The sequence below is a fragment of the Micrococcus endophyticus genome, from assembly GCF_014205115.1.
In the GTDB taxonomy this organism is placed as follows: domain Bacteria; phylum Actinomycetota; class Actinomycetes; order Actinomycetales; family Micrococcaceae; genus Micrococcus; species Micrococcus endophyticus.
Genome location: NZ_JACHMW010000001.1, coordinates 112273 through 335666 on the forward strand (window position 1 = coordinate 112273; position 223394 = coordinate 335666).

The following is a 223394-nucleotide window of genomic DNA, read 5'->3' on the forward strand; positions in this document are numbered from 1 at the left end:
GGCCGCGGACTCGATCTCCGGCGTCTTCCGCACCACCATCCTGCAGTCCGCCACCCCGGACCACCTGCGCGGGCGCCTGCAGGGCGTGTTCGTGGTGGTCGTGGCCGGCGGGCCCCGCGTGGGCGAGCTGCTCACCGGCGGCGCGTCCGTGGCCGTGGGGGAGGGGCTGACCCTGCTGCTGGGCGGGCTGGCGTGCGTGCTCGGCGTGAGCCTGCTGATGCGCCGTCAGCCGGAGTTCCTGAAGTACGACGCGCGCAGCCCCACGCCCTGAGACGCACCGAGCCCCGCGCCCTGAGGGGCGCGGGGCTCGGGGTGCGCGGGGCCCGGTGTGCGCGGTGTGCCGGCGGGGTGCTGCGGCGCGGCAACCCGCGGTCAGTCCTTGCGGTCGGCCTCGATCGTGGCTGGCACGTCCCCGCCGAGGCGACGCCAGTGGCGGATGAGGTCCTCGTCCGGGGTCTTCTGCAGGGTCTCGCGGGCCGTCTCCTCGGCCTTCTTGATGCGCCGGTCGAGGTCCTGGTGGGCGGCCTCGTACGCGGCGTCGTGCCGGTGCCCGCGCAGGGAGCCGGCGTCCTCGGTGCGCCGCTCCACGGGCAGGAGCTGCTCGGCCATCGCATCCTGGTTGGCGCGCTGTGCCTTCAGGTTCGCCGGGGCCAGCGCCTGGGCCACGAAGCCGTGGTCCAGCAGGATCCCGCGGGGGGCTTCCACGCCGTGGCGCAGGGCGAGGTCCACGTAGTCGTCCAGGGTGAGGAGCATGGCGGCGCGGGTGAACTTGAGGTCGTCGATCGGCCGGCCGTCCACGCGGGCCCGCGCCCGGGCCTGGCCGATGGTGGCGTCGGCGGACCACACGGCCCCGCGGGGATCGATCAGGTAGAGCATGCGGACTCCTCGTCGGCTCGGGAAGGGTGCGGGTGGATCAGCGGAAGTTGACGAACTGCAGGTCGGCGTCCTCGAAGTCCTTGAGCATCGTGATGACCTGCTGCAGGTCGTCGCGGGACTTCGAGGAGACGCGCAGCTCGTCGCCCTGGATCTGCGCCTTGACGGACTTGGGGCCCTCGTCGCGGATCAGCTTGGTGATCTTCTTGGCGGTCGGCTGGTCGATGCCCTCCTTCATGGAGGCCTCGATCCGGTACTCCTTGCCGGAAGCGAACGGGGCGCCGGCGTCGAGCGACTTCAGGGAGATGCCGCGCTTGACGAGCTTGGACTCGAAGACGTCCTTGACCGCCTTCACGCGCTCCTCGGAGGAGGCCTTCATGAGGATCTTCTCGCCGGAGAAGTCGATCTCGGCGCCGACGCCCTTGAAGTCGTAGCGCTGGGCGATCTCCTTCTGCGCCTGGTTCAGGGCGTTGGACACCTCCTGGCTGTCCACCTTGCTGACGACGTCGAACGTGGAATCGCTGGCCACGGCTGGTCTCCTTCACGGTCTCGGGATGCGGGACGGGCCCGGTCGGTGCCGCCCGGGGTGGGGCGGCGGCACGGGCTCTCTCGGGGTTCACCCTACCGGGGCGGGCGCTCGCGGTCGCGGGGCGATTGGCGGCGTGCCGCGGGGATGCTGTACAGTCGACTCTCGCCCGAGCGGTGCGCCACGTGATTCACGTGGACAGCCGCGAAAGCGCCCGGCAGATTACCCGAGCGGCCAAAGGGGGCTGACTGTAAATCAGCTGGCATTGCCTACGGGGGTTCGAATCCCTCATCTGCCACGGGAGTCGGAAGACCCCGGGACCGGAGACGGTCCCGGGGTCTTTCGCTGTCTCCGGGGTCTTGTGGCGTCTCCGGCCCTCCGCACTCCGGGGCGTCCGCGTCTCCGGCCCGCGTCGCCCGCCGCGGTGGTGGGACCGGACCGGGCCGCAACCTCCAGATCGACGGAATCGGCTCGGATCGACGGCCGTTCCGTCGGTCCGAGCCGATTCCGTCGATCCGGCGGGGGTGGGGCCGCGACGCCGGGCCGATCGGGGGCGGGGCGGCGGCGCGTCACGGCCGGCCGCTGGCGGCGACGCGGGGTGACGCCGACCGGGGCGAGGACGTAGCCTGCACGTGGTCCACGTCACCTCCGGGGGGTCCGAGGCGGCCCGCGGCGGGAGGCGGACCTGACCGGCGGCGTCGTGCGACGCCGCGCCGCCCGCGCGAGGAGTGCCCAGGATGACCCCGTCCCCCTCCGTCCAGGAGTCCTCCACCCGAGGACCCTCCGACGTCCCGATGCTCGAGCAGACGCTCGCCCAGAACCTCGACGACGCCGCCCGCCGCTCCGGCGCGCGGCCCGCCGTCGTCGAGTGCGGCCCGGACGGGGACCCGGCCACCGGCCGCTCCTGGACCTACGAGCAGCTGCGCGAGGAATCCGTGACGGTGGCCAAGGCCCTCATGGCGGCCGGCTACGAGCCGGGGGACCGGATCGGGCTGTGGAGCCCCAACGTGGCCGAGTGGACCTCGCTGCTCTACGGCGCCGCCCGCGCCGGCGTGATCCTCGTGAACCTCAACCCGGCGTACCGGGCGCACGAGCTCACCTACGTGGTGGAGCAGTGCGGCATGCGCGGGCTGGTGGTGGCCCCGGCCGACGCCCACCAGGACCGTCCCGACATCGCCCGGGACGTCGCCTGCGGCGGGTGCCCCGAGCTGCGCCAGCTGATCATCCTGCCGACCGCCGGCCCGGTCACGGCCGAGTCCTACGCCCACGCGGTGGACGGCGTGCTGGACTGCCGGCCGGAGCCCACCCCCGTCTCCGAGGGCACCTGGAGCGCCTTCCTCGCCGGCGCCGAGCGGGTCTCGGACGAGGAGCTGGCCGCCCGCGAGTCCGCCGTCTCGCCGGAGGACCCGGTGAACCTGCAGTACACCTCCGGCACCACCGGGTTCCCCAAGGGCGTGACCCTGACCCACCGCAACGTGCTGAACAACGGCTTCCACATCGGCGAGCTGCTGGGGTACACGCAGGGGGACACCGTGGTGATCCCGGTGCCCTTCTTCCACTGCTTCGGCATGGTGATCGGTGTGATCGCGGCCGTCTCGCACGGCTCGCTCTGCGTGATCCCGGCCCGCGGCTTCGAGCCGGTGGCCACGCTGCGGGCCGCGGCCGCCACCCGGGCCACCAGCCTCTACGGCGTGCCCGCCATGTTCATCGCCATGCTCGCCCGCCCCGAGGCGGACGAGCTGGACCTGTCCACCCTGCGCACCGGCGTCATGGCCGGCTCCACCTGCCCCGTGGAGGTGATGCGCCGGGTGATCGACCGCTTCCACATGGCCGAGGTGGCCATCTGCTACGGCATGACCGAGACCGCGCCGGTGTCCACGATGACCCGCCGGGACGACTCCCTCGAAGTGCGCACGCAGACCGTGGGCCGCACCATGCCGCACGTGGAGACGAAGATCGTGGACCCGGTCTCCGGGGAGGTCGTGCCCCGCGGCTCCACCGGCGAGCTGTGCACGCGCGGTTACTCGGTGATGCGCGGCTACTGGAACGACGAGGAGAAGACCGCCGAGGTGCTCGACGCCGAGGGCTGGATGCACTCCGGCGACCTGGCCTCCATGGACGAGGACGGCTCCGTGCGCATCGAGGGCCGCATCAAGGACCTCGTGATCCGTGGCGGGGAGAACATCTCCCCCCGCGAGGTGGAGGAGTTCCTCTATACGCACCCGGACATCCAGGACGTGCAGGTGGTGGGCGTGCCGGACGAGCGCTACGGCGAGCAGCTCATGGCCTGCCTGATCATGAAGGACGGGACGCGGCCCCTCACCCCCGAGGACGTGCGCGCCTTCTGCGAGGGGAAGATCGCCCACTTCAAGATCCCCGCCCACGTGCGGGTGCTCGACGCGTTCCCCATGACCGTCTCCGGCAAGGTGCGCAAGGTGGAGCTGCGCGCCGAGGGCGCGAAGCTCGTGGCGGGCGGCGACCGGGACTGACCGGACGGGGAGGCCGGGCCCTCGGACGCGCCCGTGCCTGCTGGACGGCCGCCCGCCCTGCCGCGCCCCCGGCCGGCCCCGCCCTCACGCCCCCGGCCGGCCCCGCCCTCACGCCGCCGGCAGCGGCAGCACGTCCCACACGGTGCACACCGCGTGCGGGGCCGCGCCCAGGATCGCGGCGCGATAGGCCGTGGACCACGCCCGCGCGTCGGGCTCCCGCAGGCGCCACACGCCGCCCGTGAGGATCGCGTCCACGAACTCCGAGGTGTCCGTGGGGGTGCCGTCCTCGGCCACGCCGGGGCTGCGGCGCAGGGAGGCGCCCAGCTCCCCGGCGAGACCCACCGCGTAGAGCTCGGTGCCGTCCGCGTCCAGGACGAGCCCGCAGTCGTCCTCGAAGGCCGTGATCCAGGCCATCGCGTGCCGCATGGCCGCGTCCGGGTCGGGGTGCTCGGACACGATGAGCACGGAGCCGCGCACGCCCGGGCGCAGCGGGCCGGGGGTCCCGGGGCCGTGCGGCTCCGGCTCGCGCGGGGCGAGGCCGGTGTGCGGGCGGGGCTCGAAGGCGGTGGTCATGGCGGTCTCCTCCACGGTCGGGGACCGGGTGCGGCCCCGCGGTCGCCGCACCGGCCGGCGCGGCACCGCCCACCCTAGGAACGGGCCCCGTCGCGGCCGGGGCGGGGCCGGTTCGCTGGGGACGACGCGCGGGGGAGCGGTCGGCTGTGCAGGAGCGGCGGGCACGGCGCCCACGCGGCCCGGCGTCCACCCGGCGCTGCGCAAACCGGGCCCGGCCGTCAGTAGCCCCGGTGGTCGGCGGGCGCGAGCTTCGGGCCGAAGGCCTGCTTGCGCTCGCCGGAGAGGCCGATCATCCGCACCACGCGCTGGCGGTGCCCGGCCCACGGCTCGAGCAGGCGCAGCATCCCGGCGTCGTCGGTGCGACGGCCGGTGAGCACCTGCCCCACGAACTGGGCAAGGTGGTAGTCGCCCACGGCCACGAGGTCCGCGGCCCCGTGGCTGCGCTGCAGGGCCTCGGCGGTGGTCCAGGGGCCGATCCCGGGCAGCGACTCCAGCCGCCGGGCCAGCGCCGCGATCCCCGCCGTGTCCCCGGGCGCCACCGCCGCCCCGAGCCGGTCGATGCTCGCCGCCCGCCGGGCCACCTCGAGCACCGTGCGGGACTGGGCGGGCTGCACCCAGGCCCGCGCATGCCAGTCCCACGAGGGGATGCGCAGCACCGCGGCCGGGCTCGGCGGGGGCAGCATGCCGGCGGGCACCGGGCCGGGGGCGGGGCCGTCGTCGTCGATCCGTGCCGCCAGCCGCACGAGGGTGCGCCAGCCGTGCCGCGCCTGGTCGTGGGTGACCTTCTGCTCGAGCACCACGGTGATCAGCTGCCCGGACAGCGCCCCCGCCGCGGGCAGGCGCAGCCCGGCTCGCGTGCGCCGCGCCTCGCGCACGTGCCGCGGCAGCGCCGGGGCCGACGAGTCCGGGTGCAGCAGCGCGTCGAAGGCGTCCCAGCCGGCGTCGTCCACGCCCAGCAGCCGCTCCACGGACGCCACCGCGGCCCGCGCCCCCGGGCCCCACGCGCGCGCCGTCACCACGGTCCCGGGCCCCGCCGCCTCCCGCGCGCCGGAGACGAGCAGCGACGTCGGCCGGCCCGGCGAGCCCGCGGGCGCGCCCTGATCGGGCACGCGCAGGGTGAGCCAGACGCCCTCCGGGACGGCGCGGACCGTGGGGTCGGCCGCGCCGCGCTGCAGGGGGCGCAGGGTGAGCGGGACGTCCACGGGCACGGGCACGCGCACGCGGCGCACGGCGTCCGGGGCTCTCATGCCCCGCACCGTACACCCGGGCCCGGACGCCCTCCCGTTGCCCCGCGTGTCCGCGCCGCCGTTGACGGGTCCGGGGGCTCGCGTAGCGTGGGGCGGGTGACTGAACAGACCTCCGCGCCCACCCCCGCGCAGCCCATGCAGTACGCCGAGAACGTCCTCGGGCTGATCGGGCGCACCCCGCTCGTGAAGCTGAACTCCGTGACGGAGGGCATCGAGGCCACCGTCCTGGTCAAGGTCGAGTACCTGAACCCGGGCGGCTCGGTGAAGGACCGCATCGCCCTGAAGATGATCGAGGACGCCGAGAAGGCCGGCAAGCTCGCCCCCGGCGGCACCGTGGTGGAGCCCACCTCGGGCAACACCGGCGTCGGCCTGGCGCTCGTGTCCCAGCTGAAGGGCTACCGCACCGTGTTCGTGACCCCGGACAAGGTGGGCCAGGAGAAGCGGGACGTGCTCACCGCCTATGGGGCGGAGATCGTGGTGACCCCCACCTCCGTGGCCCCCGAGTCCGAGGAGTCCTACTACGGCGTGGCGAACCGCCTCGAGCGGGACATCCCCGGCGCCTACCAGCCCAACCAGTTCTTCAACCCGGCCGCCCCGGCCTCCCACTACGAGACCACCGGCCCGGAGATCTGGGAGGACACGGCGCACCGCGTCACCCACGTGGTGATCGGCGCGGGCACCGGCGGCACCATCACCGGCACCGGCCGCTACCTCAAGGAGGTCTCGGTGGACCGGGAGTCCGGCCCCGTGCGCGTGATCGGCGCGGACCCGAGCGGCTCCGTCTACTCCGGCGGCACCGGCCGGCCCTACTTCGTGGAGGGCGTCGGCGAGGACATGTGGGTGGACAACTACGACCCCGCCGTCCCGGACCAGGTCATCGCCGTGGAGGACGCCGAGGCGCTGGCCATGACCCGCCGCCTCGCCGCGGAGGAGGGCCTGCTCGTGGGCGGCTCCTCCGGCCTGGCCGTCGTCGCCGGCCTGCGCGCCGCCCGGGACCTGGGCCCGGAGGACGTCATGGTGATCGTGCTGCCGGACTCCGGCCGCGGCTACCTGGCCAAGATCTTCAACGACCCGTGGATGGACGAGCGCGGCTTCGACTACGACGTCCAGGACACGGTCCTGCCGGAGTGGGCCCGCGGCCGCACGCGCTCGGCGGCGCCCGAGGCGGACGACGACGGCGCGCAGGGGGCCGCCGGCGGCGCCGGCACGCCGGTGGAGGCGCTCGAGCAGGCCGACGCCGCGGCCGGCGCCGACGCCGGGCAGGCGGCGGACGCGCCCGCCGAGGCGGACCGCTGGGCCGCCACGGCCGGCGAGCTGCTCGCCGAGAAGGCGGACCTGTTCCCGGGCTCCGTGCCCACCCTCGTGACCGCCTCGCCCACCACCTCGGTGGCGGACGCCGTGGCCACCATGAACCGCTACGGCGTGGACGCTCTGCCCGTGGTCGTCGAGCCGCGTCACGACCTGCGCATCGGCGAGGTCCGCGGCACCGTGTCCGCCGCCGCGCTGGGCGAGGCGCTCGCGGCCGGACGGGTGCACCCGGGCACCCCCGTGGCCGAGGCCATGGGCCCGGTGCTGCCGTGCATCGGCGCCCGCACCCCGCTGCGCGCCGTCGCCCGCCGCCTCGCCCAGGACCCCACCCTGCTGGTGCTCTCGGCCGGCCGTGTGGCCGGCGTCGTCACCCTGCATGACGTGCTCGCCCACGTGACCGCCTGAGACCCGCCCCGCCGAAGAAGTCGTCAGACGCGCCGCCCGCCGGCGCGCGGAAGGAGAACCGCATGACCACGCACGAGCAGCGCCCCGCCGGATTCGGCACCCGCGCCGTCCACGCCGGCCAGGACCTGGACGAGGTGTACGGGGCCGTCGTCCCGCCCGTCCACCTCTCCAGCACCTACGCGCCCGTGCGCGTGGGCGAGCTGCGCCGCGGCTACGACTACGGCCGCGGCACCAACCCGACCCGCGACGCCCTGCAGACGCAGCTGGCCGCCCTCGAGGCCGGCGTGGGGGAGGACGGGACGCCGCACGCCCTGGCCCTCACCTTCGCCTCCGGACTCGCCGCGGAGACCGCCCTGATCATGGGCGCCGCCGAGCCCGGCACCACGATCGTGATGGGCAACGACGTCTACGGCGGCTCTTACCGCCTGATCTCCAAGGTCCTGGCCAAGTGGGGGATCCGCCACGCGGTGGTGGACATGGGGGACACCGCGAAGGTGGCCGCCGCCGTCGAGTCCGCGGCCGCGCAGGGCCCGGTGATGGTCTGGCTCGAGACCCCGTCCAACCCGCTCATGAAGGTCTCGGACATCGCCGCGATCGCCGAGGTGGCGCACGGCCACGACGCGCTGCTCGTGGTGGACAACACCTTCGCCACCCCGTACCTGCAGACCCCGCTGGCCCTCGGCGCGGACGTGGTGGTGCACTCCACCACCAAGTACATCGGCGGCCACTCGGACGTCATCGGCGGCGCCCTGGTGATCAAGGACCCCGAGCTTGGGGCGCAGGTGCAGTTCCAGCAGTTCGCGGCCGGCGCCGTCAACGGCCCGTGGGACGCCTACCTGACCACCCGCGGCCTCAAGACCCTCGGCGTGCGCATGGACCGCCACCAGGCCAACGCGCAGGCCGTCGCCGAGTGGCTCGCCGGCCGGCCCGAGGTCACGCAGGTGCTGTACCCGGGCCTGCCGGACCATCCGGACCACGAGCTGGCCGCGCGCCAGATGCGCGGCTTCGGCGGCATGGTCTCCTTCCGCCTGGCCGGCGGCGCCGCGGCGGCCCGCACGGTCGCCGAGTCGACCCGCCTGTTCCAGCTGGCCGAGTCCCTGGGCGGCATCGAGTCGCTCATGAACTACCCGGCGGAGATGACCCACGCCTCCGTGGCCGGCACCGAGCTGGCCGTCCCGGACGACCTGCTGCGCCTGTCCGTGGGCATCGAGGACGCCGAGGACCTCGTGGCCGACCTCGAGCACGCCCTGGAGGCCCTCGCCGGCTGACCCGTCCCCACGCCCGACGACGACGGCGCCGCGCCTGCCCCGGCAGTGCGCGGCGCCGTCGTAGCCTGGGGTGATGACCGTCATCGCCTTCGTCAACGCCCACGTCGTCCCCGTCGAGTCCGCGCCCTTCGACGGCGCCCTGATCGTCGAGGACGGCAGGATCACCGCCCTCGGCCCGGACGTCGCCGCCCCGGAGGGGGCCGACGTCGTGGACTGCGAGGGCAAGTGGCTGCTGCCCGGCTTCGTGGACGCCCACGTCCACCTGGGCATGCACGCCGAGGGCGAGGTCGGCACCACCTCGGACGTCAACGAGATGACGGACCCCGTCATGGCCGGCGTGCGGGCCATCGACGCCGTGGACCCCAACGAGCCCGGCTGGCGCGACGCCCTGGCCGGCGGCGTCACCACCGTGAACGTCAACCCCGGCTCCGGCAACCCCATCGGCGGGCAGGCCGTGGCCCTGCACACCCACGGGCGCACCGTGGACGAGATGGTGCTGCGCAGCCCCTCCGGCGTGAAGTCGGCCCTCGGCGAGAACCCCAAGAACGTGTACAAGGAGAAGGGCCGCACCCCCTCCACCCGCCTGGGCACCGCGCTGGTGATCCGCGAGGCGTTCCTGAAGGCCCAGGGGTACCTGGCCCGGCAGGAGGAGGCCGAGCGGGAGGGCAAGCCGTTCACGAAGGACCCGCACATGGAGGCGCTCGGCAAGGTGCTGCGGCGGGAGATCCCGTGGCGGCAGCACTGCCACCGCACGGACGACATCGCCACGGCGCTGCGGATCGCGGACGAGTTCGGCTACGAGCTCGTGCTGGACCACGGCACCGAGGCCCACCCCGTGGCGGACCTGCTCGCCGACCGCGGCGTGCCCGTGCTCATCGGCCCCCTGTTCACCACGAAGTCCAAGCCGGAGCTGCGCGGCCGCTCGATGCGCAACCCGGGCCGCCTGGCCCGCGCGGGCGTGGAGATCAGCATCATCACGGACCACCCGGTCATCCCCATCGACTTCCTCGTCTACCAGGCGGCCCTGTCCGTGAAGGAGGGCCTGGACCCGGAGACCGCGCTGCGCGCCATCACCCTGAACCCGGCCAAGGTGCTGGGCCTCGAGGACCGCATCGGCTCGCTGGCCATGGGCAAGGACGCGGACCTCGTGCTGTGGTCCGGGGACCCGCTGGACGTGATGCAGCGGGCGCTGCGGGTCTGGATCGGCGGGCGCTGCGTGATGGAGTACGACCTCGCCACGGCCCGCCCCGTGGTGGCCTCCGCCCGCCCCGTGGAGGACTGAGGCCGGGCGCCCCGGCGGTGCGGGCGGCGCCGCCGGGGTCAGCGCCGTCGGGGGTCAGCGGCGCCGGGCGTCAGCGCCGTCGGGGGTCACCGGCGCAGGCGCGAGCGCACGGGCGGCAGCCACAGCAGCGCCGCGCCCACGAGCATGATCACCGCGAGGACGATCAGCAGGCCGTTGGCCCGCAGGAACGCGGGCGCGGCCAGCAGCAGCGCGATGAACGTGAGGGTGCCGATCGCGGACCGGCGCCGGCGCAGCAGGCCGATCCAGCCCCACAGGGCGGCCGCGGCGAACAGCGCGACGGTGACGCCCATGGTGAACTGGCCGGTCGCCCCGCCCAGGACGCCCACCGACTCGATGCCGGTCAGCGGGTCCACCACGGGCTCGCCGCTCTCGCGGGCGCGCATCCCGTTCCACACGAACGCCCCGGCGACGGCGGCCAGCACCACGGTCAGCGCCAGCCAGTACATCCGGGCGATCCGCAGCAGCGGGTGCACGAGCCCGGCGTCGGACTCGACGGCGTCCCGCTCGGCCAGGCCGCGCTCGCGGTCCTCGCGGCGGCGGCTCAGGCGCTCCTCGTCCTCGGCGGCGAGACGGGCGCGCTCGGCGCGCAGCCGCGCGTCGTCCGCCCTCTGGCTCTCCTGGAAGGACCGGGCGGCGCGGCCGGCGGCCCGGCCGAGGCCGCGGGCGAGGGGACGGTCTTCGCTGTTCGGGGGCACGCGCCGAGCCTAGCGCGCCGGCTGCGGCAGGGCAGGGGTGTGCGAACGCACACCCGGCGCCCGGGGCCGGGCGGCGCCGGTGCCGTAGACTGGTCCGACCGGATCCGGTCTCTCCCCCTGTGATGAGTGAGCGTGGACGCGTGTGCCACGCCGGAACTGCAGATGTCTGTGCAGATGTGTGTGCGGGCCACGAACGTCGTGGTCCTCGGGGGCTTGCCGGGTGGACGGAATCATCTGACCCAGCTGGCCCCTGCGCCCCACGACGTCGACCCGCGACCGACGTCCTTCGGCGTGCGCCCGCGCATCCCCACAGGAGGACTCCCATGTCTGACGCCCTCGCTCCCCAGACCACGCCCGAGGCCCAGGTCGACGCCGCCGAGCTCGCCGAGGCCCGCCAGGAGGCCGCCGAGGCCGCCGCCCCCGAGGCCGAGACCCCCGAGACCGCCGCCGCGGCCACCGAGACCGACTCCGCCCCCGAGGCCGAGACCGCCGAGGAGCCCGAGGCCCCGGCCGAGCCGGTCGGCCCCACCTTCCTGGACCTCGGCCTGGACGCCCGCGTGCTGGCCGCCGTCGAGGACCTGGGCTACACCCGCCCCTCGCCGATCCAGGAGGCGACCATCCCGCTGCTGCTGGACGGCCGCGACGTCGTGGGCCTGGCGCAGACCGGCACCGGCAAGACCGGCGCCTTCGCCCTGCCGGCGCTGGCCCGCCTGGCCGAGACCGCGGACGTCAACGGCCGCGCGGACACCCCGCAGGTGCTCGTGCTCGCCCCGACCCGCGAGCTGGCCCTCCAGGTGGCCGACGCCTTCGACAGCTACGCCAAGCACCTCGAGGACGTCTCCGTGCTCGCCGTCTACGGCGGCTCCCCGTACGGCCCGCAGCTGGCCGGCCTGCGCCGCGGCGCCCAGGTCGTGGTGGGCACGCCGGGCCGCGTGATCGACCACCTCGAGCGCGGCTCCCTGGACCTGTCCGACCTGCAGACCCTCGTGCTGGACGAGGCGGACGAGATGCTGCGCATGGGCTTCGCCGAGGAGGTGGACCGCATCCTCGCCTCCACCCCGGACACGAAGCAGACCGCGCTGTTCTCCGCCACCATGCCGCCGGCCATCCGCCGCATCTCCGCGCAGTACCTGAACGCACCGGAGGAGGTGGCCGTCGCCCGCCAGTCGACCACGTCCGCCACCATCCGCCAGCGCTACCTGCAGGTGGGCCACCAGTGGAAGCTGGAGGCGTTCACCCGCATCCTCGAGACCGAGGACCACGACGGCGTGATCGCGTTCGTGCGCACGCGCGCCGGCACCGAGGAGCTCGCTCAGAAGCTCAACCGCGCCGGGTTCAAGGCCGTGGCCATCTCCGGCGACATCGCCCAGAAGCAGCGCGAGAAGACCGTGGAGGACCTCAAGGCGGGCCGCGTGGACATCCTCGTGGCCACGGACGTGGCCGCCCGCGGCCTGGACGTGGAGCGCATCTCCCTGGTGGTCAACTACGACATCCCGCAGGACGCCGAGTCCTACGTGCACCGCATCGGCCGCACCGGCCGCGCCGGGCGCCAGGGCGACGCCGTGCTGTTCATGACCCCGCGCGAGCGCTTCCTGCTCAAGCAGATCGAGCGCACCACCCGCCAGCAGGTCGAGGAGATGGCGGTGCCGGCCGTGAAGGACGTCAACGCGGCCCGCAAGCGCCGCTTCGCCGACGGCATCACCCGCACCCTCGAGCGCTCCTCCGAGGAGGAGCTGGCCGTGTTCGGCGAGATCGTGGCCGCGTACGTCGAGGAGCACGACGCCGAGCCGTCCCGCGTGGCCGCGGCCCTGGGCATGATGGCCCAGGGCGGCCGCCCGCTGCTGGCCAAGGAGCAGGAGATCCCCACCGGCCCGCGGGGCCGCAAGGAGCGAGACGGCGGCCGTGACGGCGGCCGGGAGCGCGGCACCGCGGACGGCCGCGGCTCGCGTGGCCCGGCCCGCGAGCCCGCCGCCGGCAACGCCACGTACTGGATCGCCGTCGGGCACCAGGACCGCGTGCGCCCGGGCAACATCGTGGGCGCGCTCGCCAACGAGGTGGGCCTGCCCGCCTCGGCCATCGGCGCGATCGACCTGCGCGGCAACCACTCGCTCGTCGAGCTGCCCGCGGACCTCACCCCGGCCCAGCTCGAGGCCGCGGCGAACATCGAGATCAGCGGCCGCCGGCTGGGCCTGCGCAAGGACACCGGCCGCCCGACCCGCGCCGAGCGCGACGGGGACGAGCGCCGCGGCGGCTTCCGCAAGGACCGCGGCGAGCGCGGCGGCCACGGCGGCCACCGGGGCGGGTTCCGCAAGGACCGCGACGAGCGCGGCTTCCGCGGCGACCGCGAGGAGCGCGGCGGGTTCCGCGGCGACCGTGATGACCGCGGCGATCGCGGTGGCTTCCGCAAGGACCGCGAGGACCGTGGTGGCTTCCGCAAGGACCGTGAGGACCGCGGCGATCGCGGGGGCTTCCGCAAGGACCGTGAGGACCGCGGCGGGTTCCGCAAGGACCGCGACGAGCGGGGCGGCTTCCGCGGCGGCAAGGCCGGTGGCCGCAAGCCCCGCTGGGGCGCCCAGGAGCGCAGCGACCGCGGCCCGCGTCGCTGACCTCTGAAGGGGTGCGGACGACGCCGGAGGCCCGTCCCGACGCCGATTTTGCATCGGCCGGGAAGCCCTGGTAGAGTCTCACCTCGTTGCCCCGATAGCTCAGTGGTAGAGCGCCATCTTGGTAAGATGGAGGTCCCGGGATCGATTCCCGGTCGGGGCTCTGACATGAGAGCCCGCCCTCGCGGCGTGAAAACCGTGAGAGCGGGCGTTCTCATGTCGTGGCGGCGTAGCTCAGCTGGTTAGAGCGCACGACTCATAATCGTGAGGTCGGGGGATCGAGTCCCCCCGCCGCTACCGCAGACGGAAGGACCCGGTCACCTCTTCGGAGGGGCCGGGTCCTTCCGCGTTCCCGGGCCTCCGGCCCCGCCCCCGCCCGGTAGCCTGGCGGGCATGTCCTCGCACCGCCCCTCCTCGCAGCGCCGCCGCGACCGCGGCCCCTCCACGGGGCCGCAGCGCGCCGGCTTCGTCTCCCCGTGGGAGAACGGCTCCTCCCTCTACCGGGCGCTCGTCCTGACCGGCTCGGCGCTGTTCCTGGTGGGCATCGTGCTGGCGGTGGTGGGCGCCACGACGTCGCAGCTCACCGTCTCCTGGTTCGCGCTGGGCGTCCTGGGGCTCGGCGTCGTCGTGCACCTGAGCGCGCAGATGGTGCGCTTCCGCCAGGCCGCGCGACGTCAGGGGCAGCGGCCCCCCGGCCGCTAGGCTGGACGGCAGTCGAGAACCGTCCCGCAGGAGGCCCGAGTTGAGCGTGAACCCCGACGTCGCCGGGCGGAGCTATCCGCCCGCGCCCCCGTTCCAGGTCGGCCGTGAGGCGGTCCGCGCCTTCGCCTCCGCCGTGCAGGCGCAGCACGCCGCCCACCATGACGTGGAGGCGGCCCGCGCCCTCGGCCACGCCGACCTCCTCGCCCCGCCGACCTTCGCCGTCGTGATCGCCCAGCGCGCCGAGGCGGCCGCGGTCGACGACCCCGAGGTCGGCATCGACTTCTCCCGCGTGGTCCACGCGGACGAGCGCTTCGTGCACCACCGCCCGCTCGTGGCGGGGGACGAGGTCGTGGCCACGGTGCGGATCGCCTCCGTGAAGTCGCTCGGCGGCAATGACATGGTCACCACCGTCACCGAGATCGCCGACGCGGACGGCGCGCCCGTCTCCACCGTCACGTCCACCCTGCTGGTCCGGGGAGAGGGGTCCTGATGAGCACCGCCCCCCGCCTGTCCGAGCTGACCAAGGGCGAGACGATCGGCAGCCGCACCGTGCCGCTGACGCGCGCGGACCTCGTGGCCTACGCCGGCGCGTCCGGGGACCACAACCCCATCCACTGGTCGCCGTCCTTCGCCGAGCGCGTGGGCCTGCCCGGCGTCATCGCCCACGGCATGCTCACCATGGGCGCGGCCCTGCAGCTCGTCTCCGACTGGGCCGGGGACCCGGGCGCCGTCGTCGACTACCAGACCCGCTTCACGGGAATGGTGCCGGTCGCGGACACCACGGGGCAGACCGGCGACGACGGCGCGCCCGTCCCCGGCGCGACGCTGCAGGTGGTCGGCAAGGTCGGCGCCGTGGACGAGGCCGCCGGCACCGTGCGCATCGACCTGGACGTCACCAACCCGGACGCGGAGAAGCCGCGCGTGCTGACCAAGGCGCAGGCCGTGGTCCGCCTCGCCACGCCCGCCCCGGCCGCGGGGGAGTCCGCGTGAGCGAGCGGCTGGCCGAGCACACGACCACGCGCGTCGGCGGCCCCGCCCGCGCCTGGGTGACCGCCCGCACCGAGTCCGAGGCGATCGAGGCCGTCCGCGCCGCCGACGCGGCCGGTGAGCCGCTGTTCGTGCTCGGCGGCGGCTCGAACACCCTGATGGCCGACGCCGGCTTCCCCGGCACCGTGGTCCGCCTCGCCTTCGAGGGCATCGAGGTCCGCGAGGGCGCCGAGGCTCGCGAGGGCGACGCGGACGACCAGGACTCTGCCGCCGGCGGGGACCGGGCCGGCGAGGCCGTCGTCGTGCGCGTGGCCGCCGGCCACCCGTGGGACGACGCCGTGGCGTGGACCGTGGAGCACGGCCTCGTCGGGATCGAGGCGCTCTCGGGGATCCCCGGATCCGCCGGCGCCACCCCCGTGCAGAACGTGGGCGCCTATGGGGCGGACGTGTCCCAGGTGCTCGTGTCCCTGCGCGCGTGGGACCGCGAGGCCGGGCAGGTCGTGGAGCTGGGCGCCGAGGAGCTGGAGTTCGGCTACCGGGACTCGATCATCAAGCGCTCCATGCTCGAGACCGGGGCCCCCAGCCCGCGCTGGATCGTTCTCTCCATCGACGTGCGGCTGCGCCGCGCCTCCGGGGCCGCCGAGCCCACCGCCCCCGTGCGCTACGGGCAGCTGGCCTCCGCGCTGGACGTGGCGGAGGGCACGCACGCCCCGCTGGCCGTGGTGCGTCGCGAGGTGCTGGCCCTGCGCGCCGCCAAGGGGATGGTCTCGGACCCGCAGGACCCGGACACCTGGTCCACGGGCAGCTACTTCACCAACCCGATCGTGCCGGCCGCCGTGCGGGCCTCCCTGCCCGAGGGCGCCCCGGCGTTTGCGGCGGGCCGGGCGGCGGACGGCACCGAGCTCGTCAAGCTCTCGGCGGCCTGGCTGATCGACCACGCGGGCTTCGCCAAGGGCTTCGGCCTGCCGGACGTGGCGCCGCGCGAGGGCGGCCCGGACGGCCGCGGCGCGGACGGGGCCGGACTGGCCGGGGGCCGCGCGTCGGTCTCCACGAAGCACACGCTGGCCATGACCAACCGCGGGGACGCGTCCACGGAGGACGTCCTGATGATCGCGCGCACCGTGCGCGACGGCGTGAAGGCGCGCTTCGGCGTCGACCTGCACCCCGAGCCGATGATCATCGGCACGAGCCTCTGACCCCACCGCCCCGCCCCGCCGCTTTCGTGCGGGAAACGGGAGCCTTCAAGGGCACTTTCGTGCGGGAGACGGGAGCCTTCACGCTCGCTTTCGTGCGGGAAACGGGAGCCTTCGGGCGCGCCGGGGAACGCGAGACGGGAGGGACCGACCTCGGTCCCTCCCGTCTCCCGCACGAAGGCGCTGCGGTCAGAGGTTCCCGGTCGCGATCATCAGCATGCGACGCACGGGCTCCGCGGCGCCCCACAGGAGCTGGTCGCCCACGGTGAAGGCCGAGAGGTACTCGGGGCCCATGTTGAGCTTGCGCAGGCGCCCCACGGGGACCTGCAGGGTGCCGGTGGCCGCGATGGGCGTCAGCTCGGCGACCGAGGCCTCCTTCGTGTTCGCCACGAGGCGGACCCACTCGTTGTCCTCGGCGATGATCTGCTCGACCTCGTCCAGGGGCACGTCCCGGGTCAGCTTGAGCGTGAGGGCCTGCGAGTGGGAGCGCATGGCGCCGATGCGCACGCACAGCGAGTCGAAGGCGATCCGGTCCTCGCCGCGCAGGCCGAGCACCTTGTTGGTCTCGTCGAACGCCTTCTGCTCCTCGCGGGAGACGCCGTTGCCCAGGTCCGAGTCGATCCACGGGATGAGGGAGCCGCCGAGCGGGACGCCGAACTGGGTGGCGTCCAGGCCGCCGCGCTGCAGCTCGAGCACCTTGCGGTCGATCTCGAGGATCGCCGACGCCGGGTCGGCCAGCTCGTCGCGCACGACGCCGCCGAGGTCCGCGTACTGGGTGAGCAGCTCGCGCATGTGGCGCGCGCCGCCGCCGGAGGCCGCCTGGTACGTCATGGCGGTGCCCCACTCCACGAGGCCGGACTTGAACAGGCCGCCGAGGCCCATGAGCATGCAGGAGACGGTGCAGTTGCCGCCGATGAAATCCTTCACGCCGGAGGCCAGCGCCGCGTCGATCACGGAGCGGTTCACGGGGTCCAGCGCGATCACGGAGGTGTCCTCCATGCGCAGCGTGGAGGCGGCGTCGATCCAGATCCCGTCCCAGCCGGCGGCGCGCAGCCGCGGGTAGACGTCCTTCGTGTAGTCGCCGCCCTGCGCGGTGACGATCACGGGGAGCGAAGCGAGCACGTCCAGGTCGTACGCGTCCTGGAGCGGGCCGGCGTCGCCGGGCACGCCCTCGAACGTCGGGGCGGGGCCGCCGGCGTTGGACGTGGAGAAGAAGACGGGCCGGATGCGGGCGAAGTCGTCCTCCTCGGCCATGCGCTGCATGAGGACCGAGCCCACCATGCCGCGCCAGCCGATCAGGCCCACGGTGGGCACGGCGGCGGCGTCGGGGGCGGTGACGGGGGAGGGGGCGGCGGAGGTCATGCCCTCCAGGCTACCGGCCCTGCTGCGCCCGCTTCCGCTTGTTCCACGCGATGAGACCGCCCACCGCGAACACCTGCGTCAGCACGATCAGGAACACGAGCCCGGCGATCGTCTTGCCCTGCAGCACGAGGATCAGGCCCATCACCGCGCAGACGAACGCGAGCACGGGGCACGCGACGAGCGCGAGGAACGTCACCGCCTGCGGGGTGAAGAGGCGGTCCTGGGGGTCGGTCGGGGCCATGTCAGTCGCGTTCCCATCGTTCGAAGCGGTGGCGCGGGCCGGAGGCGGAGTCCAGCCACGCGTCGGGGGCGGGGTCGACGGCGGTGCGCCGCCAGCGGGGGTCCAGGACCGGGGCGTGCGTGTCGCCGTCGACGTCGGCGTCGATCACGGTCACCTCGGCCCGCGAGGCCACGTCGAGGGCCTGCTCGTAGAGGGTGGCCCCGCCGATCACCCACACGGTGTCGCAGCCGTCGGCCTCGGCGGCGGCGGCCAGGGCCGCCCCGAAGTCCGGGACGACGACGGCGCCCGCGGCCCGCAGCTCCGCGCCGGCCTCCTCGGTGGCGGTCAGGGTGCGGGAGACCACGATGTTGGTGCGCCCGGGCAGCGGGCGGAACCGGGCGGGGAAGGACTCCCAGGTGCGCCGTCCCATGATCACGGGGTGGCCGTGCGTGTGGGCCCGGAAGTGCGCGAGGTCCTCGGGGACGTGCCACGGCATGGTGCCGTCGAGGCCGATGACGCGCTCGGGGGTCTGGGCCCAGATCATGGCGATCACGGGCTCGGTGGGACGGGTGGCCCGGCTCATGGGGTCGCTGCGCATCCTCGGCTCAGACGGCGATCGGCGCCGTGATGGTGGGGTGGTGACGGTAGTCGAGGACCTCGAAGTCCTCGTAGTCGTAGTCGAAGATCGACGCGGGGGTGCGCCGCAGCCGCAGCCGCGGGTACGGGTAGGGCTCGCGGGAGAGCTGCTCGCGCACCTGGTCCTCGTGGTTGGCGTAGATGTGGCAGTCCCCGCCGGTCCACACGAACTCACCGGGGGTGAGGCCGGTCTGCTGGGCGACCATCACGGTGAGCAGCGCGTAGGAGGCGATGTTGAACGGGACGCCCAGGAACAGGTCCGCGGAGCGCTGGTAGAGCTGGCAGGAGAGCGTGCCGGGGGCGCCGTCGACGCCGGGGGTCACGTGGAACTGGAACAGCGCGTGGCACGGGGGCAGGGCCATCGCGTCCACCTCGGCGGGGTTCCAGGCGGTGACGAGGTGGCGGCGCGAGTCGGGGTTCGTGCGGATCGACTCCACGACCTTGGCGATCTGGTCGATCTGCCCGCCGTCCGGCGTGGGCCAGGAACGCCACTGGACGCCGTAGACGGGGCCGAGCTCGCCGTCCTCGTCCGCCCACTCGTCCCAGATGGTCACGCCGCGCTCCTGGAGCCAGCGCACGTTGGAGTCGCCGCGCAGGAACCAGAGCAGCTCGAGGGCCACGGACTTGAAGTGCACCCGCTTGGTGGTGATCAGCGGGAAGGAGCGGGACAGGTCGAAGCGCATCTGCCGGCCGAAGACGCTGCGGGTGCCGGTGCCGGTGCGGTCCGACTTCACGGCGCCGTTCGCCATCACGTCGGCGAGGAGGTCCTCATAGGGGGTGGGGATGCTCACCCGCTCCACTCTACCGAGCGCGGCGGACGTCGAGGACGTCGTCCACGGCGCCCCGCCGCCGTCGACCCGTCAGCCGTTGAACACCATGTCCTGGTACTCGGGGTAGCGGCGCAGGTAGTCCTCCACGTAGGAGCACTCGGGCACGATGGAGTCGCCCTCGGCACGCAGGCGGTCCAGCACCATGGTGACGAGCGCGCGCGCATAGCCCTTCCGGCCGTGGGCCTCGTCGATGATCGTGTGCTGCAGCCGCACGACCGTCCGGTCCTCGCCGTCCGGGCCGGGGACGGTCTCCTGGGCGTAGCCGAGGAAGCCGATGAACGTCCCGTCCTGGCGCAGCTCGAAGCGCTCGCGGTCCGGGTCGCGGGTCACCTTCAGGCGCTCGTGGACGATCTTCTCGGGCTGGCTCTTCGCGGCGGTGTTCTCCATGCACCGAGCCTAGGCCCGGAGGCGGACGGGCTCAATCGTCCCAGGGGTCGTACGCCTCCACGGCGACCACGTCGCCGTCGAGGGAGCGGTGCACCACGAGCACGGCGCCGGGGCGCAGCCACGGGTCCTCGCGCGGCAGCGCGCGCAGGACGCGCTCCTGGCGGCGCGCGGCGGCGTCCTCGACCACCTCGAACAGCACCGGCAGCACCGGCCGGTGGGTGCACACCACCTGGGCGCGCTGGCGGCCCAGCAGCTCGTGCATCGCCTTGCGCGTCTTCTTGGGATTCTCCTTGGCGGCGGTCTCCGTGAACGCGCCCTTGGTCTTCAGTGGCAGGCGGCTGGACTTCACGAGCGGGGCGAGGGTCTCCACGCAGCGCCGCCACGGGGAGGAGACGAGGCGGTCGGGCGCCCAGGCCGCCACGAGCCCCTCGACGGCGAGCGCCTGGCGCCGCCCGGTGGCCGCCAGCGGCCGCTCCTGCTCGGCACGGGACCAGGAGGAGCGGGGCTTCGCCTTGGCGTGGCGCAGCACGAGCAGCGGCAGGGTCCTCAGCCGGCCGCGGGAGTCGGCGCGCACGAGCAGCTCGAGGGGCTCGCGGTCCGTCTCGTTGGTCAGCAGGGCCTCGGCCTCCTCGGGGCGCACCCAGCGGACCTCGTCCACCTCGTCCCCGTCCGGCACGGCGCGCTGCGCGCCGGCGTCGGCCGCCCAGTACCAGACCTCCTTGGTGAGCCGGGCGCCGCGCTTGCCGTTGATCTCGTACTCGGTCACGCACAGCGGGATGCCAGGGCGCAGGGCGAGCCCGACCTCCTCGCGCAGCTCCCGGACGGCGCACTGGGGCAGGGTCTCACCGGGATCGAGCTTGCCCTTGGGCCAGGACCAGTCGTCGTACCGGGGGCGGTGGATCACCAGCACCTCGAGGCCGCCGCCGGAGGTGCGGCGCCAGGGCACCACGCCCGCGGCCAGCACCTCGGCGCGGGGGCCGTCCGCGGCCCGGTCCTCCGTGGACCAGCGGGCGACGCGCTCGGTGGGGGTCGAGGGCATGGGGCTCGTTCCTCTCGGGATGCGGCGGCTCCACGGCCGGAGCGGGGGCGCCGCGCGGACCGTGCCGGCCCGGCGCCGGCCCCACCAGGATACGAGCACCGCGGGGCGCGCCCGCCGCGGGGTCGGAGGCGCCGGTCAGGGGTCGGGGGCGGGCCGAGGCGGCGCGGTCAGGGGCGGCGGTGCTGGGCGTCGGCGGCGAACAGCCCGAAGCCCAGCGACTCGTACAGGCGCACCGCGGCGGCGTTGTCCGCGTCCACGTACAGGTCCACGACGTCGACGCCCTGCCCCGCCATCCGGTGCAGCCCCGCCAGGGTCAGGGCCCGGCCCAGGCCGAGGCCCTGGGCCGCCGGGGTGACGCCCACGGCGTAGACCTCCCCGACGCGCGGGCCCGGGCCCGCCTGCGGCTCCACCTTGGTCCAGTGGAAGCCGAGCAGGGCGTCGTCCTCCTCGCGTACGGCCAGCAGCAGGCCCTCGGCCTCGAACCAGTCTTCGGCCATGCGGTCCTCGAGGTCGGCGCGGGTCAGCCCGCCCTGCTCCGGGTGGTCGGCGAAGGCCGCGGCGTTCGCGTCGAGCCAGGCCTGCTCGTCCCGGCCGGGGACGAAGCCCCGCAGGGCCACGCCGTCGGCCAGCTGAGGCTGCGGCAGGTCCGCGAGGGCCTCGTGCGGCAGGCGCATGCGGCGCAGCTCGCGCACCGGCTCCAGCCCGTGCCGACGGGCCAGGGCGTCCGAGCCCGGCAGCATGCCGTGCGCCCACACGCTGGTGGTCGACTCCAGCCCGCGCTCGCGGACGGCGGCGGCGTCGGCCAGGGCGGCGCCGCGGCCCGCGCGCCGGGCCTCGGGGTCCACGACGAGCTCGAGCACGGAGCCGGAGTCCTCGCCGCCCTCGGGCGCCAGGACGGCCGCGCCGCTGACGCTCCCGTCCGCCTCCCGGACCACGCCCCACCACCGCTGGCGGCCCCGGGCGAGCACCACGCGCGTCTGGTCCGAGAGCGGGGGATGGCCGTCTGCGGCCTGCGCCCGGTCGGCCAGCGCGAGGACCGCGTCCACCTCGTCGGGTCGGGGCTCGGACACGCGCGGGGCGGCGGGATCGGTCGGGGTCGCGGGGACGGGGTTCTCGGCCATGCGCCTCACCCTACGAAAGGCCCGCGGCGGCCCGCGAGTCGCGCGCCGCCGGCGCCGGTCCGGGCCCCGCGCCGCCGCACCTGGCAGGATAGGCGGCGTGATGCGCTTGTCCATGGCCCTGAGTGCGGCCGTCGCCGCCCTGGTGCTCGGCGGCGCCACCCTCCTCGGCCCCGTCCCCGCCGCCGTGGCCGCCATGGCCGTGATCCTCGTGATCGCGTGGGGCTGGCCCCGGCAGATGGGCGCCCCCGCCCGCCTCTCGCTCAGCGTCACGCTGGCGGCGGTCGGCCTCGTGGCCGTCCTGCTCATGCTGCTGTGGCCCCCGATCGAGGACGGGCGCAGCGGCGCGTGGACGCTGTTCGAGCCCCTCGCCGTCGCCCTGGCCTGGAGCACCATGGCCTCGTTCGTGGTGCAGCTCGTGCGCGGCACCGGCCGCCCGCTGCGCCTGGAGTCCACCGTGGCCACCATGGGCGGCGGCCTCATCGCCGTCATGACGGCGTGCTGGGTGGCGGTCTCCCGCTGGACCGACGCGCCGGCCGTGGCGGGCCTCGTCCTGACCCTGGCGATCGCGGTCGCGGCGTTCTCCCTCATCGGCCTCATTCCGGGCGTGCAGGGCCGCCCCGGCGTGCTCGCCCTCGTAGTCGTCCCGCTCGGCGCGCTGCTCGCGTGGCCCGTCTCGGCGCTGCTGGGCGTCGGCCCGCAGGACCGCGCCGCCGTCGTGGCCGCGGTCGTGGCCGTCGCCACGCTGGTCTCGCTCACCGCGGCCACCGCCCCGTCCGCCCGGCCCCGGCCGGAGGACCGCCCGGTGGGCACCACCCTGCGCCCGCGGCGCGCCGGCTACGCCCTGGCGCTGGCCCCCGTGGGCGCGGCCGGCGTGGTGGCGCACGTCATGGTGGGCTTCCTGGCCTGACCTGGGCGCCCCACTCGGTAGGATGGCGCGCATGGATACCCTTCTTGCGCTCGAGATCTTCTTCCTGGCCCTCGTCGTGCTGGCCGGCCTCGGCATGGCCGCGGTGGCGGCCGTCGTCGTCGGCGGGCTGTTCAAGGGCCAGCGCTGACCACGCGCGGCCCGCACGCGGGCCGCGCCGTGATCCCTCATGGCGACTGAACTCCCGTACGACCTCACCCCGGAGCTCGCGCCCCTGTCCTGGCTCATCGGCAGCTGGGAGGGGCAGGGCCGTCTCGGCGACGGCTCCGACGGCACCGAGATCTTCTACCAGCGCGTGGACTTCACGGAGCACGGCCTGCCGTTCGTGGAGTACCGCGCGGAGTCGTGGCTCTGCGAGGCGGACGGCACACTGCTGCGCCCGCTGACGGTCGAGTCCGGCTTCTGGCAGGTGGACCGGGAGCGCCGCGACGGCGACGTCGGCCCCGGCATGCGCCCGGCGGACATCGTCCCCGCGTTCCGCTCCGCCGAGGACGTGGAGAGCCTGCGCGCGGGAGACGAGGGCTTCGGCATCACCGCCACCATCACGCACCCGGGCTCCCTGGCCGAGCTGTACTACGGCCGCATCAAGGGCCCGCAGCTGCAGCTGGTCACGGACGCGGTGCTGCGCGGCTCGGCCGCCGGCGACTACCACCGGGCCACCCGCATGGCCGGGCTCGTCAACGGCCAGCTCTTCTGGCGCTGGGACTCCTCCGGCTCCGAGGGCGCCGAGCTGGAAGCCCACGCCTCCGCCATCCTGGACCGCATGCCGAGCGAGTCCGAGGGCCGGCTTGCCCCGGGCGCTCCGCGGCCCCGCGGCGCCGGCGGGGCCGAGCCGGGGGAGCGTCCGTGACCGGCGCCGAGTCGGCCCCGCGCAGCCTCCTGCTGGACCTCGCGTCCGCCGAGCCCCACGGCCCGGCGGGCGGCGCCGTCGAGGGCGTCGGCCCGGACGCCGGCGTGGCCGCCCACTACGGCCGCCCGCTGCCGGAGCAACGCGCGCTGGCCCGCGGCCGGGCGCTCGTGGACCTCTCGCACCGCGCCGTGCTGTCCGTCTCCGGCCCGGACCGCCTGACCTGGCTGCACACCCTGGGCACCCAGCACGTGGCGGACCTGCCGGCGGGCACCAGCACGGAGATCCTCTTCCTCGACGCCCAGGGGCGCATCGAGCACGCCGCCCACCTGCTCGAGGACGGCGCCGCCGCCTGGCTCCTCACCGACCGCGAGGACGGCCCCGGCCTCGCCGCATGGCTCGCGTCCATGCGCTTCTCCCACCAGGTGACGCTGCGCGACCACACCGGCGCCGTCGCCGTCGTGGGCTCCACCGTCCCCGTGCCCGGCTGGGAGGACCGCACCGTCTGGGTCGACCCGTGGCCGCACGTGGGCGTCGGCGGCTGGGCCTACACCGCGGACCCGCGCCCCGAGGCCCACCCGGGCGCGGACTGGAGCTGGCGCGAGCACCTCGTCACCCGGGCCGATCTCGAGGCCACCGTCCGCACGCTCGGCACGGGCGCGCTGGAGGGCTGGTCCCTGGCCGGCACGACGGCGGCCGAGGCCCTGCGCATCGAGGCCGGCCGGCCCCGCATGGCCACGGACGTGGACGAGCGAGCCCTGCCGCACGAGCTGGACCTGCTGCGCACCGCCGTCCACCTGGAGAAGGGCTGCTACCGCGGCCAGGAGACCGTGGCGCGCGTGCACAACCTCGGCCGCCCGCCCCGCCGCCTCACCCGCCTGATGCTGGACGGCTCCGTGCACGCCCTGCCCCCGCACGGCGCCCCGGTGATCCTCCGCCCCGCCGAGGACACGCCGCAGGCCCGCGCGGCCGCGCGCCCCGTGGGCGCCGTGACCTCCTCGGCCCAGCACCACGAGGCCGGTGCCGTGGCCCTGGCCCTGCTCAAGCGCTCCGTCCCCCTGGACGCCGAGCTGCTCGTGTGCGAGGACCTGACCGGGGACGCCGAGGCCGGGGACGCGGCGGACGCCGCCGAGACCGGCTGGATCGCCGCCGCACAGGAGCCGCTGGTCTCCCCGGAGGCCGGCCAGGTCGTGGGGCGTCCCCGCGGCGTCGGCCGGCTGCGCTGAGCCGCGCCGTCGGCGCTGAGCCGGGCGGCCGCGCCGTCCGCGCCGGCTCAGCCGAGCGCGAGCACCGTCCGCGATCCCACCGGCTCCAGCCCCACCGCGATCGCCACGTGGTGCGCGGCCGGGTGGCCGGCGCGCAGGTGGGCCACGGGCAGCAGGCCCTCCAGGGCGGCGCGGTCCATCGCCACGGCCGCCGCGTAGCGGCCGAGCCCGTGGCCGCGCAGCCGGGGCACTGTGAGCACGCCCAGCTCGGCGAGGATGCCGCCCGAGACACGGTGGCCCGCCGCGGCGACCGGCGCCTCGAGGCCGTGTCCCGCGCCGTCGTCGGGGACGAGTGACGCGGAGGAGGTCCAGGCCTGGGCGGCCGCCTCGGCCAGGTCGTCCGCGGGCGCCTGCGCCGCGACGGCGAGCGCGTGGGCGGGGTCCTCGGAGACGGCCACGGACCGGGAGGGCTCCAGCACCGGGGGCTCCTCGGCGGCGTACAGGGTGAACTCGCCGCGGGAACGCACGGCCGCCCCGCCGCCGGACCCGGCGCCGGGTGCCGCGCCTGCGGCCGTGCGCAGCAGCGCGGACTCCACGCCGAGCACCTCGGCGGGCACGTCCCGGCAGGCGGCCGCGAACCAGGCGGGACCGGCCACCACGGTCGCCCAGGGCAGGGCGAGCACCTCCGCCTCGGCGGCGTCCTCGCGGACCGCCTCGAGGCGGCGCGGCTCGGCGGCGCCGTCGTCGTCGGGCAGCAGGGCGGTGTCGGGCAGGCCGAGCCGGCGCGCCAGCCCGAGGGCGAGCACGCCGGCGAAGGACGGGGCGCCGTTCACCGGCCGAAGAGGACCTTCGCCTCGTCGTAGCGCGCCACCGGGACCTCCTTGAGGCCCTTGAGCGCCGCGCTCATGGGGATCGAGATGATGTCCGTGCCGTTGGCCGCCACCATCTGCCCCCAGCGCTTCTGGGCGGCCAGGTCCACGGCGCCCATGCCGAACCGCGTGGAGAGCACGCGGTCCGTGGCGGTGGGCGCCCCGCCGCGCTGGATGTGGCCCAGCACGGTGTTGCGGGTCTCGACGCCGGTCATCGCCTCGATCTCCCGGGTCACCCACTCGCCGATGCCGCCGAGGCGGGGCCGGCCCGAGTTCTCGACGCCGGCCTCGGAGAGCGGGTCGTCGTGGCCCTCGGGGATGAACCCCTCGGCGACCACCACGAGGGGGGATCGGCCGCGGTCGTGCACCTGCTTGACCCACTCGGCCACCTGCTCCATGGGGGTGCGGACCTCGGGGATCAGGATGGCGTGGGCGCCGGCGGCCATGCCGGAGTGCAGGGCGATCCAGCCGACGTGGCGGCCCATGACCTCGGCGACCATGCAGCGGTGGTGGGACTCGCCGGTGGTGCGCAGGCGGTCCATGGCGTCGGTGGCGATCTGCACGGCCGTGTCAAAGCCGAACGTGTAGTCGGTGCCGCGCAGGTCGTTGTCGATGGTCTTGGGCACGCCCACGATCGGCAGGCCGTCCGCGGCGAGGCGGTTGGCGCCGGCGAGGGTGCCCTCGCCGCCGATGGCGATCACGGCGTCCAGGCCGAGCTCGCGCATGTTCCGGCGCATGTTCTCCGGGCCGCCGCCCTCGGTGTCGTAGGGGTGGGTGCGGGAGGTGCCCAGGATGGTGCCGCCGTTGCGGGCCAGGCCGCGCACTCGGGTGCGGGGCAGCTCCTCGACGTCCTTCTTGATCAGGCCGGACCATCCGTTGCGGATGCCCACCATCTCCATGTCGTACGTCTTGATGCCGTGCAGGACGGCGGAGCGGATGACGGCGTTGAGGCCGGGGCAGTCGCCCCCGGAGGTGAGCATTCCGACGCGCATGGGTGTCCTCTCGAACGGTCTTGACGGGGTTCGGCTCCAGCCTAGGCGCGGGCGGCGGGCCGCGTCAGGATACGGCGGACCGCACCCGCCGTGTCGCTGGATGCGATGCGGCGGGTGCGGTCCGGCGGCGGGCGGGCGGCGGCTGCGGGGTCAGCGTCCGCCGAGGGCGCGCTCGGCCGGGACGGTGCCGTCCTCCCACGGGGTCAGGGCCCAGACCGCCAGGTAGGCGCCCACGCCGAGCACCGGCAGCAGGCCGGCCAGCACGAGGGCGAGGCGGACGAGCCAGACGTTCACGCCGGTGCCGGAGGCGATCCCGGCGGCGACGCCGCCCACGAGGCGGGGCCGGGTGCGGCGGAAGCCGGTGGTGCGGACGGAGTCGAAGAACGGGGTGAGGGGGCCGCGTCGGGCGGTCATGGGGTGCCCTTTCGGTGGGGGTCGGATCTCGGCGGATCGGTGGCGGAGGGGGCGGGCCGGCTCAGAGGACGGCGACGGCGACGGCGACCTGGAGGGCCGCGGCGCCCACGAGGATGCCGCTGGCCGGGGCCAGGGAGCCGGGGCGCCGGCCGGTGAGGAGGGCCGCGAGCATCACGGGGGCGAGCACGGCCAGGGCGGCGACGATCGCCGGGACGGCCAGGAGGGTGAGGGAGCCCACGCCCAGGAGCAGCGAGGCGCCGACGGCGGCCGCGGCGGCGAGGGCGGCGACGGCGTACGTCACGGCCTGCACGGCGGGGGACAGGCGCCGCGGGGCGGCGACGACGGCGGATCCGCGGCCGGACGGGCCGGCCGCGGCGGCCTGCTCCTCCTCGGCCAGGCGGGCGGCGGCCCGGAGCTCACGGGAGTGCACGGGGGATCGCCAGGTGCCGGTCTCCGGGTCGAGCCAGTCCGCGCGGAAGCCGTGCGCGTCCTGCCTCGAGGCCGCGGCCCGTGCGTCGTCGCGGCGCAGGTACCAGGCCGGTCGGGCGGCGGCGCGCCCGGAGGCCTCCGGCTCGGACGCGGGCGCCGGGCCGACGCGGCTCTGCGTGCTGCCGTCCCAGCGGGTGACGAGCCACCAGACGAGGACGGCGACGGCGGCCAGGCCCAGCAGCGAGCCAGGGCCGCCCACCACGGGGGCCAGCAGGGTGAACCCCGCGCCGAGCACGACGTTGAGGACGCCGATCCCGCCGATCACCGCGATGGCCACGGTGGCGTCCTGCCACTCGCCCCGGCGCAGCCGGCCGTAGTGCACGGTGCCGTCGCCGTCCGGCAGCAGGGCCCACGCCACGGCGTAGGCGAGCAGGCCGAACCCGGCGGACACCACGCAGAGGGCCACGAACACGCCGCGGGCGAGCAGCGGGTCGACCCGATAGCGCTCGGCCACGCCCGCGAGGACACCGCCCACCCACGAGGAGTCCGAGCGGCGCACGCCCCAGGCCTGGACCGCGCGGCGCAGCCACGAGGGCAGGGCGTGCAACCCGTCGGGCCCGCCGGCCCCCGCGGTGGAGGAGCCGGCCAGGGGCGTGGCGGCGTCGGAGGGGCGGGGGACGGCGAGGGGGTCCGGATCGATGGGCATGCCCCCATCCTGCTCTCCGGCGGCGTCCGGCACATCCGGGATGTCCCGGAGCGCTCCCCGGATGTGCCCCGCGCCCGGACGCGGCAGGATGGGGGCATGCCCGCCTCCGCCGTGCCCCCGTCCGCGCCCTCCGGCCGCGCTGGGCCGCGCGCGGCCGCGGCCGACGACGCGCGCACGCGCCCGATCGGCGCCGGCCCCCGGACGTCCGAAGCCCGCGCGTCCGGAACCCGCGCCCCGCTGATGCGCCACCGTGCGGACCGGCCGGTCTCCGGCGTCGCCGCCGGCGTGGCTCGCCACCTGGGCCTGTCGCCGCGCACGGCGCGGGCCGGGTTCGCCGTGCTCGCGCTCGCGGGCGGCGCCGGGCTCGCCCTCTACGTCTGGCTGTGGCTGCTCATGCCCGAGGAGGGCGCGGACGGCGCGCCGACCGGCGAGGCGCCGAGCCTGCGCGGGCGCGCCCCCGAGGTGCTCGAGCGGGTGCGCGAGGGCGGCTGGCCGGTGCTGCTGGCGGCCGTGGTGCTCGGCGTCGGCGTGATCACGGTCGCGGACGGCCTGGGGCTCGCCGTGGACTGGGCCCTCGTGGGGCCGGTGGCGGTGCTCGTGATCGGGCTCGGGCTGGCCTGGATGCAGCTCGACCTGGCCGGGGGCCCGCCCGCCGGGCGCGTGGGCCGGGTCGTCCGCCTGGCGCTCGGCACCGCGCTCGTGCTGCTCGCCGTGCTCGCGATCGTCCTCGGCGGCGTGACCTCGGGGGACCTGTGGCTGGGGCTGCTGGTCGCCGTCGCCCTGATCGCCGGCGTCGCGATGGTGGCCATGCCCTACGCGCTGTCCTGGCTGCGCCGGCGCGACGCCGAGCGCACGGCGTTCGCGGTGCAGGCCCAGCGGGCCGAGATCGCGGCCCACCTGCACGACTCGGTGCTGCAGTCCCTGGCGCTGATCCAGCGTCGCGCGCACGACCCCGAGGCCGTCGCCCGGGCCGCCCGTGCACAGGAGCGCGAGCTGCGCCGGTTCCTCGCCCTGGACGACCGCGGCGGCCACGACTCGCTGGCCGCCACCCTGCGGGAGCACGCCGCCGCCGTCGAGGACGCCCACGGGCGCCGCGTCGAGGTGGTGGCCGTGGGCGAGGCCTCGGGGGCGTGGCTGGAGCCGCTGACCGCCGCGGCCCGGGAGGCGATGCTCAACGCGGCCCGGCACGCCGGCGACGCCCAGGTGTTCGCCGAGGTCGCCGAGGACGACGACGGCCGGACCGTGGCCGAGGTGTTCGTGCGGGACCGTGGTCCCGGCTTCGACCCGGGGGCCGTCCCGGCGGACCGCCTCGGCGTCCGCGAGTCCGTGGTCGGGCGCATGGAGCGCGCCGGCGGCGCCGCGCGGATCCGCTCCGGCCCCGGCGGCACCGAGGTGCACCTGACCCTGACCCGACCCGACCGCGTGCCCCCGCACGCCGCCCGGGAGCGTCCGTGAGCGTCCCCGCCCCCCGCACCGCCGTGATCGTCGACGACCACGCCATCTTCCGCTCCGGCCTCCGGGCGGACCTGGACCCCGCCCGCCTGGCGATCGTGGGCGAGGCCGGGGACGTGGACGAGGCCGTCCGCGCGGTCCTCGAGCTCGCCCCGGACGTCGTGCTCCTGGACGTGCACCTGCCCGGCGGCGCCGGCGGCGGGGGCGCCGAGGTGGCCGAGCGGGTGCTGGCCCGCCGGCCCGCGCAGCGGTTCCTGGCGCTGTCCGTCTCGGACGCCGCCGAGGACGTCGTCGCGGTGATCCGGGCGGGGGCGCGCGGCTACATCACCAAGACGGCGTCCGGGGCCGAGGTCGTGGACGCCGCGGTGCGCGTGGCCGGTGGCGACGCGGTGTTCTCGCCCCGGCTGGCCGGGTTCGTGCTGGACGCCTTCCGCGGCGCCGCGGCCCCGGAGGCAGCGCCCGCCGCGCCGGCCTCGCCCGCCGTCCCCGACGAGGACGTGGACCGGCTCTCCGCGCGCGAGCGCGAGGTGATGCGCCTGATCGCCCGCGGCTACACCTACCGCGAGGCCGGCGCCGAGCTGTTCATCTCGGACCGGACCGTGGAGACCCACGTCTCCTCCGTGCTGCGCAAGCTCCAGCTGTCCAACCGTCACGAGCTCACCCGCTGGGCCGCCCGCCGCGGCTACGCCTGAGCGGGTCTGTGCTCCGGACACCCCGCCCCGGACGTCACGTCCCCGGAGGTCACGCCCCCGGATGCGCGCGGGCCCCCGCGGCCGGCGTGCGGCGGCGGGGGCCCGGGCGTCGGGATCGGGTCACTCGGAGAGCAGCGCCCGGATCCGCTCCACGCCCTCGGCGAGGTCGTCGTCGCCCAGCGCGTAGGACAGGCGCAGGTAGCCGGAGGGGCCGAACGCCTCGCCCGGGACCACGGCCACCTCGGCCTCGTCGAGGATGAAGGCGGCCAGCTCGGCCGACGTCGTCGGGGTGACGCCGCCGCGGTAGGTCCGGCCGAGGGCCTCGCGGACGTCCACGTACGCGTAGAAGGCGCCCTGCGGCGTGGGGCAGTGGAAGCCGGGGACGGCGTTCATGGCCTCGACCATGGCGCGCCGGCGGCGGTCGAAGGCGACCTTCATCTCGTCCACGGCGTCCAGCGGTCCGGCGACGGCGGCCAGGGCGGCCCGCTGGGACACGTTGGACACGTTCGAGGTGGCGTGGGACTGCAGGTTCGTGGCGGCCTTGATCACGTCCAGCGGGCCGGCCATCCATCCCACGCGCCAGCCGGTCATGGCGTAGGTCTTGGCGACCCCGTTGAGGATCACGGCCTGCTCGGCCAGCTCCGGGACGGCCTTCAGGATCGAGGTGAACGGCATGCCGTCGTAGGTGAGGTGCTCGTAGATCTCGTCGGTGATCACCCACAGCCCGCGGTCCAGGGCCCAGCGGCCCACGGCCTCGGTCTCCTCGGGGGAGTAGACGGCGCCGGTGGGGTTGGACGGGGAGACGAACAGCAGGGCCTTGGTGCGCTCGGTGACGGCGGCCTCGAGCTGCTCCACGCTCACCTTGTAGCCGGCCTCGGGGCCGGCGAACACGTCCACGGGGACGCCGCCGGCCAGGCGGATGGCCTCCGGATAGGTGGTCCAGTAGGGGGAGGGGACGAGGACCTCGTCCTGCGGGTCCAGCAGCGCGGCGAACGTGTTGTAGACGGCCTGCTTGCCGCCGTTGGTCACCAGCACCTGGGCGGCGTCGATCGCCACGCCGGAGTCGCGCAGCGTCTTGGCGGCGATGGCCTCGCGCAGCTCGGGCAGGCCCGCGGCGGGGGAGTAGCGGTGGTTCTTCGGGTCCTTCGCGGCCGCGACGGCGGCCTCCACGATGTAGTCCGGGGTGGGGAAGTCCGGCTCCCCGGCGCCGAAGCCGATCACGGGGCGCCCGGCGGCTTTGAGCTCCTTGGCGCGGGCGTCGACGACGAGGGTGGCGGAGGGGGCGATCGCGGCCAGACGGGCCGAGACGCGGCGGGCGGGGGCGCTCATGGAGACCTTCTTCGAGATCGACGACGGCGGCGGGACGGAGCGTGCTCCGTCAGGCCCAGAGTACTGACTGTCCACGGGCCCGTTCGACGCGCGCCGCTCGATGGCGTATCCTTGATCACCGGTGCCGCGATCACGGTCGATCCCGCGAGGGTTCGGCCGGACGGATCCGGAGCCGAAGGGTAGTGGCGCAATTGGTAGCGCAGCGGTCTCCAAAACCGCAGGTTGCAGGTTCGAGTCCTGTCTGCCCTGCTCGATGCCGGGCCTCGTGCTCGGCATCGGACGTGTAGAAAGCGATTCGGCGATCCGACGAGTGAGGCCACGTGACTGACATTGCGGCGAACGGCGGGGGCTCGACCCCCGCGCCGGACAGGCAGCGTCGCGGGCTGTTCGCGCGGATCGCGCTGTTCCTGCGCCAGGTGGTGGACGAGCTCCGCAAGGTGGTCACCCCCACGAGTGAGGAGCTGCTGCGCACGACCGGAGTGGTGCTCGCCTTCGTGGCGTTCATGATCCTGCTGGTCATGGGGCTGGACTGGGTGTTCGGCACCGTGGCGGGCCTCCTGTTCGGCGGCGGCGGCGGCCTCTGAGCCCGGCGCGGACGGTCCCGACGTCGCTGGACGCGTCCGCCGCACCCCCGTGAGGGCCCTCCCGGACGGCAGGGCCCGACGCCCGTCAGCAGAAAGCAGGAACCGTGTCCGAGCAGGAACTGGATCGTCAGGCCGCCGAGGAGTCCGTCTCCGTGCAGGAGGACGGCGCCGTGGAGGAGACCGTCGAGACCGCGCAGGACGCCCCGGCCCCCGCTGAGGACGCCGCCGGCGAGCCCGACGTCGACGGCGAAGAGGCCGCCGATGCCACCGCGCAGGAGGCCGACCCGGCCGCCGTCGAGCAGGTCGAGGAGGAGCCCGCCGTTGACCCCGGCGAGGAGCTGCGCACCCGCCTGCGGCGCCAGCCGGGCGACTGGTACGTGGTCCACACCTACGCCGGCTACGAGAAGCGCGTGAAGACGAACCTCGAGGCCCGCATCCTGACCCAGGACATGGAGGACGCGATCTATGAGATCGAGGTCCCCATGGAGGAGGTCGTGGAGATCAAGAACACCACGCGCAAGATCGTCTCGCGCGTGCGCATCCCGGGCTACGTGCTCGTCCGCATGGACCTCGACGACGCCTCGTGGGGCGTCGTGCGCCACACCCCGGGCGTGACCGGCTTCGTGGGCAACGACGCCCACCACCCGCAGCCGCTCACCCTCGACGAGGTCTACGACATGCTGGCCCCGTCCGTGATCCAGGAGGCCGCCCGCGCCGCCGAGAAGGCCGGCGTGGCCGTCCCCGCGTCCGCGGAGTCCGGCGCGGCCGCCGCCCCGGCGATCCACGTGGACTTCGAGGTGGGCGAGTCGGTCACCGTCAACGACGGCCCGTTCGAGACCCTCCCGGCCACGATCTCCGAGATCAAGCCGGAGGCCCAGCAGCTCGTGGTGCTCGTCTCGATCTTCGAGCGCGAGACCCCCGTGACCCTGTCCTTCAACCAGGTGACCAAGGTCATCTGAGGACACCCGACGCTTCCGCACCGGGCCGGCCGCCTGCCGGCCCGGACGCGGCACCGGCCGCCGCGCCACGGCGGCCACCGCCCCCGGTGCGCTCCTGCGCCGAGGGTCCCCCAGTGAGAGAAGGATCCACTCATGGCTCCCAAGAAGAAGGTCTCCGGTCTGATCAAGCTTCAGATCCAGGCCGGCGCGGCCAACCCGGCCCCGCCCATCGGCCCCGCCCTGGGCCAGCACGGCGTGAACATCATGGAGTTCTGCAAGGCCTACAACGCCGCCACCGAGTCGCAGCGCGGCAACGTGGTGCCGGTCGAGATCACCGTGTACGAGGACCGCTCGTTCACGTTCATCACCAAGACCCCGCCGGCCGCCGAGCTCATCAAGAAGGCCGCCGGCGTCGCCAAGGGCTCCGCCACCCCGCACACGGCCAAGGTCGGCACGCTGACGCAGGCCCAGTGCGAGGAGATCGCCCAGACCAAGATGGAGGACCTGAACGCCAACGACGTGCAGGCCGCCGCCAAGATCATCGCGGGCACCGCCCGCTCCATGGGCATCACCGTCGAGGGCTGACGCCCTCCCCCCACCCCCTTCCAGTGGCAGGGCCGAGCGCGGCCCGCAGACCACGACTGCACAAGGAGAAGAACGCAGATGGCACAGCGCAGCAAGGCATACAAGGCGGCCAAGGCCGCGATCGGCGAGGACGTCTACTCGCCGGTGGAGGCGATCCGCCTCGCCAAGGAGACCAACCCCTCCAAGACCGACGCCACCGTGGAGGTCGCCCTCCGCCTCTCGGTCGACCCCCGCAAGGCCGACCAGATGGTGCGCGGCTCCGTGAGCCTGCCCCACGGCACCGGCAAGACCGCCCGCGTCGTCGTGTTCGCCACCGGTGAGCGCGCCGAGGCCGCCCGCGCCGCCGGCGCGGACGTGGTGGGCGACGACGACCTGATCGCCAAGATCTCCGACGGCTGGGTGGACTTCGACGCCGCCGTGGCCTCCCCGGAGCTCATGGGCAAGGTCGGCCGCCTGGGCAAGGTGCTCGGCCCCCGCAATCTGATGCCGAACCCCAAGACCGGCACCGTGACCCCGGACGTGGCCAAGGCCGTGACCGACATCAAGGGCGGCAAGATCGACTTCCGCGTCGACAAGCACTCCAACCTGCACTTCATCATCGGCAAGACCTCCTTCGAGGCCAAGGCCCTGGTGGAGAACTACGCCGCCGCACTTGAGGAGGTGCTTCGCCTGAAGCCCTCGTCCTCCAAGGGCCGCTACATCTCCAAGGCCACCGTGGCCACCACCTTCGGCCCGGGCGTGTCCATGGACCCGAACGTGACCTCGGTGGACTCCTCGGAGCTCTGATCCCGCCCGGGTCCCGGTGAGTCCGGGCCCGTCGAGACGGCCGGTCGCCCCCTGCGGGGCGGCCGGCCGTCGTCGTCCCCGGCCACCGTCGTCCCCGGGTGACGGCGGCGCTGCCGCGGCCGTGGCCGGAGGCCATTCGGCTGGACGGGTGCCGATTTTGCGGGGGCCGGGGCAGGGGGTACGCTGGTGCCTACCGAAGACCGCCGGTCGTGGTGCCCTGCCCTCGGGCAGTGCCCACCGAAGGATCTCCCTGACGGGGAGGCGACCTGCGCAGGTGAACGTGAGCCCCGCTCGCATCCGCGGACCGACCCTGGTCGGATCGCGTCGATGCTCCTGCTGCGCCCCGTGCATCTGCACGGGGCGTTTTCTCGTCTTGCGGGGGAGGCGGTCCCCACGAATCATCGAGAGGAGTGCCATGGCGACGTCCGCGAAGGAGTCGGCGGTGGCTGAGCTCACGGACCTGTTCCGTGAGTCCAACGCCGCTGTTCTGACGGAATACCGTGGCCTGACGGTGACGGAGCTCAAGCAGCTGCGTGACTCCATCCGTCAGGACGCGACCTACGCCGTGGCGAAGAACACGCTTGCCGAGATCGCGGCCAAGGAAGCCGGCGTGGAGGGCCTCGAGGCCCACCTGTCCGGTCCCACCGCGATCGCCTTCGTGACCGGTGACCCGGTCAACGTCGCGAAGGCCCTGCGTGACTTTGCCAAGGATCACGAGAAGCTCGTGCTCAAGGGCGGCTACATGGATGGCCAGCCCCTGGACGAGGCCGGCATCAAGAAGATCGCGGACCTCGAGTCCCGCGAGGTTCTGCTGGCCACGTTCGCCGGCGCGATGAAGGGCAGCATGTCCAAGGCTGCCGCCCTGTTCCAGGCGCCGCTGTCCAAGACCGTCCGCACGGTCGAGGCGCTGCGCGCCCAGCAGGGCGAGGCTGCCTGAGCAGTCCGCCCCGGGCTGCACGGCCCACCACTTCACACGTAGACAAGACGTACACGTAAAGGAGCCATCATGGCCAAGCTGACCACCGAAGAGCTGCTCGCCGCGTTCGAGGAGCTGACCCTCATCGAGCTGTCCGAGTTCATCAAGGCGTTCGAGGAGAAGTTCGACGTCACCGCCGCCGCCCCCGTGGCCGTGGCCGCCGCTGCCGGTGCCGCCGGTGGCGACGCCGCCGCCGCCGAGGAGAAGGACGAGTTCGACGTCGTCCTCGAGTCCGCCGGCGACAAGAAGATCGGCGTCATCAAGGAGGTGCGCGCCCTCACCTCCCTCGGCCTGAAGGAGGCCAAGGACCTGGTGGACGGCGCCCCCAAGCCGATCCTCGAGGGCGTCAACAAGGAGACCGCCGAGAAGGCCAAGGAGCAGCTCGAGGGCGCCGGCGCCACCGTCACCCTCAAGTGATGATCGCGGCCTGAGCCGCATCACGCTTCGCCACGAGGCCCCCGGATCCGCACAGCGGACCGGGGGCCTCGCGGCGTCCGGGGGAGTGCTCGGGGGAGCGGCCCGAGCGGCCGAGCGGCTGCTGGACACGCGGGCCGGACAGGGCTAGGATGGATCTTTGCACCTCCCCTGTTCCGTGCCGCCCACAGGACGCCATGTCCGAGAGAACGGCCGCACGGTCCCGTGCGGCCTTCATATAGCGGTGGGCCCGGGCGCTCGCGCGAGCGGACGAAGGGGAGTGGAACGGAACCCCAGAAGGCCTGTGGAAGGATCCTACGTGGTCGCCTCGAGCACCTCCAACGAAACCGCTACCGTCTCCCCGCGATCCGGCGCCTCCGCCGGACGCATCTCCTTCGCCAAGATCTCCGAGCCGCTGGACGTGCCGGACCTGCTGGCGCTGCAGACCGAGTCGTTCGACCGCCTGATCGGCAACGAGCGCTGGGTCGCCCGCGTGGAGGAGGCCCAGGCGGCCGACGACCACTCGGTGCCCGTCACCTCCGGCCTCACGGACATCTTCGAGGAGATCTCCCCGATCGAGGACTTCCAGGGCACCATGTCCCTGTCCTTCTCCGAGCCGGAGTTCGCCGACGCGAAGATGACGGAGGAGGAGTGCAAGGACCGCGACGCGACCTTCGCCGCCCCGCTGTACGTCAAGGCCGAGTTCATGAACAACACGACCGGCGAGATCAAGCAGCAGACCGTCTTCATGGGCGACTTCCCGCTGATGACCCGCAACGGCACGTTCATCATCAACGGCACCGAGCGCGTCGTCGTCTCCCAGCTGGTCCGCTCCCCGGGCGCCTACTTCGAGCGCACCCCGGACAAGACCTCCGACAAGGAGATCTTCTCCGCCAAGATCATCCCCTCGCGCGGCGCCTGGTTCGAGCTCGAGGTGGACAAGCGCGACCAGGTCGGCGTCCGCCTCGACCGCAAGCGCAAGCAGCCCGTGACCGTGCTGCTCAAGGCCATGGGCTGGACCGAGTCCCGCATCCTCGAGGAGTTCGGCCACTACGACTCCATCCGCGCCACCCTCGAGAAGGACGGCACCGCGGACCAGGATGAGGCCCTCCTCGACATCTACCGCAAGCTGCGCCCGGGCGAGCCGGCCGCCGTCGACGCGGCCCAGACGCTGCTGAACAACCTGTACTTCACCCCGAAGCGCTACGACCTGGCGAAGGTGGGCCGTTACAAGCTCAACCGCAAGCTCGGCGTGGACGTGCACCTGGGCGACCCCAACGCCTCCGTGCTCACCGAGGACGACATCGTCCAGATGGTGCACTTCATCGCCGCGCTGCACGCCGGCGAGAAGACCGTCAAGGGTGTCCGTGACGGCGAGGCCGTGGACGTGCGCGTCGAGATCGACGACATCGACCACTTCGGCAACCGCCGCATCCGCGCGGTGGGCGAGCTGATCGAGAACCAGATCCGCACCGGCCTGTCCCGCATGGAGCGCGTCGTGCGCGAGCGCATGACCACCCAGGACGTCGAGGCGATCACCCCGCAGACCCTGATCAACATCCGCCCCGTGGTGGCGGCGATCAAGGAGTTCTTCGGCACCTCGCAGCTGTCCCAGTTCATGGACCAGAACAACCCGCTGGCCGGCCTGACGCACAAGCGTCGCCTGTCCGCGCTGGGCCCCGGCGGCCTCTCCCGCGACCGCGCGGGCATGGAGGTCCGCGACGTGCACCCCTCGCACTACGGCCGCATGTGCCCCATCGAGACCCCTGAAGGCCCGAACATCGGCCTCATCGGCTCGCTCGCGACCTTCGGCCGCATCAACTCCTTCGGCTTCATCGAGACCCCGTACCGCCGCGTGGTGGACGGCCGTGTCACCGACACCGTCGACTACCTGACGGCGGACGACGAGCTGGCCTACCAGATCGCCCAGGCGAACGCCCCGGTGGACGAGGACGGCACCTTCGAGGAGGAGCTCGTGCTCTGCCGCCAGCGCGGCGGCGACGGCGAGCCCGTGCTCTCCACCGTCGACGAGATCGACTACATGGACGTGTCCCCGCGCCAGATGGTGTCGGCGGCCACCGCCCTGATCCCGTTCCTCGAGCACGACGACGCCAACCGCGCCCTCATGGGCGCGAACATGCAGCGTCAGGCCGTGCCGCTGCTCCGCTCCGAGGCCCCCTACGTGGGCACCGGCATGGAGAAGTACGTGGCCGTGGACGCGGGCGACTCCGTGACCGCCACCGCGGCCGGCGTCGTGACCGAGGTGGCCGCGGACCTGGTGACCGTGATGAACGACGACGGCACCACCACGCACTACCCGATCATGAAGTTCGCCCGCTCGAACCAGGGCAACGCGTACAACCAGCGCGTGCGCGTCTCCGAGGGCGACCGCGTGGAGCCGCTGAGCGTCATCGCCGACGGCCCGGCCACGGACAACGGCGAGCTCGCGCTCGGCAAGAACCTCCTCGTCGCGTTCATGCCCTGGGAGGGCCTGAACTACGAGGACGCGATCATCCTGTCCCAGCGCATGGTCTCCGAGGACGTCCTCACCTCGATCCACATCGAGGAGCACGAGGTCGACGCCCGCGACACCAAGCTGGGCGCCGAGGAGATCACCCGCGACATCCCCAACGTGTCCGAGGAGGTGCTGTCCCAGCTCGACGAGCGCGGCATCATCCACATCGGCGCCGAGGTGGAGGCCGGCGACATCCTGGTCGGCCGCGTGACCCCGAAGGGCGAGACGGAGCTGACCCCGGAGGAGCGCCTGCTGCGCGCGATCTTCGGCGAGAAGTCCCGCGAGGTGCGCGACACCTCCCTGAAGGTGCCCCACGGCGAGTCCGGCACCGTCATCGGCGTGCGCATCTTCGACCGCGACGAGGACGACGACCTGCCCCCGGGCGTGAATCAGCTGGTGCGCGTCTACGTGGCCCAGAAGCGCAAGATCACCGACGGCGACAAGATGGCCGGCCGCCACGGCAACAAGGGCGTCATCTCGAAGATCCTGCCGCTCGAGGACATGCCGTTCCTGGCGGACGGCACCCCGGTGGACATCGTGCTGAACCCGCTCGGCGTGCCCGGCCGCATGAACCTCGGCCAGGTCATGGAGCTGCACCTGGGCTGGGCCGCCTCGCGCGGCTGGGACATCCAGGGCGAACCCGAGTGGATCAAGGACCTGCCGAACTTCCCGCGGCAGTCCGACCCGGTCAACGTCGCCACCCCGGTGTTCGACGGCGCGGAGGCGTACGAGATTACGGGCCTGCTCGGCCACGTGAACGCCACCCGTGACGGCGACCGCCTCATGGGCGAGAACGGCAAGGCGCAGCTGTTCGACGGCCGCACCGGCGAGCCGTTCCCGGACCCGGTGTCCGTGGGCTACATGTACATGCTCAAGCTGCACCACCTGGTGGACGACAAGATCCACGCGCGCTCCACGGGCCCGTACTCGATGATCACGCAGCAGCCGCTGGGCGGAAAGGCCCAGTTCGGCGGCCAGCGCTTCGGCGAGATGGAGGTGTGGGCGCTCGAGGCGTACGGCGCCGCGTTCACCCTCCAGGAGCTGCTGACCATCAAGTCGGACGACATCCACGGCCGCGTGAAGGTGTACGAGGCCATCGTCAAGGGCGAGAACATCCCCGAGCCGGGCGTGCCGGAGTCCTTCAAGGTGCTCATCAAGGAGATGCAGTCCCTCTGCCTCAACGTGGAGGTGCTCTCCGCGGACGGCCAGACCATCGAGATGCGCGACGCGGAGGACGAGGTCTACCGCGCCGCCGAGGAGCTGGGCATCGACCTCTCCCACGCCGAGCCGAGCTCGGTCGAGGAAGTCTGAGCCGGGCCCGATCCCGCATCCACAAGACGTCACCTGAGAACCACTGAACCAAGGGAGTTCACCGGAGCATGAGCGTGAACAGCATGTCCACTGACAACTCTTTCGGCCTGATGCGCATCGGCCTGGCCACGGCGGAGGACATCCGCCGCTGGTCCTACGGCGAGGTCAAGAAGCCGGAGACCATCAACTACCGCACCCTGAAGCCGGAGAAGGACGGGCTCTTCTGCGAGAAGATCTTCGGCCCCACCCGTGACTGGGAGTGCGCCTGCGGCAAGTACAAGCGCGTGCGCTTCAAGGGCATCATCTGCGAGCGCTGCGGCGTCGAGGTGACCCGCTCGAAGGTGCGCCGCGACCGCATGGGCCACATCGAGCTGGCCGCGCCGGTCACCCACATCTGGTACTTCAAGGGCGTCCCCTCGCGCCTGGGGTACCTGCTGGACCTGGCGCCGAAGGACCTCGAGAAGGTCATCTACTTCGCGGCGTACATGATCACCTCGGTGGACGAGGAGGGCCGGCACCGCGATCTGGCCAACCTCCAGGCCGAGTACGACCAGGAGACCCGCGTGCTGGCCGACCAGCGCGACGCCGACATCGCCGCGGTGGCCGCCGACCTCGAGAAGGACCTGGCCAAGCTGGAGTCCGAGGGCGCCAAGGCCGCTGAGAAGAAGAAGGCCCGCGACGCCGCGGACAAGACCATGTCGCAGATCCGCAAGCGCGCGGACGCGGAGCTGGACCGCAAGGAGCAGGTCTGGGACCGCTTCAAGAACCTCAAGGTCGCCGACCTCGAGGGCGACGAGGGCCTGTACCGCACCATGCGGGACAAGTACGGCCAGTACTTCGAGGGCTCGATGGGCGCGGAGGCGATCCAGCGTCGCCTGCAGACCTTCGACCTCGCGGCCGAGTCCGAGATGCTGCGCGAGACCATCAAGACCGGCAAGGGCCAGCGCAAGACCCGCGCCCTCAAGCGCCTGAAGGTCGTCAACGCGTTCCTCACCACGGACAACTCGCCCGAGGGCATGGTCCTGGACGCGGTCCCGGTGATCCCGCCGGAGCTGCGCCCGATGGTGCAGCTGGACGGCGGCCGCTTCGCGACCTCCGACCTGAACGACCTGTACCGCCGCGTGATCAACCGCAACAACCGCCTGAAGCGCCTGCTCGACCTCGGTGCCCCCGAGATCATCGTGAACAACGAGAAGCGCATGCTCCAGGAGGCCGTGGACTCGCTGTTCGACAACGGCCGTCGTGGCCGTCCGGTCACCGGCCCGGGCAACCGTCCGCTGAAGTCGCTCTCCGACATGCTCAAGGGCAAGCAGGGCCGCTTCCGTCAGAACCTGCTCGGCAAGCGCGTGGACTACTCGGGCCGCTCGGTCATCGTGGTGGGCCCGCAGCTGAAGCTGCACCAGTGCGGCCTGCCCAAGCAGATGGCCCTCGAGCTCTTCAAGCCGTTCGTGATGAAGCGCCTCGTGGACCTCAACCACGCGCAGAACATCAAGTCCGCCAAGCGGATGGTGGAGCGCTTCCGTCCGCAGGTGTGGGACGTGCTCGAGGAGGTCATCACCGAGCACCCGGTGCTGCTGAACCGCGCCCCCACCCTGCACCGTCTGGGCATCCAGGCCTTCGAGCCGCAGCTGGTGGAGGGCAAGGCCCTGCAGCTGCACCCGCTGGTCTGCTCCGCGTTCAACGCGGACTTCGACGGCGACCAGATGGCGGTCCACCTGCCGCTGTCGCCCGAGGCCCAGGCCGAGGCGCGCCTGCTGATGCTCTCGAGCCACAACATCCTGAAGCCCTCGGACGGCCGCGCGGTCGCCGTGCCGGCCCAGGACATGATCATCGGCCTGAACCACCTGACCACGGTGCGTCCGGACGCGGTCGGCGCGGGCAACGCCTACGCCACCGTCGGCGAGGCCGTCATGGCCTTCGACGGCGGCGACCTGCACCTGAACGCCCCGGTGAAGATCGGCGTGGACGGCTTCGTGCCGTCGACCGCGGTGCCGGCCCCCGAGGGCTGGTCCGAGGGCGAGCTCGCCGTCATCGAGACGACCCTGGGCAAGGTGCTCTTCAACGACCTGCTCCCGGCCGACTACCCGTGGCTGGACACCCAGGCCACCAAGGGCAGCCTCGGCCAGCTGGTCAACGACCTGGCCGAGCGCTACCCGATGGTCGTCACCGCCCAGACGCTGGACAACCTCAAGGACGCCGGCTTCCACTGGGGCACCTGGTCGGGCGTCACCGTGGCGATCTCGGACATCACGTCCGACTTCGACAAGGCCGCCATCATGGAGGGCTACGAGGAGCAGGCCCTGCGCGTGCAGCAGCAGTACGAGAAGGGCCTCATCGCGGACGACGAGCGTCGCTCCGAGCTGATCGACATCTGGAACAAGGCCACCGACGAGGTCGCCGCGGCCATGAAGGACGGCCTGCCGGAGCTGAACACCATCAACCGCATGGTGTCCTCCGGAGCGCGAGGCAACTGGCTCCAGGTGCGCCAGATCGCGGGCATCCGCGGCCTGGTGGCCAACCCGAAGGGCGAGATCATCCCGCGTCCGATCAAGTCCTCGTACCGCGAGGGCCTGTCCGTGCTCGAGTACTTCTCCGCCACCCACGGCGCCCGCAAGGGCCTCGCGGACACCGCGCTGAAGACCGCGAACTCGGGCTACCTGACCCGTCGCCTCGTGGACGTCTCGCAGGACGTCATCGTGCGCGAGGAGGACTGCGGCACCGAGCGCGGCCTGTCCGTGACGATCGCCGTGCCGAACGCGGACGGCGAGCTCGTGGCCCACGAGCAGGTCGAGAACTCGGCCTTCGCCCGCACCCTGGCCCAGGACGTCACCGGCGAGGACGGCTCCGTGCTGGCCTCGGGCGGCGCCGACGTGGGCGACGTGCTGATCGACCAGCTGGTCGGCGCCGGCGTCTCGGAGATCAAGGTCCGCTCGGTCCTGACCTGCGAGTCCGCCGTGGGCACGTGCGCCAAGTGCTACGGCCGCTCCATGGCCACCGGCCAGCTGGTGGACATCGGCGAGGCCGTGGGCATCATCGCCGCCCAGTCCATCGGCGAGCCGGGCACCCAGCTCACGATGCGCACGTTCCACACCGGCGGTGTGGCCTCGGCGGACGACATCACCCAGGGTCTGCCCCGCATCCAGGAGCTCTTCGAGGCCCGCACCCCGAAGGGCGTGGCCCCGATCTCCGAGGTCGCCGGCCGCGTGACCATCGAGGACACCGACGCGTCGGTGCGCCTGCTGCTCACCCCGGACGACGGCTCCGAGGAGATCGCCTACCCGGTGCTGCGCCGCGCGCGCATCCTGGTGGCGGACGGCGAGCACGTGGCCGTCGGCACCCAGCTCGTCGCCGGCGCCGTGGACCCCAAGCAGGTCCTGCGCGTGCTCGGCCCCCGGGCCGCCCAGCGGTTCCTCGTGGACGAGGTGCAGAACGTGTACCAGTCCCAGGGCGTGGGCATCCACGACAAGCACGTGGAGGTCATCGTCCGCCAGATGCTGCGTCGCATCACCGTCATCGAGTCCGGTGAGACCGACCTGCTGCCGGGCGAGCTGACCGACCGTGCGCGCTTCGTGGCCGCCAACCGCTCCGCCGTCGCCGAGGGCCGCCAGCCGGCCTCCGGCCGCGACGAGCTCATGGGCATCACGAAGGCCTCGCTGGCGACGGACTCGTGGCTCTCGGCCGCGTCCTTCCAGGAGACGACCCGCGTCCTGACGCAGGCGGCCATGGAGGGCAAGTCCGACCCGCTGCTGGGCCTGAAGGAGAACGTGATCATCGGCAAGCTGATCCCGGCCGGCACCGGCCTGGACCGGTACACGAAGACCGTGGTGGAGCCGACGGAGGAGGCCAAGGCGAACCTGTTCGCCTCGCCGGCCGGCTTCGCGGACTTCGACTACCCGGGCCTGGACCAGCAGCTCGGCGAGAGCGACTTCCACGCCGTCTCGCTGGACGACTACGGCCGCGGGGGCGACTTCCGCTCCTGAGCCGTGTGCCCGACCGAGGGGCCCGTCCCTCCCGCCTGAGCGGGGGAGGGGCGGGCCCCTCGCCGTCGGGTGGGACGGCGACCCGGCACGTGGTATGCTTGCAAGGATTGTTTTTCGTGTGGCAAATCGGACGCTGTCCACGTCGCGGGGTACTTGCGCGGCAGATGCCACACTTTTGCACGCCTGCGGACGTCTGCTCGATGCGAGCCCCCACAGGGAGAGGCAGAGCAGAGGAACGAGCAGCCGGCGCCGGCGGCGCCGGTCGATCACGTCAGCGATCACCCACACAGGAAGGCTGGAGAGTGCCTACGATTCAGCAGCTGGTCCGCAAGGGCCGCTCACCCAAGGTCGTCAAGACCAAGGCCCCTGCGCTGCAGGGGAACCCCATGCGCCGTGGCGTGTGCACCCGCGTGTACACCACCACCCCGAAGAAGCCGAACTCGGCTCTGCGCAAGGTCGCTCGTGTGCGCCTCAACGGCGGCATCGAGGTCACCGCGTACATCCCCGGCGAGGGCCACAACCTGCAGGAGCACTCGATCGTGCTCGTGCGCGGCGGTCGTGTGAAGGACCTGCCCGGCGTGCGCTACAAGATCGTGCGCGGCGCCCTCGACACCCAGGGCGTGAAGAACCGCGGCCAGGCCCGCTCCCGCTACGGCGCCAAGAAGGAGAAGAAGTAATGCCTCGTAAGGGTCCTGCGCCGAAGCGCCCCCTCGTCGTCGATCCCGTCTACGGCTCCCCGCTGGTCACGCAGCTGATCAACAAGGTGCTCATCGACGGCAAGAAGTCCACCGCCGAGCGCATCGTGTACGGCGCGCTCGAGGGTGCCCGCGCCAAGAACGGCGCCGATCCCGTGGCCACGCTCAAGAAGGCCATGGACAACATCAAGCCGGCCCTCGAGGTCCGCTCCCGCCGTGTCGGCGGCGCCACCTACCAGGTGCCCGTCGAGGTCAAGCCCGGCCGCTCCACGGCTCTGGCCCTGCGCTGGCTGGTCGGCTTCTCCAAGGCCCGCCGTGAGAAGACCATGACCGAGCGTCTGATGAACGAGATCCTGGACGCCTCGAACGGCCTGGGCGGCGCCGTGAAGCGTCGCGAGGACACCCACAAGATGGCCGAGGCCAACAAGGCCTTCGCCCACTACCGCTGGTGATCCGTGCGGCCCGGGGCGCGCGTTCCGCGCCCCGGGCCGTCCGCCGTGGACCGGTCGTCGGACCTGCGGCCCCCTGACGAATCCATCTCACGAGCCCTCAACACCATCCGAGCAAGGGAGACACCGTGGCACAGGACGTGCTGACCGACCTGAACAAGGTCCGCAACATCGGCATCATGGCCCACATCGATGCCGGCAAGACCACCACCACCGAGCGCATCCTGTTCTACACGGGTGTCAACCACAAGCTGGGCGAGACCCACGACGGCGCCTCGACGACCGACTGGATGGAGCAGGAGAAGGAGCGCGGCATCACCATCACCTCCGCCGCGGTGACCTGCTTCTGGAACGACAACCAGATCAACATCATCGACACCCCCGGCCACGTGGACTTCACGGTCGAGGTGGAGCGCTCGCTGCGCGTGCTCGACGGCGCCGTGGCCGTGTTCGACGGCAAGGAGGGCGTGGAGCCCCAGTCGGAGACCGTGTGGCGTCAGGCGGACAAGTACAACGTCCCCCGCATCTGCTTCGTCAACAAGATGGACAAGCTCGGCGCGGACTTCTACTTCACCGTCGACACCATCGTGAACCGCCTCGGCGCGCGTCCGCTCGTGATGCAGCTGCCGATCGGCGCCGAGAACGACTTCGTGGGCGTCGTCGACCTGCTCTCCATGAAGGCCTTCGTGTGGCCGGGCGACGCCAAGGGCGACGTGACCATGGGCGCCGAGTACGAGACCCGTGAGATCCCGGCCGAGCTCCAGGAGAAGGCCGAGGAGTACCGCGCCGAGCTGGTGGAGGCCGTGGCCGACACCTCCGAGGAGCTCATGGAGAAGTACCTCGAGGGCGAGGAGCTCACCACCGAGGAGATCCAGGCCGGCGTGCGCCACCTGACCGTGAACGCCGAGGCCTACCCGGTGTTCTGCGGCTCCGCGTTCAAGAACCGCGGCGTGCAGCCGATGCTCGATGCCGTCGTCGCCTACCTGCCGAACCCGCTGGACGCCGGCGCCGTGAAGGGCCACGACGTCAAGGACGAGGAGGTCGAGCTGGAGCGCGAGGCCTCGAAGGACGCGCCGTTCTCGGCCCTGGCCTTCAAGATCGCCTCGCACCCGTTCTTCGGCACCCTGACCTTCATCCGCGTGTACTCCGGCCGTCTGGAGTCCGGTGCGCAGATCCTCAACGCCACCAAGGGCAAGAAGGAGCGCATCGGCAAGCTCTTCCAGATGCACGCCAACAAGGAGAACCCGGTGGACGAGGTCGTGGCCGGCCACATCTACGCGGTCATCGGCCTGAAGGACACCACCACCGGCGACACCCTGTGCGACGCCGCGCACCCGATCATCCTCGAGTCGATGACCTTCCCGGAGCCCGTGATCTCCGTGGCCATCGAGCCGAAGACCAAGGGCGACCAGGAGAAGCTCTCCACCGCCATCCAGAAGCTCGTCGCCGAGGACCCCACGTTCCGCGTGAACCTCAACGAGGAGACCGGCCAGACCGAGATCGGCGGCATGGGCGAGCTCCACCTGGACGTCTTCGTGGACCGCATGAAGCGCGAGTTCAAGGTCGAGGCCAACGTGGGCAAGCCCCAGGTCGCGTACCGCGAGACCATCAAGCGCAAGGTCGACAAGGTCGACTACACGCACAAGAAGCAGACCGGCGGCTCCGGCCAGTTCGCCAAGGTGCAGCTGTCCTTCGAGCCCCTGGACACCGCCGACGGCGAGATCTACGAGTTCGAGAACGCCGTCACCGGCGGTCGCGTGCCCCGCGAGTACATCCCGTCCGTGGACGCGGGCATCCAGGACGCCATGCAGTTCGGCGTGCTGGCCGGCTACCCGATGGTGGGCGTCAAGGCCACCCTGCTCGACGGCGCGTACCACGACGTCGACTCCTCGGAGATGGCGTTCAAGATCGCCGGCTCCCAGGCGTTCAAGGAGGGTGTCCGCAAGGCCAACCCGATCATCCTCGAGCCCCTGATGGCCGTCGAGGTGCGCACCCCGGAGGAGTTCATGGGCGACGTCATCGGCGACCTGAACTCCCGCCGTGGCCAGATCCAGTCCATGGAGGACGCCACCGGCGTCAAGGTCGTCAAGGCCCTCGTGCCGCTGTCCGAGATGTTCGGCTACATCGGCGACCTGCGCTCCAAGACCCAGGGTCGCGCCGTGTACTCGATGACCTTCCACTCCTACGCCGAGGTCCCCAAGGCCGTGGCGGACGAGATCATCCAGAAGTCCCAGGGCGAGTGACCTCAGGTCCCCTGCTCTGAACGACCTGCCCCGGGTCGGCCGCCGCAGCCGCGGCCGGCCCGGGGCGACCGGACCGGCGCCCCCGGCGCGTCGGTCCGCGAACAGGACGGGTCAGGCCCGGTCCGCTTCCGGCGGTCCAGGAGCCCTGGAACCGGACTGGCCCCGTGAGGCCGGGATTTCCCCAACCCATCACCATCCGAGTAGACTCCATCGAGTTGTCAGCACGTCGCAGGCGGCTGAGCAGTCTACTTGACGATGAACCAGTTCTTAGGAGGAACTAGTGGCAAAGGCAAAGTTCGAGCGGACGAAGCCGCACGTCAACATCGGCACCATCGGCCACGTTGACCACGGCAAGACCACGCTGACCGCCGCCATCTCGAAGGTCCTGTACGACAAGTACCCGGACCTGAACGAGGCCCGTGACTTCGCGACGATCGACTCGGCCCCCGAGGAGCGTCAGCGCGGCATCACCATCAACATCTCCCACGTGGAGTACCAGACCGAGAAGCGTCACTACGCCCACGTGGACGCCCCCGGTCACGCCGACTACATCAAGAACATGATCACCGGCGCCGCTCAGATGGACGGCGCGATCCTCGTGGTCGCCGCCACCGACGGCCCGATGGCCCAGACCCGCGAGCACGTGCTCCTGGCCCGTCAGGTCGGCGTGCCGGCGCTGCTGGTGGCCCTGAACAAGTCGGACATGGTCGAGGACGAGGAGCTCCTGGAGCTCGTCGAGATGGAGGTCCGCGAGCTGCTGTCCTCCCAGGAGTTCGACGGCGACGACGCCCCGGTCATCCGCACCTCCGGCCTGAAGGCCCTCGAGGGCGACGCCGAGTGGGTCAAGTCCGTCGAGGACCTCATGGACGCCGTGGACGAGTACATCCCGGATCCGGTCCGCGACAAGGACAAGCCGTTCCTGATGCCGATCGAGGACGTCTTCACCATCACCGGCCGCGGCACCGTGGTGACCGGTCGCGCCGAGCGCGGCACCCTCGCCATCAACTCCGAGGTCGAGATCGTGGGCATCCGCGACGTGCAGAAGACCACCGTTACCGGCATCGAGATGTTCCACAAGCAGCTCGACGAGGCCTGGGCCGGCGAGAACTGCGGCCTGCTGCTTCGCGGTCTGAAGCGTGACGACGTCGAGCGCGGCCAGGTCGTCGTGGCCCCGGGCTCGATCACCCCGCACACCAACTTCGAGGCGAACGTCTACATCCTGTCCAAGGACGAGGGTGGCCGTCACAACCCGTTCTACTCGAACTACCGCCCGCAGTTCTACTTCCGCACCACCGACGTCACCGGCGTCATCACGCTGCCCGAGGGCACCGAGATGGTCATGCCCGGCGACACCACCGAGATGTCGGTCGAGCTCATCCAGCCGATCGCCATGGAGGAGGGCCTCGGCTTCGCCATCCGCGAGGGCGGCCGCACCGTGGGCTCCGGCCGCGTCACCAAGATCACCAAGTGATCTGACGCATCCCGTCGCCCGGCTCGTCTGAGCCGCTGACGCACAGCGCCCCCGTCTCCGGGTCTCCGGAGGCGGGGGCGCTGTCGTGCGCCGGGCCGCGGCCGCGCGGGGGCCGTTAGGCTGGTGGGATGCCAGAACTGCTGATCACCCTCCTGGTCCTCGCGGCGGCCGTCGTCGCCGTCGTGTGGGCCCTGCGCACCTTCCGACCCGAGATCGACCGCGCGCGCCGGATCCGCCGGGCGAACCGGAACGGGGAGCTGCGTCGATGAGCCTGCCGTCCCCGCGCAGCCTGTTCCGGGTGACCGCCGCCGCCGAGATGGTGACGTGGGCGGGTCTGCTGACCGCCATGGCCATGAAGTACACGGGGGTCACCGACGCGGTGATGCCGATCGCCGGCGGCATCCACGGCTTCGTCTTCCTCTGCTACTTCGTCGTCACCGTGGCGGTGTGGATCGACGGCCGCTGGCCGGCCGCGCGCGGCCTGCTCGGCCTCGGCTCCGCCGTCGTCCCGTTCATGACCGTCCCCTTCGAGCGGGCCCGGCTGCGCCGCGGGGAGCCGGCGCGGCACTGGCGCGTGCTCGAGGGCGAGCCGGGGGAGCGGACCGGGGCCCAGCGGGTGCTGGCCGCCGTGCTGCGCCGCCCGCTGGTCAGCGCGCTGGTGGCGCTGATCGCCGTCGTCGTCGTGTTCAGCCTGCTGCTCAACGCCGGCCCGCCCACCGAGTGGGGCCGCTAAGCCGAGCCTCGAGGATGGGCCCGGATCGCCGAGTGGCGGTCCGGGCCCGTCTCTGTCTATACTGGTTCGGTTGCTCAAGCGCCATTGCGCTGTCGTCGTGTGTCTCGCGGCGGCAGCTCGGCCCAGATGTGACGTCACCACTCCGATCCGCCCACGGCGCGCGCGTCCTCAGGAATGCGACACGCCCGACCGCGTGGACCGGAGTCCGACGGAGGCGAGGAACCCGGTCCAGGCCGGATTCGCCCCGTGCGGGTGGAGGACAAGGAGGCGGACCCCGGTCCGCCGCACAGGGACAGGAACAGCACACCCGACGAGAGAGGCGTGACGCCATGGCGGGACAGAAGATCCGCATCCGGCTGAAGTCGTACGACCACGAGGTCATCGACGTCTCGGCCCGCAAGATCGTTGACACGGTCACGCGCGCAGGCGCGACGGTGGTCGGCCCCGTGCCGCTGCCGACGGAGAAGAACGTGTACTGCGTTATCCGTTCTCCCCACAAGTACAAGGACAGCCGCGAGCATTTCGAGATGCGCACCCACAAGCGGCTCATCGACATCATCGACCCGACCCCCAAGGCCGTCGACTCGCTCATGCGACTGGACCTGCCCGCGGACGTCAACATCGAGATCAAGCTCTGAGAGGGAGGTGCTGAGAGACTATGACCAACACCCAGAACATCAAGGGCCTGCTGGGCACGAAGCTCGGCATGACCCAGGTCTGGGATGAGGACAACAAGCTCATCCCCGTGACCGTGGTCAAGGCAGACCCGAACGTCGTCACCCAGCTGCGCTCCGAGGAGACCGACGGCTACACCGCCGTGCAGATCGCCTACGGCCAGATCGACCCCCGCCGCGTGACCAAGCCCCTGGCCGGTCACTTCGAGAAGGCCGGCGTGACCCCGCGCCGTCACCTCGTCGAGCTGCGCACCGCCGACGCCGCCGAGTACTCGCTCGGCCAGGACCTGACCGTGGAGGTCTTCGAGGCCGGCCAGAAGGTCGACGTCGTGGGCACCACCAAGGGCAAGGGCTTCGCCGGCGCCATGAAGCGCCACGGCTTCGCCGGCGTGAGCGCCTCCCACGGCGCCCACAAGAACCACCGCAAGCCCGGCTCCGTGGGCGGCGCGTCCACCCCGGGCCGCGTGTTCAAGGGCCAGCGCATGCCCGGTCGCATGGGCGCCGTGCGCCAGACCACCATGAACCTGACCCTCCACGGCGTCGACGTGGAGAACAACCTCCTGCTGATCAAGGGCGCGGTGCCCGGCTCCAAGGGCCAGGTCGTGCTCGTCCGCAGCGCCGTGAAGGGAGCCTGAGACCATGGCTGAGAACTCCGTGAAGACCGTCCAGGTCGATCTGCCCGCCGAGATCTTCGACGTGCAGTCCAACGTGCCGCTCATGCACCAGGTCGTCGTGGCCCAGCTCGCCGCCGCCCGTCAGGGCACGCACAAGGTGAAGCGCCGCGGCGAGGTGTCCGGCGCCGGCCGCAAGCCGTTCAAGCAGAAGGGCACCGGCCGCGCCCGTCAGGGCTCGATCCGCGCGCCGCACATGACCGGCGGCGGCATCGTCCACGGCCCGACCCCGCGCGACTACTCGCAGCGCACCCCCAAGAAGATGAAGGCCGCCGCCCTCCGCGGCGCCCTGTCGGACCGCGCCCGCAACGGCCGCGTCCACGTCATCGAGGCCCTCGTGTCCGGGACCACCCCGTCCACCAAGGCCGCCAAGGCGGGTCTCGCGTCCCTGAACACCGGCCGCAAGAACGTGCTGCTGGTGATCGACCGGGCCGACGACGTCGCCGCCCTGTCCGCCCGCAACCTGCCGGCGGTCCACACCCTGTACGCCGACCAGCTGAACACCTACGACGTGCTCGTCTCCGACGACGTCGTGTTCACCCAGGCGGCCTACGAGGCGTACGTGGCCCAGGCCTCCGGTGCCAAGAAGGAGGATGCCCAGTGAGCGGCTCCATCAACAAGGATCCCCGCGACGTGATCATCGCTCCCGTCGTGTCGGAGAAGAGCTACGGCCTGATCGACGAGGGCAAGTACACCTTCCTGGTCGACCCGCGCTCCAACAAGTCCGAGATCAAGCAGGCGGTGGAGCGCATCTTCAACGTCGACGTGGCCTCGGTCAACACCCTGAACCGTTCCGGCAAGCGCCGTCGCACCCGCTTCGGGTGGGGCCAGCGCAAGTCCACCAAGCGTGCCATCGTCACGCTCAAGGACGGGACGATCGACATCTTCGGAGGTCCGCTCGCCTGACCGGCGTGCGGAGACCACTTAATCGAGGAACTGACACATGGCTATCCGTAAGTACAAGCCGACCACCCCGGGCCTGCGCGGCTCGTCCGTGGCCGACTTCGCAGAGATCACCCGGTCCACGCCGGAGAAGTCCCTTCTCCGTCCGCTGCACAAGACCGGCGGCCGCAACAACACCGGCCGCATCACCACCCGTCACAAGGGCGGCGGCCACAAGCGCCAGTACCGCCTGGTCGACTTCCGTCGCCACGACAAGGACGGCGTGCCCGCCACCGTCGCGCACATCGAGTACGACCCGAACCGCACCGCCCGCATCGCGCTGCTGCACTACGCGGACGGCGCCAAGCGCTACATCCTGGCCCCGGCCAAGCTGAAGCAGGGCGACGTGGTCGAGGCCGGCCCGAACGCCGACATCAAGCCCGGCAACAACCTGCCGATGCGCAACATCCCCGTGGGCACCACCATCCACGCGGTGGAGCTGCGTCCGGGCGGCGGCGCCAAGATGGCCCGCTCCGCCGGCGCCTCCGTGCAGCTCGTCGCTCGTGAGGGCAAGTACGCGCAGCTGCGCCTGCCCTCGGGCGAGATCCGCAACGTCGACGTGCGCTGCCGCGCCACGATCGGCGAGGTCGGCAACGCCGAGCAGTCGAACATCAACTGGGGCAAGGCCGGCCGCATGCGCTGGAAGGGCGTGCGCCCGACCGTCCGCGGCGTCGTGATGAACCCCGTCGACCACCCGCACGGCGGTGGCGAGGGCAAGACCTCCGGCGGTCGTCACCCCGTCAACCGGAACGGCAAGCCCGAGGGCCGCACGCGCCGCCCGAACAAGGAAAGCGACAAGCTCATCGTGCGTCGCCGTCGTACCGGCAAGAACAAGCGATAAGGGAGCAGGGAAGACATGCCTCGCAGCCTGAAGAAGGGCCCCTTCGTCGATCAGCACCTCTACCTGAAGGTTCTGGCCGAGAACGAGAAGGGCAGCAAGAACGTCATCAAGACCTGGTCCCGCCGGTCGATGATCATCCCGGACATGCTGGGTCACACCATCGCGGTCCACGACGGACGCAAGCACGTCCCGGTGTTCGTCACCGAGTCCATGGTGGGTCACAAGCTGGGCGAGTTCGCCCCGACCCGCACCTACCGCGGCCACGTGAAGGACGACAAGAAGGGCAAGCGTCGCTGAGCCTGACGGCACAGCACGCTTGACCTTCTCGAGAATCGAAAGAGAGAAGCAATGGAAGCCAAGGCAATTGCGCGCCACCTGCGCGTGACGCCGATGAAGGCCCGGCGCGTCGTCGACCTGGTCCGTGGCAAGCAGGCCACCGAGGCACTGGCCATCCTGAAGTTCGCCCAGCAGGGCGCTTCGGAGCCGGTGTACAAGCTGGTGGCCTCCGCGGTGGCGAACGCCCGCGTGAAGGCAGACCGCGAGGGCCAGGCCTTCGACGAGGACGCCCTCTACATCACCGAGGCCTTCGTGGACGAGGGCCCGACCATGAAGCGGTTCCAGCCCCGTGCCCAGGGCCGCGCGTACCGCATCAACAAGCGCACGAGCCACGTCACCGTGGTCGTCGCGTCCAAGGACGAGAAGGGTGGGAACTGACAATGGGACAGAAGATCAACCCCAACGGGTTCCGCCTCGGCATCACCACCGATCACGTCTCGCACTGGTTCGCGGACTCCCACAAGGAGGGCCAGCGCTACGCTGACTTCCTCAAGGAGGACGTCAAGATCCGCGAGCTGATGACCACCGGCATGGAGCGCGCCGGCATCTCCAAGGTGGAGATCGAGCGCACCCGTGACCGCGTGCGCGTGGACATCCACACCGCGCGTCCCGGCATCGTGATCGGTCGCCGCGGCGCCGAGGCCGACCGCATCCGCGGCGAGCTCGAGAAGCTCACCGGCAAGCAGATCCAGCTGAACATCCTCGAGGTCAAGAACCCCGAGACCGATGCCCAGCTGGTGGCGCAGGGTGTGGCCGAGCAGCTCGCCTCGCGCGTGGCGTTCCGCCGCGCGATGAAGAAGGCGATCCAGTCCGCCATGCGCGCCGGCGCGCAGGGCATCCGCATCCAGTGCGCCGGCCGCCTCGGCGGTGCCGAGATGAGCCGTTCGGAGTTCTACCGCGAGGGCCGCGTGCCGCTGCACACCCTCCGCGCGAACATCGACTTCGGCAAGTTCGAGGCCAAGACCACCTTCGGCCGCATCGGCGTGAAGGTCTGGATCTACAAGGGCGACCTGACCGCCAAGGAGCTCGCGGCCAAGGAGGCCGCGCAGCCCTCCGGCCGTGGCCGTGGCGGCGACCGCCGCGGCGGCGGCGGTGGCGAGCGTCGTCGTCGCAACGACCGTGCCGAGCGTGCTCCCCGCCAGGAGAACGCCGGCGCCGGCGCCGAGACCCCGGCCGCCGCTCCCGCTGAAGGAGGCAACGCCTGATGCTGATCCCCCGTCGCGTCAAGCACCGCAAGCAGCACCACCCCAAGCGTTCCGGCGCCGCCAAGGGCGGCACCACCGTGACCTTCGGCGAGTGGGGCATCCAGGCGCTCACGCCGGCCTATGTGACGAACCGTCAGATCGAGGCCGCCCGTATCGCCATGACCCGCTACATCAAGCGTGGCGGCAAGGTCTGGATCAACATCTACCCGGACCGTCCGCTCACGAAGAAGCCCGCCGAGACCCGCATGGGCTCCGGCAAGGGCTCGCCCGAGTGGTGGGTCGCCAACGTCAAGCCCGGACGCGTGCTCTTCGAGCTCTCGGGTGTCTCGGAGGAGGTCGCCCGTGAGGCGCTCCGCCTTGCCATCCACAAGCTGCCGCTGAAGGCCCGTGTCATCCGTCGAGAGGGTGGTGAGTGATCCCATGGCGATCGGCACCAAGGATCTGAACGTCGAGTCCCTGGACGGGATGGACAACGCCCGCCTGCTGGAGGCCCTGAAGTCCTCCAAGGAGGAGCTGTTCAACCTGCGCTTCCAGGCCGCCACCGGCCAGCTGGACAACTCCAGCCGGCTGAAGGCCGTCAAGCGTGACATCGCGCGCATCTACACGATCCTGCGCGAGCGCGAGCTGGGCATCCGCGGCGATGTCGCCGCCGAGGCGCAGGCCGACAACAACGAGGAGGCTGCCAAGTGACCGAGCAGACCCCCGCCGTCTCCGAGGAGCGCGGCTACCGCAAGGCCCTGCGCGGCGTCGTCGTGTCCGACAAGATGGACAAGACGATCGTCGTCGAGGTCGAGGACCGCAAGAAGCACTCGCTGTACGGCAAGGTGATGAAGACCTCGAAGCGCGTCAAGGCGCACGACGAGGACAACACCGCCGGCATCGGAGACCGCGTCCGCATCGCCGAGACCCGCCCGCTGTCCGCCTCCAAGCGGTGGCGCCTGGTGGAGATCGTCGAGCGCGCCAAGTGATCGACCCGGCCCCCTGAGGGCCGGCGACATGGAAGGCCGCCCCGTGCACTGGCACGGGGCGGCCTTCTGCGTTAGACTCTGATATTCGTGCGCCCTTTCGTTGGCAGGACCATCCATCCTGCGTGCCGAGGGCAGCGCACGCCGATCCCGGATCCGCCTCGGCCCTGCCCTGCGCGCCCCTCCGCTCTCGGCCTCCCCGACGCTGTCTGAACACGCGCCGGCCGGAGACGACGACGGGAGGCCCGCCTCGGGGGAGGGGTAAGCGTCCCGGGATGACCGTTCAACCGTTCCGCAAGGCTCGCCCATCGTGGGGGAGAACCGGCGCGACGCTAGGAGAGACAAGTGATCCAGCAGGAGTCGCGGCTCAAGGTCGCCGACAACACCGGTGCGAAGGAGATCCTGACCATCCGTGTTCTCGGTGGCTCAGGACGCCGCTACGCAGGAATCGGCGACACCATCGTCGCCACCGTCAAGGACGCCATCCCCGGCGGCAACGTCAAGAAGGGCGACGTCGTCAAGGCCGTGGTGGTCCGCACCCGCAAGCAGTCCCGTCGTCCCGACGGCTCGTACATCAAGTTCGACGAGAACGCGGCCGTCATCCTGAAGACGGACGGCGAGCCCCGTGGCACGCGCATCTTCGGCCCCGTGGGCCGCGAGCTGCGTGACAAGAAGTTCATGAAGATCGTGTCGCTCGCCCCGGAGGTGATCTGACCTCATGGCCAAGATCAAGAAGGACGACCTCGTCCAGGTCATCAGTGGCAAGGACAAGGGCAAGCAGGGCAAGGTCCTGCGCGTGTTCCCGGCTGACGAGCGCGTGCTCGTCGAGGGCGTGAACCGCGTGACCAAGCACCTGCGCGCCGGCCAGGACAACAACGGCTCCACCGAGGGCGGCCGTCAGGTCGCCGAGGCCCCGATCCACATCTCGAACGTGGCCGTGGTGGACCCGGAGACCAAGAAGCCGACCCGTGTGGGCTACCGCTTCGAGACCGTCGAGAAGAACGGCGAGAGCAAGACCGTGAAGGTCCGCTTCGCCAAGGCCTCGGGGAAGGAGCTGTGATGACCGAGGTGCAGCAGACCGAGAAGGTCGCCCCGCGTCTGAAGACCAAGTACCGCGAGGAGATCCGCGCGACCCTGCAGGAGCAGTTCCAGTACGGGAACGTCATGCAGGTGCCCGGACTCGTCAAGGTCGTCGTGAACATGGGCGTCGGCGAGGCCGCCAAGGACTCCAAGATCATCGACGGCGCGGTCACCGACCTCACCGCCATCACCGGCCAGAAGCCGATGATCACCAAGGCCCGCAAGTCCATCGCGCAGTTCAAGCTGCGCGAGGGCATGCCGATCGGCACGCACGCGACCCTGCGCGGCGACCGCATGTGGGAGTTCCTGGACCGCCTGGTCACGCTCGCGCTGCCGCGCATCCGTGACTTCCGCGGCCTGTCCGACCGCCAGTTCGACGGCAACGGCAACTACACCTTCGGCCTGTCCGAGCAGACCGTGTTCCACGAGATCGATCAGGACAAGATCGACCGCGTGCGCGGCATGGACATCACCGTGGTGACCAGCGCCAAGAACGACGACGAGGGCCGCGCGCTGCTGAAGGCGCTGGGCTTCCCGTTCAAGACCGACCAGTAAGACCTCCACGTCACAGGTCCTCCACCGGTGAACCGGTGGCGGAAACCACGGCGAGAAAGGGCGTGAAGCCCACATGACCATGACCGATCCTGTCGCAGACATGCTGACCCGTCTGCGCAACGCAAACTCGGCCTACCACGACACCGTGTCCATGCCGTCCTCGAAGCTGAAGACTCGCGTCGCCGAGATCCTCAAGTCCGAGGGCTACATCCAGGACTGGCGCGAGGAGGAGGCCGAGGTCGGCAAGAAGCTGACCATCGACCTGAAGTTCGGCCCGCAGCGTGAGCGTGCGATCGCCGGCCTGCGCCGCATCTCCAAGCCGGGCCTGCGCGTGTACGCCAAGTCCACGAACCTGCCCCACGTGCTGGGCGGCCTCGGCATCGCCATCCTGTCCACCTCCTCTGGTCTCCTCACGAACCAGCAGGCCGCCAAGAAGGGCGTGGGCGGAGAAGTCCTCGCCTACGTCTGGTGACGGGCACGACGGAAGAAAGGCTGAACTGACATGTCTCGAATCGGACGTCTCCCGATCACCATCCCCAGCGGCGTCGACGTGACCATCGACGGCGACCGCGTCTCCGTGAAGGGCCCCAAGGGCCAGCTCGAGCACTCGCTGCCCACGCCCATCACGGCCACCCTCGAGGAGGGGCAGGTCACCGTGGCCCGCCCCGACGACGAGCGTGAGTCCCGCTCCCTGCACGGCCTGACCCGCACCCTGATCAGCAACATGGTCGAGGGCGTGACCAACGGCTTCTCCAAGCAGCTCGAGGTCGTCGGCACCGGCTACCGCGTGCAGGCCAAGGGCCAGGACCTGGAGTTCGCCCTGGGCTACTCCCACCCCGTCCCGGTCAAGGCGCCCCAGGGCATCACCTTCACCGTCGAGGGCAACAAGGTCACCGTCGCCGGTATCGACAAGCAGCAGGTCGGCGAGACCGCCGCCAACATCCGCAAGCTGCGCCGTCCCGACCCGTACAAGGGCAAGGGCGTGCGCTACGCGGGCGAGCAGATCCGCCGCAAGGCCGGAAAGGCAGGTAAGTGATGTCTACTCTGAAGGTGAAGGGCAAGGGCAAGTTCAACGCCCGCACCCGCCGCCACCTCCGGGTGCGCAAGCGGATCTCCGGCACCACCGTCCGTCCCCGCCTGGTCGTCAACCGCTCTGCACGGCACATGTTCGTGCAGGTCGTGGACGACACGCAGAGCCGCACGCTCGCCTGGGCCTCCACCATGGAGGCCGACGTGCGCGCGTTCGAGGGTGACAAGACGGCCAAGGCCAAGCGCGTGGGCGAGCTCGTCGCCGAGCGTGCCAAGGCCGCCGGCATCGAGGCCGTGGTCTTCGACCGCGGCGGCAACAAGTACCACGGGCGCGTCGCGGCCGTGGCCGACGGTGCGCGAGAGGGTGGACTGAAGCTGTGACCGAGAACAACAACCAGAAGGACACCCAGGTGACCGAGAGCACCGAGACCACCGTCTCCGAGACCGCGTCGGGCTCGGCCAGCCAGACCACCGAGCGTTCCGCCGGCGGCCGTGGCGGTCGCGACGGCGGCCGCGGTGGCCGTGAAGGCGATCGCCGTGGCGGTCGTCGCGACGACCGCAACCGTCGTGGCGCCCAGGACGACGAGAAGGACCAGTTCCTCGAGCGCGTCGTGGCCATCAACCGCGTCTCCAAGGTCGTCAAGGGCGGCCGTCGCTTCTCCTTCACCGCCCTCGTGGTGGTGGGTGACGGCGACGGCACCGTCGGCGTGGGCTACGGCAAGGCGAAGGAGGTCCCCGCCGCGATCCAGAAGGCCGTGGAGGAGGCCAAGAAGTCCTTCTTCCGCGTCCCGCGCGTCGGCTCCACCATCCCGCACCTGGTGCAGGGTGAGGACGCCGCCGGCGTCGTGCTCCTCCGTCCGGCCTCGCCGGGCACCGGCGTGATCGCCGGCGGTCCCGTGCGCGCCGTGCTCGAGTGCGCCGGCATCCACGACGTGCTGTCGAAGTCCATGGGCTCCGTGAACGCGATCAACATCGTGCGCGGCACCGTGGACGCCCTCAAGAAGCTCGAAGAGCCCCAGGCCGTCGCCGCCCGCCGCGGCAAGGCCCTGGACGAGATCGCCCCCCATGCGATGCTGCGCACCATGGAGAACGATCGCGCCCAGAAGAGCGCGAAGGCAGGTGCGTGAGCCGTGACTGAGCCCACCCGCAAGAACATCCAGCCCTCGGACGCCACCCTGGTCATCACCCAGACCCGCGGCGTCACGGGCACCAAGCAGAACCATCGGGACACCCTGCGCTCGCTGGGCCTGAAGCGGATCGGCCACCAGGTCACCCGCAAGGCCGACGCGGTGACGGTCGGCATGGTCAACACCGTGCCGCACCTGGTGTCCGTGGAGGAGGTCAACAATGGCTGACAACGACGCCATCAAGGTCCACGACCTGCGTCCGGCCCCCGGCGCCAAGACCGCGAAGACCCGTGTGGGTCGCGGTGAGGCCTCGAAGGGCAAGACCGCCGGCCGCGGCACCAAGGGCACCAAGGCCCGCTACCAGGTGCGCGCGGGCTTCGAGGGCGGCCAGCTGCCCCTGCAGATGCGTCTGCCGAAGCTCCGCGGGTTCAAGAACCCGTTCCGCACGGAGTACCAGGTCGTGAACCTGGACAAGCTCTCCGCGCACTTCCCCGAGGGCGGCGAGGTGACCGTGGACGCGCTCGTGTCCAAGGGCCTCGTCCGCCGCGGCCAGCCCGTGAAGGTGCTGGGCACGGGGGAGATCACCTCGGCCGTGCAGGTGAAGGTCGACGCCTTCTCCGCCTCCGCCGTGGAGAAGATCCAGGCCGCCGGCGGGTCCACCGAGACCCTCTGACGCGCCGCGTGTCATCCCGAGGGCCCCGGCCCGGAGCATCCGCTCTGGACCGGGGCCCTCGGCCTGTCCGTGTAGACTCGCACAGCGCCCGCCCGGATGTGGCGGCCGTCTCGCGCGCCCCCTGCCCTGCACGGGGCCGGCGCACGCCATCTCAGGACCACCGCAGGAGGACTCGTGTTCAAGGCCATCGCCCGGATCGTCCGGACGCCTGACCTGTTGCGGAAGATCGCCTTCACGCTCGGGATCGTCGCCGTCTACCGGATGGGCGCGTTCGTTCCCTCCCCGGGCGTCGACTATCCCGCGGTGCAGCAGTGCCTGGCCGCCGGCAACGCCCAGGGCGGCCTGTACTCGTTCGTCAACATGTTCTCCGGCGGAGCGCTGCTGCAGGTCTCGATCTTCGCGCTCGGCATCATGCCGTACATCACCGCCTCGATCATCGTGCAGCTGCTGCGCGTGGTGATCCCGCGCTTCGAGCAGCTGCACCAGGAGGGCCCGCAGGGCCAGTCCACGCTGACGCAGTACACCCGCTACCTCACCCTGGCGCTGGCGCTGCTGCAGGCGACGACGATGGCCTCCCTCGCCCGCACGGGCGCCCTGCTCGGCTGCCAGTTGCCCCTGCTGCGCAACGACTCGATCCTCACCGTGCTGCTCGTCGTCGTCGTCCTCACGGCGGGCTGCATCATCGTGATGTGGCTCGGCGAGCGCGTCACGGAGAACGGCGTGGGCAATGGCATGTCCCTGCTGATCTTCGCCTCGATCGCCGCCGGCTTCCCCGCGGGCCTTGGCCAGGTCGTGCAGACCCAGGGCTGGCGCGTCTTCGCCATCGTCATGCTGGTCGGCCTGCTGACCATGCTCGCCATCGTCTTCGTCGAGGAGTCCCAGCGCCGGATTCCGGTGCAGTACGCCAAGCGCCAGATCGGCTCGCGGACCGTCGGCGGCTCCAGCACGTTCATCCCGATCAAGGTGAACATGGCCAACGTCATCCCGGTCATCTTCGCGTCGTCCGTGCTGATGCTCCCGGGCATCCTGATCCAGTTCAACACCCCGCAGGACGGCACCGCGCCGGCCCCGTGGATCGCCTGGCTCAGCCGGTACTTCGGCAACGGCGACCACCCGGTCTACATGGCCGTGTACTTCCTGATGATCATCGGGTTCACCTACTTCTACGTGTCGATCACGTTCAACCCGCAGGAGATCTCGGACAACATGAAGCGCTATGGCGGCTTCATCCCCGGCGTGCGCGCCGGCCGGCCGACCGAGCGCTACCTGCAGTACGTCATCAGCCGCATCACGCTCGCGGGCGCCCTCTACCTCGGTATCGTGGCCATGATCCCGCTGATCGCCTTCGTGGTGATCGGCGCCAGCCAGAACTTCCCGTTCGGCGGCACGTCCATTCTCATCATGGTGGGCGTGGGCCTCCAGACGGTGAAGCAGGTCAACGCCCAGATGGAGCAGCGCCACTACGAGGGCCTGCTGCGCTGAGACCCGCCCGCCACACGCAACGCCGTCCGCTCCGACAGTGAGGAACACACGATGACCCGCATGCTGCTCATGGGCCCTCCCGGTTCCGGCAAGGGAACCCAGGCCACCCGGATCGCCGACAAGCTGGGGATCGTGGCGATCTCCACGGGCGACATCTTCCGCCACAACGTGAAGTCGATGACCCCGCTGGGCGTCGAGGCGAAGAAGTACATCGACAACGGCGACTTCGTCCCCGACGACGTCACCAACCGTATGGTCGCCGACCGCATCGCCCAGGCGGACGCCGAGCACGGCTTCCTCCTCGACGGCTACCCGCGCACCAAGGGCCAGGTCGAGGCCCTCGACGCGATGCTCACGGAGGCCGGGCTGGCGCTGTCCGCCGTCGTCGAGCTGGAGGTCCCGGACGCCGAGCTCGTGGAGCGACTGCTCAAGCGCGCCGAGATCGAGGGCCGCGCGGACGACACCCAGGAGGTCATCGAGCACCGCCTGGACCTGTACCACCGCGAGACCGAGGCGGTCATCCAGGAGTACGTCGAGCGCGGCATCGTGGCCCGCGTGGACGGCACCGGCCAGATCGATGACGTGACCGAGCGCCTGCTCCAGTCCGTCTACTCGGTCCGCGCGGCCACCGGCTCCCTGCCGGTCATCGCCCCGGACACGGAGTCCTGACCTCCGTGGTCGGCCGCCGCTCGCTCGAGCTCAAGACCACCCCCCAGCTGCAGACGATGCGGCGTGCGGGGGTGGTCCTGTCCGAGGCGCTGGACGCCACGCTCGCCGCCGCCGCCCCCGGGGTCACCACCGCGGAGCTCGACGCCGTCTTCGCCGGCGTCCTGGCCGAGCACGGGGCGACGTCCAACTTCCTGGGCTACTACGACTTCCCGGCGACCATCTGCGCCTCCGTGAACGAGGAGGTCGTGCACGGCATCCCCGGGGACCGCGTCCTGCGGGCCGGAGACGTCCTCAAGGTCGACGGCGGCGCGATCGTCGACGGCTGGCACGCCGACTCGGCGCGCACCCTGGTGCTGGGCTCCTCGGAGGCCGGCACCGCGGACGAGGGCGACGAGCGCCTCTCCGCGATCACGCGCGAGGCCCTCTGGGTCGGGATCGCCGCCTTCGCCACCGCCAAGCACGTCGGGGACATCGGCGACGCGATCGACGACTTCGTCTCCGCGCAGCCGGGGGAGCCCCTCGGGATCCTCGAGGAGTACGTGGGCCACGGCATCGGCTCGTCGATGCACATGCCCCCGGACGTCTTCAACTACCGCACGGGCCACCGCGGGCCGAAGGTGCGTCCGGGCCTGGCCCTGGCCATCGAGCCCATGCTCGTCCGCGGCGGCATCGAGACCCGCGTCCTCGAGGACGACTGGACCGTGGTGACCGTCGACGGCGCCCGCGCGAGCCAGTGGGAGCACTCGGTCTGCCGCCACGCCGACGGCCTCTGGGTGCTCACCGCCCCGGACGGCGGGGCCTCGGAGCTGGAGCGCTTCGGCGTCGTCCCCGTCCCGCCGGGGGAGTAGTCCCGCGAGTCCGCGCCCGCCGTCCCGTGTGGAACCCGGGCGCGAAATGCGGTACCATCGAACGTTGATCGTGTGCGTGCACTGTCGTGCGGCCTCGATCAGACCCGTTCCCGTCCCGCCGGTGCGGCCCTTCGCGGCCGGCCTCGGGGCATGACGATTGTGGAGGACATGGCTAAGAAGGAAGGTGTCATCGAGGTCGAGGGCACGGTGTCGGAGGCATTGCCGAACGCGATGTTCCGAGTCCGTCTGCAGAACGAGCACGTCGTGCTCGCCACGATCTCCGGAAAGATGCGTCAGCACTACATCCGCATCCTCCCCGAGGATCGCGTCGTGGTGGAGCTTAGCCCGTACGACCTCAACCGGGGTCGCATCGTGTACCGCTACAAGTAAGAACCCCCGTCCAAGCGAGCGCAGGAGGAAGAGCCGTGAAGGTTCAGCCGAGCGTGAAGCGGATTTGTGACAAGTGCCAGGTCGTGCGCCGTAAGGGCCGCGTGCTGGTGATCTGCTCGAACCCGCGCCACAAGCAGCGCCAGGGCTGATCGCGTCCCCGGGAGACCGGGGAGCGACGCCACCGCGTTGACCACACCACCCATCCGGCCCATCCGGGCCGAACAGCAGGGACAGCGGTCCACCCCGAGCAGGGGAGGGCCTCCACCTCCGGCCGCAGGGGCCGGAGACCGACGACGGCGGACTTCCGTCGCGGAGCACGCCGGAGCTTCCCCGGCGCCGCGACGCGGGGATCCGCGGGGCCGCAGGCCGCGTCGTGCGGGACGTCCCTGGTGCAGACCCCTGCTGCAGAAGAACAGGAGGACGGCCACATGGCTCGTCTTGCAGGCGTTGACATTCCGCGCGAGAAGCGCGTGATCATCGCACTCACGTACATCTACGGTGTGGGCAAGACCCGCGCTGAGGAGACCCTCGCCGCCACGGGCATCGACCCGAACATCCGCGTGAAGGACCTCTCCGACGAGCAGCTGGTGCAGCTGCGCGACCACATCGAGGGCAGCTACAAGGTCGAGGGCGACCTCCGCCGCGAGGTGGCCGCCGACATCCGCCGCAAGGTGGAGATCGGCTCCTACGAGGGCCTGCGCCACCGTCGCGGCCTGCCGGTGCGCGGCCAGCGCACCAAGACCAATGCCCGCACCCGCAAGGGCCCCAAGAAGACGGTCGCCGGCAAGAAGAAGTGATCCTGCCCCGGCGGTGACCGCGTCCGGACCCGGACGCCCCGCCCGCAGCATCGGCACCAGCAGCTTTCCCGGAGGAGAAACACATGCCCCCCAAGACCCGCGCATCGGCCGCTCGCAAGCCGCGTCGCAAGGACAAGAAGAACATCACCGTGGGCCAGGCCCACATCAAGAGCACGTTCAACAACACCATCGTGTCCATCACGGACACCACGGGTGCCGTCATCTCCTGGGCCTCGTCCGGCGAGGTGGGCTTCAAGGGCTCGCGCAAGTCGACCCCGTACGCCGCGCAGATGGCCGCCGAGCAGGCCGCCAAGCGTGCGCAGGAGCACGGCATGAAGAAGGTGGACGTCTTCGTGAAGGGCCCGGGCTCGGGCCGCGAGACCGCCATCCGCTCCCTGCAGGCCGCCGGCCTCGAGGTGGGGTCCATCCAGGACGTCACCCCCATGGCCCACAACGGCGCTCGCCCCGCGAAGCGCCGCCGCGTCTGACCTGAGCGCTGTGTCCGCGTCCGCCCCCGCCGGGGGCGGACGCGGACAGGTCTGCGGACCTGCCCCCACCCCGTCCTCGTTTCCACCCACCGCGTGCGTCATATGGCGGACGCTCGCCGAAAGGAAATGTCCGTGCTTATTGCACAGCGCCCCACGCTGACCGAAGAAGTCGTCTCCGACCGTCGCTCCCGGTTCGTCATCGAGCCGCTGGAGCCCGGCTTCGGCTACACCCTCGGCAACTCCCTGCGCCGCACTCTGCTCTCGTCGATCCCCGGTGCTGCCGTGACCAGCATCCGCGTGGACGGCGTGCTGCACGAGTTCAGCACCGTCAACGGAGTCAAGGAGGATGTCACCGAGATCATCCTCAACATCAAGAAGCTCTCCGTCTCCTCGGAGAACGACGAGCCCGTGGTCGCCTACCTGCGCAAGCAGGGGGCCGGCGTCGTCACCGCCGCGGACATCACCGCGCCGGCCGGCGTCGAGGTCCACAACCCGGACCTGCACATCGCGACGCTGAACGCGAAGGGCAAGTTCGACATGGAGCTCACCGTCGAGCGCGGTCGCGGCTACGTGACCGCCGCCCAGAACAAGTCCGCGGACGCGGAGATCGGCCGGATCCCGGTCGACTCCATCTACTCGCCGGTCCTCAAGGTGACCTTCAAGGTCGAGGCCACGCGTGTGGAGCAGCGCACCGACTTCGACCGCCTCATCCTGGACGTGGAGACCAAGGAGAACATGCTGCCGCGCGACGCGGTGGCCTCCGCCGGCTCCACCCTCGTCGAGCTGTTCGGCCTGGCCCGTTCGCTCAACGTCGAGGCCGAGGGCATCGACCTGGGCGACGAGCCGGAGACCGCCGAGGGCTCGGCCGACCTGGCCCAGCCGATCGAGGAGCTCGAGCTCACCGTGCGCTCGTACAACTGCCTCAAGCGCGAGGGCATCCACACCGTGGGCGAGCTCGTGGGCCGTTCTGAGGCCGACCTGATGGACATCCGCAACTTCGGCGCGAAGTCCATCGACGAGGTCAAGGAGAAGCTCTACGAGCTGGGCCTGTCCCTCAAGGACTCCCCGGCCGGCTACGACCCGCAGGAGCACGCGCGTCAGATGGACGACGACCCGTTCTCGGACTTCTGAGCCGACCCCGCACCACCTGAAATCTTCGACCCGACGCCGCAGCCGGCTGAAGGGTCCCACCCGAGGAGAAACACCATGCCTACCCCCACCAAGGGTCCGCGCCTGGGCGGCAGCCCGGCCCACGAGCGCATCATGCTGGCGAACATGTCCGCTCAGCTGTTCGAGCACAAGTCGATCACCACGACGCTCACCCGCGCCAAGCGCCTGCGCCCGTACGCCGAGCGCCTGATCACCTTCGCGAAGAAGGGCGACCTGCCCGCGCGTCGCAAGGTCCAGGGCCTCATCGCCGCGAAGAACCGCACGAACAAGTCGATCGTGCACGAGCTGTTCACCGTGATCGGCCCCGCCATGGCCGAGCGCAACGGCGGCTACACCCGCATCACCAAGATCGGCAACCGCCAGGGCGACAACGCGCCCATGGCCGTGATCGAGCTGATCATGGAGCCGATCTCCGGCAAGCAGGCCGTGGTGCGCGAGGCCGAGCAGGCCGCCGCGTCCGCGCCGGCCGCCGAGACCGCGCCCGTGCAGGAGACCGCCCCGGTCGAGGCCGTGGACCCGGCCGCCGCCGAGGACGTCACCGTGGCCGAGTCCCAGGAGGCCGCCGCCGAGATCGACGGCGCCGTGGCCACCACCGAGGACGGCTCCGCCCCCGAGGGCGCGTCCATCAAGGGCAACGCCAGCTCGAAGAAGTACCACGTGCCCGGCTCCCGCTGGTACGACCAGACCACCGCCGAGGTCTGGTTCTCCACCGTCGAGGAGGCCAAGGCCGCGGGCTTCGAGCCCGCCGGCGGCGAGGCCGCCCAGAAGATGGCCGACTGAATCCTGTCGACCACGGCGCGCCGTCCCTCGTGACGGCGCCGCGGCGAGGGCCGTCCACCACCGGTGGGCGGCCCTCCGCCGTCTCCGGCCCCCGCGGGCCCGCCCCCGCCTCCCGCGTGCCAGCCCCGCCCTGCCGCCCCCGACCAGCCGACCCCGAGGAGCACGATGACCGAGCAGCCCGCCCCGTCCGCCCCCGCCCCCTCCGCGGCGGGCGAGGAGCCCGTGCGCGTCCGCCTCGACCTGGCCTACGACGGCGGCGCCTTCCGCGGCTGGGCCCGTCAGCCCGGCCTGGACTCGGTCCAGGGCGCCCTGGAGGACGGGCTCGAGCGGATCCTGCGCCGCCCGGTGCGCACCGTCGTGGCGGGCCGCACCGACGCCGGCGTCCACGCGCGCGGGCAGGTGGTCCACCTCGACCTCGCCGAGGGGGAGTGGGCCGGCCTGACCCGCGGCCGGCCGGACCTCGAGCCGGGAGCCTCCCTGACGCGGCGCCTGGGCGGGGTGCTCTCGGGCTGGGACGGCGCCGTCGTCGTGCACGGCGCCCGCCGCGCCCCTGCCGGCTTCGACGCGCGGTTCAGCGCGCTGTGGCGCGAGTACGAGTACCGGATCGACGACGCGCCCGACCGCCGGGACCCGCGCACGCGGGCTTTCACCCACTGGCACGGGGCCGCCCTGGACGAGCGGCTCATGGCCCTGGAGGCGGACGCGGTGCTGGGGCTGCACGACTTCCTCTCCTTCTGCCGGCCCCGCGAGGGGGCCACCACCATCCGCGAGGTCCAGGACCTGCGGGTGGCCCGGGACGAGGACGGCTCGGTCCGCGTGCGGATCCGCGCCGACGCGTTCTGCCACAACATGGTCCGGGCCGTCGTGGGCGCGCTGCTCCAGGTGGGGGAGGGCTCCCGCGAGCCGGGCTGGCTCGGCCTGCGGGTGGCGACGCCGGCGCGCGACTCCCAGGTCCGCCTCGCCCCGCCACGGGGCTTGACGCTGCTCGCCGTCGGCTACCCCGAGGACGGAGAGGGGTTGCGACGCCGGGCCGAGGGGACGCGCGCCCGGCGGACGCTCTGAGGCCGGACCGGCCCGATGCCGCGACTTTTGGCGACGGGGCCCAGCTTCGGTAGGATGGGGGGACGTTGCGCATGCCCGCACCCGGATGCGTCGTGCCGCGAGTGGCTCAGTTGCATGGCCGTCAGCTCGCGCCGCACCCCCGGGGCATCGGGCCCGGACGCCTTCCAGCCCTCACCTGGGGGACCGGCGCGCACGGAGAACTGACAGCGCTCGCGCACCGGAATCACGACCCGGCGGGCAGGCGCTGTGACAAACACCGACCCTGAAGGCAGACAACGTGCGTACGTACTCTCCCAAGCCTGGTGACGCCGACCGCCAGTGGCACATCATCGATGCCACCGACGTCGTCCTCGGCCGCCTGGCCTCCCACACCGCCACCCTCCTGCGTGGCAAGCACAAGCCGACGTTCGCCCCCCACATGGACATGGGCGACTACGTCATCATCGTGAACGCCGAGAAGGTGGCCCTCACCGGCGCCAAGCTCGAGAAGAAGCGCGCCTACCGCCACTCCGGCTACCCGGGCGGCCTGAAGTCGCAGTCCTACGCCGAGCTGCTCGAGACCAACCCGGTGCGCGCCGTGGAGAAGGCCGTCAAGGGCATGCTCCCGAAGAACTCGCTGGCCGCCCAGCAGCTGACCAAGCTGAAGGTGTACCGCGGTGCCGAGCACCCGCACGCCGCCCAGCAGCCCCAGACCTTCGAGATCGGCCAGGTCGCCCAGTGACCCTGGCGGTCGACTGACGCGAACCTTCCCTGAGGAGAACCATGAGCATCAATGAGCACGACGACGTGGAGCTGACGAGCTACACCTCCGAGTCCACCGCCGCCGGCACCGAGGCCCCCGCCGCCTCCGAGCGCCCGGCCCTGACCGTGCCCGGCTCCGCCGTCGGCCGCCGCAAGGAGGCCGTGGCCCGCGTGCGCCTCGTCCCCGGCTCCGGCCAGTGGACCATCAACGGCCGCACCCTGGAGAACTACTTCCCCAACAAGCTGCACCAGCAGGAGGTCAACGACCCCTTCACGCTGCTGGAGCTCGCCGGCGCCTACGACGTGATCGCCCGCATCCACGGCGGCGGCCCCTCCGGCCAGGCCGGTGCGCTGCGCCTGGGCATCTCCCGCGCCCTCAACGAGATCGACCGCGAGCACAACCGCCCGGCGCTCAAGAAGGCCGGGTTCCTGACCCGCGACGCCCGCGTCATCGAGCGCAAGAAGGCCGGCCTCAAGAAGGCCCGCAAGGCCTCGCAGTTCTCGAAGCGCTGATCTGCGCCGCGCGGCCCCGACCGCCGCGCACCCCGCGCCGACGCCCCGTCCCGCTCCTCGCGAGCGGGGCGGGGCGTCCGCCGTACCGGGGAGCAGACTGGGAGCGCATGGTGAGGAAGCCATGACGGGCCGCTCGCCCGTCCGGTGCGCGATCCGGTCGAACACGACCTCAGGAGCCGCCGTGGCCGAGAACACGAGCACCACCACCGAGACCACACCCGCCGGCGGGCACGCCATGGAGGACACCGCCGACGCGCCCTTCGCCGTCACCCGCGACGACGCCGCCGAGGTGGACGCGATCCGAGAGTCCGGCCGCAAGCTGGACGGCACCAAGAAGACCACGACGCCGCCGGCAAGGGCGGCGCCATCAAGCGCTTCAACGAGCACCTCAACCCCCGCGGCGCCCGCACCGTGGCCCTCGAGCGCCCACCGAGGCCCAGGGCTCCCAGTGGTACTTCCAGCGCTACATCCCGCACCTGCCCTCGGCCGGCGAGATCGTGATGTTCGACCGCTCCTGGTACAACCGGGCCGGCGTGGAGCGCGTGATGGGCTGCTGCAGCCCCCAGCAGTACCTCGAGTTCATGCGCGAGACCCCGAACCTGGAGCGCATGCTCGTGAACTCGGGCATCCACATCATCAAGTTCCGGTTCTCCGTGTCCCAGCGCGAGCAGCTCAACCGCTACGCCTCCCGCGAGACGGACCCCGTGCGCCGCTGGAAGCTCTCGCCCACCGACCTGGCATCCCCGGACAAGGACGAGCGGATCGTGCACCGTCCGGATCCGCACATCTGCGCACTGGCCACGGAGCTGTTCGAGACCGGAGAGGACTCCGGCGGCTCGTTCCCGCGCGTGTGCTGAACCGGCCCCGGCCTGTCCGGCCCCGGACGCGACGGCGCCCCTCACCGGTTCCGGTGAGGGGCGCCGTCGTCGTCGAGCGGGGACGCGGGGGAGGGGCTCAGTGGCCCTGCTCCTGCAGGTAGTCCGGGGTGACGTGGGCGTCGTCGAAGAGGTTGTCCGCGCCGAAGCCCTCGGAGACGTGATACTCGCCCGTGGCCAGGGACAGGCGGACGTCCTCGCGCAGCACGGGCAGCTTGCCGTAGAACGCGTCGCCGCAGCAGCTGGTGGCGGTGACGTCGCGGTGACCGATGATGCGCGAGGGCGGCAGCTCGTACTGCTGGCAGATGTAGGCGGCCAGGGGCACGAGGCCCGCGTAGAGGCTCTGCGGCGGCGGGTTCAGCGTGTACAGGCCCTCGCACTCGATGCCGAGCGCGTACGCGTTGAAGCCGAGGGCATGCACGCCCAGCATGAAGGACTGGCCCTGCTCCAGCGTGTAGCGGGAGCCGTGGCGGCCCTCCAGGGCGAAGCCGCCGCGGGAGACGGTGAAGTGCTGGCCGGTGTCGCCCCAGTCGTTATACGTGCCCATGTGGGCGTTCTGGACCATCTTGGCGATGCTCTCGGCCGCCTCGCGGGAGCCGTCCGTGACGTTCGGCGTGGTGGTGTGGTGGATGACCAGGTAGGAGGGGCGCTCGTCGAGCGTCTGCAGGTGGTAGTTGGGCTGCAGGGCGCCCCACTGCGCGGTGGTCAGGATGTCCGGGGCGGGCAGCCGCTTCGCCGCCGCCTCGGTCTCCTCGGCCTCCTCGCCCGCCTCGGGCCGGGAGCACCCGGCGACGCCGGCCGCGATCGCCAGGCCCGTGCCGCCCAGCACGGTGCGGCGCGTCCAGGGGCGGGAGGACGGAGTCGGAGACTGCTCGGGCATGGGGCGGGTCCTTCTGTTCGGGGCGGGAGTCCTCGTCGGCGGCGGCGCGCTCAGGCACGCGGGCGCGCGTCGTAAGGACTCGTCCGGTCCGATGCTACCGGTCCCGGTCCCGTTTCGTGACCTCCCCGTGATGCAGGCCGCAGGGGGCGGGTCCTACACTGACTGATCATGTCGAGATTGTTCGGAACCGATGGCGTCCGTGGCCTGGCCAACGAGACCCTCACCGTGGAGTTGTCCGTCCAGCTGGCCCAGGCCGCCGCGCCCGTGCTCGGCGCCGAGGCGCTGGAGGCGGGACGACGCCCCGTCGCCGTCGTGGCCCGCGACCCGCGCATCAGCGGGGAGTTCATCGCCGCCGCCGTCCAGGCGGGCCTGGCGTCCTCGGGCGTGGACGTGTGGGACGCCGGCGTGCTCCCCACGCCCGCGGCCGCCTACCTCGTGGGGGACCTGGGGGCGGACTTCGGCGTCATGATCTCCGCCTCCCACAACCCGGCCCCGGACAACGGCATCAAGTTCCTGGCGCGCGGCGGCGAGAAGCTCACCGACGCCCAGGAGGACGAGATCATCCGCCACCTCGAGGGCGTCGAGCCGCGACGCCCCCAGGGCGCGGACGTGGGCCGGGTCAAGGTGTTCTCCGACGCCGAGGACCGCTACGTGGTGCACCTGCTCCAGGCGCTGCCGCACCGCCTCGAGGGGCTGAAGGTCGTCCTGGACTGCGCCCACGGCGCGGCCGCGGGCTGCTCGCCCGAGGCGTTCCGCGACGCCGGCGCGGAGGTCGTCGTGATCGGCGCGTCCCCGGACGGGCTCAACATCAACGAGGGCTACGGCTCCACCCACCTGGAGAAGCTCCAGGCGGCCGTCCTCGAGCACGGCGCCGACCTGGGCATCGCCCACGACGGCGACGCCGACCGCTGCCTCGCCGTGGACGAGCGCGGCGAGGTGGTGGACGGCGACCAGATCATGGGCGTCATGGCCGTGGCCATGAAGGACCGCGGCGTCCTGCGCGACGACACGCTCGTGGTGACGGTGATGTCCAACCTCGGCCTGAAGCTGGCCATGGGCCGCGAGGGCGTGCAGCTCGTGGAGACCCAGGTCGGCGACCGCTACGTGCTGGCCGGCATGAAGCTGGGCGACTACTCCCTCGGCGGCGAGCAGTCCGGCCACGTGATCTTCTCCGACCACGCCACCACCGGTGACGGCGTGCTCACCGGCCTGCAGCTGGCCGCCCGCGTGGCCGAGACCGGCCGGCCGCTGTCCGCCCTGGCCGCCGTGATGGACCGCCTGCCGCAGGTGCTCGTGAACGTGCGCGGCGTGGACAAGTCCCGGGCCGCCGAGGACGTGGCCGTCCAGGCCGCCGTCGCCGAGGCCGAGGCCCGGCTGGGCGAGACCGGACGGGTGCTGCTGCGCCCCTCGGGCACCGAGCCCGTCGTGCGCGTCATGGTCGAGGCCCCGGACGAGGAGACCGCCGGCCGCGAGGCCGAGGCGCTGGCCGACGTCGTGCAGCGCGAGCTGCGCCTGCACGTCTGAGGGGGCGCCCGTGAGCTCGGAGGCGGTGCCCCGGCCCCCGCGGTGGTCCCTCTTCGGGGCGCTGCTGGCGGGGCTCGCCGTGCTGTGGGGCGCCGCGTTCGTCGCGGTGGACGCGCCCGTCTGCGAGCGGCACGGCGCCCCCGTGGAGTGGCTGCCGTGCCTGGACCGGGACCGGGGGGACCCGGACGTCGCGCCGCAGCGCTGAGCCCGCCCCCGGCACGCCGGATCGGGGAGGGCCGCCGGACCACACGAGGAAGGGCCCGGGACGACTCGTGGGAGTCGTCCCGGGCCCTTCGCGGTCCGGCGGGCGGAGAGGTCAGAGGGTGGTGTGCGTGGTGCCGGCGGCGCCGCCGCGCTGGGCGGACAGCAGGTCGCGGATCTCGGTGAGCAGCGCGACGTCCTCCGGGACCTCCTCCTTGGCGGGGTCGATGCCGAGGCGGCGGTTGCGGCGCTCGATCATCTTGTTCATCGGCAGGACGATGGCGAAGTAGACGGCGGCGGCGATGAGCAGGAAGTTGACGACGGCGGTGAGCACCACGCCGAACTTCACGAGCACGCCGTTGATGTCGAGGACCAGCCAGTCGTCGAAGCTCGGGGCGCGGAACAGCGCGGCGATCAGCGGCATGAGGACCGAGTCGACGATGGCGTTGATGACGGCGCCGAACGCGGCGCCGATGACGACGGCAACCGCCAGGTCGATGACGTTGCCCTTCATGATGAATTCCTTGAAACCCTGAAGCATGGGACGAAGTCTAAGCCCAGAGAGGAATCCCTGCCTACGTGATCTGCGTCGCGGTGCGGAACCCGCAGATCAGCCCGGATAGTCCGGCGCCGCAGGCAGCCCCCAGGCCGTCTCCAGCACCCCGCCGGCGGCCTCGACGGCCGCGGCCGCCTCGCGTCCCACGAACCGCAGGTGCCAGGGCTCGGGGGCGTAGCCGGTGACGTGCTCCGCCCCCGCGGGATAGCGGACCACGAACCCGTGCTCGGCGGCGTGCTCGGCCACCCAGCGGCCGGCCGCGGTGTCCCCGAAACAGGCCTCGAGGTGGCACTGCGGGGACTCGGGGTCGCCCACGTCCCACGCGAGGCCGGTCTGGTGCTCGGAGTGGCCGGGCCGGGCCGAGACCCGGTCCGCCTCCTGCCGCCCGAGCTCGTCCACCCAGTGGCCGTAGGTCTGCGCCTGGTATGCGTGGGAGCGGTAGGCGCTGAGGGTCACGAGCTCGTGCCCGGCCGCCGCGGCGGCCTCCAGCAGGCCGCCGGCAGCCCGGGCGGCCTCGGCGCGCAGGGGCAGGTCGGAGCCCGGCACGGGGACGAGGTCCTGCGGCGCCCAGTCCACGGGGGAGAGGGGGCGGGCCTTGTTCACGACGACGTCCAGGGCGGCCGGGTCCGCATGCGCGCCCGCGGGAGCGACGGAGGAGGGGGCGGGGCCCGTGGCCGTGCCGCTCGGCGAGGCGGAGGACCCTGCCGGGCCGGAGGCGTCCGGCGCGCCCGGCGAGGAGGACGACGCCGCCGGGGCCGACGTCGTCGTCGAGGGCGCGGGCAGCCCGTCCGAGAGCGAGCAGCCGGCCGCGAGGGCGGCGAGCACGGCCAGGCCGGCGGCGGGCAGCGCGCGGCGAGCCACCGGCCTCAGACCTTCCTCAGGAGCACGCGGGTCACCTCGTGCTGGGCGTTCTTGGTGAGCACCAGCCGGGCGCGCCCGCGGGTGGGCTGCACGTTCTGCTGCAGGTTCGGGCCGTTGATGGAGTCCCAGATGGACTCGGCGGTGCCCTGCGCCTCGGCGTCGGAGAGCGTGGCGTAGCGATGGAAGTAGCTGCGCGGGTCCGCGAACGCGCCCGAGCGCAGGCCCATGAACCGCTCGATGTACCAGGAGCGGATCCAGTCCGCGCGGGCGTCCACGTACACGGAGAAGTCGAAGAAGTCCGAGACGGAGAGCCCGGCCGTGCCGTCCGCGCGGGTCACCGGCGGGGCCAGCACGTTGAGGCCCTCGACGATCAGCACGTCCGGTCGGCGCACCACCTGCTCCTCGCCCGGGACGATGTCATAGGTGATGTGCGAGTAGACGGGCGCGCGCACCTCCTGCGCCCCGGACTTCACGTCCACCATGAAGCGCAGCAGCGCCCGGCGGTCGTAGGACTCGGGGAAGCCCTTGCGGGCCATGATGCCGCGCTCCTGCAGCACTGCGTTGGGGTGCAGGAAGCCGTCCGTGGTGATCAGCTCGACGCGCGGGGTGGTGGGCCAGCGGCGCAGCATCTCCTGGAGCACGCGGGCCGTCGTCGACTTCCCGACGGCGACCGAGCCGGCCACGCCGATCACGTACGGGGTGCGCCCCGTGCGCTCCCCGAGGAACGCGTTGGTCGCGCTGCGCAGCGCCCCGGAGGCCTCCACGTTGATGCTCAGCAGGCGCGACAGCGGCAGGTACACCTCCGCCACCTCGCGCAGGGACAGGTGCTCGCCGAGGCCGCGCAGCCGCTCGACGTCCCCCTGGTCGAACGGCTGGGCCATCTCCGTGGCGAGCCGGGCCCAGGTCTGGCGCTCGAGCTCCACGAAGGGGGAGCGGTGGTGGTCCGAGACCGGGTCGTCCTCGAGGTCCTCGGGAACCGGCGGCGCGGGCTGGGTGGAGTCCTTCACCCCACCAGTATGGTGCCGCGCCGGCCTCGGCCCGGCCCGGGGACGCACGCGGCGCGGCGTCACGGGGGCGGCATAGGATCGGCCCATGCGCGTGCTCGTGACCGGCGGAGCCGGCTACCTGGGGTCCCACACCGTCGTGGTCCTGCTCGAGGCCGGCCACGACGTCCTGGTGCTGGACAGCCTCGTGGCCGGCTCGACGGCGCCGCTCGAGCGGGCGGCCGAGCTCGCCGGCGTGGCCCTCGGCGGCCGGCGGCTGGACCTCGTGGTCGCCGACATCCGCTGCCCGGCGGACTACCGGGCCGCCCTGGAGGCCTTCGCACCCGAGGCGATGGTGCACTTCGCCGGCCTGAAGTCCCCGGCCGAGTCCCTGAGCCGCCCGGCCGACTACTACGACGTCAACGTGGGCGGCACCGCCGCGGTGGCCGCGGCCGCGCTCGCGGCCGGGGCGCGGACCGTGCTGTTCTCCTCCTCCGCCACCGTCTACGGCGACCGCGCCCCCGTCCCCGTGGACGAGACGGCCCCCACGGACCCGGTCTCGCCCTACGGCCGCTCCAAGCTGATGGCCGAGCATGTCCTGCGGGACGTCTGCGCCACCACGGACGGTGTGGGCCTGGCGATGCTGCGCTACTTCAACCCCGTGGGCGCCCACCCGTCCGGCCGGCTGGGGGAGGACCCCCGCGGCGTCCCCGCCAACCTCATGCCGTTCGTGGCGCGCGTGGCGACGGGGGCCTACCCGGAGCTGCAGGTCTTCGGGGCGGACTTCCCCACTCGGGACGGCAGCGCCGTGCGGGACTTCATCCACGTGATGGACCTCGCCGAGGCGCACCTGGCCGCCCTGGCGTGGCTCGCGGCGCGCCGCGGGGACGGGGCGGAGCCGACGACGCGGGTGTGGAACATCGGCCGCGGCGAGGGCGTGACGGTCTTCGAGATGGTGCGCGCGTTCGAGGAGGTCACCGGGGCGCGGATCCCGTGCCGCGTGACGGCGCGGCGCGCCGGGGACATCGCCGAGTCGTGCGCGGCGGTGGACGCCGTCGAGGCCGAGGTGGGCTGGCGGGCCCGGCGCGACGTCACCGCCATGGTGCGCGACCTCTGGGCGTGGCAGCGGGCCCATCCGCACGGCTTCGGCACCGGCGCGGCCTGAGCCCGGCCGCCGTCAGCGGAAGGGGCCCGCGCCCGGTATCCTCGTCCGCATGTGCGGAATCGTCGGATACATCGGCCAGCCCTCCTCGACCCGTGAGCACGGCGCTCTCGACGTCCTGATGGAGGGGCTGCGTCGACTCGAATATCGCGGATACGACTCCGCCGGTGTCGCCGTGGTGGACGGCGGCGAGCTGTACCACCGCAAGAAAGCGGGCAAGCTCGCCAACCTCGCCCAGGAGCTGGAGGAGCACCCCGTGCCCACCGGCCTCGTGGGCATCGGCCACACCCGCTGGGCCACCCACGGCGGGCCCACCGACGTCAACGCGCACCCGCACGTGGCGGACGAGGGCCGCCTGGCCATGATCCACAACGGCATCATCGAGAACTACGCCGAGCTGCGCGAGGAGCTGCTGGCCAAGGGCGCCGAGTTCCTCTCCGAGACGGACACCGAGGTCGCCGCGCACCTGCTCGCCGACGTCTACCGCAACGCCGGCGGCCAGGACCTGACCCGCTCCCTGCAGCTGGCCTCCCAGCGCCTCGAGGGCGCCTTCACCCTGCTGGCCGTGCACGTGGACCACCCGGACCGCGTGGTGGCCTCCCGCCGCAACTCCCCGCTCGTCGTGGGCCTCGGCGAGGGCGAGAACTTTCTGGGCTCGGACGTGTCCGGCTTCATCGACTTCACCCGCGAGGCCATCGAGCTGGAGCAGGACCAGGTCGTCACCATCACCGCCGAGGGCGTGGAGATCACCGACTTCGCCGGCAGCCCCGCCGAGGGCAAGCGCTTCACCGTGGACTGGGACGCCTCCGCCGCGGAGAAGGGCGGCTACGAGACCTTCATGGAGAAGGAGATCCACGACCAGCCGCAGGCCGTGCAGGACACCCTGCTGGGCCGCATGGACGCCGCCGGCACCCTCGTGCTGGACGAGCTGCGGATCGACCCCGAGGAGCTCAAGGCGGTCAACAAGATCATCGTCCTGGCGTGCGGCACCTCCGCCTACGCCGGCACCGTGGCGAAGTACGCCATCGAGCACTGGTGCCGCATCCCGGTCGAGGTGGAGCTCTCCCACGAGTTCCGCTACCGCGACCCGATCATCGACCCGAACACCCTCGTGGTGTCCATCTCCCAGTCCGGCGAGACCATGGACACCCTCATGGCCGTCCGCTACGCCAAGGAGCAGGGCGCCCGCACGGTGTCCATCTGCAACACCAACGGCTCCACCATCCCGCGCGAGTCGGACGCCGTGCTCTACACGCACGCCGGCCCGGAGATCGCCGTCGCCTCCACCAAGGCGTTCCTGGCGCAGATCACCGCCGCCTACCTGCTGGGCCTCTACCTGGCGCAGCTGAACAAGAAGCTGTTCAGCGGCCAGATCAAGGACATCCTGGCGGACCTGCACGCCATCCCCGGCAAGATCCAGGAGATCCTGGACGACAAGGAGCAGGTCAAGGAGCTGGCCCGCTCCATGGCGGACACCTCCTCGGTGCTCTTCCTCGGCCGCAACGTGGGCTACCCCGTGGCCATGGAGGGCGCGCTCAAGCTCAAGGAGCTGGCCTACATCCACGCCGAGGGCTTCGCCGCAGGCGAGCTCAAGCACGGCCCCATCGCCCTGATCGACGACGGCCAGGCCGTCTTCGTGGTGATGCCCTCCCCGATGGACCGGCACTCCTTGCACGCCAAGGTCGTCTCCAACATCCAGGAGGTCCGCGCCCGCGGCGCCCGCACCTTCGTGGTGGCCGAGCGCGGCGACCAGGCCGTGCGCAGCCACGCCGAGGTCGTCATCGAAGTCCCGGAGACCCAGCCGATGCTGATGCCGCTGCTCACCACCGTGCCGCTGCAGATCTTCGCCCTCGAGCTGGCCTCCGCCAAGGGCTACGACGTGGACCAGCCGCGCAACCTGGCCAAGTCCGTCACCGTGGAGTGACCCGCCGCCGCTGAGGCACTCCCGCCTCGACGCCCTCGGGCCCGGTCGCCGCATGGCGACCGGGCCCGAGCCGTCCCGCAGGAGCGTGGCCGGCCAGGGCGGTAGGGTGATCCACGTCACGGTCGCCATGGGCGCCGTGGCCTTCCACCCCCACCGATCCCGAGGAGCCCGCCCATGTCCACCTCCCGTCGCCGTCTGACCCAGGGGCTGGCCGCCGGTGCGGCCTGTCTCGCCCTGCCCGCGGGCCTCAGCGCCCCCGCGGCCGCTGCACCCTCCGCGCGGTCCTCCCGCACCCCGGACAGCGCCGCCCTGCAGGCCGCGCTCGAGGCACTCGTGCAGTGGCCGGTGGCGGGCGCCGTCTGCGCGGCCGCGAGCCCCGCCGGACTCGTGGAGCTCGCCGCGGGGCGCCGCTCCACGGCCTCCCCGGCCCCGGCGCGTCCGCAGTCCGTGGCCCGCGTGGCGAGCGTGACCAAGGCCATGACCGCCACCGTGGCCTTCCAGGAGATCGAGCGGGGCACCCTGCGCCTGGACTCCACGATCGGCGAGGTCCTGCCCGGGCTGTGGCCCGGCCGCGAGTCCGTGACGCTCGGCCAGCTGCTCAACCACACCTCAGGGATGCCCGACGCCGTCTGGGTGCTGATGGACCACGTGTCGCTGTGGGACCTGCCCCTGGAGCACGTGCGCGACGTCGTCGCCCGCTCCTACCCGCCGCGTGAGCTGGTGGAGCTGGCGAAGCAGGACGGCTGGTGGTTCGAGCCCGGCACCGACTGGGGTTACTCGAACACGGGATACGTCGTCGCCCAGCTCATGGTCGAGGCGGCGGCGGGCCGTCCGCTGTCCTCCCTCATCCGCGACCGTGTCTTCCGCCCGGCGGGCATGCACCGCACGCGCCTGGAGGAGGGCGCCCTGGTGCGGGGCGCCGAGATGGAGGACGCCGCCGTCCGGCCCGGGCAGACCATGCGGCTGCAGACGATCGACCAGTCCGTGTTCGCCGGCGCCGCGGCCGTCAACGCCACGGCCGGGGACGTCGTGCGCTTCTACCAGGCCCTGATGCGGGGCCGTCTGGTCGGCCAGGCCTCCGTGGACGCGATGGTCACCCCGGTGGGCGCCGCCCGGGCGGCCGCCTACGGCTACGGGATCTTCCAGGTCCCGGACCCCGTCCGCGCCGGCGAGGTGCTCTACGGCCACGACGGCGGCGGATTCGGCTCCGCCTCGCTCGCCGTGTCCAGCCGGGACGGCTCCCGGGCCATGGCGTTCACCTTCGTGGGGCGCCCGTACTGGGCGGCCGGCGCGAACGAGGTCTGGCCACGTCAGACGGCGGTGCTGCGCGCGGCCATGTCCCTGTCCGGCACCGCCGGGCGCCCGGGAGGCTCGGCGGGCCGGGCCGCCGCGGGGGCGGCCCACGCGGCCGTGGGCGGCACGCGCCTGGGCTGAGGCCCCGGCCACGCCGCCCGCCGGCCGGGCCAGGCCTGGCCGGCGCCGGCCCGGGTCCGTGCCCCTACGCCCCAGTAGACTCCCGGAGGGAGCCCGATGGTCGGGCCCCGTCGAACGACCCCTCGGAGAGTTATGCACACTGTGGACATCGGCCAGCCGTACCCCCTCGGGGCCACGGTGGACGAGACCGGAACGAACTTCGCCGTCGCGCTGGCCCGCGAGGCGGAGTCGGTCGAGCTGTGCCTGGTGGACGAGGACGGCGTCGAGACCCGCCTGCCCGTCGTGGAGCGCCACGGCACCACGTGGCACGTCCACGTGGCCGGCGTCGGGCACGGCCAGCGCTACGGCTACCGCGTGACCGGCCCCTGGGACCCCTCCCGCGGCCTCTGGCACAACCCGGCGAAGATCCTCGTGGACCCGTACGCCCGCGCGTTCGCCGGCGAGCACGAGTGGGGCCAGCAGCACCACTCCTACGACTTCGACGAGCCGGACCGCATGGACACCTCGGACAACCTGGGGACCACCATGCTCGGCGTCGTCACGGACGACGACTTCGACTGGGGCGAGGACGCCCCGCCGAACATCGCGATGACCGACACCGTGGTCTACGAGACCCACGTCAAGGGCATGACCATGCGGCACCCCGCCGTGCCCGAGGAGCTGCGCGGCACCTACGCCGGCATGGCCCACCCCGAGGTGGTCCGCCACCTCACGGACCTGGGGGTGACCGCCGTTGAGCTGATGCCGGTCCACCAGTTCGTGGACGACGCCACCCTGCAGGAGAAGGGGCTGAGCAACTACTGGGGCTACAACACGCTCGGCTTCTTCGCCCCGCACGCCGCCTACGCGGCCTCCCAGGAGGTCGGCGGGCAGGTGCGCGAGTTCAAGCAGATGGTGAAGGACCTGCACGCCGCCGGCCTCGAGGTGATCCTCGACGTTGTCTACAACCACACCGCCGAGGGCAACGACAAGGGCCCCATGCTGAGCATGCGCGGCCTGGACAACGCCGGCTATTACCACCTCGTCGAGGGCGACGAGCGGCACTACATGGACTACACCGGCACCGGCAACTCCGTGGACCTCTCCAGCCCCAAGGCCCTCCAGCTGGTCATGGACTCGCTGCGCCACTGGGTCACCGAGATGCACGTGGACGGCTTCCGCTTCGACCTGGCCACCACCCTGACCCGCGTGGAGGGCGAGCAGGGCCCGGACATGTTCTCGGCCTTCTTCGACGTGGTCCGCCAGGACCCGGTGCTGCGCACGGTCAAGCTCATCGCCGAGCCGTGGGACGTGGGCTGGGGCGGGTACCAGGTGGGCAACTTCCCGGGCATCTGGTCCGAGTGGAACGGCATGTACCGGGACACCGTGCGGGACTTCTGGCGCGGCGAGCCCGGCACCCTCGGCGAGTTCGCCACCCGCCTGACCGGCTCCGCGGACCTCTACGAGGGGGACGGGCGCAGCCCCGGCGCCTCGGTGAACTTCGTCACCGCCCACGACGGCTTCACGCTGCGCGACCTCGTCTCCTACAACGAGAAGCACAACGAGGCCAACGGCGAGGACAACAACGACGGCGACTCCCACAACCGCTCGTGGAACTGCGGCGTGGAGGGAGAGACCGACGACCCCGAGGTGCTCACCCTGCGCGCCCGCCAGCAGCGCAACTTCCTGGCCACCCTGCTGATCAGCCAGGGCGTGCCGATGATCAGCCACGGCGACGAGCTGGGCCGCACCCAGGGCGGCAACAACAACGTCTACTGCCAGGACAACGAGATCTCCTGGATCGACTGGTCCGCGGTGGACGACGCGCTCGTCGCCTTCACCCGTGACCTGCTGCGCCTGCGCCGCGAGCACGCGGTGTTCCGCCGCCGTCACCACTTCGACGGACGCCCGGCCGCGCGCGACGTGCACGCCCCGCTGCCGGACATCGTCTGGCTCGAGCCGGACGCCACCGCCAAGACGGAGGACGACTGGGGCTCGGAGGCCCGCTCGATCGGCTTCTTCCTCTCCGGGCACGCGATCGCCCGCCCCGAGGACGCCGACGACGCGGCGCACCGCGACTTCTACGTGCTCATGAACGCCTGGTGGGAGCCGGTGCCCTACACCCTGCCCGGCCCGCTCTTCCCGGAGACATGGGAGGTCGTGGTGGACACCTCGTCCCACGTGGCCCCCAGCGGATCCCGCCCGCGCGTGCGCGCCGGCGAGGTGCTCGAGGTGCCCGCCCGCTCCACCGTGATCCTGCGGCAGGTCCCCGAGGGCGCATGAGCGAGGGCTCGGACCGGGCGCGCGCCCGGCGCGGCGCGCGAGGCGTGCCGCGCGGGGTGCGGGCCCTGCTGTCCGCCGCGGCGGGCACCGCCGCCCTCGCCCTGGCGTTCGGGGTCGGCTGGGCCGCGCACGCCGTGACCTCCCCGCGCCCGGACGACCCGGAGCGCGTGGACGCCCTGCTGGTGCTCTACAGCCAGCCCCGGGTGTACGACGCCGCGATCGAGCTGGCCGCCGACGGCGTCGCCGACCGCCTGTTCGTCTCCGCGCACCTCGGCCCGGACGGCCACGAGCGCCTGTGCGGCCCCGAGGAGCGGCGGGACCCCCGCCTGGCCGGCGTGAGCGTGGAGTGCTTCGCCCCCGACCCGCTCACCACCCAGGGCGAGGCGATGCACGCCGCCGCCCGCATGCGCGAGCTCGGCCTGGAGCACCTCGGCGTGCTCACGTTCCACCAGCACCTGGAGCGCTCGCGGCTGCTCGTCGAGCGGTGCTGGACGCCGCAGGAGGGCCGGGTGTCCATGGTCGCGTTCGACGCCGGGCTGGACCGGTGGGGCCGGGTGCGCCACGGCGCCTACGGGGTGCTCGCCTACGGCAAGGCCATGGCGACCCCCGGCTGCGACCAGGAGCTGCCCGGCGTGCTGCAGTGGCCCCTGGACCTGGCCAAGCGGCTGCGCGGCCAGCCGGTGGGCGCCGAGGTCGGCGCCGCCGGTCCCGCTTCGGGTGCCTCGGCTGCCCCCGCCGCCGCGGCGTCCGCGGCCCCGGCACGAGGAGAGGGTTCGGCATGATCGTGGGAGTCGGGATGGACGTGGTGGACGTGCCGCGGTTCCGGGCGCAGCTGGAGCGCACGCCCGCCCTGCGCGAGCGCCTGTTCACGGAGGACGAGCGAGACCTGCCCCTGCGCTCGCTGGCCGCGCGGTTCGCCGCGAAGGAGGCGATCGCCAAGGCGATGGGCGCCCCGCCCGGGATGATGTGGCACCACTGCTGGATCCCGCGCCCGGACCACGGCGACGGCCGCCCCACCGTGCACCTCACCGGCACGGTGCAGGCCCAGGCCGAGGCGCAGGGCATCACGCACTGGCACCTGTCCCTGAGCCACGACGGCGACGTGGCCGCCGCCTACGTGGTGGCCGAGCGGCGCGCGGGGGAGGACGGAGCGTGAGCGTCGAGGAGCTGCGCCGCGTCGCCGTCGCCGGATCCGCGGTGCGCGCGGCTGAGGCGCCGCTGCTGGCCGCCGGCCGCGGCCCGGCGATGATGCGCGACGCCGCCTGGGCCCTCGCCGAGCACGCCGCCGCCCTGCTGCGGGCGCGCGGCCCGGTGGCCGGGACCACGGTGGCCGCGCTCGTGGGCCCGGGCAACAACGGCGGGGACGCCCTCTTCGCGCTCGCCTTCTTGCGCCGCCGGGGCGTGGCCGCGGTGGCCGTGCCCGTGCGCCACGACGACGACGGCGCCCCCCGCTGGCACGCCGAGGGCTGGGCGGCGCTGCGGGCGGCCGGGGGACGGCGCGCCGACGCGGTGCCCGCCGCGGCCGCGCTGGTCATCGACGGGATGCTCGGCACCGGCTTCGCGGGGGAGCTCACCCTGCCGCCGGCGGCCCGGGCCCTGCCGCGCGACGCCGTCGTGCTGGCCTGCGACGTGCCCTCCGGCGTGGACGCGGACACGGGCGAGGTCCGGGGCGAGGCGCTGCGCGCTGACGCCACCGTGACGTTCGGCGCCCTGAAGACCGGCCTGCTCGTGGGCGAGGGGGCCGCGCTGGCGGGCGAGGTCCACCCCGTGGACATCGGGCTGGGCCCGCAGCTGCCGACGTCGCCGGCCGCCCGGCTGCGCCTCGCCGACGAGGCCGCCGTGCGCGCCGCCCACCCGGCGCCCGCGCCGGACGCCCACAAGTACACGCGCGGGCTCGTGGCCGTGGCGGCCGGGTCGCCGCGGTACCCGGGGGCCGCCGTGCTCAGCTGCTCGGGGGCGCTGCATGCGGGGGCGGGCATGGTCCACCACGCCGGGCCGGAGGCCACCCGGGACCGCGTGCTCGCCGAGCACCCCGAGGCGCTCGTCTCCACCGAGGGCCCCGCGCCGGACCGCGCGGACGCGTGGGTGGCCGGCCCGGGCCTCGACACGCAGGACGACGCGCGGCGCCGCTGGGAGGGCGTGCTGTCCGCCCTGGCCGAGCGGCCCGAGGCCGCGCTCGTGGCCGACGCCTCCGCCCTGGAGCTGGTCACCGCAGCCCAGCTGCGCGCGCTGCGCGAGGCCGGCACGCCCGTGGTGCTGACCCCGCACGCGGGGGAGTGGGCGCGACTGCGCGAGCGGCTGCCGGCCGACGGGGCCGACGCCGCCGACCCGCTGGCCGCCCTGCGCGCCTGGAGCGCCGCACACGGGGCGACCGTGCTGCTCAAGGGCCCGCGCACGCTCACCGTCCAGCCCGACGGCGAGGCGTGGCTCGTGGCCGACGGCGGCCCGGAGCTGGCCATGGGCGGCACGGGCGACGTGCTCGCCGGGGCGCTCGGCGCCGTGCTGGCCGCGGACGTGGCCCGGCGCTCCCGCGCCCGTCGCGCCGGACAGGCGCCGGGGCCGGTGCCGACGGCGGCGCTCGCCGCGGCGGCCGCCTGGCTGCACGCCCGGGCCGGCGCCGAGCAGGCGCGGGCCGGACGGCTCACCACGAGGACGCTGCCGGCGGCCCTGGGCGCGGTCACCGCGCGCCTGTGGCGGGCCGGGGACGAGGACGGAAGGACGCGAGGATGACCCAGCAGGACAGGAGCGCCGGACCCGCCGAGCGGACCGCGCGCATCGACCTGGGCGCGGTGCGGCACAACGTGGCCGCCGTGCGCGCCCGCACCGTCCGTCAGGACGGCACCCGCCCGCTGCTCACCGCCGTGGTGAAGGCCGACGGCTACGGCCACGGCGCCGTGGCCGTAGCCCGCGCCGCGCAGGCCGCCGGCGCCGACCGGCTCGGCGTCGCCCACGTGCGCGAGGCCCTCGAGCTGCGCGCCGCGGGCCTGCGCCTGCCGATCCTCGCCTGGCTCCACACCGTCGGCACCGACTTCGCCGCCGCGCTCGAGGCGGACGTGACCCTCGGCGTCTCGGGCTGGGACCTCGACGCCGTCGCCGCGGCCGTGCGCGCCCTGCGCCCGGCGCCCGGCGCGGCGGACGCCGGCCCGGTGCGCGCCCGCGTGCACCTCAAGGCGGACACGGGGCTGGGCCGCCACGGCTGCGCCCCCGCGCAGTGGGGGGAGCTCCTCGAGCGGGCGGCACAGCACGAGGCCGAGGGCCTCGTGACGGTGGAGGGCGTGTTCTCCCACCTGGGCGTCGCCGACGACCCGGAGCGCGCCGAGGAGACCACGGCCCAGCTGCGCCGCTTCGAGGAGGCCGCCGCCGCGGCCGCCGCGGTGCTCGGCCGCCCGCTGCTGCGCCACCTGGCCAACACCCCCGCCACCCTCTCCCGGCCGGACACCCACCTGGACATGGTGCGCGTGGGCCTCGGCCTCTACGGGCTCTCCCCGTTCGAGGGCGTGGACGCCACGGCCCTGGGCCTGCGCCCGGCCATGTCCCTGGGGACCACGCTGGCCAACGTGAAGCCGGTGCCGGCCGGGCAGGGGGTCTCCTACGGCTTCCGCCACGTGGCCCCGGCCCCCACCACGCTGGGGCTCGTGCCGCTGGGCTACGCCGACGGCGTCCCGCGGATCGCCGAGGGCGCCCGCGTCCACGTGGGCGGGCGGACCGTCCCCGTGGTGGGGCGCATCGCCATGGACCAGTTCGTCGTGGACCTCGGCCCGGACGCCCGCGACCGGCCGGGCGACGCCGTCGAGCTGTTCGGCCCCGCCTCGGGCATCCCCGCCGACGAGTGGGCCGCCGCCGCCGGCACCATCAACTACGAGCTCGTCACCCGCATCGGCGCGCGCGTGGACCGCGCGCACCAGGGCGGCGAGGCCCCCGACGCCCAGGAGGCATGCGCATGAGCCGCCACGAGCCCCCCGCCCCGGACCCGGCCCTGCCGGAGCCCACCCTCCTCGCCCGGGTGCCCCTGGACGGCGCGGCCGGCACCCGCGCGTTCGGCGCCGCGCTCGCGGCCCTGCTGCGCCGGGGCGATGTCCTGATCCTCACCGGGGACCTCGGCGCCGGGAAGACGACCTTCACGCAGGGGCTCGCCGCCGGGTTCGGCGTGCACTCCGGCGTGGTCTCGCCCACCTTCGTGCTCTCCCGCGTGCACCCGGCCCCCGCCGACGCCCCGGCGGGCACCCCGGACCTCGTGCACGTGGACGCGTACCGGCTGCGCTCGGCCGGGGAGCTGACGGACCTGGACCTGGACGCCACCGTGGACCGCTCGGTCACCGTGGTCGAGTGGGGCCGCGGCCTGGCCGAGTCCCTCGCCGGCTTCCCCGAGGACCCGGACGCCTCGTGGCTGGACGTGGAGATCGTCCGCGCCCGCGGCGGCGAGGACCCGGCGCCCGCGGGGCCGGGGGAGGACGACGGCGGGATCGTCACCGACTTCTCGGACGAGGACGGCGAGCAGGCCGAGGAGCTGCGCTCCGCCGTCGTGACCGGATACGGCCCCCGCTGGGCCGGGGTCCGGCTTCCGTAGACTGGCCGGCATGGCCCTGCTCCTCGCCCTCGACTCGTCCGCCGCCGCCTCCGTCGCCGTCCTGCGCGACGGCGAGGCCCTCGCGCGCTGGGCCACCGAGGACACCCACGCGCACGCCGAGGTGCTCGCCCCGGCCGTGCGCGCCGTCCTGGCCGAGGCCGGGGTGGCGGGCGCCGGGCTGGACGCCGTCGCCGTGGGCGTGGGCCCCGGCCCGTTCACCGGCCTGCGCGCCGGCCTGGCCACCGCGGCCGCGCTCGGCCTGGCGTGGGACGTGCCCGTGCGCGGCGTGCGCAGCCTGGACGCCCTCGCCCACGACGCCGCCGTGGACGCCTTCCGCCACGGCGCCGAGGAGTTCGTGGTCGCCACGGACGCGCGCCGCCGCGAGGTGTACTGGGCCCACTACGCCCAGGTCGGCGGGCAGCCCACCCTGCTGCACGGCCCCTTCGTCTCCGCCGCGGACGAGGTCACGTCCCTGCCCGCCTACGGCGCGGGGGCCGGCCTCTACCCCGAGGCGCTGCGCGCCGTGCCCGGCTGGGAGGCGGCGACGCCCACCGCCGTCGGGGTGGGGCAGGTGGCCGAGCTGGCGCTGCGCCGCGGCCGCGGCCTCGTGGCCCCCGAGCCCCTCTACCTGCGCGAGTCCGACGCCAAGGTGCCCGGCCCCCGCAAGCGGGCCGGCGCGTGAGCGACGCCGACCGCCCCGCCGGGCCCGCCGCGGGCGAGGACGACGGCCATGGCCTGCCGCCCGGCTACCTGCTGCGCCCCATGACCGTGTGGGACATCCCCGAGGTGCTCGCCCACGAGGCCGCGCTGTTCCCCCTGGACGCGTGGCCGGCGCGCTTCTACGAGGAGGAGCTGGCGCAGGCCGGACCCGCCGGCGGTGCGGACGTGCACGGCCGCCCCGCCACCCGGGACTACCGCGTGGTGGTCCGCGACGTCCCCGCGCCCGGCGCGCCGGACGAGGACGGCCCGGCCCCCGGGGAGATCGTGGGGTACGGCGGGATCATGGTGGCCGGGGACGTCGCCGACGTGCAGACCGTGGGCACCGTCGCGGCCGCCCAGGGCCGGGGGATCGGGGCGGCCCAGCTGCGGTGGATGGCCGCCGAGGCCGCCGCCCGGGGCGCGTCCGCCCTGATGCTCGAGGTCCGCGCCTCCAACGACGCCGCCCGGCGCCTCTACGCCCGCCACGGCTTCGAGGAGCTGCACGTGCGGCGCCGGTACTACCCGGGCGGCGAGGACGCCGTGATCATGCGCAAGGCCCTGTGAGCCGCGCCCTCACTAGGATGGAGCCCATGCCCACCGCCACCTCCGCCCCCCTCGTCCTCGGCATCGAGTCCTCCTGCGACGAGACCGGCGTCGGGATCGTCCGCGGCACCGCGCTGCTGGCCCACGAGGTCGCCTCCTCCGTGGAGGAGCACGTGCGCTTCGGCGGCGTGATCCCGGAGATCGCCGCCCGAGCCCACCTCGAGGCGCTCGTGCCCACCGTCCGCCGCGCCCTGGAGGCCGCGGACGTGGGCCTGCAGGACCTGGACGCGATCGCCGTGACCTCGGGCCCGGGCCTGGCCGGCGCGCTCATGGTGGGCGTCGCGGGGGCCAAGGCCCTCGCCACTGCCCTGGACACGCCCCTGTACGGGATCAACCACCTCGTGGCGCACGTGGGCGTGGGCATGCTCGACGGGGTCCGCCCCGAGGCCTGGGACGACCTGCCCGAGGACCTCGGCGCCCTGCTCGTCTCCGGCGGGCACACCGAGATCCTGCGCGTGGGCCGGATCAGCTCCGAGGTGGAGCTGCTCGGCTCCACCATCGACGACGCGGCGGGCGAGGCCTACGACAAGGTCGCCCGGCTCATCGGCGCCGGCTACCCCGGCGGGCCCGTGATCGACCGGCTCGCCCAGGAGGGGGACCCGAAGGCCTTCCGGTTCCCGCGCGGGCTCACCGCCGGCAAGTTCGTGGGCAGCGTCGAGGAGCCCGGCCCGCACCGGCACGACTGGTCCTTCTCCGGGCTCAAGACCGCCGTCTCCCGGGCCGTGGAGCAGTTCGAGGCCCGCGGCCTCGAGGTGCCCCGCGCGGACATCGCCGCCTCGTTCCAGGAGGCCGTGGCGGATGTCATCACGGCCAAGGCCGTCCGCGCCTGCCGCGAGCACGGGCTCACCCACCTCCTGCTCGGTGGCGGCGTGGCCGCCAACTCGCGCCTGCGCGGCCTGCTGGCCGACCGCTGCCGCTCCGCCGGCATCGAGCTGACCGTGCCGCCCGTGAACCTGTGCACGGACAACGGCGCCATGGTCGCCGCCCTCGGCGCGCGCCTGGTGAGCGACGGCGTCGCCCCCTCGGACGCGTGGTTCGGGGCCGACCCGGGCCAGCCAGTCGAGGTCGTCAGCGTCTGATCCCGGCGGGGGTGAGTCCTTGCGGGGCGGGCCGCCGCCCCATAGACAGACGGACATGACCACCGCGCAGCCGACCCCCGACCCGCACTCCGCCTCGACCCCCGCCCCGGGCGCCGATCCGCAGGCCTCCGGCGTGGACCGCGAGATGCTGGAAGACTTCCTCAATCAGCACCTGCTGGGCTCCCGCTCCGGCGTGAAGGCCTTCCGGGCCGCCGCGCAGACCTGGGACGACACCCCGCAGGGCGCCGACCTCACCCGCCTGGGCGACGACGTCGAGCAGGACCAGGAGCGGCTCGAGGCCCTGATCCGCGAACTGGGCCTCACCACGCCCGTCCCGGTGAAGGCCGCCGGCGTGGCCGCCGAGGCGGCCGGGCGCGTGAACCCCGTGAACCTGATGCGCACGCGCGGCTCCGGCTGGACACAGGTCGAACTGGACCTGCTGCAGGGCATGCTCCAGGCCAAGGCCGCCATGTGGCACGTCCTGGAGGCCCTCGCCCCGCACGAGCCCGTCCTCGACGCCGGCGAGATGGCCGCGCTGTACGAGCGGGCCCAGGACCAGCAGCGCGCCGTGCAGCGCATCGCCGAGGACACCCTGGCCGAGCGCTTCCTGCGCTGAGCCGGTCCGCCGACCCCGCCGCCGCGCGGCGACGCGGCCGGCGGGGCCGCGGCCCCTCACTCCTCGCCGGACTGCTCGTCCCCCGAGGCGCCGCCGTGGACCTCGGCGGGCAGCTGCGCCACCGGGACCACGACGACGTCCTCGAGCTTCCAGTCCAGCGCGACGATCTCCTCGCGCAGCTGGGCGCAACGGCCCACCGTGGCGCCGGCGCCCTCGTGGGGCACCACGAACATCTCGACGTGGAGCACGTGCCCCTCGTCCCGGACGCGGGCCCCCGCGTGGCGCACCCACGGCTGCGCCCAGGCCACGTGCTCGGCACGGTCGATCAGCGGATGGGGGCGGTCGCCGTCGATGGTGGTGGCCCGCCGGTCGGCGAGGTTGCCCACCGCCTCCCGCAGGTTCCGCCAGCCGTCCAGGACGATGCTGACGCCCACGAAGATCGCGGCCGCGGAGTCCGCCCACCACCAGCCCAGGCCGATGCCGGCCACGCCGACGACGGTGGCGACGCCCGTCTGCCAGTCCGCCTTGTTCATGTCCGCGTCCGCGTAGAGCACGCGGTCGTGCAGCTGCTCGGCGAGCTTGAGCTTCGCCCGGCCCAGGAGCACGGGGCCCGGGATGGACAGCGCCATCACGGCCATCATGAACCAGCCCTGCCACACGGTGTGGCCGAAGAGGTCGAACGTGCCGATGGGCGGGTGCTCGCCCGTGACCAGTCCCAGGGCGGAGTCGGCCACCAGGATCACGCCCATCACGGACAGCGCGACGGCGGCCACCAGGTGGCCGACGCCCACGGATCGGTGCGAGCCGTACGGGCGGGCCCGGGTGGGATGCCGCCGCGTCACGCGCACGGCCACGAGGAACGCGATCGGTGGGACCAGCGAGAGCAGGTCCTCGATCCAAGCCGCGCGCATGGCCTGCGAGGAGCCCATCACCACGGCCACCAGGGCGATGGTGACGGCCAGGACCGCCAGCGTGGCCCATTCCAGACGCACCGCCCGTTGGAGGGCGCGCTCGATCTCCGGCGGCAGCTCGGTCGCGCCGAAGCGCCGGCCGCCGGGGGAGCGGTGAGCCGTCGAGGCGTGGCGCGTCATCGGCCGGCCTCTCGGGCCTGGGCGTCGAGGTGGGCCTCGAGGGCGGCGAGCATCTGGTTCTCGCCCGGCGGCACGGCCATCACGAGCTTCACGGGCTCGCCGTCCGGGCCGGCGGCCTCGGCGTAGTCGCGGGTGAGGCTCGCGTGGGTCGTCCAGGGCGAGTCGGAGGTCAGGCCGCCGGCCACGAGGTCCACGTCGCCCTTCTCCAGGGCGGTCATGAGGGCCTCCTCGCCGGAGACCGTCCAGGCGATCTCCGCGTCGTGCGCCGCTGCGAAGGAGCGGATCAGGTCCGGCTCCGGGCCCGCGGGCTCGGCGCCGGAGGCGTCCACGTGGGGCGGGTGATGCACGACGCCGGCGCGCAGCGTCCCGCCCGTGACGCGGTCCAGGGTGCCGTTCGGGTCGGCGGGGTAGCCGGAGGAGGTGCAGGCGGCGAGGCCGAGGGCGGCGCCGCCGAGCAGGCCCGTCAGGGCAGCCCGGCGGGTGATGGTCATCGTCCTCATTCCGTGGGCGAGTGGGACCGGTGCCCGGCGTTGCCGAGGCCTTCGGGGCCGTCGAGATGGTCGAGCACGAGGCGGACCGCCTCCCGGGCGTCGGTGGTCTCGGACCAGCCGGTCGCGGCGCGCAGGGCCGTGGTGTCCATGGTGGGCACAGCCGCCGCCATGTCCACCCACCCTGGGTCGGTGGGCTGCAGCCGTGCCCGGTAGGTCAGCGCCGCGGCCGCTCGGAACAGGCCCACGGGCAGCTCCAGGATGCGGCGCGCCCCGAGGACGGTGCCCATGGTGTGCGCGTCCAGCACGGGTTCGGCGGCCACATTGAAGGCCCCGCCCGCCCGATGGGCGATCACGCGCCAGTACGCGTCCGCCACGTCCTGGGCCGTGAGCGCTTGGAATCGCAGGCCCCGCGGGAACGGCAGCACCGGGGTGCGCAGGCGGGCGACCAGCCGGGCGGGGACGAGGTCGCCCAGGAAGTAGCCCTTGATCTCGGGCCCGGCGGCGGACTGGAAGATCAGCCCGGGGCGCAGCCGGGTCACGAGCATCTCGGGGTGCTCGGCCTGCACGCGGTCGAGGATCGACTCGACCTCGGCCTTCTGCGCCGCGTAGTGGGAGGTGGGGACCCCGGTGGTGGGGTGGGACTCGGGCACGGCGCGGCCCTTCGGCCCGGGCCCGTACGCGCCCACCGAGGACGCGTAGACCAGGTGGGGCACGCCCGCCTCGGCCACGGCCCGGAACACCCGCTCGTTGCCGGCCACATTGACGGCGCGCAGGTGGTCGCGGTCGCGGTTGGGGCGGATCACCCACACCAGGTCGACGACGGCGTCGGCGCCGGCGACGATCTCGCTCAGCCGCCCCGCCGCCGTGGGCTCCGCGACGTCCAGGCGGTGCCACTCGACGCCATTGTAGGGGGCCCCGGCCCGGTCCGGGCCGCGGCGGCTCACCCCGACGATCGAGGTCACCTCGTCGGCGGCGTGGAGGCGCTCCAGCAGGGCGGTGCCGACGTTGCCGGTGGCGCCCAGGACGACGATCCTCACGGCTTCAGCACCACCTTGATGCAGCCGTCCTCCTTCTTCTGGAACGTCTCGTACAGGGCCGGGGCGTCCTCGAGGGGAGCGGTGTGCGTGGTCAGGTCCAGCACGCCCAGCGGGTCGGAGGGGTCGTCGAGCAGCGGCAGCAGGTCGTCGACCCACCGGCGCACGTTGCACTGGCCCATGGCCAGGGTGACCTGCTTGTCGAACATGGTCAGCAGGGGCATCGGGGACTGCATGCCGCCGTAGACGCCGGACAGGGAGACGGTGCCGCCGCGGCGGACGGCGTCGATCGCCGTGTGCAGGGCGTCGAGCCGGTCCACGCCGGCGGTCTTCATGGCCGCGCGCCCGAGCGCGTCGGGCAGCAGGCCGACCACGGTGTGCGCCGCCTTCGCCACGGGGGAGCCGTGCGCCTCCATGCCCACGGCGTCCACGACGCCGTCCGGGCCGCGGCCCTGCGTGCGCTCGCGCAGCAGCTCGGCCACGCCGCCGTCGGAGGAGTCCAGGACCTCGACGCCGTGCCGGGCGGCCATCGCCCGCCGCTCGGGCACCGGGTCCACGCCGATCACGCGCAGGCCCTGGTGCACGCCGATGCGCGCCGCCAGCTGCCCGATGGGACCGAGGCCGATCACGGCGAGGGTGCCGCCGCGCGGGACCTGCGCGTACTGCACGCCCTGCCACGCGGTGGGCACCACGTCCGAGAGGAACAGCCACTGCTCGTCGGGCCCGGTGTGCGGGACCTTCACCGGCCCGTAGTCCGCGTGGGGGACGCGCAGGTACTCCGCCTGCCCGCCGGGCACGGAGCCGTAGAGGCGGGAGTAGCCCAGCAGCGCCGCACCGGAGCCCTGCTCCCGGACCTGGGTGGTCTCGCACTGGGACTGCAGGCCGCGCTCGCACATCCAGCAGCGGCCGCAGGCGATGTTGAACGGGACGACCACGCGGTCGCCCGGCTTGATGTGGGTGACCTCGGCGCCGACCTCCCGCACGATGCCCATCGGCTCGTGGCCGATCACGTCCCCGGCGTCCATGAAGGGGCCCAGCACCTCGTAGAGGTGCAGGTCCGATCCGCAGATGCCGGTGGAGGTGATCTCGACGATCGCGTCCGTGGGCTCCTGGATCCGCGGATCCGGGACGTCCTCGACGGCGACGTTGCGCTTTCCCTGCCAGGTGAGTGCTCGCATGGGTGGGACCGTAGCCCCGCCCGAGCGGCCGGGGGAAGCGTGGGGGCGCGGTCGGGCACCTCGGCCTGACCTGGGGCGACGCCAGGCCGGGCGGGTGGGGGCCGCGCCGTCAGCCGCCCACGCGCTCCAGGGACTCGCGGGTGCGGGCGGCGGCGTCGAGCACCACGGCGCGCAGCGGGGCCGCCGCGTCGTGGGCGGACTCGCCCTCGGCGGGCGGGCCGGCCAGGGCCTCGGCCTCGACGGCGCGCTGGCGGTCCGCCGGGCTGTGCTCCATGAGCACGCGCGCGTGGGCGAGCTCGGCGGCGCAGCCCAGCTCCTCGGCGATCGGCGCGAGCCGCTCGAGGTCCGCGCCCAGGTGCTCGGCCAGCGGCACCTGGGTGCCGGCGGCGTCCACGATCACCGTGGCGTCCATCCCGTAGCGGGAGGCCCGCCACTTGTTCTCCTGCGTGTACCACGGCGGCAGGATCTCCATGTGGCGCCCCCGCTCCACGTCCGCGGACAGCTCGTGCACGAGGCACTGCGTGTAGGCGGCGACGGCGGCGATCTCCTCGAGCGTGGCCATCCCGTCGCACGCCCGCATCTCCACCGTGCCCAGCCGCGGCACCGCGCGCACGTCCCAGCGGCACTCGGTGACGTCCTCCACCATGCCCACGTCCGTCATCTGCTGCACGCAGGCCTCGAACTCGGCCCACGTCTCGAACTGGAAGGGCAGGCCCGCGGTGGGCAGCTGCTGGAAGAGCTGGGTGCGCTGGGACTGGTAGCCGGTGTCCGCCCCCACCCAGAACGGCGAGGACGCGGACAGCGCCAGCAGGTGCGGGAAGCGGCTGATGAGGCGGTTGACGGCGGGCATCGCCTTGGCCGGATCGTCGAGGCCCACGTGCACGTGGACCCCGAAGATCAGCATCTGCCGGCCCCAGTACTGGGTGAGGTCCACCATGCGGCCGTACCGCTCCTTGGGGGTGATCGGCTGGGTCATCGCCTCCCCGAACGGGTGGGTGCCCTGGCAGTACAGCGCCAGGCCTCGGTCGGCGGCGGCGCGCGCCACCCGGGCCGCGATCGTGCCGAGCTCGGCCACCGCCGTCGGGACCGCCTCGTGCACGCCGGTGACCAGCTCGACCGTGTTCTGCAGCAGCTCGCCGGTGACGTGGGGGTGGTCCTCGCCCTCCGCGAGCCCGGCCTCCTTGTGGAGCTCATGCAGAATCGCGGGCGCCTCGGAGCGCAGGTCCCCGGTCGCGGCGTCCACGAGCGCGACCTCCCACTCGATGCCGAGGGTGGACTGCGTGGAGTCGGCGAAGGGCAGATTCATGGACCCATCCTAGGGACCGCCGCCCGCCACCGCGCGGGGGCGCCGTCGGCGGACCTACGCTGGAGCCCATGGCCCGCCCCCGTCCGTCCGCCCGCGCCCCCCGTCCCACGGCCGCCGCCTCGGAGGCGGACCCCACCGCCCTCGCCCCTGTCCTCGAGCCCGAAGGGCGGGCGCTGCTGGACTCCCTGGGCGAGCACCGCGCGGCGGACGCGCTCGCGGTCTCCTCCCGGCTGCGCGCCGCCGGGCATCCGCCCGAGCGGGTGGCGGCCGTGCTGACCCAGGCGGACCTGCGCGCCCGCGCTGTGCCGCGGCTCGGCCCGGACGCGCGGGGCATGCTGTTCACCCGGGACGGCCTCGAGCAGGCCACCCGGCCCGTCGTGGCGGCGCTGCACGCGCAGCGGATGGCCGCCGCCGGGGCCCGGACGGTCGCCGACCTGGGCTGCGGGCTGGGCCTGGACGCCCGGGCGTTCGCCGACGCCGGCCTGGGGGTGGTCGCCGTGGAGCGGGACGCCGTCGTCGCCGCGGCCGCCGAGGTCAACCTGACCGACCGCCCCGGCGCCCGCGTGGTGCACGGCGACGCCGTGCCGTGGGCCCGCGAGCACGTGCCCGCGCAGGCGGACGCCGTGTGGCTGGACCCCGCGCGCCGCCAGGTGGGCGGGGGCGGATCGGCCCGCGTGTTCGACCCCGAGGCGTTCTCCCCTCCGCTGAGCGTGGTCGAGGAGCTGGCGGCCACCGGCGTCCCGGTCGGCGTCAAGCTCGGCCCGGGCCTGCCCCACGAGGCCGTGCCGGCCGGCGCGGAGGCGGAGTGGGTCAGCGTGGACGGCGACGTCGTGGAGGCCGCCCTGTGGTTCAACGCCGCCGCCCGGCCCGGGGTGCGCCGCGCCGCCCGTGTGATCGACACCCGCGGCGGGCAGGCGACGACGGCGGAGCTCGTCTCCGGCGCGGACTTCGGCGACTCCCCGGGGGTCGAGGCCGTGGGGGAGGAGGGCATGCCCGGGCTGGTGGGGGAGGTGCTCCACGAGCCGGACGGCGCCGTCATCCGGGCCGGGCTCGTCACGGACCTGGCGGTCTCCTGGCCGACGCCGGCCCGCCAGCTGGACCCGCACCTGGCCTATTTGGTGGCCACCGAGCACGCGGCCGACCCGCTGGCCCGGGCGTACCGGATCGACGCGGTCCACGATTTCCACCTCAAGTCTCTGCGCCGGTGGGCGAAGGAGGCGGGGGTCGGCCGCCTGGACGTGAAGAAGCGGGGCGTGCGCGAGACGCCCGAGGAGGTCCGCCGGCAGGTCCTGGGCGGCTCGAAGGGCGGCCGGGCCGCCGCCGGCGGGCGGCACGCGACGCTCGTGCTGGCCCGCGTGGGCGAGCGCCGGTTCGCGCTCGAGGTGACGCCCCTGGACTGAGGGAGGCCGCGCCGGGAGGCCGCCGGGGACGACCCGTGGCGGTTGCGGGCGCAGGGTCGCCGGGGGCGCGGCGACCGGCGCGGGCGCGGCGCGGAGACGGCGGGCGGTGACGGGTCGCGGCGGGGGGTGCCGACGGTCACATTGGTGGATACGAAAGATCCGTGTACCGTAATCGACTGAGGCAAGGCTCACCTGATCGACGGGGGCCGGCCTGACCCCCCGATCCCCGTGAACCGAGGCGGCCCTCGACCGCGCCGCCCGGAAGGAGCACCATGCAGCGTTCCCCGCGCACTCCCCGCCTGAAGGCCCTCTCCCTCGCCTCCGTCGCCGCCCTCGCCCTCGTGGGCTGCTCCGCCGGCGGCGCCGCCGAGGCGCCCGCCTCCGGCTCGGAGGACACCGGCTCGGCCGCGGGCTCCGGCTCGGCCTCGGCTCCCGCGGGCGACGGCGTCGCGGCGGGCGCCACCGTCACGGACATGTCCGGCGCGGAGATCACCCTGCCGGAGGAGATCGACTCCGTGATCACCACGGACAACCGCACCTTCCGCACCCTGGACGAGTGGGGCGTCGAGCTCTCCGCCGCCCCCAAGCAGCTCATGTTCAAGGGCGAGGGCGGCCCCGGCTACCTCCAGGACGACGAGGTGGCCGACATCGGCAACCACCGCGAGCCGGACATGGAGGTCTTCGTGACCGCCGAGCCCGACGTCGTCTTCAACGGCCAGCGCTTCAACGAGCGCAAGGCCGAGATCGACGAGCTCACCGGCGACGCCGCCGTGATCGACACGAACTTCGACCCGAAGCAGAAGCCGATGGACGAGGGCCTCAAGGAGCTCACGACGCTCCTGGGCGAGGCCACCGGCCACCAGGCCGACGCCGCGGCGCTCAACAAGGAGTTCGACGACGCCGTCGCGAAGGCCAAGGAGGCCTACGACTCCGAGCAGACCGTCATGGGCCTGATCTCCACCGGCGGCGAGCTCTCCTACGTGGCCCCGGGCACCGGCCGCTCCATCGGCCCGATGTTCGACATCCTCGGCCTCACCCCGGCCCTCGAGCAGGCCGGCTCCGACAACCACCAGGGCGACGACATCTCCGTCGAGGCCATCGCCCAGTCCAACCCGGACTGGCTGATCGTCATGGACCGGGACGCCGCCACCGGCGAGGCCAACGCCACCGCCGCCGAGCTCATCGAGCGCTCCGAGGCGCTCAAGGACGTGACCGCCGTCAAGGAGGGCAACATCGTCTACCTGCCCCAGGACTTCTACGTCGCCGAGGACATCCAGAACTACACCACCGTGATGGACGACCTCGCGAAGGCCTTCGAAGGCGCCCGGTGACCGACCTGCACCCCGGTGTCGCCGACGCCCGGACCCGGCTCCCCGAGCCCGGTCCGGGCGAACGCGTGTGCTGGGTACCCCCCGCCGTCCTCCGCCCCCAGCGCTCCCGCTGGCAGCGCACCTGGCCGCTGCTGGCCGGCGTCGCCGTGACCGTGCTCCTGGCCGTGGTCTCCCTCTTCGTGGGCGTCTACGACGTCGGCGCGGAGGGTGGGCGCGAGATGTTCGCCATCACGCGCGTCCCGCGCACGGTCGCCCTCGTGCTGGCCGGCGCGTCCATGGCCATGTGCGGCCTGATCATGCAGCTCATGACACAGAACCGCTTCGTGGAGCCCAGCACCACCGGCACCACCGAGTGGGCCGGGCTGGGGCTGCTCGTCACCATGATCCTGATCCCCGGGGCGAGCATCGTCACCCGGATGACCGGCGCCGTGCTCTTCGCGTTCGTCGGGACCATGGTCTTCTTCCTCTTCCTGCGCCGCGTGCGGCTGCAGTCTTCCCTGATCGTGCCGATCGTGGGCATCATGCTCGGCGCCGTCGTCGGCGCCGCCTCCACCTTCCTCGCCCTGCAGACGGACATGCTCCAGCAGGTCGGGGCGTGGTTCGCCGGCTCCTTCACCTCCGTGGTGCGCGGCCGCTACGAGCTCCTGTTCCTCGTGCTGGTCGTCTGCGTGGCCGTGTTCGTGATCGCCGACCGCTTCACCGTGGCCGGCCTCGGCAAGGACGTGGCCACCAACGTGGGCCTCAACTACAACGCGGTGATCCTCACCGGCGTGGCCATGGTGGCCGTGGCCACCGGCGTGGTGACGGTGGTGATCGGCGCCCTGCCCTTCCTGGGGCTCGTGGTGCCCAACATCGTCTCCATGGTGCGCGGCGACAACCTGCGCACGAACCTGCCGTGGGTGGTCATGGTCGGCATCTGGGTGGTCATCGTGTGCGACCTGATCGGACGCACCGTGATCGCCCCCTTCGAGGTGCCGATCTCCCTGATCCTCGGCCTCGTGGGCGCCGTCGTGTTCCTCGGACTCCTGATCCGGCAGGCCAAGCATGGCTGAGCCCTCGACCATGCGCCCCGGGCGGATCCCCGCCCCCGTCGGCGGCTCCACCGCCGCCGGCCCCGCCGAGACCGACGCCCCCCGGACCTCCGGCGCGTTCACCACCCGCCGGGACCGCGTCCGCTACGTCCTCGTGGTGGCCGTCCTCGCCGTCGTCGCCGTGCTCTCCACCGCCGGCATCCTGCTGTGGGGCAACGAGGCCGAGCCGGGATCCCGCGCGTTCTGGATGATCGCCGGCATGCGCCTGGACTCCCTCGGCGTGATCGCGATCGTGGCGCTGTGCCACTCGTTCGCCACCGTCAGCTTCCACACCGTCACCGGCAACCGCATCATCACGCCGTCGATCATGGGCTTCGAGGCGCTGTACACCGCCGTCCAGACGGGCGCCGTGTACGTGCTCGGCGCCGCGGGGATCGGCGTGGTCACCGGCACCGGGCCGTTCCTGGCCCAGGCGGCGCTCATGGTGGTGCTGGCCACCGTGCTCTACTCGTGGCTGCTCTCCCGGCCCTACGGGTCCATCCACCTGATGCTGCTGGTGGGGGTCGTGCTCGGCGGCGGCCTGGCCGCGCTCAGCACGTTCATGCAGCGGCTGCTGGACCCCAACTCGTTCGACGTGCTCTCCGCCCGGCTCTTCGGCAACATCTCCAACGCGCGGTCCGAGTACGTGGCGATCGCCGCGCCGATCGTCGTCGTCGTGTGCCTGGTGCTGTGGCTGCGCTCGCGGCGCATGAACGTGCTGGCGCTCGGCGCGGACTCCGCCACCAACCTCGGGCTGCACCACCGGCGCGAGCTGATGGTCACCCTGCTGCTGGTGTCCGTGCTCATGGCCATGACCACCGCGCTCGTGGGGCCCATGACCTTCCTCGGGTTCCTGGTGGCCACGCTGGCGTACAGCCTGGTGGACACCCATGACCACCGCATGGTGCTGCCCGTGGCCGCCCTCGGCGCGTACGCGGTGCTCACCCTCGCCTACTTCGTGCTGCGGCACGTGTTCTACGCGGGAGGTGCGGTCACGGTGATCATCGAGCTCGTCGGCGGCATCACCTTCCTGATCGTCGTGATGAGAAAGGGACGTCTGTGATCGAGCTGCGCGGCGTGGTCAAGCGCCACAGCGACGAGGTGTGCATCGGACCCGTGGACCTCGACATCGAGGCCGGAGGCATCACCGCGCTCGTCGGACCCAACGGGGCCGGCAAGTCCACGGTGCTGACCATGATCGGCCGGCTCCAGGACGTGGACGCCGGCACGATCGCCGTGGGCGGGCAGGACATCACCTCGACGCCGTCGCGCCGGATCGCGCAGACCCTGTCGATCCTGCGCCAGGAGAACCACTTCGTCACCCGGCTGACCGTGCGCCAGCTGGTGGGCTTCGGCCGCTACCCGTACACGCAGGGGCGCCTCACGCTCGAGGACGAGCGGTACGTGTCCGAGGCGATCGACTTCCTCAACCTCGGCCCCTTCGAGAACCGCTACCTGGACCAGCTCTCCGGCGGCCAGCGCCAGCGCGCGTATGTGGCCATGGTGCTCGCCCAGAACACCGAGTACGTGCTGCTCGACGAGCCGCTGAACAACCTGGACATGCAGCATTCCGTGCAGATGATGCAGCAGCTGCGACGAGCCGCGGACATGCTGGGCCGCACCGTGGTGATCGTGCTGCACGACATCAACTTCGCCGCCCGCTACGCCGACCACATCGTGGCCATGGGCGACGGCCAGGTGGTGGAGACCGGCACCCCCGGCGAGATCCTGCGCCCCGAGGTGCTCGAGCGCATCTTCCGCACCCCGTGCAGCGTGGTGGACGGCCCCCACGGGCCCCTGGCCGTGTACTACTGACGGCCGCGGGGGAGCGGGGCCGGGTGCGTCGGGGGAGCGGGGCGGGGCGGGCTCCAGCTCCGCTCCTCGCGTCCTCGCTCGGCGTTGCGCTCACGACTCGCCGCGTGCCGTTTCCTCAGACGGCGAGTCGTGAGCACGACGGCGCTGCTGCAGCTGGGCGATGACACTGCGCTAGCCCTCGGCGTGGTCCGCAGCGGTGATCCGCATCGGCGTCACGCCGTAGGAGAGCAGGCGCCGGTCCCGGCGCGCGTCCCGGGCCTGCTGCTGCCGGTCGAGGTGATGCTCCCCGTCGTACTCGAGGGCGACCCGGAGGTCGACGAAGTACAGGTCCGACTCGGCCAGTGCGGGATCGTCGGGGGCGACCTTGTGCTGGAGCAGGGGCTCGCCCAGGCCCGCGTCGATGAGCGCCAGGCGGGCGTGGGTCTCCATGGCGGAGTCCGCTCCGACGCGGACCCGCCCCAGGGCGGCACGGGCCCGGCCGACGCCGTGGAACGGGGCGAGCGCCTCGAGGACCTCGGCCAGGCGTTCGACGGTGGTGCGCGGCGGAAGCCGCCCGCCGCCCGCCCACGGGTGCCGGACGAGATGGTCGCCGGCGGCGACGAGGTCCGCCTCATCCCAGCGCGGACGGAGGGCGCACAGATCCGCCCAGGTCCGCTCCGGGCTCGTGACCGTGAGCCCGTGGACCACGCTGCTGTGCTCCGGCGGCACGGTCCGGCGGTGCACCCGCACGCCGGGACGGCGGACGTCGCGAGGAGTCGAGACGGAGACGGGCTCGGGGGCGTCGACGGCACGGTCCAGGGGGCGGGGGATCCCGTGCGGGTGGGCGGCGGTGGCGTGGGAGAGCACCGCGTCCGGCCGCAGGCGCTGCAGGGCGGTCAGATCCTCGACGGTCCAGGAGTGCGGCGGGGTGGCGAAGCCGAGCCCGGTCCAGGTCGGGGGAGTGCCCACGGACTGGACGCGGGCGCCGTGCAGCGGCACTGCCAGGTCCTGGCGCCGCAACCGGGACCGGCTCGCGCCCTTGGCGCGGGCCTCGGCCACGGTGAAGACGAGCGGAAGCGGAGGCAGGCGGGTGCGGGACGTCGTCGTCATGGGGGAGATGCTCCCTGGATGACGGCCCCGGAGGCGCCGGGGCGGCGGGCGCCGTGGACACGATGCGGCCGGGCGTGGGCTGTGCAGGAGTGCCCGACGACGGAGGCCCGGCGCAGCAGGGGGCCCGCAGCGCCCGTGGCGCTCACGACGCGCCGCACGACGGACCGGCCGACGGCGTGTTGTGAGCGCAACGCCACCGGGCGGGACGGGGGAACGGCCGGAGAGAAAGTGGAGGGGGAACGGTCCGGCGGGACCGGGCTGGGAGGTCGGCCGGGGAGAGGGGCAGTGGGCCAGCAGCCGGGCGAGCGGCTCGGCGGCCGCCCCGCCCCGAGAGCCGCCCCGCCACCGCCCCCTCCGCCCCTGGCGGACACGGCTGGCACTCATGTTGAAGGAGTGCCAAAGCCCGGAGTAGAGTCAGGGCTGGCACTCGGGGGTACCGGGTGCCAATGCCCGAGGTGGACCGTCCGGCACCGCGACGACGGAGGGTCTGACGCCCGTGGCACACCCGCAGACCACAGCATCAGCGGACCGGCGAGCCCGCCGGAGCCGCACGTCGACGAAGAAGGAGTGTGCAGCATGTCTGTCTCCATCAAGCCCCTCGAGGATCGCATCGTTGTCCGCCCCCTGGAGGCCGAGCAGACCACCGCGTCCGGCCTCGTGATCCCGGACACCGCCAAGGAGAAGCCGCAGGAGGGCCAGGTCGTGGCCGTGGGCCCGGGCCGGGTCGCCGAGAACGGCAACCGCGTGCCCGTCGACGTCGCCGAGGGCGACGTGGTGCTGTACTCCAAGTACGGCGGCACCGAGGTCAAGGTCGGCGGCGAGGAGTACCTGGTGCTCTCCGCCCGCGACGTGCTGGCCGTCGTCACCAAGTGACCCCGCCGCGACGGGCCCGGTGAGCGGCGCGCACCGCACCGGTGCGCGCCCGCCGGGCCCCTCGCGTCTCCGCTCCCCCCGACTCTCTGAACGAAAGGAGCGTCCGTCATGGCCAAGCAGCTGGCTTTCAACGACGACGCACGCCGCGCCCTCCAGGCCGGCATCGACAAGCTCGCCGACACCGTCAAGGTCACCCTCGGCCCCAAGGGCCGCAACGTGGTGCTCGACAAGGCGTGGGGCGCCCCCACCATCACCAACGACGGCGTCACGATCGCCCGGGAGATCGAGCTCGACGACCCGTACGAGAACATGGGCGCGCAGCTGGCCAAGGAGGTGGCGACCAAGACCAACGACATCGCGGGCGACGGCACCACCACCGCCACCGTGCTGGCCCAGGCCTTCGTGAACGAGGGCATGCGCCAGGTCGCCGCCGGCGCGGCCCCCGGCGAGGTCAAGAAGGGCATCGAGGTGGCCGTGGCCGCCGTCGAGCAGCGCCTCCAGGAGAACGCCCGCCCGGTGGAGGGCAAGGAGGTGGCCCACGTGGCCGCCATCTCCGCCCAGAACGACGAGGTCGGCGAGCTGCTGGCCCGCGCGTTCGACACGGTCGGCACCGACGGCGTGATCACCATCGAGGAGTCCTCCACGACCTCCACCGAGCTGGACGTCACCGAGGGCATGCAGTTCGACAAGGGCTTCCTGTCCCCGTACATGGTCACCGACGCCGAGCGTCAGGAGGCCGTGCTGGAGGACCCGTACGTCCTGATCAACTCCGGCAAGATCTCCAACGTGCAGGAGCTCCTGCCCGTGCTGGAGAAGGTGCTGCAGGCCAGCCGCCCGCTGTTCGTGATCGCCGAGGACATCGAGGGCGAGGCCCTGTCCACCCTCGTGGTCAACAAGATCCGCGGCACCCTGAACGTCGCGGCTGTGAAGGCCCCGGGCTTCGGCGACCGCCGCAAGGCCATGCTGCAGGACATCGCCGTCCTCACCGGCGCCCAGGTGGTCTCCCCGGACCTCGGCATGAAGCTCGAGCAGGCCGACCTGGACGTGCTCGGCTCCGCCCGCCGCATCACCGTGACCAAGGACGAGACCACCATCGTCGACGGCGGCGGCTCCGCCGAGGACGTGGAGGCCCGCGTCGCCCAGATCAAGGCCGAGTCGGCCGCCACCGACTCCGACTGGGACCGCGAGAAGCTCCAGGAGCGCCTCGCCAAGCTCGCCGGCGGCATTGGCGTGATCCGCGTGGGCGCCGCCACCGAGGTGGAGCTCAAGGAGCGCAAGCACCGCATCGAGGACGCCGTGTCCTCCACCCGCGCCGCCCTCGAGGAGGGCATCGTGGCCGGCGGCGGCACCGCGCTCATCAACGCGCTGTCCGTGCTGGACACCGACGCCGACGTGCAGGCCCTGACCGGCGACGCCGCCTCGGGCGTGGACATCGTCCGCAAGGCGCTCAAGCAGCCGCTGCGCTGGATCGCCCAGAACGCGGGCGAGGACGGCTACGTCGTCGTCTCCAAGGTCGCCGAGCTGGAGCCGAACCACGGCTTCAACGCGAAGACCGGCGTCTACGGCGACCTGATCGCCGACGGCGTGATCGATCCGGTGAAGGTGACCCGCTCGGCTCTGGCCAACGCGGCCTCCATCGCCGCGCTCGTGCTCACCACCGAGACCCTCGTGGCGGACAAGCCCGAGGACGAGGACGAGCACCAGCACTGATCCGCGTGGTCACACGGGACCGGCCCCTCACCTTCGGGTGAGGGGCCGGTCCCGTGTCCGGGGGCGTGCGGCGGGGGCGGGGTCGGCGCCGGTGCCGGTGCCTAGCCTCCCGTTTCCCGCACGAAAGTGCTCCGGCAGCCTCCCGTTTCCCGCACGAAAGCGCCCCCGGAGGCTCCCGTCTTCCGCACGAAACGGGATTCCGGGGCTCCGGGGGCGTCGAGGCGCCGCGCGCCAGCGGGCCGGCGGGCCGGGGTCAGTCCCGCGCGGGGCGGGCGGCGGCGCCGACCATCTGGTCCTGGTCGTCGTCGCGGTCCTGGGCGCGGGCCTCGACGATCTCCTCCTCGTCCTCGCCCATGATGTCGACGCGCTCGGCGTCGTAGCGGGCCTGGTCGAGGATGCCCTCCTGCTTGGCCACGAGGGCGGGCACGAGCGCCTGGCCGGCCACGTTGGTGGCGGTGCGGCCCATGTCCACGATCGGGTCGACGGCGAGCAGCAGCGCCAGGCCCTCGAGCGGAAGGCCGGCGGTGGAGAGGGTGAGGGTGAGCATCACGGTGGCGCCGGTGGTGCCGGCGGTCGCGGCGGAGCCGAGCACGGAGACGAGCACCACGAGGGCGTACTGGCCCAGGCTCATCTCGATCCCGTAGAACTGGGCCACGAACACGGCCGCGATGGCCGGGTAGATGGCGGCGCAGCCGTCCATCTTGGTGGTGGAGCCCAGCGGGACGGCGAACGCCGCGTAGCCGGTGGGGACGCCGAAGTTCCGCTCGGCCACCCGCTGGGTCACCGGCAGGGTGCCGAGCGAGGAGCGGGAGACGAAGCCGAGCTGGACGGCCGGCCACACGCCGGTGAAGAACTGCTTCACGGAGAGGCCGTGCAGGCGGGCGAGCACGGGGTAGACCACGAACATGACGATCGCCAGGCCCACGTAGATCGCCACGACGAACTTCGCCAGCGTGCCCATGGTGGACCAGCCGTAGGAGGCCACGGCGTTGCCGAGCAGGCCGACGGTGCCGATCGGCGCGAGGCGGATGATCCACCACAGCAGCTTCTGGATGACGGCCAGGACGGACCGGGAGAACGTGAGGAACGGGGCGGCCTTCTCGCCGACCTTGAGGGCGGCGATGCCGACGACGATCGCGATCACAAGGATCTGCAGCACGTTGAAGGTGGGGGATGAGGCCACGGCGCCGTCCTCGCCCACGGTGCTCTTCACGGTCAGGCCGAGGAAGTTGGCCGGGACCATGGAGGTGAGGAAGTCCAGCCAGCCCACGTCGCGGGCCTGGTAGGACTCGGGGGCGCTCTGGCCGGTGCCGACGCCGGGCTGCATCACGACGCCGACGGCGAGGCCGATCAGCACCGCGATGAGGCTGGTGATGGCGAACCACAGCAGGGTCTTGGCGGCGAGGCGGGCCGCGTTGGTCACCTGGGCCAGGTTGGCGATGGAGGCGACGACGGCGAAGAAGACCAGCGGGATGACCGTGGCCTTGAGGATGCTGATGTAGACGCTGCCGATCGTGGCCAGCGTCTCGCCCAGCCAGGTGGGGGAGTCGGGGGTGTGGCCCATCGAGCGGGCGACGAGGCCGAGGACGAGGCCCAGGACGAGGGCGGCGACGATCTGCCAGCCGAAGTTCGACGTCCAGGCGGGGAGCCGGCGTCGGGGCGCCGGTGCGGGGGAGGACTGTGCGGTGCTCATCCGGGGAGGTTAGGCCGTCCGATACCATGACCACGAAACGGATTGCGCCATGTGACGTCGTGGTGACGTCCGTCTCGTCCCTGCGTGGCCCAGCGCGGGGGTCCTGTGATGTGGCCCGCACCCGGGTCGTCGGTTTGACCCCCGGGCATAGAATCGCGGAAACACCCGTCCCGAAAGGCGCCTTCGTGACCACCACCAGCACCGGGCCCAGCTCCGAGCCCGTCCACTCCTCCGCGGATCCCTTCGGCTTCTTCGGCCTCACCTACGACGACGTCCTGCTGCTGCCCAGCGCGACGGACGTGATTCCGGCCGAGGCGGACACGAGCACCCAGCTCACCCGCAACATCCGCCTCAACATCCCCGTCGTCTCCGCGGCGATGGACACCGTGACCGAGGCCCCGCTGGCCATCGCCATGGCCCGCCAGGGCGGCATGGGCATCATCCACCGCAACCTCTCCATCGAGGACCAGGCCCGCCACGTGGACACCGTGAAGCGCTCGGAGTCCGGCATGATCAAGGACCCGGTGACGATCGGCCCGAAGGCCACGCTCGCCGACCTGGACGAGCTGTGCGCGCAGTACCGCGTCTCCGGCCTGCCCGTGGTAGCCGAGGACATGACCCTGCTGGGCATCATCACCAACCGCGACACCCGCTTCATCCCCCACGAGGAGTGGGAGACCCGCACGGTGGACACGGCCATGACCCGCATGCCGCTGATCACGGCGCGCGAGGGCATCTCCCGCGAGGAGACCATCCGCCTGTTCTCCCAGAACCGCGTGGAGAAGCTGCCCCTCGTGGACGAGGCCGGCCGCCTCACTGGCCTGATCACCATCAAGGACTTCGACAAGGCCGAGAAGTACCCGGACGCCGCGAAGGACGACGAGGGCCGCCTGCGCGTCGGCGGCGCCGTCGGCTTCTTCGGCGACGGCTGGGAGCGCGCCATGGCGCTCGTGGAGGCCGGCGTGGACGCCCTCGTGGTGGACACCGCCAACGGCCACACCCACGGCGTGCTGGACATGATCGCCCGCCTGAAGAAGGAGAAGGCGGCTGCGCACGTGGACGTGATCGGCGGCCAGGCGGCCACCTACGCGGGCGCCAAGGCGATCGTCGACGCCGGCGCGGACGCCGTGAAGGTCGGCGTGGGTCCGGGCTCGATCTGCACCACCCGCGTGGTGGCCGGCGTCGGCGTGCCCCAGATCACCGCGATCTACGAGGCCGCCAAGGCCACCCGCCCGGCGGGCGTGCCGCTGATCGCCGACGGCGGCCTGCAGCACTCCGGCGACATCGGCAAGGCCCTCGTGGCCGGCGCCGAGTCCGTGATGCTCGGCTCCCTGCTGGCGGGCACCGCCGAGTCCCCGGGCGACCTGGTGTTCTACCAGGGCAAGCAGTTCAAGGCGTACCGCGGCATGGGCTCCCTGGGCGCCATGCAGACCCGCAACGGCAAGCGCTCCTTCTCCAAGGACCGCTACTTCCAGGCGGACGTGCCGGACGAGGACAAGCTGATCCCCGAGGGCATCGAGGGCCAGGTGCCCTTCCGCGGCCCGATCGCCTCGGTGGTGCACCAGCTCGTGGGCGGCCTGCGCCAGACCATGTTCTACACGGGCGCGTCCACCGTGGACGAGCTCAAGGAGAACGGCCGGTTCGTGCGCATCACCGCGGCGGGCCTGAAGGAGTCGCACCCGCACGACATCATGATGACGGTGGAGGCCCCGAACTACCGCTCCCGCTGACGGGCGGGACCTGCGCGCCGAGGCGGCGCCGACGACACGGTCGGCGCCGCCTCGGCGCGCCTGGGCTAGGCTGGACCGGTGACGAATCAGATTGAGATCGGCCGCGGCAAGCGCGGTCGCCGGGCCTTCTCCCTCGACGACGTCTCGGTGGTGCCCGCGCGGCGCACCCGGGATCCCAAGGACGTCAGCCTCACCTGGCGCATCGACGCCTACACGTTCGAGATGCCCGTGATCGGCGCCCCCATGGACTCCGTGATGAGCCCGGAGACCGCCATCGCCCTCGGCCGCCTCGGCGGCCTCGGCGTGCTCAACCTCGAGGGCCTGTGGACCCGTCACGAGGACCCCCGTCCCCTCCTCGAGGAGATCGCCGCCCTCGAGGCCGGCCCGGACGGCACCGAGGCCACGCGCCGGCTGCAGGAGGCCTACGCGGCCCCCATCCGCGCCGAGCTGATCACCGAGCGCCTCGCGCAGATCCGCGAGGCCGGCGTCGTGGTGGCCGGCTCGCTCACCCCGCAGAACACGCAGGAGTTCTACAAGACCGTGCTCGCCGCTGGCGTGGACCTGTTCGTCATCCGCGGCACCACCGTCTCGGCCGAGCACGTCTCGTCCTCGCACGAGCCGCTGGACCTCAAGCAGTTCATCTACGAGCTGGACGTGCCCGTGATCGTGGGCGGCGCGGCCGGCTACACCCCGGCCCTGCACCTGATGCGCACCGGCGCGGCCGGCGTGCTCGTGGGCTTCGGTGGCGGCTCCTCCACCACAACGCGCCGCGCCATGGGCATCCGCGTGCCGATGGCCACGGCCATCGCGGACATCGCCGAGGCCCGCCGCGACTACATGGACGAGTCCGGCGGCCGCTACGTGCACGTGATCGCCGACGGCGGCGTCTCCACGTCCGGCGAGATCGTCAAGGCCCTCGCCATGGGCGCCGACGCCGTGGTCCTGGGCGCCGCCCTGGCGCGCGCCACGGACGCCCCCGGCGGCGGCTGGCACTGGGGCCTCGAGGCCGCCCACCCGGAGCTGCCGCGCGGGCACCGCACGCACGTGGGACAGGTGGCGCCGCTCGAGGAGGTCCTGTGGGGCCCCGGGCACCATGCCGACGGCACCTCCAACCTCATGGGCGGGCTGAAGCGCGCCATGGCCACCTCCGGCTACACCGAGCTCAAGGACTTCCAGAAGGTGGAGGTCCTGGTGACCCCCACCCAGACCGTCTGACCGCCGCCGCCCCGCCTCGGGGCGGCACCCCGACCGGAAGAGTTGATGCGGGTTGCTGCGCACCGCCCTCAAGCCCGTCTGGCTGGCCACCCTGGTCCTCGCCCTGGTGGCGGCCGGCCTCTTCGTGGCGCTGTCCAAGTGGCAGTTCGAGACCGCGGAGACCAACGCTCCGCCGCCGCGCACCCAGACCGAGCAGCCTGTCCCGCTGACGGACCACGTCCGCCCCTACGAGCCGCTGCTGGCCCGTGACGCGGACCAGGTGGTCACGGTCCCGGGCGAGTTCCTGCCGGACACGGACGTCCTCGTCGGGCCCCGCCTGCTGCGCGGCGACGAGGGCTTCTGGACGGTGTCCGCGTTCCGCGTGGCCGGTGCGCCGGACGGCGAGGTCATCCCGGTGGTGCGCGGCTGGTCGGCGGGCGCCGACGTCGTCGACCCGGCCCCGCAGGGCGACGTCACCGTCACGGGCCGCCTGCTGCCCCCGGACGGGCCCCTGCCGCGGACGGCCGCCGAGGCCGACACCGCCGACCGCCTGCTCTACGCCAGCCTCGCCCCCGGCCAGCTGGTGAACGTGTGGGACGAGCCCTCCTACGCCGCGTTCGTGGCCGCCTTCGAGGTGGCCGACGCCGCCGGCGCCGAGGTGGGGGCGGGCGCGAGCGAGGGCGGGCTGGAGCCCGTGTGGGTCGCCCCGCAGCCGGAGGAGACCGAGGTCATCTGGCTGAACGTGTTCTACGCGGTGGAGTGGATCCTCTTCGCCGGCTTCGCGCTGTTCCTGTGGTGGCGGTTCGTCCGCGACGACCACCTCCGCGACGAGCGCGAGCGCGAGCTGGACGAGGAGTGGGCGGCGCAGTGGCGCGCCGAGGAGCTCGCCCGCCGCCGCGAGGAGGCCCGCCTGGCGAAGGAGCGCGCCTACGCCGCGCAGGCCGCGGCCCGACCATCGACCGACCCCGAGGAGAACCGGCCATGAGCCACACCGAGCCCGTCGACCCCGCCGCCCTGCCCGACCCCGAGGACATCACGGAGGCCGACCTGCCCGAGGCCCCGCCGCGGCCGGGCCGGGAGCGCCGGCGCTTCGCCGGCACGCAGCAGCAGATCCGCTCGGCCACCCGCTTCTACGTGGTGTGCTCGTGGATCACGGGCGTCATGCTCCTGCTGCTGGTGGCCGAGATGGTCTTCAAGTACGCGTGGGGCCAGGAGCTCTTCGCCGGCGGCACGACCGTGGACGGCGAGCAGAACATCCTGGGCCTGCACCCCGAGGACTCGGTGACCGGCGGCGTGAACCTCTCGCTGTTCATCCTCATCGCGCACGGCTGGATGTACGTCGTGTACCTGCTGGCCTGCTTCCGCCTGTGGTCCCTGATGCGCTGGCAGCCGATGCGGCTGCTGGCGATGGCCGGCGGCGGCGTCGTGCCGTTCCTGTCCTTCGTCGTGGAGAAGAAGGTCACGAAGGTGGTCCGCGACGAGGTGCACCGCTTCCCGGACGCCGCCCGCCGCTACTGACCGTCGCCGCCCGCCGTGCCGACGTGACGCCGGACGGCGGGGAGGGGCGGCTCGACTATCCTGGACGGGTGACCGAGAACGCCCCCCATTCCGACGCCCCCGCCCCGCTCAGCGACGTGATGCCCACGGTGCTGGTGCTGGACTTCGGCGCCCAGTACGCCCAGCTCATCGCCCGCCGCGTGCGCGAGGCCAACGTGTACTCCGAGGTGGTCCCCGCCTCCACGCCGGCCGCGCAGATCCTGGAGCGTCGGCCGGCGGCGCTGATCCTCTCGGGCGGGCCCTCGTCCGTCTACGAGCCCGGCGCGCCCACGCTGGACCCGGCGCTGCTCGAGGCGGGCGTCCCGGTGCTGGGCCTGTGCTACGGCTTCCAGTCCATCGCCCACGCCCTCGGCGGGACCGTGGCCAAGACCGGCACCCGCGAGTACGGCTCCACGCGCCTGGACTCCGTGGACGCGGACTCCGTGCTCTTCGCCGGCCAGGACCTCGAGCAGGTCGTGTGGATGTCCCACGGCGACGCCGTCACGCAGGCCCCCGAGGGCTTCGCCGTGACCGCCTCCACCGCCGGCGCCCCCGTGGCCGCGTTCGAGGACGCCGAGCGGCGGATCTACGGCGTGCAGTGGCACCCCGAGGTGGGCCACTCCTCCCACGGCCAGCAGGTGCTCGAGCACTTCCTGCACCAGGGCGCCGGCCTGGGCTCGGACTGGACCGCGAGCAACGTGATCGAGGAGCAGGTCGAGCGCATCCGCGAGCAGATCGGGGACAAGCGCGCGATCTGCGGCCTCTCCGGCGGCGTGGACTCGGCCGTGGCCGCCGCGCTCGTGCAGCGCGCCATCGGCGACCGCCTCACCTGCGTGTACGTAGACCACGGCCTCATGCGCCAGGGCGAGTCCGCGGAGATCGAGCAGGCCTTCGGCGAGGCCCACGGCGGCGCCCGCCTCGTGATGGTGGACGCCCGCGAGGACTTCCTGTCCGCGCTCGCCGGGGTCACGGACCCGGAGGCGAAGCGCAAGATCATCGGCGAGCGCTTCATCCGCACCTTCGAGAAGGCACAGGCGGACATCATCCTGGAGTCGGAGCACGACCCGGAGGCCACCGAGGTGCGCTTCCTCGTGCAGGGCACCCTGTACCCGGACGTCGTGGAGTCCGGCGGCGGGGACGGCGCCGCCAACATCAAGTCGCACCACAACGTGGGCGGCCTGCCTGACGACATCGAGTTCGAACTGTGCGAGCCGCTGCGCGAGCTGTTCAAGGACGAGGTCCGCGCCGTGGGCGCCGAGCTCGGCCTGCCGGAGGGCATCGTCCACCGCCAGCCGTTCCCCGGCCCGGGCCTGGGCATCCGCATCATCGGCGAGGTCACCCAGGAGCGCCTGGACCTGCTGCGCAGCGCGGACGCCATCGTGCGCGCCGAGCTCACCGCCGCCGGCCTGGACCGCCAGATCTGGCAGTGCCCGGTGGTCCTGCTCGCGGACGTGCGCTCCGTGGGCGTCCAGGGCGACGGCCGCACCTACGGCCACCCGATCGTCCTGCGGCCGGTCACGAGCGAGGACGCCATGACGGCGGACTGGGCGCGCATCCCGGACGACGTGCTCTCGCGCATCTCGAACCGCATCACCAACGAGGTCGACGGCGTCAACCGCGTCGTCCTCGACGTCACCAGCAAGCCCCCGGGCACCATCGAGTGGGAGTGAGCGGCGGGCCCACCGCCGCATCCGGCCGCCCCTGAACGGGGGCGGCCGCCCGCACGCATCTCGCCTGGGACCAGGCGACGGAGGAAGGACCGCACGCACGTGAGAGAGCAGGAGTTCCCGCGCCTGGCCCGCGCCCGCGCCGCCGCACGCCCCGAGGAGGGGCAGACGCGCCCCGACCCGGCCGCCTGGGTGGCCTCGCTCGGCTCCGGCGCCGAGAACGACACGATGCTGCGGTTCGCCCCGTCCGCGGCCAACAGCATCGACGTCACGGCCGCGAACTCCTCGGGCGTCTCCCAGCTACTGCTGGGCCGGCGCACCCGCCTGTCCACGCTGCTGCCGGCTGGGCCCGCCCTGCAGGCGGCGGAGGAGGTCGCCGCGGGGCTGCGCGCCAAGGTGCGGGAGCTGTCCGAGGAGCGCGGCATCGACGTCGGCGCCCTCGCCGTGGGCGTGGCCACGTGGACGGCGGAGGAGGACGGCCGACGCGAGCGCCGCTCCGCCCCCGTGCTGCTGGCCCGCGTGGCCCTGACCGTGCGCCGCGGCGCCCGCGGCCGGGATGAGCTCGAGGTCCAGATCACCGAGCCGGCCCGCCTCAACCCCGCGCTCGTGCGCAACCTGCGCCGCCACCACGGCATCGCTCTGGACCCCGAGGCCTACCGGCAGGCCGCCTACGCCACCGCGCGCCTGGAGCAGGGCCCCGCGCTGGCCCGCCTGCGCGAGGAGGCCGCGGCGCTCACCGGCCTGCAGGTGGAGGACCGGATGCTGGTCTCCACGTTCGCGGACCTCGGCGAGACCGCCACCCTGCCCGCCTCCCTCGAGCACCTGCCCGTGGTCGAGGCGCTCTACGACGCCGGCACCGGCATGGTGCCGCGGCCGCCGGCGCTGCAGCCCACCGAGGCCCCGGGAGAGGACGACGTCGCCCCGGCGGACGAGCGACTCGTCCTCGACCTCGACGCCGCCCAGCGGCGCGTGGTCGAGCACTCCGCCGCGGGGGAGTCCCTCGTGGTGGCCGCCGCGCCGGGCACGGGCCAGACGCAGACCGCCGTCGCCGTGGCCGCCCGCCTGGCCTGGGAGGGCCGCCGCGTCCTCGTGGTCGCCGAGCGCTCGGCCGCCCTGGCCGACGTGCACGCCCGCCTCGACGAGATCGGCCTGCGGGCCGCCGCCCTCGACGTGCCCGCCCACGCGGACCCCGAGCAGCTGCGCCGCCAGCTCGTGCAGGCCGTCCTGCGCGCCGAGCGCGCCGAGGCCCCCGACGCCGCCCGGGACGAGGCGGCGCTGACCGAGCGCCGCCGTCGTCTGCAGGAGCACGTCGGATCCCTGCACCACGTGCGCCCGCGGTGGGGCTGCTCGCCCTTCCAGGCGATGCAGGCCCTGGCCGCCCTGACCGGGCTACCGACCCCGCCGGCCACCACCGTGCGCCTCAAGCGCTCCGTGCTGGACTCCACCGTGAACCGCCAGGCCGTGGCAGAACAGCTCGTGCGCGCCGGCGAGCTGGGCGCGTTCTCCGCGGCCGCCACCGAGAGCCGCTGGTTCGGGGCGCGCGTGCGCAACGTCCAGGAGACCGAGGCCGCCTCCGAGCTGGCCGATGAGCTCGCCGCGGCCCTGCACACCACCCGCCGCGCCGTGGACACCGCCGCCGCGCAGGCCGGCCTGCGCCCCGAGCGCACCGTGGCCGGCTGGGCCGAGCAGGCGGACCTCTACCGCCGCGTGGCCCGCACGCTCACCGAGTTCACCCCCGAGGTCTTCGCCCTCGACGTCCCGCAGCTGGTGGCCGCCACCGCCACCAGCACGTGGCGCCGCACCCACCTCGTGGAGATGTCCTCCGTGGCCCGCTCGCGCCTGCGCCGCGCGGCCAAGGATGCGGTCCGCCCGGGCGTGCAGCCCACGGACCTGCACGGCGCGCTCGTGGACGCGGCCGCCGTCCTCGAGGACTGGAACCGGCACGCCGCTGAGCCCGGCACGCCCCCGCAGGTCCCGGACCAGGGCGAGCGCGTCATGGGCGTGGTCGGGGACGTCCGTGAGCGCCTGCGCCGCCTCGAGCGGATCCTCGCCCCCGAGGCCGTCGCCGAGCAGCCCCTGGCCGAGCGGGACGTGGACGACCTCGTGGCCGCCGTGGACGGGCTCGTCGCGGACCGGGACACCCTGGCCACGCTGCCCGAGCGCACCCTCGTGCTCGACAGCCTCAAGGACCACGGCCTCACCGAGCTGCTGACGGACCTGCGGGACCGCGAGGTCCCCACCGAGGCCCTCGCCGCCGAGCTGGAGCTCGCCTGGTGGCAGTCCGCCCTGGAGGCGATGATCTCCGGCGACGACTTCCTGGCCATGATGAGCGGCGCCGACCTGGCCGAGGTGGAGCGCGGCTTCCGCGAGCTGGACCGCGCCCACCTGGAGCGCGGCGCGGACCGCCTCTCCGCCGCCCTCGGCGCCCGCTGGAAGGAGGCGCTGCGCACCTTCCGCGCGGACGCCGCCGTGCTGCGCGGCCTGCTCAAGCAGGGCCGGCCCACCGTGGAGGCCCTGACCACCCTCGCGCCCGAGGTGCTGCAGCCGCTCGTGCCCGTGGTCACCACCTCGCCGATGGCCCTGTCCGAGTTCCCCTCGGACTGGGGCGCCGACGTCGTGGTGCTGCTGGAGGCGGACGCCACCGCGCTGGCCACCGCGGTGGGCGCGCTCACCCGCGCCCCGCAGGTGGTCGCGTTCGGCGACCCGGTGATCGGCCGGCCGCAGTCCTTCCAGGTGTCCGTGGACCCCACCGCCACCGCCGGCCCGCTGCGGCCCCTGCGCTCCGCGCACGACGCGCTGGCCGAGGTGCTTCCCACCGTGGCGCTGCGCACCGTGCACCGCCCGCTCGAGCGGCGCCTCGTGCGGATGCTCTCCGCGCTGGCCTACGAGGGGGCGCTGGAGGCGCTGCCGACCGCCGGCGAGGCAACCGGCCGGGACCGCACGGTCACCGCCGAGTACCTGCAGGAGGGCACCGGCATCCCCATGACCGGCGGCGACGTGGTGGAGTCCACGAACGCCGAGGTCGCCCGCACGGTGGAGCGCGTGTTCGAGCACATCCGGGACCGCCCGGAGCAGTCGCTGGCCGTGGTCACCGTCTCCGAGCCGCACGCCCGCCGCGTGGCCGCCGCCGTGCAGGCCACCGCGGCCCGGGCCCCCTGGGCCCTGGACTTCCTGTCCCGCGGCCGCGGCGAGGACGCCGAGGGCGCGGAGCCGTTCGTGATCGTGCCCGTGACCCGCGCCGCGTCCGTGATCCGCGACGCCGTGATCCTCACCCCCGGCTACGGCCGCACCCCGCACGGCCGCGTGGTGCACCACTTCGGGGCGTTCTCGGATCCGGGCGGCGAGCGCATGGTGGCCGTGGCCCTCACGCGCGCCCGGCAGCGGCTGCACCTGGTCTCCGCGCTGCGGGCCGCGGACCTCGACGAGGACCGGCTCGACGGCGGCGCGCTCTGGTTCCTGCGCCTGCTGGAGGCCTACCTCGGCGACGGCGCCCCCGACCCGGTCGGCATGGTCAGCGACCCGCTGCTGGCCGACCTGCGCGAGCGGCTCGAGGAGCGCGGCGCCCGCGTCCTGCCCCGCCACGGCGGCGTGATGGACCTGGCCGTGGTGGACCCGCACCCCGAGGACGAGGACGGGGACGCGCCCCGCCCGCTGGCCCTCGCAGGCGACGGCGGCGACGTCCACCGCGCCCTCACCGTCCGGGAGCGCACCCGCACCCTGCCGGAGCGGCTCGAGGCCCGCGGCTGGGACCCGCGCACCCTGTGGGCGATCGAGGTGTTCGCGGATCCGGAGTCGGTGGCCCAGGAGCTGGCCGACCGACTCGGCGTGCGCCCGGCGGACGAGTCCGAGCGCGACGCCGACGACGATGGGCGCTGAGGTCCCGGACCCGGCGCCCCGCCGCCGCGGACCGCGCCGGGCCGACGCCCCGGGCACCGGGCCGGCGTCCGCCGACGCGCCCGAGCCGCGCCTGCCCGGCGTCGGCGCCGGGACCGACGGCGCGCGCGGCGCTGTGGGTGCTCGCGGCGCGGTGGGGGAGCAGCCGGCGGCCGCGGCCGACGAGCGCGACCGCTGGCTCCTCGAGCAGCGCCCGCCCCACTGGGGCTGAGACGCGCCCGGAGGCGGCGGGCGCCGCCGGCGCGACGGGGGCCGCCGGTCTGAGGGCCGTCAGCTGACCGGCGCCGCGGTCAGTCCTTCGAGCCCGACGAGGACGAGGACGAGCCGCTGGACCCCGAACCGCCCGACGACGTCGAGGACGTCCCGGAGTCGCCCGACGACGTCGAGGACGTCCCGGACCCGCCGGAGGCCGACCCGGCGGAGCGGGAGTCGGTGCGGTAGAAGCCGGAGCCCTTGAAGCTCACGCCCACGGACCCGTACTGCTTGCGCAGCACGCCGCCGCACTCGGGGCACTGCGTGAGGGCCTCGTCGGTGAAGGACTGGACGGCGTCGAAGGCGTGGCCGCAGTCGCGGCAGCGGTAGGCGTAGGTGGGCATGCTCTCTCCGGCTCGCTCGGGGCGCGCGGGGACGCGCGCGGTGCAGGGGGTCCGACCCGTGATGCTACTCCGCGCAGCCGCTCAGACGTGGCGCAGTCCCGCGGCGGTGACGACGGCGTCCACGGGCCGGTCCGTCGGCTCGGCGGGCACGGACCCGGCCGGCAGCAGCTCGTCCTCGAACAGGAGGGCCACGGTGGGCACGCTCCGGGGCAGCCGCGCGAGGAAACGGTCGTAGTAGCCGCCGCCCTGGCCCAGGCGCATGCCGTCCTCGGCCACGGCCAGCGCGGGCATCACCACGGCCACGGCCTCGGCGAGGGCCTCGACGCCGTGCCGCTTGCCCACGGGCTCGTCCACGGGGGCCGCGGCGGCGCGGGCGGTGGCCACCCCCGGATGCCACGCGGTCCAGCTCAGCCGGCGCTGCGGCTCGATCACGGGGACGAGGACGCGGGCGCCGGCGGCCACGAGCCGCTCGCGCAGCGGGCCCGTGTCCGGCTCGGTGGGCATGGGCAGCACGGTGGCCACCACGGCCTCCCCGTCCCGGGCAGCCTGCGCGACCCGGGGGCCCAGCCACGCCCACAGGTGCTCGACGGCGGCCGCGGACTCGGCGGCGCGGCGCTCGGGGGAGCGCTCGCGGCGGGCGGCGCGCAGGCGGGCGCGCAGGGCGGCCTTGGCCGCCACCACGTCGTCGACGCCGGCCACGGGGCCCGTGGAGGCGGGCTCGGGTGCGGGAGGGGGAGTGCGCATGCCCCCATCATGCCGGGCGGGGCAGCGCCGCGCGCGGCCGCCCCGGCGCTGCGCGCGCATAGGATCGGGCCATGTCCTGGCAGCGCTCTCCCTGGCCCGTGACCCTGCGGCACGGCACCCTCTCCCTGCGCCCGCTGCGGCGCCGGGACCGGGACGCGTGGGAGGCCCAGCGCGCCCACAACCACGCGTGGCTGACCCCGTGGGACGCCACCAGCCCGGTGCCGGGCGCGGGGCCGTCGTCGTTCGGGCAGATGGTCCGCTGGCACGGCCGGCAGGGGCGGGAGGGGTCCTCGTTCACGTGGGGCGTGGCCCTGGACGACGACGCCCCGGACCGGGACCGCCTCGTGGGGCTGCTGAGCCTGGGCGGGATCCAGTACGGCTCGGTGCTCTCCGGCTCGATCGGCTACTGGATCGACCGCCGCGAGGCCGGGCGCGGGCTCACCCCGACGGCGGTGGCCATGGCCGCGGACTGGGCGTTCCGCAGCGCCGGCCTGCACCGGGTGGAGGTCAACATCCGCCCCGAGAACGCGGCCAGCCTGCGCGTGGTGGAGAAGCTGGGGCTGCGCGACGAGGGGGTGCGCCGGTCCTACCTGCACGTGGACGGGGACTGGCGGGACCACCGCACCTTCGCGATCACCGCCGGAGAGGTCCCCGAGGGCCTGCTCGCGCGGTGGCTGGCGAGCCGGCCCCGCGCCTGAACGCCGGCGGCGGGGGAGACCCGCAGCACCCCCGGGGACACGCCGGGACGCACCGGCCCGGGCTCCGCGGCGGGGCGCTCCCCCCGGTCTAGGCTGGCCGCATGGAGGACACCACGGCGCCGGCTTCGGCGGGACGGGCCGCGCTCGACGCGCTGGCCGACGCCCGCGTCAGCGCCTCCTTCGTCATCCTGGCCCTCGTGGCCTACTTCGCCTGGCGGCTCGTCGTGCGCCGCCGCCGCGTCGAGTCCGCCCCCGCCCGCCCGACGATGCTGAGGTCCACGATGCACCGCCTGCAGAGCTCGCCCGCCGTCCGCGCCCTGACCGAGCGGCTCTCGGGCCGCGTGAGCGGCCTGGCCGACTCCGCGCGCGCCGCGGGCCGCCGCACCGCCGGCCTCCAGGTCCGCTGGGGTCGCACCGCCCTCTTCCTCGCCGCCCTCGCGGCGCTCGCGGTGGCGCTCGTCGCCGGCGTGGCCGCCGCGTTCGGGGCGGGCACCGCGGGTCTGGCCGGCGCCTGCCTGCTCTTCGCCGTGGCCGCCGTCGCGGGCCTGCGCGCCCTCGCCGTGCGGGACCGCGCCCGCCGCGCCCCCGCCGCCGTCGTCGAGGCGCCCGCCGAGGCCGCGCCGCACGCCGCTCCCGAGGCGGCCCGCGTCGACCCCGAGCGGGACCGCCGCGTGTTCGAGACCGTGCTGGCCCTCGAGGACGAGGCGCCCCGCGTCAGCGCCGCGGCCCCGGCTGCCCCCGCCGCCGCCGCGCCGACGGTCGTCGCCGCGTCCGCCGTGCGCGCCCCGGAGGCGACGGACACCGTCACCCTCCCCGTGGTGCCGCGCCCCACCTACCTGGACGCGCCCGAGATGCTGCGCCCCGCCCCCGCCCCGCTGACGGCCCCGGAGGCCGCGGGCTCGGACGTCCGCCTCAAGGACGCCGCCCGCGCCGCCGAGCACGAGGAGGCGCTCAGCGCCACGGCCGAGCAGGACGTCGCCGCCCTGGACCTGGACCACGTCCTGGCCCGGCGCCGCGCCTCCTGACCGTGGTTCGGCGGGCGCGGCCGTGAGCATCGGGCGCGCCTCCGCGCCCCTCGCCGTCCGCGCCTCCGGCCTGCGCTGGCTGCGCACCCGAGCCGACGCCCTGCACCTGCAGCGGGGACGTCGGCTCGCGCGCGTGCTGGACGTGGACGTCATGGAGGGGCGCGCCGGCGACGCCCGGGTCCGCACCCGCACCCTCGTCCTGGCCCGCGACCCGCGGACCGGTCCCGACGCCGCCCCTCCCGGCTCGGCGCGGACGAGCGAGCGCGGCGTCCTCGAGGACGGCACCCTCTGGTGGTGGGCCGCCGCCGACCCCGCCCTGCCCGGGCTCGCGCTCACGGAGGACGACGCCGGCCTGGCCGCCCTGCTGGGCACGGCCCCGGGCCGAGTCCGCCTCACCTGGCGCGGCTACCGGCCCCGGGAGCGGGCGGTGATCGCCCTCGACGCCGCGGACGCGGGCCTCGCCGGCTCCCGCGCCTACCTCAAGGTGCTGGCCCCGGCCGCCGCCGAGGCCGTCGCCGCGCGGCTGAGCGCGGCGCGCGCGGCCGGCGTGCCCGTCCCGGACCTGCTGGCGGCCCCCGAGCGGGGCGCGCTGCTCCTGGGGAACGTCCCCGGCCTGCCCTGGGGCGCCCTGCTCGGTGACGCGCGAGCCGACGCCCTCGACCCCGCCCGGGTCGCCGAGGTGCTCGACCGGATGCCGGCGCCCCCGGGCGAGGCGGGGCCCGCCCCCGACGCCGCCGCCGTGCTGCTCGAGCACGCCGCGTGGGCCGCCGTCGTGCTGGACCCGGAGCGTCAGGCCGAGTCCGCCGCCCGCGCCGACCGCCTGCGCGCCGCCCTGGCCGCCGGCGACCCCGGCCCGCCCGTGCCGGTGCACGGGGACCTGCACCCGGGCAACCTGCACGTGGACGCCTCCGGCGGGCGCGTCACCGGGCTCGTGGACTGCGACGGCCTCGGTCTCGGGCACCGCGTGGACGACTGGGCCACCCTGCTGGCCCACCTCGAGGCCGCGGCCGCCGACCTCGGCCCCGGCGGCGGCGCCGTCCGGGCCGTGGCCGAGCGCGTGCGGGCGCATGCCCGCACCGAGACGGACGAGGTGGCGCTCGCCGCGCGCGCCGCCGTCGTGCTCGCCGCCCTCGGGGCCGACCCCTCCGTCCCGCGCGCCGCCCGCACCGCCCGCCGCGCCGCCGCGGACGCCGCGCTGGCCCGCGTCAGCCGCTGAGCTCGTCCTCGCCGGCCAGCCGGTAGCCCAGGCCGCGGACCGTGAGGATCCGCTCCGCACCGATCTTGGCGCGCAGGTAGCGCACGTACACGTCCACCACGTTGGAGCCGGACTCGAAGTCCTCGCCCCACGCGCCGTCCAGCAGCTGCTCGCGGCTGAGGACCTGGCCGGGGCTGCGCAGGAACTCCTCGGCCAGGGCGAACTCGCGCGCCGAGAGCGCCACCGTGCGCCCGTCCACGCGCGCCGTGTGGGAGGCCGGGTCCAGCTCGAGGTCGCCGTGGCGCAGCACCGAGTCCGTCGGTTCCGGGGCGGGGGCGCCCGGGCGCAGGCGCAGCCGCACGCGGGCCAGCAGCTCGGCGAACCGGAAGGGCTTGGGCATGTAGTCGTCCGCCCCGGAGGTCAGGCCCTCCACGGTGTCCTGGGCCGAGGAGCGCGCCGTGAGGATGATGACGGGCAGGTGCGCGTTCTGCCGCCTGATCCGGGCGAGCACGTCGAAGCCGTCCGCGTCCGGCAGGCCCAGGTCCAGGATGACCAGCTCGAAGGCCCCGGTCATGGCCAGTCCCACGCCCTCGGCGCCGGTGCCGGCCGTGGTGACCGCGATGCCCTCCGCGGCCATGCCCTTGGTGACGAACGCGGCGATGCGCTCCTCGTCCTCGATCAGCAGCACAGGGATCATGCGGGGTCCTTCCCGGGGGTGAGGGAGCCGGCCGGCCGGCTCGGGGTGCTCAGGGGCAGCTCGATGCGGAAGACGCTGCCGAGCCCGGGCACGGAGTCCAGGCTCACCTCCCCGCCGTGCGCGGCGGCGATCGAGGAGACGATGGCCAGGCCCAGGCCTGAGCCGTCCGCGCGGGTGCCGTGCGCGCCCCGGCCGAACCGCTCGAAGATCTGGGCGCGGTCCTCGGGGCGCACGCCCACGCCGTGGTCCTGGACCCACAGGCGCAGGGTGTCGCCCTCCACGGCCGAGCCCAGGCGCACCACGGTGCCCGGCTCGGAGTACCGGACCGCGTTGGCGGCCAGCTGCAGCCACGCCTGGGTGATCCGCTGGGCGTCGAGGGAGGCGGTGACCTCCGCGACGCCGTCGAGCTCCCACACGTGGCCGTCGAAGCCCGACGCGCGGGTCAGCACCCCGCGGGTCAGCTCGGCCACGTCCACGGGGGCCGGGCGCAGGAAGTCGGGGTGCTGGGCCTTGGCGAGCACCAGCAGGTCGTCCACGAGGCGGCTCATCCGGTCCAGCTCGTCGAGGGTCAGGCGGGTGGTCTCGCGCACGTCCGCGGGGTCGTCCGGGTCCATCACCTCGAGGTGGCCCTGCACGATCGTCACCGGCGTGCGCAGCTCGTGGCCGGCGTCGTCCAGGAGGCGGCGCTGGGAGGCGAAGGAGTCCTCGAGCCGCTCCAGCATGGCGTTGAAGGAGTGGCCGAGGGCCGCGACGTCGTCGTGGCCGAGCACCTCCACGCGCCGGTCCAGGTCGTGCTCGGTGACCTCGCCGACCGCCTCCTGGAGGGACTCGAGCGGGGCGAAGACGCGGCGCAGCAGCGGCACGCCCACGGCGAGGGCGAACACCGTGGTGAGCAGCGCGCCGCCGGCGAAACCGAGGAAGGTGCGGTCCAGCCGGCCGACCTCCGCGTCCACGTCCACGGCCAGCAGCAGGGCGCCGGCGTCGTCCTGGCCCCAGCCGGTCACGGGCACGACCACGGCCCGGTACGTGGCGCTGTTGGTCGTGACGGTCTCCGCGCGGGCCTCTTGATCGCCCACCCGGGCCAGCGCCCACGCGACGAGCTCGGGGTCCTCCTCGAGGCGCAGCTCGACGGCGTCGCTCGCGGCCAGCTCGGCCCGGTCGGGCGCGAGGCCCAGGATGCCCTCGTTGTCATGGGGGAGGACCCGCAGCATGGCCAGGCGGATGAAGGCGGCGGCGGAGTCCGGCGGCTCGCCCGTCTCGGGGTCCACACCCGTCTCGGAGAGCAGGGCGACCTGATCGACGACGCGCTGCAGGCTGGCCTCGATCCGGTCGTTCACGGTGATGCGCAGGACGGTGTAGGCGGTGATGCCGGAGACCGTCAGCGACAGCACGAGGACGAGGGCGAGGAGGGTGCTCAGGCGCGTGCGCACCGGCAGGGACTGCCAGCGCTGGCGCAGCTCCTCGGTGCGTGAGGCGCTCAGGGCGTCCGCCCTGGGTCAGTCGTCGTCCCAGTCGTCCGAGTCGTCGTCCCAGTCGTCGTCATCGTCGTCATCGTCGTCCGAGTCGTCGTCCCCGTCGTCGTCATCGTCGTCCCAGTCGTCATCGTCATCCCCGTCGTCGTCCGCGTCCCACGAGTCTGCCAGAGGCGTGGGTGCGGGCGCGGGAACGCGGGACACGGTTGCGGCGGCGCGGGACTCGGCCGCGGCGGCGGCGCGGGACTCGGCCGCGGCCTCTTCGGCGGCGCGGGACTCTGCGGCGGCCTCCTCGGCGGCGACGGCGGCCCGGGACTCGGCGGCGGCCGACGACGACGCCGCGGCGGAAGCGGCGCGGGACTCGGCGGCGGCACGCGACTGGGCGGCCGAGGACGAGGCGGCGGCCGACGACGACGCGGGGGAGGGGCGGACCGCCGAGGCGGGGCCGCCCGAGGGGGCCGCCGGCATGGAGCCCAGGGTGATCTGCGGGCTCAGGACCGTCTGGCCGGGCCGGGCGGCGTTCAGCGCGAGGGCGACCGCCCCGGCGACGACGATGAGCGCCAGCACGATCGCGAGGAGGAGACGGGGGGTGCGGGACATGCCACCACGATGCCCCACGTCCATGAGGGGCGCATGAGAGACGGCTTCATCCCGCGCGGGTCCGCACCGCCGAGGCGGTCGGTCCGGGGCCGCCGGCCGGCTCAGTCCGCGCCGAGCTGCTCCCGGACCGCGTCGAGGTCGTCCCGCACCCGCGCGGCGCCGTCGTGGTCGCCCACCGCGGAGAGGCACTGGTGCAGGCCCGTGAGGGCTCCCAGGCGCACGAGCGTGGACTGGGTGGACTCGCTCACCAGGCGGAAGAGGGTGGCCGCCTGCTCCGGGCTGCCGTCCTCGGCCACCACGGACGCGGCGAACAGCTCCGCCTGGGCCGCGCCCTCCGGGTCCTGCGCCGCGGTGAACAGGTCGGCGGCGTGCAGGGCCGTCGAGACGGCCTCCGCCCCCTGCTCCAGCGACCACAGCGCCCGCGCGCGGGTGTCCGTGTAGTCGGCCACCTGCCAGGGCGCCTCGGCCTCGCGGACGAGCGCCACGGCCTCGTCCAGCAGCTCCAGGCCCTCCGGACGCCCGGACTCGCACAGCAGGTAACCGTGCGCGTGCAGGGCGGCCGGCAGCACGGCCGGGTCCTCGTCCACGGCGCGGCGGGCCGCCGCCACGGCGCGCTCGAACAGGTCCAGCGCGGAGGGGCGGGTGAGCTCGTCGCGCTCGCGGTTCACGAGGGCGCCGGCCGCCAGGAGCGTGCGGGCGGCGTCCTCCCAGCGGCCGTGGGCCTCGAAGAGCCCGGCGGCCTCGCGCCACAGGGGCAGCGCGTTCTCCGAGCGGTCCTGGTCGTGGTGGGCGTGGCCGAGGTCCACGAGGGCCCGGGCCTGCTCGACGTCGTGGCCCTGGGCCGCCTCCCGGCGCACGAGGCGGGCGAGCAGCGGCTCGGCCTCGTCCGGACGGCCGGCCAGCACGAGCTGGTGGGCCCACCAGTAGCTCAGGCTCGACGCCTCGGGTGCCTCGGCCTTCTCGGCGTGCACGGAGGCCAGCTCCCAGGCGGCCACCGCGGCCTCCTCGTGGCCCTCCAGGTCCCCGGCCACCCGGCCGGCCAGGGAGGCCGCCGAGGCGGCGCCCCGTCGCAGGCCCACCCGCGCCATGCGGTCCGCCGCGTCCAGGGCGAGGGCGAGCGCCGCCGTCGGGCGGTCCTGCTCGTGCGCGGCGATCGCGCGCACCGTCGTGGCCGAGGCGAGGACGGCGCGGGCGGCGGGCAGCGAGGTCACCACGGCCGCGGCCTCGTCCGCCTCCGCGTGCTCGCCCCGCCACAGGTGCAGGCGGGAGAGCAGCAGGTGCGCGCTCGACCACGAGCCGACCGGCAGCACGGCGCCGGCGGCGCGCAGGCCGCGCAGCGACTCGACGGCGCGGCGGGCCGCCGCCATCGCCCCGTCCAGGTCCGAGGCGTGCACCCGGTGGACCGCCAGGGCCAGCGCCGCCTCGGGCAGCACGGTGTCCCCGGGCTCCTCGCCCGGCACGCCCGGCTCCTCCTCCACGACGCCGGCCAGCACGGCCGCCTCGAAGCCGTCCGGCTCGCGCACGAGGGAGGCGCCCAGCTGGGTCTCCAGGGCCGCCTGCCGGGGACGGCCCAGGGTGCGCAGCAGCGCGGCGCGGGCCTCGATCCACCGCGTCAGCCCGGTCTCGTCCCCGAGCCGGTCCGCGGCCACGGCGAGGGCGCGCAGCAGGGACAGGCGCACGCCGTCCTCGCCCGGGCCCAGGGCCGCCAGGCCGGACTCGGCGCAGCGCGCGGACTCCCGCGGCTCGTCCCGCAGCGCCGCCTCCAGCGAGAGCTCCCACCACTGCCGGGCGTCGTGGTCCACGGGGGCGGCGTCGACGGCGTCCTCGGGGGCGCCCGACGTGCGCGCCTCCGCCAGGAGGGTGCGCACGCGCGCGAGCACGGCCGTGGGGCCGACGTCGGCCGGCGCGGGGGTCTGCTGCGGGGCGTCCACGGGTGCTGCTCCTCTCCGGGGGACGGGGACGGGTGGTCCTCCAGCGTAGGACGCCCCGGGCCCGGGCGCGGGGGTGTTCGCGGTGGGCGGTGCTCGTAGACTGGCCGGGCCCGGGCGTCTCCCGCCGCGGGCCGTCCCCTGCCGCCAGGAGCCTGCCGCCCATGAGCCCCACCCCCGTCCCGGACGCCGAGCCCGCCCGCGCGGACGCGCCCGCCGGCCCCTTCCAGACGCGCGCCGGGGCCTACGCGCTGATCGTCGACGGCGGCCGCGTGCTGCTCAGCTCGTGGCAGGGTCCCGAGCACCTCGTGTGGACGCTGCCCGGCGGCGGGATCGAGCTGGGGGAGAGCCCCGAGGAGGCCTGCCGGCGCGAGGTGTGGGAGGAGACCGGCCACACCGCCGAGCTCACCGGGCTGCTCGGCGTCACCACCGGCGTGATCCCGGCCGAGCGGCGCCTACGCGGCGAGGCCCTGCCGCTGCTGACCGTGCAGGTCCTCTACACGGCCCGCATCACCGGCGGCGTGCTGCGCCCCGAGGTCGGCGGCTCCTCCACGGACGCCCGCTGGTTCGACCTGGCCGGCCTGGACGCCGTGCGCACCGCGCCGTGGGTGCGCGAGGCCCTCGCCCGGGCCGGAGCGGCCGCATGAGCGGCCCGGCCCGCCGGCGCGCCCTGCCGGCCGTCTCTGCCGCCGCGGCGCTCGCCCTCGCCCTGGGCGCCTGCACCCCCGAGCCGACGGCGTCCGCCACCCCGGAGGCCTCCGGCACGCCCCTGACCGTGGTCCACGGCGGGCAGGGCCTGGAGCCGGCCGTGGCCGCTGTCCTCTCCCGCCACCTGCGCCAGGGCGGCCACGCCGTCACGGACGAGGACGGCGTGCCCCTCGCGCAGCCGGCCTGGACCGCCGCCGACGCGCACACCGTGGCCGTGGTGGACACCCTGCGCCTGGCCGTGGCCGCCGACGCCGCCGCCGTGCTGCCCGCGCCGCCCGAGCCGAGCCCGGAGCCCACGGAGGGCGGCGAGGCCGGAGACCCCGCGGATCCCGGCCTCGGCCTGCCCACGGCCTCCGAGTCCGCCGACGCCGCCGACGCCTCCGCCACGCCCGAGCCGACCCCCCTGCCCGACGGCGAGCCCGCCGCCGACGCCGCCGAGGCCGGCCGCGTCGTCGAGCGCCTCCTGCAGGGCGACGCCGAGGCCGGCGCGTCCCCGGAGCCGGGCGACGCCGTCGCCGTGCTGGGCTCCTCCGCGGGGGTGCTGCGCCTGAGCGCCGTGGTCACCGCCACGACGGCGGCGCGGCTCGAGCTCGACGCCCTCGAGGACCTCAACGGCCGGTGCGAGGGGCTCACGGCCGCGCTGCCGGCCGGCCTCGCCGGCGATCCCGAGGCGAACGCCGCCCTGCACGCCCGGCTCGACCGGCTCGCCGGCTGCCGGCCCGGGACGTGGCGGGAGGAGGACGCGTCCGCGGCCGCCGTCGTCGTCGCCGACCAGGCCCAGCTGGGACTCCTCTCCGCCACCGACCCCGAGATCCCGGCGAGCATGCTCGTGCCCCTCGAGGACCCCGAGCGGGTGCTGCCCGAGGGCCGCCTGGCCGCCGTCGGCGCCCCGGACGCCCTCGACGACGACGCGCAGCGGCGCATCGAGGAAGTGCTCTCCGCCCTCAACGAGGACGGGCTGCGCGAGCTCGAGCGGATCACCACCGGCGCGGACGCGCTCCCGCCGGCCGAGGCCGCCCGCTACTGGCTCGTGGACCAGGGGCTCGAGGACGTCCCGGAGGGCTGGTTCATGCCCCGGGACTCCTGGTTCTGACCCGGCCGCGGGCGCCGCAGACGCCCCGTGACGCGCGTGCGTCCCTGTGATGCACGCCGCCCGCCGCGGTGCCATGATGGGGGCATGCCCACCCCGCGACCCCGCCAGATCCGCCAGTCCGCCAAGCTCCTGAACGTCCGCTACGACGTGCGCGGCCCCATCCTGGAGGAGGCGCAGCGCATGGAGGCCGCCGGTCACCGGATCATGAAGCTGAACATCGGCAACCCCGCCCCGTTCGGGTTCGAGGCGCCGGACGCGATCCTGCAGGCCATGTACCGGCACCTGCCCCACGCGCAGGGCTACTCGGACTCGCAGGGCATCTACTCGGCGCGCACCGCCGTCTCCCAGTACTACGAGTCCCGCGGCATCCGGGACATCGGCGTGGAGGACGTGTTCATCGGCAACGGCGTGTCCGAGATGATCTCCATGGTGCTGCAGGCCCTCGTGGACGACGGCGACGAGATCCTCGTCCCCTCGCCCGACTACCCGCTGTGGACCGGCGCCACCACGCTGGCCGGCGGCCGCGCCGTGCACTACCGCTGCGTGGAGGAGGAGGGCTGGGCGCCCGACCTCGAGCACATCGAGTCCCTCGTGACCGAGCGGACCAAGGGCATCGTCCTGATCAACCCGAACAACCCCACCGGCGCCGTCTACTCGCGCCAGATCCTCCAGGGCATCATCGACGTGGCCCGGCGGCACGGCCTGGTCCTGATGGCGGACGAGATCTACGAGAAGATCACCTACGACGGCGCCCGGCACATCAACGCCGCCGGCCTGTCCGACGACGTGCTCACCCTCACCTTCTCCGGCCTGTCCAAGGCCTACCGCGTGGCCGGCTTCCGCTCCGGCTGGGTGGCCGTCTCCGGGCCCAAGCACCGCGCCCGCGACTTCCTCGAGGGCCTCACCCTGCTGGCCAACATGCGCATGTGCGCCAACGTGCCGGCCCAGCACGCCATCCAGGTGGCGCTCGGCGGCTACCAGTCCATCGACGACCTCGTGCTCCCCGGCGGCCGGCTGCTCGAGCAGCGCAACCTCGCGCAGAAGCGGCTCAACGACATCCCCGGCGTCTCCGTCCAGCCCGCCCAGGGTGCGCTCTACCTGTTCCCGCGCCTGGACCCGGAGGTCTACGCGATCGAGGACGACCAGGAGTTCGTGATCGACCTGCTGCGGGCCAAGAAGATCCTGGTCTCCCACGGCGGCGCCTTCAACTACCCGCACACGGACCACTTCCGGCTCGTCACGCTGCCCAGCGTGGAGGACCTGGACGTGGCCCTCGACCGTCTCGAGGACTTCCTCGAGGACTGGAGGGAGCGCCGTGGCTGAGAACGGCACCGCCGAAACCGTCCGCCCGGACGACGCCGAAGGCGCCGAGACGGGCGTGTTCTCGGCCCCCGCCCGGGAGCTGTTCGCCGCCCGCCGCGGGGACGCCGTGGCGGACCCGGCCGACGTCGACGCCTCCGCGACCCCCGGCTACACGGGCGGCAAGGCCCAGGGCAAGCAGGACCTCGCCGACCGCGCCGACGTGCTCGCCGACCTGCAGGAGCTGCTCTTCGCGCAGTCCACGCGCGAGGCGCCCTCGGGCGAGGTGCCGTCGCTGCTGCTGGTGATCCAGGGCATGGACACCGCCGGCAAGGGCGGGATCATGCGCCACGTGATCGGGGCGATGGACCCCCAGGGCGTCCACCTGCACGCCTTCAAGGCGCCCACGGCCGAGGAGCGCGCCCACGACTTCCTGTGGCGCATCCGCCCGCACCTGCCCCGCCCCGGCCGGGTCTCCGTGTTCGACCGCTCCCACTACGAGGACGTCCTCGTGCACCGGGTGCGGGAGCTGTCCCCCCTGGCCGAGGTGGAGGAGCGCTACGGGGCCATCCGCGAGTTCGAGTCCCGCGTGCGCGCCGCCGGCACCCGGATCGTGAAGGTGATGCTGCGGATCTCCGCCGAGGAGCAGGCCGAGCGGCTCCTCGCGCGCCTCGACGACCCCACGAAGCACTGGAAGTTCAACGAGGGCGACCTCGACGACCGTGCCTACTGGGACGATTACATGGACGCGTACCGGATCGCGATCGAGCGCACGGACACCGAGGACGCCCCGTGGTTCGTGGTGCCGGCGGACCGCAAGTGGTTCGCGCGCCTGGCCGTGCAGCAGCTGCTGATCGAGACCCTGCAGGGGCTGGACCTCGACTGGCCCGAGGCCGACTTCGACGTCGAGGCCGCCCGCCGTCGCCTGCTGGCGGGCTGAGCGCCGCCGTCGTCGCGGTGGGCGGGCTGAGCGCCGCCGTCGTCGCGGTGGGCGGGCTGAGCGCCGCCGTCGTACGCGGTGGGCGGGCAGTGGTGGCCGGACCTTGCCAGGCCCGGGGCCGCAGTGAGTTGATCAAGGAACACCGGCCGCCGCAGAGGCGTGCCGGACCCGATCCGAAAGGTGGACTCATGACTGAGAACGCTGCCCAGAACGCCCCGCTGACCGGCAAGACCGTCGCGTTCCTCGCGACCAACGGCGTCGAGCAGGTCGAGCTGACCTCCCCGTGGGAGGCCGTGATCGCCGCCGGCGCGACCCCCGTGCTCGTCTCGCCGGAGTCCGGCACCATCACCGCGATGCAGTCCGACTGGGATCACGGCGAGTCCTTCGAGGTGAACACCACGGTGAAGGACGCCAAGGCCGAGGACTTCGACGGCCTCGTGATGCCGGGCGGCACCCTGAACGCGGACGCCATGCGCGTCAACAAGGACGCGCAGGCGTTCGTGCGTGCCTTCTTCGAGCAGCACAAGCCGGTGGCGGCCATCTGCCACGCCCCGTGGACCCTGATCGAGGCCGGCGTCGTGGAGGGCCGTCGTCTGACCAGCTACTCCTCGCTGAAGACCGACCTGAAGAACGCGGGCGCCCAGTGGGTGGACGAGGAGGTCGTCGTGGACAACGGGCTGACCACCTCGCGCTCCCCGGAGGACCTCGACGCCTTCAACGCCAAGGTCGTGGAGGAGCTGGCCGAAGGCAAGCACGAGGACCAGACCGCCTGATCCCGGCGGGATGACGACGCGCGGGGGCGGGGGCCGGTGGGCCCTCGCCCCCGCGCGTGTGCGGGCTGGGTGAAGGGATAGCCTCCTGTTTCCCGCACGAAAGCGCCGGGGACGCCTCCCGTTTCCCGCACGAAAGTGCGGGGGTCAGGCGGTGGGGGAGTCGGCCGCGCCGCGCACCTCGTCGAGGCGGGCGCGGGCGCCGTCGAGCCAGGCCTGGCAGCGGGCGGCCAGGGCCTCGCCCCGCTCCCACAGCGCCAGCGACTCCTCGAGGCCGGCGCCGCCCGCCTCGAGCCGCGTGACGGTCTCCACGAGCTCGGCGCGCGCCTGCTCGTAGCTCATGCCCGCCACGTCCGACGTGTCCGCCGAGGTGAAGCCCTCCACGGGGGCGCCGGTCTGCTCCTGCTGCTGCTCGCTCATGCCTGCTCCTTCGTTCCTGCCTGCTCGTCCTCGTCTTGCACCGTCCCCGGGCCGCCCACGCGACCGGGGCGCACGGCGGTGACCTCCGCGCTGATCCGCCCGGAGGCCACGAGGATGTCGACGTCCTCCCCGGGGGCCACCTGCGCCGCGTCCCGGATCAGCCGGCCCTCCTGCTGGACCACCGCGTAGCCGCGGTCCAGGGTCTGCTGCGGGGAGAGCGCCCGCACGCGGGCCACCAGGTGCTCGACGGCGTCGCGCTCGCGGGTGAGCCGGTGCGCCGTGGCGCGCCGGGCGCGCTCGCGCCACGCGTGCAGGTCCTGCTCGCGCCCGTCCACCATGACCACCGGGTCCGCGAGCACGGGGCGGGAGCGCAGCTGGGCCAGCCCCTCGCCCTCGCGCTGGACCCGGCGCTCCACCGCGGCGGCGAGCCGGCGACGGGCCTCGGCGATGCCGGCGGCCTCCTGGGCGGCGTCCGGGACGATGCGCTTGGCCGCGTCCGTGGGGGTGGAGGCGCGCACGTCCGCGACGTCGTCCAGCACGGGCCGGTCCGCCTCGTGGCCGATGGCGGAGACCACGGGGGTGCGGGCGGCGGCGACGGCGCGCACGAGCGCCTCGTCCGAGAACGGCAGCACGACCTCCTCGAGGGCGCCGCCGCCGCGGGCGATGACTATCACGTCCACGGCGGGGTCGGCGTCCAGGTCGGCGAGGGCGGCCGCCACCTGGCGGGGCGCCTCCGGGCCCTGCACCGCCACCTCGCGGACCTCGAAGCGCACCGCCGGCCAGCGCAGCTGGGCATTGCGCAGCACGTCCTTCTTCGCGTCCGAGTCCCGGCCGGTGATGAGCCCCACGAGACCGGGCAGCAGCGGCAGCGGGCGCTTGCGGGCCGGGTCCAGCAGCCCCTCCTCGCCGAGGCGGCGGCGCAGCAGCTCCACGCGGGCCAGCAGGTCGCCGAGCCCCACGGGGCGCATCTCCTGCACCACCATGGACAGCCGCCCGGCCTTGGTCCAGAAGTTCGGCTTGACCCGGGCCACCACGCGCGAGCCCTGCTGCACCGTGCCCTCGAAGGTCACGGCCACGTTCCGCCACGCGGTGACGGGCAGGGAGTACTCCTCCTCGAGGTCCCGCATGGTCATGTACACGTTGCCGCGATTGTTCTTGTACTCGATCAGCTGCCCCTCGATCCACGTGGCGGGGGCGCGCTCGATGTGCAGCTTGAGGTTCTCCGAGAGCCGCCGCAGCGGCCACGGGCGCTCGGCCGAGGTCTGGGACGCGGTGGCCGGCACGCCGGCGTCCAGGAGCGCGTCCGCCTCGACGTGCGCGGTGCTGCTGGGGTCCACGTTCGGCTCCTGTTCCTGGCGGCGGCGCCCTCCCGGCGGGGGAGCGGCGGCGGGTCCACGACCCGATCACGAGGGTGTCAGTACCCTCGGACACAGTAACGCGCCGCCGTCGCCGTCCCCTCAGCCCTGTGGACGAGCCCCCGCCCCGGAAGGACCGCCCCATGCGCCAGCTGACCGCCGTGCTCCTCGCGCTCGTCGCGGGGGTGCTCGCCGTGCTCGCCACGGCCGGCGCCCTCGTGGACGAGGCCGCCCACCGGCCCGCGCTGGTGCGGCAGGCGGCGGAGCAGGTGGCCTCCGACGACGACGTCCGCGCGGCCATCCCGGGGGCCGTCGCCGACGCGGTGGGGGACGCCGTGCCCGAGGGCGTGCCCGGGCCGCTGCGGGGGCTCGCCCAGGACCTGGTCCGCCCGATGGCGGAGTCCGCGGCGCAGGACGAGGGCGTGGTGCGCGGCTGGTCCGACACCGCAGACGAGGCCCGTCGCGCCTGGCTGCACGACCTGCGGGAGGCCTCGGACGCGACGGGGCCGGTGCCCGGCGGGGACTTCACGATCCCGTTCGGCCCGGTGGCCCAGTCCGGCGTGGCGGCGGCGCTCGGGGACCTCGAGACGGACCTGCGCGAGGACCGCCTGAACCTGCCCGGCCAGCAGCTCGTGGAGCGGCTGCTCGGCGTGGACTTCGGCGACTGGGCCGTGGACACGCTCGTGGGCCCCCTCCACGAGCGCGCCGCCGAGCTGCGGGACCGCACCGACCTCACCATGACCGTCACCGTGGACGCCCTGCGGGACGTGGACCGCTCCGAGGTGGCCCGCTGGGTGGGCGCCTCCGTGCACTGGCGCTGGGCCGCCGGCGGCGCCGTCGTCCTCCTGGCGGCGGCGGTGCTGATCGCCCCGCTGCGCTGGCGCGGCGTGGCCGTCCTGCTCTCGGCCGCGACCGCGCTCGTCGGCGGCTACCTGCTCGCGAACGCGACGCGCGCGGAGGCGTTCGCCGTCGCCGCCCCGGAGGGCGCCCCCGCCGGCATCGCCCGGCTCGTGGAGCGCGTGGAGCAGGCCCTGCGCCCGGCCGTGGACGCCGCCCTCGCCCCCTACGCCGACGGGCTGACGACGGCGGGCTGGATCGCGCTCGCGGTCGGCGCGGCGCTGCTCGTGGCCGAACTGGTGCTCTCCGCCGCCCGCGCAGGCCGGACCACGCCCCCGCGCGACCGCGGCGGCTCCCGGGCGGCCGCCGACCCCGCGTCCCGCTGAGGGCGGACGGCCGGGCCCGGCCCCGTGCCCGGCCGATAGCATGGTCGGCATGTCCGCACCCTCCGTCTCCGCCCGCCCGTCCGCCGTCGGCCTCGGGATGCCGCAGGTCCCGCGCGTCCGCCGCACCCGTGAGGACGTGGAGGCCGCCGCCCCCGTCTCCGGCGACAAGCGCGTGCTGCTCGCCGCCCCCCGCGGCTACTGCGCCGGCGTGGACCGCGCCGTCGTCGCCGTCGAGAAGGCCCTGGAGCACCACGGCGCCCCCGTGTACGTCCGCAAGGAGATCGTGCACAACCGCCACGTGGTGGACACCCTGACCGAGCGCGGCGTGGTGTTCGTCGAGGAGCTCGACGAGATCCCCGAGGGCGCCCTCACCGTGTTCTCCGCCCACGGCGTGTCCCCGGCCGTGGTCCAGGACGCCGAGCGGCGCAGCCTGCGCACCATCGACGCCACCTGCCCCCTCGTGACCAAGGTCCACCGCGAGGCCGTGCGCTTCGCGAAGCAGGACAAGCAGATCCTCCTGATCGGCCACGAGGGCCACGAGGAGGTCGAGGGCACGTACGGCGAGGCGCCGGAGCACACCACCGTGATCAACGACGTCGCCGAGGCGCGCGCCGTGCAGGTGGCGGACCCGGACAACCTGATCTGGCTCTCCCAGACCACGCTCTCCGTGGACGAGACCCTCGAGATCGTCGCCGTGCTGCGCGAGCGCTTCCCGAACCTGCAGGACCCGCCCTCGGACGACATCTGCTACGCCACCTCCAACCGCCAGGCGGCCATCAAGTCCATCTCGCCCGAGTGCGACCTCGTGATCATCGTGGGCTCGGCGAACTCCTCGAACTCCGTGCGCCTCAAGGAGGTCGCCGCGGAGTACGGTGCCTCCCGCGCGGAGCGCGTGGACTTCGCCAGCCAGGTGGACGAGTCCTGGTTCGAGGGCGTCTCCACGGTGGGCCTGTCCTCCGGCGCCTCCGTCCCCGAGGTCCTCATCCAGGACGTGCTGGCCCTGCTGGCCGAGTACGGCTACGGGCAGGTGGACGAGGTGGTCACCGCGGAGGAGGACATCATGTTCTCCCTGCCCAAGGAGCTGCGTGCCGAGCTCAAGCGCGTGGGCGACGACTCGCGCGGCCTCGGCGGCCGCCGGACCGAGGGCTGAGCAGCCTGGACCAGCGCGACGACGACGACCGCACCGGGCTGACCGCCGCCGACGACGACGCCGCCACCCCGGAGTCCCGCGCGGCCGCCGTGCAGGACGCCCGGCGCGCGCTCGAGGCCGTGGGGTCCGTGCCGGACCTGGCCGGGACGGCCGTGGTGGTCATGGGCGTCTCCGGATCGGGCAAGACGGTGCTGGCGCTGCGCCTGGCCGCGGCCCTCGGCGTCCCGTTCGCGGAGGCGGACGAGTTCCACAGTCCCGAGGCCGTGGCGAAGATGGCCGGCGGCACCCCGCTCACCGACGCGGACCGGCTGCCCTGGCTGCATCGGATCCGGGACTGGACGGCGGGCGCCGCGGCCGAGCGCGGCGCCATCGTGACCTGCTCCGCCCTCAAGCGCTCCTACCGCGACCTGCTCCGGGACGGTCCGGCCCGCGTGGTGTTCCTCCACGTGGACGCGCCCCAGTCCGAGATCCGGGACCGGATGGCGCGGCGCCGGCACTATATGCCGCCGACGCTGCTGCACAGCCAGGCGGCCACGCTCGAGCCCCTCGAGGCGGACGAGCCCGGCGCCGTGCTGGCCAACGACTCGACCGTGGAGGACCTGACCGAGCGCGCCCTGCGCGTCCTGGCGGCCCGCTGAGCCCCGCCTGCAAGGCCGACGGCCCCGCCCCGGATCGCTCCGGGGACGGGGCCGTCCGCGTGGTGGAGGCGTGGCTCAGAGGCCGAAGACCCACACCAGCAGGGTCATCGAGGCCACGGAGATGAGCACGGCGGCGATGATGTTCAGCCACACGCCGCCCTTCACCATCTGGCCGATGGTGACGTAGCCGGAGCCGTACGCGATGGCGTTCGGCGGGGTGGCCACCGGCAGCATGAACGCGCAGGTGGCGGCGAGGGCCACGGGGGCGGCGAGCATGAGCGGCTCGACGCCGGTGCCCAGGGCCACGCCCGAGGCCACGGGCAGGAACGTGGCCGCGGTGGCGGTGTTGGACGTCATCTCGGTGAGCAGCAGGATGCCGATCGCGGCGATCACCACGAGCACCCACACGGGGATCTCGCCCAGGCTGCGCACCTGCTCGCCGAGCCACGTGGACAGGCCGGACTTGGAGAACTGGCCGGACAGGGCCAGGCCGCCGCCGAAGAGCAGCAGCACGCCCCACGGGAGGTCCTTCGCGGCCTCCCAGTCCAGCAGGCGCACGCCGCGGCCGGCACCGCCGCCGGCGGGCAGCAGGAAGAGGACGAGGCCGACGACCATGGCGATGGCGGCGTCCGAGAGGAGCGGAGAGTCGAGGCCGAGCACGTACTCGGACAGCAGCGGCACGGTGATCCAGGCCAGGGCGGCGAGGACGAAGATCACGAGGACCTTGGCCTCGGGGGCACTCATGCGGCCCAGACGCGCCAGCTCGGCGGCGATCAGGTCGCGGCCGCCGGGGACCTCGTCGATCTCCGGGCGGAACATGACGCGGGTCAGCAGCAGCCAGCAGGCCAGCAGCAGGACGACGGCGATCGGCACGCCCACGAGCATCCACTGGCCGAAGCCGATTTCGATGCCGTGCTCGGTGGCCATGTGGCCGGCCAGCAGGGTGTTGGGCGGGGTGCCGATGATGGTGCCGAGGGAGCCGATGGAGGCGGCGTAGGCGATGCCGAGCATGAGCGCGGTGCCGAAGTTGGACTTCGTGAGCGAGCGGATCTCGGCCTGGGTGGGGGCCTCGCCGGGGGCGGACTGCTCGGCGGCGGGGACGGCGTCCGCGGCGAGGGCGTCCTCGGTGCCGTAGCGCTGGACCAGCACGAGAATGGACACGCCGATCGGCAGCATCATCACGGCGGTGGCGGTGTTGGAGACCCACATGGAGATGAAGCCGGTGGCGATCATGAAGCCCAGGACCAGGTTCACGGTCTTGGCGCCCATGAGCTTGAGCACGCCGAGGGCGATCCGGCGGTGCAGGTTCCACCGCTGCATGGCCAGGGCGAGCATGAAGCCGCCCATGAACAGGAAGATGATGTTGTTGCCGTAGCTGGCGCCGATGGAGTCGAAGGTGACGCCGCCGTCCGACTCCGCGGCGGGCACGCCGAGCGGGAAGACGACGAGCGGCAGCAGGGCCGTGGCCGGGATGGGCAGGGCCTCGGTCATCCACCAGACCCCCATGAGCACGGCGGTGGCGGCGACGAGGCGGGGCCAGACGGCGAGGTCGCCCGGCATGAGCAGGTAGAGGCCGATCGCGAGGAGCGGGCCGGCCACGAGGCCGATGATGCGCTTGGTGTGCTCGCCGCCGGTCAGCGGCTGGTCGCGCATGCCCGGGGAGGTCTCGTGCTCGAACTCCTGGGCGGCGGCCTGCGGGTCGAAGCGCGAGACGTGTTCGTTCACGTTGCTCGGCGGCGGGACGGGGCGGGACGCCATGGGCGCCTCCTCACGGTTCGGGTTTCGAGTGCGGGCTGGCAACTCTCTGTGAGTTTCACGATAGCAAGTGATCTTGGACACACAGAACCGAGGCCGGCGCGCCGGCCGGGGCGGATCAGGCCTCCCGGGCCGGGTCCTCCCGCACGGCCTCCTCGCGCGCCGGGTCCTCGCGGCGACGGCGGAGCTCGTCCTGCTCGACGCCCTCGACGAGCTCGGGGGCGGAGAGCACGCGCGGCGCGGACTCGAGGGTGCGGATGTCCGGGGTGGGTGCCAGGCCCGGGTCCGCCTCCCGCAGCTTGCGGGCCGCCGGGAGCACCCGGGACTCCACGTTGCCGACGAGCTGGTTGTAGCGGTCCACCGTGGTCTTGAGGGAGCCGCCCATGCGGTCCAGGTGGGTGCCGAGGGTCCCCAGGCGCTCGTAGAGGTCCTTGGCGCTGGCGACCACCGTGTGCGCGTTCTCCGCGAGGGTGTCCTGGCGCCAGGCGTAGGCCACCGACTTCAGGGCGGTCAGCAGGGAGACGGGGGCGACGAGGGCGACGTTGCGGGAGAAGGCGTGGTCCAGCAGGCCGCCGTCCGCGTCCAGGGCGGCGGCGAGCAGGGACTCGGCCGGCAGGAAGCAGAGGACGAGCTCGGGGGAGTGCTCGAGTCCGGCCCAGTAGGCCTTGGCCGAGAGCTGGTCCACGTGGCGGCGCACCGCGGCCGCGTGCTGGGCAGCCAGGGCCTGCCTCCGCTCCCAGGCCTCCTCGCCGGGCTCGTCCGCGAGCGCCTCGGCGGCGAGGGCGTCCCCGATGGGGGCCTTGGCGTCCACGGCCATGGTCTTGCCCCCGGGCAGGGACACCAGCAGGTCCGGGCGCAGGCGCTCGCCGTCCCGCCCGCTGAGGGTGGACTGCTCCGAGAAGTCGACGTGGTGGAGCATCCCGGCGGCCTCCACCACGCGGCGCAGCTGGGCCTCGCCCCAGTGTCCGCGGGCGGAGGTGGAGCGCAGGGTGGCCATCAGGGAGGTGGTCTGGTTCAGCAGGTCCCGGTCCGTGGCCGCGGCGGCGCGCAGCTGCTCCCCGAGGCGGCCGAACTGCGCGGCGCGGTCCCGTTCGAGCACGCCCACCTGCTCCTGCAGGGCGGTGAGCTGCTGCCCCAGGGGGGTGAGGGTGGAGAGCACGCGGGCCTCGGAGCGCTGCCGCTCCACGTCCTCCGCGCGCGCGGCCGCCACGGCCCGGTGCTCCGCGCGGGCGGCGGCGAGCTCCTCTCGCGTCCCCTGGTGCTCCACGCGCAGCGCGGCCAGCTCCTGTTCCGCGCGGCGGGCCTCCTCACCGCCGCCGGCCGCGCGGCGCCACATGAGCCAGGCGCCCGTCAGGGCGCCGACCACGAGGCCGAGGGCGAGGGCGAGCAGCAGGCTGAGGATGTCCATGCCTCCACCCTTCCAGGCGAGGCGGACGCGTTAAGCGGCGGCGCGCCGTCGTCGTGCGGCCGGACCCGCGGCCGGACCCGTCGCCGGCGTGCCTCGGCGCCCCCCGCCGGCCTGCCTCCGCTGGCGCGCCCGGCTCAGCCGAACAGCGGGTTCGGGCCGTTGGCGACCACCTGGGGGTCGCCGTCGACCTGCGCGGCGATCCCGGCCCCGGGGACGCCGGGCAGGTAGGTGAAGACGAGGCGCACGGAGGCCAGGGCGGCGGCGTCGAAGGCCTCCACGGCCACGGCGGGGCGCGGGCCGTCCTCGGTGTCGGCCTCGCCCTCGAACACGGCCACCGCGCGGGCCGGGCGCGGGCTGATCTTCGCCACCTCGGCGGCGGCCTGCTCCGGCTCGAGGTCGGGGTGCTCCCACATGCCGCGCTGGCCGTCGGCGGTGACGGCCAGGATGGTCGGGTGGAACACGGGCCGGCGCCCGAGCGTGTCGAACACGTGCTCCACGGCGAGCGTGATCAGCGGCAGCAGGTCTCGCGTGGGCGGGGTGGGGGTCGCGTCGGAGGGGGTCGAGGTGCTCACCGGCCCGAGGCTACCGGGCCTGTCCGGCGGCGGACAGGCGGGCCTAGCGTGGAGCGCATGGAGCTGCTCATCGCCCCCGGGGACATCACCGCCACCACCGCCGACGTCGTCGTCAACGCCGCCAACTCCACCCTGCTCGGCGGGGGCGGGGTGGACGGGGCCATCCATCGGCGCGGCGGGCCCGAGATCCTCGCCGAGTGCCGCCGCCTGCGCGAGACCGAGCTGCCGGACGGACTGCCCGCCGGGCAGGCCGTGGCGACGACGGCGGGCCGCCTCCCGGCCCGCTGGGTCGTCCACACGGTGGGCCCGGTGTGGGCGAAGACGATCGACAAGTCGGCGACCCTGGCCTCCTGCTACCGGGAGTCCCTGCGGGTGGCCGCGGAGCTCGGCGCCCGGTCGGTGGCGTTCCCGGCCATCTCGGCCGGCGTCTACGGCTGGCCCATGGACGACGCGGCCCGGATTGCGGTGACCACGTGCCGGGAGGTCGCCGCCCAGGGGGCCGGGTCGGTGGAGCGGGTGCTCTTCGTGCCGTTCGGCGAGCGCGCCGAGGCCGCCTTCCGCGCGGCCCTGGACGCCCCGGACGCGACCGGGGCGCCGGCGGAGACCTGACGCCGGCTCCGGAGACGCCGGCCCCAGAGCCGCGGATCAGAGCCAGCCGCGGTCCCGGGCGACGACGGCGGCCTCCCCGCGCGTGCTCGTCGCCGTCTTGCCGATCGCCGCGCTGAGATGGTTCCGCACGGTGCCGGAGGACAGGTGCAGGCGCGCCGCGATGGCCCGGACGGAGGCGCCCGTGAGCGCCTCGCGCAGCACGTCCGCCTCCCTCGGCGTGAGCGGCGAGGCACCGGCGGCCAGCGAGTCCACGGCGAGCGTCGGGTCCACCACCCGCTCGCCGCGCGCCGCGGCCCGGACGGCCTCGGCCAGGGCCTCGGCCGGGGTGTCCTTCACCACGAACCCCTGCGCCCCGAGCGCCAGGGCGCGGCCCAGGTAGCCGGGCCGTCCGAAGGTGGTGACCATGAGCACGGCGCAGTCCAGCCCCTGCGCGCGGAGCCGCTCGAGGGCCTGGAGCCCGTCCACCCCGGGCATCTCGATGTCCAGCAGCGCGACGTCCACGCCGTGGGCGGCCACGGCCTCGGGCACCCCCTCCCCGGAGCCCAGCTCCACGACCACCTCGAGGTCCGGCTCCGCCCCCAGGAGTGCCGCGAGGGCACCGCGGACCAGCGCCTGGTCGTCGGCCAGCAGCAGGCGCAGCGGTGCCGTGGCACTCGGCTCGGCGGGGCTCTGCTCGGTGCCCCGCGGCTCGGCACGGCCAGGAGCGCTCCCGATCCCCGGGTCTCGGCTCATGCTCGTCCCCTCTCCTCGTCCACCGCTGCCCAGCGCACCGCCACCGCGGTTCCCCGCCCGTCGAGCCCCGGGCCCACCTCGAGCCGCGCACCGGCGTCCGCGGCGCGGGCGGCGAGCGTCCGCGGGCCGGCGCCGCCGGCCGGTAGCCCCGTGCCGTCGTCGTGCACGGCGACGTGCCCGGCGTCCAATAAGATCCGCACCCGGGAGGCGCGGGCGTGGCGCAGCACGTTGGTGACGGCCTCGCGAAGACTCCACGCCGCGAGCGCCCGGCGGGCCTCCGGGACCTCCGCGACGGCGCCGTGGGGCGGCGCCTCGACGGCGATCCCCTGATCGCGCAGGGCGCCCACGGACTCGGAGAGCTGCGCGCCGAGCCGGGGGACGGCCAGGTCCGTGACGGCGGCGCGGGCCTCGGTGAGCGCGGCGCGGCTCAGGGCCACCACCTCGGAGGCCTCCGCCCGCGCCCGGTCCGGGTCGGCGGCGATGAGCCGCTCGACCAGCTGCGCCTTGACGTTGATGGCGGTGAGGGAGTGGCCCAGGATGTCGTGCAGGTCGCGGGCCAGTCGCTCGCGCTGGCCGGCGAGGGCGAGCTCCTGCCGCATGTCCGTCAGCTGCTCCTCGCGCCCGACGGCGAGGCGGATCACGAGCATCACGGCGGCGCCCACGGCGAGGTAGGCCAGCACGGCGGTCCGGCGGTCGTCGGTCGGGTACAGCGTCAGCGCCACCGCGGCCGTGACCGCGGCGGTGCCCACGGTCCCGAGGACGGCGAGCCGCATCGGGTGGGGGAACACCCACAGCGCCATGAGGAACGTGGCGTACAGCAGCGCCATGACACCGAGTGCCCCGGACAGGACCGTCAGGCACCCGGTGAGCACCGCGGTGTAGAGCAGCGTGCCCGCCCAGGCCGGGCGCCCCGGCAGGGGCCGGGGCACCACGAACGCGATGAGGTACACGGGGACGAAGACGGCCACGGCGGCCAGGCCGGCGATCGCGGCGCCGCGATCGGCGGCGTCCGGGTCCAGGACGCGCGGCACGAGGACGGCGATCGCGAAGCCGAAGGTGATGAGCCAGACCCCGCTGAAGCCCAGGGCCGAGGGCCACTCGCGGCGCGGGAGCACGACGGGACCCTCGGAGGCCGTGGCACCGGCCCGGCCCGCCGGCGTTCCGGCGGCCGGGAGCGGAGCGGACGCGGTGCCGCTGGGGCTCACGCGCGCGCCGTCCTGGACCGGGCGGCCACCAGGCAGATCAGCGCGAACACGATCGTCCAGGCCGCCAGGTTCACGAGCGGCAGCCAGAGCGGGTCGCCGGCCGGGGCCGCCCCGGGGCCCATCTGCGCGAGGTCGCCCTCGAGCTGGGGCCAGCGGGCGAGCACGCCGGCGCCGTACACCGGGGTGAAGCGGCCGATCTCCAGCATGATGCCCTCCAGCGGGACGAAGAGGTTGCCCAGGAACCCGAACACCACCAGCATGCCCGATGCGGCGCTCACCGCGGCCTCCGAGCGGAACAGCAGGGCGGCGGCGAGGCCGAACAGCGCGAAGGGCAGGGACGAGACCAGGGCGAGCACGCCCGTCGCCGCCCACGTGCCGGCGGTGTCCAGCTGGGCGCCGGTGAGGGCGCCCGCCGTGAACACGGCCACCACCGGCAGCGCCGCCGTCGCGAGCGCCACGAGGCACTTGCCGGCGAGGTAGGCGCCGGGGGTGAGGGCGGTGAGGGAGAGCTGGCGTCCCCAGCCGGTCTGCCGTTCGACGGCGGCCGACCCGGCGATCGACGTGGTGGCCATGACCGCGCCGTACACGGCCATGCCGGTCATGGTGTAGGCGGAGACGTCGCCGTGGCCGAGGGGCTGGTCGCCCCAGTCGGAGAGCGCTCCGAACATCAGGTACAGCGCCACGGGCAGGACCACGGTGAAGAACGTGGACTCCACGAGGCGCACGGTGCGGACGAACTCGCGCCCGGCATAGCCGAGCAGGCGGCCGGCGGGCGTGGTGGTGCGGACGGCGGCGGGGGTGCCGGGGGTGTTCATGCTCGGGCCTCCGGAACGGTCTCGGGCGAGGGCGCGGCGGAGTCCGTGCCCCGGGTGAGGGACAGGAACATCTCGTCGAGCGAGGGGCGCGTGACGGCCACGTCCCGCAGCAGACCGCGGGAGAGGACGTGCAGGGCGGCCTCGTCGCCGGTGACGGGGGCCTCGGCCGCCACGAGCACGCGGACGCGGTCCCCGCCCTCGGCGGGCTGGACCTCGACGGCGTCCGGCGCCAGTCCGAGCTCCGCAGCCAGGGCGTCGGGGGAGCCGGGGCCGGTCCAGCGGCCGGAGAGGGTGACCGCGCCTCCGGCGGCCAGGGCGTCCGGGGCGCCGTCGGCATGGATCCGGCCGTGCTGCATCAGCACGATCCGGTCCGCGAAGTCCTCGGCCTCGGGGAGGAAGTGCGTGGCGAAGACCACCGTGCGGCCGCGGGCCGCCTCGGCGTGCATGGCCTCCCAGAACCCGTGGCGGCCGCCGACGTCCATGCCGGCCGTGGGCTCGTCCAGGATGAGCAGCTCCGGGTCGGTGAGCAGGGCCAGGGCGAAGCGCAGGCGCTGCTGCTCACCGCCGGAGCAGGACTTCACCTTGCGCCGGGCCAGGCCCCGCAGACCGGCGCGGTCCAGGGCAGTGTCCACGCCGATGTGGCGGCGGTGGCAGCCGGCCACCATCGCGACCGTCTCGCGCACGCTGAGGTCCTTGAGCAGGCCGCCGGTCTGCAGGACGGCGCCCACGCGGCCCGCGCGCACCGCGGCGCCTGGGGCCTGGCCCAGGACACGGACGGAGCCGGAGCTGGGGGAGGAGAAGCCCAGGGCCATGTCCAGCAGAGTGGTCTTGCCGGCGCCGTTGGGGCCCAGCAGGGCCACCACCTGGCCGGCGGGGATGCTCAGGTCCACGCCGTCCACGGCGCGGACCGCGCCGAAGCGGCGGCTCACGCCGGCGGCGTGCAGGGCGGGTGCGGGGTCGGCGGGTGGGGTGTCGGGGTGGGCGAGGTCGGGGACGGGATCGGTGCGGCTCATGCCCCCAGTCTTCGCGGCCGGGGCCCCGCCCGGATGCGGCAGGCGTCAGGATCCGGGCATGACGGATGTCAGGGGTGGAGGGCCCACCGCCCGGCCGCATGCGTTCGGCGGCGGCCGACCGCTCAGCGGTCGACCGGCGGCTGCCCCTCCGCCCGCCGCCACGCGAGCACGGTGAGCACCAGGCCGGCCGCGCCGATGCCCACGAGCACCAGCCCGACGGCGGGCAGCCCGATCCGGGCGCCCAGCAGGCCGGCCAGCGGGTAGGTGAGCAGGAAGCAGGCATGGGAGAGCGAGAACTGCGCGGCGAACACGGACGGGCGGCTCTGCTCGGTGCTGTTCCGGCGCAGCAGGCGCGCGGACGGGGTGAGCACGGCGGCGGTGGCGGCGCCCATCAGCGCCCACAGCACGAGCAGCCCGGCCCACTGCGCGCCGGCGTCCAAGCCGGTCATGGCCCCGACGGCGGCCAGCAGCAGCACAGGCAACGTGGCGGCGCCGGCGAGCATCACCCGGCGGTCCGGGACGGCGTCCAGCACACGCGGCAGGCCGAGCGCCACCACCATGGAGCCGCCGCCGTACGCGGCGAGCAGCAGCGCCACGTCCTGCTGCGGGCGGCCGAGGTCCGCCTGCACGAGCACCACGGTGTTGACGATCACCATCGCCGTCGTCGTCGCCACCACGAGGTTGACGCCGAGCAGGCCGCGCAGCTCGAGCCGCGCCCAGTAGGCCCGGGTGCCCCGGGTGAGCCGGTCCAGGAACGGGGCCGGCTCCGGGGCCTGGATCGCGGGGAACCGGGCCAGCGCCACGAGCGCGGCGGACACGAGGAAGCCGATCACCGTGCCGAAGAACAGGTTGTTGTACGCCATCACCGTCAGCAGGGCGGCGGCGAGTAGGGGGCTGATGAGCGATTCGAGGTCGTAGGCCAGGCGGGAGAGGGAGAGGGCCCGGGTGTACTCGCGCTCGTCCGGCAGCACGGAGGGGATCACGGCCTGGAAGGTGGGCGTGAAGGTGGCCGAGGCGGACTGCAGCAGGAAGATCAGGATGTAGGTCTGCCAGGCCTCGGTGACGAAGGGCAGGGAGACGGCGACGCCGGCGCGCACCAGGTCCGCGCCGATCAGCACGCGGCGGGCGGGCAGGCGGGACACGAGTGCCGTGGTCACGGGGGAGACGAGCACATAGGCGACCATCTTGATGGCCATGACGGTGCCCATGACGATGCCCGCGTCGGACCCGGCGATGTCGTAGGCCAGCAAGCCCAGGGCGACGGTGAGCAGGCCGGTGCCCAGCAGCGCGATGATCTGCGCGCTGAACAGCCTGGCGTAGGTGGGGTTGCGCAGGACGGCGAGCATGGGTCTCTCCTGGAGGGCGGCGGGGACGACGACGGCGGGGCGCGGCGTGGGCGCTCAGTCCCGGGGCGCGTGGGTGTGGCGGAGGGGCTGGCCGGGGCCGGCGGAGTGTTCGGCCTGCCGGATGGCCTCGAGGACCAGGGTGACGGCGTGCTCGTCGGTGAGCCGGTAGAGGACGCGGGTGCCCTCGTGGCGGGTGGTGACCATGCGGGCCATGCGCATCTTGGCCAGGTGCTGGGAGACGGCGGCCGGCTTGCGGTCCACGGCCTCGGCGAGGGCGTTGACGGGGAGCTCCTCATCGCGGTGGAGGGCGAGCACGAGGCGGATGCGGGTGGCGTCCGAGAGGAGGCGCAGGACCTCGGCGGCCATCTCCACGTGGTCGGGGAAGAGCTCGGGGGTGCCGCTTATTTTCGTATCTGCATGCATACGCAGATACTAGGGCATGAGGGCGGTGGAGGTGTCATCCGAAGATTGAGCGGAGTTCACTCAACTTGGGGGAATAGGTCTCCGGCGGGGTGTGTTGTGAGGGGCAGACGTCGCGGTCCGCGGCGCCACCCGACCACTGAGGAGAGTGAACCGACATGGCCCGTCCCATCGATCCCTTCCGCGAGATGGAGCGCCCCTTCCGTGAGATGGAGCGCCTCGTGAACGGTCTGACCCGCACCAGCGGCACCGCGTCCATGCCCATGAACCTGTTCCGCGAGGGCGACCGCTTCGTGGCGGAGGTCGAGCTGCCCGGCGTGGACCCGACCTCGATCGACGTCGACGTGGAGGAGCGCACCCTCACCGTGCGCGCCGAGCGCAAGGAGAGCCCGGCCGGCGAGGACCGCCGCTGGCTCACCCGTGAGCGCTCCGCCGGCACCTTCGCCCGCCAGCTCACCCTCGGCGAGGGCCTGGCCCTGGACCGCATCGAGGCGGACTACGAGGACGGCGTCCTCACCCTGACCATCCCGGTGGCCGAGCAGGCCAAGCCGCGGAAGATCTCGGTGAAGCACTCGGGCGCCGGGGCCGGCGCGGGGCAGACCGTGCCCGGCGAGACCGCCGAGGTCGAGGAGCGCTCGGCCGAGCAGGAGGCCGCCCAGAACGGCGGTGCCCCGCAGGCCTGATCGCCTCCGGTTCACAGCGCTGAGCCCGACGGGGCCGTCCGCACGGACGGCCCCGTCGTCGTGTCCGGGGTGCGCCGTAGGATCGCCGCCATGGTGAAGAAGCTCGAACAGAACATGGGCGCGGACGCCATGCGCGCCGCCACCGGGCGCGACCACGCGGGCTGGCGCGCCGTGCTGCAGGAGGCCGGGGCGCAGCAGTGGTCCCACTCCCGGATCGCGGCCTACCTCGTGGAGGAGCACGTCGTGGACGGGTGGTGGGCGCAGGGCATCACCGTGGACTACGAGCAGGCGCACCAGGGGCGGCTGCCTGGCCAGCAGACGGACGGCACGTTCAGCGTGGGCCTGACCCGCACGGTGCCGGGGGAGCGGCTGGAGGCGCTCGCCCGGGTGGAGGCGACGGTGAGCGCCGTCCACGGCGAGCCGCACGGCAGGAACATGGGGGCGAGCCAGCCGGTGGTGCGGTGGCGGCTTCCCGACGGCGGCCGGCTCGCCGCCGCCGCGCAGGCCCCGAACAAGACCGGCACCCCCGTGAACCTCACGATGCAGAGGCTGCCGGACGCGGCCGCCGTCGAGCCGACGCGACGCGCGCTCGAGGAACTGCTGGAGGCCGCCCGCTCCGGCGAGGGTCCGGTGGCGACGCCCGGACGGTGAGGCGGGGGAGCGGGGCCCGCGGAGCGAGGCCGCACCGGTAGACTCACAGACCGTGGCTTTGACTATCGGATTCGTGGGACTGCCCAACGTGGGCAAGTCGACCCTGTTCAACGCGCTGACGCGCCAGACCGTGCTCGCGGCGAACTACCCGTTCGCGACGATCGAGCCGAACGTGGGCGTGGTGAACCTGCCGGACGAGCGGCTGCCCCAGCTGGCCGAGATCTTCGGCTCCGAGCGCATCCTGCCGGCCACGGTGTCCTTTGTTGACATCGCCGGCATCGTCAAGGGCGCCTCCGAGGGGGAGGGCCTGGGCAACCAGTTCCTGGCGAACATCCGCGAGGCCCACGCGATCGCCCAGGTGGTGCGCGCGTTCGACGACGGCGACGTCGTCCACGTGGACGGCAAGGTGGACCCGGCCTCGGACATGGAGACCATCAACACCGAGCTGATCATCGCGGACATGCAGACCGTGGAGAAGGCGATCCCGCGCGTCGAGAAGGAGGTCAAGGGCAAGAAGAAGGAGCCCGCCGACCTCGAGGCGCTCAAGGCTGCGCTCGCGGTGCTGGAGCGGGGCGAGACGATTTTCGCCGCGAAGGACAAGGACAAGTTGGACATGGACCGGCTGCGGGAGCTGAGCCTGCTCACCGCCAAGCCGTTCATCTACGTGTTCAACTCCGACGAGGGTGTGCTGGGGGATGAGGCCAAGCAGCAGGAGCTGCGCGATCTGGTGGCCCCCGCCGACGCCGTGTTCCTGGACGCCAAGCTCGAGTCCGACCTCGTGGAGCTCTCCGAGGAGGAGGCCGCCGAGATGCTGGAGATGGCCGGGCAGGACGAGTCCGGGCTGGACCAGCTGGCCCGCGTGGGCTTCTCCACCCTTGGCCTGCAGACCTACCTGACGGCCGGGCCCAAGGAGACGCGCGCCTGGACCATCCCGGTCGGCGCGACGGCGCCGGAGGCCGCCGGCGTGATCCACACCGACTTCCAGCGCGGCTTCATCAAGGCGGAGATCGTGAGTTTCGATGACCTCATTGCTGCCGGGTCCATGGCCGACGCCAAGGCCGCCGGCAAGGTGCGCATGGAGGGCAAGGACTACGTGATGAAGGACGGCGACGTGGTGGAGTTTAGATTTAATGTCTGATTCCGCGTGATTCTGCGGTTCTGGGTGCCATAACGAGTCTGGTTCACACAGTATTACGGCAGGAGTGGCAGGAGCTGTGGTACGTGTGGCAGTCGGCATGGCACGGGTGCGGCGGCGAGCGAGGGAAGAGCCCCGCCGGACTACTCCGGCGGGGCTCTTGGCGTCTGTTGGCCGCGCGGGGCGCTATGTGCCCGCCTGTCGCACTGGGAGCGAGGAGGGGTCCACGGGTGCCGATAGATGAGCGGGAGGCCCTGTGTTTGCTCATCGAGACGCAGTCGAAGCTTGATACCCCGCTCATGGGCAACGATAGTTAAGGCATGTCAAAAAACGACACCATAACCCGTCGACACCATTATGTTCCGAAAGGATATCTAAAGGGCTTTGCTAAATACGAAGAGTTCGCCGACGATCGAATTAAAATACACGCTAAGCCGCTAAATAAAACCGACAAAGAGTTTACGGCAAGTGTTGCAGATGTGGCGCTTAAGTATGACTACAACACCCTCAAAAGCCCTGCACTATTCAAGCGCGTAGATGAAGCAGAGAATCAGTTGCAGGCAGTTGAAAATACAGCTATACCGATTATAAGGAGAATTGAGAACGGGGACGCAAATCTCGATCATGACCAGAGAGAGACACTCTCTTGGTATCTCGCATTACAGGCAACGCGTGTGCCCCGTGTGCGTGCCGCGCACGAAGAGTTTTTAGACATCCTTGAAAATATGAGAGGTAGGATTAAACAACCGCAAGACATCCAGAAAGTCGTGGATTCCTTCGGTAGTCTTAATTACCCAGACTTCAATGCCTATGAGGTATGGCAAAGTTTGAATAACCCTCAGGACAGCCTGCGGAATAACTTGCGGCTCCAGCATCTGGAGAACACCTTCCTCAGTGCGCAGCGCGAGTTACCTTTCATCCAAATCCGTCAGTGGAAGTTTGTATACTTCGACAACGCTACGCTAATCACTTCAGACTCTCCCATCTCTACCTACCCGCCCAAGGGTGCAGTGACAAAGGAAACATCAACGATCGGCGGCGTGTCGGGGTTGTTGTTTCCCGTGGCTCGCACGGTGGCGTTATCAATTGGCGACTATCCCAGAGTCAACTCACTCATGAGTCAACATGATGTGAATAAAAATCTTAAAGTCGTCAAAGAAAATATGGACGGCAAGCACGATAGAGTTATAAAGGGAAGTGCGGCGATTGCGCGACACTACAATGCAATGACCGCGCACTTTGCCTATAAATATTTGTATTGTCATCCAGACGATGCCAACTTTGACGCGGCGGAACTAAAGAATTCATTCACCCTATAGGCGAAAGACGTTACGGCGCTCAGCCCAACGCAAACCCACTCAACGGTTTGGAATCGCTTTTATTCCCTCCACGCAGCCGCGAGCCTCTCTCAATGCCTTGTAGGCCGTGGTGCGGCTAATACCTGCCTCACGCGCTATGCGCGCCATAGGGACGCCTTGGGCGTGTCGGGCGGCTACCTCTGCTTGTTGCTGCGCCGTCAGCACTGGCGGACGATGTCCGCGCTTCCCCGCTGCCTTGGCGGCGGCTACCCCCTCCTGCCTGCGCTCGTTGATGATGGTGCGCTCAAACTGGGCGAATGCCCCGAGCATCTGAAACATGAGCGTGGCGGCGGGGTCGGCGGTTTCGGTGAGGCTGAACGCGATGCGCTCCTTGATGAACTCCAAGCGGACGCCCTTGTCGAGCGGCTGCCGGACGACGTCGTCGAGGTCGCGCAGGTCGCGGGCGAGGCGGTCCACGGAGTAGACGCGGACGGTGTCGCCCTCGCTTGCGTAGTCGATGAGGGCGGTCAGTTGTGGGGGATTGCGGGTCTTGGCGCTGGCTTTCTCGCTGAAGACTTTCTCGCAACCTGCGGCAAGCTCGGCTTGTCTCTCAGGGGTTTGCCCCGCACTGCTGACTCTGGTGTAGGCGATTGTATGCCCATGGTTATGCTCCTTTATATATGTAATGCTCTTAGGCTGAATATCAGGAGTGTGAAGTGAACCGTCCCCGGTGTTATGTCGCTTCCTTTTGGGTATGGAAGGAAGATAAAAAGTATGCCGAAGAGGATCTCGGAGTAGACCAAGCAGCGGGCCACCCGCCTGGTGCTGGACCGCCTCGATGACTACCCCACCCTGACCGCGGCCTGTCGGGCCGTCGGCGACCGACTGGGCATCGGGAAGGGGTCCCTGCGCCGCTGGGCCCGCCAGGCTCAGGTCGATGCCGGTGAATGCGAGGGAGCGTCCTCCAGCGAGCAGGAGCGGTTCAAGCAGCTCGAGCGGGAGAACCGCGACCTGCGCGAGGCCAACGCGATCCTGAAGGACGCCGCGGTTTTCTTCGCCGGGGAACTCACCCCCGACGCAACTGATCCTAGGATTCATCGAGGGCCGGTTGCCCAGGGCCGCTCGCTCGGGTCGATCTGCACGGTGCTGCGCGAGCAGGGCGTACCGGTCGGCGAGCGGACCTAGCGGGTGTGGAAACGAGCCCAGCCCAGCACTCGCAACCTCAGCGACGCGGTGATCATCGATGGGATCCGCACCGCCCGGGTGAACGCGCACGGCAGTGATTCCCCGGAGTAGATGTACGGACGACAGAAGATGACCGCGCTGCTACGGCGCCAGGGCCACGAGGTTTTCGAACGCCGGGCGGGCCGGCGGATGCGCGAGCTCGGGGTCAACGGCCTGGTGCGAGGCAAGGGTGTGCGCGCCACGGTCCCGGACCGCACCGCCGCCCGGGTCCCGGACCTGCTAGCTGTACTGCCCGGAGACGTTGATCGAGCCGCCACAGCCCTGGCGGTCGTGTAGCGACACCACAGTGGTCGTCAGACAAGTGACTGTTTCTGGGCCGGGGCTTCCCTAGGGTGGGTGCATGCCCGTTTGGCAGCCAGCTATCCCGCAAGGGTTGCGCCCCCATCTCCTTTCCTGGGTGGGGTACGACTTCACCAGTACCGACACCGTCCACCACGGGGTTCCCTCGATGGGCGTCACGGTGGTGCTGTCGCTCGGAGAGCCCATCGACTGTGGCTGGCTTCATGGCGACGCGCGGCATCTCTGTGACGTACTAGTCTCCGGCCTGCACACCACTCCGGCTCTGATCCAGTCGAGGGGACGCCAGCAGGGCCTTGAATTGTCGCTCCACCCGCTCTCGACCCGTCGGCTTCTCGGGCTGCCGGCCGGGGAACTGGCCGGCTCGATGGTTGATGTGAATGATCTCTCGTGGCCCAGGCACCTGCTCGACCAGCTGCGGCAGTCAACGTGGCCACGACGGTTCCACCTCTTGGCGGCATTCCTCACCAAGAGGCTCGAGCAGCATCCTCATGCACCGCGCGCAGACCTGGTCGAGGCACTCGCGCGGATCCATCGGACCCGAGGCACGATCCCCATCTCCGGCCTGGCTCAGGACGTTGGCCTGTCCAGACGGCGGCTCTCAAGCCTGTTCGACCTCGAGACCGGTCTCTCGCCCAAGCAGGTGGCGCGCATCGCTCGCTTCACCCACGCCAAAGACCTGGTCCAGCGCGGCGCCCAGCCCTCGGACGTCGCGGCGATGGCCGGCTACAGCGACCAACCGCACCTGTCCCGGGAATGGAAGTCGATGACTGGATGGACGCTGCGCCAGTCGAAGGACGATTTCCCATTGCTTCAAGACACGGACATGCTTCCGGCGTGAGGCTAGAGCCATGACGACACCACAGCTGTTCCACTGCCTGCGCTATACAGACGCCGATCGAGGCATCGACTTCCTCCAAGCCATCGGCTTCACCACCGCCATGATCGTGCGGGATCCTGATGACGCGACCTTGGTGGCCCATGCGCAACTTGCCTGGCGTGACAACGGGGGCATCATGCTCGGCTCTGTTCGGGACGATGACCCGCATTACGGGCCGGGGATCTGCAACCTGGTGGTCGCCAGTGATGAGGACGTGGACAGCCTCTTCGCCGCAGCCCTGGCACACGGCGCGACCACCGTCACGGAGCCCAACGACGCCCCCCACGGAGGGCGCAACGCATGTGTCGCTGACTTCGATAGCCACTGGTGGAACCTCGACTCCTACCCGGGAGCCTGAGCCGGGGAACACCCCTCGACACCGTCATGTGCCACGGCTCACGAGTTCGTGCACATCTCAATGAGCCCTGACCCACACAATCTCGCCGCCCGCGGCGGCAACTGGCCTTCCTGGGCGGCGCATGCCCCCAGGAAGGCCTCGTCATGTCCCACGCGAACGCCGCTCTCACCCCTCGCCACCGCCTGATCGTCGGCCGCTTGGTCGTCGATGACGGCTGGCCGATCAGCGAGGTCGCCGCCAGGTTCCAGGTCTCCTGGCCCACGGTGAAGCGCTGGGCCGACCGCTACCGCACCGGCGAGCCAATGCAGGACAGGTCATCCAGGCCGCATCACTCACCGAACAAGACCAACCAGCAGACTGCCAGGCGCTGCGTCCGTCTTCGCCTGCGACTACGGGAAGGGCCGGTGCAGTTGGCCAGCCGACTTGGGATAGCCCCGTCCACGGTCCACCGCATCCTTACAGACGTGCACTTGAACCTGCTGTCGCACGTCGACCGCGCCACGGGAGAACCGGTGCGCCGTTACGAGCACGATCACCCAGGGTCGATGCTGCACGTCGACGTGAAGAAGCTCGGCAACATTCCCGACGGCGGAGGATGGCGCTACGTCGGGCGGCGACAGGGCGACAAGAACCGGGCCGCTACACCCGACAAGCCGAAGAACAAGCACTACGACCCGTTGATGGGCATGGCTTACGTCCATACCGTCATCGACGACCACTCCCGCGTCGCCTATACCGAGATCCACGACGACGAAACCGCCCGCACTGCCACCGCCGTGCTGGTCCGAGCCGTCGAGTGGTTCAACGCCCGCGGCGTCACCGTCGAGCGGGTCCTGTCCGACAACGGCGGCGCGTACCGCTCACACCTGTGGCGCGACACCTGCGCCGAACTCGGTATCCGGCACAAGCGCACCCGGCCCTACAGGCCGCAGACCAACGGGAAAATCGAGCGCTTCCACCGCACCCTGGCCGACGGATGGGCTTACGCCCGCTGCTACACCTCCGAAGCCGAACGACGGGGCGAGCTGGACGACTGGCTGCACTACTACAACCATCACCGGCCGCACACGGCCTGCGGGAACCTCCCGCCCTTCTCGCGATTGATCAACGTCTCCGGGCAGTACAGCTAGCCCGGGACTTCACCGCCCCGGCGCCGAACCAGTGCTGGGTCCTGGCTTCACGTATACCCGGACCTGGGCCGAATTCGTCTACGTCGCGCGTTCGTGATTGACTGCTACTCGCGCGATCGTGGGCTGGCACGCCGCGACCACGAAGACGACCCCGTTGCTCACCACCGCGCTGCGGATGGGACCGTGGCTCCGTGACCGGGCCGGGCACACGGTGAAGGGTGGGCTGGTCCATCACAGCGATGCCGGATCTCAATTCCCGTCGGTAGCCTCCGCCGAGACCCTGGCGATGGAGGGCATCGCTGCCTCGATCGGGTCCATCGGCGACGACTATGACAACGTCCTGGCGGAGTCCACGATCGGATCGTTCAAAAACAAGGCGGTGCGGGACGGTTCCCCATTCCGGACCGGCCCGCTGCGCAGCATCGACGACGTGGAGTGGGTCCGCGCCGGCTGGGTCGACTGCTACAACAACAGGCGGCTGCAGTCCACCCTCGGCGGCATCCCGCCCGAGGAGAAGGAAGCCGCGTACTACGCTGATCTCACCACGCTAGCCCGCCGGGTGCTGGCACCCGTGTAGGAGTGGCAAAGAGCCGGGGACGGTTCACATGCCGGGGCGAGTCAGCCGGGTGCCTGGGGCATTCGCACCGGGGCTCCAAGTTCCGTTCGACCCCGTTCCAGGGCGATCTAACCCGTCGTGGGCTGATCGAATCGATGGACCAGGTTGGTTCTGCGGGGGCAACGCGGCCTGGAGTCCTTCGTCGCCCTGTTGCAGACAGGGCCGACTGGGCCGGTTGACCTCGATCGAATTCGAGATGACGATAGGCCACACGCCCGCTCACGCAGCGTAACGACAACTGGCACCTATGCCTACACCAGTTCCTTGAGCACGTGAGCGCAGGCGTGAGTGAAACACATGATCGCTTCTATAATCGTTGCAATGACTTGTAAGACACTGAATTGAATTAAAGCCGGAGGGAAACGCAATGTCCGGACCCAGGTCCTATTCTGATAAAACACGCATCGCCCTAGGAGCGGCTTCCGGAGGTATCTGCTATTTTCCGGGTTGTAATGAACGTGTCCTTGCGATAGTTGCGGATCCACTCAGGGGTATTCCAAACGAGCCTTCAATGAAAGCGCATATTGCTCATATCGCAGACGCACATGTAGGAAACCGTTATATTGTCTCCATGTCGGATGCCGAGAGGGCTCACTTCAACAACCTTATCCTTTTGTGTAAGCCGCACCATGATCTAGTTGACAAAGTGTCCCCTGAGAAGTATTCCATTGAAGATTTGACGAGATGGAAGAAAGTTCGAGAAAATATCTACTTTTCTTCTGCCGGAATTATTCCATCAGGCGACTCTCAAGCCCAGATTCTAGAACGCGAGTCGCGGAATGCACTAGAATCTTTGGGTAATTTTAGCAGTGATGCATTAGATGATTTTATTGACGTGATGGGTAATTTCATTAGGTCACTCCCAGACGATCCGGACTTTGAGCGTGCCGCTGTTCGTGAAATTGCAGAGATGAAGTGGTCGCCCGATGCTGCCTGGTGGGCCCGGAAGCGGGACGCCGTCTTGTTCTTTATCCGCCAAAGTCGCGTTGTATCCACCGAGATTGAGTCAGTACTGTCGAAATTCTTTGCTTCAAAAGGATTTCCCAAGTCTGCGAACGCACTGGCCGCCAGTCCCTCGCTGGCACGTATCCTTGAATCGTATGGTCTATTTAGTGCATTCGAGGAGGAAATTGTCGAGTCGGTGCGCGCAGTGATTCAGAATAGGGTGGCGGCTCTTGCTCTTGCTCAACTCATTTTTGGTCAAGGAGCGTATATTGATACGAAATGGGACACCTCGTCCTTGACTGAGGGGCAAATCAGGGATGGCATGCTACCACGCCACCTCTTCGATGTAGTTCTCCCGGACCTAAGATTTAATTTCAGAGTCTATGCAACCCGTCGGACGCTGGACGTATACGGATTGGATAGAGGTTTCTACTTTCCTGAGGACCTCGGGGTAGCTCTCGTCGATCCGCCTGCCTGGTGGGTCTATTTGGTCCCTTCCGCGTGCTCGCAGCTGGTGTGGAGCAGGTGGCGTTTACGCAATAATGAAGGGGCGTACAAAGAAGTGTTGAATATTGTTTCGCGGTTGGATGCCACCAAGGGTTGGCAGGCGGGGGCGGCCTGACTTGTCCGATGTTTAGGTCCAAGCTTTCGATTATCGAGGTGTTGCCATTTGCTCCGCTCGGGGGCGTGTTCGAAGTATTGCGATCTAGCGCCTACTGCTGGCCGGGGACCTGCTCATGTGCCGCAGTCATTGCCGGAGAATAACAACTAGGACGATTCGGGGATCACCGTCTAGTCCGGGAATGGACGCTCTCCCCGCCGCTCGTGGCGCTGGGATCGCTCAGATATCGTTGCCCACCCCGGCTCTGGAGGGCGTCGGCGCAAGTCCAGGCTCGGCCCACTGGGTGGTGCGCTCTCGACTTCCGCAGCAACAGTAGTAGGATCGAGAAGTTGTCGGCTTTACCGGGGATGACCAGATGGACCCGCGACAATTCCTTTCCGTCGACGAGCTGGGGCTTCTTGGTGTCCGACCCCCCGAGTGAACGTTCGGTTCCGTGATCGGCGGGCGCTTCTAACGGATGCTTGTAGTTCAACCCAACCCCTTGCGCGGGGCGTGGTGTTCGGGCGCACTATTGAGGGTAAACCATCCCGAACTCCACCGAGATCGACCCGTCGACCTGAATTTCAGCGTCTGCCGTGGCGGTCAGCCTGGCCAGTGCCGTGTTATAGGTGCCTGCGGTCGCCATGCATAGGTGCCAGGTTTACCTGGCTCGTTCTAGCCTGTATACCTTGGGCAGTTCTCGCGACGGAATCCCGCGCCGGTACCTGTAGATGATCGCGTCGACAATTGTGCGGGCATCCGAAAGGGTCCTGCCTGCCTGCCTGCCTGCCTGCCTGCCTGTCTGCCTGCCTGCCGTCCGGCCAGGGAGCTTGGGCGCGATTAGTTTCGACTAGGCGCCGGAGGGCATCTGGAAGCGACGCATTTGCTCCTGGGTATCAGCCACCACTGGAGCCATCATCAGGTAGGCCCTAGCTCAGGGGTCTTGCACCCTAGAGCAGCGGCCAGGGCACGGCCGGCGTCCGGCCGCTCGGGGCCGGGAAGGCCCCGTCGTCGAGCAAGCCGGCGCAACGCTCCGCAAGGGCACCGATCTCCACGGGACTCAGCAGCTCCGCCAGCCCCCGCCCCAGCTCCCCGTCGAGCCCGTCGAGAACCCGGCCGACGCCGTCGCGGTCCTCCTCGCTCAACTCCTCACCGAGCCACCCCCACAGCACGGTGCGCAGCTTGTCCTCCACATGGAAGGTGAGCCCGTGGTCCACCCCATAACGGTGACCGCCGGGCATGGCGAGGATGTGGGCACCCTTGCGGTCGGCGATGTTGACGATCACGTCGAACACCGCCATGTGGCGCAGCGCAGGCATGTCCTCCCAGGCCAGGACCATCCAGTTCCCGTCCTCACCCTCCTCAACGTGTGAGGTCAGCGGGGAAGCAGGCCATCACCAGCCGCCCGACGTCGCGGGCGGTCGCGGTCAGGTCCTCTGCCGTACGGCGGATCGCTGTCGCCAGGTCCTGGGGCCCGCGGCCAATGGGCACGATCGCGGTGATGCCCTCGTCGTAGAGGGTGTCCGCGTCCTGTCCCACGGAGCCGGCGAGGACGATCACCGGGATCGCACGGCCGGCTGCGCGCACGGCCTGGGCCACCCCGATCGGCACTTTCCCGGCCAAGGACTGACCGTCGATGCGCCCCTCCCCGGTGATGACGAGGACAGCGGTCTTCACGAGGTCGTGGAAGCCCGCTGTCTCGAGGACGACGTCGATGCCCGGCTTCAAGGTGGCCCCGATGAAGGCGTGCAGGCCACCGGCGAGACCCCCCGCCGCTCCCGCACCGGGGAGCGCATCGATCGCGACCCCGAGGTCTCGCTCGATGATGCCCGCGAGATGGACCAGTCCGGTGTCCAGGCTCGCCACTGATGCAGGATCCGCCCCCTTCTGGGGGCCGAACACGTGGGCTGCACCCTGCGATCCCGTGAGGGGGTTGCTGATGTCGCACATCACCTCCACGTCGACGTCGCGGAGCCGGTCTCGTGCCGGGGCGGGGTCGATCCGCGCAATCCGGGTGAGGGTATCGCCGGTCGGGACGAACTCCTCACCCGCGGCGTCGAGGAACCGGACGCCGAGGGCCGCGGCAGCGCCCGTGCCGCCGTCCGTCGTGGCGCTCCCGCCGGCCCCGACGATGACTCTGCGCGCGCCAGCGGACACCGCGTCGAGGATCTGCTCGCCGACCCCGAACGTCGTTGCCCGTCCCGTGTCCTCGCGTCCAGAGGCGAGCGGCAGCCCGGCACATGAGGCGGTCTCCACCACCGCCACGTCCGGCTCGATCAGTCCATAGTGGACGGGCACGCGTTCGCCGTAGAACACCCCGCAGACGGTTGCAGATCGCAAGGAGCCCCCTGCGGCAGTCACGAAGGCCTCGACGGTGCCCTCCCCGCCGTCGGCGATGGGCACCACGAGGACCTCGGCGTCGGTGACCGATGCGAGACCCGTCGCGATCGCGGAGCCCGCTTCCCGCGACGACAGGGCCCCCTTGAACGAGTCTGGGATGACGATGATGCGCTGCACGCGTGGATCTCCTGAGTCAGGTGACGGGGTCAGACGAGGACGAGGCCGAGGAGCCAGATGAACACGATGGAGGTGAGTCCCATCAGAAGCGTGACCATGGTCTGGGTGCGGTAGCCCTGCGAGGGCGTCATGCCGCTGAAGTTGGTGACCACCCAGAAGTACGAGTCGTTGGCGTGGGAGACGGTCATGGCGCCGGCCGCGATAGCCATGACCACGAGCGCGCTGGCCACCGGGGTCTCGAAGCCCAGTGCAGGCATCATCGGGAAGACCATGGCCGACGTGGTCGTGAGTGCCACGGTGGAGGAGCCCTGCGCGGTCTTCAGGACGGCGGAGACGAGGAAGGGGAAGAGCAGTCCGATGACCGACAACTGTGCAGCGTTGCTCTCGATGAAGGTGACGAGGTCGGTGGCGGCGATGACGCGCCCCAGCACACCGCCGGCCGCCGTGATGAACAGAATGGGGCCGACGACCCGGAGGGTCTCCTCTGTCAGGTCGTAGAACGTCTCGCCACGGCGCACGCTGAACAGCAGGCCGACTGCGCAGAGGGTTCCGACGGCGAGCGCGATCATCGGCGTGCCGAGGAATCGGGCGAAGTCACCCGCGGGTCCGGTCCACTTCAGGACGGATGCGAGCGAGCCGAGAGCCATGAGCAGGATGGGGGCGATGATGGGCGCGAAGGACGCAGCCGTCCCAGGCAGCCGCCCGTAGGACCGGCGAAGCGCGTCGTAGGCCGCCTCCAGCTCGTCCGCGTCCTCCGTGCCGGTCTCCTCAGGGGAGCTCACCCGCTTGCCGATGTAGAGGGCGTACAGGTACGCGACGAGGAGTGCGGGGATCGAGACGAGGACGCCGAGGCCGATCACCAACAGAAGGTGGTCACCGATGCCGAGGTTCTGGGCGGCTGCGATGGGCCCCGGGGTCGGCGGGATGAAGACGTGCGACGTGTACAGACCTGCCGCCAGGGCCACGGTCATCGCCACGGGTGACGCCCCGGTGCGCCGGGCCAGGGCCTTGCGGATGGGGTTGAGGATGACGAAGCCGGAGTCGCAGAACACGGGGATGGAGACCACCCAGCCCATGAGCTGCATGGCCAGGACGGGGTAGCGCTTGCCGACGACCCGCACGAGCGCATCGGCAATTCTGAAGGCACCACCGGTGCGCTCCAAGATGAGTCCGATGAGCGTGCCCAGGATGATGACGATGCCGATCGACGTGAAGATCCCGGAGAATCCCTCGCCGATTACGTCGGTGATGCCCTTGACGGGCTCTTCCCCTTCGGTGCCGGTCGACTTCACCAGCGGGATCCCACCGATGATCCCCAAGGCGAAGGCGACGACCATGATCGAGAGGAAGGGGTGGATCTTCCATCTGGAGATCATGACGATCATCAGGGCGACGGCGAGGATGAAGACGAGCAAGAACGGTATTCCAGTCATCGGAAGTCCTTTGTGCGGCAGGGCATTCCAGCCAGACTAAGACCGATGGGACTTCAACGGGGATGTTGTGGCGAACAGGGTTCGGCCGTCTCGATGGCCCTCAAGACAACAGAACGGCCCGCGGGGGCCTGCGTCAGGAGAGCGGATGTGGACATCTTCGGGAAGCCCAAGGCGCTCCTGGGAGAGAAGGGGACGCCTGAGTGCGCCTCGTGTGGGACCGCTCCGCCCGGGAGGACTACACGAACTGGCAGACCACGGACCGCATGGTCCTCACACGGATCAACACCCTCATCGATGCCGCCCTGCGTGATCCCTTCGAGGGGATCGGCAAGCCCGGGCAGCTGAAGTACGGTGCGGCCGGGGCATGGTCCCGGCGCATCACCGAGGAGCACAGGCTCGTCTACCTCGTCGACGGCGAGGACCTGATCATCCTCCAGGTGAGGTATCACTACTGACATGCGCTTCACCCAGGCCGAGCTCCAGCAGTTCCGCGACCGCACCGTCCCCGACCTGCTGCCGGACCCGCTGCGGCTGCTGTTCATCGGCATCAACCCCGGCCTGTGGACCGCCGCCACCGGTGCGCACTTCGCCCGCCGCGGCAACCGCTTCTACCCGGCCCTGCACCGCGCCGGGCTCACCCGGCACCTGATCGACGCCTCCGACGGCTACAAGGCCGAGGACCTCGCCGAGCTGCACGCCCGCGGCATCGGGATCTCCAACCTCGTCCCGCGGGCCTCCGCTCGCGCCGACGAGCTCACCGCGGAGGAGCTCGCCGCCGCCCCCGCCCGCCTGGACGCGCTCGTGGCGGCGCACGCGCCGGCCGTCGTCGCCGTGTTGGGGGTGACGGCCTACCGGCAGGCGTTCAGACGCCCGAAGGCGGCGCTGGGGGAGCAGGAGACGCCGTGGCCGGGCACGCGGCTGTTCGTGGCGCCGAACCCCAGCGGGCTCAACGCCCACGCCACCGTGGACTCGCTCGCAGCGGACTACCGTGCGGCCGGTGCCGCGGCGGGGCTCGTGGGCTGAGTGCACCCGCCGTCCCTGCGGCCGCACTGACGCCTCGGGCCCGTCAGAACAGAGGCCAGGGGACGGCCGGGGTCAGCCCGCTCGGGGCAGGGAAGATCCCGTCGTCGAGCAACTGGGCACAGCGTTCGGCGAGGGCTTCGACTTCCTCGGCACTGAGCAGCTCCGCCAGCCCCCGCCCCAGCTCACGGTCGAGCCCCTCGAGAACCCGGGCGACGCCGTCGCGCTCCTCCTCGCTCAGCTCCTCACCGAGCCATCCCCACAGCACGGTCCGCAGCTTGTCCTCCACATGGAAGGTGAGCCCGTGGTCCACCCCGTAACGGTGACCGCCGGGCATGGCGAGGATGTGGGCGCCCTTACGGTCGGCGTTGTTGACGATCACGTCGAACACCGCCATCCGGCGCAGCGCCGCCGAGTCCTCATGGGCCAGGACCAGCCGGTTCCCGTCCTCGTCCTCACCCTCCAGGATCGTGAGCCATCCCGATGCCGGCACCTCGTCCGCCGGGAACAGGTCCACGGCGTCCTGCTCGGGATCCTGCTCCTGCCAGAGCTGCACCATGCCGTCGCCGAAGGGGCCGTCGCGCAGCCACGTGCGCGGCACGATGTCCCACCCCAGCGCCTCGGACACCCGGTGCGCGGCCACCTCGCGGCGGGCCAGGGTCCCGGCGGGGAAGTCCCAGAGCGGGGCCTCGCCGGCCACCGGCTTGTAGACCACCGGGGTGTCACCGATCGCGCCGAGGAAGGTGGCGTTGGACGCCGTCGTGATGCGGCCGGTGAGCGTCAGCTCCCCGGACACCAGCTCGCCGGCGGGCACGTCCGCGGCGCTCATCAGGAGTCGGGGAGAGTGCAGTCGTGGCCGTCGGGGTCGATGGGCTGGCCGCAGTCCGAGCAGATCGGACGCCCGGCGTCCACGACCTCCCGGGTGCGCCGGGCGAACGCTCGGGCGGCACCGACGGGCATCCGCACGCGCACGGCCTCGGCGTCCGCCTCGAGCGCCGGGTCGGCGTCGTCGTCAGAGAGCGGGTGCGCGTCGATGAGCACCTGCGCGGTGGTGGGGTCCCAGCCCAGGCCGATGGCCCCCACCCGGAACCACTCCTGCACCGGGTCCAGCGCATCGTTGTCCACAAGTTCCACGGGCGTGCTGGCCGGGACGCTGTGCGGGTTGCCCTCCAACGCCATCAGGTCGTCGAGGATCTCGTCGAGCATCTCCGCCATCAGGGCCGACTGCTGCTTCTCCAAGGCCAGGCTCACCAGCCGGGGCCCGGTGCGCACCTGCAGGTAGAACGTGCGGGCTCCGGGACGGCCGAGCGTCCCGATCACGACCCGATCCGGCCAGTCGAACTCATGGACATGGGTGGGCGACTCGGTCATGCGTCGATCCTAGGCCTCAGCCGTTCGCCGAGTCTGCGACCGGGTCCGTGCCGGCTCCGCCGCCCACCGGGGCGTCGCCGGACGGGCCCGCCGTCGCGAGCCAGGCGAGGTCCCCGGCGTCGGTGTTCATCGCCCAGACCCGCGGGCGGCTCGGACCGTAGCTCAGGATGGACACGGAGGCCGGTCCCACGTCGAGCCGCTGGAACATGTCCAGGTGCATCCCGAGCGCGTCGGCGAGGATCGACTTGATGACGTCCCCGTGGCTCACCGCCACCCACACCGCGCCGGGCCCGTGCTCGGCCTCGACGGCGGCGTCGTGCCGGCGGATCGCCGCCACCGCACGCGCCTGCATCCCCGCCATGGACTCCCCGCCGGGGAAGACGACGGCGGACGGCTGGGACTGGACCGTCGCCCACAGGGGCTCGGTGGACAGGTCGCTGAGCGCGCGTCCCTGCCACTGGCCGTAGTCGCACTCGGTGAGGTCGTCGTCGACCAGCGAGGACACCGTCCCCGGCTGGCGGTCGAGGAGGGCGCGGGCCGTCTGCGCGCACCGCTCCAGGGGGCTGGCCACCACCGCGGTCACGGGCACGGCCGCGATCCGCTCGCCCGTGCGGGCCGCCTGGTCCCGTCCGAGGTCGTCCAAGGCGACCCCGGGGGTCCGGCCCGCCAGCAGTCCGGTCGCGTTGGCCGTGGTGCGGCCGTGCCGCACGAGAAGTACCGTCGCCATCACTCCAGCCTACTGACGGCGCCGGCCGTGGTGCCGCCCCTCGGCAGGATCGACCACATGCCAGGATGTCCGCATGACCCTGGTCACCCCGACACTCGACACCGATCGGCTGCGCCTGCGGCCCTTCACCGATGCCGACGGTGACGCTCTGTTCGCGCTCATGACCGACGCCGAGGCGCTGCGCTACTGGGATTCTCCGCCCTGGAAGGACTGCAACTCCGTGGAGCGGTTCATGGCCGGCAACGTCCGGGCGGCGGAGGAGGGCACCGGAGCGCGCGTCGCCGTCGAGTGCCGATCCGACGGCGCGTTCCTCGGCTGGTGCACGTTCAACAGCTGGGACCCGGACTTCCGCAGTGCCTCCCTCGGGTTCTGCTTCACCCGGGACTCCTGGGGACAGGGCTACGCCACGGAGGCCGCCCGCGCACTGCTGCAGTGGGCCTACAGCACGCTGGATCTGAACCGGGTCCAGGCCGAGTGCGACACCCGCAACCCCGCCAGCGCCCGCGTGCTCGAGAAGCTCGGTTTCCGCCTCGAAGGCACGCTCCGCGAGGACTGCATCGTGGACGGGGTCGTCTCCGACTCGTGGGTCTACGGCCTGCTCCGCCGCGACTGGCAGATGCACGGCGCGTCGGCCGCCTGACGCACCTCCGCCCGCACGCGCTCCACCCCGCACTTCCACGCAAAGGACCTCACCCATGACCGCCACCCTCGTCGCATCGCACCTCGCCGGCGGGCACGGCCACCGCACGCTCTTCGAGTCGCTGGACCTCACGGTCGCCCCGGGCGACGTCGTCGGGGTGGTGGGCGCCAACGGCGCGGGCAAGTCCACGCTGCTGCGGATCCTGGGTGGGGACCTCGCCCCGCAGGCCGGCACGGTCTCGCTCGCCCCGGCGGACGCGTTCGTCGGCTGGCTGCCGCAGGAGCACGAGCGGGTGCCGGGGGAGTCCGTGGCCGCCTACATCGGCCGCCGCACCGGCTGCGACGCCGCCACGGCCGAGATGGACGAGGCCGCCGAGGCGCTCGGCGCCCCCGACGCCGGAGACGCCGCCGCGGACCGCTACAACACCGCCCTCACCCGCTGGCTGGCCTCCGGTGCCGCGGACCTGGAGGAGCGCATCCCCGCAGTCCTGGCCGACCTCGGCCTGGACCTCTCCGCCTCCCCGGAACAGGTCCTCATGACCTCCCTGTCCGGCGGGCAGGCCGCCCGCGTCGGCCTGGCCGCGCTACTGCTCTCTCGCTTCGACGTCGTGCTCCTGGACGAGCCCACCAACGACCTCGACCTGGACGGCCTCGAGCGCCTCGAGCGCTTCGTCCAGGAGCTGCGCGGTGGCGTGGTCCTCGTCAGCCACGACCGCGAGTTCCTCGCCCGCTGCGTCACCCGCGTCCTCGAACTCGACCTCGCCCAGCACTCCAATCGCGTCTACGGCGGCGGCTACGAGGCCTACCTCGAGGAGCGCGCCACCCTGCGCCGCCAGGCCCGCGAGAAGTACGAGGAGTTCGCCGAGCAGAAGGCGGACCTCGTCTCCCGCGCCCGCACCCAGCGGGAGTGGTCCAGCCAGGGCGTGCGCAACGCGATGAAGAAGTCCCCGGACAACGACAAGCTCCGCCGCAAGGCCAACGCCGAGTCGTCCGAGAAGCAGGCCCAGAAGGTCCGCCAGATGGAGAGCCGCATCGCCCGCCTCGAGGAGGTGGAGGAGCCGCGCAAGGAGTGGCGGCTGGAGTTCACCATCGGCGCCGCGCCCCGCTCCAGCTCCGTGGTCGCCACGCTGAACGAGGCCGTCTTCCGGCAGGGCTCGTTCACCCTCGGCCCGGTGTCCCTGCAGGTCAACGCGGGGGAGCGGGTGGGCATCACCGGCCCCAACGGGGCCGGCAAGTCCACCCTGCTGCGCGGGCTGCTGGGCCGGCAGGATCCCGACGACGGCGCCGCGAGCCTCGGCTCGAGCGTGCAGGTCGGCGAGATCGACCAGGCCCGCTCCCTGCTCGCCGGTCCGACTCCGCTGGCCGACGCCTTCGAGGCGCTCGTGCCCGAGATGGCCTCCGGCGAGGTCCGCACCCTGCTCGCGAAGTTCGGGCTGCGCGCGGACCACGTCACCCGCCCCGTGGACGAGCTCTCGCCCGGCGAGCGCACCCGCGCCGGCCTCGCCCTGCTCCAGGCGCGCGGCGTGAACCTGCTCGTCCTGGACGAGCCCACCAACCACTTGGATCTGGAGGCCATCGAGCAGCTCGAACAGGCCCTGGAGACCTATGAGGGTGCCCTGCTGCTCGTCACCCACGACCGCCGCATGCTGGACACCGTCCGCCTGGACCGACGCTGGCACGTGGCCGACGGGCGGGTGACGGAGCGCTGACGTCCCGGCGCGGCGGCCGCGGCGTGAGGCTGGTGGGCGCCGTCACCCTTGCCCGAGATTAGGTTGTGTACGACCATGAGAGTGCAGTCCCCACCAACGAAAGGACCCCAGACATGTCCCGCATCCTGATGATCCTCACCTCGCACGACCAGCTGGGCGACACCGGCCGCAAGACCGGGTTCTGGCTCGAGGAGTTCGCCTCGCCCTACTACGTCTTCACGGACGCCGGCCACGAGGTCACCCTCGCCTCGCCCCGCGGCGGCCAGCCGCCCATCGACCCGACGAGCTCGAAGCCGGAGATGCAGACCGACGCCACCCGCCGGTTCGACCAGGACGAGGAGGCCAAGGCCGCCCTGGCCCACACCACGCCCCTGGCCCAGGTGGACGTGGACGGGTTCGACGCCGTCTTCTACCCGGGCGGTCACGGCCCGCTGTGGGACCTGGTGTCCGACGCCGACTCCACGCGGATCATCCTCGACAGCGACGCGGCCGGGCGCCCGCTCGGCCTCGTCTGCCACGCGCCCGGGATCCTGCACCCGATCACCACTGCCGACGGCACCCCGTTCGTGCGCGGCCGTCAGGTCGCCGGCTTCACCAACGGCGAGGAGGAGGCCGCCCAGCTGACGGACGTGGTCCCGTTCCTCGTCGAGGACTCGCTGATCGCCGCCGGCGCGGACTACCGCAAGGGCCCGGATCAGGAGAGCTTCGTGGTCACGGACGGCACCCTGGTGACCGGCCAGAACCCGGCCTCCTCCGCCGACACCGCCCGCCGCCTCCTGGACTTGCTCGCGCGCTGACCCTCCACCGAGCCCGCCGCCCCGACCCCGAGGAGACCACGATGAGCACCCCCACCCGCACGCGCGAGATCCACCTCGCGTCCCGCCCCCACGGCGCCCCGACGCCGGAGAACTTCCGTCTCACGGAGGTCGAGCTCCCCGAGCTCGCCGAGGGTCAGGTCCTCGTGCGCAACACCGTGATGTCCGTGGACCCGTACATGCGCGGCCGCATGAACGACGTCAAGTCCTATGTGCCCCCGTTCCAGCTCGACGCCCCCCTCGACGGCGGCGCGGTGGGCACCGTGATCGCCTCGCGCCACGCGGACGTGCCGGAGGGCACGTCCGTGCTCCACGGCCTCGGCTGGCGCGAGCACGCCGTCCTCGACGGCGACACCGTCCAGGCCGTGGACACCTCCCAGTTCCCGGACAGCACCTACCTGGGCGTGCTGGGCATGACGGGTCTGACCGCCTACACCGGCCTCGTGCACGTGGCCGAGATGCAGGAGGGCGACGCCGTCTTCATCTCGGGCGCCGCGGGGGCCGTCGGCTCGGTCGCGGGCCAGATCGCCCGCCTGCTGGGCGCCTCGCGCGTGGTCGGCTCGGCGGGGACGCCCGAGAAGGTGGCACGGGTGAAGGAGCTGGGCTTCGACGCCGCGTTCGACTACCACGACGGCTCTCCCACCGATCTGCTGGCGGAGGCAGCGCCGGAGGGCATCGACGTCTACTTCGACAACGTGGGCGGCGACCACCTCGAGGCCGCCATCGCCGCGCTGCGGGTCGACGGCCGCGTGGCGATGTGCGGTGCGATCGCCCAGTACAACTCGACGGAGCCGCCGGCCGCCCCGCGCAACCTCGCCCTGGCGATCGGCAAGCGGCTGACCCTGCGCGGCTTCGTCCTGCAGAAGTACGCGGCGCACGTCCGCCCCGAGTTCCTCGAGCGCGTGGGCCCGTGGGTCGCCGCCGGGAAGATCCAGTGGGACGAGACCGTCCGGGAGGGTCTGGAGAACGCACCCCAGGCGTTCATCGACCTGCTCGACGGCGCCAACACGGGGAAGATGCTCGTCCAGCTGTGACGGGCGACGGCGGCCTATCGCCTCCCGGCGGCTCAGCGCGGCCCGACGGCCTCGGTGATCCGGTTCAGCAGGTCCATGAGGACCTGGCGCTCGGTGGCGTCGAGGGGGATCCGCGTGAGGGCGTCCGCCGGGACCGTCCGGGCGGACGTCCGCAGCGCTCGCCCCTCGTCCGTCAGCCGGACCAGCACGCGTCGCTCGTCGTGGACGTCGCGCTCCCGCGTGACGAGCCCCATGCCGGCCAGGCGCCGCACCAGGGGTGTGATCGTCCCGTTGTCCATGCCGAGCCGGTCCCGCAGCGCACCGACCGCCAGTGCTCCGGCGCCCGGCGTCGGCGCTTCCGTCTCGGCCGAGGCGTCACCCTCCACCTGCCACAGGGTGAGCATCACGAGGTACTGCGGGTAGGTGAGGCCGATGCGGGAGAGCAGCGGGCCGTAGCCGCGCGTGACGGCGCGCGTCGCCCGGTGCAGGGCGAAGCAGAGCTGGTCCTCGAGTGCGAGGCTGGGGGTCGGCTCGGCATCCATGGGAGCGATTCTAGTGGTCGCTGGCGAACAACTTGGTTGCGCACGACCTAACCGGGTGGCAGGCTGGAGCCGACTCGTCCCGCACGGGGCGGGCGGATGAAAGGACCTCTCATGGAGACCATCTACACCGCCGAGGCGCTCAGCACCGGCGCCGGCCGCGACGGCCACGTCCGCACGACCGACGGACGGGTCGACCTCGACCTCGCCGTGCCCACCGAGATGGGCGGCTCCGGCCAGGGCACCAACCCCGAGCAGCTGTTCGCCGCCGGCTACGCCGCGTGCTTCCACTCGGCTCTGCAGATGGTCGCCCGCGCCTCCCGGGCCGACATCACCGACTCCTCCGTCGGCGCGCGCGTGGGCATCGGCCGCCAGGGTGAGGGCTTCGGCCTGGAGGTCACCCTCGAGGTCGTGCTGCCCCACGTCCCCGCGGACCAGGCCCGCGCCCTCATGGAGCAGGCGCATCAGGTGTGCCCCTATTCGAACGCCACCCGGGGCAACATCGACGTCGTCCTCGAGCTCGGGGAGGCGTGATGACGAAGCGCCGGCAGTCCGTCCCCCTCTCCCAGGCCGCCGCCCGCCTCGGCCTCGGGGGGTTCATGACCGCCGCGGGGCTGTCCCACCTCACCGTGGCGCGCCGTGAGTTCCGCGCGCAGGTGCCCTCGTGGGTCCCGCTCCCGGCGGACCTCGTGGTGCTCGGATCCGGCGTGGCCGAGATCGGCCTCGGGGCCGCTCTGCTGGCGCTCCCCGGGCAGCGTCGCCTGACCGGCACCGCCCTGGCGGCCTTCTACACCGCGATCTACCCCGGGAACATCGGGCAGTACGCCGAGCGCAAGGACGGCTTCGGGCTGGACACCGACGGCCGCCGCCTGGCGCGGCTGTTCGGCCAGCCCGCCCTCATCGCGGCCGCCCTGTGGGCCGCGGGAATCCCCGAGCGGGAGCAGGGCGGACGCCGCTGACGCCGTCGCCGGCCCCGCGGGCCTGTGCCGGCTCCGGGCGCGCGCCCGGAGCCGGCGTGACCTCACCCCGCCGCGAGGCGCGGCCCGGGAGAAGGCCGCGAAGTCCTCGCCGCCGAGCATCGCGGGGTCGGTGATCACCGAGCCCGGGAACAGGTCCTCGCACAGCTCATGGGCCACCGCGGTGCGGGCCGGGTCGTTCCACACCATGTCGTAACCGCGCAGATAGTCCAGCTCGCAGCTCAGACCGGGGTTCGCCGTCTCCAGGCCGCGGACCATGTCCCGCATCGCCGCCTCGACCGTGTCCCGCACATCGTCGTCATGCGTGCGGACCACGCCGCCGATGTGCGCCTCCGGCGGGTACACGTTCAGCGCCGACTGACGCCCGGCGTCCATCCACGTCGTCGACACCACTCACGGGTCCAGGCCGGCCACCCGGCGGGACGGGATGAGCAGGAACTGCTGGATCAGGGAGCTGGCCGCGGTGACCACGTCCACGGCGTCGTCCGGGGTGGACGCGTGGGCGCCGCCGGCACCCATTACGCCGACCTCACGGGCGAGGCGCTGTTCGTCCGGGACATGATCGACGCGCACCACGCAACCGCGCAGGCCACGGGCGCGCGGATCGTGAACTCCTGCGGCTTCGACTCGGTGCCCTCTGACCTCGGCGTGCTCCTCACCGCGCAGCAGGCGGCCGTCGACGGCGAGGGCACGCTCACGGACACCGTCCTGCGGGTGCGCTCGATGCGCGGCGGGTTCAGCGGCGGCACCGTGGACTCCATGCGCCGCCAGTTCACCGAGGCGGCGGCGGACGAGGCCCGCGCCGCCGTCGTGAAGGACCCCTACGGGCTGTCCCCGGACCGGGACGTCGAGCCGGACCGGAGCGGCTCCGGCACCGGGCGCGGCCGGGGCTCGCGAATGCCCGTGGCGAAGGACGGGGAGTCCGGGCGCTGGGAGGCGCCGTTCGTGATGGCCGGGTACAACACGCGCGTCGTCCGCTGGAGCAATACCCTGACCGGCTGGTCCTACGGCCGCGACTTCCGGTACCGGGAGGTCACGGACACCGGGGCCGGGCCGCGCGGGCTGGTGCGCGTGGCCGCCGCGCGGGACCCCGCCTACACCGGCACCGCCGTGATGCTCGGCCAGGCCGGTCTCGCCCTCGCCGAGGACGAGGACCGGCTCCCCGCGCGGACCGGCGTCCTCACGCCCGCCACGGCGCTCGGCGACGTCCTCGTGCAGCGCCTGCGCGACCACGGGTTCACGCTGGAGACGCGGCGGCGCTGAGCGGTCCGCCGTGACCCGTCCGGCCAGAGCGCGGGGAGGCACTGCGGGGCGGCGCCTCGGAGAGTCGCCCTCGCCACCGCACCCGGCTCAGGCCGGGGCGTCCTCCCGCACCTCGGCCGAGCGCAGCACGCGCGGCAGGGTGGTGAACACGAGCCCGCCCAGGACGTTCAGCGGGATCACCCACCAGATCCAGCCGAGCCAGGCGAGGTAGTCCACGCCCTCGACGCCGGCGTGGATGGCCCCGAAGATCACCACCGAATCCAGCACGGAGTGGAACAGGGAGGCGCCGGCCAGCACCACGGCCCCGGCCACCGAGGCCACCACCGTGGCGACGGCCTCGTCCGCGCCGGCCTGCATGCGCGTCAGGAGCGTGATGGCCGCGCCCGCAAGCACGGCCAGTGCCGCGCCCTGCCAGCTGAGGCCGATGTCCAGGAAGTGGTGCGCCGTCTCGGCGATCACCGGGTGCAGCTTGGGGAAGGCCACCACGATCAGCCCCACCGTGATCCACCCGCCGATCAGGTTCATCAGCAGCGTCACGCCCCACAGGCGCAGCAGCTCCGCCCAGGTGGCGCGGCCGTTCACGATCGCCATGATCGGGTAGTAGAACCCCTCGGTGAACAGCTCCGAGTGCGCCAGGAACAGGGCGATGAACCCGATGGAGAACGCGACGCCCGCGAGCAGGTGGCTGCCCGTCTCGTGCAGGGCCAGCAGGTAGGCGAGCAGCCCGATGCTGATCTCCACACCCCCGAGGAATCCCGTGGTCAGCAGCACCGGCCAGGAGCGGTGCAGGCGCTCGGCGCCCTCCTCCACGGCCTCATGGTGGACGTCCTCGACCGCGTCCTCGACGTCGGCCTCGCGGCGGTCGTGCCCGGTGTGCTCCTCGCTCATCTGCGCATCCTCCCACGTCACCGACTGGGCCTCGGCGTGCCTGCCCCGCGACGACGTCGGCCGCCCACCGGGGCCGGCCGCCGTCATCGGGAAACCCGGGTCAGGCCTGCTTCATGCTCCCGGTGTCCAGGTACCGCTGGTGCCAGGACAGGGCCTCGCCCAACAGGTGCGGGGTGTGCAGGCCCGAGGACTCCTTCAGCGCGCGGTCGGAGTAGTCCTGCAGCTGGTCCCGGTAGTCCGGGTGCGCGCACTTCGCGATGATCTTGCGGGCGCGCTGCTTGGGGGAGAGGCCGCGCAGGTCCGCCAGGCCCTGCTCCGTGACGAGCACGTGGACGTCGTGCTCCGTGTGGTCCACGTGGGAGACCATCGGCACGATGCAGGAGATGTCCCCGCCCTTGGCCGCCGAGGGGGTGAGGAAGAACGAGGTGAACGCGTTGCGGGCGAAGTCGCCGGAGCCGCCCAGGCCGTTCATCATCTTCGTGCCCATTAGGTGGGTGGAGTTCACGTTGCCGTACAGGTCCGCCTCGAGCATGCCGTTCATGGCGAGGATGCCCAGGCGGCGCACGAGCTCCGGATGGTTGGAGATCTCCTGGGTGCGCAGGATCAGCTTGTCCTTGTACTGCGCCACGTTCGCGTTGAACCGCTCGGCGGCCTCGGTGGACAGGGAGAACGCGGTGGCCGAGGCCATGGAGAGGGTGCCGGAGTCCAGGGCGTCCAGCATGCCGTCCTGCACCACCTCGGTGAAGGCGGTCAGCCCGCGGAACCGGGACTTCACCAGCTCGGCCATCACCGCGTTGGCGATGTTGCCCACGCCGGACTGCAGCGGCAGCAGCCGCTCGTCGTACCGGCCGGCGGCCACCTCGTGCTCGAAGAACTCCACCAGGTGCTGGGCGATGGCGATCGAGTCCTCGTCCGCCGGCTTGAAGGGGGAGTTGCGGTCCGGGGCGTGGGTCTCGACGACGGCGACCACCTTGGCGGGGTCGCACTCGAAGTACGGCTGGCCGATCCGGTCCGCGGGGTCCGTGATCATCACCGGCTGGCGGTGCGGGGGCAGGGCGGTGCCGTAGTAGACGTCGTGCAGGCCCTCGAGCTCCTCGCTCTGCCACGAGTTCACCTCGAGGATGACCTCGTCCGCGAGGTCCAGCCAGGACTTGTTGTTGCCCACCGAGGAGCTGGGCACCAGGGTGCCGTCCTCGCGGATCGCCGAGACCTCGACGACGGCCGTGTGCATCGGCCCGTAGAAGCCGTTCCACACGGTCTGCGCCAGGTGCGAGAGGTGGGTGTCGATGTACTCGACCTCGCCGGCGTTGATCTTGGCGCGCATCGTCGGGTCCGACTGGAACGGGGTGCGCAGCGCGACGCCGCCGGACTCGGCCAGCGCGCCGTCCATCTCGGAGGACGTGGACGCGCCCGTGTGCAGGTCGATCCGGAAGTCCTCGCCGCGGGCATGCGCCGCGGAGATCCGCTCCGCGAGGGCCAGGGGCACCGCCTTCGGATACCCCGAGCCGGTGAAGCCGCTCATGCCCACCGTGGTCCCGGGCCGAATGAAGGCCGCGGCCTCCTGCGCGGACATCACCTTGGCGCGCAGGCCGGCGTGCTGGATGCGGGACGACATGGGACCTCCGAGGTGAGTCAGGACGCGGTGCGGACACCTCAGCGTACTGGCCTGACCTGCATCAAGCCTCGAATCGGACGTGCAGGCGGACCAGGACCTCCACGTCCTCCGGGGCCACGGCGACGCCCTCGCCGGTGTCCTGTCCGAACGCCCGAACCATGGCCTCGACGCGCGGATCAGGGGCACCGCCGCCCGGGAGCAGCCCCGCGTCGGCGACGTCGAGCACCGTGACCCGTCCGGTGCCGCACTCGGCGGCGATCGCTTCGGCCCGACGTCGGGCGTCCGTCACCGCGGCCCGCAGCGCCGCCGCCTCGAGGCGGGCCCGGACGGCGTCCGTCAGGGACCACGCGACCTCGTCGAGGGACCATCCGTCCCGCTCGCCCCACCGGGAGGCCCAGCCGGCGAGCGCGCCGACGTCGTCGAAGGTCACCGAGGCGCGCACCGAGGCCTCGTGCCGCGGCGGCTGGGACTCGCCGCGCTCGTTCCAGGGCCGCCAGGACCGCGTCCCCGGCGCCTGCACGGCGGAGGAGACGACGGGGCTCGGCTCGGCCTGCCGCAACGCGTCGACCTCCGCGGTGAGGCGGTCGGCCTCCCGGGTGAGGGCGGCCATCGCGGCGGCGGCGTCCGCGTCCTCGACCGCGATCCGGACGGTGAGCGTGCCGAGCTCGGGCGGGTGGGCGGCGCGGTGCTCGCCGGCGACGGTGATGATCATGGCGTCAGCGTAGGGGAGGGGCGGCGCGGCAGGCAGTGGTCTCAGACGCCGGGGCGGCGCCGCAGCTGCTTCGTCTCGGAGCGCTGCCGCTTGGCCTCGAGGCGGCGCCGGCGAGAGCCGCGCGTGGGGCGGGTCGCCCGGCGCGGGGTCTGCGGGACCAGCGCCTCGCGGAGCATCGCGGCCAGGCGCTCGCGGGCGGCCACGCGGTTGCGGCGCTGGGCGCGGTGCTCCTCGGCGGCCACCGTCAGCACCGTCCCGGCCAGCCGCGGGCCGAGCACGGCCAGGGCGCGGGCGCGCTGGGACTCGTCGAGCGCCGTCGTCGTGGCGAGGTCCAGGCTCAGCTGCACGCGCGAGTCGGCGGTGTTCACGCCCTGCCCGCCCGGACCGGAGGCGTGGGAGAACCGCTCCGTCAGCTCCGCGGCCGGGATCACCAGGCCGCGCGGGGCGCCCGGGCCCGGTTCCACGCGCAGGTCAGCCATGGGACCGGGGGCCGGGGCTGCTCTGCATGCCAGCCAGCATCGCACGGGTCCGGCGCCGGCGGGACGTCGTGCGAGGCAAGGCCGTCCGCACCCCGCACTAGGGTGAGGCTCGTCGGCCAGCCCCGCCCTCGACGTCAGGAGAGACGATGCCCCGGACCCGCCCGCCCGCGCAGGACTTCCTCGCCGAGCTGCCCGACGGCACCGTCAAGCAGCGCAACCCGTTCTCCGGCACCGAGGTGTGGACCGTCCCCGGCCGCGGCCACCGCCCCCTGGGGATCGCCCGCCCCGCCGCGCAGCCCCTGGACCCCGACGACGACGGCCGCCACTGCGCCTTCTGCTCCGCGCGGCTCCTCGAGACCCCGCCGGAGAAGTCCCGCGTGGTCCGCACCGAGGACGGCGAGCACGCGATCCTGCGCGATGTGCCGGCCGAGGCCCTGTTCGACAGCGTCCCCGAGTTCCGCCGGGTGCCGAACCTCTTCGAAATCCTCAGCTACGAGTACTGGCGCCTCAACCACGGATTCGTGCCCGCGCCAGGGGTCGCCGACCGCCGCGCCGCGTACCTGGCCACCGAGGCCGGCCGCGCCCACGTACTGGCCGTCGTCGGGAACAAGCTGCGCGCCGCCGGGCGCAGCGCCGAGGAGGTCGAGGCGATGCCGGAGGAGGAGCGGATCGAGGCCGCGTCCGGGTTCTTCGGCGGCGGGCACGACGTGATCATCGCCCGGCGGCACTTCGCGGACGGCGCGCAGGACGACCACGCGCTCGCCGGCTCCGGGACGCTCAGCCCCGAGGAGCACCGGCGGTTCATCGCGCTCACGGTGGACTCGATGCGGGATCTGTACGCGGCGAACCCGCACGCCCGCTACGTGTCCGTGTTCCAGAACTGGCTCAAGCCGGCCGGTGCGTCCTTCGACCACCTGCACAAGCAGCTTGTGGCGATCGACGAGGTCGGGGCGCAGAACGAGGCCGCGATCGCGCGGGTGCGGCGGAACCCTGACGCGTTCGTGGAGGACGCGCTCGGCTACGCCGCCGAGCAGGGCCTGATGATCGCGCGGAACGAGCACGCCGCGATGTTCGCCGGGTTCGGCCACCGGTACCCCACGGTGGAGATCCACTCGCTCTCGCCGACCTGCGAGCCGTGGGAGCAGACGGACGCCGAGCGCGACGCCATGGCGGACCTGATCCACGCCGCCCACGCCGCCACCGGCGCGGACGTGCCCAGCAACGAGGAGTGGCACACCCGCCCGGCCGGCGTCGACGAGCCTCTGCCCTGGCGGGTGTGCCTGAAGTGGCGCGTGTCCACGCTGGCCGGGTTCGAGGGCGCCACGAAGATCTACCTCAACACCGTCAGCCCCGGGTCCGTGCGCGAGCGCGTGGCGACGCGCCTGCGGGAGCTGCAGGCCGCAGGTGCGATCGCGGACGGGATCCGGGTCGACGACGACGGGCGCGGGGCGGTCTGATCACGCGCCGCGTCGTCGAGGGTGACGAGGCCGACACGCGCTTATCCTGACCGCATGAATGCGGATCAGGGACAGGTGCAGGTTTTCGCGGCTGACCAGGGGCTGCTCGTGTGGGGCCCCTCGGCCGCCCTCGAGGCGTTCGACCGCGCGGAGGATCTCCGCGCTCGCGCCGTGAGGCCCTCCACCATGGCCAAGCTGGCGACGCTCGTCCAGGGCGTCTCCCAGGCGCAGCTCGAAGGGGCCCGCTATCTGCGGCTGGACGACGCGTCCTACAACCGGGTCAAGGAGTTGGGCGTCAAGAACCTCGCTTCCGGAGTCCTGCGCATGAAGGACATTCCGGGTGAGAAGGGCGGTCAGATCGTCAAGCATCTGACCTTCGCGGCGACGGCGCCAGCCAACCCGGCCGCAGTCGCCGCGTTGGCCGCTGCGGCGACGGACAACCAGATCATGGCCGCCCTGGACGACATCCAGGACTACCTCGCCGTCATCGACGAGAAGATCGACCGCCTCCTGAAGCAGCGCAAGCTGGAGATCGCCGGGCAGCTCGGCGGCGTGGTCTTCGCCATCGAGGAGGCCGAGTCCGTGCAGGAGAGCACCGGGCACGTCTCTGCCGTGACGTGGTCGAAGGTTCAGCAGAACTCCCTGATCCTGCAGCAGGTCCTCGCCGAGGCCGTGTCCCAGCTCGCCGCCGTGGCCGACCGCGTCATCGCGGCGAAGTCGGACGTGGACAAGCTGGCCAAGGTCATCGGGGCCGCGGAAGACGACGTCCAGTTCTGGCTCGGCATGCTGGCCCGCTCCATGGCGGTGCAGGATCGGCAGCACCTCCTGGAGCTGGCCCGTGTCGAGTCCGAGTCGCCCGAACAGCTGGCCGCCCACCGTGAGGGCCTGGTCGCCGCCCGTGCGCACCGCACCGGCCGCATCGTCGAGGCCCTGCGCCGGATCAACGAGTCCCTGGTCGAGGCCGGCACCCTCAAGAACCTGGGCTACGTGGCGAATCCGATCAGCTCGCGCCGAGTGACCAAGGGATCCAACGCGGTGACGGACCAGGTGGTCGAGTTCGTCACGCACACCGAGATCGAACTCGACGCCCTCGGCCGGGTGGCCGGCAAGCGATGGCTGCAGGCCGCGCAGGGCCTTGCCGGCGAGGCGAAGGAGGCGGTGACCACGAACGCCGCCGACGCCGCCGAAGGGGTGGGCCGCTTCGGGCGCGCGCTCAAGTCGCGCCGCGAGGACCGCATGCTGGCGAAGGCCGAGCAGATCCGCGCCCGACGAGATGCCGATGCGGACACCGAGTCCCCGGACGAGCTCACGACGTGACCTCGCCCGGGGGCCCGTCGGCCCGCCGCCTGCTCAGCTCCGCAGCGCCGCCGTCGCCTCGGTGAGGTCCACCAGGCGGGTGAGCACCCGGCTCAGCGTCTTGTCGTGGTGGTCCGTGCGGGCGAACGTCCCGTCGGGGAAGTCGGCATGCCGCACGAGCTGCACCGAGTCGCCGACCACGTGCATGTTGTAGGCCGCGACGGTGAACCGCCACGCCTCGGTGGCGCGCACGCCGCCGAGCCCGCCGTAGGCCACGAGGGCCAGGGCCTTGTCCTTCCACTGCGCGGAGAGTAGGTCGAAGGCGTTCTTGAAGGCGCCGGGGATGTTGCGGTTGTACTCGGGGCTGATGAACACGAACCCGTCGCACGCGGCTACGGCGTCACGCCAGCGGTGCACCTCGGCGGGGCCGTCCTCGTCCTGCGCCCAGCCCTCGTCGGTCATGATCGGCAGGTCGAACGCCGCGACGTCGAGGACCTCCCACTCCACGTCCCGGCCGCCCGCGTCCAGGCCGCGGGCCACCTCCTCCACCCACGCGCCGATCTGCGCGCCGAAGCGCCCTTCGCGAACCGATCCGATGACGATGCCGAGTCTCATGCGGCCGAGTCTAGGACCGCGTCCGGCACCGGGTGACGGCGTCCGGCACCGGGTGACGGCGCCCGCCCGCGGCGTCATCATGGAGCCCATGGACAACGGACCGGTATGGGATGCAGACCGCACATGGACCGCCGTCCACGCCGAGCGCGCCCGTCTCGCCGCGAACCTCGAGCACCTGAGCCCCACGCAGTGGCGGACGGCCTCGCTCTGCACGGAGTGGACCGTGGAGGAGACGCTCGCGCACCTCACGGCGGGGGCCTCCACGGGCCGGCTGGCGTGGCTGCGCAGCATGGTGAGCGCCCGGTTCGACGCCGGCCGGCACAACGCGCGGCGCCTGCGGGAGCATCTCGGGTCGACCCCGGCCGACACGTGGGCGCGCTTCGCGGCGGTGACCGACAGCCGCGTGGCCCCGACCGGCGACACGTGGGCCTGGCTCGGCGAGGTCGTGGTGCACGGCACGGACATCCGCGTGCCCCTCGGCCTCCCCGGCGGACCGGACCCCGAGGCCGTCGCCGAGGTGGCCCGGCGCTTCGCCGCGCGGGACTTCGCCGTGGACTCGGCCCGCCTCGTGCGCGGCCTGAGCCTGGCCGCCACGGACGCGGACGTACGCTGCGGCGCCGGGCCCGATGTCCGCGGGCCGGTTCTCTCCCTCGTGATGGCGATGGCCGGGCGTCCGTACGGGCTCGCGGCGCTCGAGGGGAACGGCGTGCCGGAGCTGCGTCGCCGCATCGACGCGGACGGATGAACCGGCGGATGGACTACGGTCCCGCCGTCGGCCCGCACCGCACGGAGCGGCGGGTCGTTCCGCCTCCCGGGTCGAGCGCAGGCCTGGACGGGGCCGGCCGGGGATGATCTGATCGTGGAGTCTCGTCCCGCCGGCCCTGGAGGTCCCATGCCGATCATCGACCTGCCCCGGATCACCTGGGCCGGGCTCGGCTGGGGCGCCGTCGCCCTCGGGATCGGGGTGCTGCTGGGCCTGGCCCTGCGTGCGGCCGTGATCGGCACGATGCGCTGGCGCGGCCGGGGCGCGGCGGCCGCGCGGGTCTTCGGCCAGCTCGCCTTCGGCCTGGGCGTGCTCCTCGGACTCATGGCCGCCCTCGCCATCGTCTTCCCCTCCGTGCGGCCAGTGGACATCCTCGGCGGGGTCGGCGTCGTCTCCATCGCCGCCGGCATCGCGTTCCAGACCGTCCTGGGGAACATGTTCGCCGGCATCGTCATGCTCGCGCGGGACCGGTTCCGCGTGGAGGACCAGATCGAGGTGTCCGGGCACCGCGGCACCATCGTGGCCATGAGCCTCACGTCCACCTCGGTGCGGACCTTCGACGGGCGCCTCGTCCTCGTGCCCAATGCGGTGATGCACTCGGAGGTCGTGACGGTGCAGACCGGCTTCGAGCGAGTCCGCTCCACCGTCCGCGTGGACGTCGACGACGCCGTGGACCTGGTCGCCGCCTGCCGCATCGCCGAGGAGGCGATGCTCGCCGTCGGCCCCGTCCTGGACGACCCCGCTCCGCAGGCCCTGCTCTCCGAGGTCGGGACGACGACGGTCGGCATCGACCTGCGCTTCTGGTCCGGCGCCGCCCAGCTGGAGACGAAGCAGGCGACCCACGAGGTGATCGCCGCCGTGCTCGCGGCGTTCCGTGAGCACGGCGTGGCGACCGGCTCCGACGTCCTCGTCGTCGAGCCCGGCCCCGAGATGGCCCGCGTGCTCGGCACGCCGCCCACACCCTGAGCGCCGAGAGGATCCCCCATGGCCTACCAGCAGAAGACCACCGTGACCGACGTGCCCGTCGAGGAGTACCTGGCGGGCGTGGAGCCGGAGCGCCGCCGGGAGCAGGGCCTCGCGCTGCTGCGGATGTTCCGGGAGGAGACCGGCGCCGAGGCCGCGATGTGGGGCCCGTCCATGGTCGGGTTCGGCCACGTGCGCTTCACCTACGCCTCGGGCCACTCGGGGGAGATGTTCCAGGTGGGCTTCAGCCCCCGCAAGTCCGCGCTGAGCCTCTACGGCCTCACCACGTACGGCTCCCACGCGGACCTGCTCGCCCGGCTCGGCAAGCACAAGGTCGGCAAGGGCTGCCTGTACATCAACAAGCTCGAGGACGTGGACGAGGCCGTCCTGCGCGAGATGATCCGCGTGGGCTGGGGCGACGACGAGTCCTTCGTGGACTCCCACGATGGAACGGTGATCCAGCGCCTGGCCTGACGGCCCCGGGAGGGGGCTCGTGTTGACCCTCCTCCAGGGGGAGCGCCCACGCTGGAGTCAGCCGGCGACGGGCCGGCGTGAATCCAGGAGGAGACCATGATCAGCATCGGAGAGTTCGCGCTCAGCACCGGCCTGAGTGTCAAGGCCCTGCGCTTCTACGACGAGCGCGGCCTGCTCGTCCCGGCCGAGGTGGACCCGCACACCGGGTACCGCCGGTACGGCGCGGCCCAGCTGCGCACCGCCGTCGTCGTCCGTATCCTGCGCACCGCCGGAATGAGCGTGGAGGACGTCAAGACCGCCCTCCAGGAGCCGGACCGGCTCGCCGACCTGCTGCAGGGACATGCCGCCGAGCTGGAGCGCCGGCGGGACCTCGAGGACCGGGCCATGCGGCGGGCCCACGGGCTGCTCTCCGGCGGCGGGATGCTCGACGACGGCCCCTCGGCGTCGGCGGACGCCGTCCGGTTCCGCACGGCGGAGCGCGCCGGCTGGGTGGCGGTGGTGGACCGGCTGCACCTGGACGCCGATGAGCTCTCCGACGTCGTGGAGACCATGGACGCGGCAGAGCGGCACCTCGAGCGCCTGGCACAGGCGCTGCGTCAGGCAGGGGTCCGGGTCACCGGCGGATTCTGGGCGGGATTGGAGCAGGTGCCCGGATCCCCGGCGGTGGTGGAGCAGCGCCTGGCCCTCCCCGTCGACGGGGAGCTGCCGGAGGGCTTCGCGGTGCCGGGACTGCGCATCGCCTCCGGCGTGCTGCCGCGTCGGGAGGAGGCGTACGTGGTCATGACAATGACGGACGACGAGCCGGACCTGCTGGTCGACGCCCCCGGCGGACCCCTGCCGCCGGAAGAGATGATCGTCCTCTCCGAGGTGCTCGAGGAGCGAGGGCTCGACCGGTCCGAGGTCCGCCAGCGAGGGCTGGGTCGGATCGGCGACGCGGGAGACGGCGTGACCGAGGGTGAGGACGTCTACGCCATGGAGGCGGCCGTGACGGTCCGCGTCCTGGACTGACGGGTCCCGCCGGGACGGGCGCCGTCGTGCCCGCCGCCTCCGCGGCGACGTCAACGCCGTGCGCAGCGGCCCCCGGGCGATGGGCAGGCGCGCCGGCTCCCGGCTGGCCCACCGCCTCGTGAGCCGGCTCTTCCGCTGAGCCTGAGCCGCGCGGCGGCGCCGTGCCTGCTCGCCCCGCCCGCCGTCAGGCCAGGAGCTCGTCGACGGCGTCGAGGAGGTCGTGGATCGTGGGGCGCAGCGGGCCGCGGCGTCGGCCGTCGGCCTCGAGCACGAGGCCCGGGGAGCCGGTGACGCCGGCCGCCCGCGCCTGCCGCTCGGACTCGACCAGGTGGTCGGTGAGATCCGTGCGCCGGTCCCTCTCCCAGCGTTCCAGGTCCAGCTCGGGGATCTCGTCGGCGATCGCACGCAGGAATCGGTCTGTCACGTACCCGGAGTCCGCCTCCTGCTGGCTCAGGTGGAATGTCTCCATGAACTCCCACAGCCGGCCCTGACGCCCGGCCGCCCAGGCGGCGGCCTGCTGGGCCACGAACTCTCCCCTGTCCCGGGTGGTCGTCTCGAGCGGGCGGTAGCGCAGGGTGACGACGCCGGCCCGCACCTCCTGCTGCACCAGCTCCATCAGGTCGTGGTTGACGAAGTCGCGGCAGTGCGGGCACTGCAGGTCGCCCCAGTAGGTCAGGTGCGCCGGAGCGCCGGCCGCGCCCAGCAGATCGCCGTCCTGGGGGATGCCCTGCAGCTTCCACGCGAGATGCCTCTGGATGTCGTCGAGCGCCATGGCCCCATGCTAGAGGCTGCCGGGCCATGCCAGGTCCCGGTGCCGGGTGGGTAGCGTGGGGCCCATGCCCAGCCGTCTGCACCGCTCCCGCGAGATCGCCCTCGTCCTGGGCCGCAACGGCCTCCAGGCCACCGCGCTGGCGGCCGGGCTCGGCCGCTGGCTGCCCGCCGCGGACGCCCGCACCGCCCGGGACGCCGTACTGCGGCCGGACATGCTCGTGGACGTGTTCGAGCAGCTCGGCACGACGTTCGTGAAGCTCGGCCAGCTGATCTCGGCCCGCCCGGACATGTTCCCGGAGAGCATCTGCACGGCGTTCGCCCGCCTCACGGACGACACCACGCCCGTCCCGTTCGAGGCCATGGCCGCAACGGTGCTGGAGGACTTCGGCGCCTCCGTGGACGAGCTCTACGCCTGGTTCGACCCCGTGCCGCTGGCCACCGCCTCGATCGGCCAGGCGCACCGGGCACGGCTGCACGACGGGCGCGACGTCGTCGTGAAGATCCGCAAGCCCGGGGTGGTCGAGCAGGTCCGCACGGATCTGGAGATCCTGCGCACGGTCGCGAGCCGGCTGTCCCGGGCCTCGCGGGCCCTCCAGGACATGGACGTCGTCTCCCTGGTGGACGAGTTCGACCGCGCCCTGCGCGCCGAGCTGGACTACCTCGTCGAGGCGCGGGCCTGCGAGCAGATCGCCGAGAACCTGCGGGACGTGCCCGGCGTGCGGGTCCCGTGGGTGGACTGGGCGACCACGTCCTCGCGCGTGCTGACCATGGAGGAGATCACCGGATTCCGCGTGGACGACCTGGCCTCCCTCGACGCCGCCGGGATCGACCGGGCGGACCTGGCCTACCGGGCCGCCGAGGTGCTCATGGGCATGGTGTTCGAGGACGGCTTGTTCCACGCGGACCCGCACCCGGGCAACGTCTTCATCGAGGCGGACGGCGGCATCGGCTTCATCGACTTCGGCTCCGTGGGCCGGATCAGCTCCGGCATGCGCCGCCGCTTCGCCCGCATGGCGATGGCCCTGGTGCGCCAGGACCCGGACGGCCTGGTGCGCGCGCTGGTCGCCATCGCCCCGCCGCGCGGGGACCTGGACCGCCGCGCCCTGCGCCTGGAGGTCTCCCGCATCACCGGCCGCCTCGAGGGCCGCGACCTCTCGGACATCCGCGTGGACCAGCTGGTGGGCCAGATCTTCGGGATCGTCCGCCGGCACCGCCTCGCGCTCCCGCCCGAGCTCGTGCAGCTCTTCCGCATGCTGATCATCGTGGACGGGCTCGGCAAGCGCCTGCACCCCGGCTTCGACTACACCCGCGTGCTCAACCCGTTCGCCGTCCGGGTGGCGGGGGAGGAGCTGGACCCGCGGCGGGTGGCCGGCCGGATCGGGCAGGCGGGGCTCGCCGCCGCCGAGCTCGGCCTGGACCTGCCGGAGTACGCGCGCAAGGTCATCGACCACCTCGAGGACGGCGGCCTGGACGTCACCCTGCGCACCGGCGAGCTCGAGCCGCTCGTGGCGCGCATGGAGCGCACGGGGGACCGCGTGGTGGCCGCGCTCGTGGTCGCCGCCATGATCACCGGTGGCACCAACGTGCTGGTGGCCTACAAGGACCGGCTCGGCCGGTTCGCCGGGCCGGTGGTGGCCGCCGGCGGCGCCGCCCTCACCGGCGGCAGCGCCTACCTTGCCTGGACCGGACGCCCCAGCCGGATGCGGCGCCGCCCGCGCGGCTGAGCGGGTCCACCACCACGACGACGACGGCGCGTGCCGACCCCGGCGCGGCACCGCACACTGGTGGCATGACCGAGACCGATGCCCTGCCGCCCTGCCCCGCCTGCGCCGAGGAGTACGCCTACGAGGACGGTGCCCTGCTGGTGTGCCCCATGTGCGGCCACGAGTGGAGCCCCGCCGCGGACGAGCCGTCCGAGCAGGCGGAGCCGGCGGCCGCCGTCGTGAAGGACGCCGTGGGCAACCCGCTGGCGGACGGCGACGACGTCACGATCGCCAAGGACCTCAAGGTCAAGGGCGGGGCCGGCATCAAGGCCGGCACCAAGGTGCGCGGCATCCGCCTGCTCGAGAGCCCGGTGGACGGGCACGACATCGCCGCCAAGGTCCCCGGCGCCGGCCAGATGTACCTGAAGTCCTCGGTGGTGAAGAAGGCGACCTGAGCCCCGGCACGAGGACGACGGCGGCGCGGACCGGGCAGAGGGCTACACCTACGCCCAGGCGTGCGCTCGCCGTGGCTGTGGACCCTCGTGGCCTCGATCGTGCTGCTGGGCATGCTCCACGGCCTGATCCCCGCCATGGCCCTCGGCCTGGCCCGGCAGTCCGCGTTCTTCCTGTTCCTGCCGCACTACCACCAGGTGGGCGCGGTCATCCCCATGGTCGCCATGCTCTTCATGTCCGCCGGCATGGCCACCGGCACGGTCCAGCCGCCGCCCGGAACGCCGGGTCGATCGCCGGCCGGTCAGGCGTCCTCGCCGTCCTGATCGGCCGTCAGCGGCACGGCCAGCCGGGCCACGGTCCCCGCGGCGTCGGGGCCGGGCTCCAGGGTGAGCTCCCCGTCCAGTGCGGTGCTGAGCAGGGCCGCCACGGGCAGGCCGAGCCCGTTGCCGGGGTACGGGTCGTTCGAGGCGTTGGCCAGCCGCTCGAACACCTCCTCGCGGTCATCCTCGGGGATGCCGCGGCCCCGGTCGGCGACCTCGACGACGGCCCACGGCTCGCCGTCACGCTCCTCCTCGCGGACCCGCACGGAGAGCGTGCGCTCCAGCGGGGTCACGGCGGTCAGGTCGCGCGGCAGGTCCGAGCCCGGCGCGAAGCGGACCGCGTACCGGGCGTTGTCCAGCAGCTCCTCGAGGACCTGCACGAGCCGCGCGCGGTCCGTCACGGCGGTCAGGCCCTCGGCGGGGGCCTCCACGTCCAGGCGCGGCTCGTCCGCGGCGTCCGGGTGGCGCTCCCGCCACGCCTGGGCCGCCGTGGCCACGAGCACGCCCACGTCCACGGGGGTGCGCTCCAGCACCACGTCGTCCTGCTGGAGGCGGGAGAGGATCACGAGGTCCTCCAGCAGCCCGCGCACGCGCGTGGCCTCGGCCCCGATGTGCCGGTAGGAGGTGCGCCGCTCCTGCTCGTCCCCGCCCGGGTTCCGCAGGCCGCCCTCGATCACGGTGAGGGGGGTGCGCAGGGCGAAGGTGACGTCCTCGGCGAAGCGCCGCTCCTCCTCGAGGCGCCGGTCGGCGCGGCGGACCAGGTCGTTGGCGCGCCGGGCCAGGCCCGCGTACTCCTCGGACCCGTTCTCCGGCAGGCGGCGCAGCCCCCGGTCCTTGAGCGAGGCGTCCACCGCCCGGTGGAACTCCACCGTGTGCCCGAGGATGCGGCTGGAGACCAGCCAGGCCGCCGCCGCGGTGGCGGCGAGGGCCGCCAGGGCCAGGGCGGAGAGCAGCAGCGTCTGGGTCATCACGCGCTGCTCGTTGCGCTCGTGGAAGACGGCGACGACGACGTGCCCGGTGTCCGCCGGCGTGGTGACGGTGAGATTCGCGTAGGAGATGCGTCCGTGCGTCGGGTCCACGAGGGTGCCGCGGGAGCGGGGCTGCTCCATGGCCTGGCGGGTGGCCGGGGCGAGCAGCTCGACGGGCGCGGCGGCGTCCCCGTGGATCTGGGCGATCACGGGGGTGGCCGCGGTGCCGCCGAACATCAGCTCGGTGGGCTCCACGCGCTGCCGCTCCAGGTAGTGGCCCACGAAGCGCTCGGGGGTGGCGAAGGGCTCGCCGGTCTCGGGGTCGCGCCCGTTCTGGGCGAAGACCGCCACCTCGTCGCTCTCCTGCGTCAGGGACGTCTCGATGGCGTCCCGCTCGACCCACCGCAGGGTGAGCACGATAGAGACGAGCATCAGCACCATGCCCAGGGCGGAGACGCCCAGGATCCAGGCGACGACGCGGGCGCGGCCGGAGGCGCTGAGCCGTCCGGTGGGCTTGCTGCGGGTCATTCGTCGTCTCCTTCGAGGTCGTCGGCGGACTCGCCGAGGCGCGGGGCGGACGCGGCCCGGGTGCCGGCCAGCTCCACGGCGGAGTGCCGGACCGGGGGTCCGAACGGGTCCCGGTCCGCGCCGGGGACGTAGGTGGTGGGCCGCTTGCCCTGGATGCGGGCGTGCAGCACGGACGGGGCCACCACGAGGGTGGGGGCCAGCTCGTCCACGTTGTAGACCTCGTACCGCTCCAGCAGCTCGTGCGGGGAGGCGCTGCGCAGGATCACGCAGCCGGGGTAGTCGGCGAGGATGCGGCGCAGGATGGGGCGGTCGCGGGCGTCGAGCTGGTCGTCCACGTGGTCCAGGACCAGCAGGGGCGGGTTGCCGGCCACGGCGCCGGCGATCTTCAGCAGGGCGCGCTCGTTGATGGACAGGGGCTCGCCGCCGCGCTTGAGGCGGGTGGCGTCCCCCTCGGGCAGGCGGGCCACGCGCTCGGCCATGCCCACGCGGTCCAGCACCTGCGCCACGGTCTCCGCGGCGCCGCGGTTGCGGTAGCGGACGATCCGGGAGATCGTGCCGCGCTGCAGCGGCACGTCCCGGGCGGCGACGCCGATCAGCTCGCGGCGGTCCTTGGCGGTCATCGCGTAGAGGTGGCGGCCGGCCACGGTGATCCACGCGTCCGAGGCGGGCATGTCCCCGGTGATCTCCCGGGTGACGCGCTCCAGGCGCTCGCGGGAGCCGCCGGTGAGCAGGACGCGGGAGCCGGGGGCGGCCACGAGGGAGGGGATCGTCCCCTCGGCGTCCCGCAGGTCCGCCAGGTGCACGGCGTCCCGGGAGAGGCCGCGCGGGTTGCCGTGGTGGCGCATGCGGGTGCGGGCCCGCTTCTGGCGCTTCTCCCGCCGGGCGTGGCCGCGGGCGTTCTCGATGATGGGCCGCAGCACCCGGCAGGCGGCGTTGTAGTTCTGCCGGTACTCGCCCACCCGGCCGAGCTCGGTCACGGGGGCGCCGAGCATGCCGGCGATGAACACCGCGGTGGTGATGGCGGCCCCGGTGGAGCCGGCGGCCGAGCCGGTGATGGCCACGAGCACGCCCAGCACGGTGGTGATGGAGGCGGCCGAGCCGCGCATGGTCCCGGAGACCACGGCGCGGCGGTGGGCGGCGTCCTGGAGCTGGCCGGAGATCCGGTCCACCCGGCCCACCTCCCGCTGCACGCCGCCGGCGGTGCGGATCGAGCCCGCGGCCGTCACGGTGTCCGCCACGTACCCGGCCATCTTGCCGCGCACCCGGCGCACCGCCACGGCGCGTCGGAAGAACACGCGGGAAAGCGCCCACAGGGCGGTGAAGAATACGCCCAGGGTGACCACGACGACGAGCCCGAGGGTGGGCAGCAGCACGAACAGGCCGATCACGATGCCCACGATCAGCGGCACGCCCACCACGATCGGGCTGATCCCGAGGGCGATCCAGTTCTTCACCGCGGTGAGGTCGTTCGTGGTGCGGGCGATCGTGCTGCCCAGGTTGAGCGACTTCTCCGGGACGAGGGCGCTGGTCACCAGCAGCCGACGGGTCTCCCGGACGTAGTCCTGGCCCAGGTCCTCGGCGGCGACCCGCTCGAGGATGCGGGCCCCGCCCACGAGTAGGGCGGCCACGAGCAGGGCCGCGGCCAGGCCCCACGCGCCCGCACCGGCCGTCAGCAGCCGCGGGGTGAGCACGGCCACCGCCACGGACAGCGCAGCCTGCAGCAGGCCGAGGCCGGCGAGCCCCAGCAGCAGCAGCAGCCTGCGGCGGCCGACGAACAGTGCGGGCATCGAGGGGTTCACGCGCCCACGGTCTCCGCGTCCAGGCCGAGCGTGCGCAGGGCCACGTCGGCCTCGCACAGGTCGTAGGTGGGGATGACGGGCACGTCCACCACGGCGGAGGCCTCGCGGGCGATCAGCGGGGCGGAGGTGAGCAGGCCGGAGACGGCCACGAGCGGCAGGCCGGCCCGCTGGAGCAGGCCCACGCCGGCGGCCGCGGAGAGCGCCTCGCCGCAGGCGAAGAGCACCTTGTCCGCGAGCTCGCCGAACTCGGGGTCGGCCACGAGGGCGGCGGTCTCGCCCTGGTAGATGCCGTCGGCGATCTCGATGACGACGACGTCGGGGTCGCCCTGGGAGAGCACGGAGGTCATGGAGAACATGATGTCCTTGGTGCACTCGAAGGACAGCCGGAACGTGGAGGGCAGGCCGAAGTCGGTGAAGTCCACGACCTTCTCGGCGCCGGCGTCGCGGAACAGGCCGGCGTCGTTGCCCGCGCCCGTGCCGGTCGCCTTTCCGGCGTGGACGGTCAGGCCGGCGTTGACCAGGCCGTTGACGAGGCAGCCCACGGTGGTGGACTTGCCGGAGTTCATGGAGGAGCCGAAGACGACCACCACGGTGGGGCCGTCCTCGCCCAGGGTCTCGCGGGCCTGCTCCCACGGGGTGATCTCGTGCGGGGCCGTGTCGGAGAGGGAGACGACCTCGCCGCCGCGGGTGATGAGCCCCAGCGGCTCGAGGACCGTGGCGGGGTCGATGTTCTCGTGCTTCTCGATCACGCGGGAGGCCATGCCGCCGGCGGCCACGAGGTTCGTGTAGTTCAGGTTGCGGGGGACCTCGGCGAGGAACTGGTCCGGGGCGTAGCGGTCGCCGTAGGCCACGATCACCTCGTCACCCATGAAGAGGTTGCGGCGGCGGGAGTTGTAGGACTCGAGCCGCTTGTGCTGGCCGATCGTCGCGATGCGGGCCAGGACCAGGTCGCCGGCCTTCGGGGTGACGCCGCGGCCGCGACGCAGGCCGTAGCCCTGGTGCTCCTCGCCGCGGGCCCGCTGGCGGAACGCCCGGGCGGTGTACGAGGTCTTGGCCCGGCGCAGGCGGCGGGGGCTGAGCTCCACGTCCTCCACGCCGTCCACGGAGTGGCCCTCGGCGGGGTGGTCGGAGAGGTGGCGGTACTTCTTCTCCAGCTCGAAGCTGAGCGAGGCGATCAGGTCGGCGGTCTCGGTCTGCATGGTCTCTCCTGACGTCCGGTGAGGACGGTGTCCGGTGACGGCGCGGAGGCGGTGACGAGCATCCCTCCCTGCCGGTCGTCGGGATCCCCCCGCCGACGTCGTCGATCTCACCAACGTTTCGTGAAGCGCGGATGAGAGCCGGGTGGCGCCCCGGCGGCGGGCCGGGGGACGCGCGGCGCGGCTGCTGCGGTGCAGGGGCGCCGCGGCGGGGCTCACTTGGCGTCCGCGTAGGAGTCCAGGGACGCCACGGTGAGCGGGAAGTCCACGGGGGCGGCGCCGAACAGCAGGCGGCCGGCGGCGCTCGCGGCCTCGGCGACGACGCCGCGCACCGCCTCCGCCTCCGGCGCCGGGCCGTGGAGCACCACCTCGTCGTGCACGAAGAACACCAGCTCGGTCCGCAGCCCGGCCGCACGCAGGCGACGGCGGATCTCGCCCATCCAGCACAGCGCCCACTCGGCCGCGGTGCCCTGCACCACGAAGTTGCGGGTGAAGCGCCCCTGCGAGCGCCGCCGTCGCCGGGCCGCGGACTCCGCGGCCTGGGTGCCGACGTCCGCCACGGAGTCCAGCCACGCCTGCTCGGGGGCGGGGGACCAGCGGCCCAGCCAGGTGGCCACCTGCCCGCCGGCCTCACCCACCGAGGCGGCCCGCTCGAGCAGGCCGATCGCCCGCGGGTAGAGCCGGCGCAGGTGAGGCATGAGGGCGGCGGAGTCGCCGGTGGTGGAGCCGTACATGGCTCCGAGCAGGGCCACCTTGGCCCGGCCGCGGTCGGCCAGCGCGGTGCCGGCGGCGCGGCCCTGCTCGGCGACCTCGCGGTACAGGTCCGGCGTCGTGCCGGCGCGGGCGAGGGCCTCGTCGGCGGCCATGGCGGCGAGGATGCGCGGCTCCACCTGGGAGGCGTCCGCCACGGTGAGCAGCCAGCCGGGGTCTGCGCGGACGGCGTCGCGCACCCCGGCCGGGATCTGCATGGCCCCACCCCCGTGGGCGGCCCACCGCCCGGTCACCACGCCGCCGACCAGATAGGCGGCGTGGAACCGGCCGTCGTCGCCGATCCACTGGTCCAGCCAGTGCCAGCCGTTGGCCGTCCACAGCCGGGCCAGGGCCTTGTACTCCAGCAGCGGCGCGAGCAGCGCGGCCCGCGCCTCGCGTTCCGTGCCGCCGGCATCGATCCAGTGCTTCAGGTCCCACTGCCGCGTGGACTCCACAGCCACGCCCGCCGTCTGCAGTGCCCGCAGCAGGCTCGGCTGCGAGTCGGGGCTCAGCCCGGGGGAGCCCAGGACGTCGGCGATGCGCTCGGCCAGGGCCTGCAGGCGGGCGGGGCGCTCGCCCTGTGCAGGCCGGGGGCCGAGCTGCTCGGTGAGGAGCGCCTCGTGCACGCCCCGGTCCCATGGCAGACCCGCCGCCCGGATCTCCGCGGCCACGAGTGCACCCTGCGACTCCGCCGCCGCGAGCAGCCGCAGCCGGTGCGGGTGGGCCGAACCCTCGACGGCGGCCCGCTGCGCGGCCAGCTCGGACGCGAGCACGGTGACGTCCGGGGCGGAGCCGGTCCCGTCCGGCAGGTCGAAGAAGGACTCCTGACCGGCGGGCACCCGCGCGGGGCGCTCGGGCTCCGTCGGGTCGGCGACCTCGAGCTGCGCCACGGGCGTGTAACGCACCCCGCTGCCCGGCGCCGTCGCCGCGTGCCGCAGGATCCGCTGGACGAGGGCCACGTCCCAGCACCGATCCACCCGCACCCCCGCCGCCAGCCAGGCGGCATACTCCGTCCCGACGTCGGCGAGCACCCAGCGGACCGTGCTCGGGTCCACGCCCAAGCGGGCGGGCAGACCGGCCACGAGGCCGGCCACGGACCCGGCGGGGCAGGATCCCAGGGGGGTGGCGTCGTCCCCGTCCACGGCCCACCAGGCGCCTGGGCTGCCGACGGAGGCGGGGGCGGGGCCCAGGACGACGAACATGTCCCTCATTCTGCCCCGTGGCCGGGCCATGGGCGGGGCGAGGGGCTGTGCCACTTGCACGCCCGCCGAGCGAAGAACACACTGGGCGGACGCACCGGCGCGCAGCGGGCCGTCGGGCGCCACCCAAGAGAGGACCCACCATGACAGCGACCCCGTCCGGCGGCGCCGCGACGTCTCGCCTCAACGCCAAGGTGGTCGGCATCTCGGTCGCCGCCGCGCTCGGCGGTTTCCTGTTCGGCTTCGACACCTCTGTCATCAACGGCGCCGTGGACGCCCTCGCCGGGGAGTTCGGCCTCGGCCCCGGTCTCACGGGCTTCACCGTCTCCTCGGCGCTGATCGGCTGCGCACTCGGCGCCTGGTTCGCCGGGCCGATCGCCAACCGCCGCGGCCGCGTGCCCGTGATGGTGATCGCCGCGATCCTGTTCCTGGTCTCCGCCATCGGCTCGGGCCTGGCGTTCGGCGTGGTCGACCTGATCTTCTGGCGCTTGGTCGGCGGCCTGGGCGTGGGCGCCGCGTCCGTGATCGCTCCGGCGTACATCGCGGAGGTCAGCCCGGCCCATGTGCGCGGGCGCCTCGGCTCGCTCCAGCAGCTGGCGATCGTCCTCGGCATCTTCGCCGCGCTGCTCTCGGACGCGCTCTTCGCGACGATGGCCGGGGGAGCGGCGCAGCCGTTCTGGCTCGGTGTCGACGCCTGGCGCTGGATGTTCATGGCCGAGGCCGTCCCGGCGGTGCTGTACGGCCTGTTCGCCCTGAAGCTGCCGGAGTCCCCGCGCTACCTGGTCGCCCGCGGTCGCACGGACGAGGCGGCCGAGGTCCTGCACGAGTTCACCGGCGTGGACCGGGTGAACCTGATGATCGAGGACATCCGGCGCTCGCTGGACTCGGAGCACCGCGAGTCGTTGGCGGACCTGCGCGGGCCGTTGGCGGGCCTGCAGCCGATCGTGTGGATCGGCATCCTGCTCTCCGTCTTCCAGCAGGCCGTGGGCATCAACGTGATCTTCTACTACTCCACCACCCTGTGGCGCTCGGTTGGCTTCGGTGAGTCGGACGCACTCACGGTCACCGTGATCACCTCGGTCACGAATATCGCCGTCACCTTCATCGCGATCGCCCTGGTGGACCGCGTCGGCCGTCGCCCCATGCTGATCGCCGGCTCCGCCGGCATGGCGGTCAGCCTCGGCCTGATGGCACTGGCCTTCTCCTTCGCGGAGTCCGGCGGCGCCGAGTCCGTGTCCCTGCCGCAGCCGTGGTCCACGGTGGCGCTGGTGGCCGCGAACGCCTTCGTGGTGTTCTTCGGAGCCACCTGGGGTCCGCTGGTCTGGGTGCTGCTGGGCGAGATGTTCCCGAACCGCATCCGCGCCGGCGCGCTCGCCGTGGCCGCCGCCGCGCAGTGGGCGGCGAACTTCACCGTCTCCACCACGTTCCCGTGGCTGGCGGACATCGGCCTGACCCTCGCCTACGGTCTGTACGCGGTCATGGCGGCGCTGTCCCTGGCTTTCGTGGCGGCCTTCGTCCCCGAGACCAAGGGCAAGACGCTCGAGGAGATGAGCGACGTCGTCGTGCGCTCCCCGGGGCAGCGGCGCGCGGTGCGCGCCGAGGCCGAGCGGGACCTGCGCGGCTGACACCGCCCGTCCCGACGACGGCCCCCTCCCGGAGCATCTGACAGGGAGGGGGCCGTGGTGTGTGCGGGGCGGGTCAGCCGGCGTCGGCGCCGGTGGCGGCCTCCTCGTCGTCGAGGCGCTCCAGGCCCTCGTCCTCGGAGTCCTCGATGAGACGGTCGCCGGCGATCTTGTCGACGATCATCGCGATGGCGGCGTCGCCGGTCACGTTGGTGGCGGTGCCGAAGGAGTCGATGGCGATGTACGTGGCGACCATGAGCGCGACCTGCGGCTCGGTGAAGCCGAGCATCGAGGACAGCAGGCCCGAGGCCGCCACGATCGCGCCGCCGGGCACGCCGGGCGCCGCGACCATGGTGACGCCCAGCATGAAGATGAAGCCCACGAACACCGGGACGTCGATCGACTGGCCCGAGAGGAACAGCACCGCGATGGAGAACGAGACGATCTTCACCGTGGAGCCGGCCAGGTGGACCGTCGCGCACAGCGGCACGACGAACGAGGCGATCGGCCGGCGCACGCCGAGCAGCAGGGTCTGACGCAGGGTCACCGGGATGGTCGCCGCCGAGGACGAGGTGCCCAGGGCCGTCGCGTAGGCCGGCAGCATCGTCTTCAGGGCCGTGAACGGGTTGCGGCCCGCGATCGCGCCGGCGACGACGTACTGGAGGAGCAGCAGCACCATGGTGAGGCCGAAGACCAGCAGGATCACGCCGAGGAACGTGGTGATGACCTTGAAGACCTCGCCGGCGGCGGTCATGTTCAGGAACACGCCGAAGATGTAGACGGGCAGCAGCGGCACGATCAGGCCCATGACGACCCGCTCGATGATGGATCGCAGCTGGTCGAAGCCCTCGTGCAGGACGCCGCGCGGCAGCATCGTCAGGCCGATGCCGAGCACGAACGCGAGCAGCAGGGCCGTCATCACGCCGAAGGGCGGGTCCATCTGCACCTCGAACAGCGGGCCGAGCAGCGCGTCCTCGGGGTTGGCCATCGCCTCGAAGGACCCGGGCGTGAGGATCAGCGGGAAGACGAGCAGGCAGACCAGCAGGGCGCCGAAGCCGCCGAACAGGGTGGAGCCGTAGGCGATGCCGCCGGTCAGGGCCAGCAGCTTCCCCGCGCCCCGGCCGATGTCGCCGATGGCGGGGGCGACGAGCGACAGGATCAGCACCGGGACGATGAAGCCCAGGAAGTTCGAGAACAGCCCGTTGAAGGTGGCGAAGGCCTGCACGAGCCAGGTCGGCGCGACCAGGCCGACGAGGACGCCGGCCACGATCGCGAGGAGGATGCGGGGCAGCAGGCCGAAGCGGCGGCGCCGGGAAGACTCGGAGACGGCGTCCTGCGGGGCGCGATCGGACGGCGCGGCGGCGCCGGAGGAGGCGTGTGACATGGCGGACACGCTAGCGCAGGTCGTCCTGCCCGTCGCCCGGCCGGTAGGCCATCCGCGGCGGCGTCGGCGACCCCCGTCGTGGTGCAGAACACAGTGAGCGCCACCGTCTCGGGTAGCGTGCAAGAGCACACCCGCCTCACCCGGACCGAAGGAGACGACGATGACGGTCCCGCCCCGCCCCGCAGACGCCCGGGCCGCCCAGGGGTGCGCTGCCGGCGTGGAGGCCGCATGAGCGAGTTCCTCGCCTCACGCTGGCCGGACATCCTCTTCCGGGCCTGGCAGCACGGGTGGCTCGTGCTGCAGGCGCTGGCCATCGCCACCGTCCTCGCCATCGCGCTGGCCGTGATCGCCACGCGGATCAAGGCCCTGACCCCGATCGCGAACGCCCTCACGGCCGTTGGGCTGACCCTGCCCTCCTTCGCGCTCATCGGCGTCCTGATCCCCCTGGTGGGCATCGGGACCGTCCCCGCCGTCGTGGTGGTGGTCTTCTATGCCCTGCTGCCCATCCTCCGCAACGCGCTCGTGGGTCTGCGCGGCGTGGACCCGGACGTGCTGGAGGCCGCCCGGGGGATGGGCATGGGGCCGGTGGCGCTGTTCACCCGGGTGCGTCTCCCGCTGGCCTGGCCCGTGATCCTCACCGGCATCCGGGTCGCGGGCCAGCTCGGCATGGGCGTGGCCGCGGTCGCGGCCTACGTCCTGGGGCCCGGACTGGGCTCGTACATCTTCACGGGGCTGGTCTCCCTGGGCGGCGCCAACGCGTTGAACTACGCCCTCGTGGGCACCCTCGGCATCGTCGTCGTCGCCCTCATCCTGGACGGGCTGCTCGTGCTGCTCGGCCGGCTCACCATCTCGAAGGGACTGCGCGCATGAGCACCGACCGTGACGCCGGGGCCGAGATCCGTCTCGAGTCCCTCACGAAGCGCTATCCAGGGCAGGACCGTCCCGCCGTGGACGCCCTGGACCTCCTCATCCCCGCGGGGGAGACGGTGGTGTTCGTCGGCCCGTCCGGCTGCGGCAAGACCACCTCTCTGAAGATGATCAACCGCCTCATCGAGCCCACCTCCGGGCGGATCCTGATCGGTGGGGAGGACATCACACGCCGCGACCCCACCCGGCTGCGCCGTCAGATCGGCTACGTCGTGCAGGGCGGCGGGATGATGCCCCACCTGTCCGTCGCCGAGAACGTCGGGCTGGTGCCGCGCCTGCTCAAGTGGGACCGCCGGCGCATCGCCGACCGTGTGGACGAGCTGCTCGACCTCGTCGGCCTGGACCCGGCGGTCTATCGAGACCGCTTCCCGCGCGAGCTGTCCGGCGGGCAGCAGCAGCGCGTCGGCGTGGCGCGGGGCCTCGCGGCGGATCCTCCCGTCCTGCTCATGGACGAGCCCTTCGGCGCCGTGGACCCCCTCACCCGCCAGCGCCTGCAGCAGGAGATGCTCGACATCCAGGCCAGGGTGGGCAAGACCATCGTGATGGTCACCCACGACGTGGACGAGGCCGTGCTCCTGGGCGACCGGATCCTTGTGCTCGAACCCGGCGCGCACGTGGCCCAGTACGCCACCCCCGAAGAGGTCCTGGCGCGGCCGGCCACCGAGTTCGTGGCCGACTTCGTGGGGTCGGGGGCAGGGCTCAAGCGGCTGGGGCTGCGGTCGGTCGACTCACTGCCGCTGCGCCCGATCGCACACCACCCGACGAGCACCCTGCCAGACGGGCCCGTGCTCGACGCGGCTACGCCGATCAGCGAGGCCCTCGCGGCCCTGGTCACGGCCCCGACGGAGGAGATCGCCGTGGTCCGTGATGGCACGGTCATCGGTCTGCTCGACTATCCGACACTGCGCGCGCACGCCCGCGCCGGCGACGAGCAGGCTCGGCCATGATCGCCCGGCTGCGTGCGGCCTCCGCCGAGGACCGCCTGCTCCTGATCGGCCTGCCCCTGTTGGTGGCCGCCCTGCTGGTCGGGTGGACCGTCTGGGTGCGCGGAGCCGCCCTCGACGACGTCGAGGCCCGGCTGCTGACCTGGCCCACCGTCCTGCGCCTCACCGCTGAGCACCTGGCCCTCGTCGGCGTGTCCACCGTTCTTGTCGTGGCGACGGCCGTCCCGCTCGGCGTGCTGCTGAGCCGCCCCGCCGCCCGGCGGTTCACCCCCGTCGCCATGGGGCTGGCCAACGCCGGCCAGGCCGCTCCCGTGATCGGTGTGATCGTCCTGCTCGCCATGGCGTGGGGGTTCGGCTTCCGGGTCGCCGTCCTGGCCCTGTCCCTCTACGCGTTCCTGCCCGTGCTGGCCAACACCCTGGCCGGGCTGCGGGGCGTCGACCCCACCGTCGTCGAGGCGGCCCGCGGCATGGGCATGTCGCCGCTGCAGACCCTGCTTCGGGTGGAGCTGCCCTTGGCCCTGCCCGTGATCATGGCGGGTCTGCGGACCGCCCTGGTGCTGCTCGTGGGCACCGGGGCGTTCGCGACGTTCATCGACGCCGGCGGCCTCGGCCTGCTCATCCAGACCGGGATCGTCCTGTTCCGTTTCCCGCTGCTCGTCTCGGGGGCGATCCTCGTGGCCGCCCTCGCCCTGATGATCGAGTGGATCGGCCGCCTCGTCGAGACGCTGGCCACCCCGAGGGGGCTCGCATGACCACCCCGCGTGCGACCATCCCGTCCCGCCGCCGCGGCCGGACCCCCGCTCGCGCCGCGCTCGCCGCGCTCGGCCTGGCGGCCTCCCTCGTCCTGTCCGGGTGCGGGCTGAGCACCGCCGGCGGCTACCTGCCCTCGGGCACGCCCGCCGGCGACGTCGCCGGGATCGACCTCGAGGGCGCCCACGTGGCGGTGGGCTCCAAGAACTTCAACGAGGGCGTCGTGCTCGGCAAGATCACCGCGATCCTGCTGCGCTCCGCGGGGGCCGACGTCGAGGATCTGACCAACATGCCGGGTTCGCTCAGTGCGCGCCAGGCCCAGGTCGCAGGCGTCGTGGACGTCGAGTGGGACTACACGGGGACGGCCTGGATCACGTACCTGGGCCACACCGATCCGATCCCGGACGCCCAGGCGCAGTGGGCCGCGGTCCGGGACGAGGACGCGCAGCAGGGTCTGGTGTGGCTGCCGCCGGCCGAACTCGACAACACCTACACCTTCTCCGTGCGCCAGGACCGGGCGGAGGAGCTCGGCCTGGAGACGCTCGCGGACATCAAGGACCTCCCCACCCAGGACCAGTCCTTCTGCGTGAGTGCCGAATTCGCCGCCCGCAACGACGGGTTCCTGCCCATGCTCGAGGCCTACGGGATCGAACGGCCCACCGGATCCCGGCTGCGCCAGATGGACATCGGGGCGGTGTTCGCCGCGGTGGCGGACGGGTCGTGCACCTTCGGGGAGGCGTACTCCACGGACGGGCGGATCGCCGCGCTGGACCTGACGACCCTGCAGGACCCGCTGAGCTTCTTCCCGAAGTACAACGCGGCCCCCATCGTGCGCGAGGAGGTCCTGGCCGAGCACCCCGAGATCGCCGACCTGCTGGCGCCCGTGACCGCGCGCCTGGACAACGCGACGGCCGCGCGCCTGAACGCGCGGGTGGACGTCGACGGCGAGGAGCCCACCCAGGTCGCGTGGGACTGGCTCCGCGAGGAGGGCCTGATCACCGACTGACGGTCCGCCGACGCCGCGCGGGGCGGCGGATCAGGCCGCCGTCAGCGTGCGCGAGTAGACCGTCCGGCCGACGGCGTTGATGGGGCCGGCCACGAACTCCCAGAACGGCTCGAAGTCGGTGAACGCCGCGCGGTCGGGAGAGTAGTGGTGCGCCGCGCAGTAGTGGACGTCGCCGGTGAGGAACACGACGTTCTTCACGCCGTGGTCCTTGATCGCCTTCAGGAGGCGGGCGATCTCCAGCTCGCGGCCCAGCGGGGCGCCGTCGTCGCCGTTGGACAGGGACTCCTGCCCCGTGCCGTCGGGGACGATCAGGCCCAGCGGCAGGTCGTTGGCGATGACCTTCCACGTGGCGGTCGACGCGCGCAGCCCGCGGATGAGCCACTGCAGCTGCTCCTCGCCCAGGATCGGGGTCTCGTGGGTCTCGAGCCCCGGGGTGTTCTCGCCCTTGTGGGTGCGCATGTCCAGGGCGAACACGTCGAGCGTCGCGCCGCGGGGGATCCGGCGGTAGATGCGGGCGGGCTCGAAGCCGGAGCCGCGGCGCAGGGCCGTGGAGTCGGCGATCGGCATGTACTCCTGCCACGCGCGGCGGGCGCGGGCGGCCAGCGTGTCCACGTCACGGACCTGGGTGTAGCGCGGGTCTTCGAGGACCTCGCCCGGCCACCAGTTGTTGGTCGTCTCGTGGTCGTCCCACTGGGCGATGACGGGGACGTCCGCGTACAGGGCGCGGAGGTTGTCGTCCATCATGTTGTAGCGGTGGCGGCCGCGGAACTCGTCCAGCGTCTCGGCGACCTTGGACGTCTCCTCCGTGACGAGGTTGCGCCAGGTGGGCTCGCCGGCCACCTCGAGGGTCTCCGGGATGGGGTTGTCCGCGTAGATCGTGTCGCCGGAGTGCAGGAAGAAGTCGGGCTTCGTGGCGTGCATCGCCGCGTAGCCGCGCATGCCGCCGATCTCCGGGTTGATGCCGTAGCCCTGCCCCGCGGTGTCCGCGGTCCACACGAAGGACTGGGCGGCGGAGGTCGTCCGGCCGAACCGCGCGCCGGGCGCCGTCGTGAAACGGGACACGGCCGACTCGCCCAGGCGGCCGGCCTCGTCCTCGAACGCGTACGTCACCTCGAAGCGGGTGCCGGAGGGCAGCGCGTCCGCGAGGATCTTCGCGGTGTGGTCGGTGGCCCCGTCGACCCAGCCGGAGCGCAGGGTCAGCCCGCGAGCGAAGCGGCCGCGCAGCACCTTCCCGTCCTCGTCGACCGCGCGCAGCGTGGCGTGCAGGCGCGAACGGCCGGACGAGCGCGCCCACAGCACGGCCGAGTTCGAGGTGACGTCACCGGTGGCGACGCCGGAAGGCAGCGTCAGGCGGGACGCGACCAGGCCACCGGGGGTGTGGCGGGCCGGACGGGCGGCGGCGGGGCCGGCGAGGGCGGCGGGGGCGAGCACGGCGGCGGACGCCGCGGCGAGCACCGAACGGCGGGAGGCAGAGTGGGACAGGGGTGCGGTGGTCTGCTTCACGGAGCCAGGGTGGGGCACGCAGGCGAGGGACATGTGGCGTCGGGCTGACCCCCGGATGAACTTCCGACGCCGGCCCCCGGCGGCATCGGGGTCGACCGGCCCGGGGCCGATCAGCGCAGGGCGCTGACTGTCCGGACGGCGTCGACGATCGCGTCCGCGGCGGCGTCGAGGAGCGGGGCGTCGGCGTCCGGGCCGAACGTGCAGCGCAGGGCCGTGCGGGCCTCGTCCTCGCTCAGGCCCAGGGCGAGCAGGGCGGGGGAGGGCTCGGTCGAGTGCGCCGAGCACGCGGAGCCGGCCGAGGCCAGCACGCCGCGGCGGGCCGCCTCCTCGAGCACGGACTCCCCGTTGACCCCGGGCAGCACGAATGAGGCGTGACGCGGCAGCCGCCGCGCGGGATGGCCGGTCAGCCGGGCGTCGGGCACGAGCTCCCGGACGCCGTCGAGCACGCGCGCCGCGAACCGGTCCCGCAGCCCGGCCCACGCGTCCGCGGCCGCGGCGCGCTCCGCCTCGGCCTCCTCGAAGGCGGCCGCGAACCCGGCCGCGCCGGCCACGTTCTGCGTCCCGGACCGTCGGCCCCGCTCCTGGCCGCCGCCGGGCACGAGCGGTTCCAGGGCGTGACCCGGGCGCACCCACAGTGCGCCGACCCCCTTGGGCCCGCCCACCTTGTGCCCGGACAGCGCCACGAGATCCGCACCGAGGGCGCGCACGTCCACAGGGATCTGCCCCGCGGCCTGCACTGCGTCCACGTGCACGGGCACGCCCGCCTCCCGGGCGACGGCGGCCAGCTCGGCCACCGGCTGCACCGTGCCCACCTCGTTGTGGGCCAGGTGCACGCTGACCAGCGCGGTGTCCGGGCGCAGGCGGGCGGCGAGGTCGGTCGCGGAGGTCAGGCCGTCACGGTCCAGCGCGAGGTGCTCGACCTCGACGCCGTGCAGCCGGGCCAGCTGGTCGCAGGACTGCCGCACCGCGCTGTGCTCGATCCCCGTGGTCAGCACGTGGCCCGCCGGGCGTCCGGCGAGGATCCGGGCGCGCACCGTGCCGAGCACGGCGAGCGCGTCGGCCTCCGTGCCACCCGAGGTGAACACGACCTGCCCGGCCCGGGCGCCGATCGCGCGGGCCACCCGCGCGCGGGCGTCCTCGAGCAGGGCCGCCGCCGCCCGGCCGGCCTCATGGGCCGAGGACGGGTTGCCGTAGACACCGGTGAGCGCTGGCCACATCGCCTCCAGCGCGCTGCGCCGGACGGGCGCGGTGGCCGCGTGGTCGAGGTAGAGGGCCGCGCTCATCGACGGCCGGGCGCCGGGGCGTCCGCCGCGTCCACCACGGCGTCGAGGCCGAGGTCCAGGGCGCGGACGCTGTGCGTCAGCGCGCCCACGGACACCACGTCCACGCCCGTGGCCGCGATCACCCCGATGGTCTCCAGGCTCACCCCGCCGGAGGCCTCGACGACGGCGCGCCCGGCCACCAGCTCCACCCCGGCCCGCAGGTCGGCGAGGGAGAAGTTGTCCAGCATCACCGTGCCCACGCCGGCGGCGAGCACGGCGGGCAGCTGGTCGAGCCGGTCCACCTCGACCTCCACGTGGACCGTGTGGGGCAGGCGGGCCAGGCCGGCGCGCAGCGCCCGCGTGAGCTCCTCGCCCGGGGCGTCTTCGCCGCCGAAGCCGAGGGCCGCCAGGTGGTTGTCCTTGAGCATCACGGCGTCGGAGAGGCCGTGGCGGTGGTTGTGGCCGCCGCCGTCCCGCACCGCCTGACGCTCCAGCACCCGCAGGCCCGGGGTGGTCTTGCGGGTGTCCGCCACGCGGGCGTGGCCGCCCCCGGCGCGCACCGCGGCCACGTGGGCCGCCGTCGCCGTGGCGATCCCGGACATGCGCTGGGCGAGGTTGAGCGCCACGCGCTCGGCGCGCAGCACCGAGCGGGCCGGGCCCGCCACCTCGGCGACGACGGCGCCGGGGGACAGGTCGGCGCCGTCGGCCAGGTGCAGGGTCACCTCCGTGGCGGGATCCACGAGCCGGAACGCGGCCTCGAGGGCGGCGGTGCCGGAGAGCACGCCGGCCTCGCGGGCCACCACGCGCGCGGTGATCCGGGCCTGCTCCGGGACGAAGGCCTCCGAGGAGACGTCACCCCAGGGCGCGTCCTCGGCCAGGGCCGCGGCCACGATCCGCTCCACGTCCGCGATCGGCGCCGGCGTCGGCCCCCACGCGCCGCCCGTGCCCGCGCTCACGCGCCGGCCCCCTGCGCGACGGACTGCCGGGGCGCCACCGCGAGCATGCGCTCGAGGGCGGCGCGGGCCGGGTCGGCCACCGCGTCCGGCACGGTGATCCGGTTGACCACGCGGCCGGCCACGAGCTCCTCGAGCACCCACGCGAGGTAGCCCGGGTGGATGCGGTACATGGTGGAGCAAGGGCAGATCACCGGGTCGAGGCAGAAGATCGTGTGCTCCGGGTGCTGGGCGGCCAGGCGCTGCACGAGGTTGATCTCGGTGCCGATCGCGAAGGTGGAGCCGGCCGGGGCGGCCTGGATGGCCTTGACGATGTGGTCGGTGGAGCCGGACTCGTCCGCGGCCTCGACCACGGGCAGCGGGCACTCGGGGTGCACGATCACCCGCACGTCCGGATGCTCGGCGCGGGCCTGCTCGATCTGGGCCACCGTGAACCGACGGTGCACGGAGCAGAAGCCGTGCCAGAGCAGGACCCGGGCGTCCCGCAGCGTCTCCGCGGTGTTGCCGCCCAGTGGCAGGCGGGGGTTCCACATCGGCATCCGCTCCAGCTCGATCCCCATCGCCCGGCCCGTGTTGCGGCCGAGGTGCTGGTCCGGGAAGAAGAGCACCCGCTGGGCGCGCTCGAAGGCCCACTCGAGCACGGCGGAGGCGTTGGACGAGGTGCACACGATGCCCCCGCGCTCGCCCACGAAGCCCTTGAGGGCGGCAGAGCAGTTCATGTAGGTCACCGGCAGCAGCGGCACCCGGCCGTCCGCGTCCGGCTCGGTGCCGTACACCTCCTCGAGCTGCTCCCACGCGTCCTGGACGGAGTCGAGGTCCGCCATGTCCGCCATGGAGCAGCCTGCGGCGAGGTTCGGCAGGATCACGGCCTGCTCCGGGGTGGAGAGCAGGTCCGCGGTCTCGGCCATGAAGTGCACGCCGCAGAACACGATGGCCTCGGCCTCGGGGCGGCCCTGGGAGGCGCGCGCCAGCTGGAACGAGTCGCCCACGAAGTCGGCGTGCTGGACCACCTCGTCGCGCTGGTAGAAGTGGCCGAGCACCACGGCGCGGTCGCCGAGGGCGGCCTTGGCCGCGGCGATGCGCGCGTGCAGCTCCTCGTCCGAGGCCTGCTGGTACTCCTCGGGGATGCGGCCCTGCACGGGGGCGTCCGCTGGGATGGCGTCGTCCTGGGACGCGCCGGGGCCGTAGGCGGGCAGGCCGGCGTCGAAGGCCCAGGGGCCCGTGGTCAGGTCGGACGAGCAGGCGGAGCCGCGGGCGGGGTCCCGGGCGACGAGGGTCAGGGTGCGGGCCACCGAGGCGGTGGTCTCGGGCGTGGCGGTCATGAGAGGTCTCCTGGATCGTCAGGGGCGGCCGGCGGCGGGGCGCCGTCGGCGGGTCGGTAGCGATAGAGCTTGGGCGGGCGGTGCCGGGTGCCGGCGCGGACCTCGCCGGTCTCCTCGAGCACCCCGGTGGCGAGGGTGGCCCGGCGGAAGTTGGCGGCGTCGAGGGTGCGGCCGAGGACGGCCTCGTGCACGGCGCGCAGCTCGGCGAGCGTGAAGGAGGGGCCGAGCAGGGCGTGCGCAACGCCGGCCCGCGGCAGGTCCGCGCGCAGGCGCGCCACGGCCGCGGTCAGGATCTCGGCATGGTCGAACGCCATCGCGGGGGGCGCGTCGGCCCGCTGCCAGCGCACGTGGACGCCGGCGGGCAGCCCCGCGACGTCGAGGCCGCCGCTGTAGGACGGGGCCGCGCCGTCGTCGTCGAGGGCGGGGCTGAGGGCCCAGTGGGCCACCGTGAGCACGCGGCCGGTGGGGGAGCGGTCCACGGCGCCGAAGGCGGCCAGCTGTTCGAGGCGCCGGACGGGGCCCGGGACGGTCTCGGCCGCCACCCGGGCGGCGGCGTCGGCGAGCTCCTCGTCGGCGGCGAGCCAGGTGCCCGGCAGCGCCCACCGGTCCAGGAACGGCTCGCGCATCCGCGGCACGAGGGCCACATGCAGGCGGGGCGCCCCGGAGGCGTCCGCGCGCACGCCGAAGACGGCCGTGGAGACGGCCACGGTGACGCGGGCCTCGGGTGCGGGCACGGCGGACTCCTCGGGAGGGACCGGCGGGGATGTTCTGGTCAGTATGACACTCTTCTCCGCGTGCAGAAAACGTCGGTATGACCATAAGTGATCAGGGGTCGCCCCGCCGCCTGCCCGTTAGCCTGGAGCGCGTGAGCACCCCTGACCCCTCCGCATCCGCCGCCCCCTCCGACGCCGCCCTCGCCTCCGACGTGATCGGCGACGGGCCGCACCGCGTCGCCTTCCTCCACGGCCTCATGGGCCGGGGCAGGAACTTCACGGGCCCGGCCAAGGCGCTCGCGGACGACTTCACGGTGGAGCTCCTCGACCTGCCGGACCACGGCCGGTCCCCCTGGACGGACCGGGTGGACTACCAGGAGATCGCGGACCGGGTGGCGGAGCACCTGCGGGCCGGCCTGGCCGCGGACGGCCCGGTGCACGTGCTCGGCCACTCGATGGGCGGCAAGGTCGCCATGGTGCTGGCCCTGCGCCACCCGGACCTCGTGGACCGCCTGATCGTGGAGGACATCTCCCCGCGGCTGTCCCCGCAGGCCACCGACGAGTTCGTGCACCTGCTCGGCACCATGCTGCGCATGGATCTGGACTCCTACGAGTCCCGCGCCGAGGCGGACGCGGCGATGGCCGAGCACGTGCACGACGCGCGGGTGCGCGGCTTCCTGCTCCAGAACCTGCGCCGCGAGGGCGGCCGGTTCGCGTGGCAGCCCAACGTGGCCATGCTCTTCGAGCATCTGGAGGCGGTCGGCTCCTTCCCGGACCCGGCGGCGCCGGAGGACCCGGACCGCGTGTTCGACCGCCCGGTGCTGTGGCTGGCGGGCGCGAACTCCGACTACGTGCGGGACGAGGACGTGCCCCGCATGAAGGACCTGTTCCCGCGCGTCGTCCGGGTCACGGTCCGCGACGCGGGGCACTGGCTCCACGCGGACCAGCCGGAGGCGTTCGTCTCGGCCGTGCGCACGTTCCTCACGGCGGACTGAGGCGGTGCGTGCGCCCGCCGCGCCGGTGCGGATCGCCGGCGTGGACCTCGCGGCCGCGCCGGAGCGCACCGGCTGGGCTGTCCTGGAGCTGACGGCGCTGCCGTCCCCGGACGGCAGGGGTGCGTCCGGGCGGCTGGCGGCGGCGGGCCGCGGCCTCGACGACGGCGCCCTCCTGGACCTGCTGGCGTCGACCGCGCTCACCGGCGTGGACGTGCCCGTCGGCTGGCCGGCGCCCTTCCGCGCGCTTCTCGACGGCGCACGCGACCCCGATGGCGGCGCCCTCGGCGCGGGCGGCCCCGCATGGCGCCGGGAGATGACCCTGCGGGAGACGGACCACGCCGTCACCGCGCGGACCGGCCTGCGGCCGCTGTCCGTGGCGGCGGACAGGATCGCCCATCCCGCCCTGCGGTGGGCCGCCGTGGCCGCCGAGGGACGCCGTCGGAGGCTGGCGCTGCCGCTCGAGGGCCCCGTGGCCGACCCCGTGCCGGAGGGCGGCGCCGCCCGGGCGTGCGAGGTGTATCCGGCCGGCACGCTGCACGTGTGGGGGCTGCCCCACCGCGGCTACAAGGCGTCCGCGAGGGAGCCGGGGTCGGGCGTGCGCGCGGCGATCTTCGCCGGCGTCGAGGCGAGGCACCCCGGCGTGGACCTCTCCGCCGGCCACGCGGCCGCCCTCGCCTCGGACGACGTGCTGGACGCCGTCGTCGCCGCCCTGTCCGCCGCGTGGGCGGCCGGGGGAGCGGCCCGCGGCCCGGCCCCCGGCCGCCAGCGCGAGCTCGCGGCCGCCGAGGGGTGGATCTGGCTGCCGGAGACGGACGGGGCGGGCCGGTCGAGGTGACCGGCCCGCCCCGGGGCGTTCGTGCGGTGGCGCGTCAGTGCGCCAGGGTGTCCTTCTTGCCGCGCAGGCGGTTGACCACGAGGACCACGCCGAGGGCGAGCGAGCCCCAGATCAGGCCCCACAGGGCGGAGGTCAGGGTCTCCACGAGCCAGGCCACGAAGCCGCCGGCCGCCTCCACGGCGTGGACGATCCCGTGCTGGACGTCGTAGGGCCACGGCACGCCCAGGGCGGCGAGCTCGACGAGCACGATGTGGCCGCCCACCCAGAGCATGGCCACGGTGCCGATCACGGTGATCGCGGTCAGCACGTGGGGCATGGCCTTGACCAGGCCGGCGCCGAACCTGCGGCCTCCCGCGGTGCGCCCGTTCTCCGTCATGTGCAGGCCCACGTCGTCCATCTTCACGATCAGCGCGACGGCGCCGTAGACCACGGCGGTGATCAGGATGGCCACGACCACGAGGATCACGGCCTTGAGCCAGAAGCCGACGTCGGCCACCTCGTTCATGGAGATGACCATGATCTCGGCGGAGAGGATGAAGTCGGTGGTGATCGCGCCGCGGACCACCTTGTCCTCCGCCTCGGGGCCCTTCTCCACGGCCGGCTCGTCGTGCTCGGGGGAGTGCCCGGTGAGCTTGCCCCACACCTTGTGGGCGCCCTCGTATGCGAGGTAGGTGCCGCCGGCCAGCAGCAGCCACGGCAGCACCCACGGCGCCAGCCAGTCCAGCAGCAGCAGCGCCGGGAGGATGAACAGCAGCTTGTTGCGCAGCGAGCCCTTGGTGATGCGCCAGATCATGGGCAGCTCGCGGTTCGCCGCGGCGCCGGCCATGTACTGCGGGGTGACGGCGGCGTCGTCCACCACCACGCCGGCCGCCTTCGCGGACGCCCTCGCGGCGCCGGCTGCGACGTCGTCCACGCTCGCGGCGGCGAGGCGGGCGAGGGCGGCGACGTCGTCGAGCAGAGCGACCAGACCGCTCATGGTTCCTCCTGGGACGTGGGACGACGCCTCGGGACGCCGACGCGCGAAGGGCGCGCGGGTCGAGCATATCGACCCGCGCGCCCTTCAGAGAGGCGGCGTGGCCTCCCGGTGCGGGATCAGGCCGGCTCGGTGGTCTCCGTCGGGCGGGAGGACAGGCGCGTGTCCATGCGCAGCAGGCCCGAGCCGTCGTCGCCCACCAGCTCGAGCTGGCCGACGATCTCGGAGACCGTGGCCTCCTCCTCGATCTGCTCCTCGAGGAACCAGTTCAGCAGCGGCCGCGAGCTGAGGTCGCCGGCGGCGTCCGTGGCCCGGTAGAGCTCGCGGATGGACTCCGAGACCTTCTTCTCGTGGGCGAGGGCGGCGCGGAAGATCTCCAGGGCGGAGAGGTCCGCGTCCACGGCGGTGACGCCGGTCACCGGATTCGCCGCCGCCGCGGCCGATGCCTAGGCTGAGCGCCGTGTCCGAGACCCTCACCATCGCCCCGCGTCCCGACGACGCCCCCTCCGTGCCGTCGTCGTCCTCCGACGCGCCCCGGTGCCCCGGGGGCCGCCGCGCCCTGGTGAGGCGGCGGGTGTTCCGCTCACCGCTGCAGCGACGGATCGTCTACGCGGTGGTCTTCGAGCTGCTGGCCATCCTCTTCACCACCGGGATCCTGGCCGCGTTCGGCAACTCGGGCGGCTCCTCGCTGGCGGTCGCCGTGGTCTCCTCCACGGTGGCCCTGCTGTGGAACATCGCTTTCAACTCGATGTTCGAGGCGTTCGAGCGACGCGCGGGCATCACCGGCCGGCCGTGGTGGCTGCGGGCGCTGCACGCCGTCGCCTTCGAGGGCGGGCTCATCCTCTTCCTGGTTCCGGCCGTCGCGCTCATCCTGGGCGTGGGGCTGTGGCAGGCCTTCCTCATCGAGGCTGGGCTGCTCGTGTTCTTCCTCGTCTACGCCGCCGTGTACGCCTACGCGTTCGACTCGGTGTTCGGCCTGCCGGACTCGGCCGCCGGCGCCACGCGCTGACCCCCACCGCCTTGCGCGGGGACGCTGCCACGCACTGAGGCCCACACGCGCGGGCGGACTGTCTGCGCCGCGGGGCAGTGCTGTCGGTCCCGAGGGGAGCGCCGCGGCCCGTTAGAGGCCCAGGAACTCCCGGATCGCCGGCATCTCCCGGCGCACCTGCGCCAGGCCGAGCTCATGGGCGGCCGCCAGCTTCGCCACGGAGCGCTCGCCGTTGGAGACCGGCATGGACTCCGGGACGAACAGGTACGCCCGCCCCTGCCGCTCCATCTCGAAGAGGCGCTCGCGGGTCTCGTTGTAGCGGCGCCACCGGCTGATCAGGGCCTCGGCCACCGCGGGATAGCGGCGGAAGGTGCGCTGGTAGAAGGCCGGGAACCGCTCCGGCCGCTTCACGTAGGAGCGCTCGCGCGTCATCACCACGAACAGCTTCTCGAAGCCGGCCTCCTCGGCGGCCGTGACCGGGATGCCGCCGTCCACGCCGAGCGCACCGTCCACGAACACCGTGCCCTCGGCGTGCACGGGCGGCATGAGCACGGGCATGGTGGAGGAGGCCCGCACCCGCACCATGAGGTCGGCCAGCGTGCCCATGTCCGAGCGGTCCCACCAGCGGGTCTGCCCGGTCACCGCGTCGAATCCGACCAGGACGAGCCGGGCGGGGTTCGCCTGGAACGTCGCGAAGTCGTAGGGCAGGTCCGCCTCGGGCAGGCCGGCGTGCTCGTAGATGTACTCCGCGTTGAACAGCCCCTTGCCGCGGACGAAGCTCAGCCAGTTGCCGAAGCGCGGGTCGTCCGCGAAGTCCACGAAGGAGCGGCGGGCACGCTCGGGATCGCGTGCCAGGTAGTTCACGGAGTTCGAGGAGCCGGCGGAGATGCCGGCCACGAAGTCCACGTGGATCCGCTCGCGCAGCAGCTCGGCCACCACGGCCGAGGTCAGGGAGGCGCGCATGCCGCCGCCCTCGAACAGCAGCGCGGTGTCCGTGACGTTGGACGTCAGGGGAGTTCGCATCATGGCCCCTCTCTGTTCGCCGTCCGCCGAACGGAGCGCCCGGGGCGCATCGTTCGGCCGCGCCCATCCTAGGGGCAGGCGGGCCCGGCGTCGTGGACGAGGCTCGGCGGAGGGCCGGGAGACTGCTCACGCTGCCGCCCGCGCCAGGAGCCTCCCACCCCCACCGCATAGGCTGTCCCCATGGCCACGACCCACATGAAGAGCACCCCCGTCCAGACCGTCGGCGACCTGCCCGAGGTGGGCGCCCCCGCCCCGGACTTCACCCTCACCGGCGCGGACCTGTCCCCGGTGACCCTGCAGGAGCTGCGCGGGCGCCGCGTGATCCTCAACGTGTTCCCCTCGCTGGACACCGGCGTGTGCGCCGCCTCCGTCCGCGAGTTCAACTCCCGCGCCACGGACCTGGAGGACACCACCGTCCTCGCCGTCTCCGCGGACCTGCCCTTCGCGGCGGCCCGCTTCTGCTCCGCCGAGGGCATCGAGAACGTCCGCTCCGGCTCCGTGTTCCGCTCCTCCTTCGGGGACGACTACGGGGTGACCATGGTGGACGGCCCGCTCGAGGGCCTGCTCGCGCGCGCCGTCGTCGTGGTGGACGCGGAGGGCGTGGTCCGCCACGCCCAGCTGGTCCCCGAGATCACCGAGGAGCCGGACTACGAGGCCGCCCTGGCGGCCGCGCAGGCCTGAGCATGAGCGTCCCGCCAGGCTGGCCGCCGCGCCGCCGGCGCTCGCCGCTGGCCCTGGCGATCTCCTTCTTCGGCGTGCTCGGCGCGCTCGTGCTCGCCGTCGGGGTGACCCTGCTGGTGGCGGGGCGGATGGTCGACGTCGCCGGTGCCCCGGACCCCGTCGTCTCGGCGCGGGAGGCGGCTCCCCAGGACGCCGGCGCGCTCGCCCAGGAGCTGGCCGGCGCCCACGAGGGCGTGACGGTCGACTGGGACGCGCCCGCCCACGCGGGGTCCGAGCTGGACCCGGGGCTCGCGGTGGACCACGCGCCGGGCATCCTGCTCGTCGAGACGGTCCTGGGCCAGCGGATGGGCACCGGCACCGGCATGGTCCTCACCCCCGAGGGCCTGGCGCTGACCAACTACCACGTGGTGGAGGACTCCTCCGAGGTCTTCGTGGTGGAGGCGGACACGGGGGAGCGGCACACGGCCACGGTCCTCGGGCGGGACGCGGAGCACGACGTCGCGGTGCTGGATGTCCACGGCGTCTCCGACCTGCCGGTGGCCAGCGTCTCGCTGGACCCGGTCCGGCGCGGGGACGAGGTGGCGGCGGTCGGCAACGGGCGCGGCCAGGGGCATCTCACCGCGGTGCGCGGCACGGTGCTCGGCACGGACCGCTCCATCATGGCCGCGTCCCAGGGCAGCGACGAGTACGCGCGCCTGACGGGCCTGATCCAGACGGACGCGGACGTGGTGCCCGGCTACTCGGGCGGTCCCGTGGTGGACGACGACGGCCAGGTGGTCGGCGTCACCGTGGCGGCCAGCGACGGGACGGGCGCGCAGGAGGTCGACGGCTTCGCCATCCCGCTGGGCGTCGCCTTGGGCGTCGTGGACCAGGTCCTCTCCGGGGAGGAGACGGACACCGTCAGCATCGGCGCGGACGGCGCGCTGGGCATCATGGTGGCCGCCGACCCCGAGGCCGGCGTCGTGGTGATGCAGGTGGACGCGGACTCGGCGGCCGAGGCGATCGGCCTCGTGGCAGGGGACGTCGTGCTGGCCGTCGACGGCCAGGCGGTGGAGGGCAACGCCTCCCGCATGTCCCGCCTGGTGAACGACCACAACGTGGGGGACCGGATCACCGTGACGTGGCGGACTGCCTCCGGCGAGGTCCGCGAGGCCGAGGCCGTGCTGCAGGAGGCCGTGGTCAACTGACCCGCCGCGGCCCGGCCGTCTCCCTCGGCGCGGCTCAGCCGTGCGGGCGCCGTCCGGCTCAGCCGAGCAGGTCGAGGGAGATCGCCATCGCGGCGACGCCCAGCAGGACGCCGGCCAGCGTGGCCGCCCGCCCGCCGGCGGCGCGGGCCGCGGGCAGCAGCGCGTCCAGGCTGACGGTGATCATCACGCCGGCCACGGCGGCGAACACCACCGCCACGAGCGCGGGGGTGAGGAACGGGGCGAGCAGCAGCCAGCCCACGAGGGCGCCCACGGGCTCGGCGAGGCCGGTGAACGCGGTCCACGCGAAGGCCTTGCGCCGGGAGCCGGTGGCCCGCCGGACGGGCACGGCCACGGCGATCCCCTCGGGCACGTTGTGCACCGCCATCGCCACGGCCAGCGCCACCCCCACGGACGGGTCCTGCAGGGCGCCCGCGAATGTCACGAACCCCTCGGGGACGTTGTGCAGGCCGATCGCCAGCGCCGTCACCATGCCCAGGCGCATCAGCCGCAGCCGGCTCAGCCCGTCGGGGCCGTCCACGTCGTCCGGCACGCCCGCCGCGGGCACCGGCACCGCGCGCTCGAGGAGCACGTAGCCGGCCGCGCCCACCGCGAGCGCGCCCACTGCGAGGGCGGTGGCGGCCCCGCCGACCGCGCCGGCCAGCCCCTCGACGGCCACCGGCAGCATCTCCAGGAAGGACACCGCGATCATCACGCCGGCGGCCAGGCCCAGCGCGGCCCCGAGACCGCGCCCGGAGGGCTCCTTCCCGACGACGGCGAGGACGCCGCCCAGCACCGTGGCCAGGCCGGCGAAGGCCGTCAGGGCCAGGGCGATCCAGAAGGGGTCCACGGCGCATCCTCCTGAAGCACGTGCGGCGGGGTGCGACCATCCTAATGAGCCGGCCGGCGGCCTCCGTCTCATCACCGTCTCATGGGTGGGGGCGAGACTGGCATCGGCTCCGGGGCCCGGCCCCGTCCGCACCGCACGCACCAGCATCGGAGAGTCCATGACCGCCTGGCCCACCCCGTCGCCGGCCCCCGCCGGTCCCTGCTTCGCGCTGCCGCGGGGCGTCGAGCCCGGCCGCGCCGTGGTGGTGGGCGCCGGACCCAACGGCCTCACGGCCGCGGCGCTGCTCGCCCGCGAGGGCTGGGAGGTGGACGTGTACGAGCGGGCCCCCGTGCCCGGCGGCGCGTCGGCCTCCGCGCCGGTGCTGGGGGAGGGGACCGTGGTGGACCTCGGCGCGGCGGGCCATCCGTTCGGCGCGGCCAGCCCCGTGTTCCGGGATCTGGACCTGGCCGCCCACGGGCTGCAGTGGCTGCACCCCGCGGTGCCGATGGGCCACCCGCTGCCGGACGGCCCGGCCGCGATCCTGCACCGGGACCTGGACGCCACCGCGGAGGGCCTCGGCCCGGACGGGCGCGCGTGGCGCGCGGTCCACGGCGCCCTCGTGGAGCACATCGAGGAGCTCGTGGCGGACGTGCTCGGCCCGCTGGTGCGCCCCTGGCCCCACCCGGTGGCCATGGCGCGGTTCGGGCTGCGCGCGCCCTGGCCGGCGGCCCACTTCGGGCGGGCCGTGTTCCGCACCGAGCAGGCCCGCGCCCTCTACACCGGCTCCGCCGTCCACGCGATCATGCCCCCCGGCCGTCCCCTCACCAGCGCGTTCGGCGCCCTGTTCGGCGCCCTGGGCATGAGCTCGGGCTGGCCCGTGGCCCGCGGCGGCTCCGGGGCCATCACCGACGCGCTCGTGTCCGTGCTGCGCGCCCACGGCGGGCGCCTGCACCTGGACCAGGAGGTCACGGACCTGCGGGCGCTGCCCGACGCGGACGCCGTCGTGCTGGACATGACTCCGCGCCAGGTGGCGCGGCTGCGCGGGACCGACCTGCCGCCCTCCTACGCCGCCGCGCTCCAGCGATGGTGCCCCGGCCCGGCCGTCTCCAAGGTGGACTTCCTGCTCGACGGCCCCGTCCCGTGGCGCGACGGGCGACTGGCCGGCGCCGGCACCGTGCACCTCGGCGGCACCGCCGCGGACATCCAGCGGGCCGAGGCCGACGTCGCCGCCGGCCGCATGCCCGCCCGGCCCTTCGTGATGCTCTGCCAGCAGCAGTCCGCGGACCCCTCCCGCGCGGCCGGCCCCGCCGCGGGGCGCACCGTCGTCTGGTCCTACGCGCACGTGCCCCACGGGCACCCCGGGGACGTCCGCCCGCTGATCGAGGCGGAGGTGGAGCGGCACGCCCCCGGGTTCCGGGACCGGATCCTCGGCGCCGTGGACATGCGTCCGGCGGACCTCGAGGCGTGGAACCCCAACCTCGTGGGCGGGGACATCGCCGGCGGCTCGATGGCCGGCCTGCGGCTGCTGCTGCGCCCCACCGCCTCCCCGCGGCCGCACCGCGCCGGCCGGCCCGGCCTCTACCTCGCCTCGGCCTCCACGCCGCCCGGCGCCGGCGTGCACGGCATGGCCGGCGCGTGGGCCGTGCGGACCCTGCTGGCCGACCGCGCCCGCGCCACCGGCCGCTGACCCGCCCCGACACCGCCCCGAACCCGCCGCGACCGACACCGCCCCACCCGCCGCCCGACCGTCATCACCCCCAGGAGGAGCCATGAGAGTCCCGCTCGCACCCCGACCGCTCATCGACCGACCGCCGGCCCCGACCGCCGCCCCGGAGCCCACCGCCCGGGACGCATGGGCGATCGGCCTCGGCGCGGCCGCCGTCGCCGTGGCCCTGTGGCCGCTGCGCGCCTACGCCGGCAGCCACCGCTCCGGCACGGACGCGCCGAAGTTCCGGCTCGACTCCTTCCCGCTGTCCACGTACCCCATGTTCTCGGAGCACCGGGGCCGCTCGACGCACGTCCCGCACGTCATCGGCCTGACCGCCGAGGGGGAGCGGGTCATCCCGCACCACCGCCACTTCGGCACGGGCGGGGTCAACCAGACCCGCAAGCAGGTGGCCCGCGCCTTCCGCCGGGGCGACGCCGCCGTCGTCGTCCAGGACTACGCCGACGCCCTGGCCCGCCAGAACGAGGCGCTCGGGGGAGCGGTGCCCACCGGCTCCGGCCCGGGGTCCACGCGACGCCGCCGCGAGGCCGCGATCGTGACCGTGGAGGCCGTGCGCTCCCGCTTCCGCTTCGACGAGTACATGGCCGGGCAGCGCCTGCCCCAGCGCGAGCAGGTCCTCGCCCGCTGCGCCGTCGGCGGCAGGGCCGAGGCCGTCCAGGAGCGGCGGGACGCCGCCCAGCTCGGCCGGGAGGCGGGACGATGAGCACCGGACGCTCCCTCCTCGCCTCCGTGTGGCGGCATGCTGTGGACGTGCTCCGCCCCGCCGCCACGCCCGCCCGCCCCGCCGTGGTCCGCCTCGGCGTCGGCGCCTTCGCCGCCTGGAACGGGCACCGCCGCCGCGACCTCGTCCGAGGGCTGCACCGGCAGGACCCGCGCCGCTTCGAGCCCGTGGGCGTGGTGAAGGTCCTCAAGCGGCCACTGCCGCCGCGCGTGGCCGACGGCCTGTTCGACGCCACCCAGGCTGTGAACGCGCTCGCGACCCTCGGGGTGGCCCATCGCGTCACCGGCCCGCTCAACGCGGCCCTGCAGCTGTGGACGCAGAGCTACCGCAACTCGTGGGGGATGCTCTACCACAACGACAACATGCTGCTGATGCACCAGATGGTGCTGGGCGTCTCACCGAGCGCCGACGCGTTGAGCGTGGACGCCGCCGTCGCCGGCCGGGGGCTCGCCCCGGCCGTGCTGGAGCGGCGGCACGGGGGAGTGCTGCCCATGGTCAACGCGGCGACGTGCGTGGTCTACCTCATCTCCGGCGTGGCCAAGGTGCGCAGCGAGCTGGGGGTCAAGTGGGCCGGCGGCGACGTCCTGCGCGGCCAGATTGCCATCGACGGGCTGCGCAAGGAGCTCTTCGGCTCCGAGATGCCCGCGGCCGGGCGGGCGCTGTACCGGCAGGAGCACCTCTTCACCCTGATGGCCACCGTGGCCCTGGCCGTCGAGCTGGGGGCGCCGCTGTCCCTGGTGGACCGCCGCCTGGGCCGCGCCTTCGCCGTGGCCGCGTGGGGGATGCACGTCGGGATCCGCGTGATCATGGGCATCAAGTTCACCTACAACACCTCCGGCGTGAGCTACCTGGGCTACTTCCCGGTAGGCCCCGCGCTGCCGCGCTGACCGGCGGCGCATCGTTCCAGGCGACACGCGGGTGGGCGGATCCGGGCGCGGGACTTTCGCGAATCGGAATGTGCCCGCTACAGTGTGCTCCATCTCACGGAACGTTCCGTCTCGGCGGAACGGCCCGGAGGTCGTCTCGCACCACCGGTACCCACCCGTGGCCGGATGCGCGACGTCGCTTGCACCTCTGATGAACGGAAGCCACTTCCATGAAGTACACCAAGCTCTCCGCCGCCGCGGCCCTCGCCGCCGGCTCTGCCCTGATCCTCTCCGCCTGCGCCCCGGGCGGCGGCGACGCCGACAACACCGCCTCCTCCGGCAACGGCGGCGCCTCCGGCTCCGCCTCGCAGGGCGGCGAGGCCGGCGCCCCCGAGGTCACCGAGGGTGACAAGGGCCAGAAGCTCACCGCACCCGTCGACGGCCCCGGCATGGCGGACCTGGGCGACATCCAGCCCCAAGACGACACCATCGCCTACTCCGTCGGCGCGGACGACTTCGTGTCCTACAACGGCGTGCAGTCCAACACCTACACCACGTACAACTCCGCCGTGGTGGACCGCATGTTCTCCTCCTTCTGGTACTTCGGCACGGACGGCTCCGTCCAGAGGAACGAGGACTTCGGCACCTACGAGAAGGTCTCGGACGAGCCGCTGCAGGTGAAGTACACGATCGCAGAGGACGCCAAGTGGTCCGACGGCACCCCCGTCACCGCCGCCGACTACATCCTGCAGTGGGCCGTGGAGAACGACACCGTCAAGGCCGAGGGCGCCGAGGCCCCGCTGTTCGACTCCATCTCCTTCGAGCAGGGCAAGTACATCACCGAGGCCCCCGAGGGCGACCCCGCCGGCAAGGAGTTCACGGTCACCTACGCCGAGCCCTACGCCGACTGGGAGATCCTGATCGGCTCCACCCTCCCGGCGCACATCGTCGCCGAGAAGGCCGGCATGACCATCGAGGAGCTCGCCGAGGCCGCCGCGAACAAGGACGTCGAGGCGCTGACCCCCGCCGCCGAGTTCTGGAACGACGGCTGGGACTTCAACCCGGGCGAGCTGCCGGACCTGGCGGACGTGCCCTCCACCGGCCCCTACATGTTCAAGGAGGGCGGCTGGCAGGCCGGCCAGAGCATCACGCTCACGGCCAACCCGGAGTACTTCGGCACCCCCGCCGCCACCAAGGAGCTCGTGCTCCGCTTCGCCGACCCGAAGACCCACGTGCAGGCGCTGCAGAACGGCGATCTGGACGTCATCGAGCCGCAGGCCACCGTGGACACCCTGCAGCAGCTCGAGGGCCTGGGCGACTCCGTCAACATCCAGACCGGCGACCAGATGACCTGGGAGCACATCGACTACAGCCACGTCGAGGGCTCGGTCTTCGCCGACTCCCCGGAGCTGCGCGAGGCCTTCGCCCTGTGCGTGCCGCGTCAGCAGATCGTGGACAACCTGATCAAGCCGATCTACCCCGAGGCCCAGGTCATGAACCTGCGCGAGGTCTTCCCGTTCCAGGACGACTACCAGGAGGTCGTGGACGCGGCCTACCCGTCGGAGCTGGACCAGCCGAACCTCGAGCGTGCCAAGGAGCTCGTCGAGCAGTCGGGCGTCTCCAACCCGACCGTGCGCCTCGGCTACCAGGCCGGCAACCCGCGCCGCACCGAGACCGTCGCGCTCATCAAGAGCTCGTGCGACCAGGCCGGCTTCAACATCCAGGACGCCAACTCGCCGGTGTTCTTCACCGAGGTCCTGCCCGCGGGTGACGTGGATGCGGCCCTGTTCGCCTGGGCCGGTTCCGGCCAGAAGGCGTCGGGCAAGAACATCTACCACACCACCGGCGCGCAGAACCAGGTGAAGTACTCCAACCCCGAGGTCGACGCCGCGTTTGAGGCCCTGGCCACCTCGCTGGACGAGGACGAGCAGAAGGAGCAGACCAAGATCATCGAGAAGCTCCTGTGGGAGGACTTCCAGGCGATCCCGCTGTACGCCCACCCGGGTGTGGTCGGCCACAACGCCGACGTCGCCAACGTGCGCGACTCCGCCGCCCAGTCGGGCGCGCTGTGGAACGTGGAGCAGTGGGTCCGCGTCCAGCAGTGACGTCCCACTGATCCCTGACGACCGGCGGTCCGCTCCCAGCGGACCGCCGGTGTCGGGACTCAGGACAGAGCCCGGCCGGGCACCGGCCGGGCTCTGGCCGTGAACCGCGGCTCCGCCGCACTTCCCTCTCCTTCGCACGCGCACGGAAGGCCACCCCCTGTTGTGCTGAAATTTATCCTCAAGCGTCTCGGCAGCTCCCTCCTGGTGCTGTGCGGCGCATCGATCCTCCTGTTCTTCCTCGTGGTCAACTCGGGCGACCCCCTCCAGGACCTGCGAGAGTCCTCGAGCCCCAACCGCGAGACCCTCATCGCCGCGCGCACCCAGTTCATGGGGCTGGACCAGCCGTGGTACAGCCGCTACTGGGACTGGCTGACCGGCGTCGCCGGCTGCGCCACCGGCAACTGCGACTTCGGGCTCAACCGCTCCGGTCAGCAGATCGGCGACCTCCTGAGCAACGCCGCGGCCTCCACGCTGCGCCTCGTCGTGCTCGCCACCGTCCTGGCCATCATCATCGGCATCGCGGTCGGCATCATCACCGCGATCCGCCAGTACTCCGGCCTGGACTACGTGGTCACGTTCCTGATCTTCCTCTTCTTCTCCCTGCCCGTGTTCTGGGCCGCCGTGCTCCTGAAGGAGTACCTGGGCATCCGGTTCAACGACTGGATCGGGATGCCGGAGCTCAACTGGACAGGGCTGATCGTGCTGGCCCTGCTCGCGGGCCTCGCCCTCCAGGCCGTCATGGCCGGAGACGTCAAGCGCCGCGTGTTCACCTTCCTGGCCACCGTGGCGGTCGTCCTCGTCGGCGGCTGGCTGCTCTTCGCCCTCGACTTCTGGCGCAACCCGCAGATGGGCCCGATCGTCCAGGCCCTGATCGGCCTGGCCGCCGCCGTCGGCGCCACCACCGTGATCGCCGGCCTGCGCAACCGCTCGGTGCTCAAGGCGACCCTCGTGACCGTCGCGATCGGCATCGTGGCCTACTACGCCACCTACGGCATCCTGCGCAGCACGCCCTCGGCGCTGCTGATCGCCGGCCTCGGCGTGATCCTGGTGCTCGTGGCCATCCTCGTGGGCCGCCTGCTCGGCGGCTTCTCCAAGAGCGCGGCCGTGTCCGCCTCGCTGGTGACCGCCCTGATCATGGGCGTGTCGATCGTGGCCGAGCACGTCATGAACTACTGGCCCGCCTTCCTGCGGGCCAAGCCGCGTCCGATCTCCACGATCGGCTCGGGCACGCCCAACATGGAGGGCCACTTCTGGGTGCTCTTCCTGGACCGCGGCGCGCAGCTGCTGCTGCCCACCATCCTGCTGACCATCATCTCGGTGGCCACCTACTCGCGGTACACCCGCTCCTCCATGCTCGAGGTCTCGCGCCAGGACTACATCCGCACCGCGCGCGCCAAGGGCCTGTCGGAGCGCCAGGTGATCCTGAAGCACGCGTTCCGCAACTCGCTGATCCCCATCACCACGATCATGGCCTTCGACTTCGCCGGCCTGATCGGCGGCGCCGTGATCACGGAGCAGGTGTTCGGCTGGAAGGGCATGGGCGAGCTGTTCGCCACCGGCCTCAACCAGGTGGATCCCATGCCCGTCATGGCGTTCTTCCTCGTGACCGGCACCGCCGCCGTGCTGATGAACCTCGTGGCGGACGTGCTCTACGCCGTCCTCGACCCCCGGATTCGAGTGTGAGCCAGATGACGACCAACAACTCCTCGACGTCGGGCACCCAGCTCGACGAGCAGCAGATCTTCGACCTCGCGGAGGCCGAGGACGCCAAGCTCCGCGCCAAGGCCGGGAAGTCCTATTCGCAGGGCGCCCTGGTCCGCAAGCGCTTCCTCCACCACAAGGCCGCGATGGCCTCCGTGATCGTCCTCGTGTTCATCACGGTGATGGCGTTCACGTCCATCGGCTTCGCCGGCATCCCCGGCTGGTGGGACAAGTCCTACCTCGCCGCCGCCACCGTGGTGGACGGCGGCCGGCCCACCCTCTCGCTCGTGCCGCAGTTCCTCGGCGGCGAGGGCATCCGCTGGGGCGAGCACCCCTTCGGCCAGGACTCCACGGGCAAGGACTACTTCGCCCTGGTGATGCGCGGCACCCAGCAGTCCATGATCATCGCGGCCATCGTGGGCCTGCTCTCCACGGTGATCGGCGCAGTCATCGGCGCCGTGTCCGGCTACTTCGGCGGCTGGATCGACTCGGTGCTGATGCGCCTGACCGACCTGATCATCGTCATCCCGCTGCTCGTGCTGGCGGCCGTGCTCGGCAAGATGGCCAGCGGCGCGAACATGGGCATCCTCCCGCTCGCCCTGGTGCTGGGCCTGGTGACCTGGACGTCGCTGGCCCGTCTCGTGCGCGGCGAGGTCCTCTCCCTGCGCGAGAAGGAGTTCGTGGCGGCCGCCGTCGCCATGGGCGCCAGGCCGGGCCGCGTGATCGGCAAGCACCTGCTGCCGAACACCATCGGCGTGATCGTGGTCAACGCGACGTTCGCGATCGCCGGCGCCGTGCTGCTGGAGACCTCGCTCTCCTTCCTCGGCTTCGGCGTGAAGGCCCCGGACTCGTCCCTGGGCCTGCTCATCAGCCTCTACCAGAACTCCTTCACCACCCGTCCGTGGCTGTTCTGGTGGCCGGGCATGATCATCCTGGCCATCGCCCTGTCCGTGAACTTCCTGGGCGACGGCCTGCGCGACGCCTTCGACCCGCGTCAGGGCGCGGCGGCGGGCCGCAAGCGCGGCCTGTTCGGCCGCCGTGCCGCCAAGACCGACGCCGGCGCCACCACCGCCGGCGGCCTGGGCACCGCGCCCACCGCCCGTGACGGTGAGGCGGACGACCTCATCGCCGACCCCGACGCCCCCGAGCACCGCCGCGGCGGAGCCGGCGGCCCGGCAGGAGGTGTGGGCCAGTGACCGCGCACGGCAACGACAAGGAAGGCCGACCGATGTCCGGCAAGAAGAACCAGCACGACGCCGCCGGCACTGAGCCGACGGCGGTCGGGACCGGCGCCGGCGAGCACGGCTCGCACTCCGCCGACCTCGACGCGCGCGGCGCGGCCGTGCCCGGCTCCTCGGGCACGGGCGGGCCGACCCCCGGCCCGGCGACCAGCTCCATGGGGGTCGTGGCCCGCCACGACGACCTGGACGGCAAGCCCGTGCTCGCGTTCCGCGACGTGGACGTGAAGTTCGGGACCGAGTTCGGCGAGGTCCACGCCGTGAAGGGCGTGACGTTCGACGTCAAGCCCGGCGAGGTCGTCGCCCTCGTGGGCGAGTCGGGCTCCGGCAAGTCCGTCACCAGCGCCACCGCCATGGGCCTGCTGCCGAGCAACGCGGACATCACCGGCTCGGTGCAGCTCGCGGGCCGCGAGGTGCTCGACATGACCCCCGGCCAGCTGCGCGGGATCCGCGGCGACGAGGTCGCCATGGTGTTCCAGGAGCCGATGACGGCGCTGAACCCGGTGCTCACGGTGGGCGACCAGCTCACCGAGGCGCTGGAGCTGCACGGCATCGCCTACGGCACCGAGGCGGACAAGCGCGCGGTCGAGCTGCTCACCATGGTGGGCATCCCGGACGCGGCGGAGCGCCTGAAGCAGTACCCGCACCAGTTCTCCGGCGGCCAGCGCCAGCGCATCGTGATCGCGATGGCCATCAGCTGCTCCCCGAAGGTGATCATCGCGGACGAGCCCACCACGGCGCTCGACGTGACGGTCCAGGCGGAGATCCTGGAGCTGCTGCGCTCGCTGAAGAACAAGATGAACACCGGCATCCTGCTCATCACGCACAACATGGGCGTGGTGGCGGACATGGCGGACCGCGTGTGCGTGATGCTCCACGGCGAGCTGGTGGAGCAGGGCACGGTGCACCAGGTGCTCCAGCACGCCCAGCACCCCTACACGCAGAAGCTGCTCTCCTCGGTGCCGCGCCTCGGCGCGACGTACGAGGTCGCCGAGCCGGAGCCGGTCACGGCCACCCAGACGACGGCCAAGTACGCGATCGAGGCCGAGGACCTCCACCTCGAGTACGACCACCGCGGCAAGAAGAACCGCGTGGTGCACGACGTGAGCTTCCAGGTGGCCCCGGGCGAGATCCTGGGCCTCGTGGGCGAGTCCGGCTCGGGCAAGTCCACCATCGCCAAGTCGGTGCTGGGCCTGCTCACCATCGCGGAGGGCTCGCTGCGGATCCAGGGCCACGACCTGGCCGCCATGCCGAAGTCGGAGCAGCGGAAGCTGCGCAAGAACATCGGCGTGGTGTTCCAGGACCCGGCCGCCTCGCTGGACCCCCGGTTCCCGATCGGCGACGTCATCACCGAGCCGATGGTGGTCCACAAGGTGGGGGACCGGCGCTCGCGCCTGGCCCGCGCCGAGGAGCTGCTGGACGCGGTGCGCCTGCCCCGCTCCGTGGTGAACCGCTACCCGCACGAGCTCTCGGGCGGCCAGCGCCAGCGCGTCTCGATCGCCCGCGCCCTGACCCTGGACCCCCAGGTGCTCATCGCGGACGAGCCGACCTCGGCCCTGGACGTGTCCGTCCAGGCCGCGGTGCTGGACATGTTCGCCGAGCTGCAGCAGCGCTACGAGTTCGCCTGCCTGTTCGTGTCCCACGACCTCGCGGTGGTGGACATGCTGGCCCACAAGGTGCTCGTCCTCAAGGACGGCCGCCAGGTGGAGCAGGGACCCACCAAGGAGGTGCTCCACAACCCGCGTGAGGAGTACACCCGCCGGCTCCTGGCCGCGGCCCCCGTGCCGGACCCGGACCAGCAGGCGGAGCGGCGCCAGGAGCGCCGCGACTTCCTCGCCTCCCTCGGCGAGGGCGTCTACTGATCCCCTGAGGGCGCGCGGCGGGCCGGCCCCGCCGCGCACCCGGGCCGACCGGCCCGCCATCCGACGGCGGTCCCTGCGCGTACAATCGCACGGGGGCCGCCGTCGTCGTGCGTCCCCGCCCCACGCCTCACGAACCGGACAGGACGCCCATGACCTCGACCGACACCCGCCGCTCCGACCTGCGCAACGTGGCCATCGTGGCCCACGTGGACCACGGCAAGACCACCCTCGTGGATGCCATGCTCCGTCAGGGAGGCGCCTTCGCGGCCCACGGGGAGGTGGCCGAGCGCGTCATGGACTCCGGGGACCTGGAGCGCGAGAAGGGCATCACGATCCTGGCCAAGAACACCACCGTGTTCTACTCCGGGCCCTCCGCCCCCGAGGGCCAGACCGTGACCTTCAACGTGATCGACACCCCCGGCCACGCCGACTTCGGCGGCGAGGTGGAGCGCGGCCTGTCCATGGTGGACGGCGTCGTGCTGCTCGTGGACTCCTCCGAGGGCCCGCTGCCGCAGACCCGCTTCGTGCTGCGCAAGGCGCTGGCCGCCAAGCTGCCCGTGATCCTCGTGGTCAACAAGACGGACCGCCCGGACGCCCGCATCGACGGCGTCGTCTCCGACTCCATGGACCTGCTCCTGGGCCTGGCCTCTGACCTCGCCGACGAGGTGGAGGACCTGGACCTGGACTCCGTGCTGAACCTGCCCGTGGTGTTCGCCTCCGGCAAGGCCGGCCGCGCCTCGCTGAACCAGCCCGAGGACGGCTCCCTGCCGGACTCCGAGGACCTCGAGCCGCTGTTCGCCACCATGATGGAGCACATCCCGGCCCCCGCCTACACGGAGGGCGAGGTCCTCCAGGCGCACGTCACCAACCTGGACGCCTCCCCGTTCCTGGGCCGCCTGGCCCTGCTGCGCATCTTCAACGGCACCCTGAAGAAGGGCCAGCAGGTCGCCTGGGCCCGCCAGGACGGCACGCTGAAGACCGTGAAGATCACCGAGCTGCTCGGCACCAAGGGCCTGAGCCGCGAGCCGATCGAGGAGGCCGGCCCGGGCGAGATCGTGGCCGTGGCCGGCATCGAGGACATCATGATCGGCGAGACCCTCACGGACGTCGAGAACCCCAAGCCGCTGCCGCTGATCACGGTGGACGACCCCGCCATCTCCATGACCGTGGGCATCAACACCTCCCCGCTGGCCGGCCGCGTCAAGGGCGCCAAGGTCACGGCCCGCCAGGTGAAGGACCGCCTGGACGCCGAGCTGATCGGCAACGTCTCCCTCAAGGTGCTCCCCACTGAGCGCCCGGACGCCTGGGAGGTCCAGGGCCGCGGCGAGCTCGCGCTGGCCATCCTCGTGGAGCAGATGCGCCGCGAGGGCTTCGAGTTGACCGTGGGCAAGCCGCAGGTGGTCACCAAGACCGTGGACGGCAAGGTCCACGAGCCCATGGAGCTGATGACCATCGACACGCCCGAGGAGTTCATGGGCGCCGTCACCCAGCTCATGGCCGCCCGCAAGGGCCGCATGCAGGAGATGTCCAACCACGGCACCGGCTGGATCCGCATGGAGTTCTCCGTGCCCGCCCGCGGCCTGATCGGCTTCCGCACCCAGTTCCTCACGGACACGCGCGGCGCCGGCATCGCCTCCTCCATCGCCAACGGCTACGAGCCCTGGGCCGGCACCATCGAGTACCGCAACAACGGCTCGCTCGTGGCGGACCGCGCCGGCACGGCCACCCCGTTCGCCATGATCAACCTGCAGGAGCGCGGCTCCTTCTTCATCCAGCCCGGCTCCGAGGTGTACGAGGGCATGACCGTCGGCGAGAACTCCCGCGCGGACGACATGGACGTGAACATCACCAAGGAGAAGAAGCTCACCAACATGCGTGCGGCCTCCTCGGACTCGTTCGAGGGCCTGACGCCCCCGCGCCAGCTCACCCTCGAGGAGTCCCTCGAGTTCGCCCGCGAGGACGAGTGCGTGGAGATCACCCCGGAGGACATCCGCATCCGCAAGGTCGTCCTGGACGCCAACGAGCGCCTGAAGGCCGCGCGCGCCCGCGCCCGTGCCTGACCGTCCCCGCCGCCGCGCCCGGCCCGCCGACCTGGTGGGCGGGGCGCTGCTCGGCGTCGTCGCCGGCGCGCTCGGCACCGCCGTCCACCTGACGCTCTCGCCGCTGCCCGGCGGCTGGACCCTGCCGTGGGGGGCCGTGCTGGCCCTCGTGCTCGTGGGCTCGACACAGCGCTGGTGGATGGTCCGACGCGCGGGCCGCGGCGGGCGCGCCCTGCCGGCGGGGGCCGCGGTGGTCGCCGGGGCGTTCACCGCGGTCCTGGCCCTGCACCGCCTGCCGGTCCACGACGCCCTGGGGGTGTCCTGGACGGCCGGCCTGTGGGCGGCGGCGCCGGGCGCCGTCGTCGCCTCCGTGGCCTGGAACGTCGGTCAGCCGGTGCTCGGCCTGGTCCTGTTGGCTGCGGGCCGGCGGCTGGACCGCCGACTCGCGGAGGCCGCCGACGGCGCCACGCGCCCCCGCCGGGCTACTGTGACGGCCCGCGAAACGGGTCCGGGGGAGCGAGTACCCTGGACCGCAGCCCCGCAACCCCGTGCCCAGAGAGAGGTGGACGGTCAGCCATGACCTACGTGATCGCGTTGCCGTGTGTGGACGTCAAGGACAAGGCGTGCATCGACGAGTGCCCCGTGGACTGCATCTACGAGGGGGAGCGCTCCCTGTACATCCACCCGGACGAGTGCGTGGACTGCGGCGCCTGCGAGCCCGTCTGCCCCGTGGAGGCCATCTACTACGAGGACGACACCCCGGAGGAGTGGGCCGACTACTACAAGGCCAACGTCGAGTTCTTCGACGACCTGGGCTCCCCGGGCGGCGCCGCCAAGCTGGGCATGATCGCGAAGGACCACCCGATCATCGCCGCCCTCCCCCCGCAGAACGCCGACGCCTGATCCGCATGCTGACGCTGCCGGACTACCCGTGGGACACGCTCACCCCCTACCGTGAGCGCGCCGCCGGCCACCCGGACGGCGTGGCGGACCTGTCCATCGGCACGCCCGTGGACCCGACGCCGGAGCTGATCCGCCGGGCCCTCACCGAGGCCGCCGACGCGCACGGCTACCCGACGACGCACGGCACCGCCGACCTGCGCCGCGCGGTCGTGGACTGGTACGCCCGCCGCCGCGGCGTGGCCGGGCTGGACCCGGAGGCCGTGGTGCCCACGGTGGGCTCCAAGGAGTTCATCGCGTGGCTGCCCACGCTCATGGGCCTGGGCGCCGGGGACGTCGTCGTGCACCCCGAGGCCGCCTACCCCACCTACGCGATGGGCGCGCTGATCGCCGGCGCCGAGGCCGTGGCCGCGGACGACCTCGCCTCGCTGGCCCCCGAGGTGCGCGAGCGGGTGCGCCTGGTGTGGACCAACTCCCCGGCGAACCCCACGGGCGCCGTGCTGGACGCCGCCGCGCTCAAGCGCGTCGTGGACGACGCCCGCGCCCTCGGCGCCGTGGTCTGCGGCGACGAGTGCTACGCCGAGCTCGGCTGGGACGAGTGGGACGGCGAGATCGTCCCCTGCATCCTGTCCGAGGAGGTCTCCGGCGGGGACCTGACGGGCCTGCTCAGCGTCTACTCGCTGTCCAAGCAGTCCAACCTCGCCGGGTACCGCGCCGCCTTCGCCGCGGGCGACCCGGGGCTGGTGGCCACCCTGGTGAACACGCGCAAGCACGCCGGCATGATCGTGCCCGCCCCCGTGCAGCACGCCATGGCCGTGGCGCTGGCGGACGAGGACCACGTGGCGCAGCAGAAGGACCGCTACCGTCGCCGCCGCGACGCCCTGCGCGCCGCCCTCGAGGCCTCCGGCCACGCCGTGGACCACTCCGAGGCGGGCCTGTACCTGTGGACCCGCCGGGCGGACACCGACCCGGCCGCGGCCACGGAGCAGGACTCGTGGGACCTGCTGGGCGAGCTCGCCGACCTCGGCATCGTGGCCGGACCCGGCGTGTTCTACGGCGACGCCGGCCACGGCTACGTCCGCGTGGCCATCACCGCCTCGGACGAGGCCGTGGAGCAGGCCGCCCGCCGGCTCGCCGCGCGGGGTCCGCTGCGCCGCTGAGCGCGGCCGGCACACCGCCCCCACGCGCCCGCGGCCGCCGCGGTCACGCGGCGACGTCGGAGCGGACGGGCGGGGCGGTCGGACCCGGTCCTTGGTAGTTTGGAGCAGAGTCGTCCCCGTGGGCGCGTGCCTGAGCGGCGCGCGGGCCCGGACCATCCAGTAGAGAACGAGGGAGCACACCCGTGACCCAGAACGAGTCCGTCCGGCTGACCGTCGGCGAGCAGAGCCTGGACCTCGGCGTCGAGCGCGCCACCGAAGGCAACAACGGCATCAACATCGCCCCGCTCCTGAAGGAGACCGGCGACGTCACCTACGACCCGGGCTTCATGAACACGGCGAACGCCAAGTCCGCCGTCACGTTCATCGACGGCGACGAGGGGATCCTGCGCTACCGCGGCTACGCCATCGAGGACCTCGCCGCGAACTCCTCGTTCATGGAGGTCGCCTACCTGCTGATCTACGGCGAGCTGCCCGAGTCCAAGGAGACCCTGGAGGCCTGGGAGACCAACATCCTGCGCCACAACATGGTGCACGAGGACCTCAAGCTGTTCTTCAACGGCTTCCCGCGGGATGCGCACCCGATGCCGGTGCTGTCCTCCTCCGTGTCCGGGCTGTCCACGTTCTATCCGGACTCCCTGGACCCGCACGATCCGGAGCAGGTCCACATCTCCACCGTGCGTCTGCTGGGCAAGCTGCCGGTGCTGGCCTCCTACGCGTTCAAGAAGTCGCTGGGCCAGCCGTTCATGTACCCGCACAACTCGCTGAACTACGTGGAGAACTTCCTCCGCCTGTGCTTCGGCGTGCCGGCCGAGGAATATGACATCGACCCGGACGTGGTCAAGGCCCTCGACCTGCTGCTCATGCTGCACGCCGACCACGAGCAGAACGCCTCCACCTCCACCGTGCGCCTCGTGGGCTCCACCCAGGCCAACCTGTTCGCCTCGGTCTCCGCCGGCATCAACGCCCTCTACGGCCCCCTCCACGGCGGCGCCAACGAGGCCGTGCTGAACATGCTCCGCACGATCCAGTCCGACGGCATCAAGCCCGAGGACTTCATGGAGAAGGTGAAGAACAAGGAGGACGGCGTCCGCCTGATGGGCTTCGGTCACCGGGTGTACAAGAACTACGACCCGCGGGCCAAGATCATCAAGAAGACCGCCGAGGACATCCTGGGCAAGTTGGGCGGCAACGACGAGCTGCTCGAGATCGCCCAGCGCCTCGAGGAGAAGGCCCTCGCCGACGACTACTTCGTGGAGCGCAAGCTCTACCCGAACGTCGACTTCTACACCGGCGTGATCTACAAGGCCATGGGCTTCCCGGAGAAGATGTTCACCGTCCTCTTCGCCCTGGGGCGCCTGCCCGGCTGGATCGCCCAGTGGCGCGAGCTGATGGAGGACCCGGCCACCAAGATCGGCCGCCCGCGCCAGATCTACGTGGGCGAGCCCCTGCGCCAGTACCCGCAGCGCTGACCGGCGCGGCCCGGCTCCGGCCGGGCCCGGCACGACGACGGCCCGTCACCCCGCCCGTGAGGCGGAGGCGACGGGCCGTCGTCGTGCGGTGCGCGCTCGGTGTGCGCGCGGGGCGCGCTCAGTTGGCGTGCAGTGCGGCGTTGAGCTCCACGGTGCGGCCGGCGCGGGGGAGGACCTCCACGACGCCGGTGGCCGAGTTGCGTCGGAAGAGCAGGTTGGGCACGCCGGAGAGCTCCACGGCCTTGACGGTGCGGGACTCCTCGCCCGGGCGGACCACGGTGACGAGGGTGCCGGCGGTGACGTACAGGCCGGCCTCCACCACGCAGTCGTCCCCGATGGAGATGCCGACGCCGGAGTTGGCGCCGAGGAGCACGTGCTCGCCGATGACGACCTTCTGGGTGCCGCCGCCGGAGAGGGTGCCCATGATGGACACGCCGCCGCCGAGGTCGGAGCCGTCGCCCACCACGACGCCGGCCGAGATGCGGCCCTCCACCATGGAGTGGCCCAGGGTGCCGGCGTTGAAGTTCACGAAGCCCTCGTGCATCACGGTGGTTCCCTCGGCGAGGTGGGCGCCGAGGCGGACGCGGTCGGCGTCGCCGATGCGCACGCCGGTCGGCACCACGTAGTCGGTCATGCGCGGGAACTTGTCCACGCCGTAGACGTTCACGGCGCCGCGGGCGCGCAGGCGGGCGCGGGTCAGCTCGAAGCCCTCTACGGCGCACGGGCCGAAGTTCGTCCACACCACGTTGGCCAGCAGGCCGAACACGCCGTCCAGGTTCAGCTCGTTGGGGCGCA

225 protein-coding genes, 4 tRNA genes and 3 pseudogenes (2 of these 232 only partly in view) are annotated in these 223394 nt (G+C 73.1%); 157 read left to right on the top strand and 75 right to left on the bottom strand.

All coding sequences use genetic code 11. The annotated features are described in order from the left end of the window. Window positions 1-271, top strand: the final stretch of a protein-coding gene (locus tag HDA33_RS00505; protein WP_184169765.1) for an MFS transporter. Its footprint begins 1025 nt before the window's first position; the window shows 271 of its 1296 coding nt (coding positions 1026-1296); its start codon lies beyond the left edge, outside the window; it ends in the stop codon at window positions 269-271. A 101-nt stretch (window positions 272-372) separates the two neighbouring features. Here the strand turns inward: HDA33_RS00505 and HDA33_RS00510 are convergent, their stop codons facing one another. Further along, window positions 373-876, bottom strand: coding sequence for a hypothetical protein (locus HDA33_RS00510; RefSeq protein ID WP_184169768.1), 504 nt, complete (start codon window positions 874-876; stop codon window positions 373-375). A gap of 37 nt (window positions 877-913) precedes the next feature. Beyond that, complete coding sequence (locus HDA33_RS00515; protein WP_184169771.1) at window positions 914-1402, bottom strand: YajQ family cyclic di-GMP-binding protein; 489 nt, start codon at window positions 1400-1402, stop codon at window positions 914-916. Between the two features lie 213 nt (window positions 1403-1615). On the opposite strand from HDA33_RS00515, the gene HDA33_RS00520 reads away from it, so the two are divergent. Further along, window positions 1616-1697 (top strand) — tRNA-Tyr (locus tag HDA33_RS00520). A 439-nt stretch (window positions 1698-2136) separates the two neighbouring features. Beyond that, window positions 2137-3888, top strand: a complete 1752-nt coding sequence (locus tag HDA33_RS00525) for an AMP-binding protein (RefSeq protein WP_184169774.1) — start codon at window positions 2137-2139, stop codon at window positions 3886-3888. Between the two features lie 108 nt (window positions 3889-3996). Here the strand turns inward: HDA33_RS00525 and HDA33_RS00530 are convergent, their stop codons facing one another. Together HDA33_RS00530 and HDA33_RS00535 are read right to left on the bottom strand one after the other, a co-directional pair. After that, on the bottom strand, window positions 3997-4461 hold the full coding sequence (locus HDA33_RS00530) for a hypothetical protein (protein ID WP_184169777.1): 465 nt from the start codon (window positions 4459-4461) through the stop codon (window positions 3997-3999). 218 nt (window positions 4462-4679) lie between these two features. Next, a complete protein-coding gene (locus HDA33_RS00535; protein ID WP_184169780.1) occupies window positions 4680-5708 on the bottom strand; it encodes a DNA-3-methyladenine glycosylase family protein in 1029 nt (342 codons plus the stop codon). 135 nt (window positions 5709-5843) lie between these two features. On the opposite strand from HDA33_RS00535, the gene HDA33_RS00540 reads away from it, so the two are divergent. From HDA33_RS00540 to HDA33_RS00550, 3 genes are all read left to right on the top strand, one after another. Beyond that, window positions 5844-7421, top strand: coding sequence for a pyridoxal-phosphate dependent enzyme (locus HDA33_RS00540; protein WP_184173684.1), 1578 nt, complete (start codon window positions 5844-5846; stop codon window positions 7419-7421). 62 nt (window positions 7422-7483) lie between these two features. Next, complete coding sequence (locus tag HDA33_RS00545; protein ID WP_184169783.1) at window positions 7484-8689, top strand: cystathionine gamma-synthase; 1206 nt, start codon at window positions 7484-7486, stop codon at window positions 8687-8689. Between the two features lie 73 nt (window positions 8690-8762). Continuing rightward, on the top strand, window positions 8763-9971 hold the full coding sequence (locus tag HDA33_RS00550) for an amidohydrolase (protein ID WP_184169786.1): 1209 nt from the start codon (window positions 8763-8765) through the stop codon (window positions 9969-9971). Between the two features lie 86 nt (window positions 9972-10057). Here HDA33_RS00550 and HDA33_RS00555 read toward each other — a convergent pair whose 3' ends face one another. Next, window positions 10058-10687, bottom strand: coding sequence for a hypothetical protein (locus HDA33_RS00555; protein WP_184169789.1), 630 nt, complete (start codon window positions 10685-10687; stop codon window positions 10058-10060). A 323-nt stretch (window positions 10688-11010) separates the two neighbouring features. Here HDA33_RS00555 and HDA33_RS00560 point away from each other — a divergent pair, with 323 nt between their 5' ends. The 7 genes from HDA33_RS00560 (at window position 11011) to HDA33_RS00590 (ending at window position 16175) form a co-directional block, all read left to right on the top strand. Next, window positions 11011-13293 carry a DEAD/DEAH box helicase gene (locus tag HDA33_RS00560; RefSeq protein WP_184169792.1) on the top strand — a complete coding sequence of 761 codons (2283 nt, stop codon included), beginning with the start codon at window positions 11011-11013 and terminating at the stop codon, window positions 13291-13293. Between the two features lie 88 nt (window positions 13294-13381). Then, window positions 13382-13453 (top strand) — tRNA-Thr (locus HDA33_RS00565). Window positions 13454-13513: 60 nt separating this feature from the next. After that, window positions 13514-13587, top strand: a tRNA-Met gene (locus tag HDA33_RS00570). A gap of 96 nt (window positions 13588-13683) precedes the next feature. Beyond that, complete coding sequence (locus tag HDA33_RS00575) at window positions 13684-13992, top strand: hypothetical protein (protein WP_184169795.1); 309 nt, start codon at window positions 13684-13686, stop codon at window positions 13990-13992. Window positions 13993-14032: 40 nt separating this feature from the next. Next, window positions 14033-14482 carry an FAS1-like dehydratase domain-containing protein gene (locus HDA33_RS00580; RefSeq protein ID WP_184169798.1) on the top strand — a complete coding sequence of 150 codons (450 nt, stop codon included), beginning with the start codon at window positions 14033-14035 and terminating at the stop codon, window positions 14480-14482. After that, window positions 14482-14982 carry a MaoC/PaaZ C-terminal domain-containing protein gene (locus tag HDA33_RS00585; RefSeq protein WP_184169800.1) on the top strand — a complete coding sequence of 167 codons (501 nt, stop codon included), beginning with the start codon at window positions 14482-14484 and terminating at the stop codon, window positions 14980-14982. Before HDA33_RS00580 ends, HDA33_RS00585 begins: the two co-directional genes overlap by 1 nt. After that, window positions 14979-16175 (top strand): UDP-N-acetylmuramate dehydrogenase, encoded by a 1197-nt coding sequence (locus HDA33_RS00590; RefSeq protein WP_184169803.1) that lies wholly within the window; start codon window positions 14979-14981, stop codon window positions 16173-16175. Before HDA33_RS00585 ends, HDA33_RS00590 begins: the two co-directional genes overlap by 4 nt. A gap of 186 nt (window positions 16176-16361) precedes the next feature. On the opposite strand, the gene asd is transcribed toward HDA33_RS00590, so the two are convergent. The 7 genes from asd to mshD all read right to left on the bottom strand — a co-directional run bounded on the left by asd (window position 16362) and on the right by mshD (window position 21767). Further along, complete coding sequence (gene asd / locus HDA33_RS00595; protein ID WP_184169805.1) at window positions 16362-17534, bottom strand: aspartate-semialdehyde dehydrogenase; 1173 nt, start codon at window positions 17532-17534, stop codon at window positions 16362-16364. A gap of 10 nt (window positions 17535-17544) precedes the next feature. Further along, the gene (locus HDA33_RS00600; RefSeq protein ID WP_017488959.1) at window positions 17545-17775 is read right to left on the bottom strand and encodes an NF038396 family protein; all 231 of its coding nucleotides are present in this window, start codon (window positions 17773-17775) and stop codon (window positions 17545-17547) included. A 1-nt stretch (window position 17776) separates the two neighbouring features. Next, on the bottom strand, window positions 17777-18337 hold the full coding sequence (locus tag HDA33_RS00605) for a dihydrofolate reductase (protein WP_184169808.1): 561 nt from the start codon (window positions 18335-18337) through the stop codon (window positions 17777-17779). Between the two features lie 22 nt (window positions 18338-18359). Then, window positions 18360-19190, bottom strand: coding sequence for a thymidylate synthase (locus tag HDA33_RS00610; RefSeq protein ID WP_184169811.1), 831 nt, complete (start codon window positions 19188-19190; stop codon window positions 18360-18362). A 60-nt stretch (window positions 19191-19250) separates the two neighbouring features. Continuing rightward, on the bottom strand, window positions 19251-19607 hold the full coding sequence (locus HDA33_RS00615; RefSeq protein WP_017489718.1) for a GNAT family N-acetyltransferase: 357 nt from the start codon (window positions 19605-19607) through the stop codon (window positions 19251-19253). A gap of 31 nt (window positions 19608-19638) precedes the next feature. After that, window positions 19639-20646 (bottom strand): NUDIX hydrolase, encoded by a 1008-nt coding sequence (locus HDA33_RS00620; protein WP_184169814.1) that lies wholly within the window; start codon window positions 20644-20646, stop codon window positions 19639-19641. Between the two features lie 167 nt (window positions 20647-20813). Further along, entirely contained in the window at window positions 20814-21767 is a 954-nt protein-coding gene (gene mshD, locus HDA33_RS00625) for a mycothiol synthase (protein ID WP_184169817.1), read from the bottom strand. A 100-nt stretch (window positions 21768-21867) separates the two neighbouring features. Here mshD and HDA33_RS00630 point away from each other — a divergent pair, with 100 nt between their 5' ends. The 3 genes from HDA33_RS00630 (at window position 21868) to ygfZ (ending at window position 24765) form a co-directional block, all read left to right on the top strand. Further along, window positions 21868-22674 (top strand): hypothetical protein, encoded by an 807-nt coding sequence (locus tag HDA33_RS00630; protein WP_221433025.1) that lies wholly within the window; start codon window positions 21868-21870, stop codon window positions 22672-22674. Between the two features lie 187 nt (window positions 22675-22861). Further along, complete coding sequence (locus HDA33_RS00635) at window positions 22862-23542, top strand: nitrobindin family protein (protein ID WP_158494216.1); 681 nt, start codon at window positions 22862-22864, stop codon at window positions 23540-23542. Continuing rightward, complete coding sequence (gene ygfZ, locus HDA33_RS00640; RefSeq protein WP_184169823.1) at window positions 23539-24765, top strand: CAF17-like 4Fe-4S cluster assembly/insertion protein YgfZ; 1227 nt, start codon at window positions 23539-23541, stop codon at window positions 24763-24765. The genes HDA33_RS00635 and ygfZ overlap by 4 nt, the downstream gene beginning before the upstream one ends. 47 nt (window positions 24766-24812) lie before the next feature. On the opposite strand, the gene HDA33_RS00645 is transcribed toward ygfZ, so the two are convergent. The 4 genes from HDA33_RS00645 to HDA33_RS00660 form a co-directional block, all read right to left on the bottom strand. Further along, window positions 24813-25577: a GNAT family N-acetyltransferase gene (locus HDA33_RS00645; RefSeq protein ID WP_184169826.1), complete on the bottom strand. Its 765-nt coding sequence runs from the start codon at window positions 25575-25577 to the stop codon at window positions 24813-24815. Next, window positions 25574-26605: a 6-phosphofructokinase gene (locus HDA33_RS00650; RefSeq protein WP_184169830.1), complete on the bottom strand. Its 1032-nt coding sequence runs from the start codon at window positions 26603-26605 to the stop codon at window positions 25574-25576. The genes HDA33_RS00645 and HDA33_RS00650 overlap by 4 nt, the downstream gene beginning before the upstream one ends. A 150-nt stretch (window positions 26606-26755) precedes the next feature. Continuing rightward, complete coding sequence (locus HDA33_RS00655) at window positions 26756-27019, bottom strand: PspC domain-containing protein (RefSeq protein ID WP_158494220.1); 264 nt, start codon at window positions 27017-27019, stop codon at window positions 26756-26758. 61 nt (window positions 27020-27080) lie between these two features. Beyond that, the gene (locus HDA33_RS00660; RefSeq protein ID WP_184169833.1) at window positions 27081-28154 is read right to left on the bottom strand and encodes a PspC domain-containing protein; all 1074 of its coding nucleotides are present in this window, start codon (window positions 28152-28154) and stop codon (window positions 27081-27083) included. Window positions 28155-28250: 96 nt separating this feature from the next. Between HDA33_RS00660 and HDA33_RS00665 the strand changes: the two genes are divergently transcribed. Together HDA33_RS00665 and HDA33_RS00670 are read left to right on the top strand one after the other, a co-directional pair. Further along, window positions 28251-29609 carry an ATP-binding protein gene (locus HDA33_RS00665; protein WP_246416837.1) on the top strand — a complete coding sequence of 453 codons (1359 nt, stop codon included), beginning with the start codon at window positions 28251-28253 and terminating at the stop codon, window positions 29607-29609. After that, complete coding sequence (locus HDA33_RS00670; RefSeq protein WP_184169836.1) at window positions 29606-30298, top strand: LuxR C-terminal-related transcriptional regulator; 693 nt, start codon at window positions 29606-29608, stop codon at window positions 30296-30298. The genes HDA33_RS00665 and HDA33_RS00670 overlap by 4 nt, the downstream gene beginning before the upstream one ends. A gap of 120 nt (window positions 30299-30418) precedes the next feature. Here the strand turns inward: HDA33_RS00670 and HDA33_RS00675 are convergent, their stop codons facing one another. Beyond that, complete coding sequence (locus HDA33_RS00675; protein ID WP_184169839.1) at window positions 30419-31627, bottom strand: pyridoxal phosphate-dependent aminotransferase; 1209 nt, start codon at window positions 31625-31627, stop codon at window positions 30419-30421. Window positions 31628-31803: 176 nt separating this feature from the next. Between HDA33_RS00675 and HDA33_RS00680 the strand changes: the two genes are divergently transcribed. The 48 genes and pseudogenes from HDA33_RS00680 to HDA33_RS00915 form a co-directional block, all read left to right on the top strand. Continuing rightward, a tRNA-Trp gene (locus tag HDA33_RS00680) sits at window positions 31804-31876 on the top strand. Window positions 31877-31956: 80 nt separating this feature from the next. Continuing rightward, window positions 31957-32211 carry a preprotein translocase subunit SecE gene (secE, locus tag HDA33_RS00685; protein ID WP_158495278.1) on the top strand — a complete coding sequence of 85 codons (255 nt, stop codon included), beginning with the start codon at window positions 31957-31959 and terminating at the stop codon, window positions 32209-32211. Between the two features lie 104 nt (window positions 32212-32315). Then, window positions 32316-33170: a transcription termination/antitermination protein NusG gene (gene nusG, locus HDA33_RS00690; RefSeq protein WP_184169842.1), complete on the top strand. Its 855-nt coding sequence runs from the start codon at window positions 32316-32318 to the stop codon at window positions 33168-33170. Between the two features lie 132 nt (window positions 33171-33302). Continuing rightward, the gene (gene rplK, locus HDA33_RS00695) at window positions 33303-33734 is read left to right on the top strand and encodes a 50S ribosomal protein L11 (protein ID WP_184169845.1); all 432 of its coding nucleotides are present in this window, start codon (window positions 33303-33305) and stop codon (window positions 33732-33734) included. Between the two features lie 78 nt (window positions 33735-33812). Next, on the top strand, window positions 33813-34520 hold the full coding sequence (gene rplA, locus HDA33_RS00700; protein ID WP_184169848.1) for a 50S ribosomal protein L1: 708 nt from the start codon (window positions 33813-33815) through the stop codon (window positions 34518-34520). Between the two features lie 415 nt (window positions 34521-34935). Next, window positions 34936-35457, top strand: coding sequence for a 50S ribosomal protein L10 (gene rplJ, locus HDA33_RS00705; protein ID WP_184169851.1), 522 nt, complete (start codon window positions 34936-34938; stop codon window positions 35455-35457). Between the two features lie 69 nt (window positions 35458-35526). Beyond that, window positions 35527-35913: a 50S ribosomal protein L7/L12 gene (gene rplL, locus HDA33_RS00710; RefSeq protein ID WP_017487847.1), complete on the top strand. Its 387-nt coding sequence runs from the start codon at window positions 35527-35529 to the stop codon at window positions 35911-35913. A gap of 316 nt (window positions 35914-36229) precedes the next feature. Then, window positions 36230-39736 (top strand): DNA-directed RNA polymerase subunit beta, encoded by a 3507-nt coding sequence (gene rpoB, locus HDA33_RS00715; RefSeq protein WP_184169854.1) that lies wholly within the window; start codon window positions 36230-36232, stop codon window positions 39734-39736. 83 nt (window positions 39737-39819) lie between these two features. Continuing rightward, a complete protein-coding gene (locus tag HDA33_RS00720; protein WP_184173688.1) occupies window positions 39820-43716 on the top strand; it encodes a DNA-directed RNA polymerase subunit beta' in 3897 nt (1298 codons plus the stop codon). A gap of 302 nt (window positions 43717-44018) precedes the next feature. After that, the gene (gene rpsL, locus HDA33_RS00725) at window positions 44019-44393 is read left to right on the top strand and encodes a 30S ribosomal protein S12 (protein ID WP_017487844.1); all 375 of its coding nucleotides are present in this window, start codon (window positions 44019-44021) and stop codon (window positions 44391-44393) included. Further along, on the top strand, window positions 44393-44863 hold the full coding sequence (rpsG, locus tag HDA33_RS00730) for a 30S ribosomal protein S7 (RefSeq protein ID WP_002854788.1): 471 nt from the start codon (window positions 44393-44395) through the stop codon (window positions 44861-44863). The genes rpsL and rpsG overlap by 1 nt, the downstream gene beginning before the upstream one ends. Window positions 44864-44988: 125 nt before the next feature. Continuing rightward, window positions 44989-47103 carry an elongation factor G gene (gene fusA, locus HDA33_RS00735; protein WP_184169857.1) on the top strand — a complete coding sequence of 705 codons (2115 nt, stop codon included), beginning with the start codon at window positions 44989-44991 and terminating at the stop codon, window positions 47101-47103. Window positions 47104-47383: 280 nt separating this feature from the next. After that, a complete protein-coding gene (gene tuf / locus HDA33_RS00740; RefSeq protein WP_184169860.1) occupies window positions 47384-48574 on the top strand; it encodes an elongation factor Tu in 1191 nt (396 codons plus the stop codon). A 128-nt stretch (window positions 48575-48702) separates the two neighbouring features. Then, window positions 48703-48843 (top strand): hypothetical protein, encoded by a 141-nt coding sequence (locus tag HDA33_RS00745; RefSeq protein WP_184169863.1) that lies wholly within the window; start codon window positions 48703-48705, stop codon window positions 48841-48843. Next, window positions 48840-49307: a DUF3817 domain-containing protein gene (locus HDA33_RS00750; RefSeq protein WP_184169866.1), complete on the top strand. Its 468-nt coding sequence runs from the start codon at window positions 48840-48842 to the stop codon at window positions 49305-49307. Before HDA33_RS00745 ends, HDA33_RS00750 begins: the two co-directional genes overlap by 4 nt. 329 nt (window positions 49308-49636) lie before the next feature. Beyond that, window positions 49637-49945: a 30S ribosomal protein S10 gene (gene rpsJ, locus HDA33_RS00755; protein ID WP_002857463.1), complete on the top strand. Its 309-nt coding sequence runs from the start codon at window positions 49637-49639 to the stop codon at window positions 49943-49945. 20 nt (window positions 49946-49965) lie between these two features. Next, on the top strand, window positions 49966-50616 hold the full coding sequence (gene rplC, locus HDA33_RS00760) for a 50S ribosomal protein L3 (protein WP_017487839.1): 651 nt from the start codon (window positions 49966-49968) through the stop codon (window positions 50614-50616). Window positions 50617-50620: 4 nt separating this feature from the next. Beyond that, a complete protein-coding gene (gene rplD / locus HDA33_RS00765) occupies window positions 50621-51256 on the top strand; it encodes a 50S ribosomal protein L4 (RefSeq protein WP_017487838.1) in 636 nt (211 codons plus the stop codon). Further along, window positions 51253-51558, top strand: coding sequence for a 50S ribosomal protein L23 (gene rplW, locus HDA33_RS00770; RefSeq protein ID WP_002857471.1), 306 nt, complete (start codon window positions 51253-51255; stop codon window positions 51556-51558). The genes rplD and rplW overlap by 4 nt, the downstream gene beginning before the upstream one ends. A 37-nt stretch (window positions 51559-51595) precedes the next feature. After that, window positions 51596-52435, top strand: coding sequence for a 50S ribosomal protein L2 (rplB, locus tag HDA33_RS00775; RefSeq protein ID WP_010080386.1), 840 nt, complete (start codon window positions 51596-51598; stop codon window positions 52433-52435). Between the two features lie 15 nt (window positions 52436-52450). Continuing rightward, window positions 52451-52732: a 30S ribosomal protein S19 gene (gene rpsS, locus HDA33_RS00780; RefSeq protein WP_002857475.1), complete on the top strand. Its 282-nt coding sequence runs from the start codon at window positions 52451-52453 to the stop codon at window positions 52730-52732. Between the two features lie 51 nt (window positions 52733-52783). Then, window positions 52784-53149 carry a 50S ribosomal protein L22 gene (rplV, locus tag HDA33_RS00785; protein ID WP_017487837.1) on the top strand — a complete coding sequence of 122 codons (366 nt, stop codon included), beginning with the start codon at window positions 52784-52786 and terminating at the stop codon, window positions 53147-53149. Between the two features lie 2 nt (window positions 53150-53151). Then, a complete protein-coding gene (gene rpsC, locus HDA33_RS00790; RefSeq protein WP_017487836.1) occupies window positions 53152-53976 on the top strand; it encodes a 30S ribosomal protein S3 in 825 nt (274 codons plus the stop codon). After that, a complete protein-coding gene (gene rplP / locus HDA33_RS00795; protein ID WP_158491539.1) occupies window positions 53976-54392 on the top strand; it encodes a 50S ribosomal protein L16 in 417 nt (138 codons plus the stop codon). Before rpsC ends, rplP begins: the two co-directional genes overlap by 1 nt. Before the next feature lie 4 nt (window positions 54393-54396). Further along, on the top strand, window positions 54397-54666 hold the full coding sequence (gene rpmC / locus HDA33_RS00800) for a 50S ribosomal protein L29 (protein WP_017487834.1): 270 nt from the start codon (window positions 54397-54399) through the stop codon (window positions 54664-54666). Further along, on the top strand, window positions 54663-54944 hold the full coding sequence (gene rpsQ / locus HDA33_RS00805; protein ID WP_017487833.1) for a 30S ribosomal protein S17: 282 nt from the start codon (window positions 54663-54665) through the stop codon (window positions 54942-54944). The genes rpmC and rpsQ overlap by 4 nt, the downstream gene beginning before the upstream one ends. Before the next feature lie 342 nt (window positions 54945-55286). Continuing rightward, a complete protein-coding gene (gene rplN, locus HDA33_RS00810) occupies window positions 55287-55655 on the top strand; it encodes a 50S ribosomal protein L14 (protein WP_002857487.1) in 369 nt (122 codons plus the stop codon). Between the two features lie 4 nt (window positions 55656-55659). Next, window positions 55660-56001, top strand: a complete 342-nt coding sequence (rplX, locus tag HDA33_RS00815) for a 50S ribosomal protein L24 (RefSeq protein WP_017487832.1) — start codon at window positions 55660-55662, stop codon at window positions 55999-56001. Next, window positions 56001-56576 carry a 50S ribosomal protein L5 gene (gene rplE / locus HDA33_RS00820; RefSeq protein ID WP_184169870.1) on the top strand — a complete coding sequence of 192 codons (576 nt, stop codon included), beginning with the start codon at window positions 56001-56003 and terminating at the stop codon, window positions 56574-56576. Before rplX ends, rplE begins: the two co-directional genes overlap by 1 nt. 73 nt (window positions 56577-56649) lie before the next feature. Next, window positions 56650-57048 (top strand): 30S ribosomal protein S8, encoded by a 399-nt coding sequence (gene rpsH, locus HDA33_RS00825; protein WP_017487831.1) that lies wholly within the window; start codon window positions 56650-56652, stop codon window positions 57046-57048. A 30-nt stretch (window positions 57049-57078) separates the two neighbouring features. Beyond that, the gene (gene rplF, locus HDA33_RS00830; protein WP_017487830.1) at window positions 57079-57612 is read left to right on the top strand and encodes a 50S ribosomal protein L6; all 534 of its coding nucleotides are present in this window, start codon (window positions 57079-57081) and stop codon (window positions 57610-57612) included. Further along, on the top strand, window positions 57612-57986 hold the full coding sequence (gene rplR / locus HDA33_RS00835; protein WP_158491536.1) for a 50S ribosomal protein L18: 375 nt from the start codon (window positions 57612-57614) through the stop codon (window positions 57984-57986). The genes rplF and rplR overlap by 1 nt, the downstream gene beginning before the upstream one ends. Further along, complete coding sequence (gene rpsE / locus HDA33_RS00840; RefSeq protein WP_184169874.1) at window positions 57983-58732, top strand: 30S ribosomal protein S5; 750 nt, start codon at window positions 57983-57985, stop codon at window positions 58730-58732. The genes rplR and rpsE overlap by 4 nt, the downstream gene beginning before the upstream one ends. Window positions 58733-58735: 3 nt before the next feature. Then, window positions 58736-58960, top strand: a complete 225-nt coding sequence (gene rpmD / locus HDA33_RS00845) for a 50S ribosomal protein L30 (RefSeq protein ID WP_017487827.1) — start codon at window positions 58736-58738, stop codon at window positions 58958-58960. Continuing rightward, window positions 58953-59405, top strand: coding sequence for a 50S ribosomal protein L15 (gene rplO, locus HDA33_RS00850; RefSeq protein WP_017487826.1), 453 nt, complete (start codon window positions 58953-58955; stop codon window positions 59403-59405). Before rpmD ends, rplO begins: the two co-directional genes overlap by 8 nt. Window positions 59406-59579: 174 nt before the next feature. Then, window positions 59580-60887, top strand: a complete 1308-nt coding sequence (gene secY, locus HDA33_RS00855) for a preprotein translocase subunit SecY (protein ID WP_184169877.1) — start codon at window positions 59580-59582, stop codon at window positions 60885-60887. A 51-nt stretch (window positions 60888-60938) separates the two neighbouring features. Next, entirely contained in the window at window positions 60939-61556 is a 618-nt protein-coding gene (locus HDA33_RS00860) for an adenylate kinase (protein ID WP_184169880.1), read from the top strand. A gap of 5 nt (window positions 61557-61561) precedes the next feature. After that, a complete protein-coding gene (gene map / locus HDA33_RS00865) occupies window positions 61562-62404 on the top strand; it encodes a type I methionyl aminopeptidase (RefSeq protein WP_184169883.1) in 843 nt (280 codons plus the stop codon). Window positions 62405-62572: 168 nt separating this feature from the next. Beyond that, a complete protein-coding gene (gene infA, locus HDA33_RS00870; RefSeq protein WP_010080397.1) occupies window positions 62573-62794 on the top strand; it encodes a translation initiation factor IF-1 in 222 nt (73 codons plus the stop codon). A gap of 35 nt (window positions 62795-62829) precedes the next feature. Continuing rightward, window positions 62830-62943 carry a 50S ribosomal protein L36 gene (rpmJ, locus tag HDA33_RS00875; RefSeq protein ID WP_002857509.1) on the top strand — a complete coding sequence of 38 codons (114 nt, stop codon included), beginning with the start codon at window positions 62830-62832 and terminating at the stop codon, window positions 62941-62943. A gap of 279 nt (window positions 62944-63222) precedes the next feature. Then, a complete protein-coding gene (gene rpsM, locus HDA33_RS00880) occupies window positions 63223-63591 on the top strand; it encodes a 30S ribosomal protein S13 (protein ID WP_017487821.1) in 369 nt (122 codons plus the stop codon). Window positions 63592-63674: 83 nt separating this feature from the next. Beyond that, a complete protein-coding gene (gene rpsK / locus HDA33_RS00885) occupies window positions 63675-64079 on the top strand; it encodes a 30S ribosomal protein S11 (RefSeq protein ID WP_017487820.1) in 405 nt (134 codons plus the stop codon). Between the two features lie 132 nt (window positions 64080-64211). Continuing rightward, the gene (locus tag HDA33_RS00890) at window positions 64212-65210 is read left to right on the top strand and encodes a DNA-directed RNA polymerase subunit alpha (RefSeq protein WP_184169886.1); all 999 of its coding nucleotides are present in this window, start codon (window positions 64212-64214) and stop codon (window positions 65208-65210) included. Window positions 65211-65285: 75 nt separating this feature from the next. After that, on the top strand, window positions 65286-66029 hold the full coding sequence (gene rplQ, locus HDA33_RS00895) for a 50S ribosomal protein L17, sunset domain variant (protein ID WP_158491530.1): 744 nt from the start codon (window positions 65286-65288) through the stop codon (window positions 66027-66029). A gap of 165 nt (window positions 66030-66194) precedes the next feature. Further along, entirely contained in the window at window positions 66195-67091 is an 897-nt protein-coding gene (locus HDA33_RS00900) for a tRNA pseudouridine synthase A (protein ID WP_184169889.1), read from the top strand. A gap of 277 nt (window positions 67092-67368) precedes the next feature. Continuing rightward, window positions 67369-67812, top strand: a complete 444-nt coding sequence (gene rplM / locus HDA33_RS00905) for a 50S ribosomal protein L13 (RefSeq protein ID WP_017487816.1) — start codon at window positions 67369-67371, stop codon at window positions 67810-67812. A 41-nt stretch (window positions 67813-67853) separates the two neighbouring features. Beyond that, a complete protein-coding gene (rpsI, locus tag HDA33_RS00910; protein ID WP_017487815.1) occupies window positions 67854-68345 on the top strand; it encodes a 30S ribosomal protein S9 in 492 nt (163 codons plus the stop codon). A 333-nt stretch (window positions 68346-68678) separates the two neighbouring features. Then, window positions 68679-69097 (top strand): annotated as a pseudogene (locus HDA33_RS00915) (polyphosphate kinase 2 family protein); the annotation flags it as partial. Window positions 69098-69299: 202 nt separating this feature from the next. On the opposite strand, the gene HDA33_RS00920 reads toward HDA33_RS00915, so the two are convergent. Further along, a complete protein-coding gene (locus HDA33_RS00920; RefSeq protein ID WP_184169892.1) occupies window positions 69300-70100 on the bottom strand; it encodes a peptidoglycan recognition protein family protein in 801 nt (266 codons plus the stop codon). A 168-nt stretch (window positions 70101-70268) separates the two neighbouring features. On the opposite strand from HDA33_RS00920, the gene glmM reads away from it, so the two are divergent. Then, window positions 70269-71624 carry a phosphoglucosamine mutase gene (glmM, locus tag HDA33_RS00925; protein WP_026106781.1) on the top strand — a complete coding sequence of 452 codons (1356 nt, stop codon included), beginning with the start codon at window positions 70269-70271 and terminating at the stop codon, window positions 71622-71624. Window positions 71625-71634: 10 nt separating this feature from the next. Continuing rightward, window positions 71635-71829: a hypothetical protein gene (locus HDA33_RS00930; protein ID WP_184169896.1), complete on the top strand. Its 195-nt coding sequence runs from the start codon at window positions 71635-71637 to the stop codon at window positions 71827-71829. A gap of 111 nt (window positions 71830-71940) precedes the next feature. On the opposite strand, the gene mscL is transcribed toward HDA33_RS00930, so the two are convergent. From mscL to coaA, 3 genes are all read right to left on the bottom strand, one after another. Next, window positions 71941-72366 carry a large conductance mechanosensitive channel protein MscL gene (gene mscL, locus HDA33_RS00935; RefSeq protein ID WP_184169900.1) on the bottom strand — a complete coding sequence of 142 codons (426 nt, stop codon included), beginning with the start codon at window positions 72364-72366 and terminating at the stop codon, window positions 71941-71943. A gap of 69 nt (window positions 72367-72435) precedes the next feature. Further along, complete coding sequence (locus HDA33_RS00940) at window positions 72436-73242, bottom strand: M15 family metallopeptidase (protein ID WP_338104212.1); 807 nt, start codon at window positions 73240-73242, stop codon at window positions 72436-72438. A 5-nt stretch (window positions 73243-73247) separates the two neighbouring features. Next, the gene (gene coaA, locus HDA33_RS00945) at window positions 73248-74249 is read right to left on the bottom strand and encodes a type I pantothenate kinase (protein WP_017487808.1); all 1002 of its coding nucleotides are present in this window, start codon (window positions 74247-74249) and stop codon (window positions 73248-73250) included. Between the two features lie 85 nt (window positions 74250-74334). On the opposite strand from coaA, the gene galE reads away from it, so the two are divergent. From galE to HDA33_RS01010, 13 genes are all read left to right on the top strand, one after another. Beyond that, window positions 74335-75390, top strand: coding sequence for a UDP-glucose 4-epimerase GalE (gene galE / locus HDA33_RS00950; RefSeq protein ID WP_184169903.1), 1056 nt, complete (start codon window positions 74335-74337; stop codon window positions 75388-75390). Between the two features lie 49 nt (window positions 75391-75439). Continuing rightward, a complete protein-coding gene (gene glmS / locus HDA33_RS00955; RefSeq protein ID WP_184169906.1) occupies window positions 75440-77311 on the top strand; it encodes a glutamine--fructose-6-phosphate transaminase (isomerizing) in 1872 nt (623 codons plus the stop codon). A 174-nt stretch (window positions 77312-77485) separates the two neighbouring features. Further along, the gene (locus HDA33_RS00960) at window positions 77486-78745 is read left to right on the top strand and encodes a serine hydrolase domain-containing protein (protein ID WP_158491523.1); all 1260 of its coding nucleotides are present in this window, start codon (window positions 77486-77488) and stop codon (window positions 78743-78745) included. Window positions 78746-78877: 132 nt separating this feature from the next. Beyond that, on the top strand, window positions 78878-81007 hold the full coding sequence (gene glgX, locus HDA33_RS00965; protein ID WP_184169909.1) for a glycogen debranching protein GlgX: 2130 nt from the start codon (window positions 78878-78880) through the stop codon (window positions 81005-81007). After that, the gene (locus HDA33_RS00970) at window positions 81004-81789 is read left to right on the top strand and encodes a hypothetical protein (RefSeq protein WP_246416839.1); all 786 of its coding nucleotides are present in this window, start codon (window positions 81004-81006) and stop codon (window positions 81787-81789) included. The genes glgX and HDA33_RS00970 overlap by 4 nt, the downstream gene beginning before the upstream one ends. Then, complete coding sequence (locus HDA33_RS00975; RefSeq protein WP_158491521.1) at window positions 81786-82163, top strand: holo-ACP synthase; 378 nt, start codon at window positions 81786-81788, stop codon at window positions 82161-82163. Before HDA33_RS00970 ends, HDA33_RS00975 begins: the two co-directional genes overlap by 4 nt. Further along, a complete protein-coding gene (locus tag HDA33_RS00980) occupies window positions 82160-83737 on the top strand; it encodes an NAD(P)H-hydrate dehydratase (RefSeq protein ID WP_184169912.1) in 1578 nt (525 codons plus the stop codon). The genes HDA33_RS00975 and HDA33_RS00980 overlap by 4 nt, the downstream gene beginning before the upstream one ends. After that, entirely contained in the window at window positions 83734-84951 is a 1218-nt protein-coding gene (gene alr / locus HDA33_RS00985) for an alanine racemase (RefSeq protein WP_184169914.1), read from the top strand. The genes HDA33_RS00980 and alr overlap by 4 nt, the downstream gene beginning before the upstream one ends. Next, on the top strand, window positions 84948-85574 hold the full coding sequence (tsaE, locus tag HDA33_RS00990) for a tRNA (adenosine(37)-N6)-threonylcarbamoyltransferase complex ATPase subunit type 1 TsaE (protein ID WP_184169917.1): 627 nt from the start codon (window positions 84948-84950) through the stop codon (window positions 85572-85574). The genes alr and tsaE overlap by 4 nt, the downstream gene beginning before the upstream one ends. A gap of 10 nt (window positions 85575-85584) precedes the next feature. Continuing rightward, a complete protein-coding gene (gene tsaB, locus HDA33_RS00995; protein WP_184169920.1) occupies window positions 85585-86256 on the top strand; it encodes a tRNA (adenosine(37)-N6)-threonylcarbamoyltransferase complex dimerization subunit type 1 TsaB in 672 nt (223 codons plus the stop codon). Beyond that, the gene (locus HDA33_RS01000; RefSeq protein WP_184169923.1) at window positions 86253-86837 is read left to right on the top strand and encodes a GNAT family N-acetyltransferase; all 585 of its coding nucleotides are present in this window, start codon (window positions 86253-86255) and stop codon (window positions 86835-86837) included. Before tsaB ends, HDA33_RS01000 begins: the two co-directional genes overlap by 4 nt. Window positions 86838-86863: 26 nt before the next feature. Next, window positions 86864-87955 carry a tRNA (adenosine(37)-N6)-threonylcarbamoyltransferase complex transferase subunit TsaD gene (gene tsaD / locus HDA33_RS01005; protein WP_184169925.1) on the top strand — a complete coding sequence of 364 codons (1092 nt, stop codon included), beginning with the start codon at window positions 86864-86866 and terminating at the stop codon, window positions 87953-87955. Between the two features lie 55 nt (window positions 87956-88010). Then, entirely contained in the window at window positions 88011-88571 is a 561-nt protein-coding gene (locus tag HDA33_RS01010; RefSeq protein ID WP_184169928.1) for a hypothetical protein, read from the top strand. A gap of 56 nt (window positions 88572-88627) precedes the next feature. Here the strand turns inward: HDA33_RS01010 and HDA33_RS01015 are convergent, their stop codons facing one another. The 5 genes from HDA33_RS01015 to HDA33_RS01035 all read right to left on the bottom strand — a co-directional run bounded on the left by HDA33_RS01015 (window position 88628) and on the right by HDA33_RS01035 (window position 93671). Then, entirely contained in the window at window positions 88628-89662 is a 1035-nt protein-coding gene (locus HDA33_RS01015) for a cation diffusion facilitator family transporter (protein ID WP_184169930.1), read from the bottom strand. Then, window positions 89659-90153 carry a transglycosylase SLT domain-containing protein gene (locus HDA33_RS01020; protein WP_184169933.1) on the bottom strand — a complete coding sequence of 165 codons (495 nt, stop codon included), beginning with the start codon at window positions 90151-90153 and terminating at the stop codon, window positions 89659-89661. Before HDA33_RS01020 ends, HDA33_RS01015 begins: the two co-directional genes overlap by 4 nt. Window positions 90154-90158: 5 nt before the next feature. Next, complete coding sequence (locus HDA33_RS01025) at window positions 90159-91190, bottom strand: NAD-dependent epimerase/dehydratase family protein (RefSeq protein ID WP_184169936.1); 1032 nt, start codon at window positions 91188-91190, stop codon at window positions 90159-90161. Beyond that, window positions 91187-92365 (bottom strand): alcohol dehydrogenase catalytic domain-containing protein, encoded by a 1179-nt coding sequence (locus tag HDA33_RS01030; RefSeq protein ID WP_158491511.1) that lies wholly within the window; start codon window positions 92363-92365, stop codon window positions 91187-91189. Before HDA33_RS01030 ends, HDA33_RS01025 begins: the two co-directional genes overlap by 4 nt. Window positions 92366-92474: 109 nt before the next feature. After that, window positions 92475-93671 (bottom strand): glutamate--cysteine ligase, encoded by a 1197-nt coding sequence (locus HDA33_RS01035; RefSeq protein ID WP_158494265.1) that lies wholly within the window; start codon window positions 93669-93671, stop codon window positions 92475-92477. Between the two features lie 68 nt (window positions 93672-93739). On the opposite strand from HDA33_RS01035, the gene HDA33_RS01040 reads away from it, so the two are divergent. The 5 genes from HDA33_RS01040 to HDA33_RS01060 all read left to right on the top strand — a co-directional run bounded on the left by HDA33_RS01040 (window position 93740) and on the right by HDA33_RS01060 (window position 99287). Beyond that, entirely contained in the window at window positions 93740-95071 is a 1332-nt protein-coding gene (locus HDA33_RS01040) for a class I SAM-dependent methyltransferase (protein WP_184169939.1), read from the top strand. 272 nt (window positions 95072-95343) lie between these two features. After that, complete coding sequence (locus HDA33_RS01045) at window positions 95344-96402, top strand: siderophore ABC transporter substrate-binding protein (RefSeq protein ID WP_184169942.1); 1059 nt, start codon at window positions 95344-95346, stop codon at window positions 96400-96402. After that, window positions 96399-97454 carry an iron chelate uptake ABC transporter family permease subunit gene (locus tag HDA33_RS01050; RefSeq protein ID WP_184169945.1) on the top strand — a complete coding sequence of 352 codons (1056 nt, stop codon included), beginning with the start codon at window positions 96399-96401 and terminating at the stop codon, window positions 97452-97454. Before HDA33_RS01045 ends, HDA33_RS01050 begins: the two co-directional genes overlap by 4 nt. Then, a complete protein-coding gene (locus HDA33_RS01055; RefSeq protein WP_184169948.1) occupies window positions 97447-98535 on the top strand; it encodes an iron chelate uptake ABC transporter family permease subunit in 1089 nt (362 codons plus the stop codon). Before HDA33_RS01050 ends, HDA33_RS01055 begins: the two co-directional genes overlap by 8 nt. Continuing rightward, window positions 98532-99287: an iron ABC transporter ATP-binding protein gene (locus HDA33_RS01060; RefSeq protein WP_184169951.1), complete on the top strand. Its 756-nt coding sequence runs from the start codon at window positions 98532-98534 to the stop codon at window positions 99285-99287. The genes HDA33_RS01055 and HDA33_RS01060 overlap by 4 nt, the downstream gene beginning before the upstream one ends. Before the next feature lie 171 nt (window positions 99288-99458). Here HDA33_RS01060 and HDA33_RS01065 read toward each other — a convergent pair whose 3' ends face one another. Beyond that, entirely contained in the window at window positions 99459-100376 is a 918-nt protein-coding gene (locus HDA33_RS01065) for a hypothetical protein (RefSeq protein WP_184169954.1), read from the bottom strand. A gap of 576 nt (window positions 100377-100952) precedes the next feature. Here HDA33_RS01065 and groES point away from each other — a divergent pair. Further along, the gene (groES, locus tag HDA33_RS01070) at window positions 100953-101249 is read left to right on the top strand and encodes a co-chaperone GroES (RefSeq protein WP_002857590.1); all 297 of its coding nucleotides are present in this window, start codon (window positions 100953-100955) and stop codon (window positions 101247-101249) included. A gap of 108 nt (window positions 101250-101357) precedes the next feature. Continuing rightward, window positions 101358-102959: a chaperonin GroEL gene (gene groL / locus HDA33_RS01075; protein ID WP_184169957.1), complete on the top strand. Its 1602-nt coding sequence runs from the start codon at window positions 101358-101360 to the stop codon at window positions 102957-102959. A 253-nt stretch (window positions 102960-103212) separates the two neighbouring features. Here groL and HDA33_RS01080 read toward each other — a convergent pair whose 3' ends face one another. Next, window positions 103213-104652, bottom strand: coding sequence for a dicarboxylate/amino acid:cation symporter (locus tag HDA33_RS01080; RefSeq protein ID WP_184169960.1), 1440 nt, complete (start codon window positions 104650-104652; stop codon window positions 103213-103215). A 185-nt stretch (window positions 104653-104837) separates the two neighbouring features. Here HDA33_RS01080 and guaB point away from each other — a divergent pair, with 185 nt between their 5' ends. The 7 genes from guaB (at window position 104838) to HDA33_RS01115 (ending at window position 114884) form a co-directional block, all read left to right on the top strand. Then, on the top strand, window positions 104838-106382 hold the full coding sequence (guaB, locus tag HDA33_RS01085; protein ID WP_158491500.1) for an IMP dehydrogenase: 1545 nt from the start codon (window positions 104838-104840) through the stop codon (window positions 106380-106382). A 78-nt stretch (window positions 106383-106460) separates the two neighbouring features. Next, a complete protein-coding gene (locus HDA33_RS01090) occupies window positions 106461-107597 on the top strand; it encodes a GuaB3 family IMP dehydrogenase-related protein (RefSeq protein WP_158491499.1) in 1137 nt (378 codons plus the stop codon). 52 nt (window positions 107598-107649) lie between these two features. Next, window positions 107650-108561, top strand: a complete 912-nt coding sequence (locus tag HDA33_RS01095) for an SURF1 family protein (RefSeq protein WP_158491498.1) — start codon at window positions 107650-107652, stop codon at window positions 108559-108561. Continuing rightward, the gene (locus HDA33_RS01100; RefSeq protein ID WP_158491497.1) at window positions 108558-109094 is read left to right on the top strand and encodes a DUF3817 domain-containing protein; all 537 of its coding nucleotides are present in this window, start codon (window positions 108558-108560) and stop codon (window positions 109092-109094) included. Before HDA33_RS01095 ends, HDA33_RS01100 begins: the two co-directional genes overlap by 4 nt. A 68-nt stretch (window positions 109095-109162) precedes the next feature. Continuing rightward, a complete protein-coding gene (gene guaA, locus HDA33_RS01105; RefSeq protein WP_338103979.1) occupies window positions 109163-110782 on the top strand; it encodes a glutamine-hydrolyzing GMP synthase in 1620 nt (539 codons plus the stop codon). A 99-nt stretch (window positions 110783-110881) separates the two neighbouring features. Continuing rightward, on the top strand, window positions 110882-114655 hold the full coding sequence (locus HDA33_RS01110; RefSeq protein ID WP_184169963.1) for a DUF4011 domain-containing protein: 3774 nt from the start codon (window positions 110882-110884) through the stop codon (window positions 114653-114655). Next, complete coding sequence (locus tag HDA33_RS01115; protein WP_184169966.1) at window positions 114645-114884, top strand: hypothetical protein; 240 nt, start codon at window positions 114645-114647, stop codon at window positions 114882-114884. Before HDA33_RS01110 ends, HDA33_RS01115 begins: the two co-directional genes overlap by 11 nt. A gap of 79 nt (window positions 114885-114963) precedes the next feature. Here the strand turns inward: HDA33_RS01115 and HDA33_RS01120 are convergent, their stop codons facing one another. Further along, complete coding sequence (locus HDA33_RS01120) at window positions 114964-115269, bottom strand: FmdB family zinc ribbon protein (RefSeq protein WP_184169969.1); 306 nt, start codon at window positions 115267-115269, stop codon at window positions 114964-114966. Window positions 115270-115350: 81 nt separating this feature from the next. Beyond that, window positions 115351-116013 carry a 5-formyltetrahydrofolate cyclo-ligase gene (locus HDA33_RS01125; protein ID WP_184169972.1) on the bottom strand — a complete coding sequence of 221 codons (663 nt, stop codon included), beginning with the start codon at window positions 116011-116013 and terminating at the stop codon, window positions 115351-115353. A gap of 71 nt (window positions 116014-116084) precedes the next feature. Here HDA33_RS01125 and HDA33_RS01130 point away from each other — a divergent pair, with 71 nt between their 5' ends. The 3 genes from HDA33_RS01130 (at window position 116085) to HDA33_RS01140 (ending at window position 118952) form a co-directional block, all read left to right on the top strand. Next, entirely contained in the window at window positions 116085-116711 is a 627-nt protein-coding gene (locus HDA33_RS01130; RefSeq protein ID WP_184169975.1) for a GNAT family N-acetyltransferase, read from the top strand. Window positions 116712-116812: 101 nt separating this feature from the next. Further along, window positions 116813-117736, top strand: coding sequence for a hypothetical protein (locus tag HDA33_RS01135; protein WP_184169978.1), 924 nt, complete (start codon window positions 116813-116815; stop codon window positions 117734-117736). A 22-nt stretch (window positions 117737-117758) separates the two neighbouring features. Beyond that, complete coding sequence (locus HDA33_RS01140) at window positions 117759-118952, top strand: phosphotransferase (protein WP_184169981.1); 1194 nt, start codon at window positions 117759-117761, stop codon at window positions 118950-118952. Here HDA33_RS01140 and HDA33_RS01145 read toward each other — a convergent pair. The 4 genes from HDA33_RS01145 to HDA33_RS01160 all read right to left on the bottom strand — a co-directional run bounded on the left by HDA33_RS01145 (window position 118942) and on the right by HDA33_RS01160 (window position 123631). Then, window positions 118942-119628, bottom strand: a complete 687-nt coding sequence (locus HDA33_RS01145) for a response regulator transcription factor (protein WP_184169984.1) — start codon at window positions 119626-119628, stop codon at window positions 118942-118944. The two genes, HDA33_RS01140 and HDA33_RS01145, sit on opposite strands and share 11 nt — an antisense overlap. Then, entirely contained in the window at window positions 119625-121058 is a 1434-nt protein-coding gene (locus HDA33_RS01150; protein ID WP_184169987.1) for an ATP-binding protein, read from the bottom strand. Before HDA33_RS01150 ends, HDA33_RS01145 begins: the two co-directional genes overlap by 4 nt. Before the next feature lie 66 nt (window positions 121059-121124). Beyond that, a complete protein-coding gene (locus HDA33_RS01155) occupies window positions 121125-121700 on the bottom strand; it encodes a hypothetical protein (protein WP_184169990.1) in 576 nt (191 codons plus the stop codon). Between the two features lie 101 nt (window positions 121701-121801). Further along, entirely contained in the window at window positions 121802-123631 is a 1830-nt protein-coding gene (locus HDA33_RS01160) for a hypothetical protein (protein WP_184169993.1), read from the bottom strand. Window positions 123632-123792: 161 nt separating this feature from the next. Between HDA33_RS01160 and HDA33_RS01165 the strand changes: the two genes are divergently transcribed. The 5 genes from HDA33_RS01165 to HDA33_RS01185 all read left to right on the top strand — a co-directional run bounded on the left by HDA33_RS01165 (window position 123793) and on the right by HDA33_RS01185 (window position 128441). Next, on the top strand, window positions 123793-124275 hold the full coding sequence (locus tag HDA33_RS01165; RefSeq protein WP_158494283.1) for an NUDIX hydrolase: 483 nt from the start codon (window positions 123793-123795) through the stop codon (window positions 124273-124275). Continuing rightward, window positions 124272-125429: a glycine betaine ABC transporter substrate-binding protein gene (locus tag HDA33_RS01170; RefSeq protein ID WP_184169996.1), complete on the top strand. Its 1158-nt coding sequence runs from the start codon at window positions 124272-124274 to the stop codon at window positions 125427-125429. The genes HDA33_RS01165 and HDA33_RS01170 overlap by 4 nt, the downstream gene beginning before the upstream one ends. Window positions 125430-125513: 84 nt before the next feature. Beyond that, the gene (locus tag HDA33_RS01175; RefSeq protein ID WP_017488983.1) at window positions 125514-126752 is read left to right on the top strand and encodes a pyridoxal phosphate-dependent aminotransferase; all 1239 of its coding nucleotides are present in this window, start codon (window positions 125514-125516) and stop codon (window positions 126750-126752) included. Then, complete coding sequence (locus HDA33_RS01180; protein WP_184169999.1) at window positions 126745-127668, top strand: PPK2 family polyphosphate kinase; 924 nt, start codon at window positions 126745-126747, stop codon at window positions 127666-127668. The genes HDA33_RS01175 and HDA33_RS01180 overlap by 8 nt, the downstream gene beginning before the upstream one ends. 188 nt (window positions 127669-127856) lie before the next feature. Continuing rightward, the gene (locus tag HDA33_RS01185) at window positions 127857-128441 is read left to right on the top strand and encodes a type 1 glutamine amidotransferase domain-containing protein (protein ID WP_184170003.1); all 585 of its coding nucleotides are present in this window, start codon (window positions 127857-127859) and stop codon (window positions 128439-128441) included. Between the two features lie 144 nt (window positions 128442-128585). On the opposite strand, the gene HDA33_RS01190 is transcribed toward HDA33_RS01185, so the two are convergent. Continuing rightward, on the bottom strand, window positions 128586-128858 hold the full coding sequence (locus HDA33_RS01190) for an exodeoxyribonuclease VII small subunit (protein ID WP_158491483.1): 273 nt from the start codon (window positions 128856-128858) through the stop codon (window positions 128586-128588). After that, the gene (gene xseA / locus HDA33_RS01195) at window positions 128855-130195 is read right to left on the bottom strand and encodes an exodeoxyribonuclease VII large subunit (protein WP_184170006.1); all 1341 of its coding nucleotides are present in this window, start codon (window positions 130193-130195) and stop codon (window positions 128855-128857) included. Before xseA ends, HDA33_RS01190 begins: the two co-directional genes overlap by 4 nt. 161 nt (window positions 130196-130356) lie before the next feature. Here xseA and HDA33_RS01200 point away from each other — a divergent pair, with 161 nt between their 5' ends. The 3 genes from HDA33_RS01200 (at window position 130357) to HDA33_RS01210 (ending at window position 133224) form a co-directional block, all read left to right on the top strand. Beyond that, entirely contained in the window at window positions 130357-131436 is a 1080-nt protein-coding gene (locus HDA33_RS01200; protein WP_184170009.1) for a hypothetical protein, read from the top strand. Between the two features lie 49 nt (window positions 131437-131485). After that, window positions 131486-132586, top strand: a complete 1101-nt coding sequence (locus tag HDA33_RS01205) for a 4-hydroxy-3-methylbut-2-enyl diphosphate reductase (protein WP_184170012.1) — start codon at window positions 131486-131488, stop codon at window positions 132584-132586. A gap of 89 nt (window positions 132587-132675) precedes the next feature. After that, complete coding sequence (locus HDA33_RS01210) at window positions 132676-133224, top strand: gluconokinase, GntK/IdnK-type (RefSeq protein WP_184170015.1); 549 nt, start codon at window positions 132676-132678, stop codon at window positions 133222-133224. A 75-nt stretch (window positions 133225-133299) separates the two neighbouring features. Here the strand turns inward: HDA33_RS01210 and HDA33_RS01215 are convergent, their stop codons facing one another. The 3 genes from HDA33_RS01215 to HDA33_RS01225 all read right to left on the bottom strand — a co-directional run bounded on the left by HDA33_RS01215 (window position 133300) and on the right by HDA33_RS01225 (window position 136959). Further along, entirely contained in the window at window positions 133300-134982 is a 1683-nt protein-coding gene (locus tag HDA33_RS01215; RefSeq protein WP_184170018.1) for an SLC13 family permease, read from the bottom strand. A 115-nt stretch (window positions 134983-135097) separates the two neighbouring features. Further along, window positions 135098-136387, bottom strand: coding sequence for a DNA recombination protein RmuC (locus HDA33_RS01220; RefSeq protein ID WP_184170021.1), 1290 nt, complete (start codon window positions 136385-136387; stop codon window positions 135098-135100). A gap of 134 nt (window positions 136388-136521) precedes the next feature. After that, window positions 136522-136959, bottom strand: coding sequence for a hypothetical protein (locus HDA33_RS01225; protein ID WP_184170024.1), 438 nt, complete (start codon window positions 136957-136959; stop codon window positions 136522-136524). 57 nt (window positions 136960-137016) lie between these two features. Here HDA33_RS01225 and HDA33_RS01230 point away from each other — a divergent pair, with 57 nt between their 5' ends. Next, window positions 137017-137568 (top strand): O-acetyl-ADP-ribose deacetylase, encoded by a 552-nt coding sequence (locus HDA33_RS01230; RefSeq protein WP_184170027.1) that lies wholly within the window; start codon window positions 137017-137019, stop codon window positions 137566-137568. A gap of 36 nt (window positions 137569-137604) precedes the next feature. On the opposite strand, the gene HDA33_RS01235 is transcribed toward HDA33_RS01230, so the two are convergent. The 6 genes from HDA33_RS01235 to HDA33_RS01260 all read right to left on the bottom strand — a co-directional run bounded on the left by HDA33_RS01235 (window position 137605) and on the right by HDA33_RS01260 (window position 143102). Beyond that, a complete protein-coding gene (locus HDA33_RS01235) occupies window positions 137605-138300 on the bottom strand; it encodes a response regulator transcription factor (protein WP_184170030.1) in 696 nt (231 codons plus the stop codon). Continuing rightward, a complete protein-coding gene (locus tag HDA33_RS01240) occupies window positions 138297-139415 on the bottom strand; it encodes a sensor histidine kinase (RefSeq protein ID WP_338104214.1) in 1119 nt (372 codons plus the stop codon). The genes HDA33_RS01235 and HDA33_RS01240 overlap by 4 nt, the downstream gene beginning before the upstream one ends. A gap of 86 nt (window positions 139416-139501) precedes the next feature. After that, window positions 139502-140320, bottom strand: a complete 819-nt coding sequence (locus HDA33_RS01245; RefSeq protein ID WP_184170036.1) for an ABC transporter permease — start codon at window positions 140318-140320, stop codon at window positions 139502-139504. Further along, a complete protein-coding gene (locus tag HDA33_RS01250; RefSeq protein WP_184170039.1) occupies window positions 140317-141333 on the bottom strand; it encodes an ABC transporter ATP-binding protein in 1017 nt (338 codons plus the stop codon). The genes HDA33_RS01245 and HDA33_RS01250 overlap by 4 nt, the downstream gene beginning before the upstream one ends. A 122-nt stretch (window positions 141334-141455) precedes the next feature. Further along, on the bottom strand, window positions 141456-142679 hold the full coding sequence (locus HDA33_RS01255) for an MFS transporter (protein ID WP_184170041.1): 1224 nt from the start codon (window positions 142677-142679) through the stop codon (window positions 141456-141458). Between the two features lie 54 nt (window positions 142680-142733). Then, the gene (locus tag HDA33_RS01260) at window positions 142734-143102 is read right to left on the bottom strand and encodes an ArsR/SmtB family transcription factor (protein ID WP_184170045.1); all 369 of its coding nucleotides are present in this window, start codon (window positions 143100-143102) and stop codon (window positions 142734-142736) included. A gap of 155 nt (window positions 143103-143257) precedes the next feature. Between HDA33_RS01260 and HDA33_RS01265 the strand changes: the two genes are divergently transcribed. The 4 genes from HDA33_RS01265 to HDA33_RS01280 all read left to right on the top strand — a co-directional run bounded on the left by HDA33_RS01265 (window position 143258) and on the right by HDA33_RS01280 (window position 146887). Further along, window positions 143258-143782, top strand: coding sequence for an Hsp20/alpha crystallin family protein (locus HDA33_RS01265; protein ID WP_184170047.1), 525 nt, complete (start codon window positions 143258-143260; stop codon window positions 143780-143782). Window positions 143783-143872: 90 nt separating this feature from the next. After that, window positions 143873-144433, top strand: a complete 561-nt coding sequence (locus HDA33_RS01270; RefSeq protein ID WP_184170050.1) for a hypothetical protein — start codon at window positions 143873-143875, stop codon at window positions 144431-144433. 52 nt (window positions 144434-144485) lie between these two features. Beyond that, on the top strand, window positions 144486-145571 hold the full coding sequence (ychF, locus tag HDA33_RS01275; RefSeq protein WP_036340374.1) for a redox-regulated ATPase YchF: 1086 nt from the start codon (window positions 144486-144488) through the stop codon (window positions 145569-145571). A gap of 317 nt (window positions 145572-145888) precedes the next feature. Continuing rightward, the gene (locus HDA33_RS01280) at window positions 145889-146887 is read left to right on the top strand and encodes a DUF4238 domain-containing protein (RefSeq protein WP_184170053.1); all 999 of its coding nucleotides are present in this window, start codon (window positions 145889-145891) and stop codon (window positions 146885-146887) included. 39 nt (window positions 146888-146926) lie between these two features. Here HDA33_RS01280 and HDA33_RS01285 read toward each other — a convergent pair whose 3' ends face one another. Next, complete coding sequence (locus HDA33_RS01285) at window positions 146927-147805, bottom strand: recombinase family protein (protein WP_338104359.1); 879 nt, start codon at window positions 147803-147805, stop codon at window positions 146927-146929. On the opposite strand from HDA33_RS01285, the gene HDA33_RS12545 reads away from it, so the two are divergent. The 6 genes from HDA33_RS12545 (at window position 147689) to HDA33_RS01310 (ending at window position 152959) form a co-directional block, all read left to right on the top strand. After that, entirely contained in the window at window positions 147689-148051 is a 363-nt protein-coding gene (locus HDA33_RS12545) for a transposase (RefSeq protein WP_338104360.1), read from the top strand. The genes HDA33_RS01285 and HDA33_RS12545 overlap by 117 nt on opposite strands. A gap of 457 nt (window positions 148052-148508) precedes the next feature. Then, on the top strand, window positions 148509-149249 hold the full coding sequence (locus HDA33_RS01290) for a helix-turn-helix domain-containing protein (RefSeq protein WP_261982254.1): 741 nt from the start codon (window positions 148509-148511) through the stop codon (window positions 149247-149249). Between the two features lie 10 nt (window positions 149250-149259). Continuing rightward, a complete protein-coding gene (locus HDA33_RS01295) occupies window positions 149260-149646 on the top strand; it encodes a VOC family protein (protein WP_158494304.1) in 387 nt (128 codons plus the stop codon). Window positions 149647-149789: 143 nt separating this feature from the next. Then, window positions 149790-150776 (top strand): IS481 family transposase, encoded by a 987-nt coding sequence (locus HDA33_RS01300; RefSeq protein WP_184170057.1) that lies wholly within the window; start codon window positions 149790-149792, stop codon window positions 150774-150776. Between the two features lie 118 nt (window positions 150777-150894). Further along, entirely contained in the window at window positions 150895-151353 is a 459-nt protein-coding gene (locus tag HDA33_RS12980) for an integrase core domain-containing protein (RefSeq protein ID WP_184170059.1), read from the top strand. A gap of 685 nt (window positions 151354-152038) precedes the next feature. Next, a complete protein-coding gene (locus HDA33_RS01310) occupies window positions 152039-152959 on the top strand; it encodes a hypothetical protein (protein ID WP_184170062.1) in 921 nt (306 codons plus the stop codon). A gap of 929 nt (window positions 152960-153888) precedes the next feature. On the opposite strand, the pseudogene HDA33_RS01315 reads toward HDA33_RS01310, so the two are convergent. The 3 genes and pseudogenes from HDA33_RS01315 to HDA33_RS01325 all read right to left on the bottom strand — a co-directional run. Continuing rightward, window positions 153889-154302: pseudogene (locus tag HDA33_RS01315) on the bottom strand (protein kinase family protein); the annotation flags it as partial. Further along, a complete protein-coding gene (locus HDA33_RS01320) occupies window positions 154301-155455 on the bottom strand; it encodes a glycerate kinase (protein WP_184170065.1) in 1155 nt (384 codons plus the stop codon). The gene HDA33_RS01320 and the pseudogene HDA33_RS01315, both read right to left, overlap by 2 nt. Window positions 155456-155484: 29 nt before the next feature. Then, window positions 155485-156888, bottom strand: coding sequence for a GntP family permease (locus HDA33_RS01325; RefSeq protein WP_184170068.1), 1404 nt, complete (start codon window positions 156886-156888; stop codon window positions 155485-155487). 200 nt (window positions 156889-157088) lie between these two features. Here HDA33_RS01325 and HDA33_RS01330 point away from each other — a divergent pair, with 200 nt between their 5' ends. Then, window positions 157089-157343: a Txe/YoeB family addiction module toxin gene (locus HDA33_RS01330; RefSeq protein WP_184170071.1), complete on the top strand. Its 255-nt coding sequence runs from the start codon at window positions 157089-157091 to the stop codon at window positions 157341-157343. A 1-nt stretch (window position 157344) separates the two neighbouring features. Then, on the top strand, window positions 157345-157911 hold the full coding sequence (locus HDA33_RS01335; RefSeq protein WP_184170074.1) for a mismatch-specific DNA-glycosylase: 567 nt from the start codon (window positions 157345-157347) through the stop codon (window positions 157909-157911). Between the two features lie 43 nt (window positions 157912-157954). On the opposite strand, the gene HDA33_RS01340 is transcribed toward HDA33_RS01335, so the two are convergent. Genes HDA33_RS01340 through HDA33_RS01350 form a run of 3 tightly spaced genes read right to left on the bottom strand, consistent with a single transcriptional unit; the run spans window position 157955 to window position 160006 of the window. Then, a complete protein-coding gene (locus tag HDA33_RS01340) occupies window positions 157955-158737 on the bottom strand; it encodes an SCO1664 family protein (RefSeq protein ID WP_184170077.1) in 783 nt (260 codons plus the stop codon). Beyond that, a complete protein-coding gene (locus tag HDA33_RS01345) occupies window positions 158737-159279 on the bottom strand; it encodes a DUF3090 domain-containing protein (protein ID WP_184170080.1) in 543 nt (180 codons plus the stop codon). Before HDA33_RS01345 ends, HDA33_RS01340 begins: the two co-directional genes overlap by 1 nt. 16 nt (window positions 159280-159295) lie before the next feature. Beyond that, window positions 159296-160006 (bottom strand): histidine phosphatase family protein, encoded by a 711-nt coding sequence (locus HDA33_RS01350; RefSeq protein WP_184170081.1) that lies wholly within the window; start codon window positions 160004-160006, stop codon window positions 159296-159298. A gap of 73 nt (window positions 160007-160079) precedes the next feature. Between HDA33_RS01350 and HDA33_RS01355 the strand changes: the two genes are divergently transcribed. The 4 genes from HDA33_RS01355 (at window position 160080) to HDA33_RS01370 (ending at window position 164203) form a co-directional block, all read left to right on the top strand. Next, window positions 160080-160646 carry a GNAT family N-acetyltransferase gene (locus tag HDA33_RS01355; protein WP_184170086.1) on the top strand — a complete coding sequence of 189 codons (567 nt, stop codon included), beginning with the start codon at window positions 160080-160082 and terminating at the stop codon, window positions 160644-160646. A gap of 55 nt (window positions 160647-160701) precedes the next feature. Continuing rightward, entirely contained in the window at window positions 160702-162354 is a 1653-nt protein-coding gene (locus tag HDA33_RS01360) for an ABC-F family ATP-binding cassette domain-containing protein (protein ID WP_184170089.1), read from the top strand. 113 nt (window positions 162355-162467) lie between these two features. Continuing rightward, window positions 162468-163151, top strand: coding sequence for a type 1 glutamine amidotransferase domain-containing protein (locus HDA33_RS01365; protein ID WP_184170091.1), 684 nt, complete (start codon window positions 162468-162470; stop codon window positions 163149-163151). Between the two features lie 41 nt (window positions 163152-163192). Next, a complete protein-coding gene (locus HDA33_RS01370; RefSeq protein ID WP_184170094.1) occupies window positions 163193-164203 on the top strand; it encodes an NADP-dependent oxidoreductase in 1011 nt (336 codons plus the stop codon). 32 nt (window positions 164204-164235) lie between these two features. Here the strand turns inward: HDA33_RS01370 and HDA33_RS01375 are convergent, their stop codons facing one another. Next, window positions 164236-164724, bottom strand: a complete 489-nt coding sequence (locus HDA33_RS01375; RefSeq protein ID WP_184170097.1) for a MarR family winged helix-turn-helix transcriptional regulator — start codon at window positions 164722-164724, stop codon at window positions 164236-164238. 111 nt (window positions 164725-164835) lie between these two features. On the opposite strand from HDA33_RS01375, the gene HDA33_RS01380 reads away from it, so the two are divergent. Continuing rightward, window positions 164836-165255: an organic hydroperoxide resistance protein gene (locus HDA33_RS01380; protein WP_017487949.1), complete on the top strand. Its 420-nt coding sequence runs from the start codon at window positions 164836-164838 to the stop codon at window positions 165253-165255. Continuing rightward, window positions 165255-165680, top strand: coding sequence for a DoxX family protein (locus tag HDA33_RS01385; RefSeq protein WP_184170099.1), 426 nt, complete (start codon window positions 165255-165257; stop codon window positions 165678-165680). Before HDA33_RS01380 ends, HDA33_RS01385 begins: the two co-directional genes overlap by 1 nt. A 411-nt stretch (window positions 165681-166091) precedes the next feature. Here the strand turns inward: HDA33_RS01385 and HDA33_RS12840 are convergent, their stop codons facing one another. Beyond that, the gene (locus HDA33_RS12840; protein ID WP_276510923.1) at window positions 166092-166217 is read right to left on the bottom strand and encodes a hypothetical protein; all 126 of its coding nucleotides are present in this window, start codon (window positions 166215-166217) and stop codon (window positions 166092-166094) included. Between HDA33_RS12840 and HDA33_RS01390 the strand changes: the two genes are divergently transcribed. Further along, on the top strand, window positions 166197-166961 hold the full coding sequence (locus HDA33_RS01390) for a saccharopine dehydrogenase family protein (protein WP_184170102.1): 765 nt from the start codon (window positions 166197-166199) through the stop codon (window positions 166959-166961). The genes HDA33_RS12840 and HDA33_RS01390 overlap by 21 nt on opposite strands. An 87-nt stretch (window positions 166962-167048) precedes the next feature. Here the strand turns inward: HDA33_RS01390 and HDA33_RS01395 are convergent, their stop codons facing one another. The 4 genes from HDA33_RS01395 to arfB all read right to left on the bottom strand — a co-directional run bounded on the left by HDA33_RS01395 (window position 167049) and on the right by arfB (window position 170655). Then, window positions 167049-167849 carry a formate/nitrite transporter family protein gene (locus tag HDA33_RS01395; RefSeq protein ID WP_184170105.1) on the bottom strand — a complete coding sequence of 267 codons (801 nt, stop codon included), beginning with the start codon at window positions 167847-167849 and terminating at the stop codon, window positions 167049-167051. A 100-nt stretch (window positions 167850-167949) separates the two neighbouring features. Further along, on the bottom strand, window positions 167950-169464 hold the full coding sequence (locus HDA33_RS01400) for an acetyl-CoA hydrolase/transferase family protein (protein WP_184170107.1): 1515 nt from the start codon (window positions 169462-169464) through the stop codon (window positions 167950-167952). Window positions 169465-169525: 61 nt separating this feature from the next. After that, a complete protein-coding gene (locus tag HDA33_RS01405) occupies window positions 169526-170176 on the bottom strand; it encodes an SIMPL domain-containing protein (protein WP_184170110.1) in 651 nt (216 codons plus the stop codon). 41 nt (window positions 170177-170217) lie between these two features. Further along, window positions 170218-170655, bottom strand: coding sequence for an alternative ribosome rescue aminoacyl-tRNA hydrolase ArfB (gene arfB / locus HDA33_RS01410; protein ID WP_184170113.1), 438 nt, complete (start codon window positions 170653-170655; stop codon window positions 170218-170220). Between the two features lie 146 nt (window positions 170656-170801). Here arfB and HDA33_RS01415 point away from each other — a divergent pair, with 146 nt between their 5' ends. Both HDA33_RS01415 and HDA33_RS01420 read left to right on the top strand, forming a co-directional pair. Continuing rightward, entirely contained in the window at window positions 170802-172112 is a 1311-nt protein-coding gene (locus tag HDA33_RS01415; protein ID WP_184170117.1) for a DUF4921 family protein, read from the top strand. 54 nt (window positions 172113-172166) lie between these two features. Further along, a complete protein-coding gene (locus HDA33_RS01420; protein ID WP_184170121.1) occupies window positions 172167-173429 on the top strand; it encodes a hypothetical protein in 1263 nt (420 codons plus the stop codon). 33 nt (window positions 173430-173462) lie between these two features. Here the strand turns inward: HDA33_RS01420 and HDA33_RS01425 are convergent, their stop codons facing one another. Beyond that, window positions 173463-174023 (bottom strand): NADPH-dependent FMN reductase, encoded by a 561-nt coding sequence (locus tag HDA33_RS01425; RefSeq protein ID WP_184170124.1) that lies wholly within the window; start codon window positions 174021-174023, stop codon window positions 173463-173465. Window positions 174024-174111: 88 nt separating this feature from the next. Here HDA33_RS01425 and HDA33_RS01430 point away from each other — a divergent pair, with 88 nt between their 5' ends. The 4 genes from HDA33_RS01430 to HDA33_RS01445 all read left to right on the top strand — a co-directional run bounded on the left by HDA33_RS01430 (window position 174112) and on the right by HDA33_RS01445 (window position 177231). Continuing rightward, window positions 174112-174768 carry a maleylpyruvate isomerase family mycothiol-dependent enzyme gene (locus HDA33_RS01430; RefSeq protein ID WP_246416840.1) on the top strand — a complete coding sequence of 219 codons (657 nt, stop codon included), beginning with the start codon at window positions 174112-174114 and terminating at the stop codon, window positions 174766-174768. A gap of 147 nt (window positions 174769-174915) precedes the next feature. After that, entirely contained in the window at window positions 174916-175752 is an 837-nt protein-coding gene (locus tag HDA33_RS01435) for a mechanosensitive ion channel family protein (RefSeq protein WP_184170130.1), read from the top strand. Between the two features lie 18 nt (window positions 175753-175770). Continuing rightward, the gene (locus HDA33_RS01440; protein WP_184170133.1) at window positions 175771-176223 is read left to right on the top strand and encodes a DUF1801 domain-containing protein; all 453 of its coding nucleotides are present in this window, start codon (window positions 175771-175773) and stop codon (window positions 176221-176223) included. A 96-nt stretch (window positions 176224-176319) separates the two neighbouring features. Further along, window positions 176320-177231, top strand: a complete 912-nt coding sequence (locus tag HDA33_RS01445) for a MerR family transcriptional regulator (protein ID WP_184170136.1) — start codon at window positions 176320-176322, stop codon at window positions 177229-177231. Between the two features lie 184 nt (window positions 177232-177415). Here the strand turns inward: HDA33_RS01445 and HDA33_RS01450 are convergent, their stop codons facing one another. Continuing rightward, window positions 177416-178003 carry a DsbA family protein gene (locus tag HDA33_RS01450; RefSeq protein WP_017487935.1) on the bottom strand — a complete coding sequence of 196 codons (588 nt, stop codon included), beginning with the start codon at window positions 178001-178003 and terminating at the stop codon, window positions 177416-177418. Window positions 178004-178067: 64 nt separating this feature from the next. On the opposite strand from HDA33_RS01450, the gene HDA33_RS01455 reads away from it, so the two are divergent. The 3 genes from HDA33_RS01455 to HDA33_RS01465 all read left to right on the top strand — a co-directional run bounded on the left by HDA33_RS01455 (window position 178068) and on the right by HDA33_RS01465 (window position 180481). After that, complete coding sequence (locus tag HDA33_RS01455; RefSeq protein ID WP_184170138.1) at window positions 178068-179726, top strand: ABC1 kinase family protein; 1659 nt, start codon at window positions 178068-178070, stop codon at window positions 179724-179726. Between the two features lie 65 nt (window positions 179727-179791). Then, entirely contained in the window at window positions 179792-180160 is a 369-nt protein-coding gene (locus HDA33_RS01460; protein ID WP_184170141.1) for a zinc ribbon domain-containing protein YjdM, read from the top strand. A 60-nt stretch (window positions 180161-180220) separates the two neighbouring features. After that, a complete protein-coding gene (locus tag HDA33_RS01465; protein WP_184170144.1) occupies window positions 180221-180481 on the top strand; it encodes a hypothetical protein in 261 nt (86 codons plus the stop codon). Here the strand turns inward: HDA33_RS01465 and HDA33_RS01470 are convergent. The 4 genes from HDA33_RS01470 to HDA33_RS01485 form a co-directional block, all read right to left on the bottom strand. Beyond that, a complete protein-coding gene (locus tag HDA33_RS01470) occupies window positions 180460-181974 on the bottom strand; it encodes a sensor histidine kinase (RefSeq protein WP_184170146.1) in 1515 nt (504 codons plus the stop codon). The genes HDA33_RS01465 and HDA33_RS01470 overlap by 22 nt on opposite strands. After that, window positions 181971-183761, bottom strand: a complete 1791-nt coding sequence (locus HDA33_RS01475; protein ID WP_184170149.1) for an ABC transporter ATP-binding protein — start codon at window positions 183759-183761, stop codon at window positions 181971-181973. The genes HDA33_RS01470 and HDA33_RS01475 overlap by 4 nt, the downstream gene beginning before the upstream one ends. Before the next feature lie 8 nt (window positions 183762-183769). Further along, window positions 183770-184972, bottom strand: coding sequence for a DUF1611 domain-containing protein (locus HDA33_RS01480; protein WP_184170152.1), 1203 nt, complete (start codon window positions 184970-184972; stop codon window positions 183770-183772). Window positions 184973-185184: 212 nt separating this feature from the next. After that, window positions 185185-186921, bottom strand: coding sequence for a bifunctional 3'-5' exonuclease/DNA polymerase (locus HDA33_RS01485; protein ID WP_184170155.1), 1737 nt, complete (start codon window positions 186919-186921; stop codon window positions 185185-185187). 140 nt (window positions 186922-187061) lie between these two features. Here HDA33_RS01485 and HDA33_RS01490 point away from each other — a divergent pair, with 140 nt between their 5' ends. Continuing rightward, entirely contained in the window at window positions 187062-188543 is a 1482-nt protein-coding gene (locus HDA33_RS01490) for a sugar porter family MFS transporter (RefSeq protein WP_017487929.1), read from the top strand. Between the two features lie 73 nt (window positions 188544-188616). Here HDA33_RS01490 and HDA33_RS01495 read toward each other — a convergent pair whose 3' ends face one another. Next, window positions 188617-189924 (bottom strand): dicarboxylate/amino acid:cation symporter, encoded by a 1308-nt coding sequence (locus HDA33_RS01495; protein ID WP_184170158.1) that lies wholly within the window; start codon window positions 189922-189924, stop codon window positions 188617-188619. 228 nt (window positions 189925-190152) lie between these two features. On the opposite strand from HDA33_RS01495, the gene HDA33_RS01500 reads away from it, so the two are divergent. From HDA33_RS01500 to HDA33_RS01515, 4 genes are read left to right on the top strand one after another with little or no spacing between them, the layout of a single operon-like run. Next, complete coding sequence (locus HDA33_RS01500; protein WP_184170161.1) at window positions 190153-190794, top strand: ABC transporter permease; 642 nt, start codon at window positions 190153-190155, stop codon at window positions 190792-190794. Continuing rightward, window positions 190791-191798: an ABC transporter ATP-binding protein gene (locus HDA33_RS01505; RefSeq protein ID WP_184170164.1), complete on the top strand. Its 1008-nt coding sequence runs from the start codon at window positions 190791-190793 to the stop codon at window positions 191796-191798. Before HDA33_RS01500 ends, HDA33_RS01505 begins: the two co-directional genes overlap by 4 nt. Beyond that, window positions 191795-192547 (top strand): ABC transporter permease, encoded by a 753-nt coding sequence (locus HDA33_RS01510; RefSeq protein ID WP_184170167.1) that lies wholly within the window; start codon window positions 191795-191797, stop codon window positions 192545-192547. The genes HDA33_RS01505 and HDA33_RS01510 overlap by 4 nt, the downstream gene beginning before the upstream one ends. Beyond that, a complete protein-coding gene (locus tag HDA33_RS01515; protein ID WP_184170170.1) occupies window positions 192544-193551 on the top strand; it encodes a glycine betaine ABC transporter substrate-binding protein in 1008 nt (335 codons plus the stop codon). The genes HDA33_RS01510 and HDA33_RS01515 overlap by 4 nt, the downstream gene beginning before the upstream one ends. A 30-nt stretch (window positions 193552-193581) precedes the next feature. Here HDA33_RS01515 and HDA33_RS01520 read toward each other — a convergent pair whose 3' ends face one another. The 5 genes from HDA33_RS01520 to HDA33_RS01540 all read right to left on the bottom strand — a co-directional run bounded on the left by HDA33_RS01520 (window position 193582) and on the right by HDA33_RS01540 (window position 199325). After that, window positions 193582-195054: an alkaline phosphatase D family protein gene (locus tag HDA33_RS01520; RefSeq protein WP_184170172.1), complete on the bottom strand. Its 1473-nt coding sequence runs from the start codon at window positions 195052-195054 to the stop codon at window positions 193582-193584. A gap of 110 nt (window positions 195055-195164) precedes the next feature. Then, window positions 195165-196337, bottom strand: a complete 1173-nt coding sequence (locus HDA33_RS01525; protein ID WP_184170175.1) for a cysteine desulfurase family protein — start codon at window positions 196335-196337, stop codon at window positions 195165-195167. After that, the gene (gene nadC / locus HDA33_RS01530) at window positions 196334-197272 is read right to left on the bottom strand and encodes a carboxylating nicotinate-nucleotide diphosphorylase (RefSeq protein WP_184170178.1); all 939 of its coding nucleotides are present in this window, start codon (window positions 197270-197272) and stop codon (window positions 196334-196336) included. The genes HDA33_RS01525 and nadC overlap by 4 nt, the downstream gene beginning before the upstream one ends. Next, a complete protein-coding gene (gene nadA, locus HDA33_RS01535; RefSeq protein WP_184170181.1) occupies window positions 197269-198591 on the bottom strand; it encodes a quinolinate synthase NadA in 1323 nt (440 codons plus the stop codon). The genes nadC and nadA overlap by 4 nt, the downstream gene beginning before the upstream one ends. After that, complete coding sequence (locus HDA33_RS01540; RefSeq protein ID WP_184170184.1) at window positions 198588-199325, bottom strand: NrtR DNA-binding winged helix domain-containing protein; 738 nt, start codon at window positions 199323-199325, stop codon at window positions 198588-198590. The genes nadA and HDA33_RS01540 overlap by 4 nt, the downstream gene beginning before the upstream one ends. 131 nt (window positions 199326-199456) lie before the next feature. On the opposite strand from HDA33_RS01540, the gene HDA33_RS01545 reads away from it, so the two are divergent. Together HDA33_RS01545 and HDA33_RS01550 are read left to right on the top strand one after the other, a co-directional pair. Next, complete coding sequence (locus HDA33_RS01545) at window positions 199457-200299, top strand: alpha/beta fold hydrolase (RefSeq protein ID WP_017487917.1); 843 nt, start codon at window positions 199457-199459, stop codon at window positions 200297-200299. A gap of 4 nt (window positions 200300-200303) precedes the next feature. Continuing rightward, a complete protein-coding gene (locus HDA33_RS01550) occupies window positions 200304-201134 on the top strand; it encodes a DUF429 domain-containing protein (protein WP_338104217.1) in 831 nt (276 codons plus the stop codon). A 34-nt stretch (window positions 201135-201168) separates the two neighbouring features. Here HDA33_RS01550 and HDA33_RS01555 read toward each other — a convergent pair whose 3' ends face one another. Beyond that, the gene (locus HDA33_RS01555) at window positions 201169-202110 is read right to left on the bottom strand and encodes a DUF808 domain-containing protein (protein ID WP_184170190.1); all 942 of its coding nucleotides are present in this window, start codon (window positions 202108-202110) and stop codon (window positions 201169-201171) included. 116 nt (window positions 202111-202226) lie between these two features. Next, a pseudogene (locus HDA33_RS01560) lies at window positions 202227-202508 on the bottom strand (ferritin); the annotation flags it as partial. Window positions 202509-202567: 59 nt separating this feature from the next. On the opposite strand from HDA33_RS01560, the gene HDA33_RS01565 reads away from it, so the two are divergent. Continuing rightward, on the top strand, window positions 202568-203116 hold the full coding sequence (locus HDA33_RS01565; RefSeq protein ID WP_338104218.1) for a PACE efflux transporter: 549 nt from the start codon (window positions 202568-202570) through the stop codon (window positions 203114-203116). 111 nt (window positions 203117-203227) lie between these two features. Here HDA33_RS01565 and HDA33_RS01570 read toward each other — a convergent pair whose 3' ends face one another. After that, window positions 203228-204118 carry a patatin-like phospholipase family protein gene (locus HDA33_RS01570; protein ID WP_184173700.1) on the bottom strand — a complete coding sequence of 297 codons (891 nt, stop codon included), beginning with the start codon at window positions 204116-204118 and terminating at the stop codon, window positions 203228-203230. A 180-nt stretch (window positions 204119-204298) separates the two neighbouring features. Between HDA33_RS01570 and tpx the strand changes: the two genes are divergently transcribed. Continuing rightward, window positions 204299-204799 (top strand): thiol peroxidase, encoded by a 501-nt coding sequence (gene tpx / locus HDA33_RS01575; protein ID WP_017489371.1) that lies wholly within the window; start codon window positions 204299-204301, stop codon window positions 204797-204799. A gap of 2 nt (window positions 204800-204801) precedes the next feature. Then, window positions 204802-205986, top strand: coding sequence for a S1C family serine protease (locus HDA33_RS01580; RefSeq protein ID WP_184170193.1), 1185 nt, complete (start codon window positions 204802-204804; stop codon window positions 205984-205986). A gap of 58 nt (window positions 205987-206044) precedes the next feature. Here HDA33_RS01580 and zupT read toward each other — a convergent pair whose 3' ends face one another. After that, window positions 206045-206833 (bottom strand): zinc transporter ZupT, encoded by a 789-nt coding sequence (gene zupT / locus HDA33_RS01585; RefSeq protein WP_158491423.1) that lies wholly within the window; start codon window positions 206831-206833, stop codon window positions 206045-206047. 157 nt (window positions 206834-206990) lie between these two features. On the opposite strand from zupT, the gene HDA33_RS01590 reads away from it, so the two are divergent. From HDA33_RS01590 to HDA33_RS01645, 12 genes are all read left to right on the top strand, one after another. Then, window positions 206991-208499, top strand: a complete 1509-nt coding sequence (locus HDA33_RS01590; protein WP_184170196.1) for a phytoene desaturase family protein — start codon at window positions 206991-206993, stop codon at window positions 208497-208499. Window positions 208500-208581: 82 nt separating this feature from the next. Continuing rightward, window positions 208582-209241, top strand: a complete 660-nt coding sequence (locus HDA33_RS01595; RefSeq protein WP_184170199.1) for a hypothetical protein — start codon at window positions 208582-208584, stop codon at window positions 209239-209241. Next, on the top strand, window positions 209238-210146 hold the full coding sequence (locus HDA33_RS01600; RefSeq protein ID WP_184170202.1) for a hypothetical protein: 909 nt from the start codon (window positions 209238-209240) through the stop codon (window positions 210144-210146). Before HDA33_RS01595 ends, HDA33_RS01600 begins: the two co-directional genes overlap by 4 nt. A gap of 209 nt (window positions 210147-210355) precedes the next feature. Next, the gene (locus tag HDA33_RS01605) at window positions 210356-212230 is read left to right on the top strand and encodes an ABC transporter family substrate-binding protein (RefSeq protein WP_184170205.1); all 1875 of its coding nucleotides are present in this window, start codon (window positions 210356-210358) and stop codon (window positions 212228-212230) included. A gap of 162 nt (window positions 212231-212392) precedes the next feature. Next, window positions 212393-213913: an ABC transporter permease subunit gene (locus tag HDA33_RS01610; RefSeq protein WP_184170208.1), complete on the top strand. Its 1521-nt coding sequence runs from the start codon at window positions 212393-212395 to the stop codon at window positions 213911-213913. A 5-nt stretch (window positions 213914-213918) separates the two neighbouring features. Next, window positions 213919-215127: an ABC transporter permease gene (locus HDA33_RS01615; protein WP_221433063.1), complete on the top strand. Its 1209-nt coding sequence runs from the start codon at window positions 213919-213921 to the stop codon at window positions 215125-215127. 32 nt (window positions 215128-215159) lie between these two features. Continuing rightward, a complete protein-coding gene (locus tag HDA33_RS01620) occupies window positions 215160-217031 on the top strand; it encodes an ABC transporter ATP-binding protein (protein ID WP_221432940.1) in 1872 nt (623 codons plus the stop codon). Between the two features lie 149 nt (window positions 217032-217180). Then, window positions 217181-219091 carry a translational GTPase TypA gene (gene typA, locus HDA33_RS01625; protein WP_184170217.1) on the top strand — a complete coding sequence of 637 codons (1911 nt, stop codon included), beginning with the start codon at window positions 217181-217183 and terminating at the stop codon, window positions 219089-219091. Continuing rightward, window positions 219084-219650 carry a hypothetical protein gene (locus HDA33_RS01630; RefSeq protein WP_184170220.1) on the top strand — a complete coding sequence of 189 codons (567 nt, stop codon included), beginning with the start codon at window positions 219084-219086 and terminating at the stop codon, window positions 219648-219650. Before typA ends, HDA33_RS01630 begins: the two co-directional genes overlap by 8 nt. Beyond that, a complete protein-coding gene (fdxA, locus tag HDA33_RS01635) occupies window positions 219647-219973 on the top strand; it encodes a ferredoxin (RefSeq protein ID WP_141843306.1) in 327 nt (108 codons plus the stop codon). The genes HDA33_RS01630 and fdxA overlap by 4 nt, the downstream gene beginning before the upstream one ends. A gap of 5 nt (window positions 219974-219978) precedes the next feature. Then, window positions 219979-221130, top strand: a complete 1152-nt coding sequence (gene dapC / locus HDA33_RS01640) for a succinyldiaminopimelate transaminase (protein ID WP_184170222.1) — start codon at window positions 219979-219981, stop codon at window positions 221128-221130. A gap of 182 nt (window positions 221131-221312) precedes the next feature. Further along, window positions 221313-222599 carry a citrate synthase gene (locus tag HDA33_RS01645; protein WP_184170225.1) on the top strand — a complete coding sequence of 429 codons (1287 nt, stop codon included), beginning with the start codon at window positions 221313-221315 and terminating at the stop codon, window positions 222597-222599. A 118-nt stretch (window positions 222600-222717) separates the two neighbouring features. Here HDA33_RS01645 and dapD read toward each other — a convergent pair whose 3' ends face one another. Beyond that, a protein-coding gene (gene dapD, locus HDA33_RS01650; protein WP_184170228.1) for a 2,3,4,5-tetrahydropyridine-2,6-dicarboxylate N-succinyltransferase crosses the window boundary here: on the bottom strand, window positions 222718-223394 show its 3' portion. The gene runs 289 nt beyond the window's last position; 677 of the gene's 966 nt are visible here — the last part of the coding sequence; its start codon lies beyond the right edge, outside the window — the gene reads right to left on this strand; the stop codon is at window positions 222718-222720.

Coding starts and splice junctions, on each gene's coding strand:
- HDA33_RS00510 (WP_184169768.1), bottom strand. CDS start 876: ATGCTCTACCTGATCGATCCCCGCGGGGCCGTGTGGTCCGCCGACGCC.
- HDA33_RS00525 (WP_184169774.1), top strand. CDS start 2,137: ATGACCCCGTCCCCCTCCGTCCAGGAGTCCTCCACCCGAGGACCCTCC.
- HDA33_RS00530 (WP_184169777.1), bottom strand. CDS start 4,461: ATGACCACCGCCTTCGAGCCCCGCCCGCACACCGGCCTCGCCCCGCGC.
- HDA33_RS00535 (WP_184169780.1), bottom strand. CDS start 5,708: ATGAGAGCCCCGGACGCCGTGCGCCGCGTGCGCGTGCCCGTGCCCGTG.
- HDA33_RS00540 (WP_184173684.1), top strand. CDS start 5,844: ATGCAGTACGCCGAGAACGTCCTCGGGCTGATCGGGCGCACCCCGCTC.
- HDA33_RS00545 (WP_184169783.1), top strand. CDS start 7,484: ATGACCACGCACGAGCAGCGCCCCGCCGGATTCGGCACCCGCGCCGTC.
- HDA33_RS00550 (WP_184169786.1), top strand. CDS start 8,763: ATGACCGTCATCGCCTTCGTCAACGCCCACGTCGTCCCCGTCGAGTCC.
- HDA33_RS00560 (WP_184169792.1), top strand. CDS start 11,011: ATGTCTGACGCCCTCGCTCCCCAGACCACGCCCGAGGCCCAGGTCGAC.
- HDA33_RS00575 (WP_184169795.1), top strand. CDS start 13,684: ATGTCCTCGCACCGCCCCTCCTCGCAGCGCCGCCGCGACCGCGGCCCC.
- HDA33_RS00585 (WP_184169800.1), top strand. CDS start 14,482: ATGAGCACCGCCCCCCGCCTGTCCGAGCTGACCAAGGGCGAGACGATC.
- asd (WP_184169805.1), bottom strand. CDS start 17,534: ATGACCTCCGCCGCCCCCTCCCCCGTCACCGCCCCCGACGCCGCCGCC.
- HDA33_RS00600 (WP_017488959.1), bottom strand. CDS start 17,775: ATGGCCCCGACCGACCCCCAGGACCGCCTCTTCACCCCGCAGGCGGTG.
- HDA33_RS00605 (WP_184169808.1), bottom strand. CDS start 18,337: ATGAGCCGGGCCACCCGTCCCACCGAGCCCGTGATCGCCATGATCTGG.
- HDA33_RS00615 (WP_017489718.1), bottom strand. CDS start 19,607: ATGGAGAACACCGCCGCGAAGAGCCAGCCCGAGAAGATCGTCCACGAG.
- HDA33_RS00620 (WP_184169814.1), bottom strand. CDS start 20,646: ATGCCCTCGACCCCCACCGAGCGCGTCGCCCGCTGGTCCACGGAGGAC.
- mshD (WP_184169817.1), bottom strand. CDS start 21,767: ATGGCCGAGAACCCCGTCCCCGCGACCCCGACCGATCCCGCCGCCCCG.
- HDA33_RS00630 (WP_221433025.1), top strand. CDS start 21,868: ATGCGCTTGTCCATGGCCCTGAGTGCGGCCGTCGCCGCCCTGGTGCTC.
- HDA33_RS00635 (WP_158494216.1), top strand. CDS start 22,862: ATGGCGACTGAACTCCCGTACGACCTCACCCCGGAGCTCGCGCCCCTG.
- HDA33_RS00650 (WP_184169830.1), bottom strand. CDS start 26,605: ATGCGCGTCGGAATGCTCACCTCCGGGGGCGACTGCCCCGGCCTCAAC.
- HDA33_RS00655 (WP_158494220.1), bottom strand. CDS start 27,019: ATGACCGCCCGACGCGGCCCCCTCACCCCGTTCTTCGACTCCGTCCGC.
- HDA33_RS00660 (WP_184169833.1), bottom strand. CDS start 28,154: ATGCCCATCGATCCGGACCCCCTCGCCGTCCCCCGCCCCTCCGACGCC.
- HDA33_RS00665 (WP_246416837.1), top strand. CDS start 28,251: ATGCCCGCCTCCGCCGTGCCCCCGTCCGCGCCCTCCGGCCGCGCTGGG.
- HDA33_RS00675 (WP_184169839.1), bottom strand. CDS start 31,627: ATGAGCGCCCCCGCCCGCCGCGTCTCGGCCCGTCTGGCCGCGATCGCC.
- rplK (WP_184169845.1), top strand. CDS start 33,303: ATGGCTCCCAAGAAGAAGGTCTCCGGTCTGATCAAGCTTCAGATCCAG.
- rplA (WP_184169848.1), top strand. CDS start 33,813: ATGGCACAGCGCAGCAAGGCATACAAGGCGGCCAAGGCCGCGATCGGC.
- rplJ (WP_184169851.1), top strand. CDS start 34,936: ATGGCGACGTCCGCGAAGGAGTCGGCGGTGGCTGAGCTCACGGACCTG.
- rplL (WP_017487847.1), top strand. CDS start 35,527: ATGGCCAAGCTGACCACCGAAGAGCTGCTCGCCGCGTTCGAGGAGCTG.
- HDA33_RS00720 (WP_184173688.1), top strand. CDS start 39,820: ATGTCCACTGACAACTCTTTCGGCCTGATGCGCATCGGCCTGGCCACG.
- rpsG (WP_002854788.1), top strand. CDS start 44,393: ATGCCTCGTAAGGGTCCTGCGCCGAAGCGCCCCCTCGTCGTCGATCCC.
- HDA33_RS00745 (WP_184169863.1), top strand. CDS start 48,703: ATGCCAGAACTGCTGATCACCCTCCTGGTCCTCGCGGCGGCCGTCGTC.
- HDA33_RS00750 (WP_184169866.1), top strand. CDS start 48,840: ATGAGCCTGCCGTCCCCGCGCAGCCTGTTCCGGGTGACCGCCGCCGCC.
- rpsJ (WP_002857463.1), top strand. CDS start 49,637: ATGGCGGGACAGAAGATCCGCATCCGGCTGAAGTCGTACGACCACGAG.
- rplC (WP_017487839.1), top strand. CDS start 49,966: ATGACCAACACCCAGAACATCAAGGGCCTGCTGGGCACGAAGCTCGGC.
- rplD (WP_017487838.1), top strand. CDS start 50,621: ATGGCTGAGAACTCCGTGAAGACCGTCCAGGTCGATCTGCCCGCCGAG.
- rplB (WP_010080386.1), top strand. CDS start 51,596: ATGGCTATCCGTAAGTACAAGCCGACCACCCCGGGCCTGCGCGGCTCG.
- rpsS (WP_002857475.1), top strand. CDS start 52,451: ATGCCTCGCAGCCTGAAGAAGGGCCCCTTCGTCGATCAGCACCTCTAC.
- rplV (WP_017487837.1), top strand. CDS start 52,784: ATGGAAGCCAAGGCAATTGCGCGCCACCTGCGCGTGACGCCGATGAAG.
- rpsC (WP_017487836.1), top strand. CDS start 53,152: ATGGGACAGAAGATCAACCCCAACGGGTTCCGCCTCGGCATCACCACC.
- rplP (WP_158491539.1), top strand. CDS start 53,976: ATGCTGATCCCCCGTCGCGTCAAGCACCGCAAGCAGCACCACCCCAAG.
- rpmC (WP_017487834.1), top strand. CDS start 54,397: ATGGCGATCGGCACCAAGGATCTGAACGTCGAGTCCCTGGACGGGATG.
- rplX (WP_017487832.1), top strand. CDS start 55,660: ATGGCCAAGATCAAGAAGGACGACCTCGTCCAGGTCATCAGTGGCAAG.
- rplE (WP_184169870.1), top strand. CDS start 56,001: ATGACCGAGGTGCAGCAGACCGAGAAGGTCGCCCCGCGTCTGAAGACC.
- rpsH (WP_017487831.1), top strand. CDS start 56,650: ATGACCATGACCGATCCTGTCGCAGACATGCTGACCCGTCTGCGCAAC.
- rplF (WP_017487830.1), top strand. CDS start 57,079: ATGTCTCGAATCGGACGTCTCCCGATCACCATCCCCAGCGGCGTCGAC.
- rplR (WP_158491536.1), top strand. CDS start 57,612: ATGTCTACTCTGAAGGTGAAGGGCAAGGGCAAGTTCAACGCCCGCACC.
- rplO (WP_017487826.1), top strand. CDS start 58,953: ATGGCTGACAACGACGCCATCAAGGTCCACGACCTGCGTCCGGCCCCC.
- HDA33_RS00860 (WP_184169880.1), top strand. CDS start 60,939: ATGACCCGCATGCTGCTCATGGGCCCTCCCGGTTCCGGCAAGGGAACC.
- infA (WP_010080397.1), top strand. CDS start 62,573: ATGGCTAAGAAGGAAGGTGTCATCGAGGTCGAGGGCACGGTGTCGGAG.
- rpsM (WP_017487821.1), top strand. CDS start 63,223: ATGGCTCGTCTTGCAGGCGTTGACATTCCGCGCGAGAAGCGCGTGATC.
- rpsK (WP_017487820.1), top strand. CDS start 63,675: ATGCCCCCCAAGACCCGCGCATCGGCCGCTCGCAAGCCGCGTCGCAAG.
- rplQ (WP_158491530.1), top strand. CDS start 65,286: ATGCCTACCCCCACCAAGGGTCCGCGCCTGGGCGGCAGCCCGGCCCAC.
- HDA33_RS00900 (WP_184169889.1), top strand. CDS start 66,195: ATGACCGAGCAGCCCGCCCCGTCCGCCCCCGCCCCCTCCGCGGCGGGC.
- rpsI (WP_017487815.1), top strand. CDS start 67,854: ATGAGCATCAATGAGCACGACGACGTGGAGCTGACGAGCTACACCTCC.
- HDA33_RS00920 (WP_184169892.1), bottom strand. CDS start 70,100: ATGCCCGAGCAGTCTCCGACTCCGTCCTCCCGCCCCTGGACGCGCCGC.
- glmM (WP_026106781.1), top strand. CDS start 70,269: ATGTCGAGATTGTTCGGAACCGATGGCGTCCGTGGCCTGGCCAACGAG.
- mscL (WP_184169900.1), bottom strand. CDS start 72,366: ATGCTTCAGGGTTTCAAGGAATTCATCATGAAGGGCAACGTCATCGAC.
- galE (WP_184169903.1), top strand. CDS start 74,335: ATGCGCGTGCTCGTGACCGGCGGAGCCGGCTACCTGGGGTCCCACACC.
- glmS (WP_184169906.1), top strand. CDS start 75,440: ATGTGCGGAATCGTCGGATACATCGGCCAGCCCTCCTCGACCCGTGAG.
- HDA33_RS00960 (WP_158491523.1), top strand. CDS start 77,486: ATGTCCACCTCCCGTCGCCGTCTGACCCAGGGGCTGGCCGCCGGTGCG.
- glgX (WP_184169909.1), top strand. CDS start 78,878: ATGCACACTGTGGACATCGGCCAGCCGTACCCCCTCGGGGCCACGGTG.
- HDA33_RS00970 (WP_246416839.1), top strand. CDS start 81,004: ATGAGCGAGGGCTCGGACCGGGCGCGCGCCCGGCGCGGCGCGCGAGGC.
- HDA33_RS00975 (WP_158491521.1), top strand. CDS start 81,786: ATGATCGTGGGAGTCGGGATGGACGTGGTGGACGTGCCGCGGTTCCGG.
- alr (WP_184169914.1), top strand. CDS start 83,734: ATGACCCAGCAGGACAGGAGCGCCGGACCCGCCGAGCGGACCGCGCGC.
- tsaE (WP_184169917.1), top strand. CDS start 84,948: ATGAGCCGCCACGAGCCCCCCGCCCCGGACCCGGCCCTGCCGGAGCCC.
- tsaB (WP_184169920.1), top strand. CDS start 85,585: ATGGCCCTGCTCCTCGCCCTCGACTCGTCCGCCGCCGCCTCCGTCGCC.
- tsaD (WP_184169925.1), top strand. CDS start 86,864: ATGCCCACCGCCACCTCCGCCCCCCTCGTCCTCGGCATCGAGTCCTCC.
- HDA33_RS01010 (WP_184169928.1), top strand. CDS start 88,011: ATGACCACCGCGCAGCCGACCCCCGACCCGCACTCCGCCTCGACCCCC.
- HDA33_RS01015 (WP_184169930.1), bottom strand. CDS start 89,662: ATGACGCGCCACGCCTCGACGGCTCACCGCTCCCCCGGCGGCCGGCGC.
- HDA33_RS01020 (WP_184169933.1), bottom strand. CDS start 90,153: ATGACCATCACCCGCCGGGCTGCCCTGACGGGCCTGCTCGGCGGCGCC.
- HDA33_RS01030 (WP_158491511.1), bottom strand. CDS start 92,365: ATGCGAGCACTCACCTGGCAGGGAAAGCGCAACGTCGCCGTCGAGGAC.
- HDA33_RS01035 (WP_158494265.1), bottom strand. CDS start 93,671: ATGAATCTGCCCTTCGCCGACTCCACGCAGTCCACCCTCGGCATCGAG.
- HDA33_RS01040 (WP_184169939.1), top strand. CDS start 93,740: ATGGCCCGCCCCCGTCCGTCCGCCCGCGCCCCCCGTCCCACGGCCGCC.
- HDA33_RS01045 (WP_184169942.1), top strand. CDS start 95,344: ATGCAGCGTTCCCCGCGCACTCCCCGCCTGAAGGCCCTCTCCCTCGCC.
- HDA33_RS01055 (WP_184169948.1), top strand. CDS start 97,447: ATGGCTGAGCCCTCGACCATGCGCCCCGGGCGGATCCCCGCCCCCGTC.
- HDA33_RS01065 (WP_184169954.1), bottom strand. CDS start 100,376: ATGACGACGACGTCCCGCACCCGCCTGCCTCCGCTTCCGCTCGTCTTC.
- groES (WP_002857590.1), top strand. CDS start 100,953: ATGTCTGTCTCCATCAAGCCCCTCGAGGATCGCATCGTTGTCCGCCCC.
- groL (WP_184169957.1), top strand. CDS start 101,358: ATGGCCAAGCAGCTGGCTTTCAACGACGACGCACGCCGCGCCCTCCAG.
- HDA33_RS01080 (WP_184169960.1), bottom strand. CDS start 104,652: ATGAGCACCGCACAGTCCTCCCCCGCACCGGCGCCCCGACGCCGGCTC.
- HDA33_RS01100 (WP_158491497.1), top strand. CDS start 108,558: ATGAGCCACACCGAGCCCGTCGACCCCGCCGCCCTGCCCGACCCCGAG.
- HDA33_RS01115 (WP_184169966.1), top strand. CDS start 114,645: ATGGGCGCTGAGGTCCCGGACCCGGCGCCCCGCCGCCGCGGACCGCGC.
- HDA33_RS01120 (WP_184169969.1), bottom strand. CDS start 115,269: ATGCCCACCTACGCCTACCGCTGCCGCGACTGCGGCCACGCCTTCGAC.
- HDA33_RS01125 (WP_184169972.1), bottom strand. CDS start 116,013: ATGCGCACTCCCCCTCCCGCACCCGAGCCCGCCTCCACGGGCCCCGTG.
- HDA33_RS01130 (WP_184169975.1), top strand. CDS start 116,085: ATGTCCTGGCAGCGCTCTCCCTGGCCCGTGACCCTGCGGCACGGCACC.
- HDA33_RS01135 (WP_184169978.1), top strand. CDS start 116,813: ATGGAGGACACCACGGCGCCGGCTTCGGCGGGACGGGCCGCGCTCGAC.
- HDA33_RS01145 (WP_184169984.1), bottom strand. CDS start 119,628: ATGATCCCTGTGCTGCTGATCGAGGACGAGGAGCGCATCGCCGCGTTC.
- HDA33_RS01155 (WP_184169990.1), bottom strand. CDS start 121,700: ATGTCCCGCACCCCCCGTCTCCTCCTCGCGATCGTGCTGGCGCTCATC.
- HDA33_RS01165 (WP_158494283.1), top strand. CDS start 123,793: ATGAGCCCCACCCCCGTCCCGGACGCCGAGCCCGCCCGCGCGGACGCG.
- HDA33_RS01170 (WP_184169996.1), top strand. CDS start 124,272: ATGAGCGGCCCGGCCCGCCGGCGCGCCCTGCCGGCCGTCTCTGCCGCC.
- HDA33_RS01175 (WP_017488983.1), top strand. CDS start 125,514: ATGCCCACCCCGCGACCCCGCCAGATCCGCCAGTCCGCCAAGCTCCTG.
- HDA33_RS01185 (WP_184170003.1), top strand. CDS start 127,857: ATGACTGAGAACGCTGCCCAGAACGCCCCGCTGACCGGCAAGACCGTC.
- HDA33_RS01190 (WP_158491483.1), bottom strand. CDS start 128,858: ATGAGCGAGCAGCAGCAGGAGCAGACCGGCGCCCCCGTGGAGGGCTTC.
- HDA33_RS01200 (WP_184170009.1), top strand. CDS start 130,357: ATGCGCCAGCTGACCGCCGTGCTCCTCGCGCTCGTCGCGGGGGTGCTC.
- HDA33_RS01205 (WP_184170012.1), top strand. CDS start 131,486: ATGTCCGCACCCTCCGTCTCCGCCCGCCCGTCCGCCGTCGGCCTCGGG.
- HDA33_RS01215 (WP_184170018.1), bottom strand. CDS start 134,982: ATGGCGTCCCGCCCCGTCCCGCCGCCGAGCAACGTGAACGAACACGTC.
- HDA33_RS01220 (WP_184170021.1), bottom strand. CDS start 136,387: ATGGACATCCTCAGCCTGCTGCTCGCCCTCGCCCTCGGCCTCGTGGTC.
- HDA33_RS01230 (WP_184170027.1), top strand. CDS start 137,017: ATGGAGCTGCTCATCGCCCCCGGGGACATCACCGCCACCACCGCCGAC.
- HDA33_RS01235 (WP_184170030.1), bottom strand. CDS start 138,300: ATGAGCCGAGACCCGGGGATCGGGAGCGCTCCTGGCCGTGCCGAGCCG.
- HDA33_RS01245 (WP_184170036.1), bottom strand. CDS start 140,320: ATGAACACCCCCGGCACCCCCGCCGCCGTCCGCACCACCACGCCCGCC.
- HDA33_RS01250 (WP_184170039.1), bottom strand. CDS start 141,333: ATGAGCCGCACCGATCCCGTCCCCGACCTCGCCCACCCCGACACCCCA.
- HDA33_RS01255 (WP_184170041.1), bottom strand. CDS start 142,679: ATGCTCGCCGTCCTGCGCAACCCCACCTACGCCAGGCTGTTCAGCGCG.
- HDA33_RS01260 (WP_184170045.1), bottom strand. CDS start 143,102: ATGCATGCAGATACGAAAATAAGCGGCACCCCCGAGCTCTTCCCCGAC.
- HDA33_RS01265 (WP_184170047.1), top strand. CDS start 143,258: ATGGCCCGTCCCATCGATCCCTTCCGCGAGATGGAGCGCCCCTTCCGT.
- HDA33_RS01270 (WP_184170050.1), top strand. CDS start 143,873: ATGGTGAAGAAGCTCGAACAGAACATGGGCGCGGACGCCATGCGCGCC.
- HDA33_RS01280 (WP_184170053.1), top strand. CDS start 145,889: ATGTCAAAAAACGACACCATAACCCGTCGACACCATTATGTTCCGAAA.
- HDA33_RS01295 (WP_158494304.1), top strand. CDS start 149,260: ATGACGACACCACAGCTGTTCCACTGCCTGCGCTATACAGACGCCGAT.
- HDA33_RS01300 (WP_184170057.1), top strand. CDS start 149,790: ATGTCCCACGCGAACGCCGCTCTCACCCCTCGCCACCGCCTGATCGTC.
- HDA33_RS01325 (WP_184170068.1), bottom strand. CDS start 156,888: ATGACTGGAATACCGTTCTTGCTCGTCTTCATCCTCGCCGTCGCCCTG.
- HDA33_RS01335 (WP_184170074.1), top strand. CDS start 157,345: ATGCGCTTCACCCAGGCCGAGCTCCAGCAGTTCCGCGACCGCACCGTC.
- HDA33_RS01340 (WP_184170077.1), bottom strand. CDS start 158,737: ATGAGCGCCGCGGACGTGCCCGCCGGCGAGCTGGTGTCCGGGGAGCTG.
- HDA33_RS01345 (WP_184170080.1), bottom strand. CDS start 159,279: ATGACCGAGTCGCCCACCCATGTCCATGAGTTCGACTGGCCGGATCGG.
- HDA33_RS01350 (WP_184170081.1), bottom strand. CDS start 160,006: ATGGCGACGGTACTTCTCGTGCGGCACGGCCGCACCACGGCCAACGCG.
- HDA33_RS01355 (WP_184170086.1), top strand. CDS start 160,080: ATGACCCTGGTCACCCCGACACTCGACACCGATCGGCTGCGCCTGCGG.
- HDA33_RS01360 (WP_184170089.1), top strand. CDS start 160,702: ATGACCGCCACCCTCGTCGCATCGCACCTCGCCGGCGGGCACGGCCAC.
- HDA33_RS01365 (WP_184170091.1), top strand. CDS start 162,468: ATGTCCCGCATCCTGATGATCCTCACCTCGCACGACCAGCTGGGCGAC.
- HDA33_RS01370 (WP_184170094.1), top strand. CDS start 163,193: ATGAGCACCCCCACCCGCACGCGCGAGATCCACCTCGCGTCCCGCCCC.
- HDA33_RS01375 (WP_184170097.1), bottom strand. CDS start 164,724: ATGGATGCCGAGCCGACCCCCAGCCTCGCACTCGAGGACCAGCTCTGC.
- HDA33_RS01380 (WP_017487949.1), top strand. CDS start 164,836: ATGGAGACCATCTACACCGCCGAGGCGCTCAGCACCGGCGCCGGCCGC.
- HDA33_RS01385 (WP_184170099.1), top strand. CDS start 165,255: ATGACGAAGCGCCGGCAGTCCGTCCCCCTCTCCCAGGCCGCCGCCCGC.
- HDA33_RS12840 (WP_276510923.1), bottom strand. CDS start 166,217: ATGGGTGCCGGCGGCGCCCACGCGTCCACCCCGGACGACGCCGTGGAC.
- HDA33_RS01395 (WP_184170105.1), bottom strand. CDS start 167,849: ATGAGCGAGGAGCACACCGGGCACGACCGCCGCGAGGCCGACGTCGAG.
- HDA33_RS01400 (WP_184170107.1), bottom strand. CDS start 169,464: ATGTCGTCCCGCATCCAGCACGCCGGCCTGCGCGCCAAGGTGATGTCC.
- HDA33_RS01405 (WP_184170110.1), bottom strand. CDS start 170,176: ATGATCATCACCGTCGCCGGCGAGCACCGCGCCGCCCACCCGCCCGAG.
- arfB (WP_184170113.1), bottom strand. CDS start 170,655: ATGGCTGACCTGCGCGTGGAACCGGGCCCGGGCGCCCCGCGCGGCCTG.
- HDA33_RS01415 (WP_184170117.1), top strand. CDS start 170,802: ATGCCCCGGACCCGCCCGCCCGCGCAGGACTTCCTCGCCGAGCTGCCC.
- HDA33_RS01420 (WP_184170121.1), top strand. CDS start 172,167: ATGAATGCGGATCAGGGACAGGTGCAGGTTTTCGCGGCTGACCAGGGG.
- HDA33_RS01425 (WP_184170124.1), bottom strand. CDS start 174,023: ATGAGACTCGGCATCGTCATCGGATCGGTTCGCGAAGGGCGCTTCGGC.
- HDA33_RS01430 (WP_246416840.1), top strand. CDS start 174,112: ATGGACAACGGACCGGTATGGGATGCAGACCGCACATGGACCGCCGTC.
- HDA33_RS01435 (WP_184170130.1), top strand. CDS start 174,916: ATGCCGATCATCGACCTGCCCCGGATCACCTGGGCCGGGCTCGGCTGG.
- HDA33_RS01440 (WP_184170133.1), top strand. CDS start 175,771: ATGGCCTACCAGCAGAAGACCACCGTGACCGACGTGCCCGTCGAGGAG.
- HDA33_RS01445 (WP_184170136.1), top strand. CDS start 176,320: ATGATCAGCATCGGAGAGTTCGCGCTCAGCACCGGCCTGAGTGTCAAG.
- HDA33_RS01450 (WP_017487935.1), bottom strand. CDS start 178,003: ATGGCGCTCGACGACATCCAGAGGCATCTCGCGTGGAAGCTGCAGGGC.
- HDA33_RS01455 (WP_184170138.1), top strand. CDS start 178,068: ATGCCCAGCCGTCTGCACCGCTCCCGCGAGATCGCCCTCGTCCTGGGC.
- HDA33_RS01460 (WP_184170141.1), top strand. CDS start 179,792: ATGACCGAGACCGATGCCCTGCCGCCCTGCCCCGCCTGCGCCGAGGAG.
- HDA33_RS01470 (WP_184170146.1), bottom strand. CDS start 181,974: ATGACCCGCAGCAAGCCCACCGGACGGCTCAGCGCCTCCGGCCGCGCC.
- HDA33_RS01475 (WP_184170149.1), bottom strand. CDS start 183,761: ATGCCCGCACTGTTCGTCGGCCGCCGCAGGCTGCTGCTGCTGCTGGGG.
- HDA33_RS01480 (WP_184170152.1), bottom strand. CDS start 184,972: ATGCAGACCGAGACCGCCGACCTGATCGCCTCGCTCAGCTTCGAGCTG.
- HDA33_RS01485 (WP_184170155.1), bottom strand. CDS start 186,921: ATGTTCGTCGTCCTGGGCCCCGCCCCCGCCTCCGTCGGCAGCCCAGGC.
- HDA33_RS01490 (WP_017487929.1), top strand. CDS start 187,062: ATGACAGCGACCCCGTCCGGCGGCGCCGCGACGTCTCGCCTCAACGCC.
- HDA33_RS01495 (WP_184170158.1), bottom strand. CDS start 189,924: ATGTCACACGCCTCCTCCGGCGCCGCCGCGCCGTCCGATCGCGCCCCG.
- HDA33_RS01500 (WP_184170161.1), top strand. CDS start 190,153: ATGAGCGAGTTCCTCGCCTCACGCTGGCCGGACATCCTCTTCCGGGCC.
- HDA33_RS01505 (WP_184170164.1), top strand. CDS start 190,791: ATGAGCACCGACCGTGACGCCGGGGCCGAGATCCGTCTCGAGTCCCTC.
- HDA33_RS01510 (WP_184170167.1), top strand. CDS start 191,795: ATGATCGCCCGGCTGCGTGCGGCCTCCGCCGAGGACCGCCTGCTCCTG.
- HDA33_RS01515 (WP_184170170.1), top strand. CDS start 192,544: ATGACCACCCCGCGTGCGACCATCCCGTCCCGCCGCCGCGGCCGGACC.
- HDA33_RS01525 (WP_184170175.1), bottom strand. CDS start 196,337: ATGAGCGCGGCCCTCTACCTCGACCACGCGGCCACCGCGCCCGTCCGG.
- nadA (WP_184170181.1), bottom strand. CDS start 198,591: ATGACCGCCACGCCCGAGACCACCGCCTCGGTGGCCCGCACCCTGACC.
- HDA33_RS01555 (WP_184170190.1), bottom strand. CDS start 202,110: ATGAGCGGTCTGGTCGCTCTGCTCGACGACGTCGCCGCCCTCGCCCGC.
- HDA33_RS01570 (WP_184173700.1), bottom strand. CDS start 204,118: ATGCGAACTCCCCTGACGTCCAACGTCACGGACACCGCGCTGCTGTTC.
- tpx (WP_017489371.1), top strand. CDS start 204,299: ATGGCCACGACCCACATGAAGAGCACCCCCGTCCAGACCGTCGGCGAC.
- HDA33_RS01580 (WP_184170193.1), top strand. CDS start 204,802: ATGAGCGTCCCGCCAGGCTGGCCGCCGCGCCGCCGGCGCTCGCCGCTG.
- HDA33_RS01590 (WP_184170196.1), top strand. CDS start 206,991: ATGACCGCCTGGCCCACCCCGTCGCCGGCCCCCGCCGGTCCCTGCTTC.
- HDA33_RS01595 (WP_184170199.1), top strand. CDS start 208,582: ATGAGAGTCCCGCTCGCACCCCGACCGCTCATCGACCGACCGCCGGCC.
- HDA33_RS01600 (WP_184170202.1), top strand. CDS start 209,238: ATGAGCACCGGACGCTCCCTCCTCGCCTCCGTGTGGCGGCATGCTGTG.
- HDA33_RS01605 (WP_184170205.1), top strand. CDS start 210,356: ATGAAGTACACCAAGCTCTCCGCCGCCGCGGCCCTCGCCGCCGGCTCT.
- HDA33_RS01615 (WP_221433063.1), top strand. CDS start 213,919: ATGACGACCAACAACTCCTCGACGTCGGGCACCCAGCTCGACGAGCAG.
- HDA33_RS01620 (WP_221432940.1), top strand. CDS start 215,160: ATGTCCGGCAAGAAGAACCAGCACGACGCCGCCGGCACTGAGCCGACG.
- typA (WP_184170217.1), top strand. CDS start 217,181: ATGACCTCGACCGACACCCGCCGCTCCGACCTGCGCAACGTGGCCATC.
- fdxA (WP_141843306.1), top strand. CDS start 219,647: ATGACCTACGTGATCGCGTTGCCGTGTGTGGACGTCAAGGACAAGGCG.
- dapC (WP_184170222.1), top strand. CDS start 219,979: ATGCTGACGCTGCCGGACTACCCGTGGGACACGCTCACCCCCTACCGT.